This window comes from Vibrio bathopelagicus (assembly GCF_014879975.1).
In the GTDB taxonomy this organism is placed as follows: Bacteria; Pseudomonadota; Gammaproteobacteria; order Enterobacterales; family Vibrionaceae; genus Vibrio; species Vibrio bathopelagicus.
In genome coordinates, this window is record NZ_CP062500.1 from 1,326,444 (window position 1) to 1,557,129 (window position 230,686).

The window sequence follows — 230,686 nt, forward strand, 5'->3', positions numbered from 1 at the left end:
ATACATCATACTGTCGATGCAACTCTTGGTATTCAACAGAGCAGTACTGAACACCTCGATCTGAGTGATGGACAAGCTCACCTGTATTCTTCCGCTCTTTCAACGCGTTTAAAAAGGCCTGCTTGACCGTGCGAGCTTTCATATCATCACTTATGTGATAGCCCACGATTTTTCTTGAGTAAGCGTCCGTCACTAAACTGAGATAAGTACTACCACGCCGCGTTGCTAGATAAGTAATATCGGCAACCCATAATTGCTCTGGACCTTCCGGTATTAAGCCTTCTTTGATTCGATTTGGATGGCAGTAAAAGCGATGATTACTGTTTGTGGTTCGATGGTAAGCCCTTCGATTCTGTACTAATAATCGATTCATTCTCAGCAGAGAGAATAAGCGGTCTCGCCCGATTTCAATATCGTTTTGAGCAAGTAAATACTTGATCTTACGAGTCCCTATACGAGGGTGCATCATCCTTTGCTCCTTCACAAAACCGAGTACGGATTCATCTTTCTTTGTCTGATGAATTTCTGCAACACAGCGCTTGTAGAAAGCTTGTCGTGTAATACCTATGAAGTGACAAGCTTTAGTGACGGTCAACTTTCTGACCGTTTTTTCCTTAATAACTCGGCCTTGCGCTTCTTTGAAATTCGGACTCCGAAATCTCGATCCATGACTTTTACAACCGCTTCAAAGAACTGAGCTTTGAGCTGAGTTTCTTCTAATTGCTGCTCGAGTTCTTTGATTCGTTGCTCTGGGGTTTGAGTTGAGGAAGAGTTTGACATAGTCGCTCCTAACGCTCTCGATTGTTCTATTCCTTTAGACCAATCTAGTTGACCATGTTTGCGAAGCCAAACTAAAACGGTAGAGCGACCTTGGATCCCATAACGTTCTTGAGCTTGCTTATAAGTCATTTCGCCTTTTTCAACTTGGCTTACGACTGCCAATTTAAAGGCAAGAGAATAATCTCGTTGAGTACGTCTACTTGTTGTTTTCATGACACTCTCCAATTTCATGTTGGAAATGTGTCAACCATATTTAGGACGGTACAGTTTAATAAGAAAAGGCTAGATTTATATCTAGCCTTATTTATGTCTCGTTCCAACAGCAAAGTGATATTCGAAACACAGAACCGTTGGCGATTTTGTTTTAACCAAGGAGCACCTGATAAGTATTTTCTCCCTGCCCTCTCACAAGAGGTGAACTGGCTTTGTTTATGTTCATTGTGCATATAACTAAGTGGTAGCTAGACCCTTTATCGAACATCTTGCCTGTTGTCACCTGTATCAAAGCTGATCGTTTAACACCGATATAGATTCAACGTTGGAAGATGCATCAAAGCGAACATTGACTCGTACGTCTGCACGTTCAAAAGTCACATCATCAAAGTCAGTAGTCGCGATCTTGAACCCGTTCTTTGCGAATAGGCTGGTCACCATGGTCCTTTGCTTCTGTTCCATTGCATTTGTCAGTAGTTTATCCATTGTCGTCTCCGTTGGGTAACAGTATGCATATTGCAAAGATACAGGTAGCAGAGTATGAGATCAATTGCTTAATTGATAAGCTGTGTTGATATGTTCAATTAAGTGATTCCCTTATTTAGGTAACGAATGAAGGGGAGGGGCGATTGTTACGATATCTATGATAATGGGTGCATCGTGTGATGTGGATTCAGTAATTATTGAGTTCGTAATTTTTGTGAAGAAGTTGATTGAAATAAGTAGTTACAAAAGGAAGAAGACGCGTGGGCCGTAATAACGATTGTTGTTGGGGAGTAACCAGCGTAGAAGTATAGCCGTCTATGATAACCTAAATAGACCCTGAGCCTTATTGTGTTATTTAGGTGGTGAATGTCATGGCGCTGTTGTTATAAGTGTTATTAATTCTACAGGCTTGATTTTAGTATTGGTTTGATTTATAAAATACCTGTTCATCAATAACTTCATGATTATATTAGTTTTTACTAACCTTTAATAATATGGAGAAAAAGCGATGAACAAGAAAAAAACACGCAATAGGTTAGCGAATTTAGTACGGCTTCGTAAGTCATATCAGGCGTCTGACTTTCTTGTAACTTCTAGTGAGCTACGGGTTAAGAAAGATGTTTATACCTTACGCAAGATTAAACAATTAGAAATTCGTCGATTGGGTCTCAAAGAAAACGCAATCAATATCGTTTCATTGGCTTTGGTTCTCTCTGCTGCGACTTGGGCATTTGTACCTCAGTTCGGCTTGTACATGCTTGCACTGACTTTTATTTTGGCCTTTGTTTCATGGCGAAAATACGAGTTGCGTGCAGAGTTTAAGGGAGCAGATGAAACTGGTGATCAATGGGTGTCCGTGGCTCGCGGTTGTACTCGAGAAGAATTCCAAATATTGAAAAGCGTCGAATTGGCGTTACGCGACCAAGTTTCGTAGTACTTGAGCCTTGTAAGAGCAGGGGCTCGTTCGATAAAAAAGCTCGTCATTATTTGGCGGGCTTTTTATTTTCTGAAAAACATAGATCGAGCAAGTTACTTTTGTACGCCAGCGACTATGTGGGCAATCGTGATTTATATGAATCTTAAGTCACGGCATTTAGGTGCCGTTCGGGTATTTGAAGTTAGAGGAATATGGTAGTGAATATGCGAGTAAATGAGAGTTCCTATAAAAGGTTCGTCCAGTTAGTTAGTTATGTTCTGATTCTATTGTTGAGCTATAGCCGGTTTTCCAATGCTCAAAGTATTGAGTTTCCTACTTGTGCTCAGGGTGAAGTCTTGAATACAGAGATCCACCTCTTTATTGATGAATCTGTGTTGTCCGAGTACTCCCAAGCATTCATTGCTTCTAAAATTGCCACATGGGAAAGCTATTCGAATCTGGTGTTGAAGAACTCATGTATTCCAATGACGAGAAAGGTAACTAAAGTGACTTATACGCCGGCAATCGATAACCTTTGGTTCCAAGATTTGGGTGCTGCAGAGAGGTTATTGAAACTATCGATTGAAGAGCCTATACCGGAAGCTACGCAAGAGGGAGTTCCGATTTTTAAAGGGATTGTATTTTCTAATTATAATTTCAGTTTTGAATCCGGTTACTGTGGTGTTTCATCTTCAGTATCTTACTTTTTCTCTTTGGCGATAAACTGTCCTGATTACTTGATGGAGCACGAAATTGGCCATTTGAGTGGTGCTAATCACGACTATAAAACATTATTGAAAGACTCTGATAGCATCGAAAGTTACATTTCTGGAACGTATCCAAGAGCTCCCCAATATTCCTTTGGCGCAACTTGTGCTGATAGAGGAACAGTGATGTCTTATGAACGAGATGTAATACCTGCTTATTCCAGCCCGGACATCAGAGTGGATGGCATAAAGTGCGGAGATAGCAAACACCACAACAATGCGAGAGTGCTTAGAGAGTTCGCACAAACCTATTTAATTCAATGACAACCTTATTCTTAGGTTTAGTTATCAGGTTCGTCGTCTACAGTAACCTCACCATTCATCGAGTTATAATTGATGGAGAGCCCTGGAACGACTCTGTAGTGGTAGATGCATTGATCGGTCTGAATGTATTCCGCAATGTAGTCGGTTTCTTCAGGTGAATTGAAACTAGAAATACTAGGTGGATCGAGGAGCAGTGCGCCCCATACCGAAATGCAGTCTTCAGCGTTATCTAATCTTGGAGATTCTTCGGGTAAGTGCCATTGTTGGGCTGGATACCCCCATTCATTGAAGTCAAGCTGGCCGGTCGCGGAGTCATCATAGATAGGGACATTCGTGGAAGCACCGCCACCGTTTGAGGTTAAATTTTTTGAATAGGCAAGATCGACACCTGTTTTAAAAGAAGCGCCGGTACCTTTAACAACTGCAATATGAGAATCGGTACTTACGTTAAGGAACCTTGGAGCGGCAGTTACGGCGAGTATTCCAAGGATTACAATAACGACCACAAGCTCTATAAGTGTAAAACCGTTCTTTTTCATTCAGCACCTCTTTTAAAGGCCGCTAGTATGCACTATAAGTCACTCTTGCCAAAGGGAATATCCTTGTTGTTGTAGTGATTTAAATGCTCAATAATGAATGTTGTGATTTAGATAACTTATATTTTATAAATCACGAGTGTTAATAGCGGCGTTACTCGCTATTTGAGGTTTCAGGGAGGGAAGCCAAGTGCAAGGATACAAAATTAGTACTAATCATGAAGAATTCAATCTTGATGTTATTTATAATTTTATTTCAAACAGTTCTTGGGCTAAAGGCATACCAAAAGCCACGTTAGATAAAGCGATATCTAACTCGTTTTGCTTCGGTATGTTTGATGAAGGTGGAGTACAAGTTGGCTTCGTTCGGTTAATTACGGATAAAGCGACTTTTGCATATCTTGCAGATGTGTTTGTTTTGGAATCTCACAGAGGGTTAGGTTTGAGTAAATGGTTGGTAAAAACCATAGTTGATCACTCTGACTTACAAGGATTAAGGCGCATGATATTAGCGACAAGAGACGCCCATGGCCTATATTCTCAATTTGGTTTTAAAGCTGTAGAAAACCCAGAAATTTTAATGCAGATCTGGCAACCAGATATTTACCATGAGTCATTAGTTTAGGTATTGCATACATCATTGACTATTGGCAACTTTAAGCCATCAGTAACCATACTAAAGGAGAGAATATGGACGTTCTTAACCAACTTTATCCATCGGATGAGCAGATGGGCCGCCTCAAGTCTTCACCTGATTCCTGTGAAATTCACTTATTAAACCTATTTAAGTTCCGAGAAAAAGCCGAGTATGTCGATGGCCGAAAAACAGACTTAACGGGCAGGGAAGCTTACGACTTATATGGTCACCCAATGTTAAAAGTATTAGAAAAGTACGGAGCGGAAGTTGTCTTCTATTCAGAAGTCACAGGCTTAATTGTCGGCCAAGTAGAAGACCTATGGGATTCATTTGTTATCGTTAGGTATCCGTCTCGCCAAGCTCTTATTGATATGACCTCTTCTGATGAATTCAAAGTATTAAGTGTACACCGAGAAGCAGGGTTGGCCGGGCAGTTAAACATTGAGACGAAAGCGCCTTGAGTTACTGTTTAGTATTCTTTTTCTCTGAAATAGACAAGAACTGATATATGCGCTCTATTCCGCATTTGCGCAGTAGATCTTTGTGAGTTTAATATTATTGATATAGGTGTACATGAGTGTATTGAATAACAGGTTTTGAAATGTTTTTGAGGGCTCAAAACGGTGAAACCCCGATGTTGGTAGCATCGGGGTTTCGAATTTCTAGAGTTCTCGACTGGTAAGATCGATTGTCTTTTCTATGCAGAAGGCTTGGATTAATCCAATCTTATTCCTTGGTAGGGAATTAGATACGGATGAAGTCCATGTGCTCAACTTTAGGCTTGAACGCGTGACGTTGAACGTCTTGCGGCTTAACCTTAACTTCTGCGCCGTCAATCAGTAGAGTGATTGCTTCGTAGAATTCAGGCTTATCCATTTGGTTGATCACTTCAGCGTGAACAAGTTCGATAGCTACAGCTGCTGCTTCGCCACCGTAGATTACAGCTGGGAATTTACCAGCGTGACGTAGGCGGCGGCTCGCACCTTTACCTAGTTCAGTACGTACTACTGCTTCAAATTTCATAGTTTTACTCTCAAATTAGTAAAAATTAACTTCACACCTCAATGCGACCTTGAGTATGTGGTAAAGCTTATGCATAAACGAGTTCATGCTTAAGCGAGCGCGGATACTAACATCACATTCAAATCTGAGCAAGTCAGAAGCCCATCTCAAAGTGAAATTCCTTCGATAAATGATTCGTTTGGAGATAAAACGTTCACTAACTCTTATCTACCCCATTTTATCTCCTTTTACATTACCAATATTATCTATTTATAGTTCTGCTAAATCATCAAGTTAATGAACGGAAAATGAATGTTTGCCTAAGACTTGGTTAAGGCTTGGTTAGTTATTCTTAATGCTAATCAAACAGCAGAATGTATAGGTGAAGTTATGGAACCAGTAAGCATTGTCGTTATTACCTTAAACGAAGAGAAACGAATTGGTCGCTTGATGGAAGAGTTGAGCGTGCAAACCCACCAAGAGTTCGAAGTGATTGTCGTCGACTCAAACAGCGAAGATAACACTAGGGAAGTAGTTCAGGCTTATGAAAGCGCCTTGCCAGAATTGACCGTGCATCATATGGAAGAGCGTGGTGTGAGTTTAGGCCGAAACACTGGCGCCTCTTTGGCTAAGCATTCGAGAATCCTATTCCTCGATGCCGATGTCAGTTTGCCTCGAAACTTTCTTGCAAAAGCGCTCTATGAGCTTGACGAAAGAAAGCTGGAAGTGGCTGGTGTGTACATGAGTTCGAAAGGCCTGCCGCTTGTGCACAAGTTTGGTTACGGGCTATTTAATGCAGGCTTGTTTACTACTCAGTTCTTTTTCCCGACGGCGATCGGCGCATGTATTTTCTCGACTAAACGAGCGCATGATGAGATCGGCGGTTTCGATGAAGAGATCGTACTGTGTGAAGACTGTGACTACGTAAAACGTGCGAGTAAAACATGGCGATTTAGATTCCTAAATATGACCTTTGGTTTTGACCCACGCCGCTTAGACCAAGATGGAGTTGTGAAGACAGGCTCAACTTACCTTAAAGCCAATGTAAGACGCTTCTTTAAAGGCGAAATGCGTAACAACGAGATGAACTACAAGTTCGGACACTATAACGAGCAATAAGCGTTGGGGTTGAAATGTTTGAAGGAATAGGACTTTTCTTAGGGGCGTTAGGTGATGCATTGATTGGCCCCAACTTGTTTGTGCCCGGTGAGCCCTTCTTCATCGCAGCAGGATACCAAGCGTATTCGGGGGCTTGGTCTGCGTTGGTGCTTGTGATGCTAGGCGGCTTATTGGGTGACCAGTTGAGTTATTTTATTGGCTACCGATACGGCGCGAAAGCACAGCGTAAACTGATCAAGTTCCGCCCTAAAACCAGAAGGCTGATTGCGCGTTGCCGGTACTTGATTGCTCGTAAGGGAACCTATCTCATATTATTCGCCCGTCTGTTAGGGCCTATTGCATGGGTTGTGCCATTCATTGCCGGTTCTCACCGTGTACCGTGGCGTAGTTTTAGCGTATTAGCTTTGTTTGGGCTCATTCTTGGCGGAGGACAATTTATCGCTTGGGGCATGTTATTGGCGCATGGTGTTGAGAGCTTCCCTTTGCTTAACAGCGTTAAGATATTCCTTGCTGAACACCAAGGCTTAATACTTGGCGTATTTGCCGTTTTAGTCATTACGGTCATTGGTTATCGGATGAAGTGGCGACACCTGATGCTGAAATCGAGTGCCTTGTTGTTAGCATCAGTATTGTATGCGAATTACGCGCATTTCTTCTGGAAAGCGGATGACTTTTTAACTCAGCAAATATCAGAAGAGGTCGCTTCGATTGATCTTGAGCAAGTGACATATAAGGCATTTCCCGGTCTGTCTCCGATTTATGACGCGCAAGCGATTAATGTTGTTTACGTTGGGGAGTCACCGCGTGAATTGATGAATCAGCTCGGTTGGATAGAGAATCAAACTTTCTCTCGTAATGAGATTGAATGGACAGGTTATCTCGCGTTGTTGAAAGAGAAAACGCCACCAGTGTCTGATTTGTACTGGCGAAACAAGCCACAGGATATGGCTTTTCAACTGCCGGGGAATCTGATGAAAAGAAGCCATATTCGTTGGTGGAATGCAGGAGTTGATCATAATAGCAATCGACCTAAGTGGTTAGGCGCAATCAGTTACGATGATGGTCTTAAAGTGACCCCGTACTCTGGTATTGTCACCATCCTTCACCGAGTTGATCCCAATGTGGATGAAGAGCGCGATAGGCTGGCAGAACAAATTAAATCGATTTATCCGAGTATAGGTATCGCGAATTTGCCACTTGCCAAGGCTGAGGCGATGAATGATAACAATGACTATTATACTGACGGTAACGTACTCATGATTGGTGCGAGTTCCTATGGTTTTGACGAACAGAAACTGGATGTCGCAGCCAATGACACATAGGCACCGGAACTAACACATTACACTCAACATTTACTCTCCTCTGATTATCGCATTGATTCTTAGAATGTTCTCACTGAGCCTTTTTTAACCCCTTCTTAATATAATGCTCAGTGGGAAATTCACCGCTGCTTAGTTCCAAATCAAAGTCCTTATTCCGTAATAATATCTCTGCCTTTGTCTATGCTAATAAGGTGCTATTAAGAAGCACAAGCTAAGGACAAAGTTATGCAAATGAATCCGATTGGTTGGTTTGAAATTTACGTCGACGATATGATGCGAGCGAAAGCTTTTTACGAAGCTGTGTTTAATGTCACTCTCGATAAGCTAGATGTTGAAGCTGGAATGGATGTTGAAATGTGGGTGTTTCCTTGTGATATGGACAGTTACGGCGCTACAGGTGCGCTGTGTTATATGTCTCATGTCAAAGCTGGAGGCAACAGCACGATGGTCTATTTTTCTTGTGAGGATTGCGCGACAGAAGCTAGTCTAGCCGCTGAAAACGGTGGGGCTTTACAAGTGCCGAAAATGGCGATTGGCCAGCATGGTTTTATCAGTATTGTGAGTGATAGTGAAGGCAACATGATAGGGCTTCACTCTATGCAATGACTGGCGATGGCCTGATTGAATAAGATCTGACTGACCAAAAACGCGCTGGTTATGTTGAAGATGTAGCCGTTCAATACAACGGTGTATTGATAGAAAAAAGCAGGAGTTTGCCAAATTGTGCAAACTCCTGCTTTTATGTGTGGTTTAGCTTTTATGTGCGGCTTAGCTTTTATGTTCCGATTAAGAGCTTTATACGACTTTAGACACTTTAAGAACGAGAGAGGCTTTCAAGCCCCCCATTGAGCTTTTACCCAAAGTTAAGCTGCCACGATAACTGTGAGCCATCTCATTCACGATATTGAGTCCTAAGCCTGTGCCAGGAGTGGTTTCATCAAGACGTACGCCTCGCTTGGTTACCTGTTCGAGTTTTTCTTCCGGGATGCCTTTACCGTCATCTTCAATAATCAACTCGACATTACCGTCGGCAAGCTCATTGGCGTGTACGCGAATAATACTGCCTGCCCACTTGTAACTGTTCTCAAGTAGGTTTCCGACCATCTCATCAAGATCGGTTTTTTCTACCGCGACCTCAAGTTCGGAATCCAACTCATTGATCATGGTGACATCGTTGGCGGCGTAAACTTTATCAAACGCCATTGCGATAGCTTCGACACGCTCACAAGGTGATGACTTCACTGAAAGGATGTTCATTGCCCCTGCCATGCGTGCACGGCCAAGGTGGTAATCGATTTGACTTTGAATTTGATGAATCGGTTGCTGTAACAGTTTCTTGTCGTTGTCTGGCAGCATTTCAATTTCGTTTTTCAGAACCGATAACGGTGTTTTTAACGCATGAGATAAATTGCCTGCGTGGTTACGAGCTCGTTCCAACAATTCTTGGTAATGGAAGAGCAGGGCATTGAGGTCAGAGACTAAGGGAGAAACCTCTTTCGGGTAGTTATCGCTCAAACCTTGCTGTTCGCCTTTTCTCAGCATCACCAGTTCACGCTGCATTTTACTTAGTGGCAGTAGCGACCAGCTGACTTGAATACCAATCAACATCAGTACGCCCACAAATAACAGCATCAGAATTAACCATACTTGGCTAGTCAGCTCGGTAAGGGTTGACTCTAATGGGTCTTCATCAATACCTATGGTGATAGTGATAGGGTCGGTGAGCTCAGGTAGGTAGATATCTTGCTCAATATAAATGAGTCTCTCTTTCTCTGGCCCTTTGATGGATGTGTGAATCGGCGAGCGCTTGATGGTGAGGTCTTTGTCCCACAGAGAGCGAGAACGAATGATCTGTTCTTGAGTCGCCGCACGCCAATAAAGGCCACTGTAAGGTTGGTTAAACCTAGGGTCAGACAAGCGCTCTGCCATGATTAGGTTGCCGTTTGTGTTGGTTTCGATATTGGCTGTGAGCTCGTCCATGGTGAGACTGAGTTGCTGCTTCATATCGTCGACGAGATAATCGTTAACCAGTTTTGGTATACCGATACCCGCCGCTAATATCATGGCACCTAACCAAAAAGCCGCAGCGAGGAGCAAGCGGCTTTTTAGACTGATGTTTTTAAGCGTTCTTTTTTTTAGATTCATACGTTACCAGCCTGTCTTTGTTCATCTTGCTATGAGAACAACGACGATCAGCACAGGCTGTCCACTTAATTGATCTGTGTACTTGATTGATGGTTGCTCTTAGCTTAATTAATACAGCACTATTCAGCGTTGAGTTGGTAGCCAAGACCACGAACGGTTTTGATGATCTTCGGTGCGATTTTCTTACGGATACGGCCGATGAAAACTTCCACAGTATTAGAGTCGCGGTCGAAATCTTGCTTGTAGATATGCTCAACTAATTCTGTACGCGAGATAACCTTGTTCTGGTTATGCATGAAGTAAGCAACCACTTTGTATTCCAATGCCGTTAGGCTTACTGCTTGCCCTTGCCACAAAACCTTCGAACTGCGTGTATCTAGGCTTAGGTCACCAATTTGTTGAATAGGCGCTGCACTGCCAGATGCGCGACGTAATTGCGCACGAATACGGGCAATCAGCTCAACCATTTCGAACGGCTTTGTTAGGTAATCATCTGCGCCTGCGTTCAAGCCTTCTACACGCTGAGTAAGAGTGTCTCGTGCACTTAAGATAACGACTGGCGTATTGATGTTTTCGTCTCGAATGCCTTTCAATACGGTTAAGCCATCTAGCTTCGGTAAGCCTAGGTCGAGAACGATGGCATCCCACTCTTCCGATGTTGCACGGTAGAGTGCGTCGATACCATCTTGAGAAAGTTCTGGAACCCAGTCTGCTCCCTCAAGAGTTTCTAGAATTTGTTGGCCCAAGCGAGGTTCGTCTTCAACGACTAAAATTTTCATAATTGTTCTTCTTAATTCTTGTAGTGACTGTTCGCGATGTTTAATTGCTCGTCGTGATTAATAGTGTCTTTAAAGTTGCGCCCTTAATTATTCGCTGTGTTTAATTGCGTCTTTAAAGTTTCGGCCTTTAATCATGAGCATCTCCAACGTCTCGGCGTTGTATTCGACTTTGATGATGTTGTTTTGGTAATTAATTTTTAGTTCATAAACCCAAATATCATCGTCTTCTTCTAGTTCTACTTTAATGATTCGACCATGAAGATCGTTCTCAACGGCCGCATACATTTCTGAGAAAGGGCGAATATAGCCCTCGCGCACGGCTTCGTAGACTTCGTCTTGATCTTCTTCAAATTCGATACGAGTTCCTGCTTTATGAACATCTTGTACTAAGTCATGACCATTATGATGTGAGTCGGCCCATGCACCTGCAGAAACAAATAAGCCTAAGCTTATAGAAAACAAAGAAATCATAGCTTTACTAAACATAGCGAATCCTAGAGAAGGTTGATAGCGTTCAGTATAAAAAAGTAATTCTGAACAGAAAGTGAACCTGATTAATAATGAGAATTTGATACCTAAAAACTTAACGCTTAACAGCGGAAGGCCCGATAACTGAAGACTAACTTCCGAGTGTTAAGAACGTAATATCTAACGTTGTTGAAGTTCGTCTTCGAATATTTTGTCTCTCATTTTCCAAAAGCGTCCCACTTTACGCGCAATCACGAATTGAGGTGGGCGGAATCGATGTTGGTGAGCAACCACTTTACTTGGTGAAGCTTCTTCAAATGGTCGGTGTCGGTCGGCAAGGTGAGGGCGAACAAACTGATCCTTAAAGTTCTGCTTCTGTTTCTTGGTGGTTAATGACCAGAATTCATGTACTTGTGCTTGGTTTTCACCTCGGTAGGTGACCTTAAGTTGCGATTTGCCTTTGTCGTCCTTGAGCACGTTAAGGTCCATTTCTAAACACTCAAACACCAACGCATCTTTTAGGTTCAGCGCTTCCTTAAGCTTTTTATCTGGGTCGACTAAGGTGGCATCGCACTCATGACAAATACGCGCGGCAATGTCGTTATCGGCGCCGCATTCACCGCAGTATTTTGCACGGAAACGATAATTACAGTGTTCGCGTTCGCCAGTGTCTTCATCGGTAAAGTAGCCTTGGCATTTACGGCCAAAGTGTTCAAGTAAGAAGCCATTACTGTCTAGCTTGCCCCAAAAATTATTATTGAAGCCGCAAGCAGGGCAGGGAATGGTGATGATCTCGCTGTCAGAATCGGGTTTTGGGTCACCCACTTCAGGTTGATAAAGGTCGTAACTGTTGCCTGCATAATCGAGCACCAAACACTCTTTTTTACCTGGAGACAAACGTAACCCACGGCCAACGATTTGTTGATACAAACTGATGGATTCGGTCGGGCGCAAAATCGCAATCAAATCGACATGTGGCGCATCAAAACCTGTGGTTAATACCGATACGTTGACTAAGAACTTGATTTTACGCTCTTTGAAATCACTGATGATTTGGTCACGTTCAAGTGTTGGTGTGTCACCAATTACAATTGATGATTCGCCTTCTGGCAATAAGCCAAGGATTTCTTGTGCGTGTCTAACAGTCGCAGCGAATACCATGATGCCGAGTTTGTCTTTGGCTAGCTCAATGATCTGGTCGACAATTTGTGGAGTGGCTCGTTTAGACTGCTCGATCACCATATCGAGTTCGGCTTCTTTATAACGTCCTGTACTTGCTGGTTTCAGCTGTGAAAAGTCATAGCTTAAAACGGGAGCGTCAATCATTCGAGCTGGTGTGAGAAACCCTTCGTCTAACAAATAGCGAATTGGGAGTTCAAAAATGCAATCTCTGAAAAAGCGTGGCTCTTCAGAACGCACTTGTCCACGTGTGTGATATTGGTAGAGCCAGCCCATACCAAGACGATAAGGGGTCGCGGTCAATCCAAGCACCTTTATGCCCGAATTATTTTCACGTAAGTGAGTGATCACTTTTTGATAGCTACTGGTCTTTTCATCGGGAACGCGGTGGCATTCGTCGATAACCAATAACGAGAACTGATTGGAGAATGAATCGAGGTTTCGAACTACGGATTGAACCGAAGCAAATACCACTTGCTGGTCGGTCTCTTTTCGCCCTAAACCTGCGGAGAAAATCGAACCTTTTAGCCCATAACCTTCATACTTTTCATGGTTTTGCTCAACGAGCTCTTTTACGTGCGCGAGCACTAGAACACGACCTTTAGCAAGCCTTGCTAGCTCTGCAATCACAAGGCTTTTTCCCGCGCCTGTAGGCAACACAAGAACAGCTGGTGTTTGGTGTTTTCTGAAGTAATGAATCACTGATTTTACTGAGTCAGCTTGGTACGGGCGGAGTGTATACATATAGTGTCTTGTAAGATGAAAAACAAATAGTGTGAAATAGCTCAACTAATTGAGCAAAGGTGACTATAATACCCGACTTAGATTAGTTGAGGTATTCATGCGTTTAGATAAATTTCTGTGCGATGCGTTAGGCGTCACTCGAAGAGAAGCAACACACTTATTAAAATCAAAAGCAGTGACAGTGAATGATGTCATTCAAAAAAGCGGCTCACTCAAGGTAACTGAAGAGTGCGTTGTGGAATGGCAAGGCAATGAACTGAATGTTCACGGCCCACGTTACATCATGCTTTACAAGCCAGAAGGCTTTGTTTGTTCGCATGAAGATGGCTCAAATCGCACTGCGTTTGAATTGCTTGATGAAATCAAAATGGACAAGTTGCACTTTGCAGGTCGTCTAGATGTTGATACGACTGGTCTTGTCTTAATGACTGACGACGGTAAGTGGTCTCACCGTATTACGTCGCCAAAGCACAAGTGCGAAAAAACATACCGTGTATGGCTTGTTGAGCCTGTTGAAGCGGATTATGTTGAAAAATTCAAAGAGGGTATCCAGCTTAAGAGCGAAGATGGCCTAACACTCCCTGCACATCTTGAAGTACGTGCAGAGCGTGAAGTGTTGCTAACGATTCACGAAGGCAAATACCACCAAGTGAAACGCATGTTTGCAGCCCTTGGTAACAAGGTCGAAGCACTGCACCGTGAACGTATTGGTGAAATTGAGATGGACGAATCTTTAGAGTTGGGTGAATACCGTTACCTAACACAAGAAGAAGTCGACTCTATCTGGAAGTAATCTTTTCTACCGTAGACGTGGCCGACCAAGGATAGCGTCGGCTGATTATTTTGACTGGTACTAGGACAGTTTCAGCCATTATTGCTATATGTTCATGTATGTGTGCGCATATTCGTGTATCGCTATGTTTATATTCGTATATTGCGTGCATGTTCGTGTTCACATAAACCTAGTACTTAGTCGGAGAGTTATGCAAACGTCTCCCCCGCAGACCTTAAGCTCACAACCTCAAACTCCTCAGTTAGGTTGGATGCTATTTTTGGTTCTGGGCGCTATTGGTGCTTTGACACCACTCGCAATCGATATGTACCTACCCGCAATGCCAACTATCGCCAAAGATCTCGGCGTGACAGCGGGTGAAGTGCAAATCACACTCACAGCGTACACCGCAGGTTTCGCTTTAGGTCAGTTGTTACATGGCCCATTAGCCGACAGTTATGGTCGCAAGCCCGTTCTACTGATTGGTGTATTCTTCTTTGCGATAGCATCTGTCGTGAGTGCAACTACTCATGGTATTGAAGCGCTAACGTTAGTTCGTACGGCTCAAGGTTTTGCAGGTGCTGCCGCAGCGGTCATTATCCAAGCGGTTGTGCGCGATATGTTCGACCGTGAAGATTTCGCAAGAACTATGTCGTTCGTTACCTTAGTGATGACGGTTGCGCCATTAATCGCCCCTATGATTGGTGGCTATTTAGCATTGTGGTTTGGTTGGCGCTCAATCTTTTGGGTGTTGGCTATTTTTGCGGTGATCGTGATTCTTGCGGTTATCATCAAAATCCCTGAAACACTGCCTGTCGAAAATCGTCAGCCCTTACGCTTTAAAACGACGATTCGCAATTACGCTCGTTTGTGTAAAAACCCGACGGTTATGGGTTTGATTTTCTCGGGTGCATTCTCATTCTCTGGGATGTTTGCATTCTTAACCGCAGGTTCTTTTGTCTACATTGATATCTATGGCGTACGTCCTGACTTGTTCGGTTACCTGTTTGGCTTGAACATTGTTGCGATGATTCTGATGACAACCATCAATGGTCGAATTGTTAAGAAGGTCGGTTCTCATACTATGTTGAGAGCGGCGTTGGTCATTCAATTACTGGCTGGTTTAGGCTTGCTCGTCGGGTGGGCGTTGGATCTAGGACTTTGGGGGATTGTGCCGTTTGTGATGCTGTTTATTGGCACCATTTCTACTATCGGCAGTAACTCTATGGGTCTACTGCTAAGTGGTTATCCAAACATGGCAGGCACAGCTTCATCGCTTGCGGGAACATTAAGATTTGGTACTGGTTCTGTCGTTGGGGCTATCGTTGCGATGCTACCAAGTGACAGTGCTGGGTCTATGGCTATGGTAATGGCTGCGTGTGCAGTAATGTCAGCATTACTATATTGGACATTAGGAAAGAAGGCATAATGTCAAAATACTATATTGAAATTCAGAAGTTAGTGAATGACGCGTTGGGCGAGCTCTATGCTCTGCACAAAGCAGGCAAAGCGATTGATGCGCCTATTGCGAACAACCTTTATTTAGTACGTTGGGTAACGAAGGCGATTAAGGCTCAGTCTTATGATCGTGTGATTGTTCCTGATTTGGTACGTTGGCAGAAGCAGGGTCGTTCAAAAGGCAACAACTCTGATTTAACTTTTACCTTCAAACGTATCTCTGCGTTTTACGGTAAATTCTTCCCTGAAGGCGAAGAACCAAAAGCGTTGAAAGATAGCGACGTTGAAGCCTTTATGGACAAGATGTACGAGATGGGTTGGAGTGTATCGAGTGAAGATGAGCTGACGACTGGCGGCAAAATTCAGTTCTTCACTGATGGTGAGCACTCTTTTGCACTTTGTGGCAAACAGTGTGATGACTCGTTCGACGGTGAACTGATGGTTAAGCCGATGAACTGGTTTGTTCGTGGTAACCACGCTGAGTTTATTCAAGCAGCGATGGAAGCGGGTTTCATGCTTCACAAAGTAACGGACTACAAGTCAGCAGTGAAGTATCACGGTGAATACATCGTGTATCCTGCTAACCAAGGCAACCAACTTGCTGAGATCCCAATTAGCGTTGTCGGCTAACGGATAGATGCGGAATAAGAAGTAGATATGAGATGCGAGATGAGTGATTCGAAGAGCCACTTACTCGCATCTTTTTTATCTTTTCTTATCTCGCTACTCGAATCCCGCATCTGCTTTTAGTCTTTTCACATCCCAACACTCGAATCTCGCATCTGCTCTTTTGCTTGCTTCTCTATCGCTTTTACCATGCCTTTAAAGATAAAGAGGTGGGCTGGCATCATCGCAAACCAATAGAGTAAACCCGCAAAGCCTTTTGGGTGCCACCAAGCTGTGATGTTGAGCTCTCGAGACTCTCCATTCTCCGACACGGTGATTTCTAATCGCCCTAAGCCAGGTCCTTTCATTCCAAAAAGCAGAGACAAAAATTGGTTCTCTTCACAACGAATGACTTTCCATGAATCGATTTTGTCACCGACTTTTAGATTCGGGCCTTCTGGCATTTGTCGAACCGGAATGCCACCGCCAAATAAAAGGTCGAGCCATTCTCGTGTACGCCACAAAGCATTAGCAAAGAAGTAACCTTGCTTTGGGCTTCCTATCTGCTGAGCAACCTGCCACAAAGACTCTAATGATGCCGTTGATGTAATACTGGCTCCGGTTTTCTTTGGGTAATAACCATAACCAGCCTGCCAGCGTTTAAACGCGGTTTTATCGAAGCCCCACACATTACTTTTCACGAAGTTACCTTCAGAGTGAATGGTTTGCTCGACCATACGTTCGAACGACATCAGCTTTTGTGGGTACTTTTCATTAATGGTGGTCGAGTTAGCAATAAAGTCGTACTTAAGACCTGCGAGAAGAGCTCTGCCAATGTTGGAAGGCACCGACGTAACGACGCCTAACCAATAAGACGCAATTTGCGGTGTCAGTAATGAAGTAGCCCAAAGTCGAAGAGGGCGATCCGCGGTTTTAGCGATATGAGTAAATTGGTTTCGATAAGAAACAATATCAGGCCCGCCGACTTCGAAGGTTTGGTGCTCAGTCGGTGTGTCTTGCGCCAGTTTGAGTAGGTAATGGTTGAGGTTTTGCAATGCTATTGGATTCGCTTTGGAATCCACCCATTTTGGCGCAATCATGATGGGTAGGTTGTAAACAAAGTCTCGCATGATCTCGAACGCCGCTGAACCTGGGCCGATAATCACGCCAGCTTGCAATTCGGTTACTGGCACTGAGCCTTTTCGTAATAAGTCACCGGTTTGCTTTCGGGCTTGTAAATGTTCCGAATCCGCCGTTTGTGGTTGAAGCGAACTGAGATAGATCACGTGCTTGTTATTTGGAGTTAGCGCTGAGATGAAATTGCGCGCTAGATTCAATTCATAGTCAATAAAATCGTGCCCTTCAGCCATCCCGTGCACTAGAAAGAAAATAAGGTCAAAGTCAGGGACGAGTGCTTGAGTCGCAGCTTGATCGGCAAGATCAAGATACACAAGCGATAGATTATCGTGAGGCTCTGTTCGTGCTTTTAAATAGTCGATATGCCTTGCTGCTGCGGTGACTTGATAGCCTTGTTCAAGCAGGAGAGGGAGGAGCTGAGAACCAACATATCCAGAAGCGCCTAAAACCAGTACTTTCTTCATTGTTACTCCATTTATTGCGTATCAAACCATCCTTTACTCATACTACGCTAACTTTTCTACAAAACCAATTGAGCCATGAGTAATGAAAAAGCCAATAGAAAGAATCTATTGGCTTAAGTTTATCGGCAGTATTCAATCGCTTCGATTGGCATTAATTAGCTCTGCTGCTGAGCTTTAGGGCTAAGGTTATTTCCCTTGTATTCGCCGGTCAGCGTTTTTAGGAATGCTTTGATGGCATCCACTTCATCATCACTCATTTCAACACCAACTTGATACTTACCCATATCGAAAATCGCATTGTCTAAAGTTTCTGCCTGTCCGTCGTGGAAGTAGGGCGCAGTCAACTCGATGTTTCTGAGTGTCGGGACTTTAAACTTGTGCCTGTCCGATTCGATGCCTGTTACGTTGAAACGCCCCATATCTTCGGGTGTGATCTCAGAACCACGGTCAGAGAAGTAATCCGCTTTTAGCCCCATTGCCTCAAAGGTCTGACCGCCCATGGCCTCACCCGCATGGCATGTACCACAGCTATACTTTTTGAAAAGCATCAAACCATATTTTTCATGGCTATCTATCGCATCGACGTTACCTGTTAAATATTGGTCAAAACGGCTGTTGGGTGTCGTCAATGTCTTTTCAAATTCAGCGATAGCGTGAGTTATGGTGTGGCCACTGATTTCACCTTCGTAGGTTTTGTCGAACATAGCTACTAATTCTTGGTCATTGCTAAGCTTGTCGACTATCTGATGCCAGCCTTCAGAACCCATTTCAATCGGGTTGAATGGAGGGCCGCCCGCTTGGTCTTGGAGATCGTTTGCTCGACCGTCCCAAAATTGGAGTTTGTTGTACACCGAGTTGAAGACGGTTGGCGCATTGATTCCACCCACTTGACCATGAATACCGACAGAGCCAACTAGATTGTCTACTCCACCCGTATCAAGACCATGACACGATGCACAAGATACGGTGTCATCTCCAGAGAGGCGGGTATCGTGATACAAGGCTTTACCTAACTTAGCTTTGTCTTCATCGATGTTGAAGCTAGAATAGATAGGCTGTAAAGCGAGCTTTTTTCCTTCGTCATGCACTGGTGAGTTGGCGTGAAGATCGGCACGTGTTTGGCGAATCCATTTAAGAAGCGTGTGCTTCTCTTCTTTAGATATACCTGCAGACCAGTGCATCGATTGGTAGACCTTTGGAGGCATTGAATTGTCATAAAGCACTTTTTCGATGCGAGCTAATGCCACTTCAGATATCGGTTCTTGACCTTGTACACCGTTGAACAGCTGAGTGATTTCAAAGTGTCTCATTCCGGATTGAAGGTCTTTATCCATCAGATTCTTGGCGATCGGCCAATCGGCATAAAATGGCATCTCGCTATCACCAGTATGACAATAACTACACCCTTTATCTGTCAGGACTTTCATCGCCTGATAATCAAGAGATGATTTATCGAGTGATGAGAATTGCGCTAAGTTTTGCTCGGCCACCTTTTGATCATCTTTGCCGACCAAATACACTGAGCCTAAATAAGCCACAACCCCTAAACCAACTAAACTTAATATTATTTTTTTATTATTCATCTTTTAACTCCCTAGTGAATTGACTAGGAAGTTATTGAATTTAAGTGACTTTATGAAATGACAAAAAGGAATCAATATTAATCGAATAACTAGATGGAGAAGAATTTAACGAAATAAAGCCATTTAATTCATATGGTTATACTGATTTGTTAAAAATAGCAACAAATACAAAGAGATGTCGATCGCCACTAACTTTGATTTCAATCAATTTACCCGTCTATAGCGTCTAATGTGATTTTTGATATGTGCACCTGCATTAATAACGTTGGCTTGATGATTTTAGCTTTAATCGAGAGAGTGGCTGAGCGAATATGTTTTGCTAGTCTCGATTAGCAAGGTAATAGAGTGATAAGGAATAAGAGCATGTCACCGTCGTCCAGCTAATCTAGTTTGGGCATTTGAACAAGTGAATGATGCGAAAATTAGGATGCTATGCGGGAATTCATGTTCACAAAGTTATTTATGTATGGTTAAAAACCGAACATTGATATAATAGCGCGATATTTATCTTTATTCATCAATACGTTCCGTTTAGGTCTCTCTGTATGTTGCTCTCTTCAATTATCCATCACACTCGAGGTGATTTTGTTCGTAGGCTTATTGCGATTGCTTTGCCTATCACCTTGCAGAGCATTATGTTCTCAAGTCGAGGCCTTGTGGATGTGCTGATGTTAGGCCAACTGGGTGAAGCTGATATTGCAGCGGTGGGTGTGGCGAGTAGAGCCATGTTTGTCACGACCATTATGTTGGTGGGCGTGACCACTGGTGGTGCGTTATTGACAGCGCAATATTGGGGAGCAGGCAACAAGCAAGGCGTCAGAGAAAGTACGGCGTTAACTTGGTTGGTATCAACACTGTTTGCGTTGCTGACTATTGTATTCTTTGTATCATTTCCAAGCCAAATCATGGGTGTGACGACCGACTCACAAGAAGTCATCAGCCTTGGTGTTGACTACATCGTGATTACGTCGTTTAGCATGTTAGCCGTGTCTTGCGTCAGCAGTATGGCCGTTGGCTTAAGGGCGATGCACAAGCCGGGTTTGAGCACGTTCTTTAGTGGTATCGGAATTCTATCGAATGTGTTTTTAAACTGGGTTTTGATTTTTGGTAACTTGGGCTTTCCTGCTCTAGGAATCAAAGGCGCAGCGATTGCAACGGTGTTGAGTGGTGCAATCGAAGTGGCGACTTTGTTTGGCTATCTTTATTGTTCAAAGCACCTCTTGGCTTTCAAGCTCTGCGATATAAAAGCGGCAGCTTCGATCGAAAAAGTGGTTCGCTTCTTAAAGTTATCGCTTCCGACGACATTTAACTTTTTAGCGTGGGCTGGTGGCTTGTTTGCTTACCACGCGATCATGGGGCAATCGGGCGTTCAAGGTCTGGCTGCACTTTCAGTGATGACGCCGGTAGAGTCTATCTCATTGAGTTTGTTGATTGGCCTTTCGAATGCGGCAGCGGTTCTGGTGGGGAACCAACTTGGCGCGAAAAACAATGAAGCCGTTTACTATCAAGCACTAGGTTTAACGATTTTGTGTTTCTTGACCAGTATTGTCGTGGCAATTTTCCTCTACTTCGTACAAACGCCAATACTTAATGCCTTTAGCGCTTTGACAGAAGAAACCCGAGCGCTTTCAGAGAAGTTCATTCTGATTCTCAGCGTGGGTATTGTTATTCGCTCGGTACCGCTGACGGTCATTGTTGGTGTATTGAGAGCGGGCGGTGATGTGAAGTTCTGCCTCTATCAAGACGTGATTGCTCAGTGGGTGATCGGTATTCCGTTAGCTGCGATTGCCGCTATCTACCTTAAGTTTCCACCTGAGTGGGTATATCTGCTTTTCCTCACTGAAGAAGTGCTTAAGTGGGGTGGGTCACTTTATCGTATGAAAACAAGAAAATGGATTAAAAACTTAATAGGAAGTTGAAGTAGGGCGCACCAATCGCATCACTTTATTGTTGGCATGTGATCTATCTTTCAAAATACTTCCTCCTAACAGGGAATTAGTGTAGATTCTCCTTCCAAATTCTAACTAATGTGAGCTGTTTAATGTTAAAGCTGTCAGACCTATGTAAAGGCTATGTCGACGGGGGAGAATTTCACCCTGTTTTGCAAGGTGCTGAATTAACATTAAACCAAGGTGACCAGCTGGCATTAATGGGAGAAAGCGGTTCTGGTAAAAGTACATTACTGAATCTTATTGCGGGTCTAGACCTAGCAGACTCAGGCGAAATCGCTTTCCCAAACTTCAATATGCACGATTCGACAGAACGCAATCGTACTGCCTATCGTCGAAACAATATTGGCCATATCTTCCAGCAATTCAACTTGTTACCAACGCTTAATATTGCCGACAACATTCGCTTTTGCCGTCAATTAAAAGGCTTACCTGAAGATAAAGGGCTTTGGCGACAAATCCTTTCGGCTTTAGACCTTATGCCTTTGCTTGGACGCTACCCTGAAGAAGCTTCTGGTGGCCAACAACAGCGTGCGGCCATTGCTCGTGCTTTGTACATGGAACCTAAAATCCTATTAGCCGATGAGCCGACAGGTAGTTTAGATGAGCGTAATGCTGAAGCAGTAATGCGTTTGCTGACGTCTTTAGCTCGTGAGCTGGAATGTACTCTGTTGCTTGTTACTCACAGTGAAAAAGTGGCGCAGCATATGGATGGACGTATTCGTCTACAGGGAGGGCAACTTCATGTTATGGCCCGTAGTTAAAGCACTACTCGGTCATTATCGACGTTACCCACTTCAGATTATTTTGGTATGGCTTGGTTTAACCCTCGGCGTATCATTACTGGTTGGTGTTACTGCAATCAATCAGCACGCTAAGCAGAGCTATGCTCACGGCGAAAAGCTGTTTTCGAATCCTCTTCCATATCGTATTCGTCCCAAGCACAACGCCAATAAGATCCCTCAAGGTTTTTATATCCAGCTACGCCGTGAAGGCTTTCAACAGTGTTCTCCTTTTGATCACCATCGTATCACTGATGAAAATGGCGCAAACTTCATGCTTATTGGCTTGGACCCTGTGTCTATGCTTCAGTTGCATCCGGGCGTTGCGCTAAAAGATCTCACAACATTAAACCTAATGAAGCCACCTTACCCAATCCTTGTCAGCGATGATCTTGCTGAACATATGGAATGGAATAATGGTGACTATATTCCTCTTCTGGACGGCTCTGAACTTGGGCCTGTTGTTGTTGATCAAAACAACCTTATTAACGGCACACGACTGATCGCAGATATCTCGCTACTAAGAATGTTGAAACGTAGCGCTGGACTGTCTGTTATTGCTTGTTCAGATATGCCTCCAGAGAAGTTAGAACGTCTTAAGAATATGTTGCCTAATGGACTGACGATTTCTCGTAGTTCAAAAGCTGAATTGGAATCTCTAACCAGTGCTTTCCACTTAAATCTAACGGCGATGGGCATGCTGTCGTTTGTCGTGGGCTTGTTTATCTTCTATCAAGCGATGTCATTGTCATTTATTCAACGTCAACCATTGGTAGGAATACTAAGGCAGACCGGCGTGTCAGGTTGGCAACTGGCTAAAGCTCTATGTTTAGAGCTCTTAATCTTAGTGCTAGTGAGCTGGGTGTGCGGCAACATCTTTGGTGTCATGCTTGCCAACCAACTGTTACCTGCCGTGTCTTCAAGTTTAGGCGACCTTTACGATGCCAATGTGGGTTTAACCATCAATTGGAATTGGCGCTGGAGCGGTTATAGCTTAATGATGGCATTATTGGGTGCCTTCCTAGCTTGCGCTTGGCCGTTGGTTCGCTTACTTAAATCGCAACCTATTCGTTTGTCATCACGCTTATCTTTGATGCGCTTTGCGGGTACGGAATTTACTTGGCAGGCATTGATTGGTTGTGGCTTCTTGGTTGCTGCTGTAGCCGTCTATCAAGCGCCACAAACACAAGAATCTGGCTTTGCCATCATCGCGCTTATGCTCGTGAGTGTGGCTCTGTTTACGCCGTTCCTGATGTGGAAGCTGTTCAATAGCTTGTCTTATTCATTACGCTGGGTTCGTGCTCGTTGGTTCTTCGCTGATGCAGCATCCAGTATGAGCTACCGTGGCGTAGCAACCATGGCCTTTATGCTGGCGTTATCAGCGAATATTGGCGTTGAAACTATGGTCGGTAGCTTTAGAGATACCACCGATAAATGGCTAACACAACGTTTGGCCGCAGACCTTTATATCTATCCGACTAACAACGCGGCTGCTCGCATGAGTAACTGGTTGTCAGAACAGCCTGAAGTTGATTCAGTGTGGTGGCGTTGGGAAAAAGATGTCTCTTCTGCTAAGGGTAGCATTCAAGTGGTCAGTACTGGACCTTCAGAAGGCGAGCTAGAAGCGCTGACCATCAAACTAGGCATTCCAAACTATTGGTACCATTTACATCACTCGAAAGGGGTGTTGATCAGTGAATCAATGTCTCTCAAGTTGGGTATTCGTCCCGGCGATTATATTGATCTGCAAGACAGTCTTGGCTCGGGTTGGCAGGTTGTCGGCGTGTATTATGATTATGGTAATCCATATCATCAGGTCATGATGTCGCATCGCAATTGGCTGTATGGGTTTGCAGGCCGGGGCAATGTTGGATTAGGCGTTATATTAAAAGACGACGTGAATGCCATTGGTTTACGCAGTCGTTTGGAAAGTGTGTTTAGGCTCGGGTCTGAACGTATCTTTGATAACAACAATATTCACAGCCAAGCGATGCGGGTCTTCGATAGAACCTTCGCTATTGCTGATACGCTGGGTAACATTACCTTAGTGATTGCTGTATTTGGTATCTTCTTCGCGACCGTCGCGGGTGAAGTCTCTCGCCAAAGACATATTTCACTTCAACGCTGTTTAGGGGTCTCAGCCAAAGAGCTGATATTTACCGGAAGCTTACAGTTGTTTGTGTTCGGGCTTATTTCATCTTTGATTGCGGTGCCATTAGGTTTAGCGTTAGCAAGTTTGATCGTTGATATCGTTATTAAGCAGTCTTTTGGGTGGTCACTCGAGTTACAAGTGATTCCATGGGATTACTTAGTGACTTTTGCGTGGGCGATGGCAGCATTAATGCTCGCTGGTGCTTTACCAGTGATGAGAATGATCCGAAATACGCCGATGAAGTCATTGAGGGATGCGCTTTAATTATGTTTCAACGCAATGGCTCAAAAAAACTAAGACATCGTTTTGTCTCTTCTATTCTACTAATCAGCTTCTTCGGCGCACTCTTAGGCGTGTGGGCTTATTATTCCTATTTTGTTGACGTAGGTGATAAGGGCATTAACGAGGTTAATTCTGTATTAGTGAGTGAGCACTTTAATGTGTTCGAGCCTGTATTACCTGACAGAAGCGTTTCTCTACCACGTGATTTCCAGTTCCACCCTGAATTTCAACATGAATGGTGGCATTACTTCGCTTCTTTAAAAGGGAGTGATGGAAAGAAGTATTCGGTGCAGTGGAGCTTTTTCCGTATCGCCACGGATGAACGTGAAACGCGAGGGTGGCAAAGCCCACAAATCTATATTTCAAATGTCGTCATTTCTTCTGACTCTAAAGTGTGGAAAGAGCAGCGTTTAGCGCGTGGCGGTATTGGTCAGGCGGGAATGACGAACAGCCCCTTTAGAATCTGGATTGATAACTGGAATTGGCGAGCGTTAGGTAACACGCCGTTTCCGGGACGACTTCAAGTGAATACGGATACGTTTGGCCTTGAGTTAGATACGGTTGCGAAAGGGCCTTATGTGCTCAATGGCGACAATGGCTATCAGAAAAAACACGATTTATTGCCTGTTGCTTCTTACAATTTCAGTGCTCCTTTCTTATCTTTGACTGGTACATTGCAACTCGATGGCGTTGCTAAGGAAGTTGAAGGAACAGCATGGGTTCAGAAAGAGTGGGGAAGTGGCTTAGTTGGTGTGGGTCAACAAGGGTGGGATTGGTTTGTCTTTAACTTAGATGACGGCACAGCATTAAGCGTTAATCGTTACCGCCATAATCAACAGATGCCTTATGTGTTTGGAACTCTCGCGACTCGTTCCGGCAAGGTTTTTCAGCTGACTGAATCCGACATATCTATCAAGCCTTTGCAGAATACAACGTTGCTTAATGGGCGAAGAATGCCTCTTCAGTGGATAATTAACGTCCCTGGGCACGATATCAACCTCACTACCCGCATCAAACGCCGAGATATGTGGCTTCCATTTGTGATTCCATACTGGGAAGGGCCGATAATGGCAAGTGGCAGTCATGAAGCGACAGGCTTCATGCAACTCACCGGTTACTAGATACACCTAAGGCTATCATTTGATAGCCTTTTTTATATCCGTAGCACCCTCCATACTTGAATTAAATCTGCATACAGCTTTAGGGTTCTCATCTATACTTATTTTATAATACGTAAAAACATTATGGAATATACGACGTATTGTTTAGTATTTGTAGGAAAAACCGAAGTTAAACATCCAAAGAAGTGATTATCTATCGATTGGGCTTGTCTATACACTCGTGGTTATTCTTTGTTATTCTTTGTTATTCGTTTATTTAAATAATAAATATAAGGGCGAAATCATGACCGACGTCATCCGTGACTTCTTTAAAATGGAATCTGCTGGCGGCATCATACTAGTCATCGCTGCGGCGATCGCAATGTTTGTAGCAAACTCACCACTGAACGAAATGTATCAAGGCGTTCTACACAGCTACGTTCTTGGTATGTCTGTATCTCATTGGATTAATGATGGCTTCATGGCTGTCTTCTTCCTTCTAATCGGCTTAGAAGTTAAGCGTGAACTTTTAGAAGGCGCATTAAAATCTAAAGAGACAGCAATCTTCCCAGCTATCGCAGCTGTGGGCGGTATGCTAGCTCCTGCACTTATTTACGTGCTATTCAACTCTGGTAACCCAGAAGCATTACAAGGCTGGGCTATTCCAGCAGCAACAGATATCGCATTCGCATTGGGTATTATGGCGCTACTTGGTAATCGTGTACCAGTTAGCTTGAAAGTGTTCCTACTGGCTCTAGCAATTATCGATGACCTTGGTGTTGTTGTTATCATCGCATTGTTCTACTCAGGTGATCTTTCAACGCTTGCTCTAACGGTTGGCTTTATCGCAACAGGTGTCCTGTTTATGATGAATGCTAAACATATGACTAAGCTGAGTGTTTATTTGATCGTCGGTGCAATTCTGTGGTTCGCAGTATTGAAATCTGGTGTTCACGCAACATTGGCTGGTGTAGTGATTGGTTTTGCTATTCCACTTAAGGGTAACAAAGGGGAGCGTTCTCCTCTCAAACACCTAGAGCATGCATTACACCCGTACGTTGCTTTTGCTATCCTGCCAATCTTTGCATTTGCAAACGCAGGTATATCATTGGAAGGTATTTCTCTATCAAGTCTAACCGGAATGCTACCTTTGGGTATCGCGATGGGTCTACTGGTTGGTAAGCCACTGGGTATATTCTTATTCAGCTGGGGCGCAGTGAAAATGGGTATAGCTAAGCTTCCTGAAGGCGTGAACTTCATGAACATCTTCGCAGTCTCTGTGTTGTGTGGTATCGGCTTTACAATGTCTATCTTTATCTCTTCACTGGCATTTGGTCCAACGAACGCAGAATTCGATACGTTCGCTCGACTAGGTATCTTGATGGGCTCTACGACAGCAGCAATACTGGGTTACTTCCTATTAAGTATTTCTTTACCGAAGAGTAAGCAGCAAGAAGTGAAACTGTAATCAGTAACGGGCTCGCTTAAATAAAGCCAGCCCATCTAATGAACAACAAGAATTGATCACATGAGTTACTACTGAGACTCATGTGATGACAAAGAACAAAAAGCCGTGATGGGTAACCCTATCACGGCTTTATTGATCTTGCGTTCTTACACCAAATCTTATCAGTATTCTTTGAGAATTGTTCTGGTAGTCAGCTATCTCCTACCTCCGTCCAACGTTTACGTTATAAGAACTACCGTGACAATGTCACGCTATTTCTCTAGTGTAGTAAAGATCGTCCATTCCTCGACGATTTGTTCGCTTAGACCGACTACAGTTGCCGTTACTTTACGGTTTAACGCATGTGAAGTAGGGTCATCACCATCACTTTCTAAACGTTCTTCACCATAGCCGACAATTCTAACTCGGCTTGGCGCTATGCCGTTTGAGAGCAGCTCGTCTTGAACATTGTTCGCTCGTTTTTTTGATAGGTCTAAGTTGTATTCGTTGGACCCCACCTTACTCGCGTAACCTTGAATTTCAATCGATGCACTTTTGTAAGTTTCCAAGAACTCAGCCATGGTGCTGATTTGATCCGAGAATATTGGGTTAACTTCGTACGAGTCATGAGCAAACAGAATTTTTAGCTGTCTGACTTCTTCTGCTCGAATGGTTTCCCCACATCCGTCATTGTCGACTTGTGAGGCTTCTGGTGTGCCAGGGCAAATGTCACGCGCGTTTACGACGCCATCTCTATCATCATCCTGAAGGTCAGAAATCTGCTCAGCCTCAGGCAAGTCGATGTAAGGCTCTTCTTGTTGACTAGTGCATGCGCACAACGTGAACGTTAATGTGGATAGTAATAAGTACGTTATTTTCATCATTAATACTCCACGGCCGTTGTCCACTCTTCTGGTATGTCGACCAGTAGAGCGTTCAATAAAGAACCGGTTGCGTTCATTACACGGTACTTAGCGTACTGCTCAGAGTAATGCGCATCTAGATAATCTTTACGAGCTTCAAATAGTTCGTTCTCAGTGTTGAGTAAGTCAAGCAGAGTACGTTTACCTATTCGGTATTGTTTTTCATATGCGATAACGGTTTCTGAGGCGGAATCAACATGATCGGATAGAAAGTTCTTTTGTTGCAGTGTTAAATCTAAGGCACTCCATGAAAGACGAAGGCCTTCTTCAACTTGGCGGTAAGCTCGATCTCTCAGATCTTTTGCTTTATTCAATTGGTAAGCAGCTGCTTCGGAATTAGCGCTGTCTGTTCCGCCGTTGTACAAGTTATATCGCATTCTTAGCATTGCGAGTGTTTCTTGGCTTGAGCCTTCATCGCCTCCCGCATCGTCACGCCATGACTGAGATGCTTCAATAGAGAATGTAGGGTAGTTCACGCCCTTCGATTGTTTGTATTGAAAATGCGCTGCATCGACATCAGCCGCTGCGATTTTTATCACTGGGTGTTTGTCCAAGGCATCAACAATGGCGTCCGTTAGCGACAAAGGAATCCTCGAAATATCGGCTCTTGGGTAAATTAGGCCTAGTGGTTCTTGACCAACCACTCGTCTAAATTGTGTGTGTGTATCTATCAAATTATTCTGTGCGGCCAATAAGTTACCATGAGCTTTTGCAATCCTAGCTTCTACTTGTGATACATCCGCTGTCGAACCTATACCGGAATTAGCTCGTTTCTTAATGTCTTTATAGATTTTCTTGTGTATTGATAGGTTACTTTCTGACAGTGCCAGCACTTCAGTGGCTTTCACTGCGTCTAGATAAATTTGTGTCACCTCCAGAGCTTTGTCTTCGGCATCAGCTATCAATTGCAAGCGAACCGACTCAGCTTCTGCGGCTGTACGATCAATATCGTACAGAGTCGCGGAACCATCCCACAGCAATTGAGTGAGGGAAATCGTCGCTTCCTTTCTTGTTAAATCGGTATCTGGACTACCATTACTTTCTGCTGGGTTTATACCTTCGTAACCAATACCAGCATCTAAGTCGATACTGGGCTTGTATGCGCCTCCAGAGGCATCATTACGTTTTTTCACGCTCACATATTCGTTAAAGATGCTTTTTATCTCTGGATTCGTTGCCAAGGTAATAGCAACAGACTGTTCCAGAGTCTGAGCGGCGAGTGGTGTTGCAGCAACTAAGCAGCATAAGATGGATAATTTAAACAATTTCAAAGTAGCTCTCCTTCTACTTTCAATGTCTCATCCGTTTCCCAACCTACGTTTATCGCTGAATTGAGAGAAGGGTATTAAACGAAGCTTAGGACATTTGCAAAAAAATGCGAAGTTTGTAGGTTTTTTTTTGAATGTAAGTCGCTATTGCTATTGACTAATTTAAAAAATGCCATATTTACATGCTTTTAATGAGTTGATTATCAATAGTGCCACTACTAAATTTATTGTAGGAAATAGCCACAGCGCAGAGTGGGATTGGATCCGCGTTTGGTGTGTTCTGGGTAGAAGTGGGAATATGGATATGGGAAATATCAACCTAAATATACTAGGCCTTGCTAGCGGGAGTGTAGTGCTCGATGCTCAAGGCCAAGTTAGACGTTTGTCTCCGGGCGAACAACCAGCTGCTAGCGACGTGATTATCAGTTTTGATACTAGTGAAGACAGTGTGCCAAGTGTTTCTGCACGGTTTGTAGATAACCTGGGTCAACAAAATGTTCTAGATACTGATGATGCAATCGCTCAAGTTCAGCGTGCTATTGAAGAAGGGTTTGATCCAACGGAACTAGGAGAGGAGTTCGATACTGCAGCTGGTGAGCAAGGCTCAAGTTTAACCAACAGCGGTAGAATTGAGCGTACTGGAGCTGAAACTCAAGCTGCCACGAACTTTGAAACTGACGGATTTGAGTCTCAAGGACTATCGGAGACTCAAAGTATTGCTCTTTTTGACATCATCGCTTTTGCGCTTATTTCAGGTGAAACCAACGTTATCGAGTTTGAGCAGGATGAGCCTATTGAAACTGGGGGTACCCTAACAATAGAGGAGCCGGATGTCGTCTTTATTGCTAAAGACGTGGAAGGGGATAATGGGTTAGGTACCTTTGTTGTAAACGAAGATGGTACTTGGACCTTCGTGGCCAACAGCCCTTATGATGAGCTTGCGGATGGCGAGCAAATTCAAGACACGACGACAGTACAAACCTCCGATGGAGGTGAACAAGTTATCACAGTAACGATAATTGGTACTGATGATGCGGCTGTAGCCACTGATGACACAGGCAGTGTGACTGAGGACATTGATGTAGATGAAATCACCAATCAATTAGTGACATCTGGTCAGATCGTGATTACAGATGTAGACAGCGACACTCCTACCTTTTCTGCTGATGGTGAGTTTAACCTCGTAGGTTCAACAAACGAATCACAGCTAGGCGTATTGAGCATCGACCCTGATGGTGCTTGGACTTACGTCGTTAACAACGATGATGTTCAGTACTTAGACGACGATGAATTCGTTACTGAGGTTTATACGGTGACGGCAGATGACGGCACAACAAGCGAAGTGACCATTACCATTAACGGTGCCGATGACCCATCTGACATAACCGTTGGCGAAGGTGATTCAGATACGGGTGAAGTGACTGAGGATGTCGATGTTGACCAAGAGAGCAACAACTTAACGACGTCAGGTACTTTAACCATTACCGATGTCGACGACAATGATGTTGCAGCTTTCGAACCGGACGGCACGTTTAATCCAGAAGGTTCTACCAATGATACCGCGTTGGGTGTGTTGACCATAACAGACGATGGTTCTTGGACTTACGTTGTTAACAATGATGATGTTCAGTATTTAGATGACGATGAGTTTGTCACTGAGGTGTATACCGTTACTGCGATTGACGGAACCACAAGTGAAGTGACCATCACCATTAACGGTGCCGATGATCCATCCGAAATTACCGTCGGAGAGGGTGACTCTGACATGGGTGAGGTGACGGAAGATGTGGATGTCGATCCGGAAAGCAATGACTTGATGACATCGGGGACACTGACGATCACCGATGTTGACGCCAATGATGTTGCTGCTTTTGAACCCAACGGAACGTTTAATCCAGATGGCTCAACCAATGATACCGCGTTAGGTATGTTGACCATAACCGATGATGGCGAATGGACGTACGTTGTCGATAACGATGATGTGCAATATCTCGATGACGATGAGTTTGTCACCGAGGTGTATACAGTCAATGCGATTGATGGAACCACAAGTGAAGTGACCATCACCATCAACGGTGCCGATGATCCGTCTGAGATTACCGTTGGAGAGGGTGACTCAGACATGGGTGAGGTGACGGAAGATGTCGATGTTGATCCTGAAAGCAATGACTTGATGACATCAGGAACGTTGACGATCACTGATGTTGACGCCAGTGATGTTGCGGCTTTTGAACCCAACGGAACGTTTAATCCAGAAGGCTCGACCAATGAAACCGCTTTGGGCATGTTGACTGTTACCGATGATGGCGAATGGACGTACGCTGTCGACAATGACGATGTGCAATATCTTGATGACGATGAATTTGTTACTGAGGTATATACCGTTACTGCTATTGACGGAACCACAAGTGAAGTGACGATCACTATTAACGGAGCTGATGATCCATCTGAGATCACCGTTGGTGAAGGTGACTCAGACGTGGGAGAGGTAACGGAAGATGTCGATGTTGATCCTGATACCAACGAACTTTCAGCATCAGGCACTTTAACGATTACTGATGTCGACACGAGTGACATGCCCGCCTTTAAACCTAATGGTGTGTTTACCCCTATTGGGTCTACTTATGCACTTGCATTGGGGGTGCTAACTATTACCCCTGAAGGGGCGTGGAGTTATGTCGTTGATAACGATGCGGTTCAATACTTGAATGATGATGACACGGTTATTGAAAGATATGTGGTAACCGCAATTGATGGTGTTGAGCATGTTGTTGAGATCACAATCAATGGTGTCAACGATGCACCGGAAGCGACCAGCTTTACGGTCATCAATGATGAGGATGCGATTATACCAATTCTCTTCGATTCTGAAGATGGCGGCATGCCTGACTACATCTCAGATCTAGAGGACGACCATGACGATATTCCACTTAACATCCGGATTGAGAGTTTGCCAACCAGCGGCAGTCTTTTGTATAAAGATGAAAATGGCATTACGAGAGAAATAGTTCAGTCTGATGTCGATAACGGTGTGTTGTTTGTTCCAAACAATATCAGTTTCGTTGCCGGGCCTGGAGAAATGTTTGAAATGGGCTTTAGTGGTGATCCAGAAGATATGCCTGACCTCGTTGATGGTTTCTATAACTGGGGTGTTGCAGTATCACCAACCGAAAGGCTGATCACCCTAGCTAATGGTAATACCATAACTATCTCTGTCGAAGACAATAACGACAAGCCGCTGCAACAGTATCAAGGCGAACAACCTCATGTGGGCTATGGTATTGGTGATAGTGATGGTCAGGGTATGAACATGCAAGAAACCTTGGTCATCGATTTCACCAACAATCCACTTGAAGTCGTCCAATTTGGTCTCGATGGTATGGGTGGATCGTTCAATACCAATAGCAGTGTGTATGTAGAGGTACTTTACATATTTGCTGACGGTACAACCCAAACCGAGCAGTATCAAAAAGATGAAGGTGATACTGGTCATGATCAGATTCTTTACGAATTCAGCTATTCTTCGCCAAGTAATCCGATCGTTGGAATGGAACTTTCTTCTTCGGGTGGTAACTGGGAGCTGCGTTACGTGCAAGGTAATGAAGCTGTCACAGATGACCCGCAGTTTGATTATGTTGCAGTCGATTCAAATGGAGCTGAAAGTAGTGTAGAAACGGTCACTGTTGATATTGAAGAGCCGCAACAATATAACGTGATCAGTGCTGCAAGCAACGAGCCTCTATTTGCTGGTTCTGGCAATGACCTACTCATTGGTGATAGTGATGACAACATTTTTACTTGGTTAGACTCCGCGCTCGATAACGGGACAGATATCATTAAGGACTTTGAGCTTTATACTAACGGTTCTGGTGATTTAATTGACCTCAATGATTTAATTGAAGACCCACAAGACGAAACTCAAATGGCAGAGTTGCTTGATATGATTGAAGTCTCAGTCGATGGTGAAGACATCGCTTTGTCTATTCCAATCAATGGCGGAGGCGACGTCCAAACGATCGTGGTAGAAGGGATTGCTACGGAAGTAGGCGCTTCGGTTGATCTTGGTAGTGATCTCGCGATTTTAGGAGAACTTATCAAAAACGATGCAGCCTAGTCGGTATCGTGAAGTGCTCTATGGCTTAACGTAATGAAAGCCCTCGGTTTCGGGGGCTTTTTTTTTGTTCAGGAGTAGCCGAAGAAAAGTTGCTGAATCATAGGTAAAAAAAAGCCCAAACCAACACGGTTTGGGCGGATACAAGTATAGGAGTTAATAAGGAAAATGCAGTAATTAAGAAAGCAGGGGAGAGACAAGTTTGACGGCCTGTTAAACTTCTAAATACTCTGTTTTCTACTTAATTTATGACCCTCCATTTCTATTTCAGTTCCAAGAAAATTCATTAATTTTTCCTTTTTTTGTAAACATGCATCGATTCAATCGGTTAGTGAATAAAGCGATTAACTGGTACGACCAATTTGTGAAAATGTGATGTTGCTTGCTTGTTAAATAAATGTACTAGGCGTATATTTCAAACAGTTGTTTAATACGAGTGATTGAAATGGCACCAAGAAGTACAACCAAAGACAAAATCTTAGATGTGGCTGAAGGCTTATTTGCTGAGCACGGTTTTAATGACACCTCTTTACGCACGATTACGAGTAAAGCGAATGTCAACTTAGCTTCAGTGAACTACCACTTTGGCGATAAGAAGACTCTGGTTCGTGCGGTACTCAATCGATACTTAGAAGCATTTATGCCTGCACTGCAAGACGCTTTAGTGAACTTAAACTTGAACGAAACGTATTCTATGAGTGATGTGTTTGAGTCTTTAAGACAGCCGCTAAGAGCACTGAATGATGTAAGGCCAAATGGTACGAGTCGATTTATGTTACTCATCGGTCGAGGTTATACGGATGTGCAAGGTCACTTGCGTTGGTTCATTACAACTCGCTACAGCGAAGTACTGACTCTATTTACCAGCTCAGTGATGAAAGCCAACCCGAACCTCACTCAAGAACAGTTATTTTGGCGATTGCACTTCACCCTAGGGACTTGTGTCTTCACCATGGCATCTAGCCAGGCTCTGATAGAAATTGCAGAGAATGACTATGACAGAAAGATAGATGCAAAGGCAGTGGTCGATATTCTCATTCCATATTTGGCCGCTGGCATGTCAGCAAAAGAATAAAACAATAAAAAGCAAAATATTCACAAACAATATAGTGAACAAAAGGATCTGAACTATGAGCTCTCTAAGACAAAAATGGGTAAGTGACCCAGCTTTTAAACTCTTTAAAAAAGTACTACCACCACTATCTAGCACCGAGAAAGAAGCGATGGAAGCGGGTAGCGTGTGGTGGGACGGAGAGCTGTTTTCTGGTAAACCAGATTTCACTAAGCTTCACCAGTACCCAAAACCTCAGCTGACAGCAGAAGAGCAATCGTTCATGGATAATGAACTTGAAACTTTGCTCGCTATGCTTGATGACCATAAAATTGTGAAAGAAGACCGAGACCTTCCTGAAGAAGTATGGAACTTCTTACGCAAAGAGCGTTTCTTTTCGCTAATTATTGCGAAAGGGTACGGTGGTCGTGAATTTTCAGCACACGCCAACTCTACCATCGTAACTAAGATTGCAACTCGTAGTATCAGTACTGCGGTTTCGGTAATGGTTCCAAACTCTCTTGGTCCAGGTGAGCTGTTGTCTCACTACGGTACTCAAGATCAAAAAGACTACTGGCTACCACGTCTTGCTGACGGTACCGATATCCCATGTTTCGCATTAACAGGCCCTGAAGCCGGCTCTGATGCGGGTGGTATCCCTGATGTCGGTACAGTGTGTATGGGCATGCACGAAGGTAAAGAGACACTAGGCATCAAGCTTAACTGGAACAAGCGCTACATTACGCTAGCACCAGTGGCGACTGTACTTGGTCTGGCTTTCAAACTTCACGATCCAGAAAAGTTACTTGGTGACAAAGAAGACATTGGTATCACGTGTGCACTAATCCCAGCTGACCACGAAGGTGTTGTAATTGGTGAGCGTCATGATCCACTTGGTCTTGCGTTTATGAATGGTCCAACACGCGGTCATGATGTATTTATCCCAATGGAATGGCTAATCGGTGGTGCAGATTACGCAGGTAAAGGCTGGCGTATGCTGGTGGAATGTCTGTCTGCAGGTCGTGGTATCTCATTACCAGCACTTGGCACTGCGATGGGCCACCTAACTGCAAAAACGACTGGCGCATACGCTTATGTTCGTAAGCAGTTCGGTATGTCGATTGGTAAATTTGAAGGTGTTGCCGAGAGCTTAGGCCGTATTGGTGGCTTAACGTATCTATTAGAAGCAACTCGTACACTGACAACCACTTCACTCGATATGAAAGAGAAGCCGGGTATCGTAACGGCTATCGCGAAGTATCACATGACAGAGATGGCACGTACCATTCTGAATGATTCAATGGACATCCATTCAGGTCGTGCAATTCAAGATGGCCCAATGAACTACTTGGCTGCGCCTTACCTAGGTATTCCAGTTGCTATTACAGTAGAAGGTGCGAACATCCTAACTCGTAACCTGATGATCTTCGGTCAAGGTGCGACACGTTGTCACCCATACGTATTGAGCGAAATGGAAGCGGCAGCGAACCCAGATGAGAAGCAAGGTGCAAAAGACTTTGATAGCTTGTTGTTCAAGCACATCTCACACGCGACTAAAAACACGTTCGGTGCTTTTGGTGCGGCACTAACTGGCTCTAAGTTCATTAAAGCCGACATGAGTGGCCCAACTAAGCCGTACTACCAAGATCTGACTCGTTTGAGCCGTGCACTTGCAGTCAGTGCGGATTTCGCAATGCTGACGCTAGGTGGCGAACTGAAACGTAAAGAGCTTATCTCTGCACGTTTGGGTGATGGTCTAAGTTACCTATACATGGCTTCTGCTGCACTTAAAAAGTATGAAGATGAAGGTCGTCAACAAGCTGACCTAGACTATGTACACTACGCGGTTCAACACTGTTTCCACAATGCAGCTAAGTCGCTACAAGAAGCGTACAGAAACTTCCCGAACAAGATGGTTGGGAAAGTGCTTAAAGGGTTAGTCTTCCCTGTTGGTAACCACTTCGAAAAACCAAGTGATAACCTAACAGTTCAACTAGCAGAAAGCTTGATGACTCCGGGGGCACATCGTGAACGTCTGACTCACCTTTGTTACATCGGTAAAGAGGAAGATGATAGTGTCGGCCTTATGGAGAACGCTTTCAATGCGATGTACAGCATCAAGCCACTAGAGCGTAAGATCTTCAAAGCAGTGAAAGAAGGTAAAGTGGCTCGTAAAGGCTTGCTGGCAGATAAACTGGCTCAAGCACTTGCTGCAGATGTTCTGACGCAAGAAGAAGTCGACCAAATTGTTGCTGCTGATAAACTTCGTTACACAGCGATTCAAGTTGACCACTTCAGTCATGACTTTAGTGAAACTTTGACGCGAAAAGAGTTAAAACCTAAGCTAAATAGCGTTGCTTAGATAAAGAAATGATTAAAGGCACCTAATAAGGTGCCTTTTTTGTTTTTGTCGTAGAAGTCGCGATAGATGTGTTAACAAATGGTGACTTAGTCGGCAAATATCAGTTGAGTGCTCCAACCACTTGCATTTTCACCACATTTTTACAGAAATTAGATGCCATTTGCGCACGAAACTCTTATCCTTAACCTGATTTTTTAAGGAAGTTGAATATGATCATCAAACCTCGAATTCGCGGATTCATCTGTACTACAACACATCCAGTCGGTTGTGAAGCTAATGTAAAAGAACAAATTGCTTACACAAAAGCTCAAGGCCCAATCGCAAACGCACCTAAACGTGTACTAGTTGTTGGCTCTTCAAGTGGCTACGGCTTGTCTTCACGTATTGCGGCAGCATTTGGTGGCGGCGCTTCTACTATCGGTGTTTTCTTCGAGAAAGCCGGTACTGAGAAAAAAACTGGCACAGCTGGTTTTTACAACTCAGCAGCGTTCGACAAGCTAGCTAAAGAAGAAGGCCTGTATTCAAAAAGCCTTAACGGCGATGCTTTCTCTAACGAAGCAAAACAGAAAACAATTGACCTGATCAAAGAAGATCTAGGCCAAATCGATATGGTTGTGTACTCACTGGCGTCTCCAGTGCGTAAAATGCCAGAGACTGGCGAAGTAATTCGTTCAGCTCTTAAGCCTATCGGCGAAACGTACACATCGACAGCTGTAGATACAAACAAAGATGCGATCATCGAAGCAAGCGTTGAGCCTGCTACTGAAGAAGAGATCAAAGACACTGTTACTGTAATGGGCGGTGAAGATTGGGAACTTTGGATCAACGCACTTTCTGAAGCGGGTGTTCTAGCTGACGGTTGTAAGACTGTTGCTTACAGCTACATCGGTACAGAACTAACGTGGCCAATCTACTGGGATGGCGCGCTAGGTAAAGCTAAGATGGATCTAGATCGTGCAGCGTCAGCGCTAAACGAAAAACTAGGTCAAACTGGCGGTACTGCAAACGTTGCTGTTCTTAAGTCTGTTGTGACTCAAGCAAGTTCTGCGATTCCTGTTATGCCTCTTTACATCGCGATGGTGTTCAAGAAGATGCGTGAAGAAGGTATTCACGAAGGTTGTATGGAACAGATCTTCCGTATGTTCAGCCAGCGTCTATACAAAGAAGATGGCAGCGCAGCAGAAGTGGATGAAGTGAACCGTCTACGTCTAGACGACCTAGAACTTCGTGACGACATTCAAGAGCATTGTCGTAACCTATGGCCTCAAATCACAACTGAAAACCTAAAAGAACTGACTGACTACGTAGAGTACAAAGAAGAGTTCTTGAAGCTGTTCGGTTTCGGTGTTGAAGGTGTTGATTACGAAGCTGACGTTAACCCAGCTGTTGAATTTGATGTAGCTGACATCTAATTCAAACAATCGAATCAAAATGAAATAGGCGCTCAGTGAGCGCCTATTTTTTTTTCTTAAAATTGATAGATATTTTTATTGATAGTACAAAGTGATTCTTTGCATTCATGTGACATGCTTTAAGAAGAATACGCGGTATGTTCTTAATAGATTTAAAATGAGATGTAACTTATGTACAAAATTACTTTGGCGTTGTTAAACGCTGTTATTGCTTTTAGCAGTGTTGCCGATGAAAAGTCGATTAAGCCTCTTCAATTTGAAGAAATTAAGCACAATGTATTTTTAGTTAAATCATATCGTGAGTTTGTCAATTTGCAGACTCCGGGCACTCCTGTAGTGCTCGATGCAAACTCGTTGATATATATCGATGGGAAGGATGTCTATCTAATTGATACACCATGGAATGCATCTAACATGCCTCAATTAATGGAGTGGATCGAAAGCAAGGGACTCACGTTAAAGAAGACAGTTTTTTCTCATTTTCATGAAGATCAAACGGGTGGCTTAGAGTACCTTCAACAACACAATTTCGAAACTTACGCTTCTGGTTTAACTAATCGTTTATTGAAACATGACAACAAAGAGCCGACGAACCATGAGTTCTCGGGCAATAGCTTCGTATTGTTGGAAAATAAAATTGAGGTTTTCTATCCGGGGGCCGGGCACTCCCAAGATAATGTTGTAGTTTGGATGCCGAAGGAGAAGGTTCTAGTTGGTGGCTGTCTTATGAGAGCGAATGAAGTGAATACTATTGGTTGGGTGGGTGATGCGGACATCAATAAATGGAGTCGGTCGGCACAAAAAGTGTTAGCTAAATACCCTCAAGCAGAACTTGTTGTTCCTGGGCATGGTAATGTTGGCAAAGGGACTAGCATTATTCGTCATACAGTCGAAATTGCGAATCAGCTATAAGCGAATAGTGGGCTAGACAAAAATCAAGGAAGCCACGCTGTTTCCAATAAAAATGCACTAACCCAAAGATGAATTAGTGCATTTGAAATATTTAAGCTTGGCTGCTTTAAAAGCAGCAGCTATTAACTAATTATGATGATGAAAGTACCTGCTAAGGTCATCAATATATTGGCTATCGCGTACGTACCTGCGTAACCCAGAGCAGGGATAGTTGAGCGAGCGTGGTCATTTACGATGTCCATCGCCGGGGCACAAGTTCGTGCGCCAATGATCGCACCAAACAACAGAGCTCGGTTCATCTTCAGCACATAAGCACCAACCAAGTAAGCAAAGAATACTGGCAGAACACTCACTACCAGTGCAATTCCGATCACTTGTGGTCCAACTTGGGTTAAGTGCTCAAATATCTTACCACCGGCGCTCAGACCGATACCGACCATAAAGAACATCAAACCGAGGTCTTTGACCATGTTTAACGCCCCTTGAGGTACGTAACCAAAGGTAGGGTGGTTCGCTCGTAAGAAGCCAAGCATGATGCCCGATAGAAGAAGGCCAACTGCATTACCTAGTCCAAACGAAACCTGACCGAATGTCATAGTGATCAAACCAAACAAAATACCCAGAATGAAGAAGCTACAGAAGGCCATCAAGTCTGCCATCTGGCTGTGGATCGAGATGAAACCAATTTTCTCTGCTAGGCCGTGAACGCGACTCTTTTCGCCACTCACCTGCAGTACATCACCTTTAGAAAGCACGATGTTTAAATCCATCGGCATTTCAATTTGAGCTCTTACTACACGGTTAAGGAAACAACCATATTCAGACATATTTAGGTCTGACAGACGTTTACCTGCAATGCTGTCACTTTTAACGACGATCTCTTCTTCTACGATTCGTAGATCGAGAAGGTTACGGTCGAAAACCTCTTTACCGTTACGGAAGCTTGGGTCAAGGCGGGCATGGCTATCTGGGAAACCAACCAATGCGATTTCATCACCTTCTTGCAGAATTGCATCACCATCTGGGTGGGCAAGAATACCATTACGGCGAATACGCTCGATGTAACAGCCCGTTTGACGATAGATACCCAATTCACGCAGGTTCTTACCGTCTGTCCAAGAGATAAGCTCTGGTCCCACACGATAAGCACGAATGATTGGAAGATAAACCTTACGCTGGCCAGAAGCACCTAGACCGCGTTCCTGAGCGATTTGCTCAGCTGAGTCGTGCAGGTTAACTTTCTGAAGCTTTGGAATTAGGCGAGCGAACATAATCATACTGATTAAGCCAACCAAATAAGCCATCGCATAACCGACAGACAGGTTTTCGATGACCAGTCCTAAATCCATGTTCCTCGGAACTTCCGCCAAGCCTGAGTTCAACGCATCTTGTGCGCCTACTAGGATAGGGGTTGCTGTAAGGGCACCAGCCATCATACCGGCAGACAAGCCAAACCCGAGGCCAAGATAATGGCTACTGAAGTAAGTTAAGGCTATCGCGGTTGAGAGAACGACGAGGCTTAGGATTAGGTAATGCTTACCATCTCTGAAAAATATACCGAAGAAGTTTGGTCCAGCTTCAATGCCTACACAGTAGATGAACAACATGAAACCAATAGTGAGACCGTCGGCGTTAAAGGAAAAGCCAAGATGCCCCATGACAAGGGAAGTAATCAGAACACCGATTGAGTTACCCAGTTGGAGGCTACCGAAACGAATTTTACCAATGGCTAAACCAATCGATAAAACAACAAAAATGAGGAGGATGGGGTTTTGTTCTAGCAAATAAACAACGTCGATATTCACAGTGGTCGCTCAATAATTGGCGTGAAACACAGGGTAAGTTTGAGGGTGAATTGTATCTAAATATAAATAAATTATAAGCGGTATTTTACTATTTTACTTGGTTTTGACTTTATTTGTTCTTAGCGCACAAAGTGTTGGACAAACAAAAGCCCGCTCAAGTGAGCGGGCTTCTAAATATTGTAAATTTTCACACTCAAATGCGTAAAGCTTTCAAGATAAAGGCTTCGATCGCTTGAGAGAAATCTTAGCTTAGTCGAAAAGACCTAGGTTTTCTTTTGCGTATGCTTCGAATTCTGTGCAGCCACCGATGTGGTCTTGATCGATGAAGATTTGTGGCACTGTATCTACTGGCTTACCAACAGTCTTCTCTAGGTCAGCTTTGCTGATGCCTTCAGCGTGGATGTCAACGTAACGGTAGTTGAAGTCATCGCGTTTAGCTTTAAGAGTTTCAGCATGCTCTTTTGCACGAACACAGAATGGGCAAGCAGGACGACCAAAAATAACTACAAACATTTAATTTCTCCTAAATACGGGATGAGGCTCGTTAACTCTATTATGTTAACTATTCTTTAGTGAATGCCACTCAAAATTTCTTAAAACCAACTATGCCTCAATGCTATGGGGAAATAAAGATGGAATTGACTCTTAATACGATAGCTTTTACCTATCAGCGCAAATATTCATCATAAAAAGACTGGGGCTCGCAAACTGCCCGTCACCAGCGTTGAGTACCCACAAATTGAGAGTGTGAATTACCCCTAAAAATACGACTTTAATCGGTGTTTGATGCCACAAGTTGCACTGTGTCAAAAAAAACACCAGAAGAACGAGGCATCGTATAACTAATGCATCTATAAGAAACGCATCGATAAGAAAGGGTATGGCTGAGGCTTATGCTAGATACTTTCGTTACCGTCGCTATGTTTCATCGTCGTTGTATTTCAGATATCAAGATTACATCCTCAATCCCAAGAGTTCGCAGTTTTGTTTGGTCATAGGCGCAGGAGGCACCATGTTTCAATTTATGACACCTACAAAGATCATCTTTGGTGATGGAGCACTTCAGGCTTCATTGTCCCTCTTTAACCAATATGGCTACAGCGTGTTATTGGTTACTGGCAACACATTAGAACGCACCTCATTGGTCACCGATTATCTAGATGCGCAAAGCATGCGTTATCAACGCATTGCCGTTTCCGGTGAACCCAATATCAAAATGGTCGAAGAGGCCGCAACTTCGGCACGCCGATTTAAGCCTGATATGGTGGTTGCCATGGGAGGAGGTAGTGCGATTGATATGGGGAAAGCGTTGGCTGCTGTTTTACCAAACCAAGGTAATTTATACGACTATGTGGAAGTCGTCGGTCGGAATGTACCACTCAAGGCCAAACCACTGCCGTTTATCGCGATTCCTACAACGGCGAGTACGGGCGCTGAAGTCACTAAAAATGCGGTGCTTAAGTCGGGACAAGATCAAGTCAAAATCAGCCTTAGAAGCCCCGACATGCTAGCCGATGTAGCTATTGTCGACCCGACCTTAACGTACGGCACCAACTTGTATCTATCAGGACGTGGAGCCATGGATGCCTTTACGCATCTAATGGAAGCTTATGTGTGTGGCGAGCCTAATTCGCTAACCGATATGATCTGTGAGGAAGGACTACGCAAGTTAAGAGACTCTGTGGTTAAAGCGTGTGTTTATGATGAGCCTCAAGCTCGTTCAGATCTTGCCTTCGCTTCTATGCTCGGTGGCATGGCAATAACCAATGCCAAGCTTGGAGCTGCCCATGGATTAGCTTCTGCGTTAGGGGGCAAGATATCCGCACCACACAGTGTTATAACTGCACGCTTAGCGCCATTTGTGATGATGGAGAATATCGCAGTCGCGAGAGAGCAACAAAGAAATGACATCTTAGCGCGCTATCAACGAATTGCTCAGATTGTTACTGGAAGTACTGAGGCGAAAGAGGAAGGCGCTATTTCTTGGTTATCTGAAGTGTTGGACACACTAAAGCTTCCAAGTCTATTGGAATTTGGTGTTTGCGAAGCTCAGTTTGATGAGGTGTCTGCCGATGCGCTTAAGTCTGTTGCGATAAAAGGAAACCCTTTACCGCTGAATCAAGAGAGGCTCGTGCATATCCTTCAGCAGGTTTGTGCGGAATGTGGTTGTGGAGGGGAATACCACGATACAGCCTTGATGCATCAGCCAGACCGACTTACCCCAGAGCAGGCTATGGAGTCGAGTTTTACTATTATTAACTCTTATGCGTCTGAGAATAATGTCGTAGAGAAAGGCAATAGCTGGACGATCTAATAGCAGCAAGCAGAAAACATACATCACGGGAAAGCTAAGCTAACTCAGGACAAATAAAAACGGAGCACTAGGCTCCGTTTTTTAATTCGATGTGTTCTAGGGTCATGTGTTTTCAGTTCTGTCTTAGCAGATTAGAACTGAGAGTACTTCTCGTAACGTGAATCACGAAGTGACTCTTTCACACGCTTTAGGTTCTCTCTGAAACCAGAACCACGACGAAGCGTGAAGCCTGTAGCTAACACGTCGATAACCGTCATCTGAACAACTCGGCTTGCCATTGGCATGTAAACGTCAGTGTCTTCTGGAACATCCAGAGAAATAGACAACGAGCTCGCTTTATCTAGAGGAGAATCTTTTGCTGTGATAGCAATAACGGTGGCACCGTTTTCACGAGCCAGGTTCGCAATCTCAACTTGGCTTTTAGTACGGCCAGTGTGAGAGATAAGAACAATAACATCGTTATCACTGCAGTTAATGCAGCTCATTCGTTGCATCACAATGTCTTCAAAACACGTGATAGGGATATTAAAACGAATAAACTTGTTTTGAGCGTCTTTCGCTACAGCAGAAGATGCACCCAAGCCAAAAAACGAAATGCGTTTTGCTTGAGTCAGCAAGTCAACCGCTCGGTTTACTTGCATCGCGTCTAGGCTGTTTTTAGCAACATCCAGACAAGCCATAGTCGATTCGAAAATCTTATGTGTGTAAGCATCTGGGCCATCGTCTTCTTCAACATTACGGTTCACGTAAGGTGTACCGTTCGCCAAGCTTTGAGCTAGGTGAAGTTTAAAGTCAGGAAAGCCTTTAGTGTCTAAACGACGACAGAAACGGTTAACTGTAGGCTCACTTACGTCAGCCATTTTAGCTAAGGTAGCAATGCTAGAATGAATTGCAGTTTGAGGGGAAGCCATAATTACTTCGGCTACTTTACGCTCAGACTTGCTGAAGTTTTCCAGGTTTTTTTGTATTTTTTCTAATGTATTCATAGTGTTCACGAGGGTATAGAGAACAACTTGCTAGTTAATATCGTTTACCAGGGGGTATGGCTGAAGCAAATATCAGTAAAACAGAACCTAAAACAATGGGAGGTTTGTAATTACTGCAGCGTCAAATAGATATCAAGCTAACTAGCACCATAGAGTCAGTATAAACCCAACATACTATTAACTAATACAAAAACACGGCATGAATGCTTAAGAATATGACAAACCTCAACAAAATTTTAGAAAACTACAGAATTGGAAGAGGGTTTGAGCAAAAAGAATGCAAATTGAGTATGAACTGACAGCTTAGTTACATCAAAAAGAAAGAAATTTTCAAATTGATGCAACTAAAATTGAATGACTATGCGTTGATTTGCGTAACTAGTTTGGTGATTTTGCCCATCAGGTTTGGCGCAAGTTTAGAGATTTCACGCTGTTCTTCAAGCACAGAGGTGAGTATCTCATTGCCTGTAAGCGGGTTTGCCAATACAACGCGGAAAACAATAATCGGTTGATGTGACCAAGCTTCTGGATTCAAGCGGGTTCTGGAGACAAAAGATTTGCCAGTTTCACGCTGTTTCTTCTGAATAAATTTAGTGAGCTCATTGAGTAACTCATTCAACTCAACACGTTGTTGAGCGCCAGCTTTTAGCAAGGCGGCTTTGACTGATTCAGGGAGGTAGCGATACGTCAGTAGACATAGCTCCGGCTCAGACACTAACTCAAAATCACTTTGTTCTTTAATCAGGTCAGCGAAGTAACGCGCTTTGTTGATGCTTTGGTCGATCAGCAGTTCATAGCCAGGGCGGCTGATGATGTGCATTGACGCATAAACGAGCATCGCCATACCGGAACGAGAGCCTTCTAGAGTGTGGCTACCTAGGTCTTTCGAACCTTTACGCAATATGTATTGAGCGTGATGTTCAATCGCTGTCATCGCGTCTGGCTTCTTAAACAAAACCATCCCCGCACCCATAGGGATATAGAGCTGTTTATGTGCGTCTATTGTGACAGAGTCCGCTAACTCAATACCATCAAGTAAATGACGGTGATTGTTCGACATCAGCGTTGCGCCGCCCCAAGCTGCATCCACGTGGAAGTGGCAGTCAGACTCGGCACACACCTCTGCAATTTCTCTTAGAGGGTCGATATTGCCAGTTTCGGTCGTACCCGCTACGCCAATCACGGCGAAAGGCTTAATCTTGTTCTGCTTAAGCTGCTCGATCTTGAGCCTCAGGTCGTCAGTGCAAATACGGTTATTGTTATCCGTTTTCACTGAAACAAGGCCTTCTTGGCCAATTCCGAGTACATCGGCCGCTTTTTTCAAAGAGTAGTGACCACGTTCAGAAACCAATATAGCGAGACCTTCGTAGTCGTAGTGCTTCATGGCTTTAAACAAGCCTTCTTTTTCTACACCTTTGAATGAGCCTTGCGCTTTCAATGCATTATTGCGAGCAACCCAAAGGGCTGTAATGTTTGCGATGGTACCGCCAGAACAAAACGCACCTAAAGAGTGGTTGGCGCTGTGCATCCAACGAGAATAAAACTGGTCGCTGTCTTGATAGATCAAACGGTGCAACATTCCCAAAACTTGGCGTTCAAGAGGAGTGAAAGCTTTTGAAGTTTCGATTTTTACTAGATTCTGATTCAACGCAATCATGATTTTAGACAGCGGCATCAGGAAATAGGGGAGTGCAGACGTCATGTGACCAATAAAACTTGGCGACGACGTATGTACAGAGTGAGATACAAGAGAATCGAGGAGATGCTCGGTATGTTCTGAAACAAACTCAGGCTGCTCAGGGATATGAGCATTCGAAAAATCTTTCTCAATCTCACGCAATGGCTTTTCTTCAGCCACAATGTGTTCACGTAAGAATTGATTCAGGTTTCGTGAAAGTTTGTCTTCGATTTGAGTGAGTGTTGAATCTGGGCCTTCAGGTACTGTAAAGATACGTAGAAGACTGTCGAAGCTAACATCTGCTGTTTTTTGTTCCGTAACCATAGCAAGCGAGTTATTTTTCTTATATTGACGCGAGCGGGACAATTTAAACGAAAACGGGAACAATGTCCCGTCTTAATTATGAAATCCAACTTCCCACAAAAGCATAGTAAATCAAGGGTTATTTACACTTGATCGCTTCAAGTTTAGCAATCGACTGGTTGTAACGCTGCAGTGCAGCATCGATTTGCTTAGGGTGGCTCAGTAGCTCAGCAAACGCTGAACGTAGCTCGTAGTTTTGAGCGTGAGGGGTTGATTGACGGTCATCGAACGTCTGCTTCGCAATTTTGCCAAGCTCATCATCACGTGTTGAAAGCGTCTTAATATCGTGCTGTTCTAGTTGTAACCAACCTTCAACCGATTGTGCTGTCGCAACTTTGCTTGAATCATTCACTAAGTAGTAGTTTACCGCGGCACGGTTGAGCTCAAAGTGGTGTTTACGACCTTCTAGGAACCACTCACTTACTTCTTTGAGCTCTGGGTATTGCTCAGACGTTAATGCAGCAAGATCAGCATACCAATTCAAAGAAGCGTCGATGTACGCATCATACTTTGTTGATTGGCATTGGTTTGTTTCAGACATTGAATCTGCTGCAAAAGAGAAAGTAGAAGTTGAAGCTAACAGTAATGCGACGCAAAGGCGTTTCATAGTGGTTCCTTTTGTAAGTTTATTCTTTTTAGAATTTTGTCGTTACAGCGTACCGTGATCATTATTTGTTGAGCAATGACACTTAGTGTCTTTTTATTTCGGTAACTGTATCGGTATCTTGGGCTTTGGTACTAAGAAATGCATTCTAATCTAAAACAATCGCTATTCCTGCGATCTAGTTAGCAAGAGATACAAAGAACAACATCATAATCGGGACGAGAAGACTCAATATAAACCCGCTGACGATGGCGATAGGGACACATCGAACGCCGCCTGTTGTTTGAATGACAGGCAAAGTGAAATCCATTGCGGTCGCACCAGCATAACCAATAGAAGTACACGGATAACTGCGAATCAGCACCGGGATCAGCACTAGGGCGACCAACTCTCTCAGCAGTTCGAGCATGAATGAAGCACCACCATAGACTGGGCCAAAAGCGTCACCCATTAGAATGCCCGCTAGAGAATACCAACCGAATCCGGATGACATCGCTAAAGCTTTGAAGAGGGGAATATCAAGTAAGTACGCGGCAATCACGCCACCGATCATTGAGGTCACAATAATCGTAAGAGCGATCACAATACCGTGTTTGTTCAGTAAGATTTGTCTAAGGGTCAATCCGCTATTGCGCAGTTGAATGCCAATAAAGAACAGAAGAACGAATAGAATCCATTCACTTGCCGTATCGACCCAATCGAGCCCGATCGGGAGAACCAAGCCCGCAATGAGGCCAGAACCGACCACCAGAATCAACTTTGCAGATTCCATCGCCATTGAAGATAGGGGGAGCTTTTTCTGGCTGCTGTCAGTTTTAAGCGGCAGTAATTTATCGATTGCTGGCAGCGCCATTAGGTTGCATACGCTCAAACAGACAAAGAAAGTGACAGTATAAAGAAGGATTGTCTGTAAATTGCTGCCTAGGTTATCGAGTGCGGCTAAGCTCAGCCCCATAAGCGATAGGATTACGTAGATCAACCTAGACGTCGAGCGATTAATGAACTCTAACGTCTGGGTGTTTGATATAGAAAAAAGATACCCCACGACGAGTGGCGCAAATATAAAGATCATCCCTGTAAACATGCTTTCCCTTTTACATTTACTTACTATTACAACTACTTAGCAATTTTACGGTGACTTAGAAGCCGCTAGCGTTGATAACGTCGCTTAGCTTTGCATTAAAATCATGTTTACTCAAGTTGCTTAATTTATAAAGAACTTCGGCACCCGTGACATTAAGCTCCACTTCATGCTCGTCGATGTTCTCATCCTTGTTTCTAAACATCAGGAGGTGGTTGGCAATTCGTGCAATATCAAGATAAGACACTTCGCGTTCTTCTTGTTGATTGATCGTGTTGCTACACACATCAATGAAGTCACTGTCGAATCCCCAACGTCTAAGAACCAGCTTACTGGTTGCAGAGCATTGGCCTTGGAATATTTGCAGAGCGATGTCGTGGTCTAAGTAGTTCCCATTTTCAAGATAGAGGTGATACTCACTTACTAGGCAGAACAAACCTATATCGGCTAATAGCCCGACGAGTAGAGATTTCTCATGCTCGAGGTAGCGATATTCGATAGGGGACAGTTCTTTGAAGCTATTGGTAACCAGTACCATCGTCGCGCCAAGTTCTTTTGAGATAGAAGCGCTTTGCACCAAAACCTGATTGCATTCGTGGTTTAGATTCACTGAATGCTTAAGCTGTTCGATAGCTTGGGCGGTAACGATGTCTCTTACTCTCAATATCCCCAAGCGTGAGACTGCCGTCATAATGTCGACACAGGTGATATTCCGTCTGTTAAATACCACAGAGTTAGCAACACGAATCACGATAGCCGTTAGGCCTGGGTCTTCAAGTAAGCACTCAGCGACCTCGGCAATGCCCGTTGATTCTTGGGTGCATAATTTTTGAATTTTTAAGACGACTTCAGGGATAGGAGGAAGGGTTATTTTTCCCGCTGAGATAGAATGGCCAACAAGTTGGGCAAACTCTGATTCTAGACCCTTTAAGAGAAGAGCCTTATTTTGTGGTAGCCAGAAAAACGATAAATGATTCATATAAAAAGTAAAAAATGTATGTGAACCTATTTTACAAGCCGCGATGCTGCGAGGCAATACTCATCGGGCCTCATAACCCTAGAAAACTTGAACCGATGTATCACCGAGCATCAAAAATCATTCATATTTTGATGTTTTACTGTGATGTCAATCATGAAAAACCAGAATACTCAATTGATTGATGTGAACTAAGTCCAGACTTATTTTTCTTTTCAAAGTATCATTTATTTAAAGGTGAAAAACGAAATCATAATATTCACCTAAACAATAAAAAATAGATTTAACATTTTTCGCATAAAAAAGCTGCTTGTCTGGTGATCAACCTAATCGGGGTAATTTGATTAAGGATCAACGGATATGACCGAGACAGCATTTATTAATTACGTGAATCAATTTGGTGAGCATCAAAAACGTTCTATGTTCGGAGGTATTGGCCTCTTTCAACATGACGCTATGTTCGCTTTGTTGAGTGAAGGTTGTTTATTCATTAGAGGTGGCAAGTCATTAGATAAAAAGCTGACGGATCTTGATTGTGAAAAGTATCGTCATGTAAAAAAGCAGACAACAGCAACCGTAAATTACTACGATATTACGGATCTGTTTACATGTGAACATCCTGAATTGGATAGCATTATTCGTACTTCAATCGATAATTCAATTCAACAACGTAGCTTCAAAAAATCATCAGCTAGCCGTAGATTGAGAGATCTTCCAAACATGCAACTCACATTAGAGCGCATGGTGAAAAAAGCAGGTGTTGATGATGTTTCAATGTTTATGCAGTTAGGCGCGCCTGAAGTATTTAATAAGGTTCGCGAAGCGTACGGCAATGATGTTGACCTTAAACTACTTTGGAAATTTGCGGGCGCAATTGATGGTATCCACTGGAAACTATTGCAAGAACCACGCAAGCAGCAATTATTGAAGAGCTGCCACTAAAGAAGTCATCCCTCTATGCTTAAGATTACTGTTAATAAATAAAAACCGAGGAATGTCCTCGGTTTTTTTGTTTCTGTCTTAGCCGGATTTCTTAAAAGACTATGTGTCAAAAGGCTAAGTGCTCATGGAGAGCTTATTTGCTAGGGCTGTCTCGCTAAGTATTAGTACTTGAAACGAGCAGTGAACATAAGTTGATCACCGTAAAAGTCGTTGATACGAGCTTCAGCACCTAGAGAGAATAGCTCTGTAGAGTGGAAACGAGCGTAAACAGAACCTGTCCAATCATCGTTATCATCGATAGAAACGTAACCACCTTTACCACCAACTTCTAGTTGTGGACCAAGCCATTGGCGAACACCAACGTTGATTTCCATACCGATATCAGTAGAGCTTGAGTTTTCAGGCTGAACGATACGAGCTAGCATTTCACCGGTTAGGTCTGCCCAGTTGTTTAATGGAGCATGGAAACCAAGACCTACAGCTGAGTCGTAATCGCCTTCAAATTCTGAATCGATACGTGCTATAGCGTGAGCGTTCGGGTGAATTGACTTACTGAACGCGCCACCAAACGTTACTGGGCTAGCACCGATACGTGCTTCAAAGTAATCGTAGTTAAAGTTACTCATTACTTGTGGTTGTTCATCAACAGCTAGTGCCGGGCTAGAAGCCAATAGCATAGCGGTAGTAAGTAGAATTTTGCGCATAACGACCGTAAACCTTTAATTAGTGTTAATTCCTTTGGTTTGAGAAAAATCAGGCAAACCATAAACATTGAGACAGTTTAATCTAACTCACGGAAAAGTAATCCATAAAAATGCGAATCATTTGTCAATTAGCCAAAAAATGAGCAAATTATGTATCACTCTGTAACTGAGATCTCATGTTTTCGGGTGATTCAGAATAAATTAAGCGTTACTCGCCAAAACTTGTCCGTTTATTCGCCATCGCTGTAAGGATACGTTCGGTATCTAGGACTGAGGTCCAGTTCAATAGCTGCTTGTCATTGGCAATCACGAAGTCGGTTAGCTGTTGTGTAATCGTGTCTCTGAGTTGGTCGCCTCGCCAAGGCTTAGAGATATAGAAATCAAGCGCAGCATTATTGATGGCCGTCACTGTGTCTTCAAGCCCGGCTTGGCCTGTGAGCAGCAGCTTGCGCGTCGCCTGCGTCGAGTCGTGTTGGTTGAGTTCGATGAGAAAATCGATACCCGTTTTGTCAGGCATGATGTGGTCACACAAGATTAAGGCGAGCTTAATACCATCTTGTCCCATTTCTTTAATCACTTGCTTAGCTTCATCGACCGATTCGGCTCCTTCAACAATAAAGTTTTCTTCAAATGGTGCTAAGTCTTGAAGGACACTGTTGAGAACTTCAGGTTCATCATCGACACATAAAATTAGGTACTTATTCATGAGGTGCTCCTTCTTGTTTGAACGGAAGCCACACTTGCATGTGAGTATGGCTGCCTACCTCAGACTCCACCAAAATAAAACCTTGATGAGCCGAAACGATTTGTTGAGAAATGGATAACCCAATCCCTAAACCAAAGTTGCCTTCTTTTTTGGTGGTGAAGTTTGGGTTGAAAATAGTGTTGATGTCTTCTTTGGCGATCCCGTGTCCAGTGTCTGAGATTTGCACCACCAGAAAAGTATCGTCTCCTTCTGTCTGTTGAGATGTCGTGATAGAGACGGTTCCTCGTTCTGAAAGCGCATCCAGTGCATTGGAGATAAGGTTCGTCCAAACTTGTTGTAACGAGAGCGACTGGCACAATAAAGGCGGCAGCTCGGTGTCGTAGTGTTTTTCGAGCTGGTGATGCTTCAATCTGTTTTCAAAGATCACTAAGGTGTCTTCAAGTCCTTCATGGATATCCGCGTAGTGACGCACTTCTTCATCTTCTCGTGCGTAGCTTTTTAGGCTTTTCACCATATCGGCAATGCGTTTGCTGCACACTTGAATCGAGCGAATAGAGTTTCCTACATAGTGGTAATGCTCTAAGTCGTTGAGCAGCTCTTTGCCCGCAATAGGGGAGTCTTTTAAAGTATCTAAAACCGCAGAGTCTTGGCTCAGGTTCAGTCTTACGGCTTTTTTAGCTAGCGTACGATCATCGATAGTCGATGTGAGGTGCTTAACGAGTTGTCTCTCTTGTGCCGTGGATAGAGGCTTGGCTAGTTTTGAGTGTGCTAATACTTCAGTCCCTTTATTCGATTCTGGGAGTGACGAGTTTTCGAGTATCTGGTCGAGATGTTCAGACAAGGTTTCAATACTTCGCAAGATCGCTGCAATAGGGTTGTTCAACTCATGAGCCACACCTGCTACAAGCTGACCCAGCATTGCCATCTTCTCTTTCTCAATCAATTGTTGGTGTGCAGACTCTAACGATTCCAGTGTTTGTTGCAGTTTGATCTTATTGGTGATGCTTCGTTGCAATCGTCGATTGAAGTGACGTAGCAGAAGGTTAGTAAATAGCGGAAGCAGGGTATTGTTTGAATGCATAACCTGAGCAAAGCTATCTTTATCGAGCTTGATCACTCGTGTCTGGGTTAGGGTGATCGCAGTAGAGAACGAAGGTTCACCCGTCACGAATGACATCCCTCCGACAATGTTGCCTTTAGAGTGACGCACAACTTCGCGCTGTTGCCCCAGTTCATCTTTTTTATAGAGAGCGGCTTCACCTTCAATGATTAACCAAAGAAAGCGATTGTCTTCACCTTCTACAGTCAACAGGTGTTCTGGCGAGTAATCACGAATGGCTTTAGTTTTGTCGTCTTTCGAAAAGACATCCTGCAAAGCACTGACGACACGCTCAGCAAGGGCGTTATCAGAAAGCTGGTGGTAATCGTGAATGAACCCAGATTGGAACGAATGAATCTTTTGTTCGATGTGTGCTCTTAGTAAGCGTTGTTGATCCAACGCATCACTGTAAGACAAAAGGTTTTCTGGGTCGTACTGGATGACAAAAGAAGTCAGCTCTTTCTGCGCTGATTTAAAGAGAACCTGATCTTGAACCGGTTTAGTTAGGCAGTGGTTGAGCCTACCTTCGTTCACTGCGGTTAGAATGGATTGTATGTCTGACGAGGCGCTCACCAATATCGTTCTTGCGGTATTACTATGGGGCAGCTGTTCAAGTTCAATCAGAAATTGCACACCATTGAATTCAGAATGATGGTGAGAGATCACCAAGGCGACGGTTTGGTGATTGTCGTGGATATCTTCTAATGCGTGATGCGCGTCTTCTAAGTTCTCAGCAGTATAAATGTCGAATACATAAGACAACGGAGCCAGCTCCGAGCGTATTCTTTCAATGCTAACCGGATTATTGTCCAAACAAATAACAGCGTATTGATTCACGGTTCAACCTTAGTAGTAGCGACGCTTCTAGCCTACCAATAAGCGCTTAATAAGGATGAGAGCTGGCCGTTAATTTGTTGAGGGAATTTAAGTATCGAGCAATAGACTGATTTAACTCAATGTTTCTTGTTTGCTACTGATGGGTTAGACTAAAAAAAACAGACTAGTGTAGAAAGAGAACTCATGGAACAGTTAAGAAAAATTGGCGCAATTGGCGGAGCAATCTCATTGGCACTTTGTTGGCCACTCGCGGTTGGGCAAATTGGACAAAACGCGATTACTGATGGCGTTGCAAAGCTTAACAATTCAAGCATTCAAGCTGAGATCGTGGAATACGATAGAGGTTATCTTTCTTCTAATGTAACCACTCGTGTAACTGTGACGGATGAGAGCTTGAAAGAGCAACTTGCGCTCGATGGCTTACCAAGTGAGTTTGTCATTAATAGTGCGGTTAGCCATGGTTTAGTGAGCTTAAACGCGCTGTCGACGTTTGAGAACACTGACATTCTGCCTCTTACTCTGACTACCAGCACTGAGCTAAACGGCAACACGGATTTCAACTTTGAGTTAAGCCAGTTCAATCATCAAGGTTCTGATGAAAATGGTACCTCGGTATCTATCACGAAATCGAACCTCTCTGGCCATGCCACCGTATTGGGGCAGGTCGATTACGAGCTTTCTATCCCATCGGTTCAAATTGATTTTGAAACGGGTGAAGAGGTGACACTATCTAACCTAAAAGGAATTGGTTCCGGCCAGCAAGCGAAAGGTTACTGGTTAGGCTCGCAGAACTTTACTATTGATAGCTTCTTGATTTCAGATTCTGCAATGCAGCCATTCATGACCATCGAAAACTCTAAGTACGATTTTGAATCGCATCTAGATGAAGCGACTAAGCGTTTGAGCAGCAGCCTTAAGTTGGATATCGCCAACATCGAGACCAACGAAGGCCAGTTGAATAATCTAAACGTCGATTTTGAAATGTCGAAACTGGATAGCCAGTCGTTTGAGAAAATCTTTGAAATTTACCAGGCGAATCCTGTTCTGACGCAAGAAGATGTGGCTGAGATCATTCCGTTCATTGATGTACTGTTTGCTAAAGGCTTCGACCTTTCAATGAACAATATGTCGTTAGAATTAGGCAAGGGTCAGTTTGAATCTAAATGGTTGGTGAGTGTACCGGAAGGCACTGAAAACATCAGCAGCAACCCTTCAATGATTGTCCCTGCATTAACCGGTAATGTTCAATCTAGCTTCTCAAATGAACTTGTCGAAGAATACCCATTCATCCGTGAAGGTATCGACGAATTGATCGTGATGGAAATGATCAAGCAAACAGAAAGTGGTTATGAAATCACGGCTGATCTAGAGAATGGAAATCTAGTGTTTGAAAATGGACAAGAAATTCCATTAATTGCACTACTTATGCCGGCTTTTGTTCAATAAGAAGAGTCGGGCTTAATACTGATAGGGCGATCTAACGGGTTAAGTTAAACATTTTGTACGGTACGAAACAAAAGAGGTCTTAAGACCTCTTTTGTTGTTTTTATGTTGGGTAAAACATGGTATTACTTGCATAGTTATTATTTAGCAGGAGCAATCATCCCCATGGAACTTACATTAGATAACGTATTCAACTTTAGTGCTGGCCCAGCGGCACTGCCTAAACCGGTAATGAAACAAGCACAAGCGGACTTCATTGATTGGAATGGTTTAGGCACTTCCGTTATGGAAATCAGCCATCGCAGCAAAGAGTTTATTCAAGTTGCCGATGAGTCTGAGCAAGACCTACGTGATCTTCTGAACATCCCAGACAACTATAAAGTTCTTTTCTGTCAGGGGGGCGCTCGTGCTCAATTCGCTGCTGTTCCTCTAAACCTTCTAGGTGACGCGACGAAAGCGACTTACATTGATGCGGGTTACTGGGCTGAAAGTGCGGTGACTGAAGCAAGTAAGTACTGCGAAATCGACGTATTCAATGCGAAGACATCGATTGATGGCAAAGCGGCTGTTGTTCCGGCTAAAGATTGGGAAATCGACCCAGAATCGGCATACGTGCACTTTTGTCCAAATGAAACCATCGATGGCATCGAAATCAGTGAGCTTCCGCAAACAGATAAGCCTATCGTTGCTGACATGTCATCTAACATCTTATCTCGCAAAATCGATGTGTCTCAGTACGGTGTTATCTACGCGGGCGCTCAGAAGAACATTGGTCCTGCAGGTATCTGCATTGCTATCGTGCGTGATGATCTACTTGATCTTGCCAACGAAGTATTACCTAGCATTCTGAACTACAAAGTTCTTGCTGAAAAAGACTCTATGTTCAACACGCCACCAACCTACGCATGGTACTTATCTGGCTTAGTTTTTAAATGGTTGAAAGCTCAAGGTGGTGTGGAAGCTATGGAGCGTGTTAACCAAGAAAAAGCAGCGCTACTATACAACGCGATTGATGATTCTGCTTTCTACAAAAACGACGTTCATACAGCCAACCGTTCAAGAATGAACGTACCTTTCCAATTAGTGAAACCAGAGCTAGATGCTAAGTTTTTAGAGTTAGCTGATGCTGCGGGGCTGAAATCGTTAAAAGGTCACAGAGCGGTAGGCGGCATGAGAGCTTCACTTTACAACGCGATGTCTCTTGAAGGCGTTCAAGTATTAGTCAGCTTCATGAAAGACTTCGAAGAGAAATACGCTTAATCAGCGAGTTCGATACTAACCAATAAAAAGAGGAGCTCCATGCTCCTCTTTTTGTTTATATTGTACTGACTGTCACAACATAAATGCTTAATTACCTTCGTTGACTATTAAAGCGAAACTGCTGCGGGGTGACATTAAAAGACGCCTTGAAGGCTTTGATGTAAGACGAGTCGTTTTGATAACCGACTTGGTCAGCAATGCTCTGGATTGAGAACTCTTCATCGAGCAAAGACAACGAATAAATTAGTCGGATTTGTTGTCGCCATAACTGAAATGACGTATTGAACTCTTTCGAGAATAGTCGTGACAAGGTTCGCTCTGATGCACCGACTTTCTCTCCCCATTCCTTTAGCGACAAATCCAACGCTGGCTTCTCCGTCAGCGCTTCAAACACAAGCTTCAAGCGTCTGTCTTCGGGTAATAACAATTGAAAGGTCTGAATGTTGTCTTTCATGATCTGATCGTGCAATACCGAGAGTAATCGCGATACCTCTTCATCACTCACTAATCCTTCGCACTGTCTGCGAATTTCCTGCAATAGCTCATTCAAAAATGGCGTCAGGGTAATGGTTCGCACTTGAGGCTCATACTTAATACCAAAGGCTGGATTAAGGTAAATGCCGACAAACGTCGTATGGCTTAATGCGATGGACTCATGCTGAATGCCCGCAGGAACAAACAAAGCAGAAGTATGGGGCACAAGATGTTGGTAGTGCTCGGTTTTCGTTTGCAGCAGGCCTTTGATGGGGAAGATCACTTGATGCCATGTATGTTGGTGCATTGCATCGACGTAGCCCTTGGGCATATCGATGGTCTTCACCAATGCCGGTGAATTAGGGTGGGCGACCATCATCTCATTTGAGGTGATGATTCCGGAGTGAGAATCTATTTGGCGGGTTGGCATGGTTAACTGTCTTTATGTCCCTATTCTGACGCGGCTGGACTAGGCTATCATGCCCGGCAGAGTGAATGAAGTGGAGAGGGTGCACGTATGCGATATCAAGTTGAAATATCGAAAGAAAACCAACTACTATTCAAGGTCGATATTGAAGGCGTTAACCAAAACAAGTGCCAAACATCGCTCGAAACGGTATTGGCTAAGTTTCCGAAAACAGAAGGCTATCAGCGTAATGTATTGCTTTCGAACAGCGAAACACGCTACTTAAAAAGTACAGAACACAGCATGGAAGTACTGGCGGCGATTCCGGTATTTGAATCACTGGGCGAGCAATAAGTTGGCTTTAGCTGGTATAAAACAGCAATAAGTTTTAGGTAAGAAGGAAGAGATATGAAGAAGTTAGGCGTAGTAAATAGTGTATTGGCTGGCAAAACCGTTACTTTTGCGCACGGTTCAAACAGTGCCATTGATAAGCAGGTTTTGTCGGAGCGCCAGCACGCCACAGAGCTTGGTTTTACCAATGATGAACAAGGCGACCCTCGCTTTCATGGTGGCATTCAGAAAGCCCTTCATATTTATCCAAGTGAGCACTACCCGGTTTGGCAGCAAGAGTTGGGCGACAAAGACATCTTCCAATCTGCAGGCGCATTTGGCGAGAACTTAAGCTCAAGCGGTATTTCAGAACAATCCATTTGTTTGAAAGATAAGGTTCGCATCGGATCAACTTTATTGGAAGTCTCACAGGGGCGCATGCCTTGTTGGAAGCTCAATGTACGATTCGATCAAAACGATATGGCAAGAAGACTACAAGACACACTTCGAACTGGGTGGTACTTCCGAGTATTGGAAGAAGGTGATATTGGCGCAGGCGACGAGATCATTCTGTGTGAAAGACCTTACCCAGATTGGTCGCTCGCTCGTATCATGGGCTCGGTATTTACTGGCAGCCTTGATAGAGAAGAGCTAAGTCAGATGGCTGACCTTCCGTTAGTCGAATCTTGGGGCAAGTTGGTTGAACGTCGTCTAGAAACAGGTGAAGTCGAAGATTGGGAGATGCGGTTAGTTGGTCCTACAGCAGCATAAACCTGGATGACAAAAAGCAATAAAGCCCACTAATGGAAGTTAGTGGGCTTTATGTTTATACGTTCTATTTAACGTCAGTCTTAATTAGTAATTAGAGCCAGAAATTCTTCAAAGGCATCTCAGAGTCAAAGTGATGAGCGATCTGTGCTTGGAGTAATTCAGCGGTCGCAATAGCATCGGTTAGCGCGTGGTGCGGTGTGTAGTCGGGTAAGTGGTATCGACGACGACTCTGCCCCAATCTCACTGAAGCTGGCTTTTTACCTTTTAGCTTATTCCACAAACCGCCAGCCAGTTTATTCTGGATTTGAGATTCGATCTCGAGCGTATCGAGGACTGGGAACTCAATGCCTTCTCCGAGTCGCACCTTCAATGCATTATCTAAGAAGTCACGTTCGATACGACGATAGTGAACCACAGGAATATGTCCTGCCATTGATTCTAAGATCTCGCCCAGCACTTCGCTAAGATCTGGAGCATCAATGATGTCATTGTGAGTGATGCCATGAATCACGACAGACTCTTCTTCCAACTTCTGTTTTGGTCTTAGCGTCCAGTGTTTGGCTTGTCGCAAGTAGATGCGATTGAGCGTAAATGGCACTAAACCAATAGTAATGATGCCGTCTTTGTTTGGGTTTAACCCCGTGGTTTCAAAGTCGACAGCCAAGAAAGTCACTTCTGAAAGTGGCGTATCAGGCGCAGGAAGAGGCTGGCTATAAAAGTGCTTTAAGCGGTCGTCGCGAGCGCGCTCGAGCTTCTGAGCAAACTTAAACGGCCAATCGACCGCAGGTGATCTGAATAGTTTGTTCATAGGCCCTACTTAAACTTATTGCTAGCTTGATAACGGAACTTAAGGAAGTTTTGCGCATTACTTAAAATTTGGAATGCGTCCTTTAGATTGCGTCGTTCGAAGTCAGATAAGTTCTCTGGTTCAATGTTGTTATCAGGCTCGATATTGTTATCAACATCGTGCGCTTGGTGACGAATACGAACCAAGGAGATGAACTCCATGGCGTCTTTCAAATCCTGCGCTCTGCCTTTAGGCAAAATACCTGCATCGATAATATCGTCCAAACGTTCAAATGAGTTTTTCGAACGAGAAGCCACAGCTAACGAGTGAACACGAATCAAGTCTGCGAGTGGTGCGGTGCCACGACGTTTAAGGTTGATCGAGTTGTTGTGGCGGCCATCTTTCTCCATTACGAAATCTTTGAAGAAACCCAGAGGCGGTGTGCGGTTGAGCGCATTACGAGCAAGACATGCCAAGAAACGGTTGTTCTTACGTGCACGTCTTACGATGAAGCTGTTCAATTGCTCAGCCCATTTTAAGCGGCCATATACGCCATCTAAATCAAAGAAGATGGAAGCATTCAGTAGCGCTTTCGGGTTTGGATCATCAATCCAATCGGCAAAGCATTCTTCCCATTGTCGACGTGTCATGCGCCAAGTTGGGTTAGTCGCCATGATGTCACCCGTACAATACACATAGCCACACTGGTCTAAACCGTCACAGATGAAGGTCGATAGCTCTTCAAAATATTTGCCGTGCTTTTTCTCGTCGTAGGTGTCATCAAGAATGATGGCGTTATCTTGGTCTGTGACCAGTAACTGCTCGTCGCGTCCCATAGAGCCGAGTGCAAGGAAACAATAAGGAATCGGTGCTTTACCCAATTTCTCTTCACCTAGCTCGATAATACGTTGTTTAAAGCTGCGGCCTATTACTGACATCGCGGTGCCAACCATGTGGGCATTGGCATCTTCATTAACCAAGCGTACAAAGCTATCTTTTACTTGTTCGGAAAGTACTTTCAGGTCTTCGATACTTTGTTGTTGGAAGATACTACTTACCAACAATAGCGAGTTTTGAGATTCGTAACGTACGATATCGGTCGCTTCGATAATACCAATAGGCTTCTTATCTTTTAGCACTGGTAGGTGATGCACGTTGTAGCGAAGCATGGTCATCATAGCTTCGTATACATAAGCATTATGGTCGAGCGAGATAACCTCTGGCGTCATCACACTGGATACTTCATCTGATGGGTCTAGACCTTCAGCAAGTACACGTGTACATAAATCACGGTCGGTGATAATACCGATAACGGGTGTCGAATCATCCTCTTCGTCTTCGACGATATCTGGGTCGATAATCAGTAGGGAAGAGACGTTATCTTCGGCCATCATGGTGGCAGCTTGCTGAATAGTGCGCGTTTTCTCGATCATCGGTGCTTCACTGGTGAGCAGTGTTTTAACCTTGGATGTCGTTAAATCGTTGGCGTCGTTACTATCTAAGTTAGCCTGACGCAGTCGCGCATTATCTTCTACTTCGACAAAGTCGGCGAAGGAATCATAGTTGTCATAAAGTTCTTGGAAAATAGGCTCAGGGATACAGTAGAGTAGGGTGTCTTCTGTTGCCTTAACAGGGAAGCGAACTTTGTTGTTGGTGAGTAACCCCATTTGGCCGAACAAATGGCCTTCATCGAGGCGGTTATAGAGCTCCCCTTTACGGCGATAGACTTCCACTTCGCCGCTTCGAACTATGTAAAGATCATTAATCTGGTCACCAAAGTGAATGATAGGTGTGTCTTGGCGGTAATAAGAAATTTCCACGCTACTGGTCACTTTCGCCAACATCTCCTCAGGGAGTTCTGTGAAAGGGGGGTATTGTGCCAGAAAGTTTTGAATCTCTAATAACTCAGCATCCATAATGAACATCCATTAGTTTGTATGATTTCATGGTACAACATTTGATAATATTTTGCCGTCACAAATCAATCTGTGAGCTAAAACCTTTTTAAAGTCTTATGGATAGACTAACCTTTCAATTAATGGAGTGACAGTTTAAGGATGATAGGAATGTCGAAGTGGAAGCTTAGTTTTGTATCTGCAGTTTTTATGTTTTCTCCAAGTTTGTGGGCAGACACTCACAGTGTGGATATTTTAGATTACGACCATATATATGCGACCGCGCATTCGGGCAGTTTAAATGAAGATGTAGGCAGTAATAACAATGCCTCGTCGTATGGGTTAGGCGTCAGTTACGCGATGACGGATGATTGGTTGTTGCTGGGAGACTACAGCGCACGCTTCATTCACCCTGATGACACCACAACTCGAATTGACACGCTTATGCCAGGTGTTGGTTACCGTTACAGCATTAAGAATGATTTAGATATAGTGGCTTACTACCTGCTTGGTATCACTAAAGGCAAGGTTGAAGATAATGACACCAACCGAACTGAATCTTCAGACACCGAGTTCATCCAAGGGGTAAAAGCCGAGCTTAACTATGGCTTTGCGAAACGTTGGATTGCCAATGGCAGCGTGCAAGTGAACCGCAGTGATTTGTTCGACGAAGAGATTTACCATTTAGGTTTGCGCTATCTCGTGACCAATAAGTTTGCGATTGGCGGCTCTTACCAGCACCGAGATGGTGAGGGAAGTAAAGGTGGAAGTGAGAGGACGAATGAGTTAGGTGTAGAGTTCTTCCTAGAGTACTAACTAGTAACGTAAAGACTACGTTTCTTAACCGCTCATAAATAAAGAAGACAGACACAAAAAAGCCAGCTTAGTCGCTGGCTTTTGCATATCTATATGTCTACGAATATAGGCTTCACTTTACGATTAAAGAACCGCAGCTAGACCTTTACATAGAGGACCCATGTTTGACTTAGTCATACCAGCAACACTGATACGGCCAGAGCCGACAATGTAGATAGCGAATTCATCTTTCAGGCGAGTTACTTGTTCCTTGCTTAGACCAGAGAACGAGAACATGCCGTTTTGGCGCTCGATGAATGTGAAGTCTGCGTCTACACCTTCAGATTTCAGTGTCGTAACAAACAGCTCGCGCATCTCTTGGATACGGTCGCGCATTTCTGCTACTTCTGCTTCCCATTCAGCTCGTAGATCAGCATCACCAAGGATGTGAGTAACGACAGCACTGCCGTGCGCTGGTGGGTTAGAGTAGATAGAGCGAATGATGCTCTTAACTTGAGAGAATGCTGTTGTTGCTACGTCTGCAGATTCAGCAACCAATGTGAATGCACCAACACGTTCGTTGTACAAGCCAAAGTTCTTAGAGAACGAGCTCGCCACTAGGATTTCTTTGTTGTATTGAGCAAAAATACGTAGGCCAGCTGCATCTTCTTCAACACCTTTTGCAAAACCTTGGTAAGCAAAATCGAATAGAGGAAGCAGTTTCTTCTCAGCAACGAGCTTAGCCAGAACTTCCCACTCTTCAGTTGTTGGGTCGATTCCTGTTGGGTTATGACAGCAGCCGTGAAGAAGAACGATATCACCTTCAGAAGCTTTCTCTAGGTCAGCAACCATGCCTGCGAAGTCTTTGTCTTTTGTTTCAGCGTTGTAGTAGCTGTATTGAGCCGTCTCGATACCTGCAGCAGCGAAAACGCCGTTGTGGTTTGCCCAAGTTGGGTTACTGATCCAGATTTTTACGTCGCCCAGTTGGCGCTTGATGAATTCACCCGCTACGCGAAGTGCACCTGTACCACCTGGAGCTTGTGCTGTTTTAGCGCGTTGAGATGTTACGATCTCTGCGTCTGAACCGAAAAGAAGTTTCTGAACCGCTAGACCGTATTCAGCTGTACCTTCAATCGTTAGGTAAGATTTGGTTTTTTCGTTTTCAAGAAGTGCAGCTTCTGCTTTCTTTACTGTTTTAAGTACAGGCGTTTGACCATCTTCATTTTTGTAGATGCCAACACCAAGGTTGATTTTCTCTGCACGAGAGTCTTTTTTAAACTCTTCAGTAAGGCCGAGGATAGGATCGGCGGGAGCAGCTAACACTTTTTCAAACATAATCTTCATCCATGTCAATTGAGAGGGGATAGTATCTAAGGGTAGTTATACCTGTATGGAATTTTTAAGACAATACGAAGTGAACAGAAAGGCTAAAAAAAATCCATTTCAATCAGATTTATTGACTAAAGAGGGTATTTGATAACAAAACACCCTACGGATTAACCTATAGGGTGCAAGAAGTTAGTGGTTTTTGAATAGATTACGCTGGTTGAGCAACAAGGCTTTCGCGTTCAAGTTCACTCGCGATATTTTTGCCATCTTTGTAGGTCGCGGCAATCGAAACAAACGCTTGCTCAACAGCCAGAAAAGCGTCGATAATTTGTGGGTCAAAATGCGTCCCATTGCCATCTAAGATAATCTGTTTAGCTTGCTCATGAGTAAAGGCTGGCTTGTAGACTCGCTTCGAGATGAGCGCATCATAAACATCGGCTAATGCCATTAAACGACCCGATAACGGAATTTCTTCACCAGACAGTTGGTTTGGATAACCGCTGCCGTTCCATTTCTCGTGGTGAGTGAGAGAAATCTCTTTCGCGACTCTTAAGAAAGAGCTGCTTCCTAATTGTTTCTCTGCAATAGATAACGCTTCGGCGCCAATAGCAGGGTGACCTTTCATTATCTCAAACTCTTCGTCAGTCAGCTTACCCGGCTTCAGCAGCACACTGTCAGGTATACCCACCTTGCCTACATCATGCAGTGGGGCAGACTTATAAAGCAGCTCGATATAGTTGGGTGTTAACAAGGTCGCGTGAGCTTCCGATTTACTGAGTTCTTGCGCGAGAACCTTAACGTACTCTTGAGTTCTTAGGATATGTGCGCCAGTTTCATTGTCTCGAGATTCAGCCAATGCAGATAAGCTTACAATAGCAACGTCGCGCGTGGTTTTGATTTCGTTTTGTGCCGTTTCAAGGCTATCAAGCATGGTGTTGGTCATTGATGCCATTGAGCCAAGCTCGTTGTAGCCGAAAATAGGTAAACGAACGCCTTGTTCGCCATTGGTGACCTTGCTCAATGCGTGCTCTTGGCTAAGGAGAATGCGTTTAATCAGCTTGCTCCAAAGTGCCATGATGATGATTGCGTAGCCACCAAGTACCACCGCTAAATAAATGAATTCTTTGATCACACTGATCTTGCCGGTGCCGTCTAACAAACGGTCAGGGTTGTGCTCTAGCCAAAAGATGTCTTTGACGGCAATCATCGTCAACATCGTCGTTAGTGTGACTAGAAGAACTATGACCAAGCCTATCATCTGCTTGACCAGTGAACTTCTCTCACCAATTAGATGAAAATCAAACTTGCCAGTCGACTCCATTTTATCCATTTGGTTAAGTTTGGCGTTTAGCTGAAGAATGGTTCCAGTAAAGAAACCAAATAAGCTCATGCCGAACAGCACTTTCAAATTACTATCTATGGTGAATTCATAGCTTAGGTTGTAATAGAGCGCGAAAGGGACACTTGCAGTAAAAAACAATAGGGTATCGAGTTGTGCTAACCGACCTTGTTTGACTAAAGTGTGCTGCGCTAATAGGTAATGACGAACGAGCCATAATAAGACGAAGACGATACTAACGTGCGTGAAAATCTCTAACGTGGTTAGGCTTTCGAGCATAGGACATACTCGGCTGCCGTAGGTGCCAAACAGCACGCCTGCGATGACGTATAACTTAGTCGTTAGCGATTGATTGTAGTTTGAATTATCCATCGATAAGCCTTTGTTCTCAGTATTCTTAGTTTTGCAAAACTGTTCTTAGGTTTACATGAGTCAAATATTGATTCACAGACTCAGACGCACGTGTGTTTAATATAGCTGGTGTGAATATGACCGGAAATTCTATCGGTAGCTTTCGTGGATTGATACAAGAAACTGGTTTGTGTTAGTGATTTGTTAGCTAGGTGGGGATTATTGCAGCATTTTTATGAAGATACTTGAATAGCCTCCGTTGAAATTAGAGGCTATTAAGTCGGTACACTTGAGCGAATTAAACCAAGTTATTTTTTAAGATTGATTTCAGCTTCAATAGAACTGGTTTCAATATCAGGATGAGACGCCAGTTTGTCAGTTGCCCACTGGTTTAAGTGCTTAAGAATTGCAGACACCGCGTGTTTCTCTGTTGGTGCCTGATCTTGCTCTACGTCGATTTTCTGCTTTGGATGTGAACCTGTCGCATCTTCAGCGATATGAAGCCAATCTGGGTGCCAGTAATATGGTTGGCCACTCGGTGTTGTCCAACTATGAACACCGTTTGACTCTCCTCTATAACTTAATTGGTCTGCTTTTATTCTTGTCATTATTATCTCGCATGTTTTTGGGTTACATCAAATTATTGAAGCAGAAAGCCAACTTAGCTCCTGCCTTGGATACAAACTTAGCAAAGCTTACAAAGTTAACTGTGAACCAATTCACACTATTATAGAAATTAGCTGCAATCATATGGATAGCAGCAATAGTTGATAACGTTAGTGATAAAATCTCCGGCTTATAAATTTATCTAGGTAGTACAATTAGATGGCGCGTTATGAAGAGCTTGCAAAGGATATTCGAACTCAGATTGCTAACAACACTTGGCGATCCGGGGAGAAGATCCCTTCTGTGCGCATGAGTTGTCGTAATTACAACGTCAGCAATAGTACTGTCTTACAAGCCTACCAGTTGCTTGAAAGCGAAGGGTGGATCATAGCTAAGCCTCAGTCTGGCTATTTTGTTGCGCCGCGAGTAGATGGTGTTGATCTTGATTCAACACCAATGCATCAAAAGAAAGCGATTAATGATCGCCTGTTTGATTTTTTGAAATCGAGCTCTGCAGAAGGTGTCATTCCTTTTGGCTCCGCATTCCCAGATCCCGATCTTTTCCCGTTACCGACATTAACTCGAAACCTTGCCAGTGCCGGAAGGAAAATGACCGGTGCCAGTGTAATCAATAATCTCCCACCGGGCAGTGAGTCTCTAAGAAGACAAATTGCACAGCGTTATCTGCAGCAAGGGATCACAGTTAATCACCAAGACATCGTGATTACTTCTGGCGCGATGGAAGCGCTTAACTTGAGCTTACAAACGGTCACCAAGTCGGGTGACAATGTTGTGATTGAATCCCCAGCTTTTTATGGTGCTTTACAGGCCGTCGAGAGGTTAGGGCTTAACCCTATTGAAGTCGATGTTTGTCCAGTTAATGGGCTGAATATAGAACAGTTTGAAAGTGCACTAAAAAACCAAAACGTGAAAGCGTGCTGGTTGATGACGACCTTTCAAAATCCAACAGGAACGAGCCTATCTGAAGAAACAAAGCGCCGCGTTGTAGAGATTGCTGAACAAAACAAGACCTACATAATTGAAGATGACGTGTATGGTGACCTTTATTATGAAGGGCATAAACCCAAGCCATTGAAGGCCTTTGATAAAACCGACTCTGTTTTGCTTTGTGGGTCGTATTCAAAAAGCTTGTGTCCCGGTTATCGAGTAGGGTGGGTAGTGAACACACGTTTCAATGATGCGATTCAAAAGCTTCAGCTGCTTTCTACCTTATCGAGTAGTGCGCCTGTACAGCTTGGTGTTGCACATTTTCTCACTCATGAAAGTTACGACAATCACCTTCGTAAACTGCGTAAAAATCTCTTGGTCAGAAAAGAGCGATTTATTAGCGCGATTAGACAATACTTCCCCCAATCTATCGAGATTGAAGAACCTGCTGGTGGTTATTTCATTTGGGTTCGCTTCTCTGCGAATTTTGACAGCCAACAATTCCATCAATTGGCGATTGCACAAGGTATTAGCGTCGCATCGGGCGATCTGTTTAGTGAGCAGGGCAAAGTAAGCAATGCAATTCGATTGAATTTCTCTTACGAACTGACAGGTGAGAAAGAGCAAGCTCTGATCCTACTTGGCAAGCTCGCGCATAAACTGACTCACTCGTAATAAACGTATTTCTTAGCAGTCTGGTTTTTTAAGCGTTTTAGTTCAAAGCGAGCAAATGGCTAAGTCGCCACAAAACCTTAAGTCACTCATAAAAAAGGCAATGATTGCAACTGTACGGGTTGTTTGTCGTATAACTGTACGCCTTATAAAGCAAAGAGTTGTGCTTCAATAACGGTAGATTAAATATTGGAGATACCGTTATGTTGAAAATGAGTATGGGAAACGAAGTTAAGCTGATCATCGTTGCTATTGTATGTGCTCTTCTGCTTATTCTCGGTCACGTATTGCTGGCAAAAGCATTCGCTGATATGGCTTGGGCAGAATACACCACTGCCGCAATCCCATTCGTTATGATGGCAATCTGCGGTCTCGCGATAAAATACGCTATCGGTCAAGATGTCGATTAGCCTTTGAATCATTAGTTTCAGCGGGTGGTACGCAGAAATATCAGTTGTCTGATTTTATTCCGAATATAAAAAAACCTCCGTATAAACGGAGGTTTTTATTTATCTGTACTGTCTTCTACAAAAGAAGAAAGCCGATATTAGAAGTTCGCAGAGCGTGGAGTTCGTGGGAACGGGATAACGTCACGAACGTTGCCCATACCTGTTACGTAAGACACTAGACGCTCAAAGCCAAGACCGAAGCCAGCGTGAGGCACTGTGCCGTATTTACGTAGGTCGCGGTACCAGCTCATGTGCTCAGGGTCGATACCCATACCAATCATGCGCTCGTCTAGAATATCTAGACGCTCTTCACGTTGTGCACCACCGATGATTTCACCGATGCCTGGTGCAAGTACGTCCATAGCTGCAACTGTTTTGCCGTCGTCGTTTAAGCGCATGTAGAAAGCTTTGATGTCTTTCGGGTAGTTCTTAACGATAACAGGAGCTTTAAAGTGCTCTTCAGCTAGGTAACGCTCATGCTCAGAAGACATGTCGATGCCCCACTCAACGTCGAATTCAAATTTCTTACCAGAGTCTAGTAGGATTTGGATTGCGTCAGTGTAGTCAACTTGTGCGAAATCAGCGTCTACGAATTGCTCTAGACGGGTGATTGCTTCTTTGTCGATGCGAGAAGCGAAGAACTCAAGGTCATCGCGGCGTTCTTCAAGAACAGCAGCGAAAACGTACTTAAGCATGTCTTCAGCCAGTTTTGCTACATCGTCAAGATCTGCAAACGCAACTTCAGGCTCAACCATCCAGAACTCAGCTAGGTGGCGGCTTGTGTTTGAGTTTTCAGCACGGAACGTAGGACCGAACGTGTAAACCTTGCTTAGTGCACAAGCGTAAGCTTCAGCATTCAGTTGGCCAGATACTGTTAGGAAAGTCTCTTTACCGAAGAAGTCTTCGTTGAAGTCAACTTTGCCTTCGTCAGTGCGAGGTAGGTTTTCCATGTCTAGCGTAGATACGCGGAACATTTCACCAGCGCCTTCTGCATCAGATGCAGTGATAAGCGGAGCTGAAGTCCAGAAGAAACCTTGCTCGTGGTAGAAACGGTGAATCGCTTGAGATAGACAGTTACGTACACGTGCTACTGCGCCGATCACGTTTGTACGTGGGCGTAGGTGAGCAACTTCACGAAGGTACTCGATAGAGTGACGTGTCTTAGCCATTGGGTAAGTGTCAGCGTCTTCAACCCAGCCTACAACTTTAACGTCAGTTGCTGCTAGTTCGAAGTCTTGACCTTTCGCAGGAGACTCAACAATCTTACCTGTTACTTCAACAGAGCAGCCAGTTGTTAGCTTTAATACTTCGTCTTCGTAATTATTAAGATTATTAGGAACCACGGCCTGAATCGGGTCGAAACAAGAGCCGTCATAAATGGCAAGGAAAGAGATTCCAGCTTTGGAATCACGACGTGAACGGATCCAGCCGCGAACAGTTACTTCACTGTCTACCGCTAGCTTGCCGCCAAGTACGTCTGTTACAGGCGCGTAAGTCATGTTGATTTCATTCTCCATTGAGGGACAAATTCAACTCAAAGTCTCTAGCATTGCAGCAAATAAACCGTTATTTGAACAATAATTAGCCGAAACATTGAGTTGTATAAACTTTTTAAATCGATTGAACATATTACCTGTCATACAGACAGCTTCAACCTTTATTCTTGCTCGGCGAAAGAAATATTTTGTCTATCGAGGATAAAAACCAATAAGGGCTGATTTTTTACTCTATTTTCTACATTTCAGAGAAGAGTTGCCCCTTTGCTCTCTCAGTTGAAGACTAATTCTTACGGTTTTCAGAGTTGGAGAGCGTGAACTGATTAATCAGCGACTCGAGATGATCAGACAGCTCTTCTAAATCATGACTGATCCCGCGCGTTTCTCCGGCTGATTGCGAAGTATTATTGGCATGAGAAGTAATGGTTTCGACTTTGTGTTGAACATCTTTGGTTGCGATCGTGGTGGACTGTGTTTGCTGTTGGATATTTTGAGCATGTGCCAGCACTTGCTTCATCTCTTCGACCACTCCGTTCATGTCGTGAGATAGAGCATCAACATCCGTTGAACTTTGGTGAGCTTGCGCACAAACACGGTCGGCAGAGGTTAGAGACTCCTCACTGCCTTGTTGGAATTGGTGAATAATCGATTCAATGTTGCCGGTGGCTTCAGCCGTTCGTGAAGCGAGGTGACGAACTTCATCGGCAACGACAGCAAAACCTCGACCTTGTTCTCCTGCTCGAGCGGCTTCAATGGCGGCATTTAAAGCAAGAAGGTTGGTTTGATCGGCGATGCCTCGAATCACACTTAAGATAGAAGACACTTCGCCCGTTTGTTCATTGAGCGTGAGTACCTTGTGTTTTACTTCTTCAATACTGCTAACCAAATTTTTGATTTCGCTGCTCGCACCGTGTGCTTGATTGGCACTTTTACACGCGACATCAGCAGTATGATTGATCAACTCGGATGCTGTTAACGTTGCTTGCTCTACATTCACTTGTTGCGCTTGTATCCCTTTCACATTGTGTTGTACTTCAGCGGTTTCGCTTTGTTGATCGCTGGCGGCTTTTTCAGTGATTTGAGCAACGCTGGTTAATTGATTGGCAGAAGCATTGAGCTTATGTGAGGTGTCTTGAACCTTGACTAAGCTGTCTGAGACCGTCCCCATGAAGGAGTTAATCGAGCTCGCTAAGGTGCCAATTTCATCGTTACTTTTCTCAGGTAATCGAGTGGTTAGGTTTTTATTCTCGCTGACTTGTGTCATGAAGTTTGAAGTCTGTTGAAGAGGGTGAACAATAATTTTACGAATTAAGCCCATCGTCAGTACAAAACCAACGAATGAAATCACTGCCATGATACCAATAGCCGCCATGGTTTGAGTGTCAATCAAGGAATTGACATGGTTTAGATTGTATTCAAGACGTATTGCTCCCAGTACTTCACCTTCAGGTGCCATATGACAAGCGACACAATTGGTTCCACGGTAGTTTTCACTCGACTTCATCGGTAGGGCGATAACCAAGCCTTTACCCCATTCGGCAGAGAAAGGTTCAATAATGGTTTCACCCGCTAGTGCTCGTTTATCAATATCGTCAACCGGTGTTTGGTTGTCATTACCTGGTCCATATAACTTGCTGACAGCATCGGCACGTAGCACTCGCACGTTTTCAATCCCTTCTTGAGCTAGTGCTTTCTGACGAAGGGTCTCTTTCTGTGCCATGGTGCCAGTCAGCATCATCATATTGAGGCTATCGAAGTAGTTACTGGCTTTGTCGTGAAGTTGTTCACTCAATACTGAGTTAACCAGTTGTTTTTGCTGTGTGTATTGAAAATACGTCGATATGACGAGCAGAAACGTGAACACGATGGCGAGAGCCACTAGGATTTTAAAAGTGATTGTTGAGCGCATAAGGTTGTTTTTATTAATTATAATGACGCGCATACTGTACGTGTAAGAATCCCTACTACCTATGGGGTATAGTGAATTGTGTGACCACACTCCGGTTGTGGTTATGTTTCTGTGATGTAGCGAGTTTGTGTTGTAATTGATTCCGCATTTGAGGTTCAAATGTGCTCGTGTCTACTTCTGTTATATTGCTAAGAGGAAAATGCAGAATTTTTGAGCAAGAGCGCCTTTTTTGTGCCTGATTTATGATTTTGGTTATGCTGCGTACAAGCGTTGTTGTTAATGGGGTAGGTATATTTATGGCTCCGATTTTTATCAGTAATGATTATTGTTTTATGTAGCTTGGTGGTTGATTTATAATCAAATGGCTGTTTTGTTCAATTTAATAGCAGAAATTGTGGTTATAGCGTTGTGTTTCGAGGCTCATTCGATAAGATAAAAAGACCTCTATGATAGAGGTAGGGCAGCAACGGATACGCTGCTTCAAATACTATGGAATGTGACTCAATTATTGGACACATACATGAAATTCAAGATTACATCGCCGATTATTGAACCTACGGAAGGTTCACCACATCAGTTAACGCTGACTCACGCTTCTCGTTTTACCTCTTTTAAGACAAGCTCCCCTTTGAACGCCCTGTTCGACAACGTCTCTGCACGCTTCTTTACTGCTTATCGCTCCTATTGTTATTCGTTTTATAACTTTATTTCTATCTGAACTCCTTTGTCATCCGCTTGATGTACGAAGACTCACACCTATAAAAACTAAACAAATAAGTTAAAAATAATGAATATTAAAATGATGGGTAGCTCCCTAATTATCGCTGGTACCGCTCTCGGTGCTGGTATGCTTGCGATCCCAATGGTATTAGCTCAATTCGGATTGCTTTACGGTACACTGCTGATGGTTCTGATCTGTTTCGGTACCACTTACGCAGCACTATTACTTCTAGAAGCGACCATCAAAGCCGGTGGCGGTCTAGGGTTGAACTCTATTGCTCGAAAAACTCTGGGCAAACAAGGGCAGTTGATTACTAACGGCCTACTTTATGCGTTATTGATTTGCCTATTAATGGCTTACATTCTGGGCGCGGGTGATTTGCTGAGCAAGTTACTGTCTAACTTTGGTGTTGAGATCACCGCTACCACGAGCCAAATTGTGTTTACCTTACTTGCTGGTGCTGTGGTCGCAAGTGGTACTGGTGTGATTGATAAGCTCAACCGAGCGCTGTTCTTTGTGATGCTAGTCAGCTTGTTTGTCACTATGGCCTTCTTAGCGCCAAATATGACTCAAGATAACCTGTTGCAGGTGACCAGCCATGATCACGTTGATCTAATCAAGACCAGTGCAATCCTGTTTACCAGTTTTGGCTTTATGGTTGTGATTCCAACCTTGGTTTCTTACAACCACGAAGCGACAGACAAACAGCTGCGTAATATGGTGATTGTTGGTTCTCTGATCCCACTAGTGTGCTACCTGTGTTGGTTGTTTGCGGTAGTCGGTAACCTGAGTGAGGAGCAATTCAGAAGTTTCAAAAATGTCTCTGATTTGATGGCGGCGTTTGAGGCACAGTCTCCTTGGGTAGGTAATGTTCTTTCTACCTTCACTGGCTTGGCTTTGTTGACTTCTTTCTTTGGTGTGGCGATGGCGCTGTTCAACCAGAATAGAGACATGTTCAACCAAAACACTGCGGTTACTTACTGCATTAGCTTCATCTTGCCGCTGGCGGGTTCACTGCTTGCTGCAGACAAGTTCTTACAAGTGTTGAACTATGCAGGCATCATCTTAGTGTTCTTGGCTGTGTTTGTTCCTCTGGTTATGGTTCATAAGCAACGCTTTATGAAAGTAGCGGAAGACAGATACAGCGCTGAAGGTGGCCGACCAATGATGCTTTTCTCACTGTTATTTGGTTGCTTCTTGCTTATCTCACAAGTGATTTAACAAACCAATTTGGTCGGTTGAATAAATCAGTCACCAAGCTTGAGCTCCAAAAGCTTTAGATACAAAAAAAGGAACGCATTGGCGTTCCTTTTTATTATCTGCTCATTAAAAGCAGATCGATTCAAAGACTATTAACAAACAACCTTAACAGCCAAACCACCTTGAGAAGTCTCACGGTATTTAGCGTTCATGTCTTTACCTGTTTCTAGCATTGTTTCGATAACTTTATCTAGAGAAACAGTAGGAGCAGAAGAGCGACGAAGTGCCATACGAGTCGAGTTGATTGCTTTCACTGCAGCAATACCGTTACGCTCGATACATGGTACTTGTACTTGGCCAGCAACTGGGTCACACGTTAGACCTAGGTTATGCTCCATGCCGATTTCTGCAGCCATACATACTTGCTCAGGGCTACCACCCATAAGCTCAGCAAGACCAGCAGCAGCCATTGAACATGCCACGCCAACTTCACCCTGACAACCAACTTCAGCACCAGAGATAGAAGCGTTACGCTTGTAAAGGCCACCGATCGCGCCAGAAGCTGCGAAGTAACGGATATAGTCTTTCTCTGTTACTGTTTGGATGAACTTATCGTAGTAAGCCAATACCGCAGGGATGATGCCACACGCGCCGTTTGTTGGTGCCGTTACTACACGACCGCCAGCTGCGTTTTCTTCGTTTACTGCGAAAGCAAACATGTTCACCCAGTCAACAACCGTCATTGGGTCATTAGTTGTTTTTTCTGAAGTGATCAGTTGTTGGCGAAGTGCCGCTGCACGACGAGGTACGCGCAGTGGACCCGGTAGGATACCTTCAGTATTCATACCGCGATCCATACACTCACGCATCGTTCTCCAGATGTTGGCGAAGTAAGTACGAGACTCTTCGTCTGAGTGGAACGCTGCTTGGTTTTTCATAACCAGTGTACTGATAGAAAGACCGCTTTCTTTACACTGATTAACCAGCTCTTCAGCTGTTGTGAATTCGTAAGGTGCTTTAATTGGGTTTTCTTCTTCTTTGCCGAAGCTCTCTTCGTCAACGATGAAACCGCCACCAATTGAGTAGTACGTTTTTGAGTAAGCGACTTCGTCATCAACCCAAGCATGAATGCTCATGCCATTTTCATGTAATGAAAGGTTCGAAGTATGGAAGTTCATTCCGCCATCTTTAGGGAACGAAACAGTATGACAGTGCATACCAACAGGTAGACGTTCAGTTTCTTCTACTCGAGCAATAAAGCCCGCGATAGAGTCGATATCTACTTTCTCAGGAGTATTGCCAGCAAGACCCATGATGATAGCGATATCAGTGTGGTGACCTTTCCCTGTCAGTGATAGTGATCCATATACGTCCACGGTGATTTTAGTGATGTCGCGCAATTTTCCCATTGAACGTAGGTCATCAATAAATTCTTTACCCGCTTTCATTGGTCCAACTGTGTGTGAGCTCGATGGACCAACACCGATTTTATAGATATCAAATACACTAATCATAGCGATTACCTCAAAAAGAGAGCCTCCCAAGGGGAGTAGGGAGGCTCATTTATTATCATTATATTTTGTGTTTAATCTCGCGATATAAGATGAAGCTCATCTTATAAAAAGTGCTTTAGATTAAAGAGCGCCGTAGATTACAGAACTAATAGCCGCTAGACCACATAAAGCTGTAAAGATTTGCACAGGTGCTGATGTTTTGTACTTAGCCATTGCTGGTACTTTTTGCATCGCGAATACAGGCATTAGGAACAGGATAGCTGCAATCATTGGAGCACCCATTGTTTCAATCATACCTAGGATGCTTGGGTTAACTACCGCAACAATCCAAGTTGTAACAACGATGAACGCTAGAGATGCTTTCTCAATTGTGCTGATTGAAGAACCAGAGCGAGACTTGATTAGACCAACAAGACCTTCATGAGCACCTAGGAAGTGACCGAAGTAGCTAGAAGTGATTGCTGCGAACGCTACTAGAGGACCCATGTAAGAGATAAGTGGAGACTCGTGAACGTTAGCTAGGTAAGAAAGTACAGAGATGTTTTGCGCTTGTGCTGTTGCTAGTTGCTCTGGAGATAGAGAAAGCACTACAGAGAATACGAAGAACATTACAAAACCCATCAGCATCATTGCTGCGCCACCAGTGATCGCGTCAGTTTTCTTAACTGCGTCATCACCGTATACACGACGTTGCTCTTTAGAGAACTGTGAAATGATTGGGCTGTGGTTGAAAGAGAACACGATGATTGGAATCGCAAGCCAGATAATAGAAGGCATTGCTGACCATTCTGGGCTTGTTTCCATCATTGAAGTGTTCCAATCAGGAACTAGGTAGAAAGACAATGCTAGTAGGATGAATACTAGTGGGTAAACCATTGCTGAAGTTGCTTTAAGCATCAGCTCTTTACCGAATACAACACCTGCTGTCATAGCAAGGATAAGTGCACCAGAAAGAAGAGGACGAGGAATAGATTCCATGCCCATTTGGTTTACTAGGAAAGAATCAACCGTGTTGGTGATACCAACGCCGTAGATAAGAACGATTGGGTAGATAGCGAAAAAGTAAGCAAAAGTAATAAGGTTTGCGCCGGTCTTACCGAAGTGTTCTTCAACTGTATCTGTAATATCTGCTTCAGGGTTCTTAGAAGACAATACGAAACGAGCTAGAGATTTGTGTGCGAACCAAGTCATTGGCGCCGCGATTAGAGCTAGGATAACTAGTGGCCAAAAACCACCCGCACCAGCTTTGATTGGAAGAAATAGTACGCCAGCACCAACTGCTGTACCGAATAGTGATAAACACCAGGTAAAATCTTTATAGTTAAACTTGCTTGAATCTTTAACGGCATTTGCCGAAGAAGTTGTTGTGTTCATGTTAAATTACTCATTTTTTGGGAACAGGAAATAAGTTGGGGCTAATTCTGCAGAATTTTCTTCTACAAAAAATAGATCTAAATCATGTAATGAAACGGCGTGTCACATGATATGCGAAAAACGGATTTTTGATCACGAAATTGGCGTGCTACAGGTGATTTATGCTCATGCTAGGCATTAGTTTTTGTTATGCGAAAGGTGGGGTTGTTCAGATTTATACCAGGGAAACGTTTGCGTAAAATTGGATTAATAAATCTGTTCCATAGAAAGGCTGGATTTTGTTAACAGAGATTAAACAAAACGTAGTTGCTATGTAATCTGTTGCACTACATGCTGCTGCAATGATTGGATGATTTGAGCCGTAACGCCCCATATTAGGTGCTCTTCGAAGGGCATGGCAAAAACTCGGTGTTTGATTTTCTTAAAATTAACGGTGTGGCTATGAAGCTTGGCTTGGTCCAAAACATAGGTGGCAGGAACCTCAAAAATAGAGGCAACTTCGTTCTCATCGATAACAGCTTTGTAATCAGGATCGACCATTGCAACAATCGGTGTCACAGAAAATTTACTAATGGTACTCAATGCTGGTAATTGCCCAACAATTTTAACCTGATCCGATCGAATTCCTACTTCTTCGTGCAGTTCTCTTAGTGCAGTAAATTGCATAGAAGGGTCAGATTGTTCATGTTTCCCCCCAGGGAAGCTGATTTGGCCAGGATGGTGCTTAAGATGTGCTGCTCTTTTAGTAAAAATGACATGTAAACCGTCTTCTCGTTCAACTAAACCAACCACAACTGCAGCCTTACGTAGTTGCTCCCCACTAATATGAGAAACACGCTCTACAGATTCAGGGTGGTAACCAACTGTTGGGTTAAGTTGGAACTGTTGAAGGAAGTTATCTTTATTCATGTCATGTCAATATATTGATTATTATGATTTTAAGTATAGGCATAACCCTTAAGCTAACGCCAATATTGGTGAAAAACAGGTCTAGCTAACCGTCCCTTTGCCTGGTGCTGGCCTTTTTGCACCAAATTGTCGCTTTTTGCTATATTCAATATGGGCATATGAATAGGTGGCCGTTATCAATGTCATTAAATGGAGCAATAAAGCGCATATTTTTGATTAAGAATTTGATAACAACAACTTAGTGGCTCATTCTAAAAAGAAACAGATCAAAAGGTATGAGATGAAAGGAATCATATTCACCGAATTTTTGGAGCTTGTTGAAGAGAAGTTTGGCTTAGAGCTTCTGGATGAGGTTCTAGATATGTCGGAAGACGAGGGGATCTATACCTCTGTTGGTAGTTATGATCATAAAAACCTTGTCAGGCTAATCATTAATCTCAGTAAGAAAACAGAAATAGACGCTACTACTTTACAGCGTGTATTTGGCCAGACTGTATTTAAAAACCTATTAGCGTCATTACCAAACCAAGCCAGTCTCAATCATAGCAGTACCACTTTTCAGTTTATTCAGCATGTGGAGCGCTACATTCATGTTGAAGTGAAAAAACTCTATCCAGATGCACAACCGCCAGAATTTCATTTCATTCATACAACAGAGGCAGAGCTTGTGTTTGATTATAAAAGCGCACGTTGTATGTCTCATGTTTGCTTAGGCTTGATCGAAGGGTGTGCTGAATATCATGGAGACACCATTTCGATTGAAATGATTCCTCAAAACGATGAACAAAGTGTTGTTAGGTTTAATCTAAAGGTAGAGTCGTAGTATGAGTCTAGAAACGGCTATGGAGCGAAAACTCAAACGGCAAGTCGCTGCGAGAAAAGAGGCTGAGAGGTTACTCGAGCAAAAAAGTTTAGAACTTTATGAGTCGAACCAACAGTTAGAGTGTGCATTGCGTCAGTTAGAGAAGCGATCGAAAGCCAATTTACGTCGCATAGAGTTTCAAGAGCAAATTGACAATCTTCTGATTGATTTTGGTCGTACCTTTTTGCGCAATGACTTAGACGATGTCATGTTGTCCGAACTGACGTCTAATGTGACCAATAGTTATCTGATAGAAGCTAGCCGTTTAATACTCCCTCCTAGGTTATTACCAGAGCTTGTTCGTTGTGATTATGGCGATGAGTCCATTAGTTCGTTAGATCTAGAGCTTCAAGAGCCATGTTGGAATGGTAATTTGTTGACTGTACCGCTCGAAGTTGAGCAAGTAATCGTCGGCTCCTTAGTGGTAAAGGTTAATTTGTCTGAGCAGGATTGCGACTTTATTCAAAGCCAAATATTGCTAGTAACGGATCTTATATGCAGTGCACTAACACACCAGTTAGCAATTAACCAAAATATAGAGTCGCGACAGCGTGCTGAAGAGTCAGAAAGAGCAACTCGCGATTTTGTTGCGATGATCAATCATGAATTGAGAACGCCTTTGAATGGGCTGTTAGGCAGTGCTGAATTGATCAGTGATACCGAACTGACTAAACCACAGAGAGAGCTCGTTAATAATTTGAGCCAATCTGGTGAGTTTTTACGAACCATTATTAATGACTTATTGGATTACAGTAAAATCAATGCAGGTATGCTAGAGATTATTCCGAAAAAATTCGCACTGAATGATTTGAGAAATACGATCGATAGTATATTCACCAATCGAGCTATGGAAAAACAGCTTCAATTCAACGTTGAAGTGGCAGCGAATGTGCCTTGTCATTTTAAGGGCGATCTGGAGCGAATTACTCAGCTATTTGTTAATCTCATTGGTAACGCGATTAAATTTACGGAGCACGGTTACGTTAAGGTCAATATAAAGTGGCATAACGATTTGTTTGTTTTTTCTGTTGAAGATACAGGCGTAGGCATTCCAGACTCTGCTCACAAGAATCTTTTCCAACCTTTTACTCAGGTCGATCGTTCCAGTAGCCGAAACTATGAAGGGACAGGATTGGGGCTTGCTATCTGCCGTAAGTTGATCGCGATGATGAACGGTGAAATTGACATTGCTAGTGTTGTGGGACAAGGCACGATTTTTACCGTGTCTATTCCATTGGAAGTGGTTGAAGTTATGGATCTTAGTGTGCACATTACTGAAAAAATCGGTTCGGATATCGAGTTATCACGGCTTAAAGTGTTGGTTGTTGACGATATCAAGATGAACCAAATTATTATTCAACAAATGTTAAGAAAGTTCGAAATTGAACCCGAGATAGCAAGTAATGGCGTGGAAGGGCTTGAACTGGCTAGTACCAGCGAATATGACGTCGTGTTTATGGATTGCCGGATGCCAGTGATGGATGGCTTTGAAGCAACACAGACACTTCGAGAAAAGGGTTACAACAAATCGATTGTTGCGCTAACCGCAGGTACGACCTTGGAAGAGCGTGAGCGCTGTATTCAATGTGGAATGGATGACATTTTAAGCAAGCCTTATACGGCCAATGACCTTAAAGAGGTACTGAAGAAGTGGGGTGTGGCAGTAATAGGTTCTATATAAGTTACGCTCATACTTATCTTGCTACGAGGTGAAACCACTTTCTAGTAGTCCCAAAAGTTAAAAGTTAAAAGTTAAAAGTTAAAAGTTAAAAGTTAAAAGTTAAAAGTTAAAAGTTAAAAGTCAAAATAGGAAACCCTAAGCAATCACATCAAGGCTTAGGGTTTGTTCTATTAAGGGCTATAGCTTTTCAAGTACGGGTAAAATACGACTCAGTTTGTCGAGTGTTTCTTGGTATTCAGAAGCACAATCACTATCAAATACCACACCACCGCCAGCCCAAGCATAAAGCGTGTCGTTCTCTGCGACTAATGTACGAATGGTAATGCTAGTGTCCATTCTGCTATTTCGGCTGATGTAGCCAATACTGCCGCAGTAAGCCGAACGTCGATGTGGTTCTAACTCCTCAATGATCTGCATTGCACGAACTTTTGGTGCGCCCGTAATCGAACCTCCAGGGAAGCAGGCTCTTAATAAATCAGTTGCTGAGTACTGAACATCCAGCTCTGCTCTAATGGTGCTGACCAAGTGGTGCACGGCAGGGAAGCTTTCAATATCAAACAACTTAGGTACGTGAACGGAGCCTGGCTTTGCGACTCTACCGATGTCATTGCGTAGTAGGTCGACGATCATCAGGTTTTCTGCCTGATCTTTTTCTGCTGCCGCTAAGTCTTGAGCATTGGCGTCGTCAATCATAGGTTCTTCAGAACGAGGACGTGTACCTTTGATTGGTTTAGTTTCAATGGTGCCACTATTGAGCTCTAAGAATCGTTCCGGAGAGACACTTAAGATTGCTGAGTGTTCAAGACGAATAAAACCAGAAAACGGCGCCGAGTTGTATTGCTCTAACTTTTCATAAGCGAGCCATTCGCTGCCTTGGTAATCGGCACGAAAGCGCTGAGCAAGGTTTATCTGATAACAGTCACCCGACAACAAGTACTCTTGAACGCTATCGAACTTATTGGCATAACTCTGCTCAGTCATATTAGATTGCCATGGGGTGGTTAATCCAAACTCCTGATGAGCTCGTTCTGTTTGTTCACTTTGCGATTGTTGTTGAGTTAACCAATCCCAATGGGTATCAATGTTTTGCCCAACAAGGAACGCAGCTTTAAGCTTGTGATCAACAATTACAGCCCATTCATACAATCCAACCGCCATGTCTGGCGCAGAAATATCACGCTTAGCAAGAGAGGGCAGAGCTTCTACTCGTCGCCCTAAATCGTAACTGAAGTAGCCTAAAGCGCCGCCAATGAAAGGCAGTTCAGGATGCTCACTGGTTGCGGGTAGCAATTGCTGCTGATATTGGTCGAGTAGTTCGAAAGGGTCTGACTCTGAAACCTCGCACGTCTCATTAACATTAACGGTCGTTTTTATACCGATTGTCTCGAAGGTGGCGATGGGTTGAGCAACCAAAATGTCGTATCGACTATCGACGTGGCTTTCTGAGGCAGAGCGTAATAGCATTGCCCACGGCACGCTTTCAATATGAGAAAACAGCTGTTTAGCTAAAGTTGATTGATATTCAAGCGGCTTGATTTGGATAGAGCGAAATTCGTTGTTATTCATTTGTTTAATTTGTGACAAAGAGTTCGATCACTGCATGGCGTGTGAGAGGAAGCAAGAGTATCATAAATTGAAAATAAAATGGGTTCTTGATTAGAACGGTGCAAACCACATGGTTTAGTTTAAAGCTATGCAAGCGATTGCTAAAGCAACTAAATACAGCTCAACATAATAAAAAGCTAAGCCAACTAATCCGGTTAGACAAAACAGTCAAACCAAGAACCCACATGGAACCAGAACAATAAAGAGGCATGCAATGACGGTTATTCGTAAGCAAGATGTGATCAGCAGTGTCGCTGACGCACTTCAGTACATTTCTTATTATCACCCTTTAGACTTTGTCCAAGCCCTAGAAAAAGCGTACGAGAAAGAAGAGAGCCAAGCAGCAAAAGATGCGATCGCTCAGATTCTGATTAACTCGCGTATGTCTGCGGAAGGCCATCGTCCAATTTGTCAGGATACGGGTATTGTTACTTGTTTCGTGAACATCGGTATGGATGTTAGGTGGGAAACGGATCAAACAGTACAACAAATGGTTGATGAAGGCGTTCGTCAAGCTTACAACAACCCAGATAACCCATTGCGTGCATCTGTCCTAATGGACCCAGCAGGTAAGCGTATTAATACTAAAGACAACACGCCAGCGGTTGTTCACATTAATATGGTTCCAGGTAACAAAGTTGAGATTCAAATCGCGGCAAAAGGCGGCGGTTCTGAGAACAAAACTAAGATGGTTATGCTTAACCCTTCTGATGATATTGCAGAATGGGTAGAGAAAACGCTGCCAACCATGGGCGCGGGCTGGTGTCCACCGGGCATGCTAGGTATAGGTATCGGCGGTACGGCTGAGAAAGCAGCGGTACTAGCAAAAGAATCTCTGATGGAACACATCGATATTCAAGAGCTTATCGAGAAAGGTCCTGAGAACGCTGAAGAAGAGCTTCGTTTAGACATCTTCAACCGTGTAAATAAACTGGGTATTGGCGCACAAGGTCTTGGCGGTCTAACGACTGTGGTTGACGTGAAAATCAAAACAGCACCAACTCACGCTGCATCTAAACCTGTTTGCTTGATCCCGAACTGTGCGGCAACGCGTCACGTACACTTCACATTAGATGGTAGCGGCCCTGCAGAGCTAACACCACCTAAGTTAGAAGAGTGGCCAGATATTACTTGGGAAGCAGGCGCAAATACACGCCGTGTTAACCTTGATGAAATTACTAAAGAAGACGTTCAAGAGTGGAAGACTGGCGAAACGGTTCTTCTATCAGGCAAGATCTTAACGGGTCGTGATGCTGCTCATAAGCGTATTCAAGGCATGCTTGAAAGTGGTGAAGGCCTACCAGAAGGTGTCGACCTGAAAGGTAAGTTCATTTACTACGTAGGCCCTGTTGATGCAGTAGGCGATGAAGCGGTAGGTCCTGCCGGTCCAACAACGTCTACTCGTATGGATAAGTTCACCGACATGATGCTCGAAGAAACCGGCATCATGGGTATGATTGGTAAAGCTGAGCGTGGCCCTGCAACCGTTGAATCAATCAAACAACATAAATCGGTTTACCTAATGGCCGTTGGCGGCGCCGCTTATCTTGTTGCAAAAGCGATTAAGAAAGCACGTGTTGTTGCGTTTGAAGATCTAGGTATGGAAGCGATCTACGAATTTGAAGTTGAAGACATGCCAGTAACGGTAGCGGTTGATTCTAATGGCGTGAACGCACACCAAATCGGTCCTGACACCTGGAAAGTGAAAATTGCAGAAGCTGAAAAAGCCAAATAAGAATTGGTTCCAGCGTTTGAATCACGACTTTTCATAGAAAGTTAAATACAAAAGTGCAGCATTATCTGCACTTTTGTCTTATTATCAATGATATAGTTATAAACACATCGTTTGATATAAGAACATAGGAGAGAGGAATGCCTCGTTTTATTCAGATCCTACAGATTATCTTGGCAGTGGTGATTGGTAGTTTCATTGGTTACGATTTGATCTTGCACGGAATCAGTATTTTTAACGAAAAGTACGTAACCATCACATGTGTATTATGGTTGATTGCTGAGATAACACTGTTTGTTATCTACAAGCTAATTGAAGACGATTAGTCTTACATCGTATAAAAATTTCAAAGCCCCTGATTATGAATGTAGTCAGGGGCTTTTATTCATCTAGCATTAAGAATGTATATTGCATACTAATCAACATAAGCAAAAAGCATCAACATTCAAACCTTCCCAGTAGGGGTTAGTCAGTAGGTTAACGTTTCAACTTTCCATCTCAGTAATTATTAAAAACCAGTTAGCCTATTTATCACGGAGTCGTTCAAATGAAACACCTAACTCAAGAAATGAGTGACTTTATAAGCAGAGGAACGGATTCTCACATTCGAGTAGCGGTCACGGGACTTTCTCGTGCAGGTAAAACAGCTTTCATTACCTCGTTGGTTAACCAGCTTCTTCATACCTCTACTCATCACAATTTACCGCTCCTTGCGTCAGCTAGAGAGGGAAGGATTATTGGCGCAAAGCGTATCCCTCAGCACAACATGATGATCCCGCGCTTTTCTTACGATGAAGCGATGGAGTCACTCAACGCGCAGCCACCAGAATGGCCAGTACCGACGCGTGATGTCAGTGAGATTCGCCTAGCCATCAAATATAAGCCTACTAAGGGCGCAAAAAAGCTACTGAGTAAAAACAGCACCCTTTATCTCGATATTGTCGATTACCCGGGCGAATGGCTGCTTGATTTACCCTTATTGGATATGGATTTTGATACCTGGAGTCAGTCTCAATTCGCTGCGTTGAAAGGTGACAGAGCAATGTATTCGCAAGAATGGAATACTATGCGCGGTGACATCAACTTATTAGCGGAAGCGGACGAAAAGAAGTTGGTCGCCATTGCCGATAGTTATACTCAATATCTGCATACTTGTAAGAGTAATGGACTGCACTGGGTGCAACCAGGTCGATTCGTATTACCGGGTGAGCTTGAAGGCGCACCTGTATTGCAATTTTTCCCGTGTGTAGTGCCCGAGGGTAAGTTCTCTAAAACAAGTAACTACGCTGTATTGAAAGCGCGTTATGAAGAGTACCAACAGAAGGTTGTGAAAGCGTTCTATAAGAATCACTTTGCCACGTTTGACCGACAAATTGTGCTGGTGGATTGCTTACAGCCACTTAATGCGGGTTATGACTCTTTCATGGACATGCGTGGTGCGTTAGAGCAGTTACTAAAAAGCTTTAAGTACGGTCGAAGCAATATGCTAAGACGCTTGTTTGCACCGAAGATTGACAAGATCTTATTTGCGGCCACCAAAGCTGACCATGTAACACCAGACCAGCATCCAAATTTGGTATCACTGTTACAGCAGATGGTGCACCCAGCGTGGCAACAGGCGGCGTTTGAACATATCGACATGAGTTGTATGAGCATCGCGTCTATTCAAGCGACGAGCGCGGGTTATATCTCGTCAGGTTCATCGAATGTTCCTGCATTGCAGGGCGTCACCTTGGATAACGTGCCTCAAACCATGTATCCAGGTGAGGTGCCGCGTAAACTGCCCAATAAGCAGTATTGGGAAACCAACCAGTTTGATTTCACGAGCTTTAGGCCAATGGAGCAACACTCCGATGAGCCTTGTCAGCATCTAAGAGTCGACAAGGTCTTAGAGTATCTCATTGGCGACAAGTTGAAGTAATTGAGGCAAACAGTATGAGTGAGTTAAAAACGAAACAGGTCTTTGATGAACCGTTGAAGACCTCTTTCGATGAGCCGGATAAGAATGAAGTTAGTCCAGACTTGGGCGCCCAACAGTTATTCACAGAACAAGAGAAATTTGTCCCCGCCGCGCCACAAGTGGAAACCGACCTTGATGGTGAAGCTGAGCAGCAACTGGAACAAGTGATTCGACCGAGCAAAAAGAAGAAGTGGTTTGGAACGGGCTTACTTGTCGCTTTCTCCGGTTTAGTGGGTTGGCAAGCGATTGACTCTGTAATTACTGCTATTCAAACCGCTGACTGGTTAGCTTTAGGTTGGGCAGGCTTCATCGCTGCCATTGCTTCATTGGGTTTAGGCGCAATAGGCAAAGAGCTGTGGAAGCTGCGTTCGCTGAAAGACCATTTCAGTGTGCAAGAGCAGAGTGAAGAACTGTTAAAAAGCCAGAGCGTTGGTAAAGGCAAAGCGTTCTGTGAAAATATTGCCAAGCAGGGCGGTATAGTCGCTGAGTCTCCTTCGTATGATAAGTGGCGAAACAGTATTAACCCAGCGCACAGCGATGCTGAAGTGTTGGATATGTACGATGCGTTGGTCGTGAGTCAACAAGATAAAGTAGCCACCCAAATTGTAACTAAGTTCTCTACGGAATCGGCGGCCTTGGTTGCTGTGAGCCCATTAGCGGCAGCAGATATGTTGCTGGTGGCGTGGCGTAATTTCACCATGATAGACAAGCTTGCCGACGTCTATGGCATTGAGCTTGGCTATTGGTCTCGCATTAAGTTGTTCAAGTTGGTGTTAATCAACATGGCAGCGGCAGGGGCGAGTGAGTTGGCGATTGATGCGAGCATGGACTTAGTCTCGATGGATCTTGCGGGTAAAGTATCAGCAAGAGCAGGACAAGGTCTTGGTGTTGGTATTCTTACTGCACGTCTCGGGTTGAAAGCGATGTCATTGCTTCGACCTATGCCTTGGCACAATGATCGAAAAGTAAAATTATCAGACCTCCGCAAAGCCGTCCTTTCTGAAATAAAGCGCATTACGCTGAAATAAAGTGGACTGCTTATCTATAAGCGAACGACTTACCAATAAAATGCACGATACTGAGTAGTTTACGAGCGAAGAGTAAACATATGTTTACTCTTCTTCTTGACTGAACTTAGAGCTTAATTCACACTACTGTCAACTTATCCTGACACCTATAATAGGACTATTTGTGCGTCTTGAAGTATTGTGTGAAGACAGACTCGGCTTAACGCGTGAGTTGCTCGATATCTTGGCCTCAAAAAGCATTGATTTAAGAGGAATCGAAATTGATGTTAAAGGCATAATTTACCTAAACTGCCCTGATATTAATTTTGATGCTTTTAGTGAACTTATGGCTGAAATTCGCCGAATTTCAGGTGTGAAGGATGTACGTAAAATCCAATTTATGCCGAGCGAAAGGCATAATACCGAACTGATTGCTCTGCTTGCTAACCTGCCAGATCCCGTGATTGCGATTGACCTTAAAGGCTCAGTCGACATGGCGAACCACGCTGCATTGAACCTATTCGGCAAGCAAGAAGACGAAGTCATCGGTGAGCCGCTAGCGACGTTTGTTCCTAGCTTTAACTTTGCTCGCTGGATCGAAGGCGATGTGACGCGCCATCGTGAAGTCGTGGTGTTAGAAGGTTTGGACTTCTCTATCGAGATACTGCCGATTTATCTTGGTGGTGACGTTAACGAAGCGGTGTTGGCGAGCGCAGTAATGACGATTCGTTCTTGTAATCAAGAGATGAACTCGCCAGATTCAATCCCTGAACAGAACAACCTAGGTTTTGAACACTTTGTTGGTGTCTCTAATCGCCATAAAGCCTTGATCAGCCAAGCTAAGAAATTGGCTATGCTGGATCAGCCTCTACTTATTGAAGGGGACACAGGTACGGGCAAAGAGATGTTGGCTAAAGCCTGTCATAACCGTTCGAACCGAGCGTCTTTCCCATTTTTGATTTTAAGCTGTGCATCAATGCCTGATGACGTGGCTGAAACTGAGTTGTTTGGTCATGCTCCGGGTTCATTCAATCATGAACAAGGTCATAAAGGCATTTTCGAACAAGCGAATGGCGGCACAGTATTTTTAGATGAAATTGGCGAAATGAGCCCACACCTACAAATCAAACTGCTGCGTTTCCTTCAAGATGGTTCATTCCGACGCGTAGGCGAAGAAGAAGAGATGCACGCTGATGTGCGCATTATCGCTTCAACACGTCACCGCCTTTCTGAATTAGCAGACTCAGGTTCATTCCGTGAAGATTTGTTCTACCGTTTAAACGTTTTGACTCTGTCTATTCCGGCACTGCGCGAACGCTCAAACGATGTGGCACCGTTGTTGGAACTCTTTGTCGCGAAATACGCACAGCAATTGGGTATGTTAAAACCAAAACTGACGGTAGAACTAATCGATCAGTTGGGTAACTACCAATGGCCGGGCAACATCCGTCAACTTGATAATATGGTGCTTCGTGCATTGACTGAGCTGGATTCGGACACGTTAACCGTTGAGCAATTCCACTTGCCTCAACTTGAAACTATGACGGCAGGAATGGCGAACTTAAGTTTAGACGGTTCACTCGATGAGATCATGAAAGACTACGAGTCGCAGATTCTAGAGAAGCTGTATCAGTCGTTCCCATCGAGCCGTAAGCTAGCAAAACGTTTGAATGTTTCTCACACTTCGATTGCGAACAAACTTCGCGATTACGGTATCAGAAAGAACTGATTGAGCCCGTTTAGTAAACTCTATTGAGTAAGTAAATGGTCTTGAGCAAATAAACAAAAAGACTAGTAACGAAACAAGACCAGTTAACGGAAGAAGAACAAGCGAATGGAAGATCTGAGCACACCAGAGCGTATTTATAAGCGCGATGGCAATCTGATTCTAAGAACCGCTGAAATCGACGACGCGGCGATGATCAGTGAGTACTTTCAGGTTAATAAAGAATACCTAAAGCCTTGGGAACCGATTCGTGAAGCGGTTTTCTTTGAAAGAGCCGGATGGGCGCAACGACTGATTAAGCTGAACGAGCTTCATAAAATGGGGCTAGGCTATTACTGTTTGCTTATTAATGATGACACCAACGAAATGTTGGGCACCATTTCATTCAGCAATCTGTCTCGATTCCCTTTCTATGCGTGTAATGTCGGCTATTCGATTGCTGAAAGTGCACAAGGCCACGGCTACATGCGCAGGGGCTTAAGCATGGCAAAGGACTATATGTTTGATGTTCAGAACATGCATCGTTTGATGGCGGGTTATATGCCCCATAATGAGCGCAGCGCTGGTGTGTTGGAACATTTAGGTTTTGTTCGTGAAGGCTTTGCCAAAGATTATTTGCAGATCAACGGTAAATGGGAAGACCATATACTGACTGCATTAATTAACCCGAATTGGGAAGATAGGCGTGCTGTGTAGAGGCTAATAGTCATTAAGCGTAAGTATCAATTAAACGTAAATACAGATTTAGAGGCAGTGACGAACACAGATAAAATGAAACCGTCACTGTATCAAAAGAGCATATAGGCATGGAAATCCATAAGCCTAAGAAGAAATTTGAGGAATTTTGATGTCATATACAACTTTGGACGAATACCAAAGAAAATGGATTTTTACTCACCAGTCGATGCCATTACCAGCAGAGGACTTGGAAAAGATTAAACCAATGACACAGGCAAGGGCGTCTCAGTTTTGGAAAGAGAATGTAAGCCCTCAAAGCCCTGATGCTGAAAGACTTAGCTCGCAAGACTGGCCGAGCAAGGCATCTAACTGGAATGAAGAGATCAGCTGGATGGCAAATTGGGAAGCCGATGAGCCTGAAATGCCAGAAGAGATCCTTAACTTCATTGATTGGCAAGATGACGTAACTGTTTATTTTTGTTATGAAAAATATAATATTCTTGAAACTAAGTGGTCGGTTTTTAAGAAGCACTGGAAGAACTTTTTGTTCTACGATGATGGCCCAATTTTGCTAGGTCGCCGTCGCTCTGAAGCACTTTGGTTTGCAACAAACGGTACCGTTAAAATTGGTAACCGAGCTTAAGTAAGATATTAGTTAATCAAGCCAATGTTGGACAAATGATTGATAAAAAGCGAGCTCTGAGCTCGCTTTTTTTGTACATAAAGATCGTCGAGGATCATTGATAAATACACGCCACTTTAAGCCGAGTTCTGATGAGGTTTTTCGTTAGCTTAGAGCTAGTAATTTTCGAAATTGAGATCGCTATCTCATTGGCTTAGTTGAAGTTTTGTGGGTTTGGGTTATCTTTATAGTACTGCCTTAGTGGAGGTGAAGTATTATGATTTGGGATACTCTCGAACGTGTAAATAAACTTCGCAAGGAAGCAATGGAGGATCCAGAGTTTTTGGATTCGGCAAAAATGCATGAGCAATGGCTTTTAAGCGAAACTCATAATCAATCTAAGAATGGAGAAAAAGAGAAGAAACCGAAAAAGTTAGCAGATATTTATGAAAACACCGAATTTCCTATCAACCCAACCGGAACGAAACATTAATAATGATTAACTGCAATACGGCTAAGGCTCTTAACCAAAAAGCGATAAGTCGACGACACATACCAGCCTTAAGCCACCAATAAAAAAGCCACTTTCAACGAACCGAAAGTGGCTTTTTCTTTTCTCGTTAGCTTCTTTACTCATTAACAACTAAAGCTAATCGTTTTTAAAGCTAGCTATTGATTAGGCTTAAACCGCTTGGTAATGCATCACCAAATACACGCTTAGACTCGCTCTCAGAAAGCTCAGTGACTTCACTTACTAGCGTTAGCCAAGACTCTGGCACCTTGCTTTGCTTTAATTTTTCAAGAATCTGAGCACGGTAGTCATCAGATATATCGAACTGTCGGTCACCCGTCTTACGACAAATCATCACAGCCGCGAAGGCAATCATCTGCTCTTTCTGCCAATTCTGGTCAAGTAGCTTTGGTAACCACTGTTCTGCTTGCTCTCTTGGAATGACGCTGTGTTGGCTTCCGTATAAAGGTGTACGAGATGCTAAGCGACCCAGAGCCCACCAGTGAGCTTGTTCAAACTGATTATGGTTAATCGCTTTGCTTAAGAACCAAGTCGCTAATAGAACCTTATCTTCCACTTCAAGTTGCTCAAGTGACGCAGCTAATCTCACCATGGCTTCATAGCCGTTGTCTTGCGCATCTTTAGCTGTCTTAGGGTTCTTCATTGCACCTGGGTGAAGGTACTTCGCAATGTCAGCCAAGATGGTTTCTTGCTGTTCCTGATTTAAGCCACCTGCAACACGACGCCAGAATACCCACCAGTCTGTCCAACCTTGGTGGTTCTGGAACTGGATATTCTGTTGGTAAAGGCCCCAAATTTGTTCGATACGCCATGAGTCCGTTGGATCACCAAAGCCAGGACGCAGCGAGTAACCCGCTAAACGTAGCCAGTTCTTCTCGTGTGCTTCTGAGCGACGACGACGTTTGCGACCTAATGAGAAGCTATCGAATAAGTGACGAAGGGTCGTGAAGTCCCACTCATCGCGTTTACCGAGTCGTTTCTCAAGATCTTTGGCCAGTGTTTTGATCTCTTTAGACTCAGCACTTTTCTTGTTGCCGCTGTACAGACGAGAAATCAAATCCTTACACTCATCCAATCTTGGATGAAGTTTAGAGTTGTCGGATTCATCGCCTTGCTTGTTTCTGACTTCGAACTCAAGCAACCAACGCTTAGCGTCATCTTCCGTACTCACACACTCCATTTTCAATGTGCCGACTTCGGTTAATTGACAAGCGAGCAATACTTCAACGCGCTCCTTTTGGTTGGCTTGAAGCTCTGCAGTACCAGACCCTTCCAGCGTAGAAATATAAGGTGGAAGAGGGGAGAACAAGTCAGCATCGACATTGACCATCACACCATTTTGAATGGCGGTGTCATGAGCAATTTGATCGTGCGTTGAAGTCAGTAGATTGAAACGGACCGGCTCACCCAAAGTCAGTGAGAAACGACGGCTGTTCAAACGTATTTCTTGGCCTTCTTCTGTCCCTTTGGCAAGCAGACAAAGTGCTTTGCCCATCTTGTTCTTTTCTTGTAGATGTAAGAAGTAAGAACGAGCCGCACCGCCACCGATTTTCAGTTGCGCACCACGGCGAGCTTTGCCAAAGGCCACGGCGCCCAATGCCACAGACCAATCCGGATGAGGGTTATCTAGGACGGTGATTGGCGCACCATTCCAATTGCCAAGTAACTGAGTAATACGTTCAGTGACAAGCTCACTGTTGAACACACCACCATTGAGTAGCACACCGACAGGTATTGCTGGTTTTGTCTCATCAAATTCGATTGCACTGGATTTCTCTAGTGCCGCTTTTGATACTTGCTGGTGTGTTGCTAGGAATTCGGCAACGTGCTTACTTACAGCAGGATCTGCTGCGTAGGGTAGGCCGAACTCTACAACCGCGCTGCGGCGTTTGTCTGGCACTTCAGTGAACTCAGAAAGTGGGAAGAAACCTTCTAGTGCGATCTGGTGAACTTCTTGTTTGGTTAAACCAATACTCTTCGTACCGCCAAGCAGTTTTGAACCGCCGCCCAGCATGGTGATCTTCACATCGTCTGGCGCATTAGCAGAAAGCAGGCTCTCTTTTGCGGCGCGAGTCTGTTGAATCAGTTTAGTCAGGCTAGACGCATTCAACTTTTTGTTTTGATTGAAGCGTTGCTCTGCAAGGTGAGCAAGGGCCAAATCGAGGTTATCACCGCCGAGCATTAAGTGTTCACCAACGCCAATACGGTCGAGGGCGAGTTCTTGGTCGTCGCCATTATTCGAGTTGAAGCTTGCTTCGATCAAACTTAAATCGGTGGTACCACCGCCGACATCACACACTAGAATCAGCGGGATCTGTTGAAGTTCGTCTGCAGCGGTTTGTTGGTGACGTGCATACCAGTCATAACAAACGGCTTGTGGCTCTTCGAGTAACAGAATCTTACCTAAGCCCGCCAGTTCTGCCGCTTCGAGTGTCAGCTTACGTGCTGTCTCATCGAATGAAGCGGGAACAGTCACTACAACGTCTTGGTCTTCAAGCTTGTTGCTTGGGTTGCGGTAGTTCCATGCTTGACGGATGTGGTTGAGGTAGCTTGCGCTTGCAACAACAGGAGACACCTTATCGACGTCAGTTGCGCCTGCCCAAGGCAGAATGTCGGAGTTACGATCAACCGCTTGGTGAGATAACCAGCTCTTAGCACTGGATACTTGGCGGCCTTCGACTTTTGCGCCCAGTTCGCGCGCCCATTCACCTACGATGACGTTTTGAATATCACCTTCAACCAAGCTCGGTTCCCAAGGCATGGTGAGATCGGAAGGAGAGATCTGACCTTGTGCCGGATGGTAACGAAATGAAGGAAGTAACGGTTTACGAACCACTTCACCGGGGCCGATGAGTTGGTCAATATCGAAAAGTGAAACGGGAGCATGTTGTAGGTCGTCGTTGATTTCACAGTAGGCAACCACAGTGTTGGTTGTGCCTAAGTCAATACCGACTAAAAAACGAGGAGATGCCATACAAAACCTTATTCTGTCAAAGTGATGACCAGTTAATGGATAGTCTTGGTCTTATTATTGTCTTTGGAATGCTTTTAATACAGGGCTAGGGAATCGCATTGATAAAGTAACGGCACCCGTTAAGGTGCCGTTGATTCATTATGCTTCTTCGTTTGAGTCGCTATTCGTATCTTCACGAACGTCGAACTCAACGTGCCATTTCTGACCATTGTCAGTGGCAATCGCTTCTAGGTATAACGTGCCTAATTCAGTAACGCGAGAAGCCAAAGTAACCGGAACCACTTCACCTTCGCGACGGCCTTCAGAAACAGGCAGTGTCACTTGGATTTCCGGAAGTTCATCAAGCTCTTCTGGTGTCCAATGATCAAGGTGAGTACCCGCTTCATCTTCACGGCGTGTAGTTGAACCGAAGAATTGGAAGTGAACAGGCTGGCCAATCACTAGACCAAACTCTTGGCTAGGCACTTGTACGCTTGAACCTTCTTCCATACCAAATGGTGCAACACACAGTGCTTCCATAGGAGGAGCCATACCTGGGATTGCTGGCATCGCGCTCTCGATTCCTACGTAGTAAGAAGAGGCGATACCACCGCGGATACGAACGCCTTGACCACGACGTACAGCGCCGTAGTATGAAGCGCCGCTTGCAACCGCTAGGTCTAGGTCTAAGCCTGAAAGCTGTTTAGCAAATTCTGCATCAGCATTGATCAACCATTCGTTGATGGTGTCTGAAAGACGATCAGCAAGCAGGTTAGATTTTAGAACGCCACCATTGAACAGGATCGCTGTTGGTTTGATGAAGTCTGCTGCAGGCGCTTCTGTACCTGGCATACCGGGCATGTTTGCAAACGGGTTGAAATCTTGCTGAGCCGTTTCACTATTTCCAGAAAGCGCGTTCGCTTGCTTAGAAAGGAACGCGGCAATATGACGAGTGATGCCCGCATCTTGCGCGTAAGGCAAACCCATTTGAGTCAGTGCACCACGTGTCTTTTGTACTGGGTGCTCTGTCACAGCGACTTGTGGGAAGAAGCCATCAACCAATGTTTGTTGTACTTCTTGCTGAGTCAGTTCTGTTTTTAGTGTCGCGCCAAGTAGTTTAGAACCACGGCTAGGTACTACGATCGGCACAGATTGCAGTTCAGCGTCGTTAAGCAATGCTTCTTTCGCATCACGACACGCGTGAGTCATAGCTTGAACTTGCCAAGGAGCCAATTCTTTGCCTTCTTGAGCCAGTTTCATTTTCAGACGGTAAGCGAGCGCCAAATCCATGTTGTCGCCGCCAAGTAGGATGTGTTCACCTACTGCGATACGGTTCAGACTTAGGTTGCCTTCATCTTGTGTTACTTCAACTAACGAAAGGTCAGTCGTACCACCACCGATATCGACAACAAGCACGATGTCGCCAACGTTCACTTCATCACGCCATGTGTCGTTGCTGTTATCAATCCAGCTGTAAAGAGCTGCTTGTGGCTCTTCTAGAAGCGTTAGGTGAGTGAAACCAACATTACGCGCAGCTTCAGCCGTTAGGTCACGAGCCGCAGGATCAAACGAAGCTGGAACGGTGATCGTTACATCTTGGTCTGCCAGTTTATGTTCTGGATTTGAGTGGTTCCAAGCGTCTTTAAGATGCTCAAGGTACAATTCAGTTGTCTTAAGCGGAGATACTTTTTCAACTTCCTCAGGGCTGCCTGCAGGAAGGAAAGCATCGCGACGGTTCACACCACCGTGGCATAACCAAGATTTTGCACTGGCGACCAAACGGATAGGGGTTTTAGAACCAAGGTTACGAGCAATCGCACCCACTAGCGCTTTCGGCTCTGAAGACCAAGGCAGAACGCGAGAGCCCGCATTCATTTCATGTTCGTGTGGTTGGTATAGGAACGAGCCAAGTTGGCTGCGAGTTTCTACTGTACCAGGAGCCGTCAGTTGAGGGATTTGCATCACCTCTACGCGAGCATCTTCATTGCTTGTGTCGATGTAAGACAAAACGCAGTGTGTGGTACCTAAATCGATACCAACACTGAACTTAGGTACCTGATGTTGCTCTTGAGAAGATAGTTCTTGTGAATGCATCTGCGATGATGGCTGAGTTTGGTGTTCCATTATAGCTCCACCTCTGCCGGTGCAATCACAGATGCATCGTAGTTCTCAGCAAGTTTAGGCAGGTTCATGTCAGTTGCTTTCCAACCTTTGTGAACCAATGTGCCATTGAACGGTGCGTTACCCGTTACATTGCCTGTTAGGCGAATTTCTTGTGGGTTGAAGCCTTCAACAACCGTGATACGCGTTTCTTCATCTTCAGTGCGGATGTGAGAAAGCGTTACGTAATCTGCTAGTACTTTTTTACCGCCAGTGTGAATAACACGTGCTGCTGCACCAACTTCTTCATCAGAGAATGACGTTAGGTCTTCTTTTAGGAAGTCAATTAAGCGCGCTTCTTGCTGCATGATAGACAGTAATTGCATTGCTGAATCAGTCGGTGCTGTTGCTAGCTTAGATTCAACTTCTACTACTTTTTCGATAACACGTTCAACTTCGACAACTTTCTCTACTTCGACAATTTTCTCAACTGGCTTTTCAACTTCAACGATCTTTTCTACTGGTTTTTCTACGACTTTCTCAACCACTTTGGATTTACGAGAAACGGCAATTAGCAGTAGTAAAACGCTTGATGCAGTTAGGCCTGCGTGAAGCATATCAAACGTTTGTGGAATTAGGTTCAAATCAACGATCATAGTGATTTCTCTTTAAAATTGATTTAACGGTATATTCGTCGGTTCAAAGGAATATACAGGTTGGAAAGAAACTCAGTGGCACGAAACCGAAATGGTCACTTTCAAGCTATAAATATGGATGGATACTAGCATATTCAAGGCCTAAGAGTGGTATTTAATGTTTTTAATCAAGTGGGTTTTTGGTGTGTTAGCTTGAAATTTAGTCGAGATTCGTTCGAATATTGGCCGTCGATGTAAGCGTGAGGTAAACTGTGCTCGTTTTATGTCATTTTTAAGATGAAAACTTAAATGGAGCATCATTCCCTTTCGTTATATACTTTTAACTCATTAAAGCCTATTTGGAACACCTATGCCGCATACTACCGACCCACTCACTGGGTTGAAGAGACGCACTCTCCCACTGGTCGTATTTTCGGTCAGTTTTTTGATTACAGTGTTGTGTTTTATATTAGTCGCGCTCAACCAAAACCGTGCGTTGAACATGAATTTGGATAGCTTCGCGAAGCACCAAACACTGAGCTTGGAAGCGTTTATCGATAATGATGTGGCTTACATAGGTTCCGGCGCTAATTTCTTCTATTCTAATGACCCCGAAAACTGGGATAAATTTGACCGTTTTGCTCAGCAAACCATTAACGGTTCAAAAAGCTTAATCGGCTTGCAGTGGATGCAAAAGGTACCAGCAGATGAGATAGCTCAACACACCGCGCAGATGGAAGAAAAGTACCCGTTTTACAAACTGTTCACCATCCCAAAACACGAAGCAAAAGCCTTCGGCTATGTTTTGGATGGTGAGTCTGCTTATATTGCTACCGATATCTATCCCAACACCGAAGCAAACGACAAAGTTCTCGGCTTTTACTCATCTCGTGAGCGATTTAAGCTCATCTTAGAAAATATCAAACAGACACGCCAAGCGAATATTTCAGACAAAGTTCGTCTGTTACAAGATGGTTTAGACCAAGACACTCCAAAAAGTGGCATGTTGGTTTATCACCCTGTGTTTGAAGGTGAGAGTGACAATTTGCTTGGTGTTGTGATTGGTGTGGTTCGTACCACGTATTACTTTGAGAACTTGCTGGCATCTGTGGTAGGTGATATGGATGTTTACATTCGTGTTACTGATACTGGGTTCGAAGCGGAAGACTCGCCGATCCTATTTGAAACCGATGGATATGAAGGCGTAACTGGGCACCATATAACTAAAACAATTGCATTGACTAACCGTGATTGGAAGATCGACTACAAGATAGATTCATGTATTTCTTTTTATGGCTATCTGGTATTAACAGGGATCGCTTTGGTGGGTACAACCATCTCGTTGTTGTTAGCGTACATCGTTAACATGCAAATTAGAGAGAAAGAACGCTTGTATCAAATGCTGGACAAAAGGACGGAGGAACTTCGTTTCTTAGCGAACCATGATAGTTTGACAGAGATTTATAACAGACGTGCTTTCAATAAGATGCTCGATAAGGCGATTCAGCGCAGAGAGCCCTTTAGCTTGATTGGATTTGATATCGATAGATTCAAAGGAATCAATGATCAATTTGGTCATCCTGCTGGAGATGCCTTGCTTGTCCATGTGATTAAGTTGATCTCTCTGAACTTGAAAGAAGGTGATAACCAGTTTCGCATAGGGGGCGATGAATTCTGCATCATTTCAAGTATTACAGATCACGAAGCGTTAGAGCGATACCTAGAATGCATATTAAATACAGTGAACCACTCTCATTGTGAGCACAAAGGTCAACAGTTAAGCTGTACTCTGAGTATCGGTGCTGCCATTCATGTTAATGAGAACACCGAAGAGATATTGCAAAAAACAGACAGCATGCTTTACCAAAGTAAGTCTAATGGTCGAAATCGAGTCACAATTGCAGGCTAAATGAGCACTTGGTGCAACTAGGGTCGAGTTCTTTATTGGGCTCATGTACAATTTCACCAAATTTTTGACGAGAGAATTAGGCGACGTATGAATCACAATCGAGTGGTGTGTTTCGATTTGGAAATGTGCTGTTGGAGCGAAGACGGTGTAGGAACTACTGGGGAGATCATTGAAGTGGGTCTTGCTGAGATCGATCTTGTATCTGGAACCATCGTGAAGCGCGCGCAATATTACGTTAAGCCCGAAAAAGACGAAGTCTCTCTGTTTTGTGCAGAGCTAACAGGCATTACACCTCGCAAGATAGAAAAGCAGGGGCGTCCTTTAGAGTCAGTAATTAAATCGATGATTAAGAATTTCGGTGGCCCAAAGAAAATCTATGCAGCTTGGGGGCGTGATGACCTTATCTTACACAAAGAATGTATAGAGAAAGGCATCGAACCGCCGTTTAGCGAGTTCTTGAACATCGCCACACTTTATCGCGTTCAAAACCGCCTTAAAGAAAAACGCATCGGACATCGCGCCGCTCAAGAAGCCAAGAACATTGAGTGGGAAGGTCGTCAGCACTCCGGTTATGTCGATGCTTATAACCTCGCAAAACTGACACTGACGATGCTTTAGTCTTTAAAAGCGCTCGATCTCTGAAAAGAACAATAGACAGCAAAAAGCCACCTTCTGAGTTTTTATATGATCTGAGTCTCTATATGAAAAACTAGGTGGCTTTTTTGTTATTCAAGGAAAGGTGACCAGTAAACCAAACTTTTGATTCTAGTTATTCAATCTAATTTGTTATTCAGCCTATTTCCTTATTTAATCTAGTGCCTTATTCAACCTAACTATTTACCAAGCATATTTTTTAATTTGTCACCCTTATCGAAAAAGTGATGCTTCATCGCGCCTAAAACATGTAATGTTACCAACGACATGAACACCTTAATTGCAGTCGCATGAATAAAAAACAATAGGCTAACCATTTCTCTTTTTGTTGCCCCTTCACTAAATACCCATGAGTAAACACTGAATATCGGTGTATCAATCAATGCGATACTTAAACCTGATACTGCAATAAAGGTCAGTGTTACCGCTTGAATAAGTTGAACTATTCTAGGGATGGTAAATCGGCGTTCACCTCTTTTCGGTTTAGCGATCATTCTTGCAATCAGTATGTTTATCAGTACTAAAACAACGGATCCAAAAATCTGATGTATTAATATTGTTGGGTATTTATCTGGGAAGGGCAGCAATCGGCTTGATATAAACCCAAGTGTTAAGGTCATCATAACAGCACACAGCATTACCCAATGCAGTGAATCGACTTTGTTATTTCCGTTGCTGTCTATTCTATTTGTTACTATTTCTTGGTTCATCCGACATTCCGTTATTAGTGTTAATCGATTTATTATATTTATCTGGCATCTGTTATGAATATGTTTACCCGAAGTTTAATATTAATAATAAAGTAACGCTTTAATTAATATTAAATCGTTCGTGTTGCTCTTGATGGCGGTTTTATCTCTGTTAGCGTGGTCGAATCTAATCCACGGAGAGCGGCATGAAGAACATGAAAAGCGAGATGAAGAGTTTGATTAAACGAGCTATTACCTTGAGTTTGTTGAGTGTGAGTCCATTAGTCTTTGCACAGCCTGTAGTACTGATTAACACCTTCTCAGTTGAGGCAAGTAAAGACGCCGAAACGTTAGCGTATTGGGAAAACGCTAGGGATGTACTTATAGAGCAACCGGGATACATCTCAACCACGCTGCATCGTTCGATTAGTGCTGATGCAACCTACCGATACGTGAATGTCGCTAATTGGGAGAGCCAAAAGCACTTCTTAAATGCGATCTCTGTGATGAGAAAAGAGCTACCTGCACTCGATATTGAGGGTGTGACTGCCGATCCTAATCTTTACGAAGTTATCCGCCATTAATTGAGAGTTTGTTCAAATGAAATATGTACCACGATTGTTTTTAGTTCTTTTTAGCTTTTTGTTCTCTGTCAGCAGTTATTCTGCGGCTTATGGCGTTTCCGTTGCGTGGAAAACGCAAGATGCTCAAGCGGTATTTGATGCGATGCCTAATCAAAAAAAGGCGTTCGCTAACCTGATTGATGCAGGACTAATTTACGATATGTTTGTTTCTGAAAGCTTCATTGGCGATCAAGCATTTCCAATCATTAAATTTGTGATGGAAGCAGACAGTGAAGAAGAAGTAAGACGCGTTATTGGTAATCTTCCTCTTCAATTTAAAGAGTTAGCAGAAATAACAGAAGTTAGAGACATTGGAAGTAAGTGGTTAGATACTGAAGTTGCGTTTAAAAATTATGCTATTGAGTTATCTTGGAAAGAGCCGGAAGACCAATTAATTGCAGATAAAATAATCAGTGTTGATTTGCAAAAAGTGGTGGACTGGAGTGCTCAAGGGGTTATTACATCGGCTTATTTAAAAAACCAAGCAATTGCAGAAGCTCAAGCTAATCAGATGGCGATGATCAGACCTATTTATTCTATAGCAGTATTAGCACGAGATGAGCAACATGCACTTGAAATTGCTAATGAACTTAATGCCGTTAAATTAGGATTTGCTAGTGTAAACATTAGTGAGCTAGGTTTTAAACTCGCGTTATGATTTTGAAATAAAATAAATTTCCATGTTATTCTAAGGTGAGTCTATTAACACGTTTAACTCACCTTATGAATAATAATAAAATACAAGAATATAACTTGGTTATTGAACTTGAAGATCGACAATTGCTTAACCTGTCTTTAAATAAGCATGTGACTTTATCCCCATCAGAATGTTTAATTTTAAATTACTTGATGGATAATTGCTCACAAACCATAGGGCGAGAGTTCCTCTTAACGCATTGTTGGCCGGGTAGAGTAGTAACAAGCAGCTCTCTTAACGTCGCGATTAAAAACGTTCGTACCGCGCTTAAAGAAGTCGGTTCTGACTGCAAGGTTATCACTGTCCAAAAAGAGGGATATTGCTTTGTCTCACCAGATAAAGGTGGGGCTGGAGTTGCTGAACTTATCAACAGCCCTAGCGAGAACGGCCCAGAGAGACTAGAAAATAACGGCACTCCCCAAGCCGTGAAAGCTCCTAGCGAAGTTTCCGATGTTATTGAGATGCCTTTTTCTAAACGCCAATCATTGCTTAATTTCGTTCATAGCAAAGACAAACTTGATTTTGTGCCGTTAGCAGCTGGTATGGCGGCGAGCGCGTTGTTGGTTGTGGTGCTGTTTTGCCTTGGCTTTTTTATGGAGAAAACGTCTATTAATGGCATCGATGTGTACCACGATAGTGTCAACTTGGATTCGATGCTGGTGGAAGACTTAACATCGATTGCTGAACCTGGAGTCGAAGCAATATACCTGCATCGTATGGGTGTTGATTGCGGCGCCATACAGGTGGTGATATTGAACCAAAGCGGCTGGAAAGACATCAGTTCAAGCTTTAAATTGACGCACTGCAATGATACGCAAGTTGGGCTTTATGAGATCAAACCAATTAATAGGCTGGGAATAAACCAAGCAACAGAAGGAACGGTCGATGAAGCGTAAGTTTTGGTTACCTATCGTGGTTACCTTGTCCGCTATTTTTCTGTTTGGTGTCATTTCCGGTGTGATGACCCGAGGGGCTTATCAGTTTGAGGGTATCTATGAAAACGTCGGTTACGAAGTGCTGACGCTGGATCTGAAGAATGGCCGTTCAAAGATGCGTTATGTTGGTTATGATATTGACGGCCAAGTCGTGCAAACGAAGCAGCTTTTTGGTGTCTTCTTGCGCTGGGGCAATCACTACTATTTCTATCAGATTGAACAAGACCAAGCTCATAGGCAGCAGACCTTTAATGTGAAGAATCTTTTTATTCAGCATCACAACAACAGACGCAGTGTGATGGTTTCGGATCAGCGAGGTGCTTACGTGACCAAAGATGGGAAAATTCTGGAACTGAAAGGGATTCTTTATGGGCGAGCACTTCGTTAACTTGTACCTGTTTTTAAATTCGCTCAGTTAAAGCAAATTAATTCAGTCTTGTCTGACATAAAAGCGACGGCCCATTGAGCTGTCGCTTTTTAGTTTGTTCAGAATCTAATCTTCACCTAGAACACTCAATTTACTTTTGATGAAATCTTTGTGGTCAACGTAAAGTAGTTCAGCCGTTTTGCGGATCACTGAATCTTCAAGTGGATCAATCTCTCCATCGGCATGCGCGACTTCCCACATAGCTTTAATCAGGTCTATGCGAACCGACTGCGAAAGCTCTCGCAGTTGGGAAGTGAAGTCGTACAGAGAAACAGATTGTTCAACTTGAGGCTCAGCTTGTGCCAATAAGGCTTTAGATTCTTCTTCGGTTATATTCAACAAACGTTGCAGCAAGTGAAGTTTGGCTTCTTGCTCTGATTCGTTGATCGCGTGGTCTGCACCGGCAACTTCGCATAACAAGCTGGCGATAGCTAAGTTAGGTGAGGTGGTAGGTGTTTTACCTAAATCTGAGCCTTCAACTAATTGTTTAAATAACGAGGTAAGTGAGTTAAACATAAGAGCATTCCAGTTATGGTGAATATTATTACTATTGGGCCTACAGAGTGTGATCGCAAGCGTCTTTACTTAAAACTGACATTACGAAGAGGTCAGCAATAAGGAACACTTAGTTAGGGCGTGTTGACCTTTTGCGGTTAAATTTTGTTCGATATAAAAGCGTTTTAATCGCGGCGAGGGGGAAGTAGCCTAGTCATTCTAAGCAAATCTCCCTCAACAAAGAGTAAAGCGCTTTTAGTCGAACCCTTCGGGCAGCGTTTGCTGGTCATTTCTACTACGTTATCGGCTTCTCATGTAGGCTAGCTACACATCGAAGCCTCTGCCTTGTATAAATCCCCAGCAATTCGCTGCAAAAGTCAGCTCGAAAGATTAACACGCCCTAGTACGGCTCAGGAAAACGCGTGACTTTTCCATCACCACTTAACGTCGTAATCGCTTGTGGTTTCCCGTCGTTATCTAACCTGAGTTCACCAATTGCACTGCGGTTTGAAAGGCGATAAAAGGTCTGATTGTCAGGGCTACGCTTTTCGATTTTTAGGCGCTTTCGCTTGGTGAAATAGTTAAGAACTGAACGCGGGCTATACAATAATCGGTCACACACATCGCAGAATTTAAGCAATGGAGCAGGGAACTGATTCTTGATGCCACTGCAGGTGATTTGGTAGATGTTAGGACTGTTTCGGCGATACCTCAGCTTGATGTCGTAGGCAAACGAGTAGTGAACATCACCGGAAAGCACCACGAAGTTGGTGGGCGTTTTGGTGTGGGTAAATATACTGATGAGCGTGTTAGCACTGCCAGGGTGTGCCATCCAGTTTTCAGCATCAATCATCAATGGCTTACCTATTGTAGTCGCCATCTTTTGCAGTGTTTCAATGAACTTAACACCGAACATTGGTGCAGCAGAAATAATCACCACCTTGTCTTGATTAATCAACTGATGCTGAAATTCCGTCAGCGCTTCCCAGTCCATCAAACCCGATGGCTTGTTCATTCGTGATTCAGAGCGCCAACGGCGCGTCCGAGTATCCAACACAATTACTTTTGGTGACGTATTGATGGTGTAATGCCACTCTTCAAAGCGATCGATCATCTCTAAGTATTGCTGGTGCTTTTGGGGGGCTATATTCTTACTGAGATCACCGTGGTTTTCGGTACCGCTAACCACCGAAGAGAAAAGCTGTTTGGTTTGTTCTATGAATTCATTGCTGAACTTCTCTGGCGCATTACCCCAGCCTTGGCACATCCAATAAGCTGCAAGGCCGTTACCAATCACTTGAGTCGCAAAGCGATTTTGATCGACGGCATGTTCCCAACCCACAGTAAGGTTCCAATCATCGGTGACGTCATGGTCATCGAAGATCATATAAGTCGGAATATGAGCGAACAGTCGCTGTACCTGTGGCAAGCCTGCGACGAAGTCATCAATGATAACGCTTTCGTCACGCCACTGTTGTTGCTCGGCAGGTGTTAATTGACGATCGGCCTGCTTGAAATCATTTTCGATTAATCGCTCACGGTTGATGCATTGCCACAAGGTCGGGGACCAAACCAGCAGGTACATCGCGATGAATTCAGATAATGTGACCAAGTGGTTCTCACAATCGGTCGAGCTAAAGATAGGAATCCCGCGTTTAGGGAATAACTTATCGAGCAGCGAATCTGACGTGTTGTGGTGTGGCAGTAGGTGATGGCGTTGGTAGAGGTGATATTCACTCTCAAACAAGGCATCACTACTGTTGATTTGGCTAACCTGCGAATCGATTGGTAAATGCTCTCCAACCAGACCAAGCAATTGAATCACTTGCTGAATAGCATCCAATGTTGGACCTGCAACGTGATCAGCGTAGATCTGATCGCCGCTCATCATCAGCATATCTGGTCGTTCAAGTACCGCTTGATTTGATATTTTGTTGTCTGCTGCGACTAGGCTGTCTTTGCTTGGGTGATGAGGGTTACGACAAGAACCATGCAAGATGTAGTCGGCAGTGGTTGAGATCTTAAATTCGATTCGAGAACTGTCGTTGTTGGTTCGCTTGCCCTCGTACACTAAATGCGGTGCCAGTTCAGTTAGTGAACCTTGATTGGTCTCTATTTGATATTCCAACGGAACATTGGTGGGAAACTCACCTTGTAAATGAATCAAGGTGACCCAAGCGTGTGTGCCGACTTGAATCGACTCTTGTTCATCGAGTGATGACAAATAAAAAGGCGTCTCTTGCTCTGCATTGAATAGTTGAGTTGTGCCCGAAAGTTGGGTGCTGGTGACTACCCAGAGTACCACCTCAGTTGCGGTGGTTTTTCTTAAAATTGGGCCAGCAAGCAATAAGGGAAGAGGTGATGTCGTCGAGCGTTTCAATGCGGTTCCTAAATCGTTGGAGGTGAGTCGTTAAGTTGTTTCGTTTCAAGAGCAGAGGCTTCGAGTTCTGGTGTTTGAGGCTCGTTAGTTTCGCAAGCAGATGTTTCTGGTACGATCATATCAGACTCAGCCATTTCAGCTTCTGTTGTCTCAAGAACTTCGATAACTTCTGAGCTAGAAAGTTCATGACCCATTAGAAATATTGCTAATAGGGCATCGGCTTTAGTCTTGGTATCGGAAGGCTCGTCTAACAATTGTTCAAGCTTTTCTCGAATCATAGCAATTTCGTGCTCAACAAAGCCACGGCCTTCGTCGTCCCCTTGGTTTTCTTCAGGGGCGTTATCGAACTCCATAAACAGCAGCTCACCGTCCAACTTTGTGTTGACCAGTCGCTCTGGTAACCATTCTTCACCCATAACGATATCTGGGTCGGAATCATTGGGTAAGTGGTCTATAATGTTTTGTAATTCTGAGACTTTCACAATACTTTCATTTAACCGAGAATATTCTACATTGTAACGGTCAATGTCGATCAAACCTAAAATTAGTTGGCTGGCATGGCCAATAAATGTCTATTCAGTAACACAATATTTATTACAAAGAGTAATTACACAAGAATGAAGCACAAATTTTCACCTAAGCTCATTTCGTATGGAGCGGTTTTATTAAGTAACGCTTTTTTAGGTAATAGCGTGGCGTCGGCTGCGGAAGAGCAAGAGTGGGGCATTGCCGCAATGTTCCGTACTGCGAGTATTCCTTACGACACGTCTGGTGGTGACCAATCGGTTAACTCGTTTGTACCGATGTTGTTTTTTAAAAATGATTATGTGTTCATTGATGGCACTGAAATGGGCGTATACCTGTATCAAGCCGATGATGAAAAGTGGTCACTAAACGCTATATCTCGTATGCGTTTTATTGATATCCCAGCTTCAGAGCAAAACGCCATTGAAGGTGATACCGCCGATTTCGGTGCTCAATTTACTTATCAACTTGATGAGCAATGGGCCGTCGAAACGGAAATCATGAGTGACAGTGAATACAACTTTCACGGTAACCTGCGAGCAAAAGCCAAGTATGAAACCGGTGATTGGGAGTTTTCTCCAAGTGCCACGTTGCGATACAAAAGTGCCGACTTCAACAGTGAATATTATTCCGCAGCGGGCGAAACCATTGGCGCCGGGGTTGACCTTAATGTCGGTGTAGAAGCGCGTTATCACGTGTTTTCGAACCTTTACCTATTGGGCTCAACCAGTGTGACTCGATTGGATGACAACGCTTACGATTCGTCTATTGTTGAAGACCGCTATCAAGGTGAATTGTACCTTGGCTTTGGTTTCTTTAACGACAAAGAGAAAGCGCCGAAACCTAAGCTGAGCAATGCGCCGTATTTACGTGTCGCACACGGCTGGGCAACGCCATCCAATATTGGCGACATCATGAAGTTCAACGCCGAGAAAGACGAATACAACAACCAGCTTACCTCATTCTTCTATGGCCACCCGTTAACGGATGAAGTATTCGGCTTCCCATTGGACATTTACCTAACGCCGGGTATCGCGCACCACTGGAGTTCAGATGTTCAGTCCAGCAGTACCGAATACATCATTGCAATCAAAGCCTACTATACGTTTAACTGGCCAACAGAGTGGCGATTTGGTGTTGCAGAAGGTATGTCTTACATCGATTCGATTACCTATATCGAAGGATCTGAGATGGACCGTAAAGGGTATACCGCGAGCCATCTATTGAACTACCTGGATTTCTCATTGGATCTGAATGTGGGTGATTTAATCGGTAAGAACGATTTGAATAACTTGTGGTTCGGCTACTCGTTGCATCATCGTTCTGCGATCTTTGAAAACGCCTCTCAGTTTGGTCGTATCAAAGGCGGCAGTAACTACAACACCGTTTACTTCCAGTACGAGTTCTAAGCGCAGCGTTTAACTGTGGTTGTCATACATACGGTTTTCAACGGTAGCTTTTAGCCGTAGTTTACCAAGCATGACTTGCATTTGACCTGGCTTTCATAGCCCCTGTTAGCGTTAGTGTAATTAATCAGCCTGATAGCAAAAGGTTTTCCCTTTGTTGTCAGGCTTTTTTGTTTGAGACTTGTGGTACAATCGCGCGAGTTTAATAAGTACAAGAATAGGACACGCTTTGACTTCGTCTCCGGAAAAAGCAGACAACAACAAGAATGCAGCACAGCCAAGTTCTCCACAGAACGAAGCGAAATCGAATAAGCCTGCATCGAACCGACCTGCTAAACAACCAAAAGCTAAATCTGCCGATCATTCAGCAGCAGCCAATACAAAAGCATCTCAAAATAGCCCAGCCTCTCTTCGTAAAGCGCTCAACGAATGTATGATGCGCGATCGCTTCCGTCTGAGTAAGCGAATTGCTGGTGCGAGTAGAATTAAAAACGAACAATCCAAGAACGTTGTCTTCGATGAGATTGCGTTAGACATTGCCAAGTCAATGATGACGGCAAATCAGCGTGCCTCGCACAAACCAACCATCGAATACCCAGAAATTCTCCCTGTTAGCCAAAAGCGCGATGATATTGCGAAAGCCATTTCTGAAAACCAAGTGGTTATCGTGGCGGGTGAAACGGGCTCGGGTAAAACCACTCAGTTACCAAAGATTTGTTCTGAGCTTGGCCGTGGCCGCTTTGGCTTAATTGGTCACACTCAGCCTCGTCGTCTTGCGGCTCGTTCGGTTGCAAACCGCATCGCGGAAGAGATGGAAACACAGCTGGGTGATTTTGTTGGTTATAAGGTTCGTTTTAACGACCAAATTTCTGATAACACACAAATCAAACTGATGACCGACGGTATTCTACTGGCGGAAATTCAGCACGACCGTTTCTTAAGTCAATACGACACCATCATCATCGATGAAGCTCACGAACGTAGCCTGAACATCGACTTCATCATGGGTTACTTAAGAGAGCTTCTGCCAAAGCGTCCTGACCTTAAAGTTATCATTACATCGGCGACCATCGATCCTGAGCGTTTCTCGAAGCACTTTAACAATGCACCGATCATCGAAGTATCAGGTCGAACGTACCCTGTAGATACGCGTTACCGTCCATTAGGTGGTGATGAAAGTGATTCAGATCGTGACCAAATCGAAGGGATTTTTGAAGCGGTAGATGAGCTTTGTGATGAAGGGCAAGGCGATATCTTGATCTTCATGAACGGTGAGCGTGAAATTCGTGACACTGCCGATTCTTTAAGTAAACGTAACCTGCGTGATACTGAGATTGTTCCGCTGTACGCGCGTCTTTCTGCAGGCGAACAGAACCGCATCTTCCAGTCTCACACTGGTCGACGCATCGTTCTCGCGACCAACGTGGCAGAAACCTCATTAACCGTTCCGGGCATCAAGTATGTAATCGACCCAGGTACGGCGCGTATTAGCCGTTACAGCTACCGTACTAAAGTACAACGCCTACCGATTGAGCCAGTGTCTCAAGCGAGTGCGAACCAGCGTAAAGGTCGTTGTGGTCGTGTTGCGGAAGGTATCTGTATTCGTTTGTACTCTGAGGAAGATTTCGAATCACGCCCAGAGTTTACTGACCCTGAGATCCTTCGTACTAACCTAGCATCCGTTATCCTTCAGATGACAGCGCTGGGCCTAGGCGACATTCAAGCATTCCCATTTGTTGAAGCGCCCGATAAGCGCAACATTCAAGATGGTGTAAGGCTGCTTGAAGAGCTCGGTGCGATCGCGACAGCTGAACCGGCTGCGAACAAAAACAAGAATCAAGGCGACGATAAGAAGAAGCTAACAGCAATTGGTCGCAAGCTGGCTAAGCTGCCGATTGACCCACGTTTAGCGCGTATGGTGATTGAAGCGCCAAGTAACCGCTGTTTGCACGAAGTGATGGTGATTGCTTCTGCATTGTCGATTCAAGATCCGCGTGAGCGTCCATCAGACAAGCAACAATCGTCTGACGATAAGCACAAGCGCTTCTTCGACAAAGAGTCAGACTTCATCACGTTTGTGAACCTTTGGGATTACGTTAAGCAGCAACAAAAAGAGTTGTCGAGTAACCAGTTCCGCAAACAGTGTAAGCAAGATTACCTGAACTATTTACGTATCCGTGAATGGCAAGATGTGTACTTCCAAATTCACCAAGCGATGCGTGAATTGGATACCAAGCTGAATACAGAACCGGGCAGTTACGACGGCATTCACATGTCTCTGTTATCAGGTTTGCTTTCACACATCGGTATGAAAGACCAAGAGAAGAATGAGTATCAAGGTGCTCGTAACGCACGCTTCCATATCTTCCCTGCGTCTGGCTTATTTAAGAAACAACCAAAGTGGATCATGTCTGCTGAGCTGGTGGAAACCTCAAAACTTTGGGGTCGTGTTATCGCTAAGATTCAGCCTGAATGGATTGAACCACTAGCAAAACACCTGATTAAGCGCAGCTACAGCGAACCACATTGGTCGAAGAAGCAAGCGGCAGTAATGGCACACGAAAAAGTGATGCTTTACGGAATCCCAATCATCCCGAAACGTTTAGTGAACTACGGTGCGATTGATGCCACTGTCAGCCGTGAATTGTTCGTGCGCAGCGCTTTGGTTGAAGGTGAGTGGGAAACCAAACATGCCTTCTTCAAGCAGAACCGTAAGCTACTGCAAGAAGTAGAAGAGCTAGAACATAAATCGCGTCGTCGTGACATCTTGATCGATGATGATGAGCTGTTCGACTTCTATGACCAACGTGTTGGCGAAGAGGCTGTGTCAGGCCGTCACTTTGATACATGGTGGAAGAAGACCAGCCAGAAAACACCTGAACTGCTGAACTTCGAAAAGTCGATGCTGTTCCGCGGTGATGCAAGCCACGTTACTGATTTGGATTACCCGAACTTCTGGCACCAAAATGGTATCAAGCTAAAGCTGAGCTACCAATTTGAGCCGGGCGACGACAACGATGGTGTAACGGTACACATTCCGCTGCCTATCTTGAACCAAATCGACCAGAACGGTTTTGATTGGCAGATCCCAGGCTTGCGTCAGGAATTGGTGATTAGCCTAATTAAGTCGCTACCTAAAACGCTACGCCGTAACTTTGTGCCTGCGCCAAACTACGCCGATGCGTTCTTGGCTCGTGTGACACCACTTGAAGCACCGTTGTTGGATTCTCTTGAGAAAGAGCTGCGCCGCATGACAGGTGTGGAAGTGGTACGTGATGACTGGAAGTTAGACCAGATCCCAGAGCACTTAAAGGTAACATTCCGCGCTGTGGATCATCGCAAGCGTAAGCTGAAAGAACAGAAAGATCTGCATGAGCTAAAAGAAAGCCTGAAAGACAAGGTTCAAGAAACGCTTTCTAAGGTTGCTGACGATGATATCGAGCAGCAGAACCTGCATACGTGGAGCTTTGGTGAGTTACCAAAAGTTTACCAACAGAAGCGTGGCGGCTACGATGTTAAAGCCTTCCCAGCATTGGTGGATTCTAAAGACAGCGTAGAAATTAAACTGTTCGAAACCGAGCAAGAGCAGATCTCAGCAATGAAATCGGGCCAGCGTCGTTTAATCCTGCTGAACGTGCCATCGCCGATTAAATACTTGCACTCTAACTTGCCGAACAAATCGAAACTTGGCTTGTATTTCAACCCATATGGGCAGGTTCTCGATCTCATCGATGACTGTATCGCTTGTGGTATTGATAAGCTGATTGAAGAGAAGGGCGGTTTAGTTTGGGAACCAGAGCAGTTTGAAGCACTGAAAGAGCACGTACGTGCAGAGCTGGGTGACAGCGTGGTTGAGATTGCTCAACAGGTTGAAACCATTTTAACCACGGCATTCAGCATCAGTAAGAAGCTGAAAGGACGTGTCGACCTTTCAATGGCATTTGCGCTTTCAGACATCAAAGCTCAAGTAGAAGGTTTGATTTTTAAGGGGTTTGCCACAGAATGCGGGTGGAAACGTCTGCCGGATATTCTACGCTATATGAAAGCCATTGAGCGTCGTATGGAAAAACTGCCGATTGACCCGAACAAAGATCGTTTGCATATGATCAAAGTTGAGTCAGTAATGAACGATTACAAAGAGCTGCTGAATAAGATTCCAAAAGGGATCGCGGTTCCAGAAAATGTAAAAGAGGTGCGTTGGATGATAGAAGAGCTTCGTGTAAGCTTCTTCGCACAGCAGCTCGGTACGCCTTACCCAGTTTCAGATAAGCGTGTTAAAAACGCTATTGATGCTTGCTAAAGGAATAAAGCTAGACGCAATGGCAAGGTTTGGGTATAAATCTTGCTTATTGCATTACTAATTAAATAGTTACAACAAAAAGGGCGACTTGGTGGCAATTTATTACCACGCAAGGCCTGCCACTAGGACGAAAAGGTCGAATATGAAAAAAACGTTATTGGCACTAGCACTGCTAGGTGCATCTTCAACAGCAATGGCTGATTCTTGGTTGTACGGCGGTGTTATGGGTGGTCAAAACTCATTAGGCAACGAAGAAGAAACAGCGATGGGCATCCACGTGGGTACAGGTATCCTTCCACTAATCGGTATTGAAGCGGGTTACTGGGATCTAGGTTCTTTCGACAGCGTTAAGTACGGCAGCCGTGACCTTACAAACCTAGATGCAAGCACAGCTTACCTAGCGATCAAACCAAGCATCGATTTTGGCCCTCTTCACGTATACGCGAAGGCTGGTATTCACTCTTACGATCTTAAATCTGACGGCTTCAAGCAATCAGGTGAGGACGTAATGTACGGTGTAGGCGCAGAATACTTCATCTTTGGTCCACTATCTGTAGGCGCTAGCTACCAAAACTTCAAAATGAAAGATGACGACTCTGGCGTATTCACGCTAAACGCAACTATCCACCTACTGTAATTAATCAGTAAGGCGATCGTAAATAACGGTCGTATAGTCGTTAAAGAGTTCGTAAGAATTCAATAAAAAATGCCAGCTTGATAGCTGGCATTTTTGTATTTATTAACCGTGTAATCGCTACTCTGTTTTCTTATAGCAGATCGTTACTTTTTACTGTTCAGAATACGCTGGATTCTTGGGTTAATCGCTTTACCGTGTTGGCTTTCATACTCTTCGCGTTTCAAGTCGTTCAGGTTTTTCACTGAGTTAGCAGCAAGAAGGAACTGCGGCAACTCCGTTTCCAGCATGCCTTTCTCATCTAAACGCTTCGCTTCCAAGTAGTATTTCTTAAACAAGCCATCGAGCTTGTTTTCAGCCGTACGTTTCAAGTCGTACAGTTTGTTTTGGATTAACCACTTCTCAATCTTGTTCACAGCAGTACGCGACAACACACGAATGCGGCTATCAAGCAGCTCTTCTTCGGTCAGTGAATCTTTTAGGATCCAAAGCTCACCCATTTGCGGCGGCCAACTGTTGCCAAGTTGAATACGCTCATGGCAGTGCATTAGCACGCGGTTAAGGCCGTCTGAGTCGACAGAGTGGGCAAACTCAAGAAATTTACCACTTGGTTCACTACCGTATTGGTATTCCCACTGAGTTTCGTACACGCTCAGGAAAGAACCGAACACATGGATACACCAATCGGTCAGCTCTAATTCTGCTGGATCTTGATCAACAACAGGCACTTGCTGAGACGCACCAGAGCTAGCAGCGTTTGGTGCCGCTACTTTCACTTCGGTACTTTGCGCTTCAATCACTTCAGGTACTACGGGATCTTTAGGCAGAACTGTAGCGTCAGGAACAACAGGTGAAGCTGGCTCAGAAGGTTGGCTTTTTGCCTTTTTGAATGAGCTGCTGCCTGAAGCGTTCAGATGGGCTAAGCTTTTGTCGATACCCATTGCCTTGAGCTTGTCCTGCATTTCCTGAATATTGAGAGGTCTTCTGCTGTTGTTGTCTTTCATTTTGCTTCTCGTTAACTAACCAGTACTGCAACTTAGATTCGATGCGTGATATTGGCATTAGTTCATTGGCTTTGGCTTTATACCAGAGGACAAATTTCTTCCATATTAAACTATGGTCACCAGCAAGGCCGGAGAATTTAAACGCACGTTCCGCCCATGTTGGAATGATCTCTTCATCCAAATCATGAGTTGAAACGGTATTGCTGGTCATTGAGCCTCGGCTTTGTGGGCGAGGGGCATGCTGCATGTTTTGCATCGGTGCCGGAGCTGGCTGAAACTTAGGTGCAGGTGCAGGTGCAGGTGCAGGTGCAGGTGCCGTAGAGTAGACCGGAATACTATTGGTCGGTTGAGCCTCAACGCGAACCGCAGCTTGCTCTTGCTCAATGAGCATTTTGAAAACGTGAATCTCTTTCTGATCTCGATAATCTACTTTTACCTTATCGAGAAAACCTTGGTCGACTAAACACTTAAGGCAGTCGGCTAAACCAAACGTAGAGAGAGCACAAAGTTGACCTGCTGATTGTAGGCACACATTGGTATAGCCGAATTCGTCAGCACCGTCTGCAAGCATCAATAAAACCAGCTTTTCTGCTGGGCTTGAAGTCTTCACTTGCCAAGCTAAATAAGAATATTTGGCGCTCAATATCGTGTTCTCAAAAAAGGTAGGTCGTTGACTCTATTGTAAGTCACCGCTTACGGAATTTATAGCAACTTAACAGAAAACAACATTAGTGAGACAAATATTAACCATAAGGAGAGGTGTGACCCAGAAAGCAGGTGTAAGCCAACAATTTTTTAGTAGTAAGCAGCCACAGTTGCTATGTTGAAATGATTCTTATTGCTTAATGATTGCTAATAAATGGCAGATAAAGCAGATGCGACCATCAGCATTAAATGTTTAAGGGGTTGCTTAATCCTAGGAAGGACACGACAGAAGGAGACTGTATGCCAACCAGTGTGGAATTCACCATGATGCCGGAAAATGGTACCTCGTTTACCAAGACAGAATGGGAATTGAAGAAAGAAGAGATTAAAAAGCGCAAGCCAGAAGTTCTAAAGCACATCGATAAATCGACTCACATGTCTCAAGGCTTTCGTTTGGTCAACAACAAAGCGTATCAACAAGCCTTAGCTGAACTAAAAGCGAGCCTACAAGGACAATCCTTTCGCAACACCGAGCAAGGTAAAGTTGCACAGCTGATGTATTCGATTCTAACCGACGACAACGCCTTCAAAACTTACCTCAGCGAAGAGATGCAGGGTAACGTAGTGAGTTCAACCAATGGCACATCGAAGATCATGTCGAAGGGTGCGAGCTTTAAAGCCAAAAACCAACTCGCTAATGCTCACTTAAAGCGCAAACAGTTATTTATGATGTATCGCGACATCATTCAGGCACAAGAAGAACTGAAAGAGTTTTCCAAGCACGTAGTATCACTGTTCAAAGGCAAGCTCTCCGTGCCGCCGGGTGCTTATGGCGGCATTAAAAGCTTCAATGGCGCTCTGGATAAGATCACTAACCGAAACCCGTTAGATGATATTGGCGATCTCAAAGATTGTGCTTGACCATAGAGTTCGAAAGCGTGCGCGCCATGTCTGCGGCCAAGGTGTTTATCTCGCGCACTAAGGAGTTCAGAGATTTAGAACACTACCAGTCGGCACTAAAAGATCGCTATGGTCTCGGCTCTAAATTGTCGGGGCTAAGCAAGTTCAACAAAAAGGCTCAAGGCTCGGGTTACAAAGACATTAAATTCTTCTTGAAGATGAAGAATGGCATCATTGGTGAGCTACAGTTAAACATCTCTGGCATGTTGGTCGCTAAAGAAAAAGAACACGTGATTTACGATATTTTGCGTGATGCCAAGGAAGGTGCGAAAACGTTTACCATCGTGAATAAAGATGTGTTGGAAAAAGTGAAGCACCATATGAACGAAGGTTGGTTCCAGTTCATCGATACGCGTATTCCAAGCGTGAAACCACAACTAATGATAGTAAGGCAGATGTTGATCCGATTGAACGGGAGCACTGTGTCGTCATTAACCGTCAGTGAAACCGAGTCAGAAGCGTTGAAGACCATTAGTTTAGCTCTGTACGCCCAGGGTGAAAATGGAACAGCACTGCTTTAATGGGACTGGGTTAACTAAAACCTAACTTTCAGGATGAATAAACGCTAATTGTTTACCCTCAGTCTGCAATCTTCCAAGCCAGCGATTCTGATATTCGTTGGCTTTTTATTTTGCCCGGTCAACTATTGATGACTTTCTCACCTATTCATAAATCATATTTAATTCATAAAACACCTTGATGTGATCAATATTTACGCTATTATGACGATAAGTCAGAAATGACGAAGCGTCATGAAATGGTTAACTACATGAATTTACCATTCGTGTTAATATATTGAATAGGAGCGTTTTAAATACTGGCGAAGCTTAGATAACGGCTAAGCTCATATACGGACTGAAAAATTATGTTTGGCTTTAGTTGTAAAGGCGATAAACAAGGTATCTTTGGTTGCAAGGGCGTGTTGTCTAAAAAGCAGCAGTCTATCGCAGACCGAGAAGTAGAGTTGATGTTGTTAGCAAAAGATCTGGTTCGAGAACAAGGGTTCGGAAACCTAACGATGGACAAGCTAACGGCCGCGAGCTGTTATTCGAAAGGTACGATATACAATCACTTTTGCAGCAAAGAAGATGTGGTTTTAGCTTTGTGTATTCATTCTTTAAAGGCCGAGGCATTGATGTTTGCTCGCTCTGGAGAGTTTGAAGGCAACACACGTGAAAAGATCGTCGCACTGCACGTTGCTTACCGAATCTATGCTCGCATGGAGCCGGTACTATCAACTTGTGCGATCATGGCGAAAAGCCCGTGGGTACTGGAGAAAGCATCTAGTGCACGTGTAACCGAGATGAACGAACTGGAAGAATTGGTGATTGAACAAGCCGATTCCATGGTTAACCAAGCTGTAGAGGCGGGTGACCTAAAGTTCTCTTCTGGTGTGGGTTCAGATGCCATCGTGTTTGCAAACTGGTCAATCGCATTTGGTTCAAATGCCTTGTCACAGAACGCATCAAACAGTCATTGTATCAAGCGGTTACAAGACCCGTACTCAGTATTACATAACGCGAATATGCTTTTAGACGGCCTAAATTGGCAGCCCCTTTCTAGCGATTGGGATTACCGCAAAACTTGGCGTCGTGTAGAACAAGAACTGTTCAGTGAAGAAATCACCTACTTAGAATCAGTAGGTCGATAAGCTTCTATTAAGCCCACTCATGTGGGTTTATTAATAACCATTTGTGACGATTCGTCATAAACTTAAGTTTAGCCTAATGTGGTTTTGGTTTTCTTGAGTGTATGACTAAGAATTGTGCCTTTTGTCAGCTTCGGCTGGCTTTTTAAGACACAACTATGACGAATCGTCACAAATGGAGACTGTGATGGAACATGACAGCCAGAAGCCCAATTTAGCTAGTAACCTCGATTTAGATAGTCAATCGTCCAACTCAGGTCAACAGGCTCATAATCTAAATAACAGTTGGCACTCAATACCGACCAAGCGTTCGTTTATCGTTCTGCTAGTGGTTTTTTCAATCATTATGCTCTCTGCATTAGGGGCAAAGAACCTCTACTTTAGAGGGGACTACAACATCTTCTTCGAAGGCACCAACAAACAGTTGATGGCGTTCGATGAAATTCAAACCACCTTTGCAAAAACCGACAACCTTGCGATTGTTGTCGCCCCTGAAGATGGCAATGTCTTCACCCCAGAAACCCTCACCCTAATTCAAAATCTCACGGTCGATGCGTGGCAGATCCCGTATTCAAGCCGTGTCGATTCGCTTGCCAATTATCAGCACACCGAAGCCGTTGAAGACGACTTACTGGTCGAAGACCTTCTTTACGAAGAATATGAACACACACCAGAGCGCATCGCCAAAGTCAAACAGATCGCCCTGAACGAACCACTGCTTAAGAACGCATTAGTGTCAGCCTCTGGCGATGTGACCATTGTGAACGTGACGGTGCAATTGCCTGAAGTGGATAAAACCGCGGAAGTTCAAGAGGTGATTGCGGCTATCAATACCATGATCGCCAAGTATCAAGCCGATTATCCGAATGTCGAGTTCCACAAAGCGGGCATCATTGCCATGAACAACGCGTTTATGATGTCGGCTCAAGAAGACAGCTCAACGCTGGTTCCGTTAATGCTATTGGTGGTGTTGGTGTTCCTGACCTTTATGCTGCGCTCGTTCTTTAGCGTGGTGGCTACCTTAGTTGTGATTATCTCGTCGATTGTTGCCACCATGGGGTTGTCTGGCTGGGCAGGGATGTTCCTCAGCACCGCAACGGTTAACGTTCCAACCTTGGTATTAACCCTCGCTGTTGCCGATTGTGTTCACGTAATCGTGACCATGAGACAAGCCATGCAGCGTGGGATGGAGAAAGCACAAGCCATTCAATACAGCATCAAGTTGAACGCGATGCCGATTCTAATCACCTCGGTCACCACCGCAATTGGTTTCTTGATGATGAACATGTCGGATTCTCCCGTGTTGCGCGACTTCGGTAACTTGTCTGCATTAGGCGTGATGATTGCGTGTTTCCTCTCTGTGACCATGCTTCCTGCGCTGTTAAAACTATTGCCAGTAAAGACTCTGCCGGTCAATGAAGCAGCGGAAAGCAAAGTGACCTTCATGGATAAGCTCGGTGATTTTGTGGTTGCGAACCGCAAAGCACTGCTGCCTATTTCAACCCTTGTGATTGTTGGCGCTGCGGCGTTAATTCCACTGAACAAAGTGAATGATGAATCGGTGAAGTATTTCGATACCTCAAGCGAATTTAGACAAGCTGCCGATTTCATGGAACAGACCGTAAGCGGCATGACAACCATCAGCATCGCGGTCAAAACCAACGAGTCTCAAGCGATTGCCGATCCTGTGTTTTTGCAAGCGATTGGCGACTTTACCGAGTGGTCACGTGTTCAACCAGAAACCGACCATGTAGCAACGCTTTCTGATGTTTACATGCGTTTGAACAAGAACATGCATGGCGATGATGACAGCTACTACCAACTGCCACTTAATCGTGAACTTGCCGCGCAATACCTGCTGCTTTACGAAATGTCTCTGCCTTATGGCTTGGACTTGAACAACCAAATCAACGTCGATAAGTCATCGATCAAAATGGTACTCACGGTCGACAACCTCGGCAGCGTGGAATTGGTGGAACTTGAAGAGCGCATCTACTCATGGTTTGCGGCTAATGCACCTCAATATGAAGTAGTCGCATCCAGCCCGTCACTGATGTTTGCTCACATTGGCGAAACCAACATGGCGAGCATGCTATCGACTCTGCCTATCACCTTAGTACTTATCTCTGGCTTGATGATCTTCGCATTGCGCTCGGTTCGCTTGGGCGTGATCAGCCTAGTGCCAAACATTGCCCCGGCGATTATCGGCTTTGGTTTGTGGGCGCTTATCTCCGGTGAAATCAACCTCGGCTTGTCTGTAGTCGTTACGTTAACACTCGGAATCGTGGTTGATGATGCGGTGCATTTCTTAAGTAAATACCAACGCGCACGATTAGAAGGTAAATCAGCGGAAGAAGCCGTTCGTTACGCCTTCCACACCGTTGGCCGCGCATTGTGGATCACCACTGTCGTGTTAGTGGCTGGTTTCTCTGTGTTGGCGATGTCGAGCTTCAGGCTCAACTCCGACATGGGCTTACTCAGTGCGATTGTGATTTTCATTGCGTTGGTGGTCGACTTCATTTTGCTACCGAGCTTACTGATGATTTTCGACAAACAGACTCACTATTCAGATAAACCTCAGCACGAATCAAAGCCATCTAAAGCCGAGTTAACTACAGCAGAGCAATCTAGCCCTGTTGGCGAACTGACTACTTCGACCAAATAAGGAATCGTCAGCCTACTGCGGTGGGCTTACTCAAGGAGATCATTATGAAAAGCTTTAAACACTCTATTACAAAGAAAACACTAATAACGTCACTGATGACAATTGGCGCGTTCGCGGCTTTCACGGCATTAGCAGACCCAGCGAAAGGCTTAGAAATTGCTGAGCAACGCAAAGCTGTCGATGTCGGGTGGGGCGATTCTGTCGCGACCATGGAAATGCTACTTCGCAATAAGCAGGGCGAAAGCAGCACACGCCTAATGCGATTGAAGTCGTTAGAAGTGGATGACGATGGCGACAAAGGGCTGACCATTTTTGATGAACCACGCGACGTGAAAGGCACGGCTTTCTTAAACCATTCGCACATCACTAAATCGGATGACCAATGGTTGTACTTGCCTGCATTGAAACGTGTAAAACGCATCTCTTCACGCAACAAATCGGGCCCATTTATGGGCAGTGAATTTGCATACGAAGACCTAAGCTCGTTTGAACTTAAAAAGTATACCTTTAACTACATTGAAGACGCCAAAATTGAAGGTGTCGATACCTTTGTGTTAGAGCAAATTCCGACTGATAAAAACTCTGGTTACACCATGCAAAAAGTATGGCTAGACCAACAATACTACCGCCCCGTTCAAGTGGAGTTTTACGACCGCAAAGGCGCATTGCTGAAAACCCTCTCGTTCCAAGACTACAAACAATACCTAAACCAATACTGGCGCGCACACACCATGTCGATGCAAAACCACCAAACGGGTAAAAGTACGGTATTAACCACGACAGATTTAGCGTTCCAGACCGGTCTTAAGGACAAGGATTTTCAAAAAAACACACTTAAACGTGCAAAGTAAGGCAAGAATATGAAAAGGATTGTGTTAACAGGAACGCAGTTATCTTTAACCTTGGCGGCGACAGTTGGGTTAATGCAGGTGTCGCTGCCTTGTGTGGCGGCTGGATCTAGCTCTGAGTTCGTAGAACAGATTAGCCCACAACTCGCGGGGCAGGTAAACCTTGAACACAGGCAGTTCTTTAGTGACGGCTTGCAAGGGCAAGATAAAGGACAAAGCTCACTGGTGTTGCAACCGGAGTTTTACTGGGAGCAAGAAGAAGGTAACGGCAGCTTCACCTTCACGCCGTTTTATCGCCTAGACCGCGAAGACGATGAACGAACCCATGGCGACGTTCGTGAAGCTTTATATCTCAATTATTGGGACGATTATGAACTGCGCGCAGGTGTTGGCAAAGTGTTCTGGGGCGTGACCGAATCAGCGCACTTGGTGGACGTGGTAAACCAAACCGATGCCATTGAATCGGTTGATGGCGAATCGAAGTTGGGTCAGCCGATGGTGCACTTCACGTCGATTAAAGATTGGGGAACCATAGATGCCATGCTACTGCCGTATTTTCGTGAACGTACCTTTGCAGGTGAAGACGGACGCTTAAGGCCAACTGTGCTCGTATCGGACGATGCGCTTTACGAATCTTCGAGAGAAGAAAAGCACGTCGATGTAGCACTGCGTTATAGCCAAATGTACGGCGATTGGGATGTCGGTTTAAGCTACTTAGGCGGCACTAATCGCGACCCTTATTACCGTGTTGAAGGCAATGAACTCAAGCCGTATTACGCGCAGATGCAGCACTTTGGGCTTGATGTACAAGGCATTATTGGCGATTGGTTGTGGAAGCTGGAAAGTATTTATCGCGACAGTTACGACAACCACACCGGCGTGGCGACAGGCTTTGAATACACTTGGGTTGGCGCGCTTGAATCGTATTGGGATATCGGCTTCATCGCTGAATATCTGCATGACAGCCGAGGCAATAACGCCCAAACCATCGGTCAAAACGATGTGTTTCTTGGTGCGCGTTTCGCCTTGAACGATGAAGACGGTACTGAAGTGCTCACGGGCATCACTCAAGACTTAGATAACAGCGATGTCTACAGTGCAAAGCTCGAAGCATCGAGTCGCATCAACAACAACCTTAAGTGGCGATTAAACGCTTGGTTGTTTGAGAACGAAACCCCAGAAGACTTGTTGTTCTTCGCGCGTAAGGACGACTTTGTTGAAATGGCGTTGGAATACTACTTTTAGTATTTCCAACAAGTTAGCATTTCCAACAACTTAGTCTTTCCAAAAAGTTAGCATTTCCAATAATTTAATGTTGGTTTCGTGAGGCGTCCTCGTTAAGGGGACGTCTCAAATTTAAGATGACTTATATTTAGGGTGTTCAAAGTCGCCTTTTTATAAAACGGATCAAACAATCGAATAGACCCACAGGTAGAATGGTTATATTTTTCGAATATCTATAACCTCCGAATATGCATATAAATTGTGCTGGTGGTATCGGCCCTAAGGGATTTATGAATTCATTTAATTGGGATAAAAACTTTGAAACAGGCATTGGTGTTGTAGACGAACAGCATCAATACCTTGTTGGTTTTATCAATCACTACGGAAACCTGTTGTCAGAGAATACGATCTCTATAGACGACATGAGCGTCGCTTTACTCGATCTCACACGCTATGCCGAATTTCATTTTAAAGAAGAAGAATCTTTGATGAGAGATTGCGGGCTCTATGACTTACACATTGAAGAGCACATAAAAGTGCATCGTGTGTTTATGCAAGATATCTACAGCATGCAAGCTTTCATCTTGGAAGAAGATCAGGCGTCAGCACGTCACCTACTGGACTTCCTCATTCATTGGCTTGCTTATCACATCCTCGGCATCGACCAAAACATGGCGCGACAAGTGGCCGCGATAGAAGAGGGCGCAACACCCCTTCAAGCCTTTGAAGCAGAAGAAAAGCAGCAAGATTCGTCAACCATTCCTTTACTAGCTGCGCTTAAAGGCTTATTTGAACAAGTTTCTGAACGCAACAAACAGTTGTTACGCTTCAACCAGTTACTCGAAGACAAAGTTGAGGAACGTACGGCAGAGTTAAAACAAGCGAATAAGAAACTTGAAGAACTCTCCTTAACAGACTCACTCACTAATTTGCCTAACCGCCGCTGTGCTTTTAAACAGTTAGCCGTGCATTGGCAAGACTCCAAAGAACTTGGCGTGCCTTTGGTGTGCATTATGATTGATGCCGACCACTTCAAGCGCATTAATGACACTAGTGGACATGATGCTGGTGACTTGGTACTAAAAACCCTCTCGCGCGAACTGAAAAACACATTCCGCAACGATGATATTGTGTGCCGATTAGGGGGCGATGAATTCTTGGTGATTTGCCCTGATACCGATCTTAAAGGGGGCATGCACATCGCAGAAACGACTCGCCAGAAAGTGTCTGAATTAGAGGTCGAGACCGGCAACCAAGCTTGGATTGGCAGCATTAGTGTCGGTGTAGCTGAAATGACCCAAGAATTCGAAACCATGAATGAATTGATTAAGGCGGCTGACGAGTCCGTTTATCTAGCGAAAAACGCGGGGAAGAACAGCGTTTGTTCGATTCAGATTTAGATCTCGATTTACTTAAGATTTAGAACCATAGCTCTCGTCAGTTTTAGCGCTCAGTTCACTTTATTTTTTGAGCGCTATTCGCTTCCAAATTAAGGAGTGGAACCTGTAATTGTTCCACTTCTTCCTACTCCTCATTAATATCCTGTTAAATTTGCCGTGTTTTTAGTCAATAACTTGCTCTTTTAGCGATTCAATTTGGCATTGGTAGCGTGTTTGATTACTATGTGTAGCTATCTAAAAAAACTAATCATCCGATACGGACACTACCAACTGGTAGATGAGGAAATGATGCAACATCTAGAAGAGATCATTGCTAATGCAACGACTGCTATTGATACAGCAGATTCGTTAGTCGCACTTGATGAAGTGCGAGTTCAGTATTTAGGTAAGAAGGGTGAACTAACTCTTCAACTACAAAGCCTAGGTAAACTTCCACCTGAAGAGCGTCGCACTGCTGGTCAAGAGATCAACAAAGCGAAAGGTGCTGTTCAACAAGCGATCGCAGCTCGCAAAGACGCACTTCAACGTGCAGAGCTTGAAGCGAAACTAGCTGAAGAAACTATCGATGTGAGCCTACCAGGTCGTCGCATTGAGAACGGTGGTCTTCACCCAGTTACTCGCACAGTTGAGCGTATCGAACAGTTCTTTGGTGAGCTTGGCTTTAGCACTGAGTCTGGCCCTGAGATCGAAGATGCATTCCACAACTTTGATGCACTAAACATCGCAGACGATCACCCAGCTCGTACTGATCACGATACTTTCTTCTTCAACCCTGATCTAATGCTACGTACGCACACTTCTGGTGTTCAAATCCGTACGATGGAAAACGGCAAACCGCCATTCCGCTTCATTGCTCCGGGTCGTGTTTACCGTAACGACTACGATCAAACTCACACGCCAATGTTCCACCAAGTGGAAGGTATGTTAGTTGATGAGAACGTAAACTTCGCACAACTTAAAGGCATTCTTAACGATTTCCTTTGTAACTTCTTTGAAGAAGAAGTTGAAGTGCGTTTCCGTCCTTCATTCTTCCCGTTCACAGAGCCTTCAGCTGAAGTTGACGTGAAACGTAAAGATGGCAAATGGCTAGAAGTTCTAGGCTGTGGCATGGTTCACCCTAACGTACTTCGCTCTGTTGGCATCGACCCTGAGAAATACTCTGGTTTTGCATTCGGTATGGGTGTAGAGCGTCTAACGATGCTTCGTTACGGCGTAAATGACCTTCGTGCGTTCTTCGAGAACGACCTTCGTTTCCTTAAACAATTCAAGTAATCCGGGGCAGTCAAAACTATGAAATTCAGTGAATCTTGGCTACGCGAGTGGGTTAAACCTGCAATTAACAGCGAAGAGCTAGCTCACCAAATCACTATGGCTGGTTTGGAAGTTGACGATGTAGAACCTGTTGCTGGTGAATTCACCGGCGTTAAAGTAGGTAAAGTAGTTGAGTGCGGTCAGCACCCAGACGCAGACAAACTACAAGTTACAAAAATTGATATCGGCGAAGAAGAACTTTTAGACATCGTATGTGGTGCATCTAACTGTCGTCTTGGCCTAACTGTAGCAGTAGCAACAGTTGGCGCAGTACTTCCTGGTGACTTCAAAATCAAGAAAGCAAAACTACGTGGCGTTCCATCGCACGGCATGCTTTGCTCTTTCTCTGAGCTAGGTATCGACGTAGAGTCTGACGGCATCCTTGAGCTACCAGAAGGCACAACGCTAGGTATGGACGTACGTGAGCTTCTTGAGCTTAATGACGTAACTATCGACGTAGACCTAACAGCAAACCGCGCAGACTGCTTTAGCATCCGTGGCCTTGCTCGTGAAGTTGGCGTACTAAACCGCGCAGACGTTACAGAGCCAACAGTTGAAGCTGTTGCAACAAGCATTGAAGACACAGTATCTGTTGAAATCAAAGCAACAGACGCTTGTCCACGTTACCTTGGCCGTGTGGTTAAGAACGTAAACGTGAAAGCGGAATCGCCAATCTGGATGCAAGAAAAACTGCGTCGTTGTGGTATTCGTTCAATCGACCCAATTGTAGACATCACAAACTACGTGATGCTAGAGCAAGGCCAACCAATGCACGCATTTGATCTAGCTAAGATCGAAGGCGGTATCGTGGTTCGTCTAGCAGAGCAGGGCGAAAAGCTAACACTTCTAGATGGCAACGAAGCTGAGCTAAACAGCAACACGCTTGTTATCGCTGACCAAAACAAAGCACTAGCAATCGCTGGTATCTTTGGCGGTCAAGATTCAGGTGTTACGACTGAAACAACTGACGTACTTCTTGAAGCTGCATTCTTCGCACCGGATCACATCCGTGGTCGCGCACGTGCTTACGGTCTTCACACTGATTCTTCTCTACGTTTCGAACGTGGTGTTGATTCAACACTTCAAGCAGCAGCAATGGAGCGTGCAACACAGCTTCTAGTTGAAATCTGCGGTGGTGAAGTTGCGCCAGTAAACGGCAGCGAATCTGAAGCTGATCTTCCTAAAGCAAACGTAGTTGCTCTACGTCGCGCTAAGCTAGACAGCCTACTAGGTCACGAAATCCCATCTACAGACGTAGTAGAAATTCTTACTCGCCTAGGTTGTGAAGTTGAGACTACGGACGCAGGTTGGACGGCAACGTCTCCATCTTGGCGTTTTGATATCGCAATCGAGCAAGACCTAATTGAAGAAGTAGGTCGTATCTACGGTTACGATAACATTCCAAACCAAGCGCCTAAAGCGGCACTTAAAATGAATGACCACAAAGAAGCTAACCAACCGCTTAAGCGCGTTCGTGACCTTCTTGTAGACCGTGGCTACCACGAAGCAATCACATACAGCTTCGTAGAACCAGAACAGCAAAAACTTGTTGTACCTGGTGTTGAGCCGCTAATCCTGCCATTCCCAATCTCTGCGGACATGTCAGCAATGCGTCTTGGCCTAATCCAAGGTCTTCTAAACACAGTTGTTCACAACCAGAAGCGTCAACAGTCTCGCGTTCGTCTATTCGAATCAGGCCTACGTTTCATCCCTGAAGCAACTGCTGAAAACGGCATGCGCCAAGAAATGATGCTTGCGGGCGTTATCTCTGGTACTCGTGGCGAAGAGCACTGGGACATTGCAACTAACACTGTAGATTTCTTCGATCTTAAAGGTGACCTAGAAGCAGTTCTTGAGCTTTCTGCAAACGAAATCGCATACAGCTTCAAAGCAGCTAAGCACCCAGCACTTCACCCAGGTCAAACTGCGGCTATCGTAGTAGACGGCAAAGAAGTGGGTATCATTGGTACTGTTCACCCAGAACTAGAGCGTAAGTTTGGTCTTAACGGCCGTACTATCGTATTCGAAATCGAATGGGCAGCTATCAACACTCGAGTGCTTCCAGAAGCAGTAGCCGTATCTAAGTTCCCTGCAAACCGTCGTGATATCGCGGTTGTTGTTGACGAAGCAGTAGCTTCTGGCGACATCGTAGAAGCGTGTATCGCAGCGGGTGGCGAATTCCTAACAGGCGCTAAACTGTTCGACGTATACGTTGGTCAAGGCGTTGAAGAAGGTAAGAAGAGCCTAGCAATCGCACTTAGCCTACAGTCTGTAGAGCGCACACTAGAAGATGCAGACATCGCTGGTTCAGTAGATGCTATCGTAGCTTCAATCTCAGAGAAATTTGGCGCAGCACTTCGCGACTAATCTCTTCTGATAGATAGAAAAATCAAAGGCCTCGCAATTGCGAGGCCTTTTTGTTTATTGCATGTAGGGCACATAGCTAATTAAGAATTGGACAAAAATGAACAAATGATTTTACTCGATTAGCAATCCATGAATTCGTCTAAATATGGTAATCGATTTATGATATATTCATTTTTAATGATGAGGAACATTAACTATTTGGTTATTTAAGAAGTAATTTAATTACACCGTTCGCCCCATTATATTATCTAAACTTACATATTCTGGCCTACTTGATTCACGACTTTAAGATAGTGTTCATATAATGAAATGAAAATGTTGTCTATCAGTACTAATATAGAAAAGTAAATAAAGTAATTATCATATTGATAATTTTCGTTTAACAAGGTTTTTAAGGTTGGAAGATTTTGTTGATATGAAAGAGTGTTGTGAGCGACTCTATTTCGTTGCTTATATAAGCTTTCATACATATCTATGAGATCTTTTCTATACCCTTTCCTATGTTTTTTATTTATAAAAGATTTTCTTAGTTAGCAAAATATTTGCAATTGACATTAGACCAAATTGACTCATATTCAATGTAATATTTTTAGCCCAAGTTAACAAATTTGTATTTTCAAAAGATTCTATTATTGAATGATTTGTTATTCTTAATATTTGATTGTTATCTATTAAGTTGTCTTTGAATTTTAATTCACTATGTTTTTCTATTTGTATAACTAAATCTTTATAAAGTTCTTTTTTTTCTTGATAATTTGAGCATTCACCGAAAGGCTTTAAGTTGAATCTTTGATATCTATATTCATAATCATTTGTGGCAAGTTCCCAGCAAATGCATTTCATTTTTTGTTCTTGAGCACCGGTCATCTTAAGTAAAGCTGACTGCATTACATAATCACATAACGGATAAGTCTCTACACCTGAACCAATGCCAATGCATGCAGATGTTACATCTACAAGAATATTTTTTATAGGGGATAAAATGAATTTATTATGATTCATGGACTGTATACTCCCCATAGATAGCAATAGATTCAGATATTCTACGTCTAAGGTTTCCTAAGTTATTAGGACTTTTTAAATGAGAGCTATCTAATTTATAATTTGCTATTTTATCTTCCAATTTGGAAGTTATATTATCCTTTTCTGAAATATCAATGTTTTTCTTTTCGAAAAGAATGTAATAAATGATACCGAAAAGGTAAGTATCGAGTTCAATAATGGATGTGTACTTTTTAAACAGGTCCATCTCAGCCAGCGTATTTTCTAGTTTATCTAATTGAGCTTTATATTCTTTATTAGGAAATACGCTCAAGAAAGTGCCAAAAATGTCAGAAGTTCCACCATTTATTGCAGAGAAAATATATTCTTCGTATAGTTTCTCCATTTTCTGTTTGTAGCCGCGAGCTATCTTCCAGCTATCTCCATCGATATGATATTGAGATAAAAGTGCCAGATATCGAATAAAATCAGATTTTGATTCACTACTAACAAGCTTAATTCTAATTTTCTTAGAAAAATCCGGATTAAATAATCCGACCAATTCTTGATCTAAAAAGTATAAAGAGGCTCTACTTTCTTGTGGCAACAAAGTTTCACCTTGAATGTTTATATTTCTAAATACTGATGAGTAATATTTCTGCTGTGTCTGTTCATCTGATGTCTGAGGAACTAAGTATGAAAAACCAAGGAAATGGTTATCTAAAAATTCATCAGTTATGCTCAGATTCGTATGTTTATAGTTGCCATGCTGAATGTTGCTTAAAATATCTACTTTGCTTGTTCCTTTTTTAACTAAGCTTTTGAAGTTCCACTCTAGAACGTTGTCATAGATAACATCGCTAATATCCTCATTGTCATCATCATCATCATTATCGTTGGCAAAAGAATCAAGTTTTAATTTATAATTTGCAGCATCAGGGTAGAGACCTAAATATGCAAGTAAAATACTCGTAATCCTTTGTTGACCATCCAATAGCAAGTTTTCATTACTGTCTCCAATTTTGAATGCGCCAATAGTTACAGGAGGAACAAACTGCTTTTTTTTAAATGTTTCAATGAGCGTTTCCACCTTTTTCTCGTTCCAGACGAAGTAACGTTGATAGTCAGGTAAAACTATGTTTTGTTTTAACACTAAGTCAATCCAGTGACGTAGTGAGTATTCACCGTAATATACTCTATTTTCCATATTCACAAACTCATATTTTAAATGTTTTTAATCTTTCCCTGTAATGGTCAACTAAAATTGCTCCTTTCTTTGGGCTATCAGAAACTGGCTCTGACATTATCCTCAATATTCTAAGGAACCTTGGTTGATTCATCGTATCACTTGCATGGCAAACATAATACGTAGGCTCCTTTCTTCTAGGAGCCTAAACAGTTTTAATCTGTGGTTATACCTTCTAAGAAGTAATCATAAATGTATCTGTCAAAAGAACTAAACATTAGTAGTAAGATACTTTTGTTCTCTATAGTCATGTCTATGAACTCTTTAAATATTTTGTGCAGCTCAATGTCAGTTCTTTCTAAGTCGATAACACCGCACTCATGTATTTTTTTCGACAACATTCGTGGTAAGCCATACTCTTCTAATTGATAAACAAGAGGAGGTAAAAAAGCGTTTGATGTCTTAGCTATGAATGATGATATGTCGACAGATTTATCAATAATATTTTTTTGAATGACATTAATGTCATTCAAAATTGAAGTTAATTTAAAGGTAACGTGTCTTTCTAGCTCAAAAAACTTGTCAACGTCAATATCGTAGTGGTCTAACTCATCTAGCAATTCAGGTATTGTTAGTTTCCAGTTGTTTGATAGCACTTTTATAAAGCCGACAAAACTCCCATACTGGATTCCCCATTGTCCTGGCGCCATTTTTAGCACCAAATAAAGTAAACGATCCCACTCATTAACATCTGTTGAGTTAAGGTAATTTAACCCTGACCAAGTCTGCTTGTTAGCGACAAGCTCTTTAGCTATATCACGAAGTGCCATTGAATTACTGGATTCAAATTGACCGGATTCTTGTAGTTCGTTGAACTTGCCGTAACCAAGAATCTCATCCATTTCCTGCTTGTAAGCGATAATATGGGCAATCTGTTCAGGAGTTAGTTCGCTCTTAAGTTCGTCGAGGTCAACATCGCCAGCTAGCTCTTCTGGTAAATCTAGATTTAACTGTGTATCACCTGCTTGTGGCGGTTTGTCTAATATGTAGATTTGACCAATAAAATGCTTAAACATTCTGCCGCCACGGCCGATTATGTTCCTATAAGTGAAATCATTTAATTTAGATCTACCATTTTTATTTTTCCAAATAATAACGTTTTCAGCTGATGTATTGACACCTTCAATGATCGAAGAAGTTGAAACTAGATTAGTCAATCCTTCAGGCTCTTCAAATAACCTAACTTGAATCTGAGTTAATGAGCGATGCAACTGCCCGTTGTGGATACCTGATCCTCTTTTAATCAAGTTCGTCAACTTCCAATTTCTGTCGTAATTTTCAGTTAGCCATGACTCAAAGTCTCTCAACAATCGACGTTCAGTAGGTCTGTGCTTGTCTATTAATAGATTCGAAATGTTGGTAATGTTGGAATATGTACCCGCATAAATCAGAGACTTTCCGTTAGTTTTAGAGAGGATTTCAAGTAGAACGTCACTTTTAAGATTGTCGTCTTTACCAATATTTCTATATAACTCATGCTTCTCCAAAAACACCGTATTAAAGTCTACAGGTACAAACTCCATACCCTTGGTGAATATACTTTCGTTAACCGATTTTATGTTGGGAGCTAAGAAGTAACGTTGTTTAGCTTTAGTACCAAGTTTCAAAATTGCATTTATTAATGCAGGAGAACGCTCCTTATCGAAATCGGCACTAGCTTTATAAAATTCATCTATAACAAGCATATCTATTGAATCCAGTTTGTTAACATAATGGATTGCTCGTTCCTGAGGGAAAATAAAGATATTCTTGTCTGCTAAGGTGACTTCTGAAGTCGTAATTACTTTATATTCATGGCTAAATTTTTTGTGTAAACGGCGGCGTGTTTCATCGGTTAAGGCAATTGTCGGTACGATTATGACAACATTAGTCGGTTTTTTGATCGCAATAAATGAATCAATAATGAAGCTTTTTCCGAAACTAGTAGAGGCACTTACTGCAAGGTGTTTACCGTTGATCAGCTTTTTTAAGATAGATGATTGTTCACGATGAAGTGTTAACGGATTTTTTTCACCTACATCAACCTTAAATGATTCATGTGCGAAACGGTCTTGCCACGACGATGTATCTAAATCTAAATAAGGGTATAGCCCAACTTGCCTAATCAAGTTATTAATTAGTGGGTTATACGGCTCTTCACTTTCCTCCAAAAATGCCAGTAACTTAATTAACTCATTTCTAGCAGAAGATTCATCATAAATGTTAATAAGATCGTTTATTTCAATACATTTATCAAAAACATCCATCAATCATCTTCCTTGTATTGTTCTACTTTTTTTACAAATCTATCCACGATTCTTTGCTTATCTGGGACTGGAAATAGAATTATATGGAATGTCACCTGGTCATATAAGTGAACACCTTCTAAGCCCTTTATTTGTTTTTTGAAAAAGGCGTTAGCTCTATCTAAATGATAATCCTTGATTTCCTTTACATAAATGTTATCCATACTTGTACACGAACTGGTTATTTCGCATTCGTGTAGAATAAAAATGGGTACATGAATTTTTGGTTTTAAGGAGTCTATAGAGATACGACTGGAAAGAGCGTCTTTAATGGACTTTCGAAGTGTTTCGTCTTCAATCAGAAAGTCTATATCACTAACATTGGTGATGATGCTGTTTTCTTTTTTTAATTTTTTAGTGTCCAGAGAATTAGCTACAGAACTAACGATGGAAGCCAATCTAGTATCTTCGATTTTATTGTAGAATTTGGCTTCACCAAACCAGACAGTAAAGTCATTATCTTTGATGACTAAATGTACACTATCTGCACCTTTTGCATTATCTTGCGCATTTTGCTTATAAAATATCTTTGGCACGACGGGTAAAGCGCCGTAGTGGTGCTTCATAATACCGTATAGAAGTATTTCCGCTAACTCACTTCCCTTGCTGATGTCTTTAGTCTTATCTTTGTCTACCAATCGTAAGTTTTCAGCAGCAGCTGTTAAAAGAGAATGAGATTGGTCAACTAGTGCTTGTCGTTCGGTAATTGAAAGAGAAGTTTCGGCAATGTTGTCCCAAATGAAATTTTGAAAGTGTTTGAACCTCCATTTACCATCTTCGAAGTCATTGACAAGGCTCAGTACATGTTTGTTGTGTATAGGTGAAATGTTTTGATTACTGCAGTGTTCAGAAAAAGAACTATCAATTAGTATTTCAAAATCCATAAAGTTGCTACCGTATTAAACTTGGTGAAATGCACATAGTTGATCAATAGAGACTGAGCGTACACTCTTTAATATCCAATTAATAGAACAAACGAAAATATATGAGACCTAACTTACTGTTTTATAATTATAATGGCGTGAACGTCGGCACTTGTAAAAGAACATGACCAAAGGTTGATAGTTAGATCGAATTTTGCTGCAGTGATATATCGGTGGAGGGATTCTCAGCTTTCTGCATTATAAGAGTGGATAACTTTTAGCAGGGAAAAGTCTCATGGACGGGATATGAATTGGTAAAAGGTCTAGCAAATAATTGAGCAGAAATGACTTGGTTGAATCACCAGCAGGGAAGAGTTCTATATTTAAATCACCCTTGACCCGTCTACAACTTCACACTTTATAGTGCCTATATTGATTGAGAGGGGCGCTTTCTGTGTTCCCTCCAAAGTAAGTAGAGAGACACTATGAAACGCTTAATTTTAAACGTCACAATCTTGGTATTTATGGTTCTTGGTAGCATTAGTGCCATGGCTCATGATTCAACGGTTAAGTACGGTATTGCGATATCTCATGATGGTGAGCAAATTGCGTATGGCAAAAGTGGGAGTGGGGATACGACGCTGATCTTCATTCACGGTTGGAGCTTAGACAGCAGGCTTTGGCAAAACCAAGTGAGTGAGTTTTCAAAACAGTATCAAGTGATCACTATGGGCTTAGCAGGGCACGGTAACTCGTCGTTCAACCGCGAAGAGTACACCATGGTTGCGTTCGCAAAAGACGTGAAAGCAGTAATCGACAAAGAGCAACTCGAATCCGTCATCTTAGTCGGACATTCCATGGCGGGTGGCGTTATTGCAGAAGCCGCAAAACTGATGCCGAAAAGAGTGAAAGGCATTATTGGTGTCGACACATCGCAAAACGTCGCACTAGCGGTTTCACAAAACGACCTAGATGCAATGACCAAACCGTTTGAAGCAGACTTCCAAGCGGGCATCACTATGTTCGTGAAAGATTCGCTACCAAAAGACGTAGACGCAGATTTACTTTACTGGGTAACGCAAGACATGGCATCAGCACCGCCAGCTATCGCGATAAACCAGTTCCGCCATTATCTAGGGCAATACGTGACAGGCGAAGCTCACCGCGTGTATGAGAACGTGAATGTGCCAGTAATATTGGTTAACGCTCGCCTATGGCCCACGGATTCAGAAGCGAACAAGAAACACATCAAGGACTACAGTATTTTCTACATTGAAAACTCAGGCCACTTCCCAATGCTAGAACAACCTGAGCAGTTCAACGCAACGTTGAAGAAAGCGGTGAAGTCAGTGAAGTAGGGCGGTTGTAATCATCCTATAGATAAAACTAAGGCCTCGCGTGTGCGAGGCCTTTTTGTTCTAGATGGTGCGCTCATGCCGATTAGTTCAGCAACGATTAAAAGGCATTGCTCTAAACTTTTCGACCTTGTTAAAATGTATTCTACCTGATCTTAAGGAATACTCTTTTTTCTTCATCAGATAGTTTTTGTGCCCAAAAGCAGAATTTCCTTAACCTAGTCAATGCTCGGTGTTTTCCAGAATTGCTTAATATCCATGGCACAAAAAACAAAGAAGCGTAAACGACGAAAAATAGCCCTATAGCCATAAATGTCTCATTGGACTCCCAAAATAGTGATATTAGTGATGCTGCTAAAAAGGACGCAAATATTATGAACCAAGGGTTTGTAACTATTGGTGATTGTGAATAACTTTCGATTTCGGTATTACAATATTCTAGAGTGCTATTAAAATCACAATTTTTTGTTGTTTTTGATTTAATCGCCCCTTCATAGAATAAAACGAATTGTAAATATTCGTTATTTTTACTAAAAAATGAGAGCTCATGCTGGAAAATGTTCGAGTAACGCTCAAATGCTTTTTGTCGGCATATGTTGTATTGTTTGATCATTTTGAAGCACATGATCAAAGAGAAAGACAGTGACAACGTTGACTGAAACATTCCCTCTGCGAAATACTTGAGACCAATTGCTCCGAATGTAAAGAGTAAGAACTGACATATCAACACAATCAGATCACCGATATTATTATTTACAACTATCGTCCTAAATACTTTCCATACATCTGCGTCATTACAAAGTTTGTAATGTTCCAAAAATACTTTCACTCACTGCTCCCGAAGACGCGCTAGTTTTTTTTACTAGGATTATAGGATAATTTCCTTTTAAAACATGAGATTAACGTTATTGGTCAAAGTTGTATATATCTTTTAGGTTACTAAACATTAAAACACTAATTTAGGTAAAGGATGCGTCAGGTTTGCGGGATGCTTCCCCATAGTTTTTAAAACTCGCTACCAAAAGGTGTAGACGCGAATTTACTTTACTGGGTAACGCAAGATATGGCATCAGCACCGCCAGCTATCGCGATAAACCAGTTCCGCCATTATCTAGGGCAATACGTGACAGGCGAAGCCCACAGAGTATATGAGAACGTGAACGTGCCAGTAATATTGGTCAACGCTCGTCTATGGCCAACGGATTCAGAAGCGAACAAAAAGCACATTAAGGATTGCAGCATTTACTACATTGAAGACTCAGGCCACTTCCCAATGCTCGAGCAACCTGAGCAGTTCAACACAACGTTGATGAAAGTGGTTAAGTCAGTGAGGTAGGGCGCTGTGGTTGTTAAATGATGGCTGCAACTGTTGATATAAAAACCAAGGCCTCGCGTTTTTTAAGTTAAATCGATGGAGCCTATCAATCTGATAGAGTCCATTATTTTTTGTCTTGAGATTCTTTATATTTTTTTGCAATCCACTCATGCAAATGAAGCCCCGTTTGACGCTTTAGGAATACGCTGATACCAGCCAAAATTAACAGTCCAATTATTGTACCCATAATCATCTCCACGCTTTGTCATTTTTTAAATTCAGTTTAATCAATACGTTAGTGTTTTGATTAATCCATTGATTTCATCATTTTATCTATATTAAGCCCACCAAGATCCTCGAGGTTGTTCTTAATCTCTTCATCGATTGATAGCTGGCGTTCCACTTGCTTTATTTCCTTCTCAAGAAACTTTTCAACTTCTTGAGATACGTTGAACATTAAGCCTTGTTCACGCGCTGCTTTTCTCGCTCGTTTAAGACGAACATCTAAGTCTGATGAGATTTTGATGTTCAGTGATACTTTGGATTGTTTTTTCTGTAATGACATATCGATTCTCAACTTTATCTAAAAAATACTATAAACTTTTCTACCCTTTTAGCAAGAAATTTCGACGTTGACGGATTCAGGATCGAACAAGAAACACATCAAGGATTACAGTATTTACTACATTGAAGACTCCGGGCATTTCCCAATGCTAGAGCAACCTGAGCAGTTCAACACAAGGTTGATGAAAGCGGTGAAGTCAGTGAAGTAGGGTGCTGTAGTCATTAAAGGATAGTTGTAATTGTTGATAGAAAAACTAAGGCCTCGCGTGTACGAGGCCTTTTTGTCTTAGTTAGAAATCCAGATGTAACTTGGAATTGAGCAATTTGAGCTAGTTATTCTGATTTTCTAGATCAGATACGACAAGCAGTAGAAGTAAAATAATGTTTGGCGTGAAATGGTAAGTATTTGCCGATAGGAAATTTAAGCTTTAGTCGATCCTAAATTACCCATCCAAATGGTTGATATTCATTATGAGAAAGTTTTTTAAATATGCTATGACATTGTTTATTTGCGTGAGCCTATTCGTTTTTGGTTATGTCTATGGGCATAAACAAGCAGAGAAGTTGGTTCCCCAATACTCTGGTATTTTTAAGAAAATGAACGGGGATGAAGTTCAATGGGAAGCGCCTGCCGAAGCAACGTTGAGATGGCGTTCTGGGCAGTACGAGATTCGATACAAAGCTCCTGATGGAGACAGCGCATACACTGCAATTGATCCAAGCTTTGGAGATATGTGCGGAGTCATGTTAGGCATGTCTGAAAAACTAGTGTGCTGGAACGACAACTCTAATCACAAAATTCAAAACTTCAGCTTTGAAGGTATAGAGGTTATGCAGTGACAGGAATAGTCAACGCAAGCAACCAATTGTGACTGATCCAACTGGTGTCAGGAAAATAAGAGCTTTAATTGAGGCTTTAGAACATTAGCTAGAACATTTGGCGGCGCAAGCTAATTATGAAAATGCTTTTGTTTAATTACATAGTTATCGCTGGTAATTACTGCCCTAATTTACTGATTACAGGAACAAATAAAATGAAAAAATTGATTACCTTAGCGACTCTAGTAGCTGCATCGCTCACGGCTCAAGCGGGAACATTCATTTACCAGTCAGAGGAGACAGGCAAGGGCTACGAGCTGCCTGTTGAATGTGCGGATGAATCGTACGAATACGCCCCGAATGGTAATTTGATTTGTGATGAGACGAGCTATTTCCCTACAACGCGCATCAACCCGTCAGACATGACACCACCGCCACCAATGGAGACGGCAGAGCCTGAGGGGGATGGTTGGGGATTCCCTTTACTGAGCACTGTAGGCAAAGTGATCATCTTCCTAGACCCCAAGCCGCCTGCTGATGCCTACATAGAATGCGAAAGCCAAGGCAACACACAACAATGCACAGTTTACTAGCATGACACCGCAGCAAGCGTTCGCAGTTTGTGAAGACCTGATCACGGTTTACTAGAGCAGTTCAACACATTGTAGATTAAAGGTTTTAAGTCAATGAAGTAGTGCGGTTGCAATCGTTGATAGAAAAACCAAGGCCTCGCGGTGCGAGGCCTTTTTGTTTGTGTTAATGATGTACCTGACTTGGAGAGTATTAGCTACTCTATGTAGATCGCTATTCCATTCACCGTCTGTTCTGAAACAGGGATTAAGTACTGGTAGTCTGTGCCAACGCCTCCCAATACTACAGAGTTGTTGCTTCCTGTCGCTTGAAGTAAGACACCATTAGCTCCTAGTTTAGCCGCCTGCTTTTTTAACTTTTCGATTGCATAGTCGATGGATCCTTGTTTAGTCACACCAGTATCACTAGATGCATCAACTAAAGCTATTTTTTCATAGGTCTCAGGCGCTTCAAGATAAAGCCTAACCTCTTGAGGTGTAATTGGGTCTCTGGCTTCACCGACTAATATTGCTGAACCAGATGCACAGCCAACTAAAAATAGCGTGATAAAAAGAGCTAAGGTTTTAAAGATATTCATTGGTATTAGGTCTGTTTCTGGAATTAGGCGCGGAGTATAGCGAAATAAGACCATCCTTTAATTATGGGTATTGTAACAAGTTGCGTTATTGCTTGTGAATCAGATGCATATGAGACTTGACCGACAATCCCCTCATAGCCTCCCCTTGGTTTACATCTCCAATCTCTTGTTGGTAACGGGAAAGGGGAGGGGTGATATTAGACTCGTTCAACACAACACTGTTCAAAGTGATTAAGCATTTTTGTATTCGCAATAGCTAAGTTTTTTTGCAAGTGACTCTAGGCTAAACGTTGCCAATGTGTCTTTGAAAGGCGAACTGTGTAAGGCAGTGGTGAGGATGTCGTGCTCCTCTGCTGAAAGCAAACTAGCGTGCCTGAATAGAACGTAATCTAATGCTATGTGCAGGTACAATGTTGAGAAGTCAGGCTGAAGAATGTCATGATTGTTATTCAACTGCCCGACAAGCGCTTTAACGCTTCTTTGAATTCCTTTCTTTCCTCTAATCGTTAGCACGTTTTGCTCAGCTTCGAAGCGGCTTAGTGCTGCGCACCGAAATGCCACTTCCATTAGCGTTTTACTCAGTCCCAATAACGACATGCGTTGAGTGTCGCTAGCCTTGGTCGCTGCTAGTTTTTCAGTTGGGTAAGCTTGCATGAGAAACTCGCAGATCGTTAAGCTCTCGGTGAGTGCAACCTCATCACTGGTTTCTAGAACCGGAATGGTACTGAATGGATTGATTGTGACCAATGTGTTGGGTGTTTGCCATGGGTCGATCCATTCAAGAACTATTGGAGCATCACACAGATAGGCCGTGGCTAACACTGCTCTGGAGAATGGAGAGGTGTCGTTTAAATACAATTTCATGAGCGATTCCTTTGCTAAGAATTTATTTGAGCAGTGTTTAATGTCTGTTGTTTGGTTGTTGTAAACGCAATGCAGAATACCGACAAAATGAGTGCACTCGCGCTGATCATAAATAAGAGGTTATAACTGGTGAGTTGCGGGGCGTAATTAGCCATAACGAAGCCGACTATTCCTTGCGATATCGCAAAAGCCATTGTCATTGCTCCCCAAGATTTCGTATGGAGCTGTGTCCCAACGATCTCTAAGGTATAAGTTGAGACCAGTGTTACGGTGCCAGGAGTAAACATACCGACCAACAAAGATGAAGCAAAAAGTGCTATTTCACTGGTGCTTAATAGCGGAAGAGCAACCCCTACAGCTTTACAAATAAACGCAGCTAATAGTGCTTTTTTAAGTCCAAATTTATCACCTAGTATACCGGTTACTATTGGCCCAATCGCTGCCCCTATGCCAAAGACAGCCCAATAAAAACCGTCACTCGCAAAACTCATTTCTAGCTCTCGAACAATATAGTCGACCCAAAAGAGAGTGTGGGGTAAATAACCGATGGCGCTAAAGCTATAGGCTAAAAGTACGCAGCTAATACTGATGCGCTCATTCTTAGATAAGGCATTAAACGTCGATGGGCTTTTATCGCAATGGTTTGGCTTGACCTCAAGAGACCATGTGTTCCACGTCAGGACGGTTGCGAGGAAAGCGATCGCTCCCATACCTAACCATGCACTTTCAACACTTTGGTAGATTAGCAAAGGTATGATGGTTCCTGAAATCATGGCGCCGAGACCAATGCCTGAAAATACGACGCCACTGATTCTTGCTTTCATCTCTTGAGGGTGAAGGCTGGTGATCACGGGTGGTGCGAGTACCATAAGTACGGCTCCCGATACACCCGCAATGGTTCTAAGCGTTAAAAACCATTCAAAGGGCGCAGACTTTAAAGCACAGCCAAGATAACTAAAGCTACTTAACAATAGAGAGGCGCGTATGAGTGTGCCTGTTGAATAATACCTTTGTAAAAAGCTCGAAGCAGGAGCCCCGAAGATATAGCCAATCAGTGTCGCAGCCCCAAGTATGGAGGCATCTTCGCTTGAGAACCACCCACTTTGAATGAGCACTGGCATTAAAGCTATATAAGCAAATCGCCCAATGCCGTTTCCAACTAATGTTGCTGCGAGCCCTGCGAAGGTGTTGCGATTCAATAGTTTTACGTGCTGCATGTCACGTACCCTTAATATGTATCTGTAACATTACGCTAACATTTAAAGCTGAACTTTCTCAACTGAGTTTTTGCTCTACTTTGTAGGGTTTGATGACAGGTCAGATTCTTTGTAAGTGTTAGATTGGTCACTTACATTTTCAAGCTCTTGTTGGTAATGGGAAAGGGGAGGAACTGAATCCGGATCGTGACAAGTACAGCTCTATATTCAGCGACAAATAATAATCTCCAATGAATTTCTCAAAGAAGTAAAAGCTCTCTGAATACTTACCAATCTCAAGAAATAACATTCTAAAAATGATCGTGTAACAACCTGTTAACTGGTTGTATTGTCGCTGTGTTATCTGTCTTAGTTGCATATCGTTACCAAGCTCAGAACATATCATTACTTTTGAGGATTTGAATATGAACAGAAAACTAATAACGGCTTTATTCATGCGCGATCATATTCAAGGTTTTCTTTTAGAATCGGCGACTTAAATGACTCTTTGGCTAAGGCTTTTAACATCGCGGAGCTCATTCGCGATGTTGGTCATTATCGCTATCGCGTCAGTGATAGCGAATACGGGCTGGCGAGTCGTGATGAATAATTTCGCTGTCGATACTGTTGGTATGACTGGGGCTGATGTGGGTGTACTGCAGAGCGTTAGGGAAATCCCAGGCTTGCTCTCATTTACCGTTTTGTTTCTGTTGTTCATCGCGTCAGAACAAAGAGTCGCGGTATTGTCGATTGCAACATTAGGGCTAGGCGTTGCGGTAACTGGTTATTTGCCTTCGATTTATGGCTTCTATTTCAGCACGACGATCATGTCTATTGGTTTCCATTATCTAGAAGCGGTGAACAAATCACTCTCAACACAATTGTTAGCGACTGAGAACTTTAGCGAATCAATGGGAAAGATTCGCTCTGCCGCCTCGTTTTTCTCGATGGTGACTTTTCTATGCATTATGGTCGCGAGCTATCTGTTTGATGTTTCAGATAAGGCCATTTTCTTTACTTGTGGAGCAATATGTTTCTGGCTAGCGGTCTATTTGGTCACGTTCCAAGATACTCACACAGAGGTTAAGCAACACACCAAACTTATTGTACGACGTGAGTACACGACCTATTACATTTTGACCTTTTTAAGTGGGGCAAGAAGACAGATCTTTGTGGCATTTGCTGGCTTACTGATGGTGGCCAAGTTTCAATATACCATCTCGATGATGGCCGCACTGTTCATGGTCTCCAGCTTAGCTGCGACGCTTGCTCTTCCTTATGTTGGGAGATTTATCGATAGAGTAGGAGAGAGGCAAGCTTTGATCATTGAGTATGCCGCGTTAGTGTTGGTGTTCCTATCTTACGCATTTGTGGATGATCATTATGCGGCCGCGGGACTGTATGTTATCGACAGTATTATTTTTAGTTTTGCGATAGCTTTAAACACGTACTTTAAAAAGACAATTAGGGAAGATGAAGTGGCTTCAATGGCGAGTTTGTCGTTCACCATCAATCATATTGCAGCGGTGTTCCTACCATTTTTGTTGGGAATTATCTGGATGTCTGGTTATCAATGGGTATTTGTTACAGGAGCAGTGATAGCTTTGATTAGCTTGTTGGTATCGCTGACCATGGGCACTACGCTGCACCAGCGGATTAATGGGTTTGATAAGCTACAGAAACGGGTTTGATAAGTTACAGAAATAATAGCGACTCTCATCAAGAACTACACATTTTACATCGAAGGCTTAGGTCATTTGCCAATGTTAGAGCAATCAGAGCAGTTCAACACAACGCAGATGGAAGCGGTTAAGTCGGTGTCTAAAATTGACAGTGCAGGTGATGTTTAGGAGCGAATAGTGAGGCCAATACCATTGTCTTCGGTATCTCATGAACTGATTGGCTTTAAGCAAAAATAAAAGTCAGTACAATTGAAAATTAATTGTACTGACTAATGATGATAAGAAATAGAACCTAGATTGACAACCCACCAGCTCCCGCTGTCGCAATCCCTATCCACATTTGTGATTTCGCTAAGACTCTTAATTCATCACCATGAATGGATTTAAACGTTTCATGCGCTACTTGGCCATTTTCAGCATCTATAATGTCACCTATGAGCTCAAAACCTTGATCAATGAGTTGTTCGTTTTCCGTTGTAAATGAAGGGCTATGTACATCTAAATGAACTAATATTTTATCTTTTTTATAAAATTGAAATGAAGCCATATTTACATCCTAATTGGTCATTAAACGATCAAGATCATGGTAATTTATAGGATGCTTAACATCAATTGATTCTATAAATAAAAGTGTGTCCGAATATTTAGAGCTTCTTATCTACTTGGCTGATTATAAATGGGGGTAGAACGTAAGGAGATCGCGCGTATTTCTCACAAACTTGGAGAATAACGAGTCATTAAATTCAATAACTTTTCATTCGATAGTTTCATGACTTAAAAAGGATATATGGATAGAGAGGGCCACTTCCCAATACTAGATCAAATAGATCAGTTAAATACAAGGTTGATGAAAGCGGTTAAGTCGGTGAAATAGGGTGCTTATCAACGTTCGGTAGATAAAACGAAGGCCTCGCGTATGCGAGGCCTTTTTGTGTTCCGGCCGAAACCTAATAATGGAGAGGGTCGAACATTCGATAACTCTTATTTAAAGGAACTCTTATTTAAAGGTTAACGAAAACTCGGGATAATCGCTGGGATTCCTGGTAGAAGGCCAACCAATGCCATCACACCACTTAGTACAATAAACATAGCTCCAGGTAACACCCAACGGTTCATTTTACTCAGTTCACTGCTACGTTCTTTACAACCGACTAAGCCTAAGTTATCTAACAGCATGGTGAGAGCCCAACCAAATGCAGGGTTAACGAGCGCTGAAGAAAACACAACAATTGCTGCTGATTGGGTGGTTTTCCCTTCACGTGTCATTTCCATTCCAGCTTCTAGCAATGGCACAAATACGCCAACAATTAACGCGACACAAAGTACAGGCTGCCATATAGCTAAATCCATCGGGTAGCCCCAAACAGCGGCGATAATACAGAACAGAGCCGTGAGCAATGCGCCAGCAGGAATAGGGCGTTTAGCAATTGCTGCAGGGACGATATAAGTACCCCATGAAGACGTAAAGTTAGTACCGCCAAGTAGAGAACCGAACGTTTGACGAATTGATGCCGTGGTCATGGTGTCATCAATGTTCATGTGTACTTTTTCGGTACGTTCTGGATAGCTGATCTTTTGGAATACTTGATGGCCTAAGAAATCTGGTGACCACATAGCCACAGCTAAAATAGCAAACGGCAATACCACCATGAAATGTTCAATCGTTGGTAGGCCTAGCATCCAACCTGTATCTTCTCCCCACCAATACATAGGGTTCATGTTAGGCAAGCCTGGTTCAGTGTGGAAAGCAAATGGGGCACCCATGGCAAATGCAATCGTACCACCTAGCAAGCAGCTAAGAGGCACAGCTAACCAACGCTTACGGAAATGTTCCAATAACGCGTACAAAATAATGGTGCAAAAGATCACGACAAACGCGATGTGACTCATACCGATTCCTTCAGCCCAAGCGAAGAGTTTTTTCACTTGAGAAGCAGTTCCAACAAAGCCAAGGTAAAGTAATAAACCGCCACACACACCTTTACTGGTGAGGTTGGCCAACATGCTGCCACCTTTACTGATGGCTAAAATTAGGCCAAAAGCGCCAATCAACAAGCCAAAGGCCATAGGGTGTCCGCCGGCTGCAACGACAATCGGAATTAAAGGGATGAGTGGGCCGTGTGTACCTGCGAGGTTCGCGGTCGGCAATAAAAAGCCAGAGAAAAGAATGATGAAAACAGAGGCGATGAGTAGTTCATAACGAACGTTTTCTAAAATGAAGCCTTCATCTAGCCCTAGAGCCCCGGCAAATGTTGCTGCAATGGCACCCACCATAACAACTTTACCGATGGTAGCCGCCATCGCTGGGATAGTATCTTCTATCTCAAATCGATAATCTTTAAACGGCAAATTAGGACGCCAGCGTTTAGGCGCCATGATTTGTAATTCATGCTCTAAATATTGTTCGCGGGAATCAAATTCCGATCTTGGTTTGTGTTGTTGTTCATAAGTGAGTTCATCCTCATTGGCTTGAGGCTTATCTGCTTGTATATGTACGGACTCTAAAGTACTGCTCATGTTGATTCCTTTCGTTCACACTCTAAGGTGTGTTATTCCAACAAACGTTATTAACTCACGGCACGAAGATTTAGCTGAGTTGCTATAAAGTTTCTGCCACGAAGAACTCGATGACTGTATTTTATATATGAGCAGATTTATTATTAATAAGTGAAATTAACTCACCATCAAATACGAATAACAAATCAACCTATAATTAAAAAAATCATGATGATTCAGTAGTTAGTACCTTATACCAAACCAAAAAAAACAAATAGTCTCAGTTAGTTAGACATTAGTCGTAGAGTTAGACGACTAGTATGCGACCCTGTAGGGAATAGGCATTTATTCAGAAATAATTAAGTAATGTTCGGCAATAAATGGCTTGATTTTAACCCCCCGAGAAAATCTATCGACTCATGCTTGGTTGCATGTTTGACTGCGTTCTTGGTGTGATTTGATAGTGAACATCTGCTCCAGTTTTATGCCGGATATATTGGGGCGATAAACAGTGTCAGGCCTTGCCTTTTGCCACTAAATCTCTACTACGTTCTGCCCCTGATAGTGATAGAATCTCCGCATCATAATTATCGAGAAACTAGGTATTTATAAACAATGTTTATCCATCACGTTAACGGCATCGACTGGCTGGTGATTACAGCTTTTGAAGAACTGAAAACTATGTTTATCGAAGATGCTGGTCCCATCCCATCTTACTTCTCTACCGCCAGTGAATTAAGCCTGATTGATCAAGCCAAGCGCAGCTATGGATTTTTGCCTACACTCCGCGGTGTGGTCACCGATACCGGCACGTATCAAAGTAAAGATCTGGAAGAAGATTTGAACCCACAGCTTGCGTGTATCGTTGAAGGGCGTGGTCGGGTGTTTATCTATCACGGCGACTATGTGGCTTTTGTGGATGACGAGCAAACCTTCATTACCCGAATGGACTGAAAATGATTCAGTAACTTGAAATGGGCAAATCAGTATTACGGCTACAGGGTTTTACCCAAAGATTTGAAAGAACTAATGAATTAAAGGATTAGTACGATGGCAAAAACGATCTCATTGGTACTTGGTAGTGGTGGCGCTAGAGGCTTAGTTCACGTTGGCGTTATCCGCTGGCTGATTGAACATGGCTATCAGATAAAATCCATCTCTGGCTGTTCAATTGGCGCACTTATCGGTGGTGTTTACGCGGCAGGTAAGCTAGATGAATTTGAAGAGTGGGTCACCAGTATCGATCAATCGGATATGGCTATGATGTTGGACTTTTCATGGCAATCGAGTGGTATGTTTAAGGGCGATAAGATCATCGACACACTGCGTGGATTAATCGGCGAGATTTCAATTGAAGATCTGCCTATCCCTTATACCGCAGTTGCCGCTAACGTCGCCGATGAAAAAGAGGTTTGGCTGCAATCAGGTTCTCTGTTCGATGCCATTCGCGCCTCTATCTCTTTGCCACTATTCTTCACACCTCATGTCATCAATGGCGAAGAGCTGATTGATGGCGGAGTACTTAATCCCGTACCGATTGCGCCTACCTTTGGGGACAATACTGACTTTACGTTGGCTGTGAACTTAGGTGGTGAACCTGAAATGGTACAACAAGAGGTGCCCCCTGTTTCTTTACCAGCGAAAGAGGGCAACTTACACGACAAGGTCGTCCACTTTATCGATAATCTAGGTAGCAGTGTAAAAAGCAAAATGAGTTTTAACTTTGCAGCTTACGACATTGCCAACCAAGCGTTTGATGCGATGCAATCGACTATTGCTCGCCAGAAATTGGCCGCTTATCCTGCCGACATTACGCTTGAGATCCCACGCAATGCCTGCGGCACCTTAGAGTTTGAACGCTCACAAGAGATGATAGATAGAGGCTACCATTTAGCACAGGCTAAACTCGGCAACCGGCTTTAAGATGAGAGACAGAAAAGACATGTTGAAATTGTTGCGCCAGATGAAAAAGTGGAAACTTGCGTCGCTTAGCTTGATCATTCTCGTTGCCACTTTCTTTATCTATCATCAGTTCGGTAACAGCATGTCCCGTGCCGATGAGGCAAAATTTCTAATCGGGCAACTTAATACTGTCTTGGATGCTGCTGAGCAATATTCTCATGATAATGGTTCTTTGCCCCCAATTACTTCCGATACCGACACTAAATTCGGCTACTTAAATATCAATCAATTAATCGAGAATCCGGGCGTATCAACATGGCGAGGACCATATCTAGCTTTTGACGATACATGGATTGGTGGTGATCAGTATATTGACCACCCAGACTACATAGCAACGCAATTACTGCTTAAGGAAAAGGGGAGTCAGTGGGTACGAGGAAGCTCAGAAACCGGCTGTAATGCGTCGTCACCAGCATGCTCTCTTGCGGCTTGTATTTGGTTGGTGCCAACAAAAGTCGCACAAGAGATTAATCAGATTGTGGACGGAGATACGAGTATAGAAAGCTCGGATGCGACAGGAAAAATACGTTACGACAACACTTTTGGTGGCGCTCTTGTATGTATGATTGGAGATGATTTCCCAATGCCTTCGACACAGCCAAATTAAGTCGTTTCTTATTACTCACTGGCCGCTTCGTTTTTGTTTTTACCTGACCGAAGGCGAAGCCGGACTCGATAGACGCAATATTGGGAAACGAGTTGTTCTGTAGATAAAATTAAGGCCTCGCGTGTGCGAGGCCTTTTGATTTTAGGGTAATAACAATAAACTAATCTTTAATAAATTATTGGGCAGAAGGGTTCTAGTCCATACAAATTAGAGTCGTTGTTATCCTTACCAGATATCTTCAATTAAAGAGTCTTTGAGCTGCTCTGCTGCTGCAATGTTTTCTTTCGACATATATTGCTTAACGTCAATTATCTCTTTCTCTGCATCCGAGTTTCCGTATTCCTGCGCGACTTCAAACCATGCTAGCGCTTTAACAAAATCGCTCCATGTACCGTGACCATTACGGTAGGCGTAACCAACGGAATACTGACCATAATCGTTGCCCTGCATAGCGGCGCTAGTGTAATACTCTAATGCTTTTTTTGCGTCTGTAGTTTTGAAACCACAAGGCTTTTTGTACCGAGTAGAAGAGTAAATATCACCCATCTTTACATAAGAAAGTGTATGTTCATCTTCTTCAATGGCGTTGCTAAATAATTGCATCGCTTTAGAACAACTCTTTTCAACGCCTTGTCCATTTAGGTAAGAAATACCCAAGTTGTACATGGCACTTGCATCACCTAAGTTTGCTGATTGCTCAAACCAATAAGCAGATTTAGTGAAGTCCTGAGCGACGCCTTGACCTTCATCGTATGAAAACGCGAGTTGATACATAGCGTCAGAATAACCCGCTTGCGCAGAAGCGAGGTAATAGTCGTTGCCTTTTTTAAGATCGACAGGTGACCCTTCGCCATCAAAATACATTACGCCTAATGAATAGAGCACATAGGGGTCTTTGCTCGGTTCCGCTTTATGGTACCAAGCCAGTGCTTTGTCGTACTGTTCGTCGTAGTAATACTTATCTGCCAAGGTAATGATGGCTTTCACCTCACCAGATTCCGCGAGTTGATTCATGTACTCATAACCGCGCTCTATGTTCTCTTCATACATTGAATCTTCAATCAAAAGGTTAGCAGCCTGCATCACCAATTCGTTATCACTAGAATTTTCTGCCGTCTTTAATAGAGTGAGCTCTTCGCCTTCAAAAACTTCAATCTCAAGATCGTATGCAAAAGCATTGGCTGACAACACCAACGACAGTGACGTTAAAAAAGCACAACTTTGTTTCATCATTTAAGCCATTTGTTATATTAATTAAGTTTCACATAAATATAACAAGATAACTTTGAAAATAAAGGAGTTTTAGGGATATCGGCCTCTGGGTTTACGACAATGAGACCTAGGGCATTTCCGAATGCTAGAGCAGCTAGAATAGTTAAACCAACCTCTGATGAAAGTGATTAAGCCAGTGAAGTAGTGTGGGGGAATTGTTAGACAGATAAAACTAAGTCTCCTCGTTTACGAGGTCTTTTTGTTATAGGTCGGAATATTAAGGGAGCTTAATTTAGTGGTTGAACCCTATGTGAGCTCCTTTATTAATGGCAAGGGTCAACTCCGAGTAAGAAGTCGATGACACAACGTGTTCGTTTTGGAACTTGGTGCCGAGATGGATAGAGCAGAGACACGGTTAGTTCTGGTCCCTGCAGCTCCGGCATTATGGATACGAGTTGACCAGATTCAATTTCAGCATGCATGGAGCTTGGCAAAATTACTCCAATGCCCAGGCTGTAGAGGAGCATCTGCTGGATAATGTATGGAGAGTTACAAGCATAAAGCCTCTTGGGTTTGATTGTGACTCTGCTATCTTCGCTTAGATAGAAGAGCTGAGAACCGTCATTACTAACCTGAGAGAGTGTGAGCCAATGGTGATTTTCTAATTCACTAATACTTTGTGGCTTGCCGTACTTTGTAATGTACTCGGTGCTCGCATAAATTCCCGCTCTCTCTCTGCGTAAGGTGCGAGTAACTAGAGAACTATTTTCACGAAAGCTAGTTCGAATTGCGAGATCAACGTCTTCGTTGATCAAGTTTGAGGTATTGTCGTTCAGAATGAGGTTAAGCATAATTTTTGGAAAGCGTTTCTTAAATTCTTCCAACTTTGGGAGTAAATAAGATTGTGCAACATCGTTTGATAGCGACAAGGTCACTTTACCAGAAGGCTCCTTTGATGAGGCTATATCATTGACGCACTCGACGAGTGAAGGTAATGCTTTGGCCAGTTCATGAACCTTTACGCCTTCTTCTGTGAGAGATAGTTTTCTTGTTGAGCGTTGGATTAGCCGCACACCTAATATTTCTTCTAATTGAGCGACTTGCTCACTCACCCGAGAACGACTTGTATTCAAAGCCTTTGCTGCTTGAGCAAAGCTGCCTCTCTCGATTACTGTGGCAAATATGGCTAAGTGCTTCAATTTTGAATGGTCAATTGTACTCAAAATCAGAACTCCTCATTCTAAAAGTAACGTCTACTGGGTTGTTTTAACTTTACCTAATATGGTCATCGAAAGAAAACTATCAGTAGAAAAAGAGGAAAATTACTATGAAAGCAGCTCGTATACACACTTATGGTGGCGCTGAAGTACTAACCATCGATGATGTAGAAAAGCCAACCATTACTGACGAAGAAGTGTTGGTAAAAGTGATCGCTAGTTCGATTAATCCATTAGATTGGCTACTTCGTTCTGGCGAGCTGAAGGACCTAATTCCAGTGTCATTCCCTCACACACTAGGTTGGGATTTTTCGGGAATCATTGAAAAAGTAGGATCCAAGGTAACAAAATATGCGGTGGGGGATGCCATCTATTCACGGCCAGAGGTTTCTAGGCACGGTTCTCATGCTGAATATATTGCGGTTCCTGCTGTTGATATTGCAATCAAGCCTAGAACTGTCTCGTTTGCTTCTGCAGCGTCACTTCCTATTGCATCCATTACGGCGTGGCAGGCATTGTTTGAAAAAGGGGAGCTAAAAAAAGGACAACGTATATTAATTCATGGTGGTGCTGGTAGCCTTGGTGCTATCGCGGTTCAACTAGCAAAAGCCCAAGGAGCCTACGTGATTACGACTGCAGCAGAGAATGATCACGAGTTTGTCAGGTCTTTAGGAGCAGATGAAGTGATTGATTTTCGAAAAGTGCGTTTTCAAGATGTGGTAAGCGATGTGGATGTAGTGCTTGATACGATTGGTCGTCAGGTACAGGTGGATTCTTACGCGGTGTTAAAACACAAGGGGATTCTTGTAGCTGTAAATACCTACCCAGACTTGGAGCTTGCCAAATCATACGGTGTTGAAGCGCGATTTTTGTCCATTAAACCTAATGGTAGTCATTTGAAAAAAGTCGCGGAGTGGGTCGACAATGGTCGACTGCGTCCCATTGTTGGGCACGAATATTCGTTTGAGGACATTGCTCAAGCTTACAGCTTAAGTGAAAGTGGAGCAGCTAAAGGGAAAATCGTTCTGCATGTGTCAACTCCTTGATACTATTGCCTTTCTACAGAATGGCAACGTGACGCTTATGAAAAATTCATGAGTTGATATGAAGGGGGAAGTTGATTTCGCATTTGTTAGTAGTGAACTGATTTGCAACTGCTGAACGATACAACTAAGGCCTCTCGTTTACGAGGCCTTTTAGGTTTTTCGGAACGTTCTAACTCTGAATTGGGGCGATTTCTTTCAGTGCAATTCATGCTCCAGCGAGCTTTAAACCCAAACAGCTGCGCCCCACATTTACCTCACTGGCAGCTTAGTTTTTGTTTTTACCTGACCGAAGGCGAAGCTAGATTCAATAGAAGCAATATTGGGCAGGCGGGTTAATTGTTTACGGATAAACTGCTCGTAGCTTTTGAGCGATTCACTGACCACATGCAGCAAATAGTCGTGATTGCCTGTCATCAAAAAGCACTCTAATACTTCATCAATCACTTCAATGTGCTGCTCAAAGTCTCGCATGTTTTCTTCTGTTGGCTTTTCGAGCTTCACCAACACAAACACATTAACCGGCAGTCCACACGCCTCTTGGTCTACACTGGCGTGATAGCCACGAATAATCCCTTGCTTCTCTAATGCTCGAACTCGGCGTAAACAAGGAGAGGGCGATAGTGCCACGCGATCAGCCAACTCTTGATTAGTAAGCCGAGCGTTGCTTTGCAGTTCAGCCAGTATTCTTTTATCGATCTCATCCATTGGCATATTCCATCAATATTTAATTCCATTTGGCAATATTATTGCTCAAAGTGTATGTCTTACTTCGCAAATAGCAATTTTTAACATCTGCGCAAAACTAAAATTAAAGGAGGAACAACAAGCATGGAATGACTTAGGAATTATGAATACTTCAACTCAACTTAGCCCGCTGCGTAAAACCACCAAGCACGAACAAGCAGAAGCTCTTGCCATTGAGCAGGCAAAACACTTTGGTATCGACCCAAATAGTGATTACGGCGTCACGCTGATTGAACTGGCGACGACCCTGTACAAAGCTAATACCAAGACACACGATCTTTGGGCATTGACGGTTGATGGCTTATCAGATCTCGACAAGAGTGACCGGATCGCTTGGTTTAACGCTAAACGTTTTTTGTCATTCCAGATCGCTAAGATCCTCGATAACCTGCAAAACCCAATGCGCGCCACTTACCAATCTATTGCTACCAATAATGGCAATTTTGCTTCAAAAGGTGCGTATCCTATCTTCGATAATGTTGCTGCTATCTTCTCGGCAAGCCCAGTGATTACGCGCACCGCGACCTATTTGTTTGCGTGTACTGAATGGATTGAAGACGCGTTCAACGGTAAAGAGCCGCTACACGATATCTATTCTCGACTTCTCAACCCAACATCGATTTCACTGGCGAACCACATGGTTGACATTGAGGCGGGCTCCAGAGCTAACGAGTACCTCGCATGGAACTTTAACTCCGGTATGGCGGCTATTGATGGGTTGTTGAGTCATTTGCTCGGGCATGAAGACATTGTCTTGGCCTCACGCAATATCTACGGCGGTTCTTATCAGCTGTTGGAAGATTGGTTTGGCAAGCCTTCGAATCTAAATGTTGCGGTAGAGTGGGTCGATGGTTACTCAGGAGATGAGTTTGCGGCTCGCCTTGATGAGGTTGCTGAAAAATACGCAGATCGCCTCGCCGCGGGTAAGAAGATCTATGTCTACCTAGAGTCACCGTGTAACCCGCACGGGTACGTGTTAGATGTAGCCAACATCAGTAAAGCTGGTCACCTTCGAGGTTGGGACGTAATTGTCGACTCAACAGTGGGTACACCATTGTTGCACCCAGTACTAAAACGCGATGATGTGATGGAAAGACCAGATTATGTCATTCACTCCTACACCAAAGAACTAGCGGGTTCAGGTACCACAACCGCTGGGGTAGTCATCGGACGCAACGAGACCATGTTTGTTCCAAAAGGAGAAGAGGTCACCTGTACCAAACCCAACGGCGATGAGGTCACTATTCCATGGAACGAAACGCTGTTTTGGAATGTGTATTACATCAAAGGCGCATTCTTAGATGCAGACAAAGCGTTCGAAGTGCTCAATGGTATGAAAACGTATGAGATGCGCGTGGTGCAGAAAACCATTAATACTCTGACTCTGGCGAAGATTTTTGATGCTCACCCTGACATCAACGTATCGTGTCCTGCTTTGCCAGATAGCGATAACTATGAACATTGTCAGAACAACATGTATTTGGGATTGCCAGCGGCATTATTTACTATCGATATGGAAGGTAACGGCGATCGTGCGCCAATCAATCGTGATGGGTTCAAACAGTTCTTCGATATGCTTGAGCCAGCAATCGGCATGCAAGTGAGCCTGGGGCAAACTAATACGGTGGCGCTGTGTCCGGCACTGACAACGCATTCAGAACTAAGCGATGAGGCACTCAATGAAGCAGGGATCAAACCGACCACAATGCGTATCTCTATTGGCTTGGAAGATCCGCGAATGTTCATCGCTCATATTATCGAGGCGGCCAAATTGTCGATTGACCGTAAACACGCCGATTTCTCATCGAGCTTCCCTAGTGGTGACAGTATCGATCAAATCTATATGCAAACCTATATGGATGTACACCAGAGGTTTGTGAAGAGCTTGCCGAAGTTCAGTCAGCTTACTCAATAACTTTCGTCAATAAGCCAAGTCAGTGACGTAGGGAGCTGTAATCGTTAGAGAATAGCTGCACCGCTAGATAGAAAACTAAGGCCTCGCATGTGCGAGGCCTTTTGGGTTTCGGAGAGTGGCAATAAATCTGTTTCGAATAAACTTTTGAAGACTACGGTTATCGAATTTTGAATCCTCGTTTATCCATTTACTTACTATTTCGGCTGGTGGCCAGTCTTCTTGGCAAGCTCTTGCATAGCCTCAGCAAAGGTTGTTGTTCCGCCTTTCGCTTTAACCTGTACCACTTTATATCCTAGATCTTCCAGTGCTTGGCGCTCTGCTAAAACCGCTTTATCGTCCTGTTGACTACCTTGTACAGGATGATGAATGTAGCACCCTTCTAGTTGACCATCTTCGATCAGTTGGTGGTGTTTCAGTGCATTGATATCAAAATTCATAGTCAGTCTTTTCGTTTTAAATGGAGAGTCTCTGTGGCAAAGGCCTCAGGTATCTATAATTTTATTGTTTGTACCATACGGCATTTTAACGACAAGAATCTAGTGTAAATACAGTAATTCAATTGCAGTAAGCCGGCCTCTATACTAAAGCCTCATGGAATTACGACGGCATTGGTTTGGAGTCATCCCGAATCTTTTGCGGAAAATTTTACACAGGTAGCTGGTGTCCTTTACACCGATCTCATCCGCCAGTTGTATCAAGCTATGATTAGAATGGATTAATCGCCACTGCACGTGCTGTAGACGTAATTCTTGCCAATACTGATGCACAGATACATCAAACTGTTGTTGAAAAAGGCGGTCTAGTTGTCGGCGGCTGAGGCCAATAAACGTTCCTATCTGATCTACCGTGGTACCTAGTGCTAAATGTTCCTGCATTAATGAGATTGCGCGGTCGACGTGTCGATTTTGGTAATTGCCATGCTGTGAGGATTTTAAACGGTGGTGATTACTGCGGCTCTCATCAACAAGCATATCGGCTAACCCTTTTTCAGCTTTGATTTGACCGACATGGTTTTGCAAAATAGCGACGAGAAGATCGATAGTCGCGCTACCCCCCGTGCAACTGATGAGTTTTTTGTCGAAGTGATAAAGCTGCTCATCACGCACAACCACTTTGGGATAAGTCGCTTTAAATTCATGATGATGCCTCCAGTGAACCACGACCTGATGTTGGTTTAACAACCCTAGCTCTGCAAGTGTAAAACAAGCGTTATCGATGCTAATAATGTTGATAGCAGTCGATACCACCTTTCTAAAAAAAGTTCGATAAAGATCGGCCTGTTGTTGTGACTCCAGAGCACTTCGACTGCCAAATAAGACAACGTAATTAACGTCCTTCAATTCGATAGTATCAGGGGTAAGGTCAACCATAATGGGGATGTTACTGCTAGAAGTGACCAACCCTTGAGTGTGGGACATTATCTGCCAAGAGCAATAGCGTTGCTGGCTGAGATCTGCGTCATCTGCCGAAAAGCGCAGTTTGTCTAGAAACGCGCCGAAGGGGAACATGTTGAAATTATTCAAGGGTATTAATAAAAACCGGACGCCTTTGGATTGGCTCATAGGAATGGCTCTTGATGTCTAGATAGTAATATTTTACGTCCATATATTACCGTTATCAATTCGATTTTCGAAGGATACTAGCGACAGGTTAAGTTGTCTTTTTATAGGTTAGTTATGACGTTTGAAGTGTGGTGCGTGTTTATTTTGTCTGCTTTGGGTCTTGCATGTATCCCTGGTCCCAACTCTTTATTGGCACTCAGCCATGGTGCTCAATTTGGTTATAAGAAAACAATGTGGACGATCTATGGCGGGATTTGTGGTTTCTTCTTATTGATCACGATTGCCATGTTTGGGCTTGGAACAATATTAGAGGCTGAGCCGAAGCTGATGATTGTTCTGCAATGGCTAGGCGCTTTGTATCTCGGATACCTAGGTCTGACGTTGTTTTCTGCTCCCTCTGTTAGCGTTGAAGGTACAACTGAAAAGGTCACATTGTTACCACGCGAGTTGTTCAAACAAGGGTACTTTGCTGCGCTGTCTAACCCGAAAGTCTTACTATTTTTTACCGCGTTCTTGGCTCAATTTATTAACCCTGATAAAGCCTTTCTACCTCAGTTTGTTGTCATCACCTTGAGCTTTCTTTGTATTGAGTTTGCTGTCGAGTTCGCGGTGGCTAGAGTTGCAGACAAGGTCAAAGTGTTGTTATTAACGAATGGTCGTATGTTTAATCGATGCTGCGGCGCTCTTTTCTTACTGCTAGGCATAATGGCATTAGTGAAAAGTCTCCCTCAATAAGAAGACTTGTCGAATTATTTCTCGCCGTGAGTTACGCAGAGCATCATAGTCCCCAAATGAGGTAGGTTTACGAGGTGCCACCCACTTGTGGGGATGGGGCGATAGCCCTGTGTATTTAGCTTTCTAGCTCTCTAACTTTCTAGCTTTTTCATTTTCAAGATTGTGCCGAGCTAAATCATGCATTTGCTTTATTGTCATCAGCGCCAACCAGATGATCTCTTCTACTGATTGCTGACCAGTTGTCGAAGTTGGGTGCCCAGTATCGGTTTTGTTACTCAGTGTTGGCAGTTCATGGACGCGGTTATCACGGATGGTGTTGATCAACGCATCCATAGCATTATGAATGACGTTTTCGATTTGTTGGGTACCTTGGTATTGGGTACCTTTTCTCACAAGCGGAATGAGTAAGCAGAGGTAATGGCTTAGCAAACGATAGTGGCTCAACATATCTTCGTAGTAGTGAGGATCAGCGCGAGTGTGCCTTGGTTCTTGCTGCATCTCGTTATAGATGAGTTCAAGGTCGCTTTCTGCGGTTAGCATGGCGGCACGTTGCTTGGTTAGTTCAATATGGTCATGTTGTTCTGCATCGACTTGAAGTTGTTCATAGCAATACACGAACAAGCTTTTTGAACTGCTCAAGGCTTTTAACGCTTGATTGTGGATCTCTTTACCTCGCCATTGAGGCCATAGCAAACCATAGCCCAGTAGGACAATCGCACCTCCGATGACGTTATCGATCAAACGTGGCGCTGCAAAATCGAGCCCTTGATGTGCCATGGTTTGGTAGACCAAAATCAATAGTGCGGTAATACAACCAATGGCCAGTGAGTAGTGGCGCATAATATTAAGCATAGCGACGGGTAAAAGAATGGCGATCAGCACAATCATGGTGGTGGCCGATACACCTATTTGGATTAAAGATGTCGCGAATAATACGCCGGCAGCAGTGCCTAAGCAGCGCTTCCAAGTCTTACTGCGTGTTGCTAAAAAGCTTGGCTGAATCACCATCAGCATTGAGATAAGCACCCAGTCAGGGCGAATTAATTCATAGTATTCTGCGATGCCTGCGCCAAGGGAAAACATTAAACCGACACGGGTAACGTGCCGCCAAATAGGGTTGTCTCGTTTTGGCAGACGAAAAGACAATTCGAACGGTTGCACTTCAAAAGATCGTTCATATGCGGGTTCATTCAGCTCGATACGACGTGAGATGTGTTTTACGGCGAATGCCCAATAACGGAAGCGAGGTTGATCTTCCAGCTTCACCGCTTCAATCAAATCATCGGCTTCTTGTTCTAACGAACTTAAATGCTGTATGTCTTCATGGGTGTTGTGCAGAAGTTGCTTGGCTTTATGTTTTAATCTTTGTTGGCAATGCTGGCTCCAAACTAACAACAAGTCACGTTTGTGCTTATTTGATTGAAATTGGTTTAACAGATCTGGATTGTTGGTATGGCTGCTCATTACCACTTCAAACGTATCGATAGCGAGGAATAGTGCTTCTCGAAGCTTACTAGCATCGTCATGTTTAGAGCGGAATGATTCAGACTGAAGAGCCTGTTGGAACAACTCGATAAGTTGGTACTTTATACGTCTTTTTAACGCTTCATTCTCACCCCCTAACAAGAACTCTTGGCGATATTGAATGTAGTCCGCCAATGCCTCGTAAATTGCTGCTAAGCACACACGTAACGCATAGTGCTTCCACAGGGCAAACCATAGCCAACTAAACAGTGCGAAAGTAAGAGGCCCAAGTATCAGCATAGGGTACAAGCTGAGCGCTGTGTTGGAGTTATGAAGTGATAAGGTGACAACAGCAATCAATAGGCTAGACATGCCGAGTCGTCCCCAAAATGGACCATTGACTGCTGCACTAGCAAGTAGGGCACCCAATAGACCAAAGGTTACCCATAAAGGCAGCCCGCTAATAAGTAGTAGGTAACTGACAGCTTGAGTAGATCCCCAAGCGGTGGCGGTAATAGCAAAACGCGTCCAACGTTTTGGGCCCGCAGAATCAAGGCCACTAATTAGAGCGGCTGGCATTGTCATCAGAGCAGTCATTGCGACAGCGATTTGATCAAACAATACTCCTAAACCGAGAAACAGCACAATGGCGCTGGTGGCACGAAGCCCAAGGTTGACCGAAGGTGAGTACCAGATTTTACGTAGAATGGCAGGGGAAAACGTCATAAAACCTCTTTGCGTGCTGTGTCTTACTCAGTGTAACGCCAAACTTCGCTGCTGTGCTGGTTTCAATCACAAGTTGATAAATTGAGAGTATAGAAACCTTTCCTTGAAGGGGGCATGGAGCTGGGCTCACGCCATAAAGAAAAACCTGCCATGTTCGGCAGGTTTTGTTGTTGGGATACCAGTTCAGTTCTAAAGGTAGATAGCTTGGTATTCGATAGAGTTCGAAGAGAGCGAGATCTTACTTAATCCAATCTTTTCACTACGATTATATTCGTCGATAGTGTGGTCAAATCCATAGGCTGTAGAAGGCGCCATATATTGGGTTATTCCTTGTTGTGTCACAGTTATTCCATCATGGCCGTGACCGCAAATAACGTCGCGCACGCGATATTTGCGAAGAACCTTCATTACATTGGTATCGTTTTCCAAACGGATGGCTTTCATCCACTCAGAGCCGACTGGAATGATAGGATGGTGGACGACAACGATTGGAGCATGTGCTTTTCTGAGCCGCTGTTTCAGCTGAGCCATGCCACTATTATCGATACGCCCTGAGCCGAGCGGATGCTGGCTATCAAGTGGCTTGAAGCTCGAGTCGAGAAACACAAACTCTCGCTCACAGATGGTGGCTTTGTTAGTGACGAAAATCGTCGATCCTTTTAGCTCTTTGCGCATCAAGGAATAGTCATCATGGTTGCCCGCAATCGCGTGAACAGACTTATCGCTAATGTGTTGTCTAATGAACGCCTCTAATCGAATGTAGTCGCCCGATTTTGGGTTACAACAAATATCACCCGTTAGGAAAATGGTTTTGCATTCTGTGTCTGTGTTGACGTATTCCAGTGCTCTACGCAGGTTCTCAAAGCTGGATTTATCGGAAAGGTGACAATCACTGATTTGGTATACGGTAGTCATTGGTGTTGTCCGGTTATGCTATACCTAAATAAAGGTGATAGAAAAATGCCTGCCAAATTGGCAGGCATTTTTATGTGATTAGTCTGTTTTTGATGCTTCGTGCTGTTCAATCATGAATGCAATGGCTTCATCGCTTAAGCAAGATTTACTCACATATTGACGCTGTTTGCCAATATGAAGGATAAAGCCGAGATCGGTCTGTTCAAGTTGGTCGATGTCACTCCAAGCGATAGTATTGATGGCTTTGCGGTTTTTGTAACTCACACCATCAGTATCGCCCGTAAAGACCACTTTGCTACCAGCGCCTGAGCTGATCTTTTGTCGCCATAACCACCAGGTTCGTTTGCAATACACGCTGAATGCTTCAATCACACTCAAAACAATAAAGAACCAGCCAACGTAACCGTTCGGTAATAGTTCAAACTCTAATAGAACCACACCAAAAACAAGAAACAGTATTCCTTTCAAATAGGCTTTTGGAAATTGAGTCGGAAGGCTTGTTTGATCATAACACTCTGCGAAAAACGTCTTGTCGAGGGTGTATTCTGTGGTGAAACCGGATTCTTTAGACATGTGTGGCTACTTTAAGGTTTTGTGTTAATGGGCTTTCTTTGCATGGGTATTCTATGCTGCGACCTCGCAACTCGAGCATTGTATCGCTTCTCGGTATTTTTCTTTAGAGGTTTTGAGGCTCTTTTGTAAATCAATAATACTGACATGGAGTATTCACGCTATTAGTCATGCCATCGCGTGAATACGGCTACGAGTGTTTATGTCGCTGAAATAAAAATGCCCCGCAAGTGCGAGGCATTTTTTGAGGCAAGGGTATAACCAAATTGGGCTAGTAAATGAGTTTGCTTAGAAGAACTTCTTAATCGCTTTTTCAGCACATGCAACATCTAAATGACCACCCGGAGCGCCGCCTACACCAATCGCACCAATCATTGCATTGTTCAATTGTACTGGAACACCGCCAGCCAAGAACAGCAAGTTATCATCCATATTTTGTAGTGGTTGCATGATTGGCTTATCAGCGATGAGCTTCATCAGGTTACCTGACGGCTGCTTCATGCTAGCTACTGTAAAAGCTTTTTTGCGTGAGCTATCAAGCGTGTGGATGCCTGCGCCATCAGAACGTAGTTGAGCAATTACATTGCCTGACAAATCAACAACAGTCGCAGAAACCTTGTAGCCATCGGCTTCACATTGGTTAACGGCTTCATGGGCAAGCTTGAATGCCGCTTCTGATGATATTTGAGTGAAAGAGACCGATTGTGTTTCTGCCGCCATTGCATTGTGAGAAAGGCTAAGGAAGCCAAGAGTTGCCGCTAGTACAGTGAGTTTTGTCGTTTTCATGTTTACTCCGTTAAATCATCTGTTTTCAAAAAATTAGTTTTTAAATATTGAATTTGGTTCTAGGGGCTTGTTTGGTATGAACAAGCCACTTTTAATCAACAGGTTCATACTAACGAATGCATTATTACGACTGGCTTTCTAGAACCTTACAAAGTTGCAATGTTGGTTATATTTGAGAAAGGATATTGATAGAGTGTATTCAGACCACGGCTAACAGATAAACGGACGTTAATGAAAATACTATTGATTGAAGATGACATTCATATCGCGAGATTTTTGGTGAATGGTTTTCAGCAAGAAGGGATAACGGTGACGCACTCAGCAGATGGTGTTGATGGATTGCATGAGGCCATAACCGAAGAATACGATGTGATAATTCTCGATATCATGTTGCCCAAGAAAGACGGATTCGAAGTGTTGGCCGAACTCAGAGGGCAGGGTTACGCGACACCCGTCATCATATTAAGTGCCAAGCATTCAGTGGAAGAGCGAGTGCAAGGATTACAGTCGGGCGCTGATGATTACTTGGTGAAGCCTTTTGCATTCCCTGAGCTGCTCGCTCGTTGCCAAACCTTGGTGCGTCGAGGAAACCAACCAACACCTCAAGCATTAGAACTGCATTACGATTCGCTGAACCTAGACCTGCTTAAACACACGCTACAAAGAGATCAACAAACGATCACCATCAATCAGCGCGAATTTATGCTGATGAAGTTGCTGCTCGAAAATCCAGAGATCGTGATGTCGAAAACGGCGATTCTTGAGCATGTTTGGGGGCATCAATTTGATCCGCAAACCAACGTGGTCGATGTGCTCGTGTGCCGCCTTCGCAGCAAAGTCGATAAGGGCTTTTCTAAGCCATTAATTCATACACTGCGAGGCGTTGGTTATGTCCTCAAGTCGTAGTATTGAACAGGCGCTTGCTAAAACGCAGAGACATTTGTTGGTTCGCTTTATGTCGACTTTGCTGCTCTGCTTACTGATGGTGGAATTGATTGTCGGGGCTATCTTCTTTTTCGACCTTTACCAAACGGAAAAGAAGATCCTTACGTCGATGTCGACCGAGTATCAGCGTATTTTGACTTACGATTCGAGTGAGCGATTGATTCATGTGTTAGAAGCCAACCCTCATCGGTTACTCGAAAACAGTATTGCGGCTTATAAGGTTGAGAAGGGCGTTTCATCTGAGGGAACATTCATTGCGGGAACTCAAAACCTATCAACAGAACAGCCTCTTTCCAGCTACCAAATTAATGACCACCGATCGTGGTTAGAGAGCTTCATCTTTAGTCCCTATATGTCGCTATCTATTGAAGGGGAGCAGTATGATTTCTGGTTGGTTTTAGATAACCGAGCCAGAGACTTTATCGCCTACAATCAATGGCTAATGACCTTGTATGCGTTGCTTGCACTTGTGGCAGTGACCGCGGTATTTACTCGTAGCATCATTCAGAGTGCTATGTCGCCGTTGGTTACCTTTGGCGACCTACTCGATAAGCTGAAAAAAGGGCAATTAGAGTTTACTAGCACTGACACTAAGACAGAAACCGAATCTGAAATACCGCAAGGGCTTAACGTGATCAGTTCCAGTGTTCACACCGCAGTTGCAAAGCTTCAGCATGTAACGACAACCTTAAATACGACCGTCGATGCGATTGCTCATGATATTCGAACCCCTTTGTCTCGCATTACTTTGGCGTCCCAAACAGCATTGCTGAATAACGCCGACCAACAAGCGATGAAAGAAGCATTGGCAGACTGTTCTGAACATGCGATGCAGGCAAGCAATATGCTAACTGCCTTGATGAAGTTGAACGACGAACTGACTGGTAAACGAATACCGCAGAAGGTTCCGACTCAGATCTCTGATGTGATTGCTAACGTGGTGAGCTGGTATGAAGATGTCGCAGATGATAAACAAATCGAGCTGGTGGTTGAAGGTGAGGGTGGCCTTGTTGTTCAGTCAGACCCAGACAAGTTGACTCAAGTCTTGGTTAACCTTATTGATAACGCGATTAAGTACACTGATCCCGAAGGAAGAGTGACGGTCAAAGTCGAGCGAAGTGCAGAGGGTAAGGTTGCGATAAGCATCCAAGATTCTGGTGTTGGCATTGACCAGAAGTATCAGGACTTGATTTTTGAACGGCTTTACCGAGTCGACAGCAGCCGCAGCAACGTTGAGGGGTATGGCCTTGGTTTGTCTCTAGCGCTTGCCATGGTCGAGAATCTTGAGGGCACCTTAGTCGTGAAATCTGAGTTGGGTGTAGGGAGTACTTTCACGCTTACGCTTTAACCATGATGCGATCATCAAAATAGCCCTAAGCACTAGTTATAATAAGTTGTGGGGCATTTTGGTTTCTTGAAGAAAGCACATATTCCCTTTCCTATCGGGTTCTTTTGTTATCATTTTTATCTGCTATGAAGGATGACGACTGCCTTTGTAGGTTACGAGTAGATTACCCAGCAGCATCACCACACCACCAATGATCAGAGCCAGCGTTAACGGTTCGTCATACAAGAGAATCCCAACAACTGCGATAACAGGCAGCCTAAAGAAGTCGAGTATCATCACCAGAGTCACTTCAGCGTTCTTCATGGCTTTGGTCAAACAATAATGAGCTGATAGTGCAGACAGGGCGACGAGCGACAGCCAAGCTGATTCTAATGCTGAGGGTGTTTTCCACGTTTGCCAAGATAGAACCAAGCCTATCGGCAGTTGAATTAAACACATGTAGAACAGGATGGTCAGCGGAGCTTCGGTACTGGCTAAAGATTTGGTCGACGTATGCGCGACCGCGTAACACAACGCTGCACACAATACGATAATAGCGCCAACACTTATAACATCTTGTGTCGGTTGAACAATGATGACAACACCTAGCAACCCTAATGCAATCGCCATCATTTTCTTGAGTGTCAGGCTTTCTCCCAAAAAGAGACTCGCTAACAGAGCAGTCCAAAGTGGGACGGTGAATTCAAGCGCAAACACTTCCGAAAGAGGAAGTAATCCAATTCCAACAAACCAGCCAAATTGCCCACCAAAGTGGAAGACATTACGTAGGCAATGAAGGCGGAGTCGCTTTGTTGAAAACAGTTCCTTTTTCTGAGACGCGAAGATCAGAAATGATACGACGCACAAACCAATGACACTTCGTACAAGCAATACTTGATAAGTGCTGATGTTACCACTGAGCTCTCGCGCTCCGATGGCCATCAAGCTGAATGACATCAGCGTACCTATCATCCAGAGAATTGTTAATGAGATAGTTATTTCCTTGTTGCGCGTGCCATGGTTTCCATACTTAGTAATTGTGCAGAGTTTAACCACTGCATTCAATTGAAACCTATTGTTTAATTAGATTTTCCGACTTGTCATTAAGATCTCTGCAAACGGTAAATCTAATTTTTCACATGATGGTTATTGGCATATGCCAGTAATGAGGCGTATTCTGAATTCCTGATCATCAATAACAGGAAGTTACCATGTTATACGCAGTACCTTGCCGCGACCTTTATGTCGGCAACCATTTTTCTCGTTCTCCGCAGATAGCCATTGTCGATGAGCGACAACAAATCAAGCATCTTATCCCTTTGGTTGAGTCTGACTCGCCCTGCAATAAAAAGAAGCAATGGATCTCTGTCCTCCGTTCTTACGATGTGAAATCTGTAGTTGTCCGTCACATAGGTAAGAAGATGCTGGCGCACTTGTTCAATAACGATATTCGCGTATTTGCATCTAAAGGAAAGGCGGAAGTTGCTACTCTGGATTTCAATAATCTGCAAGAAGTCACTGGCCTCGGTTATGGTCGCGAGTCGCGAAATAGCGGATGTAGTCATAGAACGTGCGGCGAGAAAGGAGACAAGAACGAAACGTCGATTCTCACGCCACAGTCGAACAGGTTCAGTGTTATTCGAGGTGTCCGTAAATGACGTTGTTATTCACGCTACTGGGTTTTGTTGGAATCGTCTTTCTGATGGCAATAGGTGTGATTTTTTCACGTAAGCCAATCAAAGGCAGTTGTGGAGGGCTCGCGCAGTTAGATATTGAGCGCGAATGCAACTGTAAGGATGTGTGCGAAGGGCAAAGCCGAAAGCTGTATCAGATTACTGAGCCATCAAATTAAGGCGCTTTCGGAGTCTCTCGACAAGTAACGTTAAAGCTTCGGACTATGAGCCTTGAATCACTAATGCATGGCCGTTGACGATGCACTTGGCTACCTTAGCTCGTGCACGTTTAATGATGTTACCGAACGTTTGACGAGACACCTGCATTTGCTCGGCGGCTTCAAGCTGGCTCAGGCCTTCTTGATCAGCCAAGCGCAAGGCTTCCAATTCTTCTAATAGCAGCTCTTCCTTATGAAGATCATCCATAGGAACACCATTTGGCTTGAAACAAGAGTAAGCCGCACGAGTACATAACTGGCGATGTTTTTTTGGTCGAGCCATATCAATCTCTAGGAATCTAAGGGTAAAAAAGGAATAAGGATAAGTATGAAAGTTTTCATTCCTCACAACCATCGGCGTTGCCAAGTATGCAGCCAAGGTTTTTTCACGGACAGCCCCATATGTTTTGAAGCTGTTGGCGAGCGCGAGACTTTAGTCAATCATAAAGCCTTGGCTAAGCATGAACCGCTAGCCAATCATGAGACTTTGACTAAGCATGAAACTTTAATTAAGTATGAAGCTTTCGCCAAGTATGACGTTATAGCCAAGATTGTACCAACAGATAAAGCTGAGGGCTACGACGGTATTATGCAGGGCGGTATTGTTACCACGTTACACGACAGCGCGATGCTGCATTGTTTGTTCCAAAACAGTATCAAAGCGATGACGGTGAGTTTAACGTCTCGCTTTCATCATCCAATAGCCATTGGTCAAGAGCTAGACATTCGCGCTCAATGGGTCAAAAGCAGACGCAATATTCACTTCTTAGAGAGCAAAATCACTCAGAACGGAAAGCTGTGTTCATCGGCACAAAGCCAGTTTATGTCATCCCACTAGCTATCGAACGAGGTTTGGTATGCCGTTAGTTTGTTGAGCCCATTCTTTGCACAATAAATAGGGTTCTCTATAGTTAAAGTTATAACTATTAAAGCTAGGGCAGTATTGAATTTATCATAAACTCTCTCCACTTCTGAGCACATTAATATGTGTTCGTTAGGCGAGCCTTCGCACTCAATTCATCGCTGCCTTTTTTTGGAGGGCTGCTGATGCACAAATTCTTCAAATCGACACTCCGATATTGTGTCACTTCAATCGTTTTACTTTTTCCATTCTTCAGTTTTTTTGCTTTGACTTCTCCACTTAAAGTTGGTGTGTACCCGTGTCCGCCTTTTGTTATTAGCTCGATGGAAAGTGAATGGAATGGCCTGAGTATTGAACTTTGGGAACAGATCGCAAAAGAAATGGACGTCGAGTTTACGGTAGAGAATCATAGGCTGGATGATTTGCTCAATGCGATTGAGACGCAGAAAATCGACATCGGTGTGTCTTGTATTTCAATCACTCCAGAACGTGAATTATTCGCTGACTTTTCCCATTCCTTTTACGAAACTCATCTCGCCATCGCGGTGAAGAAACAGGGATACCTTCATACCTTGCACGCCATTTTCTTGAACCCTGCATTGTGGCTGATTATTGGTGTCATCGTTTTTATCTCTGGGGTCATTGGCGCATTTTTCTACGTATTGGAACACGGTGAGAATGAAAAGCTCTATTCGATGAAAAGCCGCACTGGTCGTTGGTTAGAAAGCTTCATACTAGGCTTACTGTTCATCACTAGAGGCCCATTCAATTACTTTGAGTTTAAAAGCTTAACCGGACGAATTGCCACAGTATTCATTGGTGTATTGAGCATGCTGTTCATCGCAAGTATTACCGCCGTGTTAGCCAGTAAGCTTACGCTTAGCCAAGGCTCTTCTCATATTAAAGGCGTTAATGATCTCGCGGATGTTGAAGTAGGGGCAAAAGTCGCGACGACTTCTTCTTTAATGCTCACAAGCTTTGGTATCCGACACAAGAGTTATGTGGATATGCCAAGGCTTTTGGCGGCTTTAGAGGAAGGTGAAGTTGAAGCCATCGTCGCCGATGATGTAGTGCTCAAATATATGATCGGTAATGGCAGAGTGACGGGACAATTTGATGACTTGGAGGTGTTACCTTATCAGCTAGAAAAGCAAAATTATGGCTTTATCATTACGGAAAACAATTCGTACGAAGAAGAGATAAACCGAGCGCTGCTTAAAATTCGCGAGTCGCGTAAGTGGCGTAAAATTTTGGTCGATTATTTTGCGGATCAATAACCGACATCTGCTGCTTAGTTCGGCGTTTACTGGGCTCTTTCCGTTACAGTTGGTCTGAGTCAGAGGCTTTGCTTTTCTTGAAGTATTTGAACGCGGTCCAAACGGCATAAGCCGAAACACCGACAATCAATGCTGAGCGAAGGAGAATCGGCGCATCATGCTCTAACTGGCTAACATGGGGCACAATACTGGCAAACAACCGACTGGTAAAAAGCAGCCCTATTACTAACATAACAATCTTATTCATGTGACCTGCCATTTCTTGGATACATTGCACAGAACGAGTTATGGGGCGGTTACAGGGTAAACACGCTAGACAACTATTCTGCTCGAAATAAAATCATGCGCTTCTCAAACGTAACCGTCAACGCGATATCGGCGTTAGGCCAGTAAGCTAAAGTTTCGTTTTTGGAAGAGGTTTGTTCTGTCAGATACAGCTAGAGCGCGGGACAGGTAAGGGCGTTAAGGGATCTAAAATGTTTACGTCAATGTATCGGTAAAGTTATTATCTTTGAAATTTACAACTGATTTAGAATTATCAACTTCAAAGATAATATTGCTTAACGAGATCAGATTATTCGGTTCTTATTTTGTCGAATATATCTTTTCGACCACAGATAAAGCCATGTAAAAGTTAAGGCTATGTTCAAGGCAGGTATACTTAATACCAACTTCGCCCGTGTTGTAATCAACGGATTTTGCGACATCTTCTTGAAAGTTATCAATGACTAACTGTAATAAGCAATCCTTGTCTAATACATTCATAAGTTTCCTTAAATATAATATGGTTGCAGATGCATATTAAAGGATAGGTTCCGATCATTATCAAGGAAAGCGGAAGAATATTTTATCGTACAAACCTCGTACCTTTATAACCCCTACTCATAATAAATCCTGAACACATACCATGTTGTACTCTGTATTTTATCTATCTTAGAAACCTTCAATTATTAGCAAAATACAAACCAACTATTGTGAAGGTATGAAGAGCTTTTTCCGGTGATCCTAAAAGGGTGATTGGCCAGAGCGTGTGAGAATTGAGGGATTGCTTACAAAGGAATATTTTTATTTTAACGATATATTAGGGCTTAATTATATAAGTGTGTTGGTTTTTGGTTATAACGTTTGAATGTTAAGGAATTATCGGATAAATACTCTATAACCTTAATTGTTGTAATGTTTATTGCTCCCGTTTTACCTCTCATAAGCTAGTCTTATTTGGTGTTGATATGAAATTGACTGCATTTATGAATTGACGTGCCCTTGGATTGGTTTAGTCAAACCGTTTGGTAGATTTTATGTCCATTTTGATTACTTAAAAATCTCTTTGAATCAATGACTAATGGTTGATTGTTGAACGAGATAAGGATCAAGTGTCTTCCTTTTCAGTACGGTGTGGCATGGAAGACCCACACAACAAGTCGATTGTTATCTAGTTAAAATAGGGAAATGTTATGGCAGAGCAAGAGTATGATTACCCGGAGTCGTACAACCTAATTTCAGTGACAGACCCTTCCAGTAAAATCAAGTATGCAAGCCCCCATTTTAATGAAGTAGCAGGCTATAAAGAAGGAGAGCTCGTAGGTGAGTATCACAATGTAGTTCGTCATAGTGATATGCCTAAAGCCGCATTTAAAGATCTATGGGGTCATATTCAGTCAGGAAGTAACTGGATGGGTATGGTGAAAAACCAACGGAAAGGTTGTGGCTATTATTGGGTTGATGCTTTTGCTTCTCCGCTAAAAGAAGATAACGAGATTGTTGAGTACCAGTCTGTTCGGTTTAAGCCAAAAAGAGAATATGTCGAACGAGCAGAAAAAGCGTATGGAATTTTAAATAAAGGCAAAACACCATTTAAGCTCATGTTACCGAAAACAAGACTTTGGCAACGCCAGACTTTCATTTCAATATTGCTAATCGGGCTCGTTTATACGCTTTACCTTAATCAATTCGTGACTGTACCGCAAAGTTTGTTGTTATTCTTTATGGGTAGTTCGATGTCAATTTATATTCTTACGCGTCGTTTGGAAAATATTTGTAAAATAGCAAAAGATGAGTTCAACAACCCTTTAATGGAACATATTTATTTTGGTAAGGTGGATGATCTCTCCGAAATTGCGTTGGGAATGAAGGTTCGGAAACAATATGCAAAAGCGTTATTAGGTAGAATTCGAATTTCGGTGAGTGATTCATGTGAAATGACCCTAAAGCAGGCGAATAAAACCGCTGAATCGAATGCAACGGTGTCCGAAAACCTTGAAAATCAAAAATTAGAAATCGATATGGCAGCTGCCGCTATCAACGAAATGCAGGCGGCTTCAAGTGAAATTTCTCAAAATGCGCAAGGAACTCTTGATTCTACTTTTAGCACTCAACAAGAGCTCTTATCTTGTCAAAACGAGCTAAATCAAGTTGAAGAAAATTTCGTTGAGCTAACCAATGAATTAGACAACATTTCGACAATATCACTCTCTGTAGAGAGGGAGACGCAACAAATAAGCTCCGTCATCGAGATGATCAACGCGATTGCTGACCAAACCAATCTATTAGCGCTTAATGCTGCGATAGAAGCCGCACGAGCCGGTGATTCTGGAAGGGGGTTCTCGGTTGTGGCAGATGAAGTAAGAGTGCTTGCTCAAAAAACACAACAAGCAACAACAGAGATTCAAGCGGTTATTGAAAAGCTATGCACAGGAAGTGGTCAATCAGTAACGGCCGTTAACAACGGTACTGAAAAAGCGAAACGCACTCAAACGACGATTCAATCGACTCTAGAAAGCCTCACATTATTAAGTGAAAAGGTTCAAGGAGTGGTTGATAGGAATAACCAAATCGCGGTCGCTATTGAAGAGCAAGTTAATGTCTCAGAAGAGATTAACCAGAATATTCTTTCCATACACAGTAAAGCTGAAGCTTCTCACGATCTCATGGAAGACAGTAAAAAGCAGTATGAACAAAGTGTACTCAGCTTGAATGAGCTAAGAAAAGGAGTGGCTCGATTTTAAACTCAATCGAGCAAGTGGTTTGCTGGTTCTGACTCGGCATTCCTGAAGCCTAGAGTTTGTAGTTAGAGTTGCTTTTTGAAGACGGTCATTTAAATGAATAACTACAGACATAGACGGCTAAAAGGGGTGACGATCTAGATGATGAGAGATTTGTTTTTCTTCGTTTATTATTCTGATTTATGATCGCATGCAATCTAGGGGGGACAAATGTCCTCCTTTTTGTTTCTGTCGGCCCAATAAGATAGGTGCTACTAAAAAACAAATAATAAAGGACATCCCTATGGACCTATTCGCCCTACTTGATATCAACAACACTCTAGTCAACATCCCAATAGGGGATGGCTATGCAATGAGCTGGATTGAAGCATTTGGCACTGTATTTGGCCTACTGTGTATCTGGTTTGCAAGCCAAGAGAAAACCATTAACTACCTGTTCGGATTACTGAATGTCACCTTATTTGCGGTTATCTTTTTCCAAATTCAGTTATACGGACTGTTACTTCTTCAATTGTTTTTCTTCTGTGCCAACATTTACGGCTGGTACGCGTGGACACGCCCTAATGAGCAAGGCGAAACATTAGAAGTCCGCTGGTTGAGCCAAAATAAGCTCGTGGCAACGGCTGCAGCATGCGCAGTTTCGATTGCACTGCTTACTATGTACATCGACCCATTCTTCTTTGCGCTGGCAAATATAGCGGTGGATAGCCTAAATCTATTTGGTGCAGATTTAGCGGAACCAGTACTTGAACCTGATGCGTTCCCATTCTGGGATGCGACCATGACCATTCTATCGATTGTTGCTCAAGTTCTTATGACACGTAAGTATGTTGAAAACTGGATACTTTGGATTGTGATTAACATTATCAGCGTTGGTATTTATGCGACGCAGGGTGTTTATGCAATGTCTGTTCAATACGCTATTTTGATGTTTATTGCGGCGAACGGTACTCGTGAGTGGGCACGCACAGCTAAACGAAACAGTGACAAATCATTAACTCAAGCAACGGCTTCTTAGGAGTTAAGATGGCAAAGCAACCTCATATTGGCGTTGATGAAACGCAAATTGCTCCAATGGTCATTGTTTGTGGTGAGCCGGATAGAGCGAATCGTATCGCGAACTTGCTTGAACACGCTGAACTGGTTTCTGAAAACCGTGAATATCGAATCTTCACTGGTACCTATCAAGGTAAAGCGATATCGGTTTGTAGTACGGGCATTGGTGCTCCTTCAATGATTATTGCGGTTGAAGAGCTTAAGTTTTGTGGCGTAACTCATATCGTCCGAGTAGGGTCAGCAGGTGCGATGCAGTCTCACATCGGACTTGGTGAACTGATTGTCGCAGAGGGCGCGGTTCGTGATGAGGGTGGTTCTGCTGCTTACGTTAAACCGTCGTATCCGGCTTATGCGAGTTTCACTCTGCTTAAAGAGTTAGATAGATTCTTGCAGCAACAATCAACGCCTTATTATTTAGGAACGGTGCGCTCACACGACAGCTTTTATACGGATGACGAACAGACGATCTGTCAGTACTGGAACCGTAAAGGAGTTCTAGGTGCAGACATGGAAACATCGGCACTGTTTACTGTTGGGCGCTTGAGAGGGGTTAACGTCGCTTCCATCCTGAATAATGTTGTTTTGTACGAACAAGATGTAAAAGACGGTGTTGGGCAATATGTCGATGAAGCAAAAGTGATGATGGAAGGTGAACGACTTGCATCGTTAGCGGCGTTAGAAGCCTTGATTGCTCAATAAAAGCCTGAAAAAACTAACGATAAAAGCGATGGGTGACCGTCGCTTTTTTGTTATTAGTGGGTGCGAGACTTAACCATTTATTTCGAACGCAAGTCGTATTCTCTCCTCCGCGAATCAATATGCTAATGGTTGTATATTGAAATGAATCATCTGATTGATTTTGGGTGTAAATTCACCACATCCCCTGGCTTCTGTCTCAAATATGGGACTCCCTCTGTTTCACTGTTGACATATATCTCACCTCGATTAATACCCCATATTTGCTAATGATTTATCAACTTTATTGCTGTATATATTTATAAAACTAAGAGGTGCAAACATAATATGCATTTATTTTTATATAAATCAGCACCCTACTAACTTTTAACTACTGTTTTCAAATACCAGAGCGAATACCCAGATTTGTGAAAAGACGTCTCTTCGCACAGACATGGCATTTTTTATGGGGAAGACTAGGCTTAAGAGTAAGTAAACTATAAAAAAACAGGTGAAACGAATCTCCCTTTTCGAGTCGATTGAACATCATAATTGACAGGCATTAATGAAGTTAGATCTGGGTTCGATTTTCAACCTGAAACAGTTATTACTTAATTTTCACAGTACTGAGAAAACAGTGTTTTGTGACAACGGGGGATGTATGGATATTGAGGTTTCACGCCAAGCTGCGGTAGTTGAAGCAGTAAGTGGAGAAGTCATTGCTGTTAAACCTGATGGTAGTGCAAGGAAGGTTTCTGTTGGCGATATCATCCGTGAGAATGAAATTGTTATTACAGCCAATGATGCTGGACTCGTGCTAGACAATCCAAATGGTGTTATTGAAGTAGGAAGCAATTGCGTTGGTTGTCTAGATGAAAGCTCAGCGTGGAACGATACGCCGATTGCAGGTGAAGTCGCTTTTGATTTAGAGCAAGCGAACGCGAGTACTTTCAGTGACGATGACCTTGCTGCTATTCAAGATGCCATTTTAGGCGGTGCCGATCCGACTCAAATTTTAGAAGCAACGGCTGCTGGTGGCGGACTAGGTTCTGCAAATGCCGGCTTTGTGACGATTGATTATAACTATACAGAAACTCATCCATCGACATTCTTTGAGACCGCTGGTCTAGCAGAGCAAACCGTTGATGAAGACAGAGAAGAATTCAGGTCGATCACTCGTTCCTCAGGTGGCCAATCAATCAGTGAAACACTGACTGAAGGCTCCATATCTGGCAATACTTATCCCCAATCTATAACAACCACAGAAACGATTATTGCTGGTAGTTTAGCTCTTGCCCCCGACTCTTTCGTCCCAGAAACGCTATCCCTCGCTTCACTACTTAGTGAATTAAACAGCGACATTACCTCACGTGGCCTGCCCGTTACCTTTACGTATGATGCGGCGACCAATTCTATCGTTGGTGTTCAGGGTGCCGATACAGTTTTAAGCATCGATATTGATGCCGTTAGTGTTGGTAATAACATTGAGCTTTCGCTAACCACAACGATTTCTCAGCCAATTGACCATGTACCGTCTGTTGGCGGTGGTCAGGTTTCCTACACTGGCGATCAAATAGATATTACCTTTGATATTCAAGGCGAAGACACTGCTGGGAATCCGCTAGCAACACCCGTCAATGCACAAGTTTCAGTGTTTGACGGGGTAGATCCGTCTGCTGAAAGTGTGAATATCACTAACGTTGAAACTAGCAGCGCGGCAATCGAAGGAACGTTCTCCAATATTGGTAGTGATAATCTTCAATCAGCCGTATTTGATGTAAGTGCACTGGACCAGTTTGATGGATTGCTCAGTGATAATCAAAACACGCTTGCCAGACTTTCTGATGATGGAACAACGATTACTCTGGCCATCCAAGGCCGAGGTGAGGTTGTTCTCACTATCTCGCTTGATACTGATGGCACCTATAAATTCGAGCAGTCTAATCCGATAGAACAAGTGGGTACCGATTCACTGACGTTCGTTTTGCCGATCACGATTACTGATTTTGACCAAGATGTTGTAACCAATACGATTAACATTGCCATTACTGATGGCGATAGCCCTGTTATCACTAGTGTTGACAGTATTGATGTTGATGAAGCGGGCATTGTTGGCGGCTCACAAGAGGGCACGGCGCCAGTGTCTGGCAGCGGCAGTATCACCGCAGACATTTTTGAAAGTGACATCATTGACCATTATGAACTTGAACCGGCAGAATTTAATACTGGTGGCACCTTAGTTTCAAATGGCGAGTCTGTGCTACTTGAGTTGATTGATGAAACCAACGGTGTAAGAACTTACGAAGGTTATGTTGAGGTTAATGGTTCGAGAATTACGGTATTTGACGTTAAAATTGATAGCCCATCTTTGGGTAACTATGAATTTAACCTCTATGAAGACCTTTCACATCAAGGTGCTGAAGATGCGCTGTTAACGTTTGCATTGCCAATTTATGCCGTTGATGCGGATGGAGATCGCTCTGCACTGTCTGGAGGCTCGAACACACCAGAAGCCGCAGAGATTCTCGTCAATGTCACAGATGATGTTGTTGAACTCGTTGATAAGGTTGAGTCAGTCACGGAACCGACTTTAGCGGGAGATACCATTGTTTCGTATAACCTGTTCAACTTCGAAGGCGCCGATGGTTCGACAATTCAATCGTTCAACTACGACGGTGTTGACTATTCATTAGATCAAAGTTTATTGCCTGATGCAGCTCAGACTTTCAGTTTTACTGAGGGTGTGGTCACTATCTCACTGAATGGTGATTTCAGTTTTGAAGTCGCTCGTGATATCGACCACTCAAGCAGCGAAACCATAATAAAACAGTTTTCATTTTTAGCTGAAGATGGTGATGGCGATACTGATACTTCGACGCTTGAGTTAAGTATTACAGATGGTCAGAACCCAACTATAGATCTGATTCCACCTGTAACATTATCCGAAACTAACCTTGCTGATGGCTCTGCACCAAGTGGAAGTGCAGTGAGCGCAACTGAAACGATTACCTTTACCGCAGGCAGTGATGATGTAGCGAGTTTCCGCATTGAACCAACCGAGTTTAATGTAGGTGGTGCTCTGACGTCTAATGGCTTCGCGGTTGAGATAAAAGAAGACTCCAATAATCCGGGTACTTACATTGGTTTTATTACTGATGGTTCAAATACTGAAGTTCCAGTGTTCACGATAGCCTTCTCTACGAGTACGCTAGGCGAATACACCTTTACCTTGATTGAAGCGTTAGATCATGTGGATGGTTTAGATAAGAACGATCTGAGCTTCGATCTGCCCGTTTATGCGGTCGATACGGATGGTGACGATTCATTGGTGTCTCAACTGAATGTGACCATCGGTGATGATGTTCAGATCATGCAAGACGGTACGTTAGATATCGTTGAGCCTAATCTGGCAGACGGTACGGTGACGACTAACACCATTGATGTGATGCCAAATCAGAGTGCCGATGGTGCAACGATTACTCAGTTCACTTATGACGGTGTCGTAAATACACTGGATCAAAGCATTTCAGGAGAACAGCAGTTCAGCTTCACAGAAGGTGAGTTGTTTATCACTCTTGAAGGTGAAATGCGTTTTGAGCCGAATCGTAACTTAGATCACTTGGTGAGCGAAGACATCGTGAAATCGATTGTTGTAACCTCAAGTGACTTCGATAATGACTCTCTGACTTCTACCGTAACGCTGACGATTACTGATGGTGATAACCCGACGATTGATGCTATTCCGAGCGTTACGCTTTCTGAAACGAATCTGAGTGATGGCTCTGCTCCAAGTGGCAGCGCGGTAAGCTCAACTCAAACCATCATTTTCACCAATCAAAGTGATGATGTGGTTCGTTTCCGTATTGAGCCTACTGAGTTCAATACTAACGATGATCTTAAATCGAACGGTTTAGCCGTTGAGTTACGTGAAGATCCGGCAGGGTCGGGTGACTACATTGGTTTTACGACCAGTGCGACGAACGTCGAAACCACGGTATTTACGCTGAGTTTCTCTAGCACCACATTAGGTCAATATACCTTCACTTTGCTTGAAGCCTTGGACCACCAAGATGCCCGTGGCAACAACGAACTTAGCTTTAATCTACCTGTTTATGCGGTAGACAGTGACGGCGATGATTCATTGATGTCTCCGTTAAACGTCACTATCGGCGATGATGTTCAAATCATGCAAGATGGTGCGCTTAATATTACTGAGCCGACGGTCGCTGATTTAGCAGCAGGCACACCGACGACTGCTGTTTTCGATGTGATGCCAAATCAAAGTGCCGATGGCGCAACGGTGACGCAATTCACTTATGATGGCCAGCTTCGAACGCTTGACCAAAATGACAATGGCGAGCAACAGTTTAGCTTCACGGAAGGTGAGCTGTTCATCACGCTTCAAGGTGAAGTGCGTTTTGAGCCCAACCGCAATCTTGACCATACGCTGAACGAAGACATCGTGAAATCGATTGTGGTGACGTCTAGCGATTCCGATAACGATGTATTGACCTCAACCGTCACGCTGACCATTACCGATGGTGATGTCCCAACCATTGATAATGTTCCTGCTGTGAACTTGTCGGAAACAAATCTGAGTGATGGCTCAGCACCAAGTGGCAGTGCGGTTAGCTCAACTCAGGCTATTACTTACACTACTCAAAGTGATGATGTGACAAGTTTCCGCATTGAACCAACGGAGTTCAATGTTGGTGGTACTTTGACATCAAATGGATTGGCCGTCGAACTGAAAGCTGACCCAACCACGCCGGGTGGTTACATCGGTTATGTTACGGATGGTTCGAACGTTGAAACCAACGTGTTCACGATTAGTTTCTCGAGTACCAATTTAGGCCAATACACCTTCACCTTACTTGAAGCGCTAGACCATGTAGATGGCTTAGCTAAGAATGATCTGACCTTTGAGCTTCCTGTTTACGCCGTCGATAGCGATGGCGATGACTCGTTGGTGTCTCAACTGAATGTGACCATCGGTGATGATGTCCAAATCATGCAAGGTGGTACGTTAGATATTACTGAGCCAAACCTTGCAGACGGCACAATCACAACCAATACCATCGATGTGATGCCAGATCAAAGTGCCGATGGTGCGACGATCACTCAGTTTACTTATGACGGTCAAGTCCGCACTCTGGATCAAACGGACAATGGTGAGCAGCAATTTAGCTTCACAGAAGGTGAGCTGTTCATCACTCTTGAAGGTGAAGTACGCTTCGAGCCCAATCGTAATCTAGACCACTCGGTTAGCGAAGACATCGTGAAATCGATTGTGGTCACTTCAAACGATTCAGACAACGATACGGTGACGTCAACAGTTACGCTGACGATTACTGATGGCGACATACCGACCATTGATGCGGTGCCAAGCGTTACTTTGTCTGAAACCAATCTTACGGATGGCTCAGCTCCGAGTGGCAGCGCAGTAAGCCAAACTGAGACGATTACTTTCACCAATCAAAGTGATGATGTAGCGAGTTTCCGCATTGAACCAACCGAGTTTAATGTAGGTGGTGCTCTGACGTCTAATGGTTTTGCAGTCGAGATAAAAGAAGATTTGGCTAATCCGGGAACCTATATCGGTTTTGTTACCGATGGCTCGAACGCTGAAATCCCAGTATTCACGATTGCCTTCTCTACGAGTACGCTAGGCGAATACACCTTTACCTTGATTGAAGCGTTAGATCATGTGGATGGTTTAGATAAGAACGATCTGAGTTTCGATCTGCCTGTTTATGCGGTTGATACAGACGGCGATGATTCACTGGTGTCTCAACTGAATGTGACCATCGGTGATGATGTCCAGATCATGCAAGACGGTACGTTAGATATCGTTGAGCCAAACCTTGCAGACGGCACAGTCACGACCAATACCATTGATGTGATGCCAAACCAAAGTGCTGATGGCGCGACGATCACGCAGTTTACTTATGACGGTGTCGTAAACACTCTGGATCAAAGTATTTCAGGCGAGCAGCAATTCAGCTTTACGGAAGGTGAGCTGTTTATCACCCTTGAAGGTGAAGTGCGCTTTGAGCCGAATCGTAACTTAGACCACTCGGCGAGCGAAGACATCGTGAAATCGATTGTTGTAACCTCAAGCGACTTTGATAACGACTCTTTGACTTCTACCGTAACGCTGACGATTACTGATGGTGATAATCCGACTATTGATGCGGTGCCGAGCGTATCACTTGAAGAAGCTAATCTTGCTGATGGTTCCACGCCAAGTGGTCGTGCGGTTAGCCAAACGGAAACCATCACTTTCACTAATCAAAGTGACGATGTTGAGAAATTCCGTTTAGAACCAAGTGAATTTAATACTAATAATGCGCTTAAGTCCGATGGCTTGATCATTGAGATACGAGAAGAACCAACAGGATCAGGCAATTACATTGGTTTCACGACCGATATTTTGAATGTCGAAACCACGGTATTTACTCTCGATTTCAGCAGCACTACTTTGGGTGAATATACCTTTACGCTTCTAGAAGCCATTGACCACACGCCTATTCAAGGTAATAACGACTTAACATTCAACTTGCCAGTTTACGCTGTCGATAGCGACGGTGATGATTCGCTAATGTCGCCACTGGCAGTAACTATCACTGATGATATTCAAGTGATGGTTAATGACTCTCTCACAATTGAAGAGCCAACGGTTGCAGACTTGGCTGCGGGTACACCGACAACGACGACCGTTAATGTACTGGATGAAGAAGGTGCTGATGGCACGACCATTACTCAGTTTACTTACGATGGTGGAGCGGTATTAACGCTTGACCAAAACGATACGGGTGAGCAGAAATTCGTGGTTGCTGACGGGGCATTGTATATCACTCTGCAAGGTGATATTCGTTTCGAACCAAGTCGTAACCTTGACCATACTGGTGGCGATATCGTTAAGTCGATAGTCGTAACTTCCAGTGATTCCGATAGCGATCTTGTGTCTTCAACGGTCACGCTAACCATTACTGATGGAGATATTCCAACCATTGACACAGTGCCAAGCGTTACGCTGTCAGAAACGAATCTGAGTGATGGTTCTGCTCCGAATGCCAGTGCGGTGAGTTCAACTCAAACCATTACCTTTACTAACCAAAGTGATGACGTGACGAGTTTCCGCATTGAACCGACTGAGTTTAATGTTGGTGGTGCTCTGAAATCGGACGGATTGGCGGTTGAGTTGAAAGCGGACCCAACCACACCGAGTGGCTATATCGGCTTTGTGACAACGGCTCCGAATGTTGAAACTAACGTGTTTACGATTAGCTTCTCGGGTACTAATTTAGGCCAGTACACCTTCACCTTACTTGAAGCGTTGGATCATGTAGATGGCTTAGCGAAGAATGATCTGAGCTTTGACCTTCCGGTTTACGCCGTTGATAGCGATGGTGATGACTCACTGGTGTCTCAACTTAAAGTCACCATCGGTGATGATGTACAGGTTATGCAAAACCAAGCGCTTAATATTATTGAGCCAACGGTCGCTGATTTGGCTGCGGGTACTCCGACGACAGCCACTGTTGATGTGATGCCTAGTCAAAGTGCCGATGGCGCGACAATCACTCAGTTTACTTACGATGGCGGGACGGCAATAACACTCGACCAAAATGATACGGGTGAGCAGAAGTTTGTCTTTGCTGAAGGTTCACTGTTCATTACCTTGCAAGGTGAAGTTCGCTTCGAACCCAACCGCAACCTGGACCACACGGTTAGTGAAGACATCGTGAAGTCGATTGTGGTGACCTCAAGCGATTTAGATAACGATGTGGTGACGTCAACGGTTACTCTGACGATTACCGATGGTGATATCCCAACCATTGATGCCGTACCAAGCGTTACCTTGTCTGAAACCAACCTTAGTGACGGTTCTGCGCCAAGCGGCAGCGCTGTAAGTCAAACTGAGACGATTACTTTCACCAATCAAAGTGATGATGTGACCAGTTTCCGTATTGAACCTACTGAATTCAATGTCGGCGGTGCACTGAAATCAAATGGTTTTTCAGTCGAGATAAAAGAAGATTCAGCTAATCCAGGTACTTACATTGGCTTCATTACCGATGGTTCAAATACTGAAATACCAGTGTTCACCATTAGCTTCTCGACCAGCACGTTGGGTGAATACACCTTTACTTTGCTGGAAGCGTTAGACCATGTAGATGGCTTAGATAAGAACGACCTGAGTTTTGATCTTCCAGTGTACGCAGTTGATAGCGATGGCGACGATTCATTGGTGTCTCAACTGAATGTGACCATTGGTGATGATGTTCAAATCATGCAAGACGGTACGTTAGGTATCACTGAGCCAAATCTTGCAGACGGAACAATCACAACCAACACCATTGATGTGATGCCAAATCAGAGTGCTGATGGCGCGACGATCACTCAGTTCACTTATGACGGCGTCGTAAACACACTGGATCAAAGCATCGTAGGTGAGCAGCAATTCAGTTTCACAGAAGGTGAGTTGTTTATTACTCTGCAAGGCCAAGTGCGCTTTGAACCGAATCGCGACCTTGACCATTCAGTTAGCGAAGACATCGTGAAGTCGATTGTCGTTACTTCAAGTGATTTTGATAACGATCCTGTGACTTCAACCGTAACGCTAACCATTACTGATGGTGATATTCCAACTATCGATGCGGTGCCAAGCGTTACGCTCTCTGAAACGAATTTGACGGACGGTTCTGCGCCAAGCGGTGGTGCGGTGAGTCAAACGGAGACGATTACTTTTACCAACCAAAGTGATGATGTGGTTCGTTTCCGTTTGGAACCAACCGAGTTCAACACTAATGATGCACTTAAATCGAATGGTTTAGCGGTCGAACTGCGTGAAGCCCCTCAAGGCTCTGGTCAGTATGTTGGTTTTACTACCAGTTCGTCTAATGTGGAGACGACAGTATTTACGCTGGACTTTAACTCCGGAACCTTAGGCGAATACACATTTACCTTAATTGAAGCTCTGGATCATCAAGATGCACGTGGCAACAACGATTTAAGCTTTAATCTGCCTGTGTATGCGGTTGATAGTGATGGCGATGACTCGTTAGTTTCTCAGCTTGGCGTGACCATTGGTGATGATGTGCAATTGATGCAAGACGGCACAATCACCAGTCGTGAGCCGGCATCAAGTGTTGAAACATCGAATACCTTTGATGTGATGCCAAACCAAAGTGCTGATGGAGCCAAAGTCACTTCATTCGTTTTCGATGGTAACACTGCAGAAAGCCTTGATTTGAATGTGAATGGTGAACAAGAGTTTGTCTTCACGGAAGGCTCGGTATTCATTACGACGGAAGGTGAGATACGTTTTGAGCCTGTGCGTAATCAAAATCATGCTGGTGGTGATATTACCAAGTCGATTGAGGTGACGTCTGTTGACCTCGATGGCGATATTGTCACATCGACCGTGACACTTAAGATTGTTGATGGTGACCTTCCTACAATCGACCTTGTTCCTGGAATTACGTTATCTGAAGTGGATCTGGCTGATGGCTCTGCCCCAACGGGCAACCCAGTAACGATGACACAAACCATTACTTACACTGTAGGTAGTGACGACGTAAGTCATTTCAGAATTGACCCTACGCAGTTCAATACTTCAGGGGCTTTGAAATCAAATGGCCTAGATGTCGAAATAAAAGAGCAGCCAGCTAATTCTGGTCATTACATTGGCTTCGTCAAAGACGGTTCTAACGTAGAAAGCAATGTCTTCACGATCAGCTTCTCGACGAGTAATTTAGGGCAATACACGTTCACACTGCTTGAGGCATTAGATCATGCAGATGGATTACAAAACAATATACTAAGCTTCGATGTGCCTGTGTTAGTGGTTGATGCGGATGGTGATGATTCTGCAATGTCGCCAATGACAGTTGCGATCACCGATGACGTACAAGGTGTTCAAGATGGTACCTTGAGTATCACTGAACCTTCATTAGCTGATTTGGCATCGGGTACGCCACCAACGACGCCAATCATTGATGTTATGCCAACGCAGAGTGCTGATGGCGCGAAAGTGACACAGTTTACTTACGATGGTGGTACAGCTGTAACGTTAGACCCAAGCATCGCCACAGAACAAGTCTTTACCGTAACCGATGGCTTGCTGTACATCACTATTGAAGGGGAGGTTCGTTTTGAGCCGAGCCGAGATCGAGACCATTCATCTGGCGATATCGTAAGAACGATTGTCGTTACCACCGGTGACTTTGATAACGATACAGATACTGCAGATGTCACTTTGACGATCAAAGACGGTATCGATCCAGTAATTGACGTGGTTCCAGATGTTAACTTATCGGAAGTTAACCTAGCGGATGGCTCGACACCAACTGGTTCTCCGGTCAGTTCGACTCACACAATTACGTATACAGAAGGCAGTGATGATTTTAGTCACTTTAGAATTGCGACCAACGAATTCAATCCTGGCGATCTGTTGAAATCAAGTGGTCTTGTTGTTCAACTAAAAGAAGATCCTGCTTCTACAGGTGACTACATTGGTTATACCGATGACGGTATGGGTAACGTTACCGATGTATTTACCATTAGCTTTGATAGTGCAAACAAAGCTCAGTTTACATTTACCTTAATCGAGGCACTCGATCATCTTGATGGCGTGCTTTACAACGATCTCACGTTCCGTTTACCGATCTATGCCGTTGATACAGATGATTCTGAATCAACGAAACGCGATGTGGTGGTTACGATAGAAGATGACCTCCAGCAAATGCAAGATGGCTTCCTGACCATTACTGAGCCTAATACTGGTACTCCTACAACGGCTACAGTTGATGTGATGCCAATACCAAGTGCAGACGGTGCGACTATTACGCAGTTTACGTACGACGGTGGCTCTGCAATTACTCTGAATCAAAGTATCAGCAGTGAACAAGAATTTGTTTTCACTGAAGGTTCATTGTTTGTGACATTAGATGGTGATGTAAGGTTCGAACCAAACCGAAACCTTGATCACTCTGCGGGCGACATTGTTAAATCGATAGTGTTCACCTCTTCAGACTTTGATAACGATATCTTCTCATCAAAAGTCACTCTCACCATTGTTGATGGTGATGGACCAACAATAGACGTTGTGCCGGGTGTGGCGTTGTCAGAAAGCTTACTGGCTGACGGTTCAACGCCTAGCGTAAACCCTGTGAGTATGACTCAAACCATTACTTCACTTGCAAGCAGTGATGATATTGCTGAAATAGTGGTGGAAGTAGGGCTGTTCAATACTAACGGCGCGTTGAAGTCGGATGGCTTGTCACTGAGTTTACGTGAAGAGCCTGCAGGTTCAGGTGACTACATAGCATTCACGACGGATAGTTCGGGTGTTGAGAAAATCATATTCACTCTGGATTTTGATGACACGAATCCGAGCCAATATACGTTTACTCTGCTTGAACGTTTAGATCATGTTGATGGTTTAGGAAATAACGCTCTGAGTTTTGATCTTTCGGTTTATGCGGAAGATATTGATGGTGATGTTTCGGTATCGAAACCGCTTACTGTCACTATTACCGATGATGTTCAGTTGATGCAATCAGGTGCACTCAACATCACTGAACCTACGACGGGAACACCTACCTCAACAGTGTTTGATGTGATGCCTGCTCAAAGTGCAGATGGCGCAACTGTTACTAAGTTTACCTATGGCAGCCAACCGGAACAGTCTCTGGTGCAAACTAACACGGGTGAGCAAGAATTTGTGTTCACGGAAGGCTCTCTGTTCATGACTCTTGAAGGTGATGTACGTTTCGAGCCAAACCGCAATCTAGACCATTCTGCTGGCGACATCGTTAAGACCATTACGGTGACATCGGAAGATAAAGATGGCGATATTGTCACTTCGACAGTGACGCTGACTATTGCTGATGGCGCGCCGCCAGTCATCGACACTGTACCAACGGTTGCATTGGAAGAAGCGAATTTAGTCGATGGCTCTTCACCGGGGTTACCTGTGAGCCAAACTGAAACCATTACTTTCACAGCAGGAAGTGATGATGTGAGCCACTTCCGTATTGATACCACTCAGTTCAACACATCTGGCGAGCTGAAAGCGGATGGTTTGGTGGTTCAGCTAAAAGAAGATCCTCTGAACAGCGATAATTATATTGGTTACGTTGAAAGCGGCGGTGTCCAAACGGATATATTTACCATCACTTTTAGTAGTGTGGTGCTAGGCGAATACACCTTCACTCTTCTGGAAGAGTTAGATCATCTGCCTGTACAAGGAAATAACAATCAAATTTTCACTTTACCAGTGATTGCTGTCGACCAAGACAATACTGATTCAGTGGTGAAATCTCTGACAGTGACCATTACCGATGATGTTCCTACGATCACTGATACGACTGTAGCAAGTACGTTTGTGGTTGATGAAGATGATTTAGGCACTCTGGCACAAGCGACGGGGTCATTTGTAACCACAGAAGGTGCAGACCAAGTTGAGGTTTACGAGCTGCGTAATATCTCAACGCTGGAAGCAACGCTATCGTCGGGTAGTGAAGGTATTAAGATCACCGAAATTACCGGTGCAGCGAACACAACCACCTACCAAGGGGCAACCGATCCGAGTGGAACGCCAATTTTTACCTTGGTACTGACTGACGATGGATCTTACACGTTTACCTTGCTGGGTCCTCTAAACCATGCCACCACACCGAGCAACCTAGATACATTAACAATACCGTTTGATGTTGTTGCCGTTGACGGTGATGGCGATGATTCGAACCAATATGTATTGCCGATAGAGGTGCTAGATGATGTGCCTGTGATGACCGCTCCGACCGGTGAGACGGTTGTTGATGAAGACGATCTTACAGGTATTGGTTCGGATCAATCGGAAGATACCATCATCAATGGACTGTTCACTGTCGATGAAGGTGCCGATGGCGTTGTGAAATATGAACTGGTTGATGAAGATTTGGTTCTGACGGGCTTAACCTCTGATGGAGAAAGCTTAGAGTGGTTAGCTGTTTCACAGGTCGGTACAACATTTACCTATGTTGCTCAAACCGTGACGAGTAATGAAGCGGTGTTTGAGATTACTTTCGATACCTCGGATAACAGCTATCAGTTTGAATTGTTTAAACCTCTTAAACACCCTGATGGTGCCGATGAAAACAACATCGAACTTGGTTTCTCAGTTGTGGCTGAAGACTTTGACCAAGACCAATCAAACGCAATCGATCTGAAAATCACGGTAACTGATGATGTTCCATTAGTAACAACACAGTCGATTACTAGTATTGAAGGTCAGAATTACGATGGTTCTAAAGTCGATATGTTTGCCAGTGCGACGGATGTTGGTGCTGATGGTGCGGTACTGAGCCGAATTGAAGGGATTTCAAGTAATGGTGCTGATATTGTTTTCCGTACTGGGAACAACGGGCCATACAGCAGCGGCTTTGATTTAAATAGTGGCAGCCAAGTGGTTCGAGTCTACGAGCAAACGAATGGAGGAACTGATACTCGTCAGCTTGGTCGATTACGTATCAACTCAGATGGTGAGGTTGAATTCAGAGCTAACGGTTATCTAGATCATGACGGTCTTGACGCCATCAACTTTTCGATTAACGTGATTGCGACGGATGGAGACTTAGACACCTCTGAAACTCCGTTAGATATAACGATTACTGATAGGGACTCTACGAGAATCGCGCTGAAAGTGACGACCTTCGAGGATGCGGGTAGAGACTCAACCATACCTTATGCAACAGGCGATGAGCCGACTCTTGAGAATGTTCAAGATAACCAAAGTGGTTTGCCTAATGCACCAGCTCAGGTTGCGCTGCAAGTTAATCTCTACGACCAAGATAACGCTGAATCTATTGGTCAGCTAACGATTAAAAGCCCGAACGGAGGTGACAGTCACCAAGGTACTTTTTATTACTTTGATGGTACCGACTACATTGAATTAGTGCCTGAGTCAAATGGTAGCATTATATTTGGTTCTCCTGAACTCGAACAAAGCTTTGCCCCAAACCCGAATGAACCGAGACAAACTATTGCGACGATAGATAACCTGTTCTTTGTTCCGGACCAACACGCTAGTTCGGATGAAACTGGTGGGCGAGTTCGTTATGAGCTTGAAATTGAGAAAAATGGCAGTACAGATCACACCGTTAATTCAAACTTCAGAATTGAGATTGAAGCTGTAGCTGATATTGCGACTTGGGACGACACCAGTAGCACGTATCAGTATCAAGTGAACGAAGATGAAGACAATGTCACGCTGCAGTTGAACGCAGTTTCACAAGATAACAGCCAAACTGAAACCATCACCTATGAGCTTGAAGCTGTTCAAGGTGACGGGAAGTTTGAGCTTCTTGACCAAAATGGCACAGTGCTTACGCCAGTTAATGGTGTTTATATCATCGCATCTGCTGATATCAATAGCACCGTAGTTAACCCTATTGATAACTTCTCTGGGCAAATTGAGTTTAAAGCGACAGCGATTACTGAAGAAACGCTTAACCCATACGATGATTCAGCCAACGGTGGAGCAAACGACAAGACAACCGCTCGCTCTGTCGAACAAAACATCATTATCGATGTAACTGCTGATGCTGACCGAGGTGCATTTAGTGTTAATCGTATTCAGATCAACGAAGACAATATTGACGATCCTGATTACATCGGTCCTTTGGACAATAAAGACGCCTTTACGTTAGACGAAGTCATTACCATGACCGGGTCGATTGATACTGATGGTTCTGAAGAACTGTTTGTTCGTATCAGCAACATTACCGAAGGTGCGGTGCTTAGCAGTACTGACAGCAATGTAACCATAGACACTTTGACTATTAACGGGGTTGTTTACCAAGAAATTGCTTATGCTGACTTAGCCAAAATCGAAGTTACACCGACGAAACACAGCAATGAAGATTTTACTTTCGATGTGACGGGGGTGGTTAAAGATACCGCGAGCTTGTCTACTGGTTCACAAGTCGATGAGGAAATTCTAGATACTAAGACGGTGAACGTTGCAGTTAAAGGTGTCGCCGATATTCCATATGGTGGCACTAACGGGACGGGTTGGTCTGAAATAACCGATGGTAGTGGCAGTGGGGTTCAAACCACAATTCAAGAGAGTCAAAATGGCGATAACTTTGCTGTTTTAGATTTTACTGTGTTGTCTGGTGAGAGAAAGCCTGATGATCCTTCAGATCCGCCTTTAACCGGGGATGGCTCTGAGGCAGTTACTGTTATCTTGTCGGGGATCCCTGATGGAGTGGTGATTGAAGATGGTGATGGTACCGTCATTGACCTCAATTTTGTCGGTTATGAAGTTGGGGCTGATGGTAACCCTGATCTTAATAAGCCTATCTATGAAGCGAATATTACTGAGTTTGGCCAAACCTCTGGCATCAGGATTAGACCTGTCGATTCGTCTACCGAGAATATTCATATTCAAGCTAAAGTAATCGTCACAGAAAACGATGGTCATACACTCTCGTTTGACCAAGAAGTACGGGTACTTGTTGAACCTAGAATCGACACCTCAGCGACGTACAATACTGTAACTAACGGAAATGAAGATACGGCTATCAATATCGATTGGCACCCTGAGGGGAGCGACTATATTGATGATGACGAACATTTCACCTCAATTCTCATCAGTGATATCCCGAATGATGTTTCGAGTGTTGTCGTTAATGGCGATGTTACATGGGTTTACGATGCAACAGCAGGGACTTTAACCATCACTCCGAAGAGTGGTCAAACGGCAGAAGACTTTACTCAGATTGCGCTGAACAATAACTTTATCCAAATAACGCCAGCTCAAGATTCAAGTACCGACTTTACACTCGATACAGTAGTGATGATTGAAGAGCGAGATCATGAGTACGTTGATACAGCTAACCCAGGTGAAGGTATTGCTACCGCAACAATTACAGGCTCTATTGATGTGCGCGTGCGCCCAGTTGTTGAGCCTGAAGATGCGAACAATAAACTGGTTGTTGCTAACGAAGATGGATCTGGAGACTTATCGACTATCGTCGCTGACGCGAATGGCGTGATCAAATTTACCACTAACAGCGATAACCAGACCACAGATGGTAGCGGTACTGAAATCTGGGACGGCGAATATGTTGTTCGTTACCAAGAAACCGACTTGAGCACGGTTGAAGAGCAAGTCGACGAAGTGATCATCCAACTGACTAATACAGATGGCTCAGTGTTGGCAGATGATGTATTGAGTCAGTTGTTGGTAACTGGTGCTGTGTATGAAGGTGGTGGCCGATGGGTGGTGACTAATGAAGATGCTTTTAGTATCAGCGCACCCCGAGGATTAGATTTCACGCCAAACGATGACACTGATGATGTTGTTGGTGATTTTAATGATATCAAGATGACACTTTATACATTGGTGTCGGATCCTGGCGATGCTAATAACGAAACGTCTGCGCAAGTGCAACGCACAGGAGAAGTAACGCTTTCTTACCCTGAGGTTCTGACCGCTCCTGATAAGGTGGCTGCAGCGATCTCTATTGTGCCTGACAGCGTTATTGATGCCATCGAAGATACACAGCTCGAGCTTGGTACAGCCCTAAACAGCTTAATTACCTTCTCGGGTGAAGATGATTCGACTGACCAAGTAACGATCGTTATCGATGACAGCATCACTATAAATCCAGGGACGCCAAATGAGGTCACCTTCCCAATTAGCGTATCAGGCAGCAGCGATGTTGATTTCGTCAACGGAAAGTATGTATTTGAGACGACCGTAGATCAGGGCGTTTCAACAGACTTTACTGGGTTATTACTCAATTTACCTGCAGATTATTCAGGTGACTTTAGATTGCCAATCTCGATAGTGACTAAAGATCTTCTATCGGGTGATGAGAAGACGTTAGACACAGAGGTGATTATTAAGGTAGCACCTGATGCAGAAACGGATCCAACGATTGAAGTTAATGTCGTAGGTTCTCTTGATGATGCCTTTGATCCTGTCGATACGGATGGTCAAGCCGGACAAGATCCTGTGGGTTACGAAGACACCTATATTCAGCTCGACTTCAACTCGACCATTTCGGATCAGGTTTCAGGCCTCGAAGGTGGCCAAGAAGAGTTTACGTCCATTACATTAACCTTGGACGACCCTTCTATAGGCGCATTTTATGACAATGCGGGTTCCTCATTAGGTACATCTGTTACGTTTAATCAGGCTGAAATAGCGGCTGGTGCGCTAGATAATGTGCTCTTTAGGGCAATAACAAACTACCCGACTGGAAACGACATCAATCAAGTACAAGTCAACGTTAGTGGTACAGTCACAGATACTGCGACTTATAATGATTCAGCTTCACCTGTAGGTACGGCAACGGACTCTGATACTTTCAACACAAGCGTTAGTTTTGATGTTGTCCCTGTTGTTGATGACGTTCTGGTTACTGGTCCTGGCAGCAACCCAGATATCATTGAAATTACAGGTAACGAGGATCAGTTGATTTCGTTGGCTGGAACTGGGCCTGTATCGATAGCTCTGACGGATTTGGATGGCTCCGAACAGTTCGTGTCAGTTAAGTTTACGGATGTGCCAGATGGCTTCTTGATGAGTGCAGATGCTGGTTCGGCATACACAGTGAAAAATAATGGTGGGGGTGAGTGGAGTGTGCAACTTCCTCAAGCTTCAGGGTTGTCATTTGACCTGAGTGAGATATCGATCTTGCCGCCTAAAGATTTCAGTGGTACTGCCGAGTTTGGTGTCGAAGTCTTTACTCAAGAATCTCTACTGGGGATTCCAACGGCTGCGGCAAACTTGCCGAGCTTCCAATTGCATGTTGTGCCTGTCGGTGATGATGTTGATACCAATCCGACCGACTCTGTAACAGGTAATGAAGGGCAAAACATTGATATAGAGATCAACGCGACCATTTTGGATAAAGAGTTGTCTGCCAGTGGTAGCGGTATCTATTCCGAAAATGCGCCAGAAACGCTTCGAGTCGAAGTTGCGGGTGTTCCTCAAGATGCCTCAATTTACTACCCAGACGGAACTACCTTGGGGAGTTATGACCCAGCGACACAGATCTGGACACTGGATGTTCCAGCTCAATCGCTTGACAAGATCGTATTCAATTCTGGTGAGCATAACAGTGATACAGGCAATACGCTGGGCATTAATGGCCCATTGCAGATTACAGTGCGCTCTGTAGATACTGACGCTGATAACGCGGAATATTTAGGTACACCAACGAGCTTCGATGTTGATTTAGTCATTGATCCTATCAACGATCAACCAACGTTTGTGAACGTGACGAATATCGAGACGCCGGAAGACATCAGTGTTGCAATAGATAACTTTAGTATCTACGACGTGGATGCTAATTTTGATAACCCAGACGCGCCGTATGTGCTGACGCTTAAAGTCGACCAAACATTACCAGGTGCGCAGGGGGTGTTTGAATTTACAAGCTCACCTAATGTGACTTTTGCACTACAACCTGACGGCTCATTAGTGATTACGGGTAAAGAAGCCGACATCAATGTAGCTTTGACTAATGGAGCCATTACGTTCAAACCAGATACTGATCAGAATTACCTTAACCAGAGTGGTTTAGTCACGATCAATGCAACGCTCGATGACGGTGGTAACAATGGTCTTATTGATCCTGCGGATCCGAATACGGCTCAAACCAATCAAACCACGTTTACTATTAAAGTAACTGAAGTGAACGATGCCCCTGTAGCGACTAATGTTGATCTGGGCTCGATTGCCGAAGACGGTCAGATTGTGATTGTTGAGGGTGATTTGATTGCTGCAAGCTCTGATCTTGAAAACCATAATCTTACAGTAACAGGTGTCACCCTGACTCAGGGACAAGGTCAGTTAACGCGCTTTGAAAACGCTGGTGGCGCTGATAACGCAGCGATCACTGGTCCATTCTGGCTATTTGTTGCGGACAACGATTTTAGCGGCGACGTTAAATTCAATTACACCATCATTGATGATGGTACAACAAATGGTATAGATGACTTCCTGACCGATAACGCTGAAATCAGCCTTGTAGTAACGGAAGTGAATGATCAACCTGTGGCAACCAATGTCGATTTAGGTACCATGCTTGAAGAAGGTCAATTGATCATCAAAGCGGAAGACTTGATTGCAGCGACGACCGACCCTGAGGGGGATGTTATTACTGTGACCGGGGTAGTCCTAGACCAAGGTCAGGGACAACTTCAGAAGTTCGAGAACCTTGGTGGTGCGGATGACAACTCGATCAATGGACCATACTGGGTGTTTACGGCAGCGGATGATTACAATGGTGACGTTAAATTCACTTATACCGTAGAAGACGATGGCACGACCAACGGGTTGGATGACTTCCTAACAGATACTGCTGAGGTCAGTGTTGTTGTTCAAGGTGTCAACGATACACCTGTGATTGATGGTGACAGTGTCACTACAGTTGTCAATGAAGATGCGGGACAGTTATTAAGTGGTATTAATATCAGTGACCCTGATTATGTCGATGCATTTTCTAATGACTTAATGACAGTCACGTTGACGGTTGATTACGGAACGCTTTCCGTGTCTTTGCCTGCGGTGACGACGGTTACCGTCAACGGTGATAATACAGCATCAGTTACTTTGGTTGGTACTCTAAGCGATTTGAATGCTTTGATTGATACACCAACTAACCCCGATGGCGTTTATCTTGATGCGAGTCTTGCGCCAACTAACAACATTGAACTTGAAGTCGTCGCTAAAGATAGCGGAAATCCATCAGGTATTGCGATAGAAACAACGCCAGAACTGTACAACATTGCAGTGACTCCGGTCGCCAATACGCCAAGCCTGTCTATAGACCCTGCGTTTAATTATGTAAGAAACATAACGACAAGCTCATCTGTGGTTGCTAACAGTGGGATTGCGTTAGTTGGTATTGTCGCTGCATTGACGGATATTACTGAAGAGTTGACGCTGAAGATCAGTGATGTTCCGGACGGTGTTGATGTAACCAGTGATGCGGGTAGCGTTTCGCTGGTGGGTGATACTTGGATAGCGACAGCTGATGCTATCGATAGTCTCAGACTCGTCGACCAGTCATCAGTAGGCAGACCGTTAACACCGGGTAACTACACTTTGAAAGTTGAGGCTGTATCTGAAGAGACGGACAACAACGATATAGCGATATCGCAAGGCATTGATCTGAACCTTAATATTGTCGCGAACCCAAGAGATTTAGACCTATCTTCTGAAACCGATGATGTATTGCTTGTAGCGAGCAGTTTTAATACGGATCTCACTGGTGGTTCAGGCAATGACCGACTGGAAGGTGGTGCAGGTGACGATACGCTCGTGGGCGGTGACGGTAACGACACGCTCATTGGCGGCGGAGGTTCAGACATTCTAACCGGTGGTGATGGTATGGATTCGTTCGTGTGGCTTAATATCGAAGATGGCGTTGAAGACACCATTACCGATTTCAGTCTATCCGAAGGAGACCAGATCGACTTGCGCGAAGTATTGCCTGAGCTGAAGAACACATCTCCAGACATGACGGCATTGCTGCAACAGATAGACGCGAAAGTTGAAGGGGATGATATTGAGCTTACGATCAAGTCTGATGGTTTAGGCACCACGGAGCAGGTGATTGTAGTTGAAGATCTTGCACCTCAGCTAACCTTAAGTGGCAACATGCCGTCAGACATTCTTGATGCGTTAGTGCAACAGAATGTTATCACTCACGGTTAATGCCGAATAGGTAGGTGCTAGCTAGGCGAGAGATAGTTAGTAGAAGCGAACAGTTAAACCGCAACGAAAGAGGCCAGCAATGCTGGCCTCTTTTTTTGTGGCTGTACAAATCGAAAAGAGGTTACTTAAGAGAATTATGGATGAGGAACTCTTCTTTAACGCCCTTCAATTTCATTTCATCCATTATGAAATTCACCGTGTTCAACAAACGTTGTTCACCTTTTGGAATCAAGTAACCGAATTGGCTGTTGGTAAATGGTGTCTCACAACGAGCAGCTTCAAGACGCTCGTCCGTCACTTGATAGAACAGACCTTCAGGAGTTTCTGTCACCATTACATCAACTTTACCTTCCGCAACGGCTTGCGGGACGTCTAGGTTGTTCTCGTAACGTGTAAAGCTCGCGTCTTGCAAGTTAGCATCCGCAAAAATCTCATTAGTCCCGCCGATATTGACGCCAACACGCACAGAAGAAAGGTTCACTTTCTCAATACTATCGTACTGTTCTGCTTTACCTTTCGCGACTAAGAAGCACTTACCAAAGGTCATGTAACCTTGAGTTTGTTCTGCGTTTAACTGGCGCTGCATTTTGCGCGTAATACCGCCCATCGCGATGTCGTATTTATCGCTGTCGAGGTCGGTTAGCAGATCTTTCCATGTGGTACGAACAATCTGTAATTCAACGCCTAGCTGTTCTGCGATGTGCTGTGCGACGTCGATGTCGTAGCCTGAGTAGCTTTTACCATCGAAGTAAGAGAATGGCTTGTAGTCGCCAGTGGTGCCGACACGAAGTGTGCCTGATTTTTGGATGTCTTCGAGTTGGTCAGCTTGTGCTGCTCCCGAAAGTGCAAGCGCCATAGAAGCAAGCAATAGTGATGTTTTTATCATTGTAATTATCTGTTGTGTTTGTAGTACTAATCAAAGTAACAGAAACAATCTGAGAAAGAGATCAAACCATTGGAAAGGTCGGAGTTGAGAGTGCGAATCAGTGGCTATTCTTAGCTCTACAAGTATTAAAAAGCGATCTCTGCGATCGCTTTATATCTTAAAAATTAATTACGTTAAAATGCCAGTAGGTGAAGCGGCTTACTTATTCACGAATTCAACAGCGTCACGGATAAGCTTTCCGAGTTCGTCCCACTTACCTTCGTCGATAAGGTTAGTTGGCACCATCCAAGTGCCGCCACATGCTAGTACAGAAGGGAGAGAAAGGTACTCATCAACATTCTTCAAGCTGACACCGCCAGTAGGCATAAACTTAACCGGGTAAACCGCCGTTAAGGCTTTAAGCATGTCTGTTCCTCCTGATGCTTCAGCAGGAAAGAATTTTAATGTGCGTAGTCCCATTTCCATTGCGTGTTCAACTAGGCTTGGGTTGTTCACTCCTGGCACGATTGCAATACCCTTATCGATACAGTATTGCACGGTACGAGGGTTGAAACCTGGGCTCACGATGAAATCAACGCCAGCTTCAATTGCACACTCTGTACGTAGTGTGATCTCTGCACATGGCATGCCGTTTTCAACAAGTATTTTGCCTAGAGGGATAGTGTCTTCAGCACGGTTGATAGCGATTACAGGAATTATTTTTAGGTTTGCTAGCTGTTCATTTAATGTTGTCACGAATTCTTTCTCACGTTAATTATGGGTCTGCTTTCAACGAAGCAACCTCTTGATTCATATATAAAGTACGTAATTATAGAGACTAATAAGGCATCACTTCTAGAGGAATGATAGCACCTGGACGCTGAATTAAGGCCTCTGCCACAATATGATCTTCTAATGTGCATTGGCGAGCATTACTACCGTTCCAAGCACCTAGCTAGGATCCTGTACGGAAAGAGTCACCAGCAGCTGAAGCATCAACAATATTGACTACTGTTGGTGTTGCAACGTATGAGCTCGATGGCGCTAAATCATAGAGTATCAAGGGAGCTTTCGTGGTCGGTGGGCCGACTTGGTGCATCGTGCTTTCAGTGCTAAAGTGCCGGTTAAATAATACATATCTAATAAGTAAGTAGACTTATGCTAGGCACTTTTAATTCAATTCCAGGCTCTAAGCGAAGCTTACATGTGCAAGTTGCACGTGAAATTGCTCGTGGTATTTTGTCGGGTGATTTTCCTCAGGGCTCGATCATCCCTGGAGAGATGGCTTTATGTGAGCAATTTGGTATTAGTAGAACAGCACTACGAGAAGCAGTTAAGCTTCTGACTTCTAAAGGTCTATTAGAGTCTCGTCCCAAAATTGGAACTCGAGTCGTTGACCGCGCATACTGGAATTTTTTAGATTCACAGCTTATTGAGTGGATGGATGGGCTAACAGATATCGACCAATTCTGTCATCAATTCCTAGGATTACGCCGGGCTATTGAGCCAGAAGCTTGTGCGTTAGCTTCCAAATTTGCCAGTGCTGAGCAACGTATTGAATTATCAGAAACTTTCCAAGACATGGTTGATGTTTCTAGCCAAGAGCCTATGGATAAAGAGCGTTGGTTAAACATTAACATGAAGTTCCATAGCCTTATTTTTAGGGCAACAGGGAATGACTTTTACCTACCATTTGGTCACATTTTAACGACGATGTTTAATAACTTTATTGTTCATTCGTCAGAACAGGGCAACACATGTATCCAAGAACACCGTGCCATTTAAGAAGCAATTATGGCTGGTAATAGTGATAAAGCGCGCCAGGCGTCGGCAAGCCATCTACAGCGGTTAAACTATCAGTTAACAACAGAGTAGTTAGTTTGTAGTTGATGCGTACATCGAGTGACACATGGTTATTTTAAAGCACGCTAAGCGTGCTTTTTTGTCCTTCAATTTTTCCTATTGGCATAACTTTATATTTAAGTTAATCCATCATAAGAAATAAACCAATGAGAGTTGGTTTACGTCTTTAGGTTAACTACCGCACGCTCCAATGAACCCGTTTGTTTTACTACAGACGTTGCAGAAGCAGCGTTTTTCGATGCTCCAGTCACATTCGCCAGTGTTAACTGTTTAATTGCATTCACGTTTTCAATGATCTCTGAGGTGACAGCGCTTTGTTCTTTCATCGCATTCGTCACTTCCAAACTGTTGTTTAGAATTGTTTCCATATCGGCGATAACCGAAGTGATTCTTGAATGCGCATTTTCACAAGAGTCGACACTGCTGTTGCCTTTCTCACAACAGTTTTTAATGGTATTTACTACCGTTTGGGTCTGGTCTTGAACCCCTTTAATAATCGTTGAAATCTCTTCGGTTGAAAGCTGAGTTCTGCCCGCTAGGGTTCTTACTTCGTCAGCAACCACCGCAAAACCACGACCTTGTTCGCCAGCGCGTGCCGCTTCTATCGCTGCATTCAGAGCAAGCAAGTTGGTTTGATCTGCTATGCCTTTAATCACTTCTAAAACTGTATTAATTTTCTCAGAATGAACAGAGAGGCGGTTCACTTCTTCACTCGCGCTCACTAGAACAGTCGAAAGCGTATTGATGGTATCTTTAGTGAATGCCACGTCGTTAAGGCCATCGTTCGCCGTGGCGAAACTGGTTTGTGCATTGGATGAGGCATTTTCACTGTTGGTTGCCACATTTTGAATATTGCTGCCCATCTGATTTATCGCGGTCGCAATATTCTCGGTTTGTTGCTGTTGTTTGTTTAAAGCACTTTCAACTTCCATACCATCGTGTTGAAGCTGGTTAGAGATGTTACCGAGCTCTTGAATAGAGCCCTGAACTTGACCGACCAACTGACGAATATCAGTGAGTACGGTATTAAACGCCTTTGCGATATCGGCTATTTCGTCCGTTCCGCTGTCTTCCGCTCTTACGGTAAAGTCACGTTGCTGTGCGACCAATAATATGGTTGAGTTCAACGCGGCTATTTTCTTCGCGACACGAGATGAAATGCCAAATGACAGCGCCATCAGTAATGCAGCCACGGCAATAATGGAACTGACAATGAAAGTTGTGATGGTTTGCTGAGTTGACTCGACTTGCTCTTCTAAACGACCTTCAATGTTTGTGAAAATAGAGGTGATATCTTCAAACAGCATTTTCATTTCTGACTTCAATTCCGCGACTTTTGTCGGGTTGCGCTCGATTGTGTCTACCATCAAAGAGAAATCTTTGTCGTACTGTTTTACTTCAAGTGTCAGCTTTTCTAGCTGTGGAACGGCAATATCAGATTCTTTAAGTAAAACCGAGAAGCTACCCATCAACTGTTGAAAGTGGGAATACTCTTTGGCAAAGACGGACTTGAGTTCTTTCTCATTGCTTATCAGAAATTCTAACTCTGTTCGATTAAGTTGAAGCATTGATACTTCAAGCGACTTTACTTTTATCAGTGTTTTCTCAAGTTTGATCAATTTGAGGTTTGCCATTTCAGTGAATGACACAACAACCAACAAAGACACGATGGATAAGCAAGCTAGGCTAAAAAGGGAGGTTTTAATTTTCATAGGTGGGCACCAAAGCAAAACAATATGACTCAACAACGTATTTAGAATCGTGTTTCTCTTATTTACGTGATAATTAGCTTACGAGCTTGATAAGTGAGAACTGACTCGCAACGAAAACGTTTGCTTACATTATTTTATGAAAAGGTTATGCGCAAGTTAAATATTTATTATTTTCAATGGCTATTGGTGATTATTTTGTTATTAGTGATTATTTTGAGCGTAAATGAAGAGGAAGATGGGGGGAGATTAGGTCAATAGATTTTGTTAATAGAGAGCACTGTGCTTACCTGAGATTAAAGAAGGTGAGTACTGTGCTTTGTCACACGAGCACTCATCCGTTTGTATTTAGCTTTCTGTCGGCATCCAAACTTGTTTAGACGTGATTTTGTGGTCTTTAAAGGTCAGCTCTTCAACCTTGTCTCCGTTAAGGTTCCAGCGCGTTAATTTTCCGTTCGCCATTTCACCTTCATTGAATTTCGCTTGGCTTGCCTTATTGCCGTTAGGGTAGTAGTCCGTTACCAGACCATCTTTTTGTCCGTCGCTGTATTCAGCGGTCAGGCTTTGTTCGCCATTTGGATACCATCGAGAGGCAACACCTGATAGTTCGTTGTCTTTATAGTTGAGCTCGGCTTTTTTCTGGCCGTTGGGATACCAGGTTTCTGCCTTGCCTTGTAATTCACCTTTAACGTAATTCACTTTAGAGGCCACTTGGCCATTCGGATACCAATTGGTTTCTTGACCCAGTTCTAGGCCGTCAGAAAATTGAGCTTGGGTCGCGACTTGGCCGTTATCGAACTTCTCTTCAAACTGACCAGTAAAGGGTTTTGAATGGTTTACTTGGTAAGCCACGCCTTTACGCATCTGTAAATAGTCGACAGCATCTTCACGCGGTGAAGCGGCATAACTCATAGAAGACATCGTACTAAGAGCAATCAATATAGGGATGTATTTCTTCATAATGACACCTTTTTATTGGACAGGGGGAAAGTGTAACCGGTGTGTTAAAAGCATTTCATTTTCCCGAACGGCTGTCAGTACTTATTACTGGTTTTCAAGTTTTCACTATTGGCGGGTCGTATTGGGGAACTTTCTCGAATTGACTATTTGATGGTGGAAATTGAACAACCTAGAAGCCTTTTAACCTAGGGTTTGTATTTATGTAGCAGATCCCAAGGGATATGACATAAGTGGTGATCTTCAGGGAACTCACTTAGGTGATGCTGGTGGATATCGTCACTGGCGACGTATTTGGTCAATGGCAGTATTTCGAGGGCAATGCGGTCTGCGTCATCACGAGATGCAATGTAGCGCTCGGCTTCCGTTAAGTGTTTAGTGTCGGTGCTGTAAACACCGGTGCGATATTTTTCGCCCACGTCACCACCTTGCTTATTTACGCTGTAAGGGTCGATGATCTCAAACAGATGCTCCATCAGAATTGTTACTGATGTGATGCTTGGATCAAACTCAATCTGCACACACTCCGCGTAACCATCATAAGCGTTTTGGGTGTCATCACTTTGTGTTGTGTCGTTTTCTGTTGGCTGATCGCTGCCATTGGCACGACCGGCTTCTGTGCTGATCACGCCGGGCACATACTTGATGAACTCTTGCACGCCCCACAAGCATCCGCCTGCTAAATAAATTTGTTCCATACTTCTCTTTGAGCTCTCTGTGTTTGTTGCTAGCTTCTAATTGATAACTGTAGATTACTGATAGGCAGCCTAAACTGTTGTGGATACATGCATATCAATAACTTGGAGCATGCTTAAATACGTGATAGAACCGTATATAAAACAGGCTTATAAAAACAAACGCTTAAGCATTGTAAAACAGTGCCACTGAACAAACGTAAGTTAAATGCGATGATGTGATTATATAAGTCATCGTATCTTGTCACCAACCCGAATCTCAACATCAAGTGAGTGTTAGTCTAACCATGTTTGATCAAATAAAAGACTTCATCAATCCGAGCAAGAATCCCGATCTGACGCAGGCTCATGAATATCAGCGTCAGCACCTGCCGACGCTGTGGCTGTTGGGCAAAACGGGCGCAGGCAAGTCATCGTTTATTCAAGCGGTCACGGGGGATTCCTCTGTTGAAGTCGGTAATGGTTTTGCGCCATGCACGATGACAGCAATGTCGTATGCGTTCCCTCAAGACAAACCGGTAATGCGATTTCTTGATACCCGTGGGTTGGGTGAGGCCGATTATGATCCGACAGACGATCTTAAAGAGATCGGCCAAGCGGGCAATGCACTCGTCGTTGTGATGAAAGCCGACGAACCTGAACAATCCGCTGTGCTTGCGGCTCTAAAACAGATTAAGAAGCAAAAGAAAATTAAGCACTTGCTGCTTGTTTATACTGCGGTTTTGTCTTCTAGTGAAACCGACCGAGCAAGGCAGATTCAGTTCAACATCAACCAAGTAGAAAAAGTTTGGGGTAAGGGGCTTGAGTCAGTAGCGGTCGATTTTGAAGTTGATGACAACGTTACCTCTAACAGCGAAGCGGTGTACAACTATGACACCTTGCTAGAAAAGCTGACCAACATCCTTCCTGTTATTGGAATGATGGTGGTAGATAAAGAACATTCAACCCAAGAAGAAGCCAACTTTGATCAAGTAGAAAACGAAGTGCTTTGGTACGCAGGGAGTGCAGCGGCCAGCGATTTGATTCCAGGTGTTGGCTTGGTGTCTGTACCTGCGATTCAAGCGAAAATGCTCCACAGTTTGGCGAACCAATATGGGGTCGAATGGAACAAGAGAGTCTTCAGTGAATTGATAGGTACTTTGGGAAGCAGCTTTGCTTTGCAATACGGAATGAAATTGGGCACTCGGCAGCTGATAAAGCTGATTCCAGTTTATGGTCAAACGGTGGGCGCGGTTGCTGCAGCGGCCATGAGTTTCGGCACCTCTTATGGTTTAGGTCGTGCGGCTTGTTTTTACTTCTATCATAAGAACAAAGGTGAAGAAGTGTCTGAGCAAGAGATGCAGAAGATCTACAAAGAATCCCTGAAAAAAGGAAAGGCGGCGTCGGGCTATGAAGAAAATTAGAAACCTATTTCGATTACTGGCGGTTCTATCGAGCGGCCGCTGGGGTATTGCTCTGATTTCGGCCATCTTCCCTAGCATCATCATGATGGGCTTTGGTGTCTTCTTGGCGATCAAATACGGTTACCTACTCGAAATGTCAATTGGCATTGCAGTGAGTACCTTGGTATTCACCATTCCTCTGTTTATTTCTAGTCGTTCTTCAAGCCGCTCTTCAAATAAAGATCCCTTCTCAAATCAAGAGAGCGACGACCTTGGCGAGGATACTGCTGAATCTGAATCACAACATAGCAAAGCTAGTATCAACGATGCATTGGTTAAGGCTTCGGCTGATTGGTCTCAAAAAGAACTGTCGATCTGGAATGATTCAAAACACCATGTACGCCAACAATTAATGGTCGATATAGAGTGGGGCAACCTAGACCAAACTGGCTTAGAGGTGCTTGAATTCGTTGCGAAAAAGTTTGATAAGAAATCGCTCGATTTTTCGATTCCTGAAGGGCTAAAGCTGTTCGAAGAGGTGAGTCGACGCTACAAACTGGTCGTGCGAGAGCATATACCGGGTATTGAGTATCTCAAGGTTTCTTACATTAAGGCGGGTTACGAAGCCTATGATAAATATGGTGAGTTAGGGCAGAAGATTGTTAAGGCCGCCATTTGGGGGAATCACCTCAAAAATCTTTATTTGAACCCATTGAAAGTGATTTCCGATTTGGGTCGAGAACAAGCGACTGCTTCGATGACAAGGGGTGTAGTTGATGACATGCAATACGCCGCCAAACAAGCCTTGTTGGATGAAGTTGCTGCGGTGGCGATTGATCTCTATAGCGGGCGTTTCAGCATTGAAGACGACGCCTTGAAAGCGTCCGATGTTTCTGAACTCGACGAACAACGCTTTGCTCCTGAATTAGAGCCTGTGCGAATCGTGCTGGTGGGGCAAACCAGTTCTGGTAAATCTTCACTTATCAATGCACTCAAGCAAGAGTTGGTTGCTGAAGTGGATGTACTGCCATCAACGGACACTTCAACGGTTTACAACGCGTTTGTCGACGAGAATGATGTTCGAGTTGTTGATCTTCAAGGGCTTGATGGCAATCCTAAAACCGAAGCCTTAATGTTAAAAGAGATAACCCAAGCCGATGTGGTGTTATGGGTACTTAAAGCCAATCAGTCTGCACGTGAGTTGGATAAGCAGTTGAAAGATGGATTTGATGCTTTCTATGATGATCCTAAGAACATCTCACGAAAGAAGCCGATAGTTATCTCGGTCGTCAATCAAGTCGATAGGTTAAAGCCTGTAGACGATTGGCAGCCGCCGTATGACTTAGAGAGTCCAACATCGGCCAAGGCTAAGATCATTGCTCAAGCGCTTGAATACAATCAAACACTGCTACAATCCGATATTGTATTACCGCTCGCGATTGCTCCTGACAAGGCGCAGTTTGGTTTAGATACTTTAAGACAGACGTTGATTGAGCGTATCGCTGACGCAAATAACGTGCAGAGAAATCGCCAACGTTTTGAAGCAATGAAAAGAGGGACATCGGTCAAAGGACAACTGAACAAAGCGGTAAAAGCCGGTAAGAAGGTGGCACCAAGTGCGCTGAAAGCCGCGACACCGAAATTGGCTGAAATGGCGATTAAACAAGTGGTTAAGAAGAAGTAACCCGATTTAATGGCAACAGCAATCAAGCTCTGATGAGGCTGTAGTTAGTGGAACTCAGTGATTATCAGAGCTTGCTTTCATCTACTATTAGTTATTATTGAACACTTATCATCACAACTATCTGTTACTACACCTATTTATTACTACCGTTATTTTTCACGACAATTGTTTGTCGATGCTCAGTTAATTCCATGGACTAGTTTAATAGTATATAAACTGACGATATTCACAGTTTATATAACACGCTATCGTATTTAATCGTCATTCCAAATATTGATCACACTTATGCTTTCTTTCGCTGTATTTATAAAACAATTGCACTATATTTATATTTCGGATCATCTTGATTTCAACGTAGGGATATATTGTGAACATGTATCTGAAATGGCAATCAACAACATGGCTAACCTTGTTAGCTTGGTATACCTTAGATCACCAGCTCTCGTTCCGCCTTTCTTCAGAGTAGTACCCTTTAGGCGTCACGCGCCAGCAGAGCTCTTACGCTTTGCTCAATCCTGTTAATTTCGTCTTTAAGAAATTTCGTAACTCATGCGTTAACTATTTGTTTTTTTATGCATGCAGTTCTTATCTCTTAGTCATTATTAATTGGAACCTAATCAATACGTATTGATTAAATAATCTATTTCTAGCTATTAATTATTATCGTAATTATCACGAGAGTGGTCGTGCGTAAAATTAAATTAATGGTGATGACTCGTGACATCTAAAAATAATGAATTTGGCTTTTCCCTTATAGGCTGAATTTGTTGAGAGGGACTATTATGGAAAATTTCAAACATCTACCTGAACCGTTTCGTATTCGCGTTGTAGAGCCAGTAAAAAGAACAACTCGTGCCTATCGTGAACAAGCGATCGTTGAAGCGGGTATGAACCCATTTTTGCTCGACAGTGATGACGTGTTTATCGATTTACTGACTGACAGTGGTACAGGATCTATTACTCAACGCATGCAAGCCGCGATGTTAATGGGTGATGAAGCCTACAGTGGCAGTCGTAGTTACTATGCATTGTCGAATGCAGTGAAAGATATTTTCGGCTATGAGCTGACTATTCCTACTCACCAAGGGCGCGGCGCAGAACAGATTTACATTCCGGTTCTTATCAAGAAGCGTGAAATGGAGAAGGGGTTGGATCGTAGTAAAATGGTCGCCTTGTCGAACTACTTCTTTGATACCACGCAAGGCCACACTCAAGTGAATTGCTGCGTGGCGAAGAACGTTTATACCAAAGAAGCGTTCGACACCTCAGTGAATGCCGACTTCAAAGGCAACTTTGATATCGTGAAATTGGAAGAAGCGATCTTGGAAGCGGGTGCAACCAACGTTCCTTACATTGTGAGCACCATTACTTGTAACTCGGCTGGTGGACAACCGGTCTCTATCGCTAACCTCAAAGCCGTATACGAAATCGCTCAGAAGTACGATATTCCAGTGATTATGGACTCTGCTCGCTACGCTGAAAATACTTACTTCATTCAGCAGCGTGAAGCTGGTTATCAAGATTGGACTATTGAACAAATTACTCGTGAATCGTACAAATACGCTGATGGTTTAGCCATGTCTGCCAAGAAAGACGCGATGGTACAAATGGGTGGTTTGTTGTGCTTTAAAGATGAATCTTTCATGGATGTGTACACAGAGTGTCGAACCTTGTGTGTCGTGCAGGAAGGTTTCCCAACCTATGGTGGCTTAGAAGGTGGCGCAATGGAGCGTCTTGCGGTTGGCTTATATGACGGCATGCGCCAAGATTGGTTGGAGTATCGCATCGGTCAGGTTCAATATCTCGTTGATGGCTTAGAAGCGATAGGTATCGTGTGTCAGCAAGCAGGCGGTCATGCTGCATTTGTGGATGCGGGTAAATTGCTTCCACACATTCCTGCTGGTCAGTTCCCCGCACATGCTTTGGCGTGCGAACTGTACAAAGTGGCAGGCATTAGAGCGGTTGAGATTGGTTCTTTACTGCAAGGCCGTGACCCAGCAACGGGCGAGCAGCATCCATGCCCTGCAGAGCTATTGCGCTTAACAATTCCACGTGCAACCTACACACAAACACACATGGATTTCATTATCGAAGCGTTCGAAAAAGTGAAAGAGAACGCAGGAAAAGTGAAAGGGCTCGATTTTACCTATGAACCGCCAGTGTTAAGGCACTTTACGGCGCGCTTGAAAGAGGTAGAAATAAGCGAGAAAAAAGCAGGGAAAAAGAATGAACAAACGCTCGAAGAAGCATTTTAAAATAAAAACATAAGCGAATAGTCACAATCGCAAAGGCTCCTGTTGGAGCCTTTTTTGCATTAAACGCATTAGAGACGTATTGGAAAGGAGCTACGTTTACTTACTGCTTAGAACAGACTTTAAAATAGTGAAAAGCCATTGATTTAGCGGTGCGTCTTTTTGCGAACGGCGACAACTCATCACATAGCGAACATCGATGATGAGTTTTTCTGGTAAATCAATACTGCGACAACCTTCAGGCACACTGCCATCTAAGGTGATGCCGAAATTGTCTGACTTCAACACAATATCGTGGATCATTGCAGGGTGGTCGACTTCGAATACACCACAAGACCTAGCTATTCAGTTAACAGGTCGTCGTGACTAACGCTTAATCAGTGCTTACCATTGTCATGAAAAATGCTGTTCCCTCGGGTGCAGCGTTTTTCGTTTTGGGTTTGAGAGTCTTTTATAAAATTCAGTCATCTAGCCTTGGCATGGTGTGTAACGTGTGGCATTTTGTCTTTCTATTAATGTTAACTCGCGGCTAGGTGTGGGCTCAGAATGACACACAAGCAAACGAAGACTCGAAAAGGACTAGGAATGATTCGTCATATTTTACTTATTAAGTTTAAAGAAAATGCTGAAGTTTCTGGCATTGAGAAACTGAAAGGACTGTTTGAAGCGATGCCAAGTAAGGTTGAAGGAGTAACTTCAGTAGAGTGGGGGCTAAATGACAGCCCTGAAAACAAGAATCAAGGTTATACCCACTCGGTGTTAATGACGTTTGCCAATGAAGAAGGCCGTCAGAATTACCTTCCGCATCCAGAGCATGATGCGCTGAAAGATGTGTTTCGTCCGTTACTAGATGACATTATCGTGTTTGATTATTCGTTGTAATCAGCTTGATTCTGTCTGCTCTTAAAAGTGTAAAGTTCAATGCTCAAACTGATAGAAGCGTATATACCAAAAGTAGATTTACTTAGAGCATATACGCTTAGCTATCTCGAATAATAAAGGGCAGGCTAGGACTGAAGATAGAGAAGCCCTAACCAGTGCAAACCTATTATTCGGTAGGCGAAATCGTTACTGGTTCAAACGATGCGACTGCATTTCCGCCAGCGCCCGGACGGTCAACATAAGGAGTGTTTTGCATTAAGGTGTAGTACACGTCCACGAAGTCATCGTCATTGACTAATACGCCATCAGGAATAACATCAATGATTTTACCTGTGATTTGAGGAATGATCGCGTAACCCTGAACTTCTGGATCAGGAATCATCTTCAAAATCTCTTCTGCGGCTTGAACTAGCAGCTTGGCTAACGCTTTGTAATCGGTGCCGTCATCGTGCTCCATCAAAATCATATCGGCAGCGCCCCAACGGTAGCGAGGCCAGAAAATTACAGTTTGATTTGGGTAATACGTCTGTTTGTCGTAATCCAGATATGGCATCTCAACGAGGTCTATTTGTGGCTCTAAACGACTTGAATCGACGCCAGTCACGATAGCGTAGATTTCCGCTTTACCAGAGATCCAAGGTTCTTGGTCAACAGCCAAACGGATTTTGGTTAGTTGTGTCGTATTCAACGGCTCCGGTTCCGAGAAGCTCATAGAGCGGTTCGCTTTGGTGGCAAAGGTCTGTTTTTGAGCCTTGCTGCTTTTGTTTGCGTCGGTATTACTATCGTCGGTATTGGTATTGGTATTGGTATTGGTATTGCTATCGGCATTGATTTGCGTTGTTGTACCTAGCTTCTGCATTTCTGCCTGCATTGCCAATAAGCCTGCTTTGAGCTCTTCAGCACCATTACTATCAACCACAAATACTGGGACGTCTGGCATTTGGTACACGTCTAATTGATGGACTTGTCCGTACACGTCATACGCTTCAATGTATTGCCAATTCGAATCATCACCTGATGGTTCAAACGCAAACAGTGGGCTTTCGCCATTCTTCCAAGCTTCAATCATCGCTTCATCAGCCATGCGAATTTCTAATACAGAATCACTGAAGTTATTGATCCCTTTCATCTTGCGATAACCAAGATCCGCTTTCTGCATCTTGCTTGAAAACGCGGAGTAGGGCTTGGCTGAGTTAAGCTTGTCTATCGGTGTAGACAGTTGCTTTTCTGTTATCTGGTCTTTTAAAGAAAGCTCAAGATCGGAGTAGCGGGCACTGATTTGCAACGCCAGAGATTGCTTTTGCGCTGCGCTACTTTCTGCAATACCTAATGAATCTGTTGTCTCAATATTTTGTGCATAAGACTGGAAGCCAACCACTGTTGTTGCAAGCACCATACTGATAGATAAAGATGGTCTCATAAATAATCCTTATTTTAATTTTTATCATTAATAGAGCAATTGCCCTATAGGGATTAACCTATCAGTAACATGAATGTGTTCAAAAGTTAGACAGCTATTTTTATTTCATTGTGCAGCACAGGATCTCAATTTAAGTAATTTATAAAATATTAAGTTGGTGCTGGCTTGATATATGCAAATTTATAAACCAATCAATAGTTAATTAACAAAATTATTAACTATTGAACCTTCTCTTATATGTGTTTGGACATGCGGATGTATGTTGGTTGTCTTATTGATAGATACTAAAAAGGGCTAGCTATTGGCTAACCCTTTTATGTCTATAAGTACACGGCAGTACTTATAAATACTGATGGTTATTGGTGTAACTATCAGTTCAACGCAGTGCTAAATAATTGCGTTTAGCCCTGTGATTGCTCTGCGGATGCCATGTACATTTGCATCTCTTCTAAGCTTGTTTTTGCGATAACTTGGTTATCAATAGAGTAGTGAACTTCATCGCCAAAGCGCTCGCCCGTTAATGTCGCGTGAGAACCGTCGTTGTAAGTTAGCTCAATTGCAATTTGGTCTTCGTTGATCACTTTCATTTCACTGTGGTCAATCACATGCTTTGCCAACGGATCGATCGGTGCTTCTGTTAGGCTATCATCCAGTTGGTCATTAACATCAATATACGTATCTACTTTGGTGTCAAAGATGTGAGGTTTCTTGTTGATTGGGTTCTTACCCGTCCAGAATTCCAGTGAGTTAAATACGATGTAATCGGCGGCAATGGTAATACCGTAAGCAGGGGCAAGTAACATGTTTAGGCCACCACGAGCGTAACGGTTATCAACGGCTTTAACGTTAAATCCCATTAATTTTCCTGTTACAGCATTACTGCCTACACAACCAAATAAGGTCACAAGGCTCATTGAGATTATTATTGGTTTTACAAGTCGGTTCATCATTATCTATTTCTACACGTGTCTGTTTAGGAACCGAGAATTATGTCAAAGTCATGTGCGTTCTAATATAACGCCACGCCTATACTAGATATCAGAAAATCCTATATCTCTATATAAACCAGAACCTTGCCTATTAACCTTGTCTGGTCTTCTTGCCATTCACTTCGATCCTACTGTACTAGTTCGTGTTATTTCTACTTAGGCGTTTTTACAATGAACTGTCATGCCCTTAACTGAGTTATGGGAATGAAACACGATAATAGAAGGTAAGTTAAACGATATTATCTTCACCGTTTATTGATTTAAATGACTGCCTAAAGGGCTCGAATGAAACGATTTAATCTGAACCTCATCTATTACTTTATTGCGATATATGAAGAAGGAAACTTAACGTACGCAGCTGAGCGGCTCAACATATCGCAACCTAGCCTCAGTGCTCACTTGAAGCAGCTGCGAGACGAGTATCGCGATCTGCTCTTCGTTAGAAAATCGTACACACTTGAACCGACGCCTCTTGCTAACGACTTGTACTCAATCTTCAAGCAAGCGCACAAGATTATCTCGCATTCTCTGCCTGAAACGCACGACTTTGAACCGAAAAAGTGTAGTTACACGTTTAGAATTGCCGCGATGAGCATTTCAAGCAGTGTGACTCTGCCGCAAGTTCTGGATAGGATTCAGAAAGAAGCACCAGACTGCGTTATTGAAATCGTGAACATCAAAGAAGACATGGCGACTGACATTCGAGAGAAAAAGATCGACCTTGTTGTCGACCTAACTAGCGCACATCCAACCTTATTAAGCCAAGAGGTATGGAGCGATGAGTTGTGTATTGTCTGTAGCCAAAACCACTCTAACATCGACGAGCAAGTCAGCTTAGACCAGTACCTTTCAGAAAAGCATGTGACACTGACGCATGATAACTATCGAGTGAACCAGCTCTCCGAGTTTCACAGCCCAATCTTTTCAGAGAGGAAAGTGGCAAGAAAGTTGAATTCGATCGCCGACTTCTCAGAGACCATCTACAACAGTGATTGGATCGCAACCTTTCCCAAAAGTGTGGCGAAAGTTTACTTCGATGAAGAAAAACTAAAGATGTTTGAATTGCCATTCGAATACACCAAACCGTCACTGAGCGTGTATTGGCACAGTAACCGTAATGACGACATCGTAAACCGATGGCTAAGAGAATTGTTTACCAGTGAGATCTTAAAACTGTCTGCGTGATCAACTTGGCATCTTAATAGGTCGTCCAAGTCTCTAGATAAATCTAAGCGCTTAATAAGTAATGAAGCCCACTCATGTGAGTAGGCTTTGTTATTTGTTGTTACCTTCAGCGCTTCGTTCTACGCGCTAACTCAATCTAAACGTAACGTTAGGCCAGAATAGTTAGAGTACCCTCGCAGTAACACATGATAAGTCACGCCCGGTTGAGCGCTTACACTGCACTGCTCATTGTTTCCAGCACGATAAGGGCGGCAATCGTAACTCGATGTCGTTGGCTTGCTTCCCGATTTAACGTAAAGGTCGGCATCGCCTGAACCGCCAGACATTGAAACCGTCACGCTTGATGCAGAATCAACGGTGAACGTGTAGAAGTTCTCTGAAGATTGATTACCGCTTAAGTTCGCAATCGGTGTGCCTTTCGTCAGCACATTACCAGTTGGAGGCGTTACACCACAGCTTGCATTAACGCCTACTGTATTAAAAGCATCTTCAACATCGGCAACCACATAGCCCATGTCTGCTGCGGCTTTCGCTACGCCACAAGCTCCGGCATCAAAGGTACTGTTTGCCGTCCAATACAATTGGTTTGCGACTGTGAATATTTCAAAGCCCTTACGTACATTCCAACCCGATTTGTTCGCTAAAAGGTAAAAGGCGCGGTTATAAACACCGCTAGATAAGTGAACGTTCAAACCATCGTAGTATTGAGAGGCGTGATCAATTGAGCGACCATCTTTTGAAGGTTGATCAAAGTAACGCAAGCCGCCCTCTGATTTGAATATATCGCTACCGACCACCCAGTCCACATTGCCACGCAAGTAGTATTCAGCCGCTTCGCCCGCAATGTCTGAGAAGGCTTCATTCATACCGCCCGACATATTTCGGTACACAAGACCGGAGTTTTGCTCTGTGAACCCGTGGCTGACTTCGTGAGCACTCACGTTAATATCGACTAATGGGTAAAAGGTATTTTTGCCATCTCCAAAAGTCATGGATGTACCATTCCAGAAGGCATTTTCATAATCCGTGCCGTAATGAACTCGCATCGTCAGCTGGAAAGTTAAAGGCGACGTATTCATCCACTCTTTGTACATATCAAACACGACATTACCGAAGTAGTGCGCATCATTAAGAGGCGAGTAAGCCCCGTTAATGTACTTATGATCGGTGTAGTTGGTTCCATCAGCACAGTTGTAACTGTAGGCTGCGCTGCCGGACGTTCCGTTCCTCAAATCGACGGTTTTAACCGAATCGTTTTCTAACTTACATGTCGTGCCTGTTTTGTCGATGGGAAAGCTAGGGAAGTCACTGCCATATTCATATCGAGTGGTTTTGAGGTTGCCTCCTGGGCCAGAACCTAATGCTTTAGCGTGGTTTAGCCCATTCCATTTTTGGAGCACATCGCCAGTCGTGGCATCAATAAAGTAGAAAGGGCGCTCTGGCATTGAGGACGCGATAAAGAAATCGACCAGATACACCACTTGGGCGACTTGGTTCTCATCCAATCTCACCATCAGTTTCGCGTTTTTATTTTCAATGGACTTTTTGCCTACGGTAAACGTGCGGTGAGCAGAGAGTGCGGCTTCAATCGCTTGTTCCTGATTCAGCTTTGGTGCGATGCTGGATAGGTCACCACTGATCCCCTGTGCCATGGAACCGAACACTTGAGTGGGTTGGTTCTTGGAAAGGGTGGCCACGACCGAAGTATCAAAGACGGGTAAACCTAAGTGAGTTTGTTGGTAGCGGACTTTCGTTTTTCCATTGGGCAATACCACCCGTTTAACTTCAGAAAAACCTAATTCAAGTGGAGCAACACTCTTCGACTGTGCGACGAGGCTTTGTTGTAGCAGTGTATCGTTATCGACTCTGACCATTTCTGCGGCGTGTGCAGTAAAGCCAAAAGACGTACCTAGAATAGCTGCTATTTTCCAGCTTAGTTGACGTTGTTGGTTCATTTTTCATTCCTGATTTTTATATAAACTCCTTCTTCCCAACGGCTCTATAGGAAGTCTATATGCAACACGCTAATGCCATGTGTTGCGAATCAAGATTGGAAGAGCATTTGGATTTATGACAAGTTTATCAGGGAGATTTGTTTTTAGAGTATGTAATTCAAAGTTTACAAAAGTTCTTATTGATCAAATTGTTTTTATAAAATCCAATTTTATTATTTATCGTAAGCGTATGAAGGGTTGGGAGTTATTAAAATCCGCTTTGTTTGAATCTAGAGAATACTTTTCTTTAAGTTAATCTCGATATTGTTCAATTTTCACCTTAACTATAAATGAGTAAATAACTGGTTTTTTGGAAGTGGGGATATTGTCTTTATTGTCAATAGTAATCTTGTTTTAACAATACCACTAAGCACAGAACTCATCTTTTTTAACACTTAGTCTCGTTAGATAGGAAAGCATCTACATTTTCTTGTTCAATCACAAATTGTGAACGATAAGTCATTGTTATGAATAAAGTAAGTCGCTTAAGATAGGCAGCATAAGAAACTAGACGGAAAAACTCTGCATTTAAATACAGAATTTATCTGTCTGATAGCTGTTGTGTATCTTAATAAGGAGTACGAAATGAGTGGTCTTGAAAGCATGTCGTCAATACCTACAAAAAGTGAATTACAAAATGTAGGTTTGGTGTTGTCTATATGGTTGCTAGCTTTGATTGTTATTATTGTAGTTTTATCCAATTTTGAAATACTACACCCTTTATCGATACTGTCATGTAACGCACTAGTGTTTATTTTTTTTACTGCAATCTCGGAAAAATGTTCTAAATGTGCTTGGGTCAAGTGGGTAGCATTGTTTTTCAACATGTTATTGTTGGTTGTTTCTATAGTTACGCTACCGTCTACGGGGGTTCTGAAGGCAATCGAAAAATTTGACGGTCCAAAAACTATCTGGACTGAGAAGTTGTAGTAACTACAAATATATAACAATCTGTTTAAGAGTGATTCTGTAATTGAGCCCTTTAAAGGTCGTTATACGTTCTTCGTAGGTTTTGGAGAGAAATGTTGGACTTATCAGAAATTATTAACTTGTATGGTGGTATTCCTGCGATTGTTACAACTTTAAATGTTGCCGCATATACAATCTATTTGATGTACAAGAAAAATGAACTGCAAAAAATAAAGACATCGAAGTGAACGAAATTAAGATTAGGTTAGATAAAACTATTTCTAAAATTGCTCATGTTGATCAAAGTCGCTTTGATAAAGAGTTTCAAATTTATCAAGAAATTTGGGAGTCACTTACCAATCTTAATATGGAAGCAGAAAAGTTAAAATATGTTTTAAAGTTTGGCGATAATCTGGAAGAAAAGATAAGAGAATTTTAGAGTTTTTCAACTCTAACCTTTCTACATTATCAATTGTTTATAAGCATACGCCATTTTACCCTGAAGAAATTCATTCTATTACCAAGACTATTCTTTCAGAGCTCCAAAGTTATGCTGAGAATGTTTCAAGGATAAGGGAAGGTGAAAGTGAAAAACTATTAAGCTGGGCATCTGGTCATAATCGTGTACATGCCAAATTAAATTACAATGAGTTAGAGAAAGCAATAAAGAACAGGTTAGATACACTATCCACTGTTGCAAAGAACGTATAACAAACGACGATAGCACCAGTAGTTCATTTGAATAATCACTACCTCTGAGTTTAACGTTCACTAAGAAAAGGATTTCGTGAATTGAACATAATTTGTGGGCGTTTAGTCAACACCATATTTTCACTTCCATAGCTCAATTAAAACTAATAGTATCAGTGCTTTAATAACGCATGATTTTATGAGAGCAAGAACATGAAACACACCCCAAGTTCTTTTATGGAAATGAAAGGGAAACAACGTATTCCGATGTTGACCGCTTATACATTCCCTGTGGCTGCAAGTATCGAATCTGCTGGGATACCTATTATTCTTGTTGGTGATACTGTCGGCATGGTTGAAATGGGCTTTAGCAGTACGCGAGATGTGACCATTGAGCACATGGAATATCATGTCGGGGCAGTGCGTCGAGGTGCTCCAAATACTCACATTATTGGTGACCTCCCATACTTAACCGACCGTTCTCCTGAAGTCGCGTTAGTTAATGCTAAAAGGCTGATGCAGGCTGGTGCCGACAGCATAAAGCTGGAAGGTGCGAAACTCGATGTGATTGCTCACCTTGTAGCAAACAATATCCCAGTTGTTGGCCACACGGGGTTAACTCCGCAAACGGCAACAAACTTCAAGAAGGTAGGGCAATCTGCTGAAGATGCTCAAACCGTTAGCGAGGAAGCAAAAGCGATTCAAGAAGCTGGAGCGTTTATGTTGGTGCTTGAGCACATACCTTCTTCACTTGGCGAATCGATCACTCGAGAGATAAGTATTCCTACTATTGGGATTGGTGCTGGCGCCGATTGTGATGGTCAGGTATTAGTCATCAATGATGCGTTGGGGCTTGGTAACCGATGGCCTCCATTTTCAAAACAGTATGCACATTGCAGCCAAACTATCTTTGACGCAGCAAATGAGTTTGCTACGGAAGTGAAAACTAACGTATTTCCGAACAACCTGAGCAAATAATCCACATAGATAATAGTTTTGGGTTGAATCGTAATGCATGGCATTTTTCCGTGCATTACGATAAGCATATGATGTCTATTTGGACGTTCGGTGTTGAGCTGTTTCGATTCTCTCACCAAACGTCAGTTTCACGGAGGAAACATGACAAGCGACCAACTATTGGAAAAGGCACTTTATAGCAGTGCCAGCATCCATCAACCTCATTCTTTAAAAGCTTATTTGTCTGCGAATTATCTAAATGGTTATTTCGATAAAACAGACAATGTTTGGCTTAAAACGAGTGAGCTAATAGACCAAACTGAGATTGAAGTCTTAGGCGAGTACTCTGCAACGCTAAAAGCACCCAAGTTCTCAGATTTTCGTATTCAAAGGATATTGGATAACGGGGTATACCCAGCGGCGTATGCTGCTTTAATGCAGTGGCATGAGAATAAGGGCTTTCAAGATATCTTCTCGTATTACGTTTCGCAGGCTTCTAAAACCAGCGAATACCTTTCCCACAATGTGACTATCTTATTGGCGTTAAATCGTGTTTACCGTGAGTTAGAGCCGTCTCAAGTTCCTGCATTCCTTAACCGCTTCACCGAATTTGTCACATCGACCCGTTCTGATGGCGACCAAAGCACTGACACAAACGAAGTCGTAGATCTCGATAAGGTATTACAAGCATGCTTCAAACAGTTTGGTTTCTTTGGGCACAACCTCATTACGCTTACGTGGATAATGCGTTGCAAGGAAGAACTGTCGAAAGAGCAATATGGCGCAATGCTTTCTAATTTATATCGACAGGCTAATAGCCCATTGGAAGATCCTGATGATGAGCTTGATCAAGCTATCTGGGCGCAGTGTGAAAGCTCAGATAATTCAGATGAGCTCTATGACAATGTACACCGATTGGTTTTTGGGTATACGTCGAATCTACACCAGATAACCCTAGCGGATGCATTGTGTTATCTTCACGAACGATTCCCTGAGCATGCAGCAGAGCTAAAATGTGTCGCAGAGTATCAGTGTCATTTGTTAGAACAGTCAATTTAGAGATAAAGCCACCCCGTTTCGTGGGGTTCTTAGTCGATACGACAAATTTCAGGCATACCTAACCCATTGAGCTTGTTCAACGCTTTTATCAGAAGTGGCACTCAATTTATGGACATGACTAGAAACGTAGAAACCACGCTCCTGAATTTAATTGCAACAATAAATGACATACAAACGTAGAGGTAGCGCACAGAATCGAAAAAGGGGATATCGTGATCACGCAATCATTGATCTAGCCGAGAGTGAGATAGTGACAAGAGTTCGATAATTCGTTGTCGGATCCAAATTAGAACTGTAAATCTAATTTCTAAGTAGTTGTTATCTCAGGAAGAGTTTTTGTGCTATGCGCCCCTATATTAAATACATTGTCCCTATTTTAATTCCTTTCATTATCCTCGTAATGCCGCTATCAGCGTTTCCATTTGAAGGCCTTACGATTATTCAACAACGCGTTATCGCGATCTTTTTATTAGCGGCATTGTGCTGGGTGTTCGAGCCCATCCCGATCTACGCGACGTCTGTTGTTATTATCGTTCTGCAATTGTTGATGTTGTCGGATAAAGGGCTGATCTTTTTAAGGTTTGAGCATGGGCAGGAACATTTTGGTGAGTTGTTAAAATACAGCGATATTATGGCGACATTCGCTAGCCCAATCATCATGCTGTTTTTGGGCGGTTTTTTCTTAGCGATGGCCGCCACTAAGTATCGATTAGACGTAAACTTAGCCCGTGTATTATTGAAGCCATTTGGGCAAGACCCAAAGTTTGTGATGCTCGGCTTAATGTTGATCACTGGTATCTTTTCGATGTTTATGTCTAACACGGCAACAACGGCAATGATGCTCTCTATTTTAACGCCGGTACTGGCTGTGTTTGGCCCGAAAGACCCCGGTCGTATAGCGTTTGCGCTTTGTATCCCTGTTGCCGCTAACATCGGTGGCATTGGTACCCCGATCGGTACCCCGCCGAACGCTATCGCACTTAAATATTTAGTTGGCGATAACCTAATTACGTTCGGTGAATGGATGGCATTTGGTGTGCCGTTTGTCGTTATTATGATGGCGTTAGCGTGGTTTTTAATAGGCTTTATGTACAAAGCTGACCAAAAGAAAATCGAGTTAAGCATCAAAGGTAAATTCCTTAAAACGCCCAAAGCCATTGCGGTATACGTCACTTTTGCGCTGACCATCATTCTTTGGTTAATGGGCTCAAGCCATGGCATGAACTCTTATACCGTCGCTCTTATTCCTGTCGCTGTGTTCTCACTGACAGGGATCATCAATAAAGAAGACCTGAAAAAGATTTCTTGGGACGTACTGTGGCTTGTATCAGGTGGTATTGCACTTGGTTTAGCTCTCGATAAAACTGGCTTAGCAAGGCTCGTGGTACGCAGCATTCCGTTTGATGCTTACTCACCATATGTGGTGTTGTTCGGAGCGGCGTTCTTGTGTTTGGTAATGGCTAACTTTATGTCTCATACCGCAACGGCTAACTTGTTAATGCCAATTATGGCTGCATTAGGTTCGTCTATGGCTTCACTCACGCCACTAGGCGGTGAGTTAACGTTAATTCTGGTTGTGACTTTTGCCGCTTCATTAGGTATGTCGCTGCCAATCAGTACGCCACCGAATGCGTTGGCTCATGCCACAGGTCATGTGCAAAGTAATCAAATGGCCAGAATCGGTATTATTTTGGGTGTGGTTGGTGTGCTATTGAGCTTTGTTATGGTGTGGCTGCTACATTCAATTGGTCACATAGGATAACGATACGTGTATCAACAAAAGTTAGAAGCACTTATTGATCGCTATTTTAACCACGTAGAACGTCGGGTGACGTGCTGTGCCGGTAACACCATTATTGAACAATCAGCGTTAAACACTCGTTTATATTATGTGTTGAGTGGGGAACTGGAAGGGTTTTATTCCGATGCGAATACACCGCAAGTGCGAGTATTTAGCGCGGGTAGTGGGGCTTTTATAGGCGTTCATAGCTTCTTTTCAGGTAATTGGACAGCATCTTCAACGGTTGTTGCTAAAACCGATGTTGAGTTAGCGTGGATCGATAAAGACACGCCTGCAGAAGATGAAGGTAAATTTGGTCCTCTTACCGCACAGTTCACACCTGTGATTGTCAATGAGTTGTCGCGTCGTCAACGCCGCGCAACACAGGAAGCGATCGCGAAACAAAAAGCGCTAGAGAAGTTACATACTGCTGAGCAAATGACGACCTTGGGTCAATTAGCTGCAGGGATTGCTCATGAACTTAACAACGCTATTGGTGTAGTAAATAGTAAATCTGGTCGACTTGAAACGGTCATCATGGATCTGCTTGAAGAAGTGCATCCTGAAGCCAGTCAATTTTTCGATTTTGGGTTAATGCATGGTCAGAAAACGTCGTCGTTAGAAGCACGAACACGTGGGCGACAATTTGAAAGAAAATATGGTTTAGACAAAAACATTGCTCGCTCTCTTGCAAAGGCGATTCCAATTGACGCTTTATCTGCAACAGACGTTATTTCAAAGCATTGGCTGAAAAAACCAGAAGAAGCGATTCGTTTTTGGCAGATGGGCTGTGATTTACATGATTTACGTTTGGCATCTAGACACACCGTCGGCATCGTAAAATCGGTTAAACAACTTGGCAGAGTTGATATTGACACCGAAGAAGCGGTTGATATTAACGACTCCATTAACCATGCCTTATCGTTGTTACAAAGTGAGTTACGTAGAGTGTCTGTGCGATTGAGCCCAGCAGATTTGCCGACTTTTAAAGGCTCGAAAACAGAGCTTGTTCAGATTTGGGTCAACATTGTAAAGAATGCTTGTGATGCAATGTCGAATTCAGACGATGCTGCAATAGAAATTCAAACCAGATTAAGTAAGAAAAGAATATTAGTTACGATCGCGAATAACGGCCCTGAGATAGACGAGGTGACTCGTAGAAAGGTATTTCAGCCCAACTTCACCACTAAAAAAGGTGGTTTATCGTTTGGATTGGGCTTGGGTTTATCAATAGTTAAGCGGATTGTGGCGGGTTATGGCGGAAGTGTCATTGTGAAAAGTGATGCTTCTAAAACTGTATTTAGAATCAAGTTACCAATAGAGGGTGAACATGGAGAAGCTTAATTTAATCTGTGTCGATGACCAGAGAGAAGTACTGAGCGCAGTGATACAAGATTTAGAGCCGCTGGCGAGTTGGCTGAATATTGAAGATTGTGAATCAGCGCAAGAAGTGCTTGATCTCATTGATGAACTTGACGCAGAAGGCGAACACATTACCGTCATCGTGTCTGATCATGTGATGCCAGGGAAAACGGGTGTGGAGTTACTCACTGAAGTGTCCCATGACAGCCGCTTTGCGAATACAAAGAAAATTCTTCTTACGGGGCAGGCCACTCATACTGATACCATCAATGCGATTAATGCAGCAGGCATCGACCGTTACTTTGAAAAGCCTTGGCAAGCAAGCACATTAGTTGAGTGCATTCGAACTCTTGTCACTGAGTACATATTTGATCAAGGGCTTGATTACACGGACTATCAGAATGAGCTTGACCAGCAGGTTGTGTTGAGACGCTTACGCTAGTCACTTATGTTAGCGACTTACATGAGTCACTAATGCAAGTCGCTTGAAATTGTATGCACCGAAGGACGCTTTCTGAAGGATTTTTTCTTTGAAAGATGTAATCTTTCGGTGCATATATTACCTATCTCTTTTAGTCGTTCAGGTTTTAGTACTCAGTTATTAACACACTGGTTGCTGGCTTAAGTCTAAAACTTATACGCTACGCCAACAGGCGCATTGTGTTTTTTTCACGAACGATTCCCTGAACATACAGCAGAGCTAAAATGTGTCGCAGAATATCATTGTCGTTTGTTAGAAAAGTAAGTCGAGATTATTCAAAAGTGATTCCTAACGCGTGGTATTTGAAGTTCTAAGTCAGATCGGTATTTACAACGTAAAGGACTAGGCTTTTCACGGCTTACTGCACAATAATGCATTCGCCCACAAGTGGGGGTTTATAGTCAGTAGGATTTGAAAATGAGTGAGATTGCTCGCTTTATATCTGGTGAAGCGCCGGATAAGTTTGGTCGAAATATAAAACAGTTGTTAGCTTATAATCATTTTTGGTTGGAGCATGACCATAAGTACATTCAAGTCTTTTTCCCAATAGATGAAGGGGCTAAGTTTAATCAACATGCACCGTTGGTTACTCAAGAAGACAGGGCGATTTTTGCTAATTCAGAAGCTCTTCGCACTGCACATCTACAAGTGCTTGACCTGATGCTTGAGTTTTGGGGCATGCAGCGAGATGGAAGTGAAATATCTTCATTGTTGTCACTTGGTCCAACGAACCATGTATGGTTGAAAAATCATGACCATAACCAACTTCGACTAACACGAACCATTCGCAGTTTATACTTGTTAGGCAATGAAGAGGTTGCAACCAACTTATGTGACTTCTTGATCGCAGCGGCCAATGAAACGGGTTCTGTCTCTGATAAAACAGTGCAATATTGGCGTAATGCGTTAAATGGTTAGAAGTCCAATTTAACCAGTGGGTTAACACAGTATTTTACAGGGAAGGAGACTCAGGATGAGTAAAGGTTTTAAAGGTTCGTGTTTGTGTGGAAGTGTACGTTTTTCCGTTGAAGGGTTCAGCGAAAAAGCGGCCAACTGTCATTGTTCAATGTGCCGAAAATTTCACGGCGCCGCTTTTGGTACGTTAGTTGGTGTGCAAGACTTGATCTGGCTTTCAGGCAAAGATCGACTCAAAGAGTTTGTCGCACCAAACGGCACAATACGAACCTTCTGCTCCAACTGTGGTTCAAGTTTAGGCTTCAGAGTACAAGGTGAACCTTTAGAAAATATCGAACTTGCAAACGCGACATTCGACGTGGATATTCCAGTCAAAATCGATGCTCAGATCTACACCAACTACAAATCTAACTGGTGTGAATTACAGCCAGATTTACAGATGTATTCAGAAGGGCGAACAAGCTAGTTGAGCTTTCAATTCAGCTCAATTAATAATAAGTGTTTAAGCTGCAGGGTTAGGTGTGTTAACCATTGCTTTGCGCTGTACTCGTTCTCGGAGGAGAAATGAAAATATCTTTAATGACAGACGTTAGTTTTCCGCTGAACAGCTAAGTTGTTCACATCTTTATCATACTGTATTGCCGAGAAGAATAATGGACAGTCGTATCCAATTAAATCTTATTAAATATGTATTTTCAGAGTTGTCATTTATTGCTGTTGCACTGGTGCTTGTCTATTGGCTCTCAGGTGGTGATCGTTCATTACTGCAAACTATTGGGCTGATATCTTGCGTAGCGGCAGCAGCAAAAATCTTAACGTTATGGTGGCAATTCCGCGGTAGCTCATTTGAAGTATCAGGCGGTCATTTACGTTTTAATGGTTTTGCTTGCGACATAGCTTTGAAAAGTAGTTTCTTACCTCGTGAAGTCGGGTCAGTCGTAAAGCTTTCTTACACGGTAGATACTATGCAAAAACGTAATATTCACCTTCCCAAGTGCGTATTGAGTCCTGACGATTGGACGTTAATTTTGACACTACGAACATAGGAATTTGTTCAATGATTATTTGGAACAGCGCTTTCCCACCTCTGATCTCAGTACCACAGGGGTGCAGTAGACCCTCGATAAGGGAGCCGATATTATTCTCTAGGCGTATACGTTAGAAAGAACCTGAAGGAAGCAATGAAAATAACGACATTGGTAGATAATACCCGATTAGATGAAAGGAAAGATTTAGCCGTTGAGCGAGGGCTGTCACTGCATATTGAAACTGAATGGTCAAAGATATTATTCGATATGGGAAGTGGCAGTACGTTTTGCCAAAATGCTGCTCTATTGGATGTTGATATTGAAGATGTCGATTTAGCCATTATATCACACAGACACCATGATCATTGCAATGGCACTGCCGCTTTTGTTGAGCATAATTCCAAAGCGAAAGTGTATTTAAAAAACTGCGAAGAAAAGAATTATTACTTTCGATCTTATGGATTTAAAAGTGATGTTGGTATCAATGCAGAGCTCCTCAAAAATAATAATGATCGGTTAGCCTTCATCAATAAAACGACTGAAGTTGCCCCAAATGTTTTTGCCGTCACTGATATTAGCTCGAAGCATGAGAAGCCAAAGGGAAACCAATATCTTTATACAAAATCTCAACATGGATGGGAGCAAGACTCGTTCGATCATGAATTACTATTAGTAATCAAAGAGTGTGATGGCTTAGTGATATTCACGGGTTGTGCGCACAGTGGCGTTCTCAATATGGTTGAGACTGCGATGGATCTTTTCCCTGGAGAGAAGATTAAGGCGGTTGTTGGGGGCTTTCATCTCGTTGGGTTACCGATCTTCGATAGTATCGGTGGAACAAAGCAAGACATCAAAGACCTCGGACTTGCACTATCACAATATCCAATTGATAAACTTTACACTGGGCACTGTACCGGCCAGAAGGCTTATGGTTTGTTGAAAGAAGTGCTTGGAGACCGTCTGGAGGCAATGCCTACAGGCAGATGTATTGAGGTGTAGTGCAATGAGTACGCAAAGAAAAACAGGCAGAACATCAGGTCGATGTGGTTAGAAAAGGTGTTTGACCTAGAGGCAGATTGATAACTAAGTACTGAAAGTTGATTCCTATTGCTTGGCATTTCTAGCCCTTAATGGTTTTACTGCGAAGGTGTTTTACGTAAGGTTCAGATTTGTGTTGGTTTACGACTGAGTTGGGCGTTATATTGGTCTTAGGAACAATATTAAACAGGAAGTAGTATGAACTTGGATAAAGCTAAAAAACGTATCGCTAAACAGGTCAAAAAGGGATTCAACGGTTATCCTAAAATCACTCTAGCGTACTATGGAGCGACGAAAGAATGCGCGACTGAAGTGGCTGTTCAATTCACGTTAGGCGAGGGCGATGGTGTCCAAGAAGAGCGCTTCTCATGTGAAACTGAAATCAGAGACAATGAGCTAATTCAAACGACCTTATTAAAAATAATCGAGAGAGCGAACGCTAACTCAGTGATCGAGGTTGAAGGCGTCACCGTTCTATAGTTTTTGTGTAGCAGCGCTGGTTGATGATGGGATGGTTTACATCAGGTGGCAGTGCTGTCTCTATCTTAAGGTAATACCCTTTAAGCTGTTTCTGTCTATCTTCGAGTTTGTGAAATCCCCGCTAACTTGTTTGTTCCCCATCCCTTTTCATTTAAAGCTATTCATTTACAGCCATTAATTGAAAGGGAAACAAACGCATTGGCTTTACCTATTCTTATTTGAAAACAGCCATAAGAAAAGACGCGATACCTTTGAAGCCCTTTGCTTACTCGGTATCACGTCGCTTTTAATGAGTTATGTTTTCACTTATGTTGGCTAGCTTCAATTTGATGACTTAAGTTAGCCTGCTTTCTTAATCATAGCGGCTGGGTTGTAACCTTTCTCGCCTTTGCTTACGGGCTCGCTAGGATTGTAATGGCGCACAAGAACATTAAATTTACCGGTCTTATTCCCTTCCATCGTAGGGATATTGTTTGGCTGACCTTCACACCCAAAGCGGAGAGTGTAGGTTCCATCGCTATTCATAAAGGGGGCCATTTCACTCGAAATATTGGCTTTATCGTTAAACATTCGCCCATCAGCGTTATATACCGTAGCTGACCAGAATGAGCCAGCCTTCGGGTCTTTGAAAGTCGTCTCATAACATGCATTCGCATCGAAGTACTGACTGGTTTGATAGATATTGTCTTCGACCATCGCACCACCCCAACCGCCAGCTGCACCAACATAATTCATATAATCAGTTTGGCCGCTTTCTTTGTTACCAAACGCCTTTGATTGGTCATATCCGTCACTGAAATCGATGTTGCCAGCTTTATCCGTGGTACTAAACGACGCCATGTCCCACTCTTTTACTTTAAATGGCTTCTCACTGCCTGTTTCAATTTTCAGGTTACGGCGTGCGTCATCTTCAAGAGCACGAACAATGACAAATGCGTGGTCGGTTTTTGCGCTGATTTTATGACGACCCGAACCGTAGATCATTGGCTGAGTCTCGTGGTTTTCGTCGACGACTTGCAGTGACACATATTGGTCAGTTTCTGGAACAGTCACGTAGACATCATCGTTTGACATATCGATAACAGAAACGGAATAAAAAGTGTCTCGATTCATTCGTACGACGAACTGCTCTTCTGGAACGCTGCAATGAGGCGTGAATACTCAAATTCAACATTGGTCTTGGGAGTAATTGAACGTGATCTTTTCTAGTTCGTCTAAATCTTTAGTTCGCGGTTCTGAGTTGTGCTCTGAATTGGCCGTTTTCCTCACTGAAAATAAGAGTGGTTTTGAAAGTAAGTTAATCCCTGACCTTTCTCACATAGATCATATGGCTCACAACGTGAATGGTATTCAGATCGAAAGTGTTCATTACATAAAGGGTATTCAGTATCAGCTCAATTATTCGTTTGATTGGGAGGTCTTCCGTGGATGCTCTGACATGAATGAATCAGGAGTAGAACGTGGGAGAGTCTCATTTACTCTCGATGAAAATGGCTTTCTGAAAATCGACTTCCCTAACTACGATGAGCGAGATACGAGCGATGAGTTTTAGCCTAAATAGATAACTTAAGTTAATTCATAATGCATGGCTCTTTAGGGTTGGGTTTTAGCGTTAGTGGCGCATGATTGAGTGGCGACTTACTACTGATAGCCATTCGTTCAAGCATTGGTTGGTTTAAGGGAGTTATGGCAGAGTATTTAGAACTAGACATGCTTACTCTTGAGGCAATCTCGAAAGAATCCGGCTTTCCAATCGAGAGAGAGGTTTACTTAGCGTTACGTACTGAATCTATTGAGCAAGGGCGGCTTTTTTGAGGGTTCGTAGGTAAATGTGGAGAGCAATTACGTGCGAGCTAGAACGCTAAACGAGGACGTTAACAAAGGAAATAGAGATAAGAGAGGTTACTGCTCATCGCTTCTGATCTGGTGCTACTTTTTGTTTGCCATTCTACATTTATACGATTATGTCTATGAGTCTGCTGATAAAATCTTGTTGTTTGACTCGATTCACTGCTATAGCTAAATGTACTTGCTCTATTCAATGGAATGCTAAAAATGAGTGACTTATGGATCCGTTAACGCAGGGGGTGCTAGGCGCTTCGTTGTCACAATCGGTGAGCAAAAAGCAGCATTTGGTGGTTGCTGGTTTTTTGGGTTTGCTCTCTGGCATGGCTCCTGATTTAGATGCATTTATTCGATCGCAAAGTGATCCTTTGCTGGCTTTGGAGTTTCATCGACAATTTACTCATTCACTTCTGTTTATCCCCATTGGTAGTTTGATTTGCGCATTGGTTTTACATCCCCTGATTGCCAAAAGGCGTGGCCTTTCTTTTAAACAAAGTTGGCTGTTTTGCGCTCTAGGTTATGGTACTCATGCTTTGTTGGATTCATGCACCACTTACGGCACTCAACTGTTTTGGCCTCTCACCAATGAGCGTTATGCTTGGAACACCATTTCGATTATCGACCCTGTCTATACACTGCCTATTATAATCTTGCTTGTGTTTGCAACATGGAAACGAATCCCTTGGTTGGCTCGTGTCGCGTTTCTTTGGGCTTTGATTTATCCAACTCTCGGGATGATACAAAGGGATAGAGCCGAGGCTGTAGGATGGCAACTAGCGCAAGAGCGACAACATACGCCTATCCGGTTAGAGGCTAAGCCGAGCTTTGCGAATATCTTAGTTTGGAAAGTGGTCTACGAAACGGAGCATCGATACTACGTAGATGCTGTGCGGGTCGGTACCTCCGTTAAGACATACCCTGGAGAATCAATCGCTAAACTCAACGTTAGCAGAGATTTCTCATGGCTTGACCGTGATTCTCAACAGGCAAAAGACATTGAACGTTTCCGCTGGTTCTCAAATGGCTATGTGGCACAAGACCCTATGGATGAAATGCGCATTATCGATGTCCGGTATTCGATCGTGCCGAACCAATTGAGAGCGCTTTGGAGCATTAAATTGGAGCCATCGGTGGATTCAGAAGCGCACGTACGTTATGAAACACACAGAGACAATACATCAGAATCCAGACAGGTCTTTTTGGACATGTTGAAGGGCGATTGATGCATTTGGTTTTTGGTAGCGCCAAAAGTGGTTTAATTGGAACTCCGGTTTAAAGGTGAATAATGGAAATAGAAAAGTATCATCGTGACTATTTACCTGCACTAAGGCAGCTATATTTAGATTCTCGCACTGCGACGTTTACGTGGCAAGATACCACCGTATTTGAACTGTCAGATTTTGAGCGAGATACTGACGGCGAACAAATCTGGGTTGCTATTGAAGGGAGCGAAGTATTAGGGTTTATCTCGATCTGGGAACCAGATGGTTTTATCCACCATCTTTTTATTAGCCCCCATAAATTACGTTATGGAGCAGGTTCAAGACTATTGAATCTCAGTAAACAACATTACTCTACATTGAGCCTAAAATGCTTGGTTGCTAATGAAAGCGCTACTGATTTCTACCATTCAAATAGTTTTGTGATTGCTTCAACTTATGATGATGGGCTAGACAGTTATCACCTAATGACGCTCTCTTCATAAGCTTTATTTTAGTTAAGAGCTATTCTATTTCCTCTATTGGTTAGGTTATATGTACTAGTCAGCGGTAGGGCGGTAAATTTTGATGGTTGATTCTCAATATTTGTTAGGATTAATCGCTAAGGTTAACCACTAGTCGATAATCGTTATAAGTTTCGAGGGAATTATGGAACAGGTCATCAAAGAAGCCATTGAATTACGTAAAGAAGCTAAGTATCACGAATCTCGATCTTTGCTAGGTACGTTGCTAACCAATAGTCATTATGCGGCGAAGGCTCACCTACAGATTGCGTGGTCATATGATAACGAAAGTAAAGAGCTTGAAGCTATTGATCATTATCTCTTGTCTTTGTCTGGTGAGTTGTCAGAGACAGAACGCTTTGATGCTTTATTTGGTTTGGCTTCTACTTATCGAAGCTTGGGTCAATATCTAGAGGCTTTGAGTTATTTCGAGCAGACTCTGAGTGAGTACCCTGATTCAATAGAAGTTCAGCCTTTTTATTCTATGTGTTTATACAATCTAGGGCGTCATAAGGAAGCAATATCCTTATTGCTCAACCTTTTAGTGTCGACAACAAATAGCGATGCAATTAAAGAGTATCAGCGAGCAATTTTACTCTATAGCAAAGACTTAGATAGAAAGTGGTAAGCGATATATACACAGTAAGGCGCGCAAGCCTAGGGACATTATGATTATTGTATCTGGTATCAAATAGTAAATAGCTCATCTAAACACAACATAGCGCATCTAAGTTGATTCATTATGCTTGGTGTTTATCTTTGAGTTTGCCTCTAACAAGTGATGTCGATTGCTTGTAACATGCAAGGAACAACGACTTTGGTTGAATGCTTCGTTAGCCGCATTTAAGTGAGGTATCGTCTTTCATCAGTTTGAGACTTTTATGCTTGAATTTAAAACCGTGGGTCTTTTCGTTTTAACGGCCATAGCAGAGATAGTGGGCTGTTATTTACCTTATCTGTGGCTTAGGCAAGATAAGAGCATATTACTTCTAATCCCTGCTGCGATAAGTCTGGCCGCGTTTGCTTGGTTATTAACGCTTCACCCGACAGCAACAGGCCGTGTTTATGCCGCGTATGGCGGAGTGTACATTTCAGTTGCACTGATATGGCTTTGGCTTGTTGATGGCGAAAAGCCGACTATGTGGGATCTGGTTGGCGGATCTATTGCACTGTTTGGTATGGCGATCATCATGTTTGCACCTAAGCATAGCTAAAAAGTACGCTAAACCACTCTTTAATATTTCAGGTATTGCTTTGCTTGAAATGCGCACAATTCATCACTATCTTGGAGAGAATATGGACGTTAATTGCAAAATCGTAGCAACTGAAGATAGCCTAAAGTACCGTGCTGTAAGGCTTGAAAGTTTGAAGTTACACCCCGAATGCTTTGGTTCAGGTTACCAAGCTCAATCGCAACTACCAACTCTGTATTTTGAGGGGCTTATTGAAAGTGGCGCTCAAGAAAGTGTGATGATTGGCGCTTTTGTCGGTGAGGGTTTGGTTGGCTTATGTGGTTTAACGCCAGCTGACGGGAACGCTTTAGAAATTATTCAGATGTATGTCTCTGCAAGATTTAGAGGGCAAGCCATTGGGTCTAAGATGCTGGCTAAAGCTAACGCAATTTTAAAGTTACGTTCTGAAAAAGAGTTGAGACTGACTGTGTTTGCCAGCAATGTCGCAGCCATTAAGGTCTATCAAGACTTTGGCTTTGAAACTAAGACGACTGATGGAAATGAGTTGGTGATGACTTTCCAGCCATCAATTTAATGTATCCGGCATGGTTTATGTAGAACTCTAATCTGTTCTTTTTAGATATTTCTTTCTAATCGGAAGGATCTCCTGTTACGAGAAACCAAGAGCTTCTAAGAATTTATGGTGACCTTGAAGGTCTAAACTACCGAATTGCTGATGCCATCTAACCAAATGGCGCCTTGAATATGATGTTAGAGATTTAATTGATAAACTGATATTGTGCAGTTTGTTTGATATCTTCGCTTGGTTTACATAAATGTTTGATAATAAATACATTAAACACCCGCACAATTGCGAAAAGTGTCAATGTTTGACTCCACATGTTCCTATCAAAAAATCTGAAGATTCTTCATTAGAGGTTAAGCAATCTAGCTTTCATATCTTATTCGAGTATTTAACGACTTTGTTTTTTAAAGGTGGTTCTCATACCGGATCATTCCACCTTGATCACGAAGAAGAATTTAAGTGTGAAAAGTGTGGTACTAGATCGTGGCATTGATGCTTACTGACAAGTTTATACTGGTGTCTAGGAAGAACGACGGTTGATTGGCCGTTTAAAAATGAGTGTTTGAAGTGGTTCTGGAGTCGCCAATTTGTATTGTGCTCCAGTCTGAAATTTCTGAGTATTTGGTCATAAAATGAAAGTTATATCTCTACTATCAGCCTTGGTTCTATTAGCTGGCTGTTCTGATGCTGTTACAAACCAATACGCGACATACGCAGAAGCGCAGCAGGATAGCTTGTTCGAAAGAGGGTGGTTGCCTGACATCTTACCTGAATCGACTATTGATATTGAGGTGGTTAATAACCTCGACAATAACACCTCGCATGGTGGCTTTTTAATTGAGAAGTCGGGCCTTCAGGCTTTCATGCAACAAGTGAAGCCGACTGATTCAGACAATCAGTATCGTTTCGTTGAAGGTGAGAATGTTTGGACTTTCACCGTTAGCAATGATGGTTTGGTGACTTATAAGCTGGATAGCTTTTAGGTTGGGTTACTTATAGGATCAATGGCTTATAGAATGGGTAGCTAACTAAGCCTGAACAAATGGCTGGTGGAATACGACGGATTGTTAAAATGGCTAAACATGCGTGATTAAATCACGATGTTTAGCCATTTTTATTGCATTAGATAAGGAACAATCGGGATTTCACCAATGAATTGGGCCCCGACGAAAACCTATCGAATTAACAATAGAGGAACCGAACTGTTCGACAGAACTTTGGTGGTATTACTTCCCACAAAAAACATTCTCAGTTGAGAATGCCCGTAAGCACCCATCACCATCATGCCAATTTCATGCTGTTGCTGGTAATCGATAAGTGCTTTATCGATCGCACCTGTTAGTGATGCTGCTGTTACTCTGATCCCTGATTCTTCAAGTTGGACTCTTGCCTTCTCGAACGCTTTGTCTTTATTTCCACCATCATCGATCATCACCAAGTGGCAATCTAACCCTTTAAGCAAAGGTGTTTGAATTGCCTTGTCGACCAATTTCTCGCTAATGGCGCTGCCATCAAATGCAATCAGGTATGAGTCTGGAAGCTTAAAGCCTTCACAGACAACGAGTATATGAGCTTTAATTGAACGAATTACGGTTTCAAGTTGCGAGCCGACCGAGTGAGAATCTCCTGATTTGCCGATAACCAACACGCGCAGCTCTTCTTCAAGATCCAAGAGTCCTTCTAGTAAACTGCCGTGACGCTGCAATTTACTCACGTTTTTCACGCCTTGGTTTAACGCCCATTTTTGAGCTTCTTCCAATAACGTATTACCGTGTTTTAGCATGATTTTACTGCGTGCTTCATCGAGTTCAGCCAGCTCTTCAAGTAACTCCTCTTGGCTCCCTAAACCTATTTGGCCAGAGAATTCACTCACCACGGGCTGAGTCGAATGATCCAAAGCGTGGAATAGAACCAACGGAGCGTTCACTTTGTTTGCAACCCAAGCACTGGCTTCGCAGGTGGAAGTTGTTGAGTTAGCGCCATCAATACAAGCGATTATATTTTTCATGTGTTTTCCTTAATGTCCGGCTAATAGCTTTTCAACTTCTTCGGGTTTATCGTGCACGCCAAATTTGTCGACAATGGTACGCGTGGCTTGGTTCATTCCTATTAAGTCCACATGTGTCCCTTCACGGCGAAACTTAACGACCACTTTGTCTAATGCTGAAACGGAGGTGACGTCCCAAAAGTGTGCCGCCGATAAATCTATCGTCACAGATTCAATCACTTCTTTAAAATCAAACGACTCAATAAACTTATCGGATGAAACGAAAAAGACCTGTCCTATAACGGTATATTTACGGCTGTTTTGCTCCGTACTGTCATTTTTGATGACCATCATTCGGCTAATCTTGTTAGCGAAGAACAGTGACGCAAGCAGCACGCCAATAAGTACGCCAATGGCTAAGTTGTGGGTAGCGACAACAATAATGACCGTAGCAAGCATCACGATATTAGTAGATAAAGGGTGCTTCTTTAGATCTCGAATAGAGCCCCAAGAGAAGGTCCCGATCGCGACCATGATCATCACAGCAACCAGTGCTGCCATAGGGATCTGCTTTAGCCATGGGCCAAGAAAAACGACCATAATTAGTAAGAATACACCTGCTGATAGCGTCGACAATCGGCCGCGACCACCCGATTTAATATTGATCATCGATTGACCGATCATGGCACAACCCGCCATACCCCCAAAGAAGCCAGTAAAGATGTTGGCAATGCCTTGGCCCTTACACTCTCGGTTCTTATCACTGCTGGTATCAGTAAGATCGTCAACAATCGTCGCTGTCATCATCGATTCCAATAAACCTACTACAGAAAGTCCAACGGCATAGGGGAAAATGATCGACAAGGTTTCTAAGTTGAGAGGTACATCAGGCCATAGGAAGATAGGCAAAGTGTCAGGTAAGTTCCCCATGTCACCTACGGTACGAATATCAATATCGAACCACATTGCGATGGCAGTGAGGAGGATGATACACACCAAAGGTGAAGGGATTAATTTGCCAATAACAGGCAGGTAAGGGAACAGGTAAATGATACCTAGGCCGCCAGCGGTCATCGCATAGACGTGCCAAGTTACGTTGGTGAGCTCAGGCAGCTGAGCAAGGAAGATTAAGATGGCGAGGGCATTTACAAAGCCAGTCACGACAGATCGCGAGACGAACCGCATAAGGCTACCAAGTTTCAAATATCCAGCCAAAATTTGCAGGACACCAGTCAGCACCGTTACGGCCAATAAATATTCTAGGCCATGTTCTTTGACTAAGGTGACCATTAATAATGCCATGGCTCCAGTGGCTGCTGAAACCATCCCCGAGCGGCCTCCGGTGAAAGCAACCACAACAGAAATACTGAAAGAGGCATACAAGCCAACTTTAGGGTCAACGCCAGCGATGATAGAAAAGGCGATGGCTTCAGGAATTAAAGCAAGTGCAACAACGAGACCAGCAAGTAGGTCTCCACGGATGTTCGACATCCAATCAAGTTTGATATTTTGGTACATTGAATTCTCAATTTGGGCACGGCAAAACGCACCAGAAATAGATCTGGGGTGCGGATGAGTGCTTCTTTGATAAAATTTTGGCGCGAAAAAGCAGCCTAAGATAGGCGGATAATCAACAAGCGCAAAGAGTGAGCAAGATACTAAAGACTAGTATTGAGCTTCGGTTAGCAGTGAGAGCTATAGGGGGGGATGGAACGTTTAAGGCGGCGTAATTAACACAGGTATTAATATCCTCTTGTTGTATTTTAAAAAAGGCAACTATACGCTGATGTGTTTATATATCAATCGCTGGTGATATGGGTGTCGAGTGTATCAGTGCAAACTCACATTTCACTTTTCGACGCTTTGGTTTTTCGTCAGGTGACTAACGAGAGTTCTTACTATTCAGAGTGTGTGCGTATACGGAGTAAGAAAATACGAAGTGAGTAAGTTCGTATCGCCCATATGACGAGAGAAAAAAGAGCAGCGGAAGTGCTGCTCTTTTTGATGATTATAGGTAACGGCTTCTCAAATGATCTTTAAAGTACTGTGCATTGAGTGTTTCACCTGTTGCGCCTTTCACTAAGTCATCAGTGGTCAGCAGGCTGCCTTTGCTCCAAATATTGGACTCTAACCAAGTGAAGATAGGTGATAGGTCGCCACTTTCAATTACAGAGTTCACATCAACTGTTTTCTTCATCGAAGTCATAAACTGAGCCGCGTACATCGCACCTAATGTGTACGATGGGAAGTAACCAAATGCGCCGTCTGTCCAATGGATGTCTTGCATGCAGCCATTAGTGAAATTGCCTTGAGTGCTTAAACCAAGGTAAGACTGCATTTTAGTGTTCCACAATTCTGGAACATCGGTGTGTTTTATGTTGCCGTTGATCAGGTCACGTTCAATTTCGTAACGTAAGATAACGTGTGCAGGGTAGGTCAGCTCATCAGCATCAACGCGGATGAAGTCTTTCTTCACGCGAGTGTAGATCTTCTGGAAGTTCTTTTGCTCAAACTCAGAACCAGAGAACTGTTGTCCTGCTAGGTTGGCTAAATGCCCGATGAACGGGTCGCTGCGGCCAACTTGCATCTCGAAGAACAAAGATTGAGATTCATGGATGCCCATCGAGCGGGCCTCACCGGCTGGTTGGCCTGCTAGATGTTTTGGCAAACCTTGTTCATAACGTGCGTGTCCCGTTTCGTGAACGATGCCCATTAATGATTGAACGAATTCGGCTTCATCGTAGCGAGTCGTGATTCGCACGTCTGAAGGTACGCCACCACAGAAGGGGTGAACACTTTCATCTAATCGGCCGTGTTCAAAATCGAACTGAAGCAGCTTCATGACTTCTAAGCCAAGTGTTTTCTGTTTTTCAGTCGAGTAGATACCTGATGGCGCGTTAAATTGCTCGCTCGATTGCTTTTCGATCACTTCGTCAATCAGGCTTGGTAGCCATGTCTTAACGTCGGCAAACAAAATATCAAGTGAAGCAGAGCTTGTACCCGGTTCATAGATATCAAGCATGGCATCATAAGGTGTTAGGTTCGCCGCATCGGCACGGATTTGCGCTTCTTCACGAGACAGCTCAACCACTTCACGCCAGTTCTTTTCAAAACCAACCCAATCATTGTTACCACGTTGGCTGCGCCATGCATGTTCACATTTTGAGCCTGCTAGAGACTTAGCTTCAACCAGCTTTTCAGGAAGTAGGTTGGCTTGTTGCCATTGACGTTTAATTTCACGTAGGGACGATTGTTGCTCGCTATTTAGCGCTTCGTTTTCAGCGTCTGAAATCCAATCACCAAGTTGTGGCTGAGTCATTAAGCCGTGAATATGAACAGAGAGTTCAGCCATGGCTTCGCTACGTGCTTGGTTACCACCTGCAGGCATCATTGAAGCTTGGTCCCAACCACAAATAGAGGCTAGGTGTTGAAAGCGTGAACATTTTTGAGAGTGTTCGACTAGTTTTTTGAATGCGCTCATTTGACTACTCTTAATTTGGTTTCTTTAAATGATCCTTAAGATCGCGTCAGCTTTAAGGTTCATATCTCATGTACTTTGGTTATGGCTCTGCTTTTTAATGACGTTGTACTTCGTAGTCGAAGATATAGCGATGAAAGCAGGAGGCGGTACGATGCCTTGAATTTACTATTTATTAACAAATTAAACTGTTCCATTGTGCACAAAATCAGTGACTTGTATAGCCGATGGCAATTGTTGCTTGCGAATTGTTCAGATACACGGTATTGATGATAGATCGCTGAACAAGAATGACAATGATATGGATATTTTGAACTTTGAGGCATTTCTAATTGCCATCACTATTTTAACGCTAACGCCGGGTTTAGATACGGCATTGGTGATTCGCAATACGAGCCGATCCGGCTTAGCTGACGGTGTTATGACCAGTTTTGGTATTTGTGGCGGCCTTTATGTGCATGCCTTTTTCTCTGCTGTAGGGATCTCCGCGATTCTTGCTCAATCAGCTGAACTCTTTCAAGCCGTTAAAATGGTGGGGGCGGTTTACCTGATTTGGCTTGGCTTAAGCAGTTTACGCGCTTTGATGAAAAATGGCGGCGGTATGAAGGTTGGGGAGCAAGCTAAACAAGCATACAGCGCTAAGCGTTCTCTACGCGAAGGCTTCCTATCTAATGTACTGAACCCGAAAACAGCGGTTTTCTATTTGGCCTTTCTGCCTCAATTCGTAAACCCTGAAGGTTCACCGTTATTGCAATCCATGCTGATGGCTTCGGTACACTTTATGATCGCAATGGTGTGGCAATGTGGTTTGGCTGGGGCTCTGAGCTCCGCTAAAAACTTGCTTAAGAACGCGAGCTTTATGAAGTGGATGGAAGGTGTGACTGGTATGGTGCTGGTGGGGCTTGGCGTTAAGCTTCTAATGGAAGAGCCTGCGTAGTTTTCCTTTTCTGTTGCAGATGAATAAATGAATAGATGAATAGATGAAAGCCCACGACGTATCGTGGGCTTTTTGTTACTGGTAAACCGAGTGTTAGATGTGAGCCACTGTGTTATTTAACAACGCTAATGTTCATCTCAGCGCCTTCGAAACCTAAGTCACTCAACTCATCCGCATTAAAGTTGGTAGTAACTTCGATATCGCCAATGATCTCAGTGGTTTCGTTGACTGAATCAACACTTCTTTTGTTACGAACACTGTTGGTAATTGGCGTTGCTTGTCCAATCTCAATAGTGCCTGCAAATTGAGATTCAGCGTTAAAATCGCCAGATACGTATGAGTGGAATGGGCGTAAGCTTCCCCCAGTCGCGTACTGCATACTTGATAAACCGGCTTCTTTGATAGCCCAGCCCCAGTCCCACCATTTCGTTTCTCCTGGGATGTATCGGTGATCCCATTGGTAGCGAATATCGGCTGATTCATTGCTGCTACGGCCCATTGTGAAGGTATGAGCTTTGTAAGGGCGGTTGTCTGGGTGGGTGTGCCATGCGTTACCACCCCAACGAAGGAAGCCGTTAAATTCAACATCGTAACTGATGTCGGCGTTGAATCGGTAAGGATAAGAGATGGTTGAACGATATAGCTCAACTCGAATCGGCAGCTCTGAATTCGCTGGAACCATAGGACGAGCTTGAAGTGTTACTTGCTCGCTAGTGGAGTTGCCGTTGGTTTCAGCAAAGCTCTGGTTCGCTTCTAACTTAATCGTTAGCTTAGTCTCGCCAACCAAAGGCCACTTGAATGTATTCTCTGTTTGAACACTTTCGGAGAACCCATAGCTATTCGTTTTCGACCAATTTGTAGACTCATCGACTTTGAGATCGACAACGACTTGTTGCGCGATGTTACTTCTGTTTCTTGCCGTTGCATAAACGGTCTTAACCAGTTCGCGATCGGACTCGACGACATCGCCGTGCCAAAAGTTATTGTCGTTAACGGTGTAGGTGAAGTTGTCGACTGTGATCTTAGTCTTTTCGTTACAGCGATAACCATCACAAGAACCACTGTTGTTGCCTTGTATTACCCAAGAGTTACCTGAGCGGTTAATCGTCATGTCTTCACCAACATACTGACTGTTGTTACCGCCAACCCATGCATAACCTAGGTTATGAGCTAGGTAGCTAAGAGGGCGTACAAAATCATTGCGGTTGTTGACTAAGTCATATTCAACATCTATCTCGCTGCCTTCTGGGACGGCTTTAGCAGAGTAGTTTGGAATTTCAGATTGGTCATTGTTTGGATAACAGAACGTTGACCCGCTGTTTGATTGTTTAATTTCACCATGATAGCCAGGCCCCATGATTACCCAGTTTCCTTTCAGCCCTGTGATCTGCCAAGTGCCCATACGAGCGAGCAAAGCACTCTTTTGTTCTTCAGCCTCATAACGGTCTAAAGGGCGATAACCAGAGCGACATACATCTTCACCAAGTTGGTCAAACACTATTTGGTCTGGATAAACCTTTGCGTTTACACCGGTAGATAGAACAGACAACACTGCGGTTGCCAAGAGACTTCTGTTTATACTAATCATTAACAATTCCCTCGTTTGTAATTTTTCTATTTTGATAATGTTTTGTGCGCCGTGCAGTTAACAAGACCAGTTCACTTTTTCATGTTGATAAATAGATAGATACTGAAAAGGGTTGAATTAAATTTCCTCAATAATTCAATAACTTGTATTACTAGAAGTGTTGTTATGGTGAAATTGTATGCAACTGGAAGTAAATTGTTTGATGGGGCTCAAACCGTTTTTAGAAAAATGAGGCGTTATTATCGCTACTTTAACGTCAAATTATTTTGACGTTGTTTAATTACATGTGAGGTGAATGATTAGGTATGATAGGAGACATATTATTCACATCGCCTACAGCTTTAAGTTGATATGTGAATTAACAATAACGATATAAATTTTACTTAGGTTTTTAAATGCAATCAGTTGTTTTAAACATCCGATTAATCGAATGTTTAAAAGTGAGGGATGCTTATTGATATAGTCATGAAAATAACCATCCGTTTTTATGTGTAATATTCAGGATGGTGTTAATTAAACGTCGATAAATTATCGTTTAGCCAGTAGTTGTGTTCGGCCTGTATTACACGTTCGAATAATGGCAAATAAATCATTCGAACTTAAGACATCAACCTTCAACGTTAATGGATCATTGTTGATGAGTAGGTAAGGTGACAATAAGCTGTCATTCATTGTTTTATTTATTTTTGTACTGAG

General features: G+C 43.5%; 186 protein-coding genes and 6 pseudogenes (2 of these 192 only partly in view). 109 read left to right on the plus strand and 83 right to left on the minus strand.

Going from position 1 to position 230,686, the window contains the following annotated elements; translation table 11 throughout:
* Both IHV80_RS05970 and IHV80_RS05975 read right to left on the minus strand, forming a co-directional pair.
* A protein-coding gene (locus IHV80_RS05970; RefSeq protein ID WP_192888858.1) for an IS3 family transposase occupies positions 1-993 on the minus strand; the annotation gives its coding sequence in 2 pieces (ribosomal slippage) (positions 1-606 and positions 606-993; 1,206 coding nt in all); it reaches 212 nt to the left of the window's first position.
* 288 nt (positions 994-1,281) lie between these two features.
* Positions 1,282-1,479, minus strand: coding sequence for a hypothetical protein (locus IHV80_RS05975; protein ID WP_192890406.1), 198 nt, complete (start codon positions 1,477-1,479; stop codon positions 1,282-1,284).
* 508 nt (positions 1,480-1,987) lie between these two features.
* Here IHV80_RS05975 and IHV80_RS05980 point away from each other — a divergent pair.
* Positions 1,988-2,413, plus strand: coding sequence for a hypothetical protein (locus IHV80_RS05980; protein ID WP_192890407.1), 426 nt, complete (start codon positions 1,988-1,990; stop codon positions 2,411-2,413).
* A 200-nt stretch (positions 2,414-2,613) separates the two neighbouring features.
* The gene (locus IHV80_RS05985) at positions 2,614-3,426 is read left to right on the plus strand and encodes a hypothetical protein (RefSeq protein ID WP_192890408.1); all 813 of its coding nucleotides are present in this window, start codon (positions 2,614-2,616) and stop codon (positions 3,424-3,426) included.
* A 17-nt stretch (positions 3,427-3,443) separates the two neighbouring features.
* On the opposite strand, the gene IHV80_RS05990 is transcribed toward IHV80_RS05985, so the two are convergent.
* Positions 3,444-3,965: a type II secretion system protein gene (locus IHV80_RS05990; RefSeq protein ID WP_192890409.1), complete on the minus strand. Its 522-nt coding sequence runs from the start codon at positions 3,963-3,965 to the stop codon at positions 3,444-3,446.
* A 187-nt stretch (positions 3,966-4,152) separates the two neighbouring features.
* Here IHV80_RS05990 and IHV80_RS05995 point away from each other — a divergent pair, with 187 nt between their 5' ends.
* Together IHV80_RS05995 and IHV80_RS06000 are read left to right on the plus strand one after the other, a co-directional pair.
* Positions 4,153-4,587 carry a GNAT family N-acetyltransferase gene (locus IHV80_RS05995; protein ID WP_192890410.1) on the plus strand — a complete coding sequence of 145 codons (435 nt, stop codon included), beginning with the start codon at positions 4,153-4,155 and terminating at the stop codon, positions 4,585-4,587.
* A 65-nt stretch (positions 4,588-4,652) separates the two neighbouring features.
* Positions 4,653-5,060, plus strand: coding sequence for a DUF1330 domain-containing protein (locus IHV80_RS06000; RefSeq protein ID WP_192890411.1), 408 nt, complete (start codon positions 4,653-4,655; stop codon positions 5,058-5,060).
* Positions 5,061-5,343: 283 nt separating this feature from the next.
* On the opposite strand, the gene rplY is transcribed toward IHV80_RS06000, so the two are convergent.
* Entirely contained in the window at positions 5,344-5,622 is a 279-nt protein-coding gene (gene rplY, locus IHV80_RS06005) for a 50S ribosomal protein L25 (RefSeq protein WP_017079048.1), read from the minus strand.
* A 369-nt stretch (positions 5,623-5,991) separates the two neighbouring features.
* Between rplY and IHV80_RS06010 the strand changes: the two genes are divergently transcribed.
* The 3 genes from IHV80_RS06010 to IHV80_RS06020 all read left to right on the plus strand — a co-directional run bounded on the left by IHV80_RS06010 (position 5,992) and on the right by IHV80_RS06020 (position 8,648).
* The gene (locus tag IHV80_RS06010; RefSeq protein WP_192890412.1) at positions 5,992-6,720 is read left to right on the plus strand and encodes a glycosyltransferase family 2 protein; all 729 of its coding nucleotides are present in this window, start codon (positions 5,992-5,994) and stop codon (positions 6,718-6,720) included.
* Between the two features lie 14 nt (positions 6,721-6,734).
* On the plus strand, positions 6,735-8,042 hold the full coding sequence (locus IHV80_RS06015; protein ID WP_192890413.1) for an LssY C-terminal domain-containing protein: 1,308 nt from the start codon (positions 6,735-6,737) through the stop codon (positions 8,040-8,042).
* A gap of 225 nt (positions 8,043-8,267) precedes the next feature.
* Positions 8,268-8,648: a VOC family protein gene (locus tag IHV80_RS06020; RefSeq protein ID WP_192890414.1), complete on the plus strand. Its 381-nt coding sequence runs from the start codon at positions 8,268-8,270 to the stop codon at positions 8,646-8,648.
* Positions 8,649-8,837: 189 nt separating this feature from the next.
* Here IHV80_RS06020 and IHV80_RS06025 read toward each other — a convergent pair whose 3' ends face one another.
* From IHV80_RS06025 to IHV80_RS06040, 4 genes are all read right to left on the minus strand, one after another.
* A complete protein-coding gene (locus IHV80_RS06025) occupies positions 8,838-10,187 on the minus strand; it encodes an ATP-binding protein (protein WP_192890415.1) in 1,350 nt (449 codons plus the stop codon).
* Positions 10,188-10,306: 119 nt separating this feature from the next.
* Positions 10,307-10,966 (minus strand): response regulator transcription factor, encoded by a 660-nt coding sequence (locus tag IHV80_RS06030; protein WP_076677703.1) that lies wholly within the window; start codon positions 10,964-10,966, stop codon positions 10,307-10,309.
* 87 nt (positions 10,967-11,053) lie between these two features.
* Positions 11,054-11,452, minus strand: a complete 399-nt coding sequence (locus IHV80_RS06035; RefSeq protein ID WP_102314207.1) for a PepSY domain-containing protein — start codon at positions 11,450-11,452, stop codon at positions 11,054-11,056.
* 162 nt (positions 11,453-11,614) lie between these two features.
* Complete coding sequence (locus tag IHV80_RS06040) at positions 11,615-13,357, minus strand: DEAD/DEAH box helicase (protein WP_017111627.1); 1,743 nt, start codon at positions 13,355-13,357, stop codon at positions 11,615-11,617.
* Between the two features lie 97 nt (positions 13,358-13,454).
* Here IHV80_RS06040 and rsuA point away from each other — a divergent pair, with 97 nt between their 5' ends.
* The 3 genes from rsuA to IHV80_RS06055 all read left to right on the plus strand — a co-directional run bounded on the left by rsuA (position 13,455) and on the right by IHV80_RS06055 (position 16,217).
* Positions 13,455-14,150, plus strand: a complete 696-nt coding sequence (gene rsuA / locus IHV80_RS06045) for a 16S rRNA pseudouridine(516) synthase RsuA (RefSeq protein ID WP_192890416.1) — start codon at positions 13,455-13,457, stop codon at positions 14,148-14,150.
* A 190-nt stretch (positions 14,151-14,340) separates the two neighbouring features.
* Positions 14,341-15,558 (plus strand): Bcr/CflA family multidrug efflux MFS transporter, encoded by a 1,218-nt coding sequence (locus IHV80_RS06050; RefSeq protein ID WP_192890417.1) that lies wholly within the window; start codon positions 14,341-14,343, stop codon positions 15,556-15,558.
* Positions 15,558-16,217, plus strand: a complete 660-nt coding sequence (locus tag IHV80_RS06055; protein WP_017108238.1) for a DUF2913 family protein — start codon at positions 15,558-15,560, stop codon at positions 16,215-16,217. The genes IHV80_RS06050 and IHV80_RS06055 overlap by 1 nt, the downstream gene beginning before the upstream one ends.
* 125 nt (positions 16,218-16,342) lie before the next feature.
* Here IHV80_RS06055 and IHV80_RS06060 read toward each other — a convergent pair whose 3' ends face one another.
* Together IHV80_RS06060 and IHV80_RS06065 are read right to left on the minus strand one after the other, a co-directional pair.
* Entirely contained in the window at positions 16,343-17,794 is a 1,452-nt protein-coding gene (locus IHV80_RS06060) for a DUF2867 domain-containing protein (protein ID WP_192890418.1), read from the minus strand.
* Between the two features lie 155 nt (positions 17,795-17,949).
* The gene (locus tag IHV80_RS06065) at positions 17,950-19,377 is read right to left on the minus strand and encodes a cytochrome c peroxidase (protein ID WP_192890419.1); all 1,428 of its coding nucleotides are present in this window, start codon (positions 19,375-19,377) and stop codon (positions 17,950-17,952) included.
* Between the two features lie 545 nt (positions 19,378-19,922).
* Here IHV80_RS06065 and IHV80_RS06070 point away from each other — a divergent pair.
* The 5 genes from IHV80_RS06070 (at position 19,923) to nhaA (ending at position 27,110) form a co-directional block, all read left to right on the plus strand.
* Positions 19,923-21,296: an MATE family efflux transporter gene (locus tag IHV80_RS06070; protein WP_192890420.1), complete on the plus strand. Its 1,374-nt coding sequence runs from the start codon at positions 19,923-19,925 to the stop codon at positions 21,294-21,296.
* A 122-nt stretch (positions 21,297-21,418) separates the two neighbouring features.
* Complete coding sequence (locus IHV80_RS06075; RefSeq protein ID WP_017108235.1) at positions 21,419-22,090, plus strand: ABC transporter ATP-binding protein; 672 nt, start codon at positions 21,419-21,421, stop codon at positions 22,088-22,090.
* Complete coding sequence (locus IHV80_RS06080; RefSeq protein WP_192890421.1) at positions 22,071-24,524, plus strand: ABC transporter permease; 2,454 nt, start codon at positions 22,071-22,073, stop codon at positions 24,522-24,524. The genes IHV80_RS06075 and IHV80_RS06080 overlap by 20 nt, the downstream gene beginning before the upstream one ends.
* A 2-nt stretch (positions 24,525-24,526) precedes the next feature.
* Positions 24,527-25,663, plus strand: coding sequence for a lipocalin-like domain-containing protein (locus IHV80_RS06085; RefSeq protein ID WP_192890422.1), 1,137 nt, complete (start codon positions 24,527-24,529; stop codon positions 25,661-25,663).
* A 283-nt stretch (positions 25,664-25,946) separates the two neighbouring features.
* Positions 25,947-27,110: a Na+/H+ antiporter NhaA gene (gene nhaA, locus IHV80_RS06090; RefSeq protein ID WP_192890423.1), complete on the plus strand. Its 1,164-nt coding sequence runs from the start codon at positions 25,947-25,949 to the stop codon at positions 27,108-27,110.
* Positions 27,111-27,361: 251 nt separating this feature from the next.
* Here the strand turns inward: nhaA and IHV80_RS06095 are convergent, their stop codons facing one another.
* On the minus strand, positions 27,362-27,973 hold the full coding sequence (locus tag IHV80_RS06095; protein ID WP_192890424.1) for an OmpA family protein: 612 nt from the start codon (positions 27,971-27,973) through the stop codon (positions 27,362-27,364).
* Positions 27,973-29,283: a TolC family outer membrane protein gene (locus IHV80_RS06100; RefSeq protein ID WP_192890425.1), complete on the minus strand. Its 1,311-nt coding sequence runs from the start codon at positions 29,281-29,283 to the stop codon at positions 27,973-27,975. Before IHV80_RS06100 ends, IHV80_RS06095 begins: the two co-directional genes overlap by 1 nt.
* Positions 29,284-29,584: 301 nt before the next feature.
* Between IHV80_RS06100 and IHV80_RS06105 the strand changes: the two genes are divergently transcribed.
* From IHV80_RS06105 to blaALI, 5 genes are all read left to right on the plus strand, one after another.
* A complete protein-coding gene (locus IHV80_RS06105; RefSeq protein ID WP_192890426.1) occupies positions 29,585-33,394 on the plus strand; it encodes a VCBS domain-containing protein in 3,810 nt (1,269 codons plus the stop codon).
* Between the two features lie 442 nt (positions 33,395-33,836).
* Positions 33,837-34,466, plus strand: a complete 630-nt coding sequence (locus IHV80_RS06110) for a TetR/AcrR family transcriptional regulator (RefSeq protein WP_029222856.1) — start codon at positions 33,837-33,839, stop codon at positions 34,464-34,466.
* 55 nt (positions 34,467-34,521) lie between these two features.
* Positions 34,522-36,804, plus strand: coding sequence for an acyl-CoA dehydrogenase (locus IHV80_RS06115; RefSeq protein WP_004734682.1), 2,283 nt, complete (start codon positions 34,522-34,524; stop codon positions 36,802-36,804).
* A gap of 209 nt (positions 36,805-37,013) precedes the next feature.
* Positions 37,014-38,216, plus strand: a complete 1,203-nt coding sequence (gene fabV / locus IHV80_RS06120) for an enoyl-ACP reductase FabV (RefSeq protein WP_029223635.1) — start codon at positions 37,014-37,016, stop codon at positions 38,214-38,216.
* A gap of 171 nt (positions 38,217-38,387) precedes the next feature.
* Positions 38,388-39,128, plus strand: coding sequence for an ALI family subclass B1 metallo-beta-lactamase (gene blaALI / locus IHV80_RS06125; protein ID WP_192890427.1), 741 nt, complete (start codon positions 38,388-38,390; stop codon positions 39,126-39,128).
* A gap of 122 nt (positions 39,129-39,250) precedes the next feature.
* Here the strand turns inward: blaALI and IHV80_RS06130 are convergent, their stop codons facing one another.
* The gene (locus tag IHV80_RS06130) at positions 39,251-40,933 is read right to left on the minus strand and encodes an aspartate:alanine antiporter (protein WP_192890428.1); all 1,683 of its coding nucleotides are present in this window, start codon (positions 40,931-40,933) and stop codon (positions 39,251-39,253) included.
* A 249-nt stretch (positions 40,934-41,182) separates the two neighbouring features.
* Positions 41,183-41,446, minus strand: a complete 264-nt coding sequence (locus IHV80_RS06135; protein ID WP_009847069.1) for a GrxA family glutaredoxin — start codon at positions 41,444-41,446, stop codon at positions 41,183-41,185.
* A gap of 499 nt (positions 41,447-41,945) precedes the next feature.
* Between IHV80_RS06135 and IHV80_RS06140 the strand changes: the two genes are divergently transcribed.
* Positions 41,946-43,247: an iron-containing alcohol dehydrogenase gene (locus IHV80_RS06140; protein ID WP_192890429.1), complete on the plus strand. Its 1,302-nt coding sequence runs from the start codon at positions 41,946-41,948 to the stop codon at positions 43,245-43,247.
* Between the two features lie 131 nt (positions 43,248-43,378).
* On the opposite strand, the gene IHV80_RS06145 is transcribed toward IHV80_RS06140, so the two are convergent.
* The 5 genes from IHV80_RS06145 to IHV80_RS06165 form a co-directional block, all read right to left on the minus strand.
* Entirely contained in the window at positions 43,379-44,233 is an 855-nt protein-coding gene (locus IHV80_RS06145; protein ID WP_004734686.1) for a MurR/RpiR family transcriptional regulator, read from the minus strand.
* Positions 44,234-44,591: 358 nt separating this feature from the next.
* Positions 44,592-46,235 (minus strand): pyridoxal-dependent aspartate 1-decarboxylase PanP, encoded by a 1,644-nt coding sequence (gene panP, locus IHV80_RS06150; protein WP_192890430.1) that lies wholly within the window; start codon positions 46,233-46,235, stop codon positions 44,592-44,594.
* A gap of 118 nt (positions 46,236-46,353) precedes the next feature.
* Positions 46,354-46,881, minus strand: a complete 528-nt coding sequence (locus IHV80_RS06155; protein WP_192890431.1) for a hypothetical protein — start codon at positions 46,879-46,881, stop codon at positions 46,354-46,356.
* A 175-nt stretch (positions 46,882-47,056) separates the two neighbouring features.
* Positions 47,057-47,962: a lysine exporter LysO family protein gene (locus IHV80_RS06160; RefSeq protein WP_192890432.1), complete on the minus strand. Its 906-nt coding sequence runs from the start codon at positions 47,960-47,962 to the stop codon at positions 47,057-47,059.
* 55 nt (positions 47,963-48,017) lie between these two features.
* Positions 48,018-48,938: an HDOD domain-containing protein gene (locus IHV80_RS06165; protein ID WP_192890433.1), complete on the minus strand. Its 921-nt coding sequence runs from the start codon at positions 48,936-48,938 to the stop codon at positions 48,018-48,020.
* 357 nt (positions 48,939-49,295) lie between these two features.
* Here IHV80_RS06165 and IHV80_RS06170 point away from each other — a divergent pair, with 357 nt between their 5' ends.
* On the plus strand, positions 49,296-49,877 hold the full coding sequence (locus tag IHV80_RS06170) for a TfoX/Sxy family DNA transformation protein (RefSeq protein ID WP_192890434.1): 582 nt from the start codon (positions 49,296-49,298) through the stop codon (positions 49,875-49,877).
* 161 nt (positions 49,878-50,038) lie between these two features.
* On the opposite strand, the gene IHV80_RS06175 is transcribed toward IHV80_RS06170, so the two are convergent.
* The 3 genes from IHV80_RS06175 to IHV80_RS06185 all read right to left on the minus strand — a co-directional run bounded on the left by IHV80_RS06175 (position 50,039) and on the right by IHV80_RS06185 (position 53,223).
* Positions 50,039-50,581 (minus strand): hypothetical protein, encoded by a 543-nt coding sequence (locus IHV80_RS06175; RefSeq protein ID WP_017108221.1) that lies wholly within the window; start codon positions 50,579-50,581, stop codon positions 50,039-50,041.
* A gap of 208 nt (positions 50,582-50,789) precedes the next feature.
* On the minus strand, positions 50,790-51,287 hold the full coding sequence (locus IHV80_RS06180) for a response regulator (RefSeq protein ID WP_192890435.1): 498 nt from the start codon (positions 51,285-51,287) through the stop codon (positions 50,790-50,792).
* Entirely contained in the window at positions 51,280-53,223 is a 1,944-nt protein-coding gene (locus IHV80_RS06185; protein WP_192890436.1) for an ATP-binding protein, read from the minus strand. The genes IHV80_RS06180 and IHV80_RS06185 overlap by 8 nt, the downstream gene beginning before the upstream one ends.
* Positions 53,224-53,406: 183 nt before the next feature.
* Between IHV80_RS06185 and IHV80_RS06190 the strand changes: the two genes are divergently transcribed.
* Both IHV80_RS06190 and serC read left to right on the plus strand, forming a co-directional pair.
* Entirely contained in the window at positions 53,407-54,669 is a 1,263-nt protein-coding gene (locus tag IHV80_RS06190; RefSeq protein ID WP_192890437.1) for a DUF945 family protein, read from the plus strand.
* A gap of 162 nt (positions 54,670-54,831) precedes the next feature.
* Entirely contained in the window at positions 54,832-55,926 is a 1,095-nt protein-coding gene (gene serC / locus IHV80_RS06195; protein ID WP_192890438.1) for a 3-phosphoserine/phosphohydroxythreonine transaminase, read from the plus strand.
* Positions 55,927-56,017: 91 nt separating this feature from the next.
* Here serC and IHV80_RS06200 read toward each other — a convergent pair whose 3' ends face one another.
* Positions 56,018-56,830 (minus strand): AraC family transcriptional regulator, encoded by an 813-nt coding sequence (locus tag IHV80_RS06200; protein ID WP_192890439.1) that lies wholly within the window; start codon positions 56,828-56,830, stop codon positions 56,018-56,020.
* An 87-nt stretch (positions 56,831-56,917) separates the two neighbouring features.
* Here IHV80_RS06200 and IHV80_RS06205 point away from each other — a divergent pair, with 87 nt between their 5' ends.
* Positions 56,918-57,160 carry a hypothetical protein gene (locus IHV80_RS06205; protein WP_192890440.1) on the plus strand — a complete coding sequence of 81 codons (243 nt, stop codon included), beginning with the start codon at positions 56,918-56,920 and terminating at the stop codon, positions 57,158-57,160.
* A gap of 54 nt (positions 57,161-57,214) precedes the next feature.
* Positions 57,215-57,907: an MOSC domain-containing protein gene (locus IHV80_RS06210; RefSeq protein ID WP_192890441.1), complete on the plus strand. Its 693-nt coding sequence runs from the start codon at positions 57,215-57,217 to the stop codon at positions 57,905-57,907.
* A 91-nt stretch (positions 57,908-57,998) separates the two neighbouring features.
* Here the strand turns inward: IHV80_RS06210 and IHV80_RS06215 are convergent, their stop codons facing one another.
* A complete protein-coding gene (locus IHV80_RS06215; RefSeq protein WP_017108213.1) occupies positions 57,999-58,715 on the minus strand; it encodes a 3'-5' exonuclease in 717 nt (238 codons plus the stop codon).
* A 5-nt stretch (positions 58,716-58,720) separates the two neighbouring features.
* The gene (locus tag IHV80_RS06220; RefSeq protein WP_192890442.1) at positions 58,721-60,610 is read right to left on the minus strand and encodes a DUF294 nucleotidyltransferase-like domain-containing protein; all 1,890 of its coding nucleotides are present in this window, start codon (positions 60,608-60,610) and stop codon (positions 58,721-58,723) included.
* 150 nt (positions 60,611-60,760) lie between these two features.
* Here IHV80_RS06220 and IHV80_RS06225 point away from each other — a divergent pair, with 150 nt between their 5' ends.
* The gene (locus tag IHV80_RS06225) at positions 60,761-61,405 is read left to right on the plus strand and encodes an outer membrane beta-barrel protein (RefSeq protein ID WP_192890443.1); all 645 of its coding nucleotides are present in this window, start codon (positions 60,761-60,763) and stop codon (positions 61,403-61,405) included.
* A 123-nt stretch (positions 61,406-61,528) separates the two neighbouring features.
* Here IHV80_RS06225 and IHV80_RS06230 read toward each other — a convergent pair whose 3' ends face one another.
* From IHV80_RS06230 to IHV80_RS06240, 3 genes are all read right to left on the minus strand, one after another.
* Positions 61,529-62,719, minus strand: coding sequence for an amino acid aminotransferase (locus tag IHV80_RS06230; RefSeq protein WP_055318576.1), 1,191 nt, complete (start codon positions 62,717-62,719; stop codon positions 61,529-61,531).
* Between the two features lie 202 nt (positions 62,720-62,921).
* Entirely contained in the window at positions 62,922-64,424 is a 1,503-nt protein-coding gene (locus IHV80_RS06235) for an HD-GYP domain-containing protein (RefSeq protein ID WP_192890444.1), read from the minus strand.
* Positions 64,425-64,711: 287 nt separating this feature from the next.
* The gene (locus IHV80_RS06240; RefSeq protein WP_192890445.1) at positions 64,712-65,011 is read right to left on the minus strand and encodes a hypothetical protein; all 300 of its coding nucleotides are present in this window, start codon (positions 65,009-65,011) and stop codon (positions 64,712-64,714) included.
* A gap of 217 nt (positions 65,012-65,228) precedes the next feature.
* On the opposite strand from IHV80_RS06240, the gene IHV80_RS06245 reads away from it, so the two are divergent.
* Together IHV80_RS06245 and IHV80_RS06250 are read left to right on the plus strand one after the other, a co-directional pair.
* A complete protein-coding gene (locus IHV80_RS06245; protein ID WP_192890446.1) occupies positions 65,229-66,632 on the plus strand; it encodes an aminotransferase-like domain-containing protein in 1,404 nt (467 codons plus the stop codon).
* Positions 66,633-66,832: 200 nt separating this feature from the next.
* A complete protein-coding gene (locus IHV80_RS06250; protein ID WP_192890447.1) occupies positions 66,833-67,039 on the plus strand; it encodes a hypothetical protein in 207 nt (68 codons plus the stop codon).
* Between the two features lie 137 nt (positions 67,040-67,176).
* On the opposite strand, the gene asnS is transcribed toward IHV80_RS06250, so the two are convergent.
* Together asnS and IHV80_RS06260 are read right to left on the minus strand one after the other, a co-directional pair.
* Positions 67,177-68,577, minus strand: coding sequence for an asparagine--tRNA ligase (gene asnS, locus IHV80_RS06255; protein WP_004734710.1), 1,401 nt, complete (start codon positions 68,575-68,577; stop codon positions 67,177-67,179).
* A 280-nt stretch (positions 68,578-68,857) separates the two neighbouring features.
* The gene (locus tag IHV80_RS06260) at positions 68,858-70,483 is read right to left on the minus strand and encodes a methyl-accepting chemotaxis protein (RefSeq protein ID WP_192890448.1); all 1,626 of its coding nucleotides are present in this window, start codon (positions 70,481-70,483) and stop codon (positions 68,858-68,860) included.
* A 520-nt stretch (positions 70,484-71,003) separates the two neighbouring features.
* Between IHV80_RS06260 and IHV80_RS06265 the strand changes: the two genes are divergently transcribed.
* Positions 71,004-71,201 (plus strand): hypothetical protein, encoded by a 198-nt coding sequence (locus IHV80_RS06265; protein ID WP_143691566.1) that lies wholly within the window; start codon positions 71,004-71,006, stop codon positions 71,199-71,201.
* A gap of 81 nt (positions 71,202-71,282) precedes the next feature.
* Complete coding sequence (locus IHV80_RS06270; protein WP_192890722.1) at positions 71,283-72,425, plus strand: amino acid permease; 1,143 nt, start codon at positions 71,283-71,285, stop codon at positions 72,423-72,425.
* A gap of 131 nt (positions 72,426-72,556) precedes the next feature.
* Here IHV80_RS06270 and IHV80_RS06275 read toward each other — a convergent pair whose 3' ends face one another.
* The 3 genes from IHV80_RS06275 to IHV80_RS06285 all read right to left on the minus strand — a co-directional run bounded on the left by IHV80_RS06275 (position 72,557) and on the right by IHV80_RS06285 (position 76,201).
* Positions 72,557-73,918 carry an L-serine ammonia-lyase gene (locus IHV80_RS06275; protein ID WP_102307422.1) on the minus strand — a complete coding sequence of 454 codons (1,362 nt, stop codon included), beginning with the start codon at positions 73,916-73,918 and terminating at the stop codon, positions 72,557-72,559.
* A gap of 120 nt (positions 73,919-74,038) precedes the next feature.
* Positions 74,039-75,292, minus strand: a complete 1,254-nt coding sequence (locus tag IHV80_RS06280; RefSeq protein WP_017109687.1) for an aromatic amino acid transport family protein — start codon at positions 75,290-75,292, stop codon at positions 74,039-74,041.
* A gap of 309 nt (positions 75,293-75,601) precedes the next feature.
* Positions 75,602-76,201 carry a CoA pyrophosphatase gene (locus IHV80_RS06285; protein WP_192890449.1) on the minus strand — a complete coding sequence of 200 codons (600 nt, stop codon included), beginning with the start codon at positions 76,199-76,201 and terminating at the stop codon, positions 75,602-75,604.
* A gap of 280 nt (positions 76,202-76,481) precedes the next feature.
* On the opposite strand from IHV80_RS06285, the gene IHV80_RS06290 reads away from it, so the two are divergent.
* The gene (locus IHV80_RS06290; RefSeq protein ID WP_192890450.1) at positions 76,482-77,024 is read left to right on the plus strand and encodes a heme NO-binding domain-containing protein; all 543 of its coding nucleotides are present in this window, start codon (positions 76,482-76,484) and stop codon (positions 77,022-77,024) included.
* Between the two features lies 1 nt (position 77,025).
* Positions 77,026-78,744, plus strand: coding sequence for an ATP-binding protein (locus IHV80_RS06295; protein WP_192890451.1), 1,719 nt, complete (start codon positions 77,026-77,028; stop codon positions 78,742-78,744).
* A 177-nt stretch (positions 78,745-78,921) separates the two neighbouring features.
* Here IHV80_RS06295 and pabB read toward each other — a convergent pair whose 3' ends face one another.
* Complete coding sequence (pabB, locus tag IHV80_RS06300) at positions 78,922-80,310, minus strand: aminodeoxychorismate synthase component I (RefSeq protein ID WP_192890452.1); 1,389 nt, start codon at positions 80,308-80,310, stop codon at positions 78,922-78,924.
* A 253-nt stretch (positions 80,311-80,563) separates the two neighbouring features.
* Here pabB and IHV80_RS06305 point away from each other — a divergent pair, with 253 nt between their 5' ends.
* The 8 genes from IHV80_RS06305 to IHV80_RS06340 all read left to right on the plus strand — a co-directional run bounded on the left by IHV80_RS06305 (position 80,564) and on the right by IHV80_RS06340 (position 88,567).
* Entirely contained in the window at positions 80,564-82,084 is a 1,521-nt protein-coding gene (locus IHV80_RS06305; RefSeq protein ID WP_192890453.1) for a fumarate hydratase, read from the plus strand.
* Positions 82,085-82,221: 137 nt separating this feature from the next.
* A complete protein-coding gene (locus tag IHV80_RS06310) occupies positions 82,222-82,407 on the plus strand; it encodes a hypothetical protein (protein WP_102433922.1) in 186 nt (61 codons plus the stop codon).
* 221 nt (positions 82,408-82,628) lie between these two features.
* Positions 82,629-84,002 (plus strand): YcjX family GTP-binding protein, encoded by a 1,374-nt coding sequence (locus IHV80_RS06315; RefSeq protein WP_192890454.1) that lies wholly within the window; start codon positions 82,629-82,631, stop codon positions 84,000-84,002.
* A gap of 14 nt (positions 84,003-84,016) precedes the next feature.
* Positions 84,017-85,069, plus strand: coding sequence for a YcjF family protein (locus IHV80_RS06320; protein WP_192890455.1), 1,053 nt, complete (start codon positions 84,017-84,019; stop codon positions 85,067-85,069).
* Positions 85,070-85,232: 163 nt separating this feature from the next.
* A complete protein-coding gene (gene tyrR, locus IHV80_RS06325; RefSeq protein WP_017108195.1) occupies positions 85,233-86,777 on the plus strand; it encodes a transcriptional regulator TyrR in 1,545 nt (514 codons plus the stop codon).
* A 105-nt stretch (positions 86,778-86,882) separates the two neighbouring features.
* On the plus strand, positions 86,883-87,470 hold the full coding sequence (gene rimJ, locus IHV80_RS06330) for a ribosomal protein S5-alanine N-acetyltransferase (protein ID WP_192890456.1): 588 nt from the start codon (positions 86,883-86,885) through the stop codon (positions 87,468-87,470).
* A 151-nt stretch (positions 87,471-87,621) separates the two neighbouring features.
* A complete protein-coding gene (locus IHV80_RS06335) occupies positions 87,622-88,095 on the plus strand; it encodes a DUF2947 domain-containing protein (RefSeq protein WP_029223379.1) in 474 nt (157 codons plus the stop codon).
* Positions 88,096-88,351: 256 nt separating this feature from the next.
* Positions 88,352-88,567 carry a hypothetical protein gene (locus tag IHV80_RS06340; protein WP_192890457.1) on the plus strand — a complete coding sequence of 72 codons (216 nt, stop codon included), beginning with the start codon at positions 88,352-88,354 and terminating at the stop codon, positions 88,565-88,567.
* Between the two features lie 172 nt (positions 88,568-88,739).
* Here the strand turns inward: IHV80_RS06340 and IHV80_RS06345 are convergent, their stop codons facing one another.
* The 3 genes from IHV80_RS06345 to IHV80_RS06355 form a co-directional block, all read right to left on the minus strand.
* Positions 88,740-91,580, minus strand: coding sequence for an Hsp70 family protein (locus tag IHV80_RS06345; RefSeq protein ID WP_192890458.1), 2,841 nt, complete (start codon positions 91,578-91,580; stop codon positions 88,740-88,742).
* A 138-nt stretch (positions 91,581-91,718) separates the two neighbouring features.
* Positions 91,719-93,683, minus strand: coding sequence for an Hsp70 family protein (locus tag IHV80_RS06350; RefSeq protein WP_192890459.1), 1,965 nt, complete (start codon positions 93,681-93,683; stop codon positions 91,719-91,721).
* Positions 93,683-94,315, minus strand: coding sequence for a DUF2760 domain-containing protein (locus IHV80_RS06355; protein WP_192890460.1), 633 nt, complete (start codon positions 94,313-94,315; stop codon positions 93,683-93,685). Before IHV80_RS06355 ends, IHV80_RS06350 begins: the two co-directional genes overlap by 1 nt.
* 349 nt (positions 94,316-94,664) lie before the next feature.
* On the opposite strand from IHV80_RS06355, the gene IHV80_RS06360 reads away from it, so the two are divergent.
* A complete protein-coding gene (locus tag IHV80_RS06360; protein WP_192890461.1) occupies positions 94,665-96,203 on the plus strand; it encodes a sensor domain-containing diguanylate cyclase in 1,539 nt (512 codons plus the stop codon).
* An 87-nt stretch (positions 96,204-96,290) separates the two neighbouring features.
* Positions 96,291-96,821 carry a 3'-5' exonuclease gene (locus IHV80_RS06365; RefSeq protein WP_192890462.1) on the plus strand — a complete coding sequence of 177 codons (531 nt, stop codon included), beginning with the start codon at positions 96,291-96,293 and terminating at the stop codon, positions 96,819-96,821.
* A gap of 215 nt (positions 96,822-97,036) precedes the next feature.
* Here IHV80_RS06365 and IHV80_RS06370 read toward each other — a convergent pair whose 3' ends face one another.
* A complete protein-coding gene (locus tag IHV80_RS06370) occupies positions 97,037-97,567 on the minus strand; it encodes a cytochrome b (RefSeq protein ID WP_192890463.1) in 531 nt (176 codons plus the stop codon).
* Between the two features lie 206 nt (positions 97,568-97,773).
* Here IHV80_RS06370 and IHV80_RS06375 point away from each other — a divergent pair, with 206 nt between their 5' ends.
* The 4 genes from IHV80_RS06375 to IHV80_RS06390 all read left to right on the plus strand — a co-directional run bounded on the left by IHV80_RS06375 (position 97,774) and on the right by IHV80_RS06390 (position 100,189).
* On the plus strand, positions 97,774-98,130 hold the full coding sequence (locus IHV80_RS06375; protein WP_192890723.1) for an antibiotic biosynthesis monooxygenase family protein: 357 nt from the start codon (positions 97,774-97,776) through the stop codon (positions 98,128-98,130).
* A 16-nt stretch (positions 98,131-98,146) separates the two neighbouring features.
* The gene (locus tag IHV80_RS06380; RefSeq protein ID WP_192890464.1) at positions 98,147-98,827 is read left to right on the plus strand and encodes a hypothetical protein; all 681 of its coding nucleotides are present in this window, start codon (positions 98,147-98,149) and stop codon (positions 98,825-98,827) included.
* 65 nt (positions 98,828-98,892) lie between these two features.
* Positions 98,893-99,762 carry a winged helix-turn-helix domain-containing protein gene (locus IHV80_RS06385; protein WP_192890465.1) on the plus strand — a complete coding sequence of 290 codons (870 nt, stop codon included), beginning with the start codon at positions 98,893-98,895 and terminating at the stop codon, positions 99,760-99,762.
* Positions 99,752-100,189: a hypothetical protein gene (locus IHV80_RS06390; protein ID WP_192890466.1), complete on the plus strand. Its 438-nt coding sequence runs from the start codon at positions 99,752-99,754 to the stop codon at positions 100,187-100,189. The genes IHV80_RS06385 and IHV80_RS06390 overlap by 11 nt, the downstream gene beginning before the upstream one ends.
* Before the next feature lie 105 nt (positions 100,190-100,294).
* Here the strand turns inward: IHV80_RS06390 and IHV80_RS06395 are convergent, their stop codons facing one another.
* The 3 genes from IHV80_RS06395 to IHV80_RS06405 form a co-directional block, all read right to left on the minus strand.
* Complete coding sequence (locus tag IHV80_RS06395) at positions 100,295-100,744, minus strand: tellurite resistance TerB family protein (RefSeq protein ID WP_192890467.1); 450 nt, start codon at positions 100,742-100,744, stop codon at positions 100,295-100,297.
* A gap of 379 nt (positions 100,745-101,123) precedes the next feature.
* Complete coding sequence (locus IHV80_RS06400) at positions 101,124-103,103, minus strand: alkaline phosphatase D family protein (RefSeq protein WP_192890468.1); 1,980 nt, start codon at positions 103,101-103,103, stop codon at positions 101,124-101,126.
* Positions 103,104-103,111: 8 nt separating this feature from the next.
* Positions 103,112-103,639 carry a VC1380 family protein gene (locus IHV80_RS06405; protein ID WP_192890469.1) on the minus strand — a complete coding sequence of 176 codons (528 nt, stop codon included), beginning with the start codon at positions 103,637-103,639 and terminating at the stop codon, positions 103,112-103,114.
* Positions 103,640-103,720: 81 nt separating this feature from the next.
* Here IHV80_RS06405 and IHV80_RS06410 point away from each other — a divergent pair, with 81 nt between their 5' ends.
* From IHV80_RS06410 to IHV80_RS06420, 3 genes are all read left to right on the plus strand, one after another.
* The gene (locus tag IHV80_RS06410) at positions 103,721-105,037 is read left to right on the plus strand and encodes a MipA/OmpV family protein (RefSeq protein WP_192890470.1); all 1,317 of its coding nucleotides are present in this window, start codon (positions 103,721-103,723) and stop codon (positions 105,035-105,037) included.
* Between the two features lie 226 nt (positions 105,038-105,263).
* A complete protein-coding gene (gene hrpA / locus IHV80_RS06415; RefSeq protein ID WP_192890471.1) occupies positions 105,264-109,334 on the plus strand; it encodes an ATP-dependent RNA helicase HrpA in 4,071 nt (1,356 codons plus the stop codon).
* A 142-nt stretch (positions 109,335-109,476) separates the two neighbouring features.
* Positions 109,477-109,971, plus strand: a complete 495-nt coding sequence (locus tag IHV80_RS06420) for an outer membrane beta-barrel protein (RefSeq protein ID WP_192890472.1) — start codon at positions 109,477-109,479, stop codon at positions 109,969-109,971.
* Between the two features lie 143 nt (positions 109,972-110,114).
* Here IHV80_RS06420 and IHV80_RS06425 read toward each other — a convergent pair whose 3' ends face one another.
* Positions 110,115-110,909 (minus strand): hypothetical protein, encoded by a 795-nt coding sequence (locus tag IHV80_RS06425; protein WP_192890473.1) that lies wholly within the window; start codon positions 110,907-110,909, stop codon positions 110,115-110,117.
* Positions 110,830-111,615 carry a hypothetical protein gene (locus tag IHV80_RS06430; protein WP_192890474.1) on the minus strand — a complete coding sequence of 262 codons (786 nt, stop codon included), beginning with the start codon at positions 111,613-111,615 and terminating at the stop codon, positions 110,830-110,832. The genes IHV80_RS06425 and IHV80_RS06430 overlap by 80 nt, the downstream gene beginning before the upstream one ends.
* A 302-nt stretch (positions 111,616-111,917) precedes the next feature.
* Between IHV80_RS06430 and IHV80_RS06435 the strand changes: the two genes are divergently transcribed.
* The 9 genes from IHV80_RS06435 to pheT all read left to right on the plus strand — a co-directional run bounded on the left by IHV80_RS06435 (position 111,918) and on the right by pheT (position 124,040).
* On the plus strand, positions 111,918-112,538 hold the full coding sequence (locus IHV80_RS06435; RefSeq protein WP_192890475.1) for a hypothetical protein: 621 nt from the start codon (positions 111,918-111,920) through the stop codon (positions 112,536-112,538).
* Between the two features lie 26 nt (positions 112,539-112,564).
* Entirely contained in the window at positions 112,565-113,098 is a 534-nt protein-coding gene (locus IHV80_RS06440; RefSeq protein WP_192890476.1) for a hypothetical protein, read from the plus strand.
* A gap of 344 nt (positions 113,099-113,442) precedes the next feature.
* Positions 113,443-114,228 (plus strand): TetR/AcrR family transcriptional regulator, encoded by a 786-nt coding sequence (locus tag IHV80_RS06445; protein WP_017109714.1) that lies wholly within the window; start codon positions 113,443-113,445, stop codon positions 114,226-114,228.
* 121 nt (positions 114,229-114,349) lie between these two features.
* A complete protein-coding gene (locus IHV80_RS06450) occupies positions 114,350-116,890 on the plus strand; it encodes an efflux RND transporter permease subunit (protein WP_192890477.1) in 2,541 nt (846 codons plus the stop codon).
* Between the two features lie 95 nt (positions 116,891-116,985).
* Positions 116,986-117,741 carry an outer membrane lipoprotein-sorting protein gene (locus IHV80_RS06455; protein WP_226088525.1) on the plus strand — a complete coding sequence of 252 codons (756 nt, stop codon included), beginning with the start codon at positions 116,986-116,988 and terminating at the stop codon, positions 117,739-117,741.
* Between the two features lie 9 nt (positions 117,742-117,750).
* The gene (locus IHV80_RS06460) at positions 117,751-118,983 is read left to right on the plus strand and encodes a hypothetical protein (RefSeq protein ID WP_192890479.1); all 1,233 of its coding nucleotides are present in this window, start codon (positions 117,751-117,753) and stop codon (positions 118,981-118,983) included.
* A gap of 269 nt (positions 118,984-119,252) precedes the next feature.
* Positions 119,253-120,362, plus strand: a complete 1,110-nt coding sequence (locus IHV80_RS06465) for a GGDEF domain-containing protein (RefSeq protein ID WP_017109718.1) — start codon at positions 119,253-119,255, stop codon at positions 120,360-120,362.
* 288 nt (positions 120,363-120,650) lie between these two features.
* A complete protein-coding gene (gene pheS / locus IHV80_RS06470) occupies positions 120,651-121,634 on the plus strand; it encodes a phenylalanine--tRNA ligase subunit alpha (RefSeq protein WP_004734764.1) in 984 nt (327 codons plus the stop codon).
* Positions 121,635-121,652: 18 nt separating this feature from the next.
* Entirely contained in the window at positions 121,653-124,040 is a 2,388-nt protein-coding gene (pheT, locus tag IHV80_RS06475; RefSeq protein WP_192890480.1) for a phenylalanine--tRNA ligase subunit beta, read from the plus strand.
* 507 nt (positions 124,041-124,547) lie between these two features.
* On the opposite strand, the gene IHV80_RS06480 is transcribed toward pheT, so the two are convergent.
* The 4 genes from IHV80_RS06480 to IHV80_RS06495 all read right to left on the minus strand — a co-directional run bounded on the left by IHV80_RS06480 (position 124,548) and on the right by IHV80_RS06495 (position 129,436).
* The gene (locus IHV80_RS06480; RefSeq protein WP_192890481.1) at positions 124,548-125,042 is read right to left on the minus strand and encodes a hypothetical protein; all 495 of its coding nucleotides are present in this window, start codon (positions 125,040-125,042) and stop codon (positions 124,548-124,550) included.
* Positions 125,032-126,228, minus strand: a complete 1,197-nt coding sequence (locus IHV80_RS06485) for a DUF262 domain-containing protein (protein WP_192890482.1) — start codon at positions 126,226-126,228, stop codon at positions 125,032-125,034. Before IHV80_RS06485 ends, IHV80_RS06480 begins: the two co-directional genes overlap by 11 nt.
* Positions 126,229-126,422: 194 nt before the next feature.
* Positions 126,423-128,513, minus strand: coding sequence for a DEAD/DEAH box helicase (locus IHV80_RS06490; protein ID WP_192890483.1), 2,091 nt, complete (start codon positions 128,511-128,513; stop codon positions 126,423-126,425).
* Positions 128,513-129,436, minus strand: coding sequence for a HamA C-terminal domain-containing protein (locus tag IHV80_RS06495; RefSeq protein ID WP_102341249.1), 924 nt, complete (start codon positions 129,434-129,436; stop codon positions 128,513-128,515). The genes IHV80_RS06490 and IHV80_RS06495 overlap by 1 nt, the downstream gene beginning before the upstream one ends.
* A 464-nt stretch (positions 129,437-129,900) precedes the next feature.
* Here IHV80_RS06495 and IHV80_RS06500 point away from each other — a divergent pair, with 464 nt between their 5' ends.
* Together IHV80_RS06500 and IHV80_RS06505 are read left to right on the plus strand one after the other, a co-directional pair.
* The gene (locus tag IHV80_RS06500) at positions 129,901-130,773 is read left to right on the plus strand and encodes an alpha/beta fold hydrolase (protein ID WP_192890484.1); all 873 of its coding nucleotides are present in this window, start codon (positions 129,901-129,903) and stop codon (positions 130,771-130,773) included.
* A 1,009-nt stretch (positions 130,774-131,782) separates the two neighbouring features.
* Positions 131,783-132,106, plus strand: a pseudogene (locus tag IHV80_RS06505) (alpha/beta fold hydrolase); the annotation flags it as partial.
* A gap of 103 nt (positions 132,107-132,209) precedes the next feature.
* Here IHV80_RS06505 and IHV80_RS25310 read toward each other — a convergent pair.
* A complete protein-coding gene (locus tag IHV80_RS25310) occupies positions 132,210-132,332 on the minus strand; it encodes a hypothetical protein (protein ID WP_258183960.1) in 123 nt (40 codons plus the stop codon).
* A gap of 60 nt (positions 132,333-132,392) precedes the next feature.
* Positions 132,393-132,650 carry a hypothetical protein gene (locus IHV80_RS06510; RefSeq protein ID WP_017074558.1) on the minus strand — a complete coding sequence of 86 codons (258 nt, stop codon included), beginning with the start codon at positions 132,648-132,650 and terminating at the stop codon, positions 132,393-132,395.
* Between the two features lie 70 nt (positions 132,651-132,720).
* Here IHV80_RS06510 and IHV80_RS06515 point away from each other — a divergent pair.
* From IHV80_RS06515 to IHV80_RS06525, 3 genes and pseudogenes are all read left to right on the plus strand, one after another.
* Positions 132,721-132,858 (plus strand): annotated as a pseudogene (locus IHV80_RS06515) (alpha/beta fold hydrolase); the annotation flags it as partial.
* A 286-nt stretch (positions 132,859-133,144) separates the two neighbouring features.
* Positions 133,145-133,489, plus strand: coding sequence for a hypothetical protein (locus IHV80_RS06520; protein WP_226088512.1), 345 nt, complete (start codon positions 133,145-133,147; stop codon positions 133,487-133,489).
* Positions 133,490-133,683: 194 nt separating this feature from the next.
* Complete coding sequence (locus tag IHV80_RS06525; protein WP_192890488.1) at positions 133,684-134,061, plus strand: hypothetical protein; 378 nt, start codon at positions 133,684-133,686, stop codon at positions 134,059-134,061.
* Between the two features lie 194 nt (positions 134,062-134,255).
* Here the strand turns inward: IHV80_RS06525 and IHV80_RS06530 are convergent, their stop codons facing one another.
* The 3 genes from IHV80_RS06530 to IHV80_RS06540 all read right to left on the minus strand — a co-directional run bounded on the left by IHV80_RS06530 (position 134,256) and on the right by IHV80_RS06540 (position 136,717).
* Positions 134,256-134,636 (minus strand): hypothetical protein, encoded by a 381-nt coding sequence (locus IHV80_RS06530; RefSeq protein WP_192890489.1) that lies wholly within the window; start codon positions 134,634-134,636, stop codon positions 134,256-134,258.
* A gap of 231 nt (positions 134,637-134,867) precedes the next feature.
* Positions 134,868-135,500 carry a glutathione S-transferase family protein gene (locus tag IHV80_RS06535; protein WP_192890490.1) on the minus strand — a complete coding sequence of 211 codons (633 nt, stop codon included), beginning with the start codon at positions 135,498-135,500 and terminating at the stop codon, positions 134,868-134,870.
* 14 nt (positions 135,501-135,514) lie between these two features.
* Entirely contained in the window at positions 135,515-136,717 is a 1,203-nt protein-coding gene (locus tag IHV80_RS06540; RefSeq protein WP_192890491.1) for a YbfB/YjiJ family MFS transporter, read from the minus strand.
* Positions 136,718-137,241: 524 nt separating this feature from the next.
* Between IHV80_RS06540 and IHV80_RS06545 the strand changes: the two genes are divergently transcribed.
* Positions 137,242-138,387, plus strand: coding sequence for an MFS transporter (locus IHV80_RS06545; RefSeq protein WP_192890492.1), 1,146 nt, complete (start codon positions 137,242-137,244; stop codon positions 138,385-138,387).
* A 283-nt stretch (positions 138,388-138,670) separates the two neighbouring features.
* On the opposite strand, the gene IHV80_RS06550 is transcribed toward IHV80_RS06545, so the two are convergent.
* On the minus strand, positions 138,671-138,925 hold the full coding sequence (locus tag IHV80_RS06550) for a hypothetical protein (RefSeq protein ID WP_086713162.1): 255 nt from the start codon (positions 138,923-138,925) through the stop codon (positions 138,671-138,673).
* A 461-nt stretch (positions 138,926-139,386) separates the two neighbouring features.
* Positions 139,387-140,895, minus strand: a complete 1,509-nt coding sequence (locus IHV80_RS06555) for a DUF3360 domain-containing protein (RefSeq protein ID WP_086713164.1) — start codon at positions 140,893-140,895, stop codon at positions 139,387-139,389.
* A 594-nt stretch (positions 140,896-141,489) separates the two neighbouring features.
* On the opposite strand from IHV80_RS06555, the gene IHV80_RS06560 reads away from it, so the two are divergent.
* The 3 genes from IHV80_RS06560 (at position 141,490) to IHV80_RS06570 (ending at position 143,443) form a co-directional block, all read left to right on the plus strand.
* A complete protein-coding gene (locus IHV80_RS06560; protein ID WP_192890493.1) occupies positions 141,490-141,828 on the plus strand; it encodes a cytosolic protein in 339 nt (112 codons plus the stop codon).
* Positions 141,829-141,924: 96 nt separating this feature from the next.
* The gene (locus IHV80_RS06565) at positions 141,925-142,797 is read left to right on the plus strand and encodes a patatin-like phospholipase family protein (protein WP_192890494.1); all 873 of its coding nucleotides are present in this window, start codon (positions 141,925-141,927) and stop codon (positions 142,795-142,797) included.
* A gap of 19 nt (positions 142,798-142,816) precedes the next feature.
* Positions 142,817-143,443 (plus strand): type II secretion system protein, encoded by a 627-nt coding sequence (locus IHV80_RS06570; protein WP_192890495.1) that lies wholly within the window; start codon positions 142,817-142,819, stop codon positions 143,441-143,443.
* Positions 143,444-143,459: 16 nt separating this feature from the next.
* Here IHV80_RS06570 and IHV80_RS06575 read toward each other — a convergent pair.
* The 3 genes and pseudogenes from IHV80_RS06575 to IHV80_RS06585 all read right to left on the minus strand — a co-directional run.
* Positions 143,460-143,543 (minus strand): annotated as a pseudogene (locus IHV80_RS06575) (Lrp/AsnC family transcriptional regulator); the annotation flags it as partial.
* Between the two features lie 125 nt (positions 143,544-143,668).
* On the minus strand, positions 143,669-144,676 hold the full coding sequence (locus IHV80_RS06580) for a tetratricopeptide repeat protein (RefSeq protein WP_192890496.1): 1,008 nt from the start codon (positions 144,674-144,676) through the stop codon (positions 143,669-143,671).
* A 302-nt stretch (positions 144,677-144,978) separates the two neighbouring features.
* On the minus strand, positions 144,979-145,878 hold the full coding sequence (locus IHV80_RS06585) for a LysR family transcriptional regulator (protein ID WP_192890497.1): 900 nt from the start codon (positions 145,876-145,878) through the stop codon (positions 144,979-144,981).
* 104 nt (positions 145,879-145,982) lie between these two features.
* Between IHV80_RS06585 and IHV80_RS06590 the strand changes: the two genes are divergently transcribed.
* On the plus strand, positions 145,983-146,918 hold the full coding sequence (locus IHV80_RS06590) for an NADP-dependent oxidoreductase (protein WP_192890498.1): 936 nt from the start codon (positions 145,983-145,985) through the stop codon (positions 146,916-146,918).
* 249 nt (positions 146,919-147,167) lie between these two features.
* On the opposite strand, the gene IHV80_RS06595 is transcribed toward IHV80_RS06590, so the two are convergent.
* Positions 147,168-147,623 carry an Lrp/AsnC family transcriptional regulator gene (locus tag IHV80_RS06595; protein ID WP_060981796.1) on the minus strand — a complete coding sequence of 152 codons (456 nt, stop codon included), beginning with the start codon at positions 147,621-147,623 and terminating at the stop codon, positions 147,168-147,170.
* A gap of 142 nt (positions 147,624-147,765) precedes the next feature.
* On the opposite strand from IHV80_RS06595, the gene IHV80_RS06600 reads away from it, so the two are divergent.
* Positions 147,766-149,577 (plus strand): PLP-dependent transferase, encoded by a 1,812-nt coding sequence (locus tag IHV80_RS06600; protein WP_192890499.1) that lies wholly within the window; start codon positions 147,766-147,768, stop codon positions 149,575-149,577.
* A gap of 194 nt (positions 149,578-149,771) precedes the next feature.
* Here the strand turns inward: IHV80_RS06600 and IHV80_RS06605 are convergent, their stop codons facing one another.
* A complete protein-coding gene (locus IHV80_RS06605; RefSeq protein ID WP_192890500.1) occupies positions 149,772-150,014 on the minus strand; it encodes a hypothetical protein in 243 nt (80 codons plus the stop codon).
* A gap of 144 nt (positions 150,015-150,158) precedes the next feature.
* Positions 150,159-151,139 carry a GlxA family transcriptional regulator gene (locus tag IHV80_RS06610; protein WP_192890501.1) on the minus strand — a complete coding sequence of 327 codons (981 nt, stop codon included), beginning with the start codon at positions 151,137-151,139 and terminating at the stop codon, positions 150,159-150,161.
* Between the two features lie 114 nt (positions 151,140-151,253).
* On the opposite strand from IHV80_RS06610, the gene IHV80_RS06615 reads away from it, so the two are divergent.
* Entirely contained in the window at positions 151,254-151,874 is a 621-nt protein-coding gene (locus IHV80_RS06615; protein WP_192890502.1) for a LysE family translocator, read from the plus strand.
* Positions 151,875-151,997: 123 nt separating this feature from the next.
* Here the strand turns inward: IHV80_RS06615 and IHV80_RS06620 are convergent, their stop codons facing one another.
* The 4 genes from IHV80_RS06620 to IHV80_RS06635 form a co-directional block, all read right to left on the minus strand.
* Complete coding sequence (locus tag IHV80_RS06620) at positions 151,998-154,064, minus strand: FUSC family protein (protein WP_192890503.1); 2,067 nt, start codon at positions 154,062-154,064, stop codon at positions 151,998-152,000.
* A gap of 189 nt (positions 154,065-154,253) precedes the next feature.
* Positions 154,254-154,979, minus strand: coding sequence for a metallophosphoesterase family protein (locus IHV80_RS06625; protein WP_192890504.1), 726 nt, complete (start codon positions 154,977-154,979; stop codon positions 154,254-154,256).
* 78 nt (positions 154,980-155,057) lie between these two features.
* Positions 155,058-155,552, minus strand: a complete 495-nt coding sequence (locus IHV80_RS06630) for a YcxB family protein (RefSeq protein WP_192890505.1) — start codon at positions 155,550-155,552, stop codon at positions 155,058-155,060.
* A 285-nt stretch (positions 155,553-155,837) separates the two neighbouring features.
* Positions 155,838-156,335 (minus strand): GlcG/HbpS family heme-binding protein, encoded by a 498-nt coding sequence (locus IHV80_RS06635; protein ID WP_192890506.1) that lies wholly within the window; start codon positions 156,333-156,335, stop codon positions 155,838-155,840.
* A 231-nt stretch (positions 156,336-156,566) separates the two neighbouring features.
* Between IHV80_RS06635 and IHV80_RS06640 the strand changes: the two genes are divergently transcribed.
* Positions 156,567-157,241 carry a response regulator transcription factor gene (locus tag IHV80_RS06640; protein ID WP_192890507.1) on the plus strand — a complete coding sequence of 225 codons (675 nt, stop codon included), beginning with the start codon at positions 156,567-156,569 and terminating at the stop codon, positions 157,239-157,241.
* Entirely contained in the window at positions 157,225-158,628 is a 1,404-nt protein-coding gene (locus tag IHV80_RS06645; protein WP_192890508.1) for a sensor histidine kinase, read from the plus strand. Before IHV80_RS06640 ends, IHV80_RS06645 begins: the two co-directional genes overlap by 17 nt.
* Before the next feature lie 123 nt (positions 158,629-158,751).
* Here IHV80_RS06645 and IHV80_RS06650 read toward each other — a convergent pair whose 3' ends face one another.
* A complete protein-coding gene (locus tag IHV80_RS06650; RefSeq protein ID WP_264158422.1) occupies positions 158,752-159,564 on the minus strand; it encodes a DMT family transporter in 813 nt (270 codons plus the stop codon).
* 254 nt (positions 159,565-159,818) lie between these two features.
* Here IHV80_RS06650 and IHV80_RS06655 point away from each other — a divergent pair, with 254 nt between their 5' ends.
* Entirely contained in the window at positions 159,819-160,265 is a 447-nt protein-coding gene (locus IHV80_RS06655; RefSeq protein WP_192890510.1) for a NifB/NifX family molybdenum-iron cluster-binding protein, read from the plus strand.
* A complete protein-coding gene (gene nqrM / locus IHV80_RS06660; RefSeq protein WP_192890511.1) occupies positions 160,262-160,459 on the plus strand; it encodes a (Na+)-NQR maturation NqrM in 198 nt (65 codons plus the stop codon). Before IHV80_RS06655 ends, nqrM begins: the two co-directional genes overlap by 4 nt.
* A 43-nt stretch (positions 160,460-160,502) precedes the next feature.
* Here nqrM and IHV80_RS06665 read toward each other — a convergent pair whose 3' ends face one another.
* Positions 160,503-160,781, minus strand: a complete 279-nt coding sequence (locus IHV80_RS06665; RefSeq protein WP_192890512.1) for a DUF134 domain-containing protein — start codon at positions 160,779-160,781, stop codon at positions 160,503-160,505.
* A gap of 45 nt (positions 160,782-160,826) precedes the next feature.
* Between IHV80_RS06665 and IHV80_RS06670 the strand changes: the two genes are divergently transcribed.
* Positions 160,827-161,336 (plus strand): PaaI family thioesterase, encoded by a 510-nt coding sequence (locus tag IHV80_RS06670; RefSeq protein ID WP_192890513.1) that lies wholly within the window; start codon positions 160,827-160,829, stop codon positions 161,334-161,336.
* A 209-nt stretch (positions 161,337-161,545) separates the two neighbouring features.
* Positions 161,546-162,637 carry a transporter substrate-binding domain-containing protein gene (locus IHV80_RS06675; RefSeq protein ID WP_192890514.1) on the plus strand — a complete coding sequence of 364 codons (1,092 nt, stop codon included), beginning with the start codon at positions 161,546-161,548 and terminating at the stop codon, positions 162,635-162,637.
* A 43-nt stretch (positions 162,638-162,680) separates the two neighbouring features.
* Here the strand turns inward: IHV80_RS06675 and IHV80_RS06680 are convergent, their stop codons facing one another.
* On the minus strand, positions 162,681-162,884 hold the full coding sequence (locus IHV80_RS06680; protein ID WP_192890515.1) for a hypothetical protein: 204 nt from the start codon (positions 162,882-162,884) through the stop codon (positions 162,681-162,683).
* A gap of 338 nt (positions 162,885-163,222) precedes the next feature.
* Positions 163,223-163,402: a hypothetical protein gene (locus tag IHV80_RS06685; protein WP_192890516.1), complete on the minus strand. Its 180-nt coding sequence runs from the start codon at positions 163,400-163,402 to the stop codon at positions 163,223-163,225.
* A 689-nt stretch (positions 163,403-164,091) separates the two neighbouring features.
* Between IHV80_RS06685 and IHV80_RS06690 the strand changes: the two genes are divergently transcribed.
* The 4 genes from IHV80_RS06690 (at position 164,092) to IHV80_RS06705 (ending at position 188,098) form a co-directional block, all read left to right on the plus strand.
* Positions 164,092-165,642 carry a methyl-accepting chemotaxis protein gene (locus IHV80_RS06690; RefSeq protein WP_192890517.1) on the plus strand — a complete coding sequence of 517 codons (1,551 nt, stop codon included), beginning with the start codon at positions 164,092-164,094 and terminating at the stop codon, positions 165,640-165,642.
* Positions 165,643-165,922: 280 nt separating this feature from the next.
* Positions 165,923-166,657 carry a nicotinamide riboside transporter PnuC gene (gene pnuC / locus IHV80_RS06695; RefSeq protein WP_192890518.1) on the plus strand — a complete coding sequence of 245 codons (735 nt, stop codon included), beginning with the start codon at positions 165,923-165,925 and terminating at the stop codon, positions 166,655-166,657.
* Positions 166,658-166,665: 8 nt separating this feature from the next.
* Positions 166,666-167,394 carry a nucleoside phosphorylase gene (locus IHV80_RS06700; protein ID WP_192890519.1) on the plus strand — a complete coding sequence of 243 codons (729 nt, stop codon included), beginning with the start codon at positions 166,666-166,668 and terminating at the stop codon, positions 167,392-167,394.
* Positions 167,395-168,031: 637 nt separating this feature from the next.
* Positions 168,032-188,098 (plus strand): retention module-containing protein, encoded by a 20,067-nt coding sequence (locus tag IHV80_RS06705; RefSeq protein WP_192890520.1) that lies wholly within the window; start codon positions 168,032-168,034, stop codon positions 188,096-188,098.
* A 121-nt stretch (positions 188,099-188,219) separates the two neighbouring features.
* Here IHV80_RS06705 and IHV80_RS06710 read toward each other — a convergent pair whose 3' ends face one another.
* Both IHV80_RS06710 and IHV80_RS06715 read right to left on the minus strand, forming a co-directional pair.
* Positions 188,220-188,984, minus strand: a complete 765-nt coding sequence (locus IHV80_RS06710; protein WP_192890521.1) for a transporter substrate-binding domain-containing protein — start codon at positions 188,982-188,984, stop codon at positions 188,220-188,222.
* Positions 188,985-189,182: 198 nt separating this feature from the next.
* A complete protein-coding gene (locus tag IHV80_RS06715; RefSeq protein WP_192890522.1) occupies positions 189,183-189,719 on the minus strand; it encodes a bifunctional 4-hydroxy-2-oxoglutarate aldolase/2-dehydro-3-deoxy-phosphogluconate aldolase in 537 nt (178 codons plus the stop codon).
* A 402-nt stretch (positions 189,720-190,121) separates the two neighbouring features.
* On the opposite strand from IHV80_RS06715, the pseudogene IHV80_RS06720 reads away from it, so the two are divergent.
* Positions 190,122-190,838, plus strand: a pseudogene (locus IHV80_RS06720) (FadR/GntR family transcriptional regulator).
* 146 nt (positions 190,839-190,984) lie between these two features.
* Here IHV80_RS06720 and IHV80_RS06725 read toward each other — a convergent pair.
* The 3 genes from IHV80_RS06725 to IHV80_RS06735 form a co-directional block, all read right to left on the minus strand.
* Positions 190,985-192,538, minus strand: coding sequence for a methyl-accepting chemotaxis protein (locus IHV80_RS06725; protein WP_192890523.1), 1,554 nt, complete (start codon positions 192,536-192,538; stop codon positions 190,985-190,987).
* 345 nt (positions 192,539-192,883) lie between these two features.
* Positions 192,884-193,495, minus strand: a complete 612-nt coding sequence (locus IHV80_RS06730) for a toxin-antitoxin system YwqK family antitoxin (RefSeq protein ID WP_192890524.1) — start codon at positions 193,493-193,495, stop codon at positions 192,884-192,886.
* Positions 193,496-193,680: 185 nt separating this feature from the next.
* Positions 193,681-194,190 carry a peptide-methionine (S)-S-oxide reductase gene (locus IHV80_RS06735; RefSeq protein WP_192890525.1) on the minus strand — a complete coding sequence of 170 codons (510 nt, stop codon included), beginning with the start codon at positions 194,188-194,190 and terminating at the stop codon, positions 193,681-193,683.
* A 284-nt stretch (positions 194,191-194,474) separates the two neighbouring features.
* Between IHV80_RS06735 and IHV80_RS06740 the strand changes: the two genes are divergently transcribed.
* The 3 genes from IHV80_RS06740 (at position 194,475) to tnaA (ending at position 199,508) form a co-directional block, all read left to right on the plus strand.
* A complete protein-coding gene (locus IHV80_RS06740) occupies positions 194,475-195,590 on the plus strand; it encodes a YcjF family protein (protein ID WP_192890526.1) in 1,116 nt (371 codons plus the stop codon).
* Positions 195,577-197,253 (plus strand): GTPase family protein, encoded by a 1,677-nt coding sequence (locus IHV80_RS06745; RefSeq protein WP_192890527.1) that lies wholly within the window; start codon positions 195,577-195,579, stop codon positions 197,251-197,253. The genes IHV80_RS06740 and IHV80_RS06745 overlap by 14 nt, the downstream gene beginning before the upstream one ends.
* 782 nt (positions 197,254-198,035) lie before the next feature.
* On the plus strand, positions 198,036-199,508 hold the full coding sequence (gene tnaA / locus IHV80_RS06750) for a tryptophanase (protein WP_192890528.1): 1,473 nt from the start codon (positions 198,036-198,038) through the stop codon (positions 199,506-199,508).
* A 96-nt stretch (positions 199,509-199,604) separates the two neighbouring features.
* On the opposite strand, the pseudogene IHV80_RS06755 reads toward tnaA, so the two are convergent.
* A pseudogene (locus IHV80_RS06755) lies at positions 199,605-199,826 on the minus strand (LysR family transcriptional regulator); the annotation flags it as partial.
* A 264-nt stretch (positions 199,827-200,090) separates the two neighbouring features.
* On the opposite strand from IHV80_RS06755, the gene IHV80_RS06760 reads away from it, so the two are divergent.
* Positions 200,091-200,387, plus strand: coding sequence for a Dabb family protein (locus IHV80_RS06760; RefSeq protein WP_192890529.1), 297 nt, complete (start codon positions 200,091-200,093; stop codon positions 200,385-200,387).
* Between the two features lie 166 nt (positions 200,388-200,553).
* Here IHV80_RS06760 and IHV80_RS06765 read toward each other — a convergent pair whose 3' ends face one another.
* Both IHV80_RS06765 and IHV80_RS06770 read right to left on the minus strand, forming a co-directional pair.
* The gene (locus IHV80_RS06765) at positions 200,554-201,807 is read right to left on the minus strand and encodes a DUF3103 domain-containing protein (protein WP_192890530.1); all 1,254 of its coding nucleotides are present in this window, start codon (positions 201,805-201,807) and stop codon (positions 200,554-200,556) included.
* A 401-nt stretch (positions 201,808-202,208) separates the two neighbouring features.
* The gene (locus IHV80_RS06770) at positions 202,209-202,757 is read right to left on the minus strand and encodes a DUF3332 family protein (RefSeq protein WP_192890531.1); all 549 of its coding nucleotides are present in this window, start codon (positions 202,755-202,757) and stop codon (positions 202,209-202,211) included.
* Between the two features lie 324 nt (positions 202,758-203,081).
* Between IHV80_RS06770 and IHV80_RS06775 the strand changes: the two genes are divergently transcribed.
* A complete protein-coding gene (locus IHV80_RS06775) occupies positions 203,082-203,981 on the plus strand; it encodes a LysR family transcriptional regulator (protein WP_192890532.1) in 900 nt (299 codons plus the stop codon).
* A 131-nt stretch (positions 203,982-204,112) separates the two neighbouring features.
* On the opposite strand, the gene IHV80_RS06780 is transcribed toward IHV80_RS06775, so the two are convergent.
* The gene (locus IHV80_RS06780) at positions 204,113-205,936 is read right to left on the minus strand and encodes a M4 family metallopeptidase (RefSeq protein ID WP_192890533.1); all 1,824 of its coding nucleotides are present in this window, start codon (positions 205,934-205,936) and stop codon (positions 204,113-204,115) included.
* A 624-nt stretch (positions 205,937-206,560) separates the two neighbouring features.
* Here IHV80_RS06780 and IHV80_RS06785 point away from each other — a divergent pair.
* The 12 genes from IHV80_RS06785 to IHV80_RS06840 all read left to right on the plus strand — a co-directional run bounded on the left by IHV80_RS06785 (position 206,561) and on the right by IHV80_RS06840 (position 216,674).
* Entirely contained in the window at positions 206,561-206,905 is a 345-nt protein-coding gene (locus IHV80_RS06785) for a hypothetical protein (protein ID WP_192890534.1), read from the plus strand.
* Between the two features lie 223 nt (positions 206,906-207,128).
* On the plus strand, positions 207,129-207,323 hold the full coding sequence (locus tag IHV80_RS06790; protein WP_192890535.1) for a hypothetical protein: 195 nt from the start codon (positions 207,129-207,131) through the stop codon (positions 207,321-207,323).
* A 464-nt stretch (positions 207,324-207,787) separates the two neighbouring features.
* The gene (gene panB, locus IHV80_RS06795; protein ID WP_192890536.1) at positions 207,788-208,552 is read left to right on the plus strand and encodes a 3-methyl-2-oxobutanoate hydroxymethyltransferase; all 765 of its coding nucleotides are present in this window, start codon (positions 207,788-207,790) and stop codon (positions 208,550-208,552) included.
* A 141-nt stretch (positions 208,553-208,693) separates the two neighbouring features.
* Entirely contained in the window at positions 208,694-209,590 is an 897-nt protein-coding gene (locus tag IHV80_RS06800; RefSeq protein WP_192890537.1) for a hypothetical protein, read from the plus strand.
* Between the two features lie 343 nt (positions 209,591-209,933).
* Complete coding sequence (locus IHV80_RS06805; RefSeq protein ID WP_192890538.1) at positions 209,934-211,352, plus strand: SLC13 family permease; 1,419 nt, start codon at positions 209,934-209,936, stop codon at positions 211,350-211,352.
* Positions 211,353-211,358: 6 nt separating this feature from the next.
* Positions 211,359-212,714, plus strand: coding sequence for an ATP-binding protein (locus tag IHV80_RS06810; RefSeq protein ID WP_192890539.1), 1,356 nt, complete (start codon positions 211,359-211,361; stop codon positions 212,712-212,714).
* Positions 212,701-213,174: a response regulator gene (locus IHV80_RS06815; protein WP_132941394.1), complete on the plus strand. Its 474-nt coding sequence runs from the start codon at positions 212,701-212,703 to the stop codon at positions 213,172-213,174. The genes IHV80_RS06810 and IHV80_RS06815 overlap by 14 nt, the downstream gene beginning before the upstream one ends.
* A gap of 456 nt (positions 213,175-213,630) precedes the next feature.
* Complete coding sequence (locus IHV80_RS06820; protein ID WP_192890540.1) at positions 213,631-214,131, plus strand: opioid growth factor receptor-related protein; 501 nt, start codon at positions 213,631-213,633, stop codon at positions 214,129-214,131.
* Between the two features lie 55 nt (positions 214,132-214,186).
* The gene (locus IHV80_RS06825) at positions 214,187-214,594 is read left to right on the plus strand and encodes a GFA family protein (protein ID WP_192890541.1); all 408 of its coding nucleotides are present in this window, start codon (positions 214,187-214,189) and stop codon (positions 214,592-214,594) included.
* Positions 214,595-214,781: 187 nt separating this feature from the next.
* Positions 214,782-215,174, plus strand: coding sequence for a hypothetical protein (locus IHV80_RS06830; RefSeq protein ID WP_192890542.1), 393 nt, complete (start codon positions 214,782-214,784; stop codon positions 215,172-215,174).
* A 135-nt stretch (positions 215,175-215,309) separates the two neighbouring features.
* Complete coding sequence (locus IHV80_RS06835) at positions 215,310-216,155, plus strand: MBL fold metallo-hydrolase (RefSeq protein ID WP_192890543.1); 846 nt, start codon at positions 215,310-215,312, stop codon at positions 216,153-216,155.
* A 237-nt stretch (positions 216,156-216,392) separates the two neighbouring features.
* Positions 216,393-216,674, plus strand: a complete 282-nt coding sequence (locus IHV80_RS06840) for a hypothetical protein (protein ID WP_192890544.1) — start codon at positions 216,393-216,395, stop codon at positions 216,672-216,674.
* Positions 216,675-217,013: 339 nt separating this feature from the next.
* Here IHV80_RS06840 and IHV80_RS06845 read toward each other — a convergent pair whose 3' ends face one another.
* Complete coding sequence (locus tag IHV80_RS06845) at positions 217,014-217,787, minus strand: DUF1214 domain-containing protein (RefSeq protein ID WP_226088513.1); 774 nt, start codon at positions 217,785-217,787, stop codon at positions 217,014-217,016.
* An 82-nt stretch (positions 217,788-217,869) separates the two neighbouring features.
* Between IHV80_RS06845 and IHV80_RS06850 the strand changes: the two genes are divergently transcribed.
* The 9 genes from IHV80_RS06850 (at position 217,870) to IHV80_RS06885 (ending at position 222,983) form a co-directional block, all read left to right on the plus strand.
* Entirely contained in the window at positions 217,870-218,226 is a 357-nt protein-coding gene (locus IHV80_RS06850; RefSeq protein WP_192890545.1) for a hypothetical protein, read from the plus strand.
* 74 nt (positions 218,227-218,300) lie between these two features.
* Positions 218,301-218,489, plus strand: coding sequence for a hypothetical protein (locus tag IHV80_RS06855; RefSeq protein WP_226088514.1), 189 nt, complete (start codon positions 218,301-218,303; stop codon positions 218,487-218,489).
* A gap of 251 nt (positions 218,490-218,740) precedes the next feature.
* Positions 218,741-219,742 (plus strand): metal-dependent hydrolase, encoded by a 1,002-nt coding sequence (locus IHV80_RS06860; protein WP_192890546.1) that lies wholly within the window; start codon positions 218,741-218,743, stop codon positions 219,740-219,742.
* Between the two features lie 62 nt (positions 219,743-219,804).
* Positions 219,805-220,224 carry a GNAT family N-acetyltransferase gene (locus IHV80_RS06865; protein ID WP_192890547.1) on the plus strand — a complete coding sequence of 140 codons (420 nt, stop codon included), beginning with the start codon at positions 219,805-219,807 and terminating at the stop codon, positions 220,222-220,224.
* 163 nt (positions 220,225-220,387) lie between these two features.
* On the plus strand, positions 220,388-220,870 hold the full coding sequence (locus IHV80_RS06870) for a tetratricopeptide repeat protein (protein ID WP_192890548.1): 483 nt from the start codon (positions 220,388-220,390) through the stop codon (positions 220,868-220,870).
* A gap of 253 nt (positions 220,871-221,123) precedes the next feature.
* Positions 221,124-221,456 (plus strand): YnfA family protein, encoded by a 333-nt coding sequence (locus IHV80_RS06875; RefSeq protein WP_192890549.1) that lies wholly within the window; start codon positions 221,124-221,126, stop codon positions 221,454-221,456.
* 82 nt (positions 221,457-221,538) lie between these two features.
* Positions 221,539-222,009 carry a GNAT family N-acetyltransferase gene (locus IHV80_RS06880; protein ID WP_192890550.1) on the plus strand — a complete coding sequence of 157 codons (471 nt, stop codon included), beginning with the start codon at positions 221,539-221,541 and terminating at the stop codon, positions 222,007-222,009.
* Positions 222,010-222,250: 241 nt separating this feature from the next.
* On the plus strand, positions 222,251-222,493 hold the full coding sequence (locus IHV80_RS25405) for a hypothetical protein (RefSeq protein WP_318842413.1): 243 nt from the start codon (positions 222,251-222,253) through the stop codon (positions 222,491-222,493).
* Positions 222,494-222,632: 139 nt separating this feature from the next.
* Positions 222,633-222,983 (plus strand): hypothetical protein, encoded by a 351-nt coding sequence (locus tag IHV80_RS06885; protein WP_192890551.1) that lies wholly within the window; start codon positions 222,633-222,635, stop codon positions 222,981-222,983.
* A 191-nt stretch (positions 222,984-223,174) separates the two neighbouring features.
* Here the strand turns inward: IHV80_RS06885 and IHV80_RS06890 are convergent, their stop codons facing one another.
* From IHV80_RS06890 to IHV80_RS06900, 3 genes are all read right to left on the minus strand, one after another.
* Complete coding sequence (locus tag IHV80_RS06890) at positions 223,175-224,008, minus strand: universal stress protein (RefSeq protein WP_192890552.1); 834 nt, start codon at positions 224,006-224,008, stop codon at positions 223,175-223,177.
* A 9-nt stretch (positions 224,009-224,017) separates the two neighbouring features.
* Positions 224,018-225,505, minus strand: coding sequence for a SulP family inorganic anion transporter (locus tag IHV80_RS06895; protein WP_192890553.1), 1,488 nt, complete (start codon positions 225,503-225,505; stop codon positions 224,018-224,020).
* A 490-nt stretch (positions 225,506-225,995) separates the two neighbouring features.
* On the minus strand, positions 225,996-227,468 hold the full coding sequence (locus tag IHV80_RS06900) for a carboxypeptidase M32 (protein WP_192890554.1): 1,473 nt from the start codon (positions 227,466-227,468) through the stop codon (positions 225,996-225,998).
* 298 nt (positions 227,469-227,766) lie between these two features.
* Here IHV80_RS06900 and IHV80_RS06905 point away from each other — a divergent pair, with 298 nt between their 5' ends.
* Positions 227,767-228,402, plus strand: coding sequence for a LysE family translocator (locus tag IHV80_RS06905; protein WP_192890555.1), 636 nt, complete (start codon positions 227,767-227,769; stop codon positions 228,400-228,402).
* Between the two features lie 112 nt (positions 228,403-228,514).
* On the opposite strand, the gene IHV80_RS06910 is transcribed toward IHV80_RS06905, so the two are convergent.
* Both IHV80_RS06910 and IHV80_RS06915 read right to left on the minus strand, forming a co-directional pair.
* A complete protein-coding gene (locus IHV80_RS06910) occupies positions 228,515-229,990 on the minus strand; it encodes an aerolysin family beta-barrel pore-forming toxin (RefSeq protein ID WP_192890556.1) in 1,476 nt (491 codons plus the stop codon).
* A gap of 528 nt (positions 229,991-230,518) precedes the next feature.
* Positions 230,519-230,686, minus strand: a pseudogene (locus IHV80_RS06915) (hypothetical protein) (it continues 293 nt past the right edge of the window).

What these genes read in the sequence shown, in the direction of transcription:
- fabV (WP_029223635.1), top strand. Translation starts at nt 37,014, where the DNA reads ATGATCATCAAACCTCGAATTCGCGGATTCATCTGTACTACAACACAT.
- IHV80_RS06315 (WP_192890454.1), top strand. Translation starts at nt 82,629, where the DNA reads ATGAAACACCTAACTCAAGAAATGAGTGACTTTATAAGCAGAGGAACG.
- IHV80_RS06280 (WP_017109687.1), bottom strand. Translation starts at nt 75,292, where the DNA reads ATGAACACAACAACTTCTTCGGCAAATGCCGTTAAAGATTCAAGCAAG.
- IHV80_RS06270 (WP_192890722.1), top strand. Translation starts at nt 71,283, where the DNA reads ATGATGGGTAGCTCCCTAATTATCGCTGGTACCGCTCTCGGTGCTGGT.
- IHV80_RS06670 (WP_192890513.1), top strand. Translation starts at nt 160,827, where the DNA reads ATGAAAGTTTTCATTCCTCACAACCATCGGCGTTGCCAAGTATGCAGC.
- IHV80_RS06495 (WP_102341249.1), bottom strand. Translation starts at nt 129,436, where the DNA reads ATGGATTTTGAAATACTAATTGATAGTTCTTTTTCTGAACACTGCAGT.
- IHV80_RS06645 (WP_192890508.1), top strand. Translation starts at nt 157,225, where the DNA reads ATGTCCTCAAGTCGTAGTATTGAACAGGCGCTTGCTAAAACGCAGAGA.
- IHV80_RS06285 (WP_192890449.1), bottom strand. Translation starts at nt 76,201, where the DNA reads ATGAATAAAGATAACTTCCTTCAACAGTTCCAACTTAACCCAACAGTT.
- IHV80_RS06250 (WP_192890447.1), top strand. Translation starts at nt 66,833, where the DNA reads ATGTTGAAAATGAGTATGGGAAACGAAGTTAAGCTGATCATCGTTGCT.
- IHV80_RS06530 (WP_192890489.1), bottom strand. Translation starts at nt 134,636, where the DNA reads ATGAATATCTTTAAAACCTTAGCTCTTTTTATCACGCTATTTTTAGTT.
- IHV80_RS05975 (WP_192890406.1), bottom strand. Translation starts at nt 1,479, where the DNA reads ATGGATAAACTACTGACAAATGCAATGGAACAGAAGCAAAGGACCATG.
- IHV80_RS06535 (WP_192890490.1), bottom strand. Translation starts at nt 135,500, where the DNA reads ATGAAATTGTATTTAAACGACACCTCTCCATTCTCCAGAGCAGTGTTA.
- pheT (WP_192890480.1), top strand. Translation starts at nt 121,653, where the DNA reads ATGAAATTCAGTGAATCTTGGCTACGCGAGTGGGTTAAACCTGCAATT.
- pabB (WP_192890452.1), bottom strand. Translation starts at nt 80,310, where the DNA reads ATGAATAACAACGAATTTCGCTCTATCCAAATCAAGCCGCTTGAATAT.
- IHV80_RS25405 (WP_318842413.1), top strand. Translation starts at nt 222,251, where the DNA reads ATGTTTGATAATAAATACATTAAACACCCGCACAATTGCGAAAAGTGT.
- IHV80_RS06065 (WP_192890419.1), bottom strand. Translation starts at nt 19,377, where the DNA reads ATGAATAATAAAAAAATAATATTAAGTTTAGTTGGTTTAGGGGTTGTG.
- IHV80_RS06540 (WP_192890491.1), bottom strand. Translation starts at nt 136,717, where the DNA reads ATGCAGCACGTAAAACTATTGAATCGCAACACCTTCGCAGGGCTCGCA.
- IHV80_RS06260 (WP_192890448.1), bottom strand. Translation starts at nt 70,483, where the DNA reads ATGCGCTCAACAATCACTTTTAAAATCCTAGTGGCTCTCGCCATCGTG.
- IHV80_RS06220 (WP_192890442.1), bottom strand. Translation starts at nt 60,610, where the DNA reads ATGGATGCTGAGTTATTAGAGATTCAAAACTTTCTGGCACAATACCCC.
- IHV80_RS06385 (WP_192890465.1), top strand. Translation starts at nt 98,893, where the DNA reads ATGAATAATAATAAAATACAAGAATATAACTTGGTTATTGAACTTGAA.
- IHV80_RS06425 (WP_192890473.1), bottom strand. Translation starts at nt 110,909, where the DNA reads ATGGGTATCGACAAAAGCTTAGCCCATCTGAACGCTTCAGGCAGCAGC.
- rsuA (WP_192890416.1), top strand. Translation starts at nt 13,455, where the DNA reads ATGCGTTTAGATAAATTTCTGTGCGATGCGTTAGGCGTCACTCGAAGA.
- IHV80_RS06320 (WP_192890455.1), top strand. Translation starts at nt 84,017, where the DNA reads ATGAGTGAGTTAAAAACGAAACAGGTCTTTGATGAACCGTTGAAGACC.
- IHV80_RS06375 (WP_192890723.1), top strand. Translation starts at nt 97,774, where the DNA reads ATGAAGAGTTTGATTAAACGAGCTATTACCTTGAGTTTGTTGAGTGTG.
- IHV80_RS06775 (WP_192890532.1), top strand. Translation starts at nt 203,082, where the DNA reads ATGAAACGATTTAATCTGAACCTCATCTATTACTTTATTGCGATATAT.
- IHV80_RS06890 (WP_192890552.1), bottom strand. Translation starts at nt 224,008, where the DNA reads ATGAAAAATATAATCGCTTGTATTGATGGCGCTAACTCAACAACTTCC.
- IHV80_RS06630 (WP_192890505.1), bottom strand. Translation starts at nt 155,552, where the DNA reads ATGTCTAAAGAATCCGGTTTCACCACAGAATACACCCTCGACAAGACG.
- IHV80_RS06730 (WP_192890524.1), bottom strand. Translation starts at nt 193,495, where the DNA reads ATGAAGAAATACATCCCTATATTGATTGCTCTTAGTACGATGTCTTCT.
- IHV80_RS06835 (WP_192890543.1), top strand. Translation starts at nt 215,310, where the DNA reads ATGAAAATAACGACATTGGTAGATAATACCCGATTAGATGAAAGGAAA.
- IHV80_RS06690 (WP_192890517.1), top strand. Translation starts at nt 164,092, where the DNA reads ATGGCAGAGCAAGAGTATGATTACCCGGAGTCGTACAACCTAATTTCA.
- IHV80_RS06640 (WP_192890507.1), top strand. Translation starts at nt 156,567, where the DNA reads ATGAAAATACTATTGATTGAAGATGACATTCATATCGCGAGATTTTTG.
- panB (WP_192890536.1), top strand. Translation starts at nt 207,788, where the DNA reads ATGAAACACACCCCAAGTTCTTTTATGGAAATGAAAGGGAAACAACGT.
- IHV80_RS06040 (WP_017111627.1), bottom strand. Translation starts at nt 13,357, where the DNA reads ATGTATACACTCCGCCCGTACCAAGCTGACTCAGTAAAATCAGTGATT.
- IHV80_RS06885 (WP_192890551.1), top strand. Translation starts at nt 222,633, where the DNA reads ATGAAAGTTATATCTCTACTATCAGCCTTGGTTCTATTAGCTGGCTGT.
- IHV80_RS06410 (WP_192890470.1), top strand. Translation starts at nt 103,721, where the DNA reads ATGAAGCACAAATTTTCACCTAAGCTCATTTCGTATGGAGCGGTTTTA.
- IHV80_RS06050 (WP_192890417.1), top strand. Translation starts at nt 14,341, where the DNA reads ATGCAAACGTCTCCCCCGCAGACCTTAAGCTCACAACCTCAAACTCCT.
- IHV80_RS06840 (WP_192890544.1), top strand. Translation starts at nt 216,393, where the DNA reads ATGAACTTGGATAAAGCTAAAAAACGTATCGCTAAACAGGTCAAAAAG.
- IHV80_RS06295 (WP_192890451.1), top strand. Translation starts at nt 77,026, where the DNA reads ATGAGTCTAGAAACGGCTATGGAGCGAAAACTCAAACGGCAAGTCGCT.
- IHV80_RS06825 (WP_192890541.1), top strand. Translation starts at nt 214,187, where the DNA reads ATGAGTAAAGGTTTTAAAGGTTCGTGTTTGTGTGGAAGTGTACGTTTT.
- IHV80_RS06895 (WP_192890553.1), bottom strand. Translation starts at nt 225,505, where the DNA reads ATGTACCAAAATATCAAACTTGATTGGATGTCGAACATCCGTGGAGAC.
- IHV80_RS06665 (WP_192890512.1), bottom strand. Translation starts at nt 160,781, where the DNA reads ATGGCTCGACCAAAAAAACATCGCCAGTTATGTACTCGTGCGGCTTAC.
- IHV80_RS06180 (WP_192890435.1), bottom strand. Translation starts at nt 51,287, where the DNA reads ATGAATAAGTACCTAATTTTATGTGTCGATGATGAACCTGAAGTTCTC.
- IHV80_RS06110 (WP_029222856.1), top strand. Translation starts at nt 33,837, where the DNA reads ATGGCACCAAGAAGTACAACCAAAGACAAAATCTTAGATGTGGCTGAA.
- IHV80_RS06230 (WP_055318576.1), bottom strand. Translation starts at nt 62,719, where the DNA reads ATGTTTGAAAAAGTGTTAGCTGCTCCCGCCGATCCTATCCTCGGCCTT.
- IHV80_RS06815 (WP_132941394.1), top strand. Translation starts at nt 212,701, where the DNA reads ATGGAGAAGCTTAATTTAATCTGTGTCGATGACCAGAGAGAAGTACTG.
- IHV80_RS06875 (WP_192890549.1), top strand. Translation starts at nt 221,124, where the DNA reads ATGCTTGAATTTAAAACCGTGGGTCTTTTCGTTTTAACGGCCATAGCA.
- IHV80_RS06115 (WP_004734682.1), top strand. Translation starts at nt 34,522, where the DNA reads ATGAGCTCTCTAAGACAAAAATGGGTAAGTGACCCAGCTTTTAAACTC.
- IHV80_RS06910 (WP_192890556.1), bottom strand. Translation starts at nt 229,990, where the DNA reads ATGATTAGTATAAACAGAAGTCTCTTGGCAACCGCAGTGTTGTCTGTT.
- IHV80_RS06820 (WP_192890540.1), top strand. Translation starts at nt 213,631, where the DNA reads ATGAGTGAGATTGCTCGCTTTATATCTGGTGAAGCGCCGGATAAGTTT.
- IHV80_RS06635 (WP_192890506.1), bottom strand. Translation starts at nt 156,335, where the DNA reads ATGAAAACGACAAAACTCACTGTACTAGCGGCAACTCTTGGCTTCCTT.
- IHV80_RS06160 (WP_192890432.1), bottom strand. Translation starts at nt 47,962, where the DNA reads ATGTTTACAGGGATGATCTTTATATTTGCGCCACTCGTCGTGGGGTAT.
- IHV80_RS06055 (WP_017108238.1), top strand. Translation starts at nt 15,558, where the DNA reads ATGTCAAAATACTATATTGAAATTCAGAAGTTAGTGAATGACGCGTTG.
- IHV80_RS06380 (WP_192890464.1), top strand. Translation starts at nt 98,147, where the DNA reads ATGAAATATGTACCACGATTGTTTTTAGTTCTTTTTAGCTTTTTGTTC.
- IHV80_RS06085 (WP_192890422.1), top strand. Translation starts at nt 24,527, where the DNA reads ATGTTTCAACGCAATGGCTCAAAAAAACTAAGACATCGTTTTGTCTCT.
- IHV80_RS06020 (WP_192890414.1), top strand. Translation starts at nt 8,268, where the DNA reads ATGCAAATGAATCCGATTGGTTGGTTTGAAATTTACGTCGACGATATG.
- IHV80_RS06170 (WP_192890434.1), top strand. Translation starts at nt 49,296, where the DNA reads ATGACCGAGACAGCATTTATTAATTACGTGAATCAATTTGGTGAGCAT.
- IHV80_RS06365 (WP_192890462.1), top strand. Translation starts at nt 96,291, where the DNA reads ATGAATCACAATCGAGTGGTGTGTTTCGATTTGGAAATGTGCTGTTGG.
- IHV80_RS06480 (WP_192890481.1), bottom strand. Translation starts at nt 125,042, where the DNA reads ATGAATCATAATAAATTCATTTTATCCCCTATAAAAAATATTCTTGTA.
- IHV80_RS06685 (WP_192890516.1), bottom strand. Translation starts at nt 163,402, where the DNA reads ATGAATGTATTAGACAAGGATTGCTTATTACAGTTAGTCATTGATAAC.
- IHV80_RS06200 (WP_192890439.1), bottom strand. Translation starts at nt 56,830, where the DNA reads ATGCCAACCCGCCAAATAGATTCTCACTCCGGAATCATCACCTCAAAT.
- IHV80_RS06655 (WP_192890510.1), top strand. Translation starts at nt 159,819, where the DNA reads ATGTTATACGCAGTACCTTGCCGCGACCTTTATGTCGGCAACCATTTT.
- IHV80_RS06175 (WP_017108221.1), bottom strand. Translation starts at nt 50,581, where the DNA reads ATGCGCAAAATTCTACTTACTACCGCTATGCTATTGGCTTCTAGCCCG.
- IHV80_RS25310 (WP_258183960.1), bottom strand. Translation starts at nt 132,332, where the DNA reads ATGGGTACAATAATTGGACTGTTAATTTTGGCTGGTATCAGCGTATTC.
- IHV80_RS06360 (WP_192890461.1), top strand. Translation starts at nt 94,665, where the DNA reads ATGCCGCATACTACCGACCCACTCACTGGGTTGAAGAGACGCACTCTC.
- IHV80_RS06620 (WP_192890503.1), bottom strand. Translation starts at nt 154,064, where the DNA reads ATGACGTTTTCCCCTGCCATTCTACGTAAAATCTGGTACTCACCTTCG.
- IHV80_RS06235 (WP_192890444.1), bottom strand. Translation starts at nt 64,424, where the DNA reads ATGGATAATTCAAACTACAATCAATCGCTAACGACTAAGTTATACGTC.
- asnS (WP_004734710.1), bottom strand. Translation starts at nt 68,577, where the DNA reads ATGACTTACGCGCCTGTAACAGACGTACTTGGCGGCAAGCTAGCGGTA.
- nqrM (WP_192890511.1), top strand. Translation starts at nt 160,262, where the DNA reads ATGACGTTGTTATTCACGCTACTGGGTTTTGTTGGAATCGTCTTTCTG.
- IHV80_RS06340 (WP_192890457.1), top strand. Translation starts at nt 88,352, where the DNA reads ATGATTTGGGATACTCTCGAACGTGTAAATAAACTTCGCAAGGAAGCA.
- IHV80_RS06420 (WP_192890472.1), top strand. Translation starts at nt 109,477, where the DNA reads ATGAAAAAAACGTTATTGGCACTAGCACTGCTAGGTGCATCTTCAACA.
- IHV80_RS06485 (WP_192890482.1), bottom strand. Translation starts at nt 126,228, where the DNA reads ATGGAAAATAGAGTATATTACGGTGAATACTCACTACGTCACTGGATT.
- IHV80_RS06395 (WP_192890467.1), bottom strand. Translation starts at nt 100,744, where the DNA reads ATGTTTAACTCACTTACCTCGTTATTTAAACAATTAGTTGAAGGCTCA.
- IHV80_RS06140 (WP_192890429.1), top strand. Translation starts at nt 41,946, where the DNA reads ATGTTTCAATTTATGACACCTACAAAGATCATCTTTGGTGATGGAGCA.
- IHV80_RS06880 (WP_192890550.1), top strand. Translation starts at nt 221,539, where the DNA reads ATGGACGTTAATTGCAAAATCGTAGCAACTGAAGATAGCCTAAAGTAC.
- IHV80_RS06735 (WP_192890525.1), bottom strand. Translation starts at nt 194,190, where the DNA reads ATGGAACAAATTTATTTAGCAGGCGGATGCTTGTGGGGCGTGCAAGAG.
- IHV80_RS06550 (WP_086713162.1), bottom strand. Translation starts at nt 138,925, where the DNA reads ATGGCTTCATTTCAATTTTATAAAAAAGATAAAATATTAGTTCATTTA.
- IHV80_RS06650 (WP_264158422.1), bottom strand. Translation starts at nt 159,564, where the DNA reads ATGTCATTCAGCTTGATGGCCATCGGAGCGCGAGAGCTCAGTGGTAAC.
- IHV80_RS06465 (WP_017109718.1), top strand. Translation starts at nt 119,253, where the DNA reads ATGAATTCATTTAATTGGGATAAAAACTTTGAAACAGGCATTGGTGTT.
- IHV80_RS06075 (WP_017108235.1), top strand. Translation starts at nt 21,419, where the DNA reads ATGTTAAAGCTGTCAGACCTATGTAAAGGCTATGTCGACGGGGGAGAA.
- IHV80_RS06770 (WP_192890531.1), bottom strand. Translation starts at nt 202,757, where the DNA reads ATGATGAACCGACTTGTAAAACCAATAATAATCTCAATGAGCCTTGTG.
- IHV80_RS06095 (WP_192890424.1), bottom strand. Translation starts at nt 27,973, where the DNA reads ATGATGAAAATAACGTACTTATTACTATCCACATTAACGTTCACGTTG.
- IHV80_RS06710 (WP_192890521.1), bottom strand. Translation starts at nt 188,984, where the DNA reads ATGATAAAAACATCACTATTGCTTGCTTCTATGGCGCTTGCACTTTCG.
- IHV80_RS06560 (WP_192890493.1), top strand. Translation starts at nt 141,490, where the DNA reads ATGTTTATCCATCACGTTAACGGCATCGACTGGCTGGTGATTACAGCT.
- IHV80_RS06035 (WP_102314207.1), bottom strand. Translation starts at nt 11,452, where the DNA reads ATGTTTAGTAAAGCTATGATTTCTTTGTTTTCTATAAGCTTAGGCTTA.
- nhaA (WP_192890423.1), top strand. Translation starts at nt 25,947, where the DNA reads ATGACCGACGTCATCCGTGACTTCTTTAAAATGGAATCTGCTGGCGGC.
- IHV80_RS05990 (WP_192890409.1), bottom strand. Translation starts at nt 3,965, where the DNA reads ATGAAAAAGAACGGTTTTACACTTATAGAGCTTGTGGTCGTTATTGTA.
- IHV80_RS06545 (WP_192890492.1), top strand. Translation starts at nt 137,242, where the DNA reads ATGTTGGTCATTATCGCTATCGCGTCAGTGATAGCGAATACGGGCTGG.
- IHV80_RS06145 (WP_004734686.1), bottom strand. Translation starts at nt 44,233, where the DNA reads ATGAATACATTAGAAAAAATACAAAAAAACCTGGAAAACTTCAGCAAG.
- IHV80_RS06705 (WP_192890520.1), top strand. Translation starts at nt 168,032, where the DNA reads ATGGATATTGAGGTTTCACGCCAAGCTGCGGTAGTTGAAGCAGTAAGT.
- IHV80_RS06080 (WP_192890421.1), top strand. Translation starts at nt 22,071, where the DNA reads ATGTTATGGCCCGTAGTTAAAGCACTACTCGGTCATTATCGACGTTAC.
- IHV80_RS06460 (WP_192890479.1), top strand. Translation starts at nt 117,751, where the DNA reads ATGAAAAGGATTGTGTTAACAGGAACGCAGTTATCTTTAACCTTGGCG.
- IHV80_RS06600 (WP_192890499.1), top strand. Translation starts at nt 147,766, where the DNA reads ATGAATACTTCAACTCAACTTAGCCCGCTGCGTAAAACCACCAAGCAC.
- IHV80_RS06135 (WP_009847069.1), bottom strand. Translation starts at nt 41,446, where the DNA reads ATGTTTGTAGTTATTTTTGGTCGTCCTGCTTGCCCATTCTGTGTTCGT.
- IHV80_RS06860 (WP_192890546.1), top strand. Translation starts at nt 218,741, where the DNA reads ATGGATCCGTTAACGCAGGGGGTGCTAGGCGCTTCGTTGTCACAATCG.
- IHV80_RS06010 (WP_192890412.1), top strand. Translation starts at nt 5,992, where the DNA reads ATGGAACCAGTAAGCATTGTCGTTATTACCTTAAACGAAGAGAAACGA.
- IHV80_RS06500 (WP_192890484.1), top strand. Translation starts at nt 129,901, where the DNA reads ATGAAACGCTTAATTTTAAACGTCACAATCTTGGTATTTATGGTTCTT.
- IHV80_RS06800 (WP_192890537.1), top strand. Translation starts at nt 208,694, where the DNA reads ATGACAAGCGACCAACTATTGGAAAAGGCACTTTATAGCAGTGCCAGC.
- IHV80_RS06785 (WP_192890534.1), top strand. Translation starts at nt 206,561, where the DNA reads ATGAGTGGTCTTGAAAGCATGTCGTCAATACCTACAAAAAGTGAATTA.
- IHV80_RS06490 (WP_192890483.1), bottom strand. Translation starts at nt 128,513, where the DNA reads ATGGATGTTTTTGATAAATGTATTGAAATAAACGATCTTATTAACATT.
- IHV80_RS06610 (WP_192890501.1), bottom strand. Translation starts at nt 151,139, where the DNA reads ATGAGCCAATCCAAAGGCGTCCGGTTTTTATTAATACCCTTGAATAAT.
- IHV80_RS06290 (WP_192890450.1), top strand. Translation starts at nt 76,482, where the DNA reads ATGAAAGGAATCATATTCACCGAATTTTTGGAGCTTGTTGAAGAGAAG.
- IHV80_RS05980 (WP_192890407.1), top strand. Translation starts at nt 1,988, where the DNA reads ATGAACAAGAAAAAAACACGCAATAGGTTAGCGAATTTAGTACGGCTT.
- IHV80_RS06765 (WP_192890530.1), bottom strand. Translation starts at nt 201,807, where the DNA reads ATGAGACCATCTTTATCTATCAGTATGGTGCTTGCAACAACAGTGGTT.
- rplY (WP_017079048.1), bottom strand. Translation starts at nt 5,622, where the DNA reads ATGAAATTTGAAGCAGTAGTACGTACTGAACTAGGTAAAGGTGCGAGC.
- IHV80_RS06225 (WP_192890443.1), top strand. Translation starts at nt 60,761, where the DNA reads ATGTCGAAGTGGAAGCTTAGTTTTGTATCTGCAGTTTTTATGTTTTCT.
- IHV80_RS06805 (WP_192890538.1), top strand. Translation starts at nt 209,934, where the DNA reads ATGCGCCCCTATATTAAATACATTGTCCCTATTTTAATTCCTTTCATT.
- IHV80_RS06520 (WP_226088512.1), top strand. Translation starts at nt 133,145, where the DNA reads ATGACATTGTTTATTTGCGTGAGCCTATTCGTTTTTGGTTATGTCTAT.
- IHV80_RS06605 (WP_192890500.1), bottom strand. Translation starts at nt 150,014, where the DNA reads ATGAATTTTGATATCAATGCACTGAAACACCACCAACTGATCGAAGAT.
- IHV80_RS06350 (WP_192890459.1), bottom strand. Translation starts at nt 93,683, where the DNA reads ATGGAACACCAAACTCAGCCATCATCGCAGATGCATTCACAAGAACTA.
- rimJ (WP_192890456.1), top strand. Translation starts at nt 86,883, where the DNA reads ATGGAAGATCTGAGCACACCAGAGCGTATTTATAAGCGCGATGGCAAT.
- IHV80_RS06245 (WP_192890446.1), top strand. Translation starts at nt 65,229, where the DNA reads ATGGCGCGTTATGAAGAGCTTGCAAAGGATATTCGAACTCAGATTGCT.
- IHV80_RS06900 (WP_192890554.1), bottom strand. Translation starts at nt 227,468, where the DNA reads ATGAGCGCATTCAAAAAACTAGTCGAACACTCTCAAAAATGTTCACGC.
- blaALI (WP_192890427.1), top strand. Translation starts at nt 38,388, where the DNA reads ATGTACAAAATTACTTTGGCGTTGTTAAACGCTGTTATTGCTTTTAGC.
- IHV80_RS06580 (WP_192890496.1), bottom strand. Translation starts at nt 144,676, where the DNA reads ATGATGAAACAAAGTTGTGCTTTTTTAACGTCACTGTCGTTGGTGTTG.
- IHV80_RS06390 (WP_192890466.1), top strand. Translation starts at nt 99,752, where the DNA reads ATGAAGCGTAAGTTTTGGTTACCTATCGTGGTTACCTTGTCCGCTATT.
- IHV80_RS06570 (WP_192890495.1), top strand. Translation starts at nt 142,817, where the DNA reads ATGTTGAAATTGTTGCGCCAGATGAAAAAGTGGAAACTTGCGTCGCTT.
- serC (WP_192890438.1), top strand. Translation starts at nt 54,832, where the DNA reads ATGGAACTTACATTAGATAACGTATTCAACTTTAGTGCTGGCCCAGCG.
- IHV80_RS06370 (WP_192890463.1), bottom strand. Translation starts at nt 97,567, where the DNA reads ATGAACCAAGAAATAGTAACAAATAGAATAGACAGCAACGGAAATAAC.
- IHV80_RS06745 (WP_192890527.1), top strand. Translation starts at nt 195,577, where the DNA reads ATGAAGAAAATTAGAAACCTATTTCGATTACTGGCGGTTCTATCGAGC.
- IHV80_RS06740 (WP_192890526.1), top strand. Translation starts at nt 194,475, where the DNA reads ATGTTTGATCAAATAAAAGACTTCATCAATCCGAGCAAGAATCCCGAT.
- IHV80_RS06060 (WP_192890418.1), bottom strand. Translation starts at nt 17,794, where the DNA reads ATGAAGAAAGTACTGGTTTTAGGCGCTTCTGGATATGTTGGTTCTCAG.
- IHV80_RS06000 (WP_192890411.1), top strand. Translation starts at nt 4,653, where the DNA reads ATGGACGTTCTTAACCAACTTTATCCATCGGATGAGCAGATGGGCCGC.
- IHV80_RS06165 (WP_192890433.1), bottom strand. Translation starts at nt 48,938, where the DNA reads ATGAATCATTTATCGTTTTTCTGGCTACCACAAAATAAGGCTCTTCTC.
- IHV80_RS06555 (WP_086713164.1), bottom strand. Translation starts at nt 140,895, where the DNA reads ATGAGCAGTACTTTAGAGTCCGTACATATACAAGCAGATAAGCCTCAA.
- IHV80_RS06870 (WP_192890548.1), top strand. Translation starts at nt 220,388, where the DNA reads ATGGAACAGGTCATCAAAGAAGCCATTGAATTACGTAAAGAAGCTAAG.
- IHV80_RS06760 (WP_192890529.1), top strand. Translation starts at nt 200,091, where the DNA reads ATGATTCGTCATATTTTACTTATTAAGTTTAAAGAAAATGCTGAAGTT.
- pnuC (WP_192890518.1), top strand. Translation starts at nt 165,923, where the DNA reads ATGGACCTATTCGCCCTACTTGATATCAACAACACTCTAGTCAACATC.
- IHV80_RS06070 (WP_192890420.1), top strand. Translation starts at nt 19,923, where the DNA reads ATGTTGCTCTCTTCAATTATCCATCACACTCGAGGTGATTTTGTTCGT.
- IHV80_RS06510 (WP_017074558.1), bottom strand. Translation starts at nt 132,650, where the DNA reads ATGTCATTACAGAAAAAACAATCCAAAGTATCACTGAACATCAAAATC.
- IHV80_RS06265 (WP_143691566.1), top strand. Translation starts at nt 71,004, where the DNA reads ATGAAATTCAAGATTACATCGCCGATTATTGAACCTACGGAAGGTTCA.
- IHV80_RS06190 (WP_192890437.1), top strand. Translation starts at nt 53,407, where the DNA reads ATGGAACAGTTAAGAAAAATTGGCGCAATTGGCGGAGCAATCTCATTG.
- IHV80_RS06240 (WP_192890445.1), bottom strand. Translation starts at nt 65,011, where the DNA reads ATGACAAGAATAAAAGCAGACCAATTAAGTTATAGAGGAGAGTCAAAC.
- IHV80_RS06615 (WP_192890502.1), top strand. Translation starts at nt 151,254, where the DNA reads ATGACGTTTGAAGTGTGGTGCGTGTTTATTTTGTCTGCTTTGGGTCTT.
- IHV80_RS06440 (WP_192890476.1), top strand. Translation starts at nt 112,565, where the DNA reads ATGTCTGCGGCCAAGGTGTTTATCTCGCGCACTAAGGAGTTCAGAGAT.
- IHV80_RS06455 (WP_226088525.1), top strand. Translation starts at nt 116,986, where the DNA reads ATGACAATTGGCGCGTTCGCGGCTTTCACGGCATTAGCAGACCCAGCG.
- IHV80_RS06525 (WP_192890488.1), top strand. Translation starts at nt 133,684, where the DNA reads ATGAAAAAATTGATTACCTTAGCGACTCTAGTAGCTGCATCGCTCACG.
- IHV80_RS06565 (WP_192890494.1), top strand. Translation starts at nt 141,925, where the DNA reads ATGGCAAAAACGATCTCATTGGTACTTGGTAGTGGTGGCGCTAGAGGC.
- IHV80_RS06725 (WP_192890523.1), bottom strand. Translation starts at nt 192,538, where the DNA reads ATGAAAATTAAAACCTCCCTTTTTAGCCTAGCTTGCTTATCCATCGTG.
- IHV80_RS06155 (WP_192890431.1), bottom strand. Translation starts at nt 46,881, where the DNA reads ATGAAACGCCTTTGCGTCGCATTACTGTTAGCTTCAACTTCTACTTTC.
- IHV80_RS06675 (WP_192890514.1), top strand. Translation starts at nt 161,546, where the DNA reads ATGCACAAATTCTTCAAATCGACACTCCGATATTGTGTCACTTCAATC.
- IHV80_RS06030 (WP_076677703.1), bottom strand. Translation starts at nt 10,966, where the DNA reads ATGAAAATTTTAGTCGTTGAAGACGAACCTCGCTTGGGCCAACAAATT.
- tnaA (WP_192890528.1), top strand. Translation starts at nt 198,036, where the DNA reads ATGGAAAATTTCAAACATCTACCTGAACCGTTTCGTATTCGCGTTGTA.
- IHV80_RS06435 (WP_192890475.1), top strand. Translation starts at nt 111,918, where the DNA reads ATGCCAACCAGTGTGGAATTCACCATGATGCCGGAAAATGGTACCTCG.
- panP (WP_192890430.1), bottom strand. Translation starts at nt 46,235, where the DNA reads ATGGTTACGGAACAAAAAACAGCAGATGTTAGCTTCGACAGTCTTCTA.
- IHV80_RS06215 (WP_017108213.1), bottom strand. Translation starts at nt 58,715, where the DNA reads ATGAACAAACTATTCAGATCACCTGCGGTCGATTGGCCGTTTAAGTTT.
- IHV80_RS06700 (WP_192890519.1), top strand. Translation starts at nt 166,666, where the DNA reads ATGGCAAAGCAACCTCATATTGGCGTTGATGAAACGCAAATTGCTCCA.
- IHV80_RS06025 (WP_192890415.1), bottom strand. Translation starts at nt 10,187, where the DNA reads ATGAATCTAAAAAAAAGAACGCTTAAAAACATCAGTCTAAAAAGCCGC.
- IHV80_RS06335 (WP_029223379.1), top strand. Translation starts at nt 87,622, where the DNA reads ATGTCATATACAACTTTGGACGAATACCAAAGAAAATGGATTTTTACT.
- IHV80_RS06305 (WP_192890453.1), top strand. Translation starts at nt 80,564, where the DNA reads ATGACGGTTATTCGTAAGCAAGATGTGATCAGCAGTGTCGCTGACGCA.
- IHV80_RS06780 (WP_192890533.1), bottom strand. Translation starts at nt 205,936, where the DNA reads ATGAACCAACAACGTCAACTAAGCTGGAAAATAGCAGCTATTCTAGGT.
- IHV80_RS06830 (WP_192890542.1), top strand. Translation starts at nt 214,782, where the DNA reads ATGGACAGTCGTATCCAATTAAATCTTATTAAATATGTATTTTCAGAG.
- IHV80_RS06445 (WP_017109714.1), top strand. Translation starts at nt 113,443, where the DNA reads ATGTTTGGCTTTAGTTGTAAAGGCGATAAACAAGGTATCTTTGGTTGC.
- IHV80_RS06205 (WP_192890440.1), top strand. Translation starts at nt 56,918, where the DNA reads ATGCGATATCAAGTTGAAATATCGAAAGAAAACCAACTACTATTCAAG.
- IHV80_RS06865 (WP_192890547.1), top strand. Translation starts at nt 219,805, where the DNA reads ATGGAAATAGAAAAGTATCATCGTGACTATTTACCTGCACTAAGGCAG.
- IHV80_RS06680 (WP_192890515.1), bottom strand. Translation starts at nt 162,884, where the DNA reads ATGAATAAGATTGTTATGTTAGTAATAGGGCTGCTTTTTACCAGTCGG.
- IHV80_RS06105 (WP_192890426.1), top strand. Translation starts at nt 29,585, where the DNA reads ATGGGAAATATCAACCTAAATATACTAGGCCTTGCTAGCGGGAGTGTA.
- pheS (WP_004734764.1), top strand. Translation starts at nt 120,651, where the DNA reads ATGCAACATCTAGAAGAGATCATTGCTAATGCAACGACTGCTATTGAT.
- IHV80_RS06210 (WP_192890441.1), top strand. Translation starts at nt 57,215, where the DNA reads ATGAAGAAGTTAGGCGTAGTAAATAGTGTATTGGCTGGCAAAACCGTT.
- IHV80_RS06595 (WP_060981796.1), bottom strand. Translation starts at nt 147,623, where the DNA reads ATGGATGAGATCGATAAAAGAATACTGGCTGAACTGCAAAGCAACGCT.
- IHV80_RS06355 (WP_192890460.1), bottom strand. Translation starts at nt 94,315, where the DNA reads ATGATCGTTGATTTGAACCTAATTCCACAAACGTTTGATATGCTTCAC.
- IHV80_RS06845 (WP_226088513.1), bottom strand. Translation starts at nt 217,787, where the DNA reads ATGAATCGAGACACTTTTTATTCCGTTTCTGTTATCGATATGTCAAAC.
- IHV80_RS06015 (WP_192890413.1), top strand. Translation starts at nt 6,735, where the DNA reads ATGTTTGAAGGAATAGGACTTTTCTTAGGGGCGTTAGGTGATGCATTG.
- IHV80_RS06625 (WP_192890504.1), bottom strand. Translation starts at nt 154,979, where the DNA reads ATGACTACCGTATACCAAATCAGTGATTGTCACCTTTCCGATAAATCC.
- IHV80_RS06905 (WP_192890555.1), top strand. Translation starts at nt 227,767, where the DNA reads ATGGATATTTTGAACTTTGAGGCATTTCTAATTGCCATCACTATTTTA.
- IHV80_RS06310 (WP_102433922.1), top strand. Translation starts at nt 82,222, where the DNA reads ATGCCTCGTTTTATTCAGATCCTACAGATTATCTTGGCAGTGGTGATT.
- IHV80_RS06345 (WP_192890458.1), bottom strand. Translation starts at nt 91,580, where the DNA reads ATGGCATCTCCTCGTTTTTTAGTCGGTATTGACTTAGGCACAACCAAC.
- IHV80_RS06590 (WP_192890498.1), top strand. Translation starts at nt 145,983, where the DNA reads ATGAAAGCAGCTCGTATACACACTTATGGTGGCGCTGAAGTACTAACC.
- IHV80_RS06275 (WP_102307422.1), bottom strand. Translation starts at nt 73,918, where the DNA reads ATGATTAGTGTATTTGATATCTATAAAATCGGTGTTGGTCCATCGAGC.